We start from the raw sequence: 230,686 nt of genomic DNA on the forward strand, positions 1-230,686 counted from the left end.
GTTCCTAAACCTAATAATATTTTTTTACTACTATTAATTAACTTAGTTTTAGTATTTGGTCTTTGATTTAAATTTCAAATATCTAAACCTAATTTTTTACCAAATAATAAACTATTAATTGAACCTAATAGTGAATTGTTCATTACTTGACCATAATAAGCACTTGTACCAATCATTGCACAAATTGGACTTATTCCAGTTCTAATTAATTTAGTTAAAGTATAATTATTTGTTTCCATTTTTAGTCTCCTTGTTTTTAATTTTTTCCCATTTTTGGTCATTTTCATCTCATTTTTCAAATTTTTTATTTATTAAGTCTAATTTGAATATTGGCATTTTCTATTCTCCTTTAATTTGTTTTTATCAGTTCTCTTATAACATCTAATAAGGAATCTACTACATAAGAATTTAATTCAAATTCATAATTTCTAATTTTAATTTTTTCCTTCTGCATTTATTTATTCTCCTTTAATTTGTTTTAAATCATTTAATAGTTCTATAAATTTTTTCATCTCTTTTGAATGATAATCAATGCTTCAATAATCATCATTTCAATTAAAAATTATATGTGTATCTGAATGTAAAAATTCAACATTATCAATAAAAAATAATTTTTCATCTACATTTCATTTAATTAAAAATTCGCGTTTAGTCATATTTAATCTCCTTTAATTTTCTAATTTTTTAATTGTTACTTTAATTCAACCTTGATAAACATCATTATCACCAACTATTAATGCAACATTACTTTCGGGGTCAGAAACAATTATGTGTTTTGATTTAACATTTGGATATTGTCTTAAAATAATTGCTCTAATATCATTACTTGTATGAATTGCTTTTGGAAATGGTGATAATATTTCAATTTCATCTTTATTTTCAAACAAAGTAGGCAATATTATCATTAATCAAATTCTCCATTTTCAATTAATTCCTTTAAAATAAATAAAGTTACATCAGTTCTACGTTCTGGTTCTAATTTAATTAAATTATTAATATGATTAATTAGTTTTTCTTTATTCATAATTTAATCTCTCTTTCCTAACTCTTTTATTTTGTTTTTGTTTACATAAGTTATTACATTTATGAGCAAAAACTCTACCATAACCACATTTATTATTTTTTTTAATTTTTATTATCATTAGTTTTAAAACAATTTTTACAATTTGGTCAATTATAATTTTCTTTACAATCAATACACATTTTCATTATTTACTCTCCTTTGGATGTTGAAATTGAACAGCTTTACAATTATCACATCTAAATATTAATTCAATACTTACATTTTCATGTTCACATTTATTCATTAGTTATTCCTTTCATTTTTTAAATCATTTAACATTAATTGAACAAAATGCACGATTTTTTTTAATATTTAAAGTATTAAAGATTTCACCAGTTACTATAATTTCATCGTTTTTGTTTAATAAAATACAGCGTCTATAAAGTTTTGGTTTATTAAAAATTAAAGTAACATAGTTTAATCCATTTCATTGACCACGAACACTATAATATAATTCTTTATTACCTTTTTCGTAATATTTTGCTTCAATAGTGTTACTAAGTTTTACTGTTAATTTGACATAATTTGTTTTATCTTTCATTTTTATAATTTCCTTAAATAATTATCAAAAATTAATATTTTTTTATGATTTTTTAAATAATATTGAATATGTTTATAAGCATCTTGTTCATGTTTTGTTAATTTTATATTTCCTTTATAATTTTCTATTTTAGTTTTATTTTTTGGTTCACTTTCTAGATAATCTCAATTTATAACATCTTGTACTAATACCATTAATGCACCAATAATTTTAGGGGTTGCTAATGGATTAGTTAATAATTGTTTTGAACTTAAAAAGAAATTTTCTACAATAACTAATATTTTTTTATCAATAAATTTTTCTTTAATTAATTGAAATTTTTCTTTATAAATATTTTTAGTTCATAAAACAGTTAATGTATTGAATGTTTCATTAAAAACAATATTATTAGTTTCACTTGAATATATAACCATTCCATTATTACCAATTCCAGCAGGGTCAATTCCAATAATTAAGTCATATTGCATTATTAATCAAAGTCTCCATTTTTAATTCTTTTAATTAATTCATCAATACCTTTTATATTTGGGTCTCTATTTGAAGATAATAAAAATTGTTTTCCATTATAAGCATTTGCTCTATTATTAATTAAATATTTAATTAATTTTTCTTTATATTCATTAATTACTTCTTTTTTAAAAACTTCTCTTAATTTTTCTATATTATTTAAATGTTCTTCTGTTATTTCTTTACTACGTTTTTTATTATATTCATTAATAATTTCTTGGTCTTTAACAGCAAATGGTTTTTCTTTATTCATTATTTATACCCCCTACTTAACTTAACATTTAAGATACAGTCATAACAAATTGCTTTACCGTTTTTGTCTCTTAAAAAGTTTTTTCTTGTTTTTATATCATTAGTATTAAAGAATAAATAATCTAATTTATGTTGTTTACATGTTCAACAAAAATACTTTTTCATAATAGTTCTTTCTAATATATTCTTTATGCTACAAGCAACAGAATATATATTTTTATTTTTATATTATTAATACTATTAGTTTTATTCATTCCAGCAATTCTGGGCTCAAAAATAAATTATGAAATTTTAAAAAGAAATCGAGGCATTCGATTCAATATTTATTTAATTTGTGTTAAACAAATTAATATTTTAATTGAACCGGCACCGCTCAATTTTTTTTACAAGTTTGAAATTTATTTTCTCGCCCAAAAAAATTTTTCAAAAAAAATAAAAAATAAAACCAACACTTGCTCACTGGGGAGTGGCAAGGTTGGTTAAATAAAGAATAGAATTAATACAATAGGTCCCTACAACAGGTCTATATATACTAGTTTCCAATTCGCTCCCACCCCAAGAATTACCATTTCTGGTTAGTATATTTTATTAGGTATCACTCCACTTTTTATTTATCCATGCAAGTCCACATGCTAGCTACTATTTTTAACAACTGTGTTGTAGTTCACTTTTTTAGTTCCCTAACACGTGTTGATAATAGCGTTAAAGACGGTTATTAATTATTAACTTTCTCCTACTTGGTCACTGCGTGTAGTAGATATTAGACTTCTTGCGAGACTTATCTATTAAAATTTTCATTTTTAAAATATAATTAAAATTAAAAAAAGATAGGTAATTTATGATGTTTGATAAATTAAAAGCTATTAAAAATGCAGAACTATTAAGATTAACTGGTATAAATGAGATTGTTTTTAAAAAAATGATAGAAATTTTAAAAAAAGAAGAATTAAAAAAGTTTAAAAATGGTGGTACACCTAATAAATTAACTTTAGAAAATAGATTATTAATGACGTTAGAATATTGACGTGAATACCGAACATATTTTCATATTGCTAAAAGTTATGGAATTAGTGAAAGTAATTGTTATAGAAATATCAAGTGAATAGAAAATACTTTAATAAAACATCCTGATTTTCAGCAACTTAATGGAGCAAAATCATTGTTAAATAATAATTTTAAAGATAAAACAGCTATTATTGATGTTACTGAAAGCGCTATCCAACGCCCAAAAAAAGACAAAAGAAATATTATTCAGGAAAAAAGAAAAAACACACAATAAAAACACAAATTATAATTGAACAAGATAGTAAAAAAATTATAAGTTCTTATTTTTCTTGTGGTAAAAACCATGATTTTAAAATTTTAAAAGATTCAAAAGTTAAATTTTTATCACAAACAACTATTTTAGTGGATTTGGGATATCAAGGAATACAAAATATACATCCTAATGTTTTAATTCCAAAAAGAAAATCAAAGAAAATTCCTTTAACTAGAGAAGAAAAGAAAAATAATAAACAAATTTCAAAAATGAGAGTTGTTATAGAAAATATTTTTGCTATACTGAAAAAATTTAAAATTATTAGTGAAAAATATCGAAATAGAAGAAAAAGATTTGCTTTAAGATTTAATTTAATAGCTTCAATTTATAATTTACAACTTTTAAATTAAAAATCTTCAAAAATTTAATATTTTAAATTTTGTTATTTTAAATAATAATTTTTGTTCTATTTTAATGAAGAAAAAATAAGACATATTTTGAATAATAATTTTTAATAAATATTAAAAGTGTTATTAAAATAAAATTTTAAATTTAAAAACTATGATAATAATCACAGTTTTGCAAGAAGTCTATTTAAAGAATGTTAATAATAAAAATTTTAAAATTTTACAATTACAAAAAAAAGACAAGATTTTTATTCTCGTCTTTTGTCATTTATTTTTAATTCAAGGGTAAAAAAAGAAAGGAGCTATTTTTAAAACTTTTTAGTTATCGACATCTTCGACACGCTCCCAAAAAATTTCTAATTGAGAAGATAATAATGGTGCAGTTCATGCTCTAGTAAATATTAATGGTGTGCTTTATGTGGGAACATCAATTTTTGGTAAAGGAAATTTATATAAAAGTAATAGTGATGGCAAATTTGAATTAATGAATAATTGAAAACAAGACAATGGTGCAGTTTGGGCTTTAACAAATATTAATGGTGTACTTTATGTAGGAACATCAACTGCTAATAAAAAGGGAAATTTATATAAAATAAATACTAATGATATTAATGCTAAGATTGAGCCAGTTTCTACTTGAAATAATACTAATGGTGAAGTTTCAAGTTTAACAAATGTTGATAGTACACTTTATGTAGGAATAACAAATAATAATGGTGAAGGAAAAATATATAAAAGTAAAACTGATAAAAGTTTTGGATTGATGCTTGGTTGAGAGAGTACTAATGGTGCAGTTTGAAGTTTAACAAATATTAATGATACTATTTATATAGGAACAATAACTTCTGCTAATAAAGGAAATTTATATAGCTAACTAAAGTAATGTTTACTCATATCTTGAAAAACAAAATCAATCGCGTTTTTAATATTTGGTCAATAATTTGGTAATATTTTTCTTATATTATGTTTTATAGCAAATCAAAAATGTTCAATTGGATTTAAATTAGGAGAATATGGTGGAAGAAATAATAGTTTGCATCCAGCATTTTCAATTAATTGTTTTGTTGCTTTAGATTTATGAAACGTCGCATTATCTAAAACTATAATTTGTCCACACTTTAATACTGGAATTAGTATATTTTTAACATATGATTCAAAAATTTTACTATTGCAATGTCCTTCAAATGCTCATAGAGCTTTTAATTTACCTTTATTTAGTGCACCAATTATACTCATTCTCTTTATTTTATATGCAGGTTTATTATCAAATAATCTTTTACCTTTTTCAGACCAACCATATTTATAAAATTCATTATCATCAATTCCAGATTCATCAATATATACCAAATCTTCATTCATTATTTTCGCTATTTCTTTTAAAAAATCTTCTTGTTTATTTTTATCTCTTTGTTCATATAGAAAAGTTTTTTTTATATGTATAATTTAGTTTTTTGAAATAGTTATAAACTGTTTCTTTTGTCATATCACCAAATTTTTCAATTACTTTTTGAACTGTAACATCTTTATTTTCTGCTAAATAATTTTTTAATTCATCTAAATCCTTTATTTTGTGGCTATGTCCTTTTTGATAATTCAAAATTGGTTTTATATTTCCGGTTTTTTGCTTTCTTTTTCTTCATAAAAATAAAGTCTTTCTAGTGATATTGAACACTTTACAAATTTCTTTAATTTTCATGTTTTTACTTTCATAAACTTCTATTACTTTTCTTCGTAAGTCCTCACTGTATGGTTTTGGCATAATTTAATCTTCCTAATCTATTTTAATTATTGCTGAATTATACTTGTAAGTGCAAGAATTGTTTAAATTACATATTATTATTTTACATTATTTATGAGTAAACATTACTTTCGTTAGCTATATATAACTGAAAAAAAATAAAAACATAAAAATGATATCTATCAAAAATTATGAAATTTCAAATAATTAATACTTTTTTAATTATTAATGATTCTCTTTGTTAAAGAGAGTTTTAAATTTAAAAAATTATTTTGTTACAGATTGATATTCTTTACAGTATAATAGAGTATATGAAAACTAAACTTTATTAAGAAGGGTTAATTAAATGATTAAAATTTATGATAGTTTTTCACAAAGATTGCAACTGCTTGCCACTAATAAAAAGCAAGTTAATATGTATTTATGTGGTCCTACTGTTTATAACTATATTCATGTTGGCAATATTCGTGGTGTGCTTGTTTTTGATGTTTTACATCGTTTGTTAATTCATCAAAATTATAAAATAAATTATGTTCATAATATTACTGATATTGATGATAAAATTATTAAGAAAGCTGCGGATTTAAAAATAACAGAACAACAAGTTACTGAAAAATATACGTTAGCATATTATGAAGACTTAGAAAAATTAAATATTATTTTTCCTACAAAATTACCAAAAGTAAGTGAATATATTTCAAAGATTATTGAATTTATTAATAAATTAATTATTAAAGATTATGCATATGTTACGGCTGGTGATGTTTATTTTAAAGTTAATAAGTTAAAAGATTATGGAAGTTTGGCACATAAAAATATTGAAGATTTAATTCCAAATTTTAGAATTAAAAATTTAGTTACTAAAGAAAATAATCTAGATTTTGCTTTGTGAAAATCAACAACAATAGGTATTAGTTGAAATAGTCCGTGAGGAAAAGGAAGACCTGGTTGACATACTGAGTGTGCTTGTTTTGTTGAGGATTTATTTAATGGTCAAACTATTGATTTACATGGTGGTGGTGTTGATTTAAAATTTCCTCATCATGAAAATGAACGAGCTCAATTTGTTGCAGCTAATAATAAAAAAATGTCAAATATTTGATGACATAATGGTCATGTTAATATTGCTAATGAAAAAATGTCAAAATCTTTAAATAATTTTATTTTGGTTAAAGAATTTTGTCAGCAACATCATCCGAATGTATTGCGATATTTAATATTAAATCGTGATCATCAACAACCAATTGATTTCAATAAGGAAACAATTGAAAATGGATTAGTGTCAACAAAAAAATATGAAAATGTTTTAAAACAATGAACATATCAAATATTTATTAACAATATAATATGTAATAATAATCATCATTCAATTTATTATCAACAAATTATTAAAAATTTATCAAATAATATTGATACAACTAATACTATTACTTTAATTGAAAATATGATTAAAAAATTAAATGAAGCACTTATTAAAAAAAATTTTAATGAAGAATTTCAAGAAATTTTTTATACTTTTACCTTTGCTTTAAAAATATTAGGATTTGATTTTAAAGTTGGTAATTATTCTGAAAAGATTAAAAATAAAATTAAAATATGAGAACAACTAAAAAAGGAAAAACAATACCAAGAAGCTGATAAAATTCGTCAAGAATTAAAAGATTTGAATATTATTTAAAGGAGCAAAATTATGGCATTACAATATATTTATGGTTATCACCCTATTATTGCTGCATTATCAACATCATCATTAATAAAAATTAAAAAAGTTTTTTTAGTTCAAGATAAATACCAAGAATTAAAAAAAGATTTAAAAAGTGTAAATATTCCTTATGAAATTATTAGTTTACAAGCAATGAATAATCTATTAGGTACTACTAAACATCAAAATATTGCGGCTAATGTTAAAGACTATCAATATTTTTCTTTTGATGAATTAATTAATATTGGTTCAACATCTAAATTTTTAAGAATTTTAATTTTAGATCGTATTTCTGATCCACATAATTTTGGTTCAATGTTAAGAATTGCAGCGGGTAATGACTTTGATGGTGTAATTGTTTTAAATCGTAATCAATCTGAAATAAACGGTGCAGTTGCAAAGGCTGCAGCCGGTGCTCTAAGTATTATTCCAATTTGTCAAGTTAATAATTTAACTTCCGCAATTAATAATTTACAAGAAAAATATAAATTTTGAATTTTGGCTGCTGCTAAAACAGCAAAAGCAATTGATTATTTTACTATTGATTGTAGTAGCAACTTAGCATTAATTATTGGTAATGAAGGTGAAGGGATAAGTCCAAAGTTATTAAAACATACCGATTATATTGTTCAAATACCAATAAGTCCAAAAATAGAATCATTTAATGCTAGCGTTGCTTGTGGTATTATTGCAAACTATATTTACGTTGAAACGTTAAAATTATCGTAAATTTTAAGAACCTATATTTTTTGATAATATTTAAATTTATGAAAAAATAAAATATTTTTTTAAAAAGATACTTTTATATTTTAGGTGTAAATGTTTTTTCTTTATTTATTGGATTTGGTTCTGAAAATTTTCATTTTTTTTCTTTTAAATTTTTGCATATATTTATTTGATCAATTAAATGGTTTTCTAATTCTTTACAATTGTTTTTAATATTTGTATAGTCAGAATTTATCTTATTTATTTTATTATTAATACATTTGTTTTTATCTTTAATTCAAAAAGTAAAAAATTTAATAAAAAAATTTTTATATTTATTTATTTTACTTTTTTCTAATTGTTCTATTTTTATTGTTATTTTCTTTTCTAACATTTCTTCCAAAGTTCAAATTTTTGATCTTAGTTCTAAAATATTTGAAGAAAGTAATATTATTTTAGGAGTGTTATTATTTTCATTAGTTAATTTCTCTAATTCTTTATCTTTTTCTTCACTTATTTTTTTTAATTTTGATAACATTTTTTGTTCATTATAGAAGAAAAAAAAATCGCTATTTTCAATATCTGTACTGTTATTACTTGGATAATGATTTTTTCTACGTTTAAATAAGTTTTTTAAAATATTTAAATACATCTGTTTCACATTTTCCTTTCAAAATAAAAAAACTCATTTACTTTTTATGAAAGTAATGAGTTAAAAACCTATTATTAAGTTTTATAAATATTATATATTATTATAAAATTTATTTGTTAAAGTAACTATTAACATAAAGTTGAAAATAACATAAGTAGTTTATTGTTCTTTAAATTAATCAAATATGTAATGTCAAAAAATTACAAAAATAATTATTTTTATGATAGTTTTTTTAAAAATAAGTGATTTTTATTTTTGAAAGGAAAATGTGAATAGTATGCAACTAGTAAATGAACTGTTAATTGAAACAGTTGAAGTTGGTGATTTGGAAGCACTTAAAGTTTTATTGGAAAATGGTGCTGATGTTAATTATGAAAATAGATATGGTAATACGCCTTTAATGCAAGCTGTTGAATATGGTTTTTTGGAGGTAGTTAATTTTATTGGCAAGTGGTGCTGATGTTAATTATGAAGATCAATATGGTAATACGTCTTTAATGTTGGCTGCTGAAAGTAGTTTTTTGGAAATAGTTAAAGTTTTATTGGAAAATGGTGCACATATAGATAATGAAAATCAAGATGGTAATACTTCTTTAATGTTAGCTGCTGAAATTGGTGATTGGGATATAGTTAAGATTTTATTGGAAAATGGTGCTGATGTTAATTATGAAAATAGATATGGTAATACGCCTTTAATGCAAGCTGTTGAATATGGTTTTTTGGAGGTAGTTAATTTTATTGGCAAGTGGTGCTGATGTTAATTATGAAGATCAATATGGTAATACGTCTTTAATGTTGGCTGCTGAAAGTAGTTTTTTGGAAATAGTTAAAGTTTTATTGGAAAATGGTGCACATATAGATAATGAAAATCAAGATGGTAATACTTCTTTAATGTTAGCTGCTGAAATTGGTGATTGGGATATAGTTAAGATTTTATTGGAAAATGGTGCTGATGTTAATTATGAAGATCAATATGGTAATACGTCTTTAATGTTGGCTGCTGAAAGTGGTTTTTTGGAAATAGTTAAAGTTTTATTGGAAAATGGTGCACATATAGATAATGAAAATCAAGATGGTAATACCTCTTTAATGTTAGCTGCTGAAAATGGAAGAATTGAAATTTTTAATATTTTATTATTATACAAAGCTCATGTTTATCATAAAAATCAAGGTGGTTTTACTGCTTTAACTTGCTCTATTAAAAATAAAGATTTAATAATAAAAACATTTAAAGAATTTCTAAAATTTAAAAATGAAATAATGATTTCTAAAGGAAATTGTTATGGAAAAATAATCTATATTATAAAGGGAGATGATGATAATTGATTAGAAAAAGAAGAATCAGTAATAGATTCATTAGAATATTTGCAAAATGAAATTAAAAAATTAAATGAAAAAAATAATTCAAATATTGAAAATTTTTGACAAAAAGAAGTTATTAATAGTTTAGTATTTGATGAACTGAATTATTCATTACTACATATAGCGGTAATAAATGATTGACAAAAATTAGTAACTTATTTAATTAACAAATGACCAATTGATATTGATTATAAAGATAACTCAGGAAATTCAGCATGAAATCACGCTTGTTTACTATTACAAAAAAAATTGCTTTGACAATTAAAAATTATGATCAGTTAACTATTGAAAATAAAATGTTTTTAAAAGATTTTTTTAGTTTATCATCAAATTGAAATCGAAATCAAGAACAGGAAATTGACAAAGTGGCTAATGAAACTAGAAGAGAAATATTTAAGTATTACATACCACAAACAGAAGTAGAAATCGTTAAAGATAAGATAAATTTGTTAGATTCATCATCAATAGTGACTAAAACAACTATTAAACGTGATTATGGATTAAATATGTAATATTAAGAATTTCAAAATTAAATACTAATATATCATAGCTTTAAATAATTAGTTGATTAGTAATTCATAATTAGTTTGTTATTTGAAATATTTAGGAGGACTTAATTATGAATGATAATGAATTAATTTATTTGTATTGTATTGAAAACAATGAATTTGCTTTTAATTTTTTATATAAAAAATATGAATTAAAAAATGATTTTTTTTACGAAATATTATTAAAAAGTTTTTTGCTATTCCTTTGGAAACAAATGATTTAAAATCAACTTTTTATTTTATTTTTTTAAAGGCAATTTTTAAATTTCAAGAAAGAAAAAACAAGTCATTTCAAAATTTTTTATATTATGAAGTAAAATGAGGAGTATTTACTTATGTTAAAAGTTTTTTAAATAATAATCATAAAATTATTAATTGTGCCTTAAAATATAATGATTATTTATATCAAAAAAATGATTGTGAATATACTTCATTTTTGGAAGAAGTTATTAGTATTACAAATTTTACTACTAATGAAAATGAAGTTTTAAGATTAAAGCGAAGAGGATATAATGTTCATCAAATTATGAAAAAATTAAATTTAAGTTATAAGCAAGTTGATAATGCTTGAACACGAGTAAAGTTAAAATTAAAAAATAGTTACAAAAAATATATTTAATAAAAAATTACTATGATAGAATTAAGACAACAATAAAATTTATATTTTAATTTTATTTTTTTAATTTTAAAAATTAATTTATAAGTTTTATTGTTATATTATTATTTATATAATTTAGCTGTTGCTTTGTAGTGATTTTTTAATCATTATAAAGTTTTTTTATGTTTTATTATCGATTTTTGGTGGAGGAAATAATGTATAAAATTGGTATTAATCAAAATGAAAAATCAAATTATAAGCAAAAACCTAATGTTAAGCAAGAAAAAAAACATTGGTTTAAAATTTTTTCTTTGTTATTTGTTGTTGTTTTAATTATTACTACTATGATTTTAATAATTGCAAATAATCAATGAAATAGTGCCATAAATACTAATAATTCCAACAACTGAAATCCTAATCAAGATAAAAATTGAGAAGATTATTATAAGAATAATTGTCCAACAAATAAAAAATATAATTTGATAGATTACAAGGATAAATTAAATAATATTAGTTTAATATCTACTGATAAAAAACTAAAATTTTTTTATCTTAGTGATTTATTAAAAAAGATTGATAATGTGTTACAAACAAATAAAATAGATATTCCTAATAATTTTTTTGTACATTTACCAGTAAATCCAGCTATTAATATTAAAATTAATGATGAAAATGCACTTAAAAATAATTTTTCAATAAAAATACCATCTTATAAAGAAAAAATAAAACAATTTAAAATTGAAATGAGTGTTAATCAATTTGGTAGTAATTATGGTTTGCTTCCTTGTGACTTAAATTTCAATTTTAGTGTTGAAAATGATGTTATTCCAGAAAAATTTAATATTTTTGATTTAGACAATAGAATTACAATTCCATCACAAACAATAGTAATGTCAGATGCTACAAAAGGAACTAAAAATGAAATAGAATCTCAAGTCAATAAAATTATTGAAGAGAAATTTTTAGAAGAAATTAATAAAGAAAAATCATTATCAGATAAAGTAACAAAAAGTGATTTTGTTATTAATTATGATTCAATAAAAAATTTTGATAATTATATGATAAAAAAGAAAATAACAGTTGTTATTTGTGCTAAAAATATTAGTGAAATTATTAAAGGTCAATTAAATATTAATTTTAATGTTCAAGGTAGTTGAACATTAAAATCATTATCTGTTATTAAAACAGTATTGGAAAATGATGAAAGTGTAATTAATCAATTAATAACTACTGAAGATAATACTAATGTTAGCAAAGTGGATATTGATAATCATATTGCTTTCCTTGTTAGTAAAAAAATAAATGAGTTTGGTAAGCAAAAATGACATCAAGATTTTAATGATCAAGATTATATTATTACTAGTAATGCGATTACTGGAAATTATCAAAAACCAAAATCTATAATAGTAACAATTGTTGGTAAAAATCAATTGCAAGATACTATCCAATTGATAATTAATCTAACGGCCAATAATACTGTAAAATCTTTATTTGCTATTAAGTCATCATTGGAAAATGATGAAAGCATAAATACTGAACAAATAGATGTTATTGATGATACTAATGTTAGCAAAGTGGATATTGATAATCATATTGCTTTCCTTGTTAGTAAAAAAATAAATGAGTTTGGTAAGCAAAAATGACATCAAGATTTTAATAATCAAGATTATATTATTACTAGTAATGCGATTACTGGAAATTATCAAAAACCAAAATCTATAATAGTAACAATTGTTGGTAAAAATCAATTGCAAGATACTATCGAGTTTTCAATAAATATTCAATGTCAAAATAAAGAACCAAATGAAAAAACCTTTAAAAATAACAATTTTAATGTTAAAGGTTTAAATTCTATTGATTTATATCCGAATGTTCTTCCTAGTGGTGTAATATATCCAATTACTTTTAAAGATAATTCTATTTCACTTATTTCACTATTATTTCAAGAAGCTATTAATGATATGAATAATTTTTCTCCTACTAATGACATTAATTTAGAAATGAATATAGGAATTAATATTGATGGCGATAACTATCAAATTCATTTTCAAAAGACAATTAATTTTGATATCATAAAAAAGATAAATAATATTGAACTTGTTAGTGTTTCTGAACAAAATGATAAATATCAGCACTTAAAAAACATTGGTATCATTATTAAATATGATGATGATAAAAAATATAAAATGCTTCAATCCTTGGATGTTAATATTAAAAATAATAATTTAACCTTTATTAATTTTAGTTCTATTGTTAAAATAACTTCACGACGTTAAATTAAAAACAAAGGTGATGAGTATGGATAAGCCACTAGCAACAATATTAAGACCAACTACTGTTAATGATATAATTGGTCAAAGTCATTTGATAAATGATAAAAATGGAATTATTAATCGAATATTAAATCAGAAGTTTTTAACATCATTAATATTTTATGGTAATCCAGGAACAGGCAAAACCACTATTGCTCAAGCACTAGCTAATGATTTAAAATGTGAATTTGGAGTATTTAATGCTGCCATTGATAAAAAAGAAAATTTAGAAAAATTAATTAAAATAGCACAAAATACTAAACCTTATATAATTATAATTGAAGAAATACAACGCATGAATCGTGATCGTCAAGATTTATTATTACAATATTTAGAACATGGCAATTTTATTTTAATGGCTTGTACTACTGAAAATCCTTATTTTGTAATTAATCCAGCTTTACGAAGTAGATGTCTATTATTAGAATTAAAGCCAATTAGTAATGAAGAAATGTTATTAGGCTTAAAAAAAATAATTACTAATAATTCATTTTTTAATTTTAATATTAGTGATGAAATTTTAGAAAAAATCTGTAATTTAGCAACTGGTGATTTACGAATAGCAATTAATATTTTAGAAATATTAATAAAATTATATCCTAATGAAATCATAACTATTGATATTATTAATGCTATTATGCCTAAAGCAAGTAATTGAAATGCTAAAGAGGGAAATGAACATCATGATTTAAAGTCAGCATTACAAAAATCAATTAGAGGCAGTGATGTTAATGCTGCTTTGCATTATTTAGCAAGGTTATTAGCAACTGGTGATTATGAATCTTTATTAAGAAGAATGTTGATTATTGTTTACGAAGATATTGGACTTGCTAATCCTGCTTTAGCAATTAGGGTAAAAACTGCTATTGATACTTTTCGTCAAATTGGTATGCCCGAAGGTATAATTCCACTTGGTTTAGTAGTTATTGAAATGGCACTTAGTGAGAAATCAAATAGTGCTAATTTGGCAGTACAAAAAGCATATAGTGATGTTTTACAAGGAAAAATATATCCAATTCCTGATTATTTGAAGCATAATTGATCTAAAACATTAAAAAAATCAGTAGGTAAAGGTAAATTATATAAATTTCCACATGATTATGCTAATGATTATGTACAACAACAGTATTTACCAACAAAGTTAAAAGATACGAAATATTATCAACCAAAACTCCATAATATTTATGAAAAAAAATTAAATGAAATTTATAATAGATTTACTAAAAAATAAAATTCTGAGGTGCAAAATAGAATGTTAAAAAATAAACATTTATGGTTGGGACTTAGTTTAACATTAGCAACCACTAATATTGTTGCTAACACTAGTATTACTAATAATTTAACAAGTATTAATAAATTAAAACAAGAAAATAAAAATAAAACTGAAATTAATGAAGTCGTTACTAATACTACGTATGGTAATTTAAGTAATAGTACTATTTTAAATAGTCAAGATAAAGATGGAATATATCATCTTTTTGATATTAAAAGTATTATTGATAATCCAAATTTAGAACCTTATGTAAAAGAAATTTATATTGATAATTTTAAATTAACTTATAACCCTGAAAAGATAAATAAAGATGTTATTAATGAGTTTGATAAAGAAATTGCTGCTATTAATTATAAAGAAGAACAATTAACAAGTACTAATGATTTGCAAATTTTTCAAAAACAAAACTTGAGCAAAATATCAACAACAGCTTATATTTCAAATAAAAAGTCTAAAAGTAATTTTACTTTTATTCAATTTGGTGGTGCTAATACTCATATATCATTAACCGGAACAAAAGGTATTGTTGATGTAATTAAGAACTATGATAATTTAAGTGAAACATTGGGATTATATTATATTGCTCAGTCTCATTCAAAAAATAGTAGGGGAATTTGTCTTGACTTTGTTAAACAATTTATTACTAAAAGTAGTTTAAAAAATAATGAAAGCATTGCAGAAAAAATTTCTGAAAATATTTTCAATAATATGATTGATAGTCCAAATTTAGAATCTGTTATTAATAATTTTTCAATTGAAAATAATAGTAAAAAAATAAGTATTAGATATTTAGTTGACAGTACTGGTAACATTATTAGCGTTGGATATTTACAATATGATAGCAAAAATTTGGATACTAATAATAATTTAACATTAAGTCATAGTTTTCCAAAAGATGGAGGAAAACTAATAGATTATAATTCAGAAATAACTACGCTTTTAAAATGAAGTGATTATGCTGATTCATGAAATAATTTTATATTTTTATATCCAACAATTTTTGCTAATTCGACAGACAGCATAACTTATAGTGTTATGAATAATACAACAACAATTAAAAGTAATGAACTAAACTTTAATACAAAAAAAATTCAAGACAAAGATAATCAATTACCAGTTTGACGAGTAGTAAATCAGCCACCTGCAGGTCATAAATCACAAGGATTAGTTATTTATATATTTATGTGACATGATGAAAACACTATATATCAACAACTTAGAAGTAGTTCTATATCTCGTGCTTTTGATATTGGGCCATCTTTCTGAATAAATATTAGTAGATGAACAATTAGTAACATTATTAATGAATAATTATGTATCATTTTATCAATAAAATTAAAAATTTAATTTAAAACTACTTTAACTATGAAAGGAATAAATAAAATGAAAATAAATAAAGAAGAAACATGAACAGAAGTACAATGAGCGTTGAATAATCTTCATGGTCCAATTAGAGCAGGAGCATTAAGTGCACAAAATTGAAGTAATACGACAACAGGAGTTCTACTAACAATAGCAGGACTTAAGTCTGTTACTAGGGATAGTAATATTGAAAAACGTTACCAATTAATTAAAAGTGGAGTAGCTGATATGTTATATGCTGCATTTGGTGGTTGAGTCATTTGACAAGTATATAATTTAAATGAAACTGGGGGTAGTACAACTACCGAACCAAATTTACCTACTTTTCCTACTTTACCACCAAATGATGAAAGACTTTATTCTGAAATTGCTGAACAATTAACAGAAGATGCTGTAAGTAATGAATTAACTCCAGAAATGATTTCTATTGCATTAAATAAATTATTTACTGGTACAAATGGATTAGTTAAAGTGCTTAGTGGAATATCAGGTTTTGATTTATATAAAATTCAAAAAGTAACAAAAACTATTGAATACTTAAAATCACTTACTACTTTTTCAACTGCAGGCATTAACTTTACAAATGGTAATATTGTGGGAGGAAATTTAATGTCAATTTCAGCAATGATGGATGTTAGTCACACATATTTTTCTACAATGAGTAAATCTAATACTTCAAATAGTAAAGAGGAAATTATTATTAAAATTATTAATGAAAGAAAAGAACACATTACGAAAAGTTTTTCTTTATATAAAGGTATTTTAAGTAATAAAGATTTAAAGGAAATATATGAGTATTTAGAAAAAAATAATTGAGATAAGTTTGAAATGAGACATTCAGATAAAACAATTCCTAGTTTTGTTAAACCCGGAAAAATAAAAGATTGAAGACCAACATTGACAAAGTTTAAAGAATGAATAGATAATTATACTCCCGAAAATAAAAAGGTGGAATTAGTAACGGAGATTGAAGATAGTAGTCAACGAGAAAGAATAAAGTTAAAAATTCCTGATTATGAGTTTGAACCGGAATTTGTTACAAATGCAAATAATGATATGCCAGAAGTTATCATAGAACCCAATGAAAGACAACCACTTTTAGGAAGTATTAATAGTTAATAAGTTAATAAAAATTATTTTTTATATTATAATTTTTTTTTAAAAAAACATTATTTTTTATTTATTATTTTATTTTTTCTTGTACAATTATTTTAGAAATGATGAATTTTAAAGAAAGATTAAAAATTTAACTTTGTTTTTAAAATAAAAATATTTTAAAATTGACACTTATTTTAAATAATAATATAATTAAAAATGGTTAAATTTTCTAGGTGAATTTAATGAACGAAAAAATAATTTTAATTTGTACTGTATGTTTAAATCGTAATTATCATACATACAAAAATAAGATTAAATATAAAGAGCGTATGGAACTAAAAAAATATTGTGAACATTGTCAAAAACATACTTTACATAAGGAATCACGTTAGGAGAAATTTTCATGAGTGCAGAAGACAAATCAAAAGAAAAACCAAAAATTAATCCTGAAAAATTGGCTCTTTTAAAAAGTAAATTTAATATTTTACGTAAAATTAAACCTTTAAGAACAAAAAGAACTTCTGAAGGAAAACCAAGTTTTGATCCACGAACAGCCGATAAAAATAAAAAGGTTAATATTAGCGAAATTTGAGAAAAAGAACGTAAAAATCGTACGCCTGAAGAACGTTTTTATTATAAAAAAGAAGCGAGAACTTATCATAAATATTTTTTCTTATACTTATCAAGAGAAATTAGAAGAACTCGTTGAACACCAAGAAAACAATTAAATAATAAATTTATTACAACAGTATTATTTATTACTGTCTTAGCACTATTCTTTTATGGAATTGAGCAGTTATTACTATTTGTATTACCTTTATTAAAAATAATGTAAAAAATGGAGATGCCAAAAAATGAGCGAAAGAATAAAAAAAGAAACCCCTTTAGTGAAAACTACATCATTAGAAGAAACACATAAACATCGAATTGAGCAAGCACAATGATATATTGTTAATTGTAACAAAGGTCATGAAGATAAAGTTGCTGCTGATTTGAAAAATAAAATTGAAAAAAAATTAAATTTAAAAGATAATATTTTTCAAGTTAGGGTTGTTAAAGAAGCAATACCAGATAAAGATAAAAAAATAACTGAAAAAAATATTTTTCCGGGTTATATTTTTGTTCATATGATTTTAACCGAAGATACTTGATATGATATTCGTAATACAACAGGTATTAATGGATTTATTGGTTCTAGTGGTAAGGGTGTACCACCAACTCCACTTTCTACCAAAGAAGTTAATGAAATGTTATATCGTAATTCTAAAAATTCATCACAACCTAAAGTTAAAGAGATAAAAAAAATTATTCGTGATTTTGAGTTGAATGATTTTGTTCATATTACTTCTGGTGCTTTACAAGGTCGAGAAGGACAAGTTATTAAATTAGATGAAGATAAGGGTGTTGCAACAGTTTCTGTTGATATGTTTGGTCGTCAAACTGAAATTAAAGTAGAATATGATAGTTGTAAAAAAATTAAAGTTTAGTTTAAACTATTTAATTTTTATGTAAAATAAAATTAAAATATATTTGACTACTAATTATAATGATGTTATTATTTGTAAAGTACTATTTATATATATAAATAGACTTTAATTATGTTTAAACTTGTGGAAGATTTATTCGTTTGGACCACAGTGAGAATCCATTTAGGAGGAGTTGCTCATGGCAGATAAAAAAAATATTAATCGTGAAGGTATTATTCAATTACCAGCTGGTAGTGCCAAACCAGGTGCTAGTTTAGCATCATTCGGTATTGATATGCCACGTTTTTGTAGAGAATTTAACGATAAAACCAAAGATCAAAAAGATGATGTTAATCCGGTTCCAATTCCAGTTTTTATTACAGCATATAAAGATAAAACTTTCGACTTTAAAATAAAAACTGCACCAACAACATTTCTTTTAAAAAGAGCATTGAAACTTGCAAAAGGTTCATCAAATGCTAAATTAACAAAAGTAGGAACACTTACTATTGCTCAAATTACAGAAATTGCTCAAATTAAATTACCTGATTTAAATGCTTATTCTTTAGAAGATGCAATTAAAATTGTTGCAGGAACAGCCAAGAATATGGGCATTACTGTTGAAGATGGAAAGCAAGGTGTTTAATATGAATAGAAGTAAAAGATATCTTGCAGTTGCAAAATTAGTTGATAACACTAAAGTTTATCCAATTGATCGTGCTTTAGAATTAGCTAAACAAACTTCATCATTAAAATTTGATGCAACAGTTGAAGCAGTATTTCGTTTAAATGTTGATCCAAGACATGCTGATCAAATGTTACGTGGTTCTATTGTTTTACCAGCAGGAACTGGAAAAACACAACGTGTTTTAGTAATAACTACTACTAAACAAAAAGAGGCAATGGAAAGTCAAGCTGATTTTGTTGGTGGTAAGGAAATGATTGAAAAAATTCAAAAAGGTTGATTTGATTTTGATGTTATTATTGCAACACCCGAAATGATGGGTGAATTAGGAAAAATTGGTAGAGTATTAGGACCAAAAGGATTAATGCCTACAGCAAAACTAGGAACAGTAACAATGGATGTTCAAAAAGCAATAGCTGATATTCGTAAAGGTAAATTTGAATATCGTGTTGATAAACAAGGTAATATTCATGTTATTCTTGGTAAAGTATCATTTGCACAAGAAGGGTTAAAAGATAATTATTTAGCAATTCTTAACACTTTAAGAAAAGTTAAGCCTGCAGCAGTTAAGGGCGCTTATATTAAAAATATAAGTATTACTACAGCAATGGGCCCTGGTATTAAAGTATTAATTGAAGAATAATATAATAATATAGAAAAAATCATTAGTAAAAGTACTAATGATTTTTTTATATTTTTATTCATAATTTTTTTATTATTTAAAAAAATTTTACGCTATAATTTATTTATTGTGATAATACCAATTAATACGTTATTTTGGTAAAACAATAAAATAATTAGGTAGTAAAGGAGAAACCTTAATGAAAAATCTTATAAATCTTTTTAAGAAACAAAATTGAGGAATAAAAATTGGCTTTGCCTCACTGGTAATTAGTTTGCTTTGTTTAGCATTAGGACTAATTTTAATTGCAACAGCCAATTTTAAAGCCCCAAGTGGAGGAAGTTCACAATATGCTGGAAATGGCTTTCATGCTATTTCTATATGAGGACTTGATAGTTTTTTAAGCAAAGCTGGCTATGATCAAATGTGAACAGATGCTACTAGTGATAAACTTTTAACTTATCCTCTTGCGCAAGTAGTTGTCGGAATTGTATTTACAGTAATTTTAACTGCTATCTTTCTTGGTGTTAGTGTTTTATCTTTAATATTTGGTTATTTTAAACGTTGATTATATTCTTAGTGTTTAGTAAGTGTTAAATATGGATAAAAATGTAGAATATAAAAAAGTTACATCTTGGGATTGAAAGCAAAAACTAGGATTATTCTTATGCATTTTAACTTTGTTTTTTCTAATAATTAGTTTAATATTATTTGGAACAGCTATTTTTAATGATCATTTTAATAATTTTCTTGGTAACGGTTTTTGAAGTTTAAAACACTATGGTATTATTAATTTGTTTTATAATTGAGATCAACTAGATATAGAAGCGGCTAAAAATACTTATGTTTCTCATCCTTTTGAACAAGTTTATTTTGCAATTATTTTTTTAATTATTATTGTACCAATATGTTTTGTTCTTGGAGTTAGTTTATTAGTTAGAGGATGATGAAAGTCAAGAATTTAATATATAGTTACTTCATAAATTTATTTATAGTAAAATTTAATAATCATTATTTCATTAAAAAGGGTGTATTATGATGTTTAATTCTAAAAAAATAATTGTTTTTTTACTAATAAATATTGTGTGAGTAGTAGTTTGGATTATGATAACTATTAGTTACGATAGTTATCGTGATCCAATTTTAAATTATGTACCACATAGTAACGATTATTTAACAAATGAACCAACTAATCAATTGGTTCCTAAAGCAAAAAAACCTAAACATGTAGTTATGGTGGGTGTTGATGGTATGGCGAGTTATGCATTAAAAAGTGGTTATAGTCCAAATATGAATTATTTAATGCATCATGGTGCGTATACACTGGAAGCACGTGATGTTTTACCAACTTCTTCTGCTGCAAATTGAGCAAGTGTTATGTTTGCTACAGATCCTATTAAGCATGGTGTTGTTGATCAAGATTTGTGGAATGTTCATCATACTGTTCATGCTGAAGTAAAAGCTGATCAAGTAAGTATTTTTAGTTCTATTATTGATAAGTATGGTCCTTCAAAAAAATTATTTGGTTATGCTAGCGAAGGTGAAATGATTGCTAATTTTCAACCCAAAGGCCAAGAAAATATAAAAACTTTAATTAGTAGTAATGGTAATTATTGTGCAACAGAAAATGATAAACAAACTTTTGAAAATACCAAAAACGTATTAAGTAATAAACCTTTATTTTCGTTTTTTTATTATGTTAATCCTGATTTAGCAGGTCATTCACGTGAATGAAATAGTGAAGAATATTATCAAGCAATTAGTCAGACTGATAAATATATTGGAGGTATTATTGAAAATTTAAAAAATTTAGAAATGTGAGAAGATACCTTATTAATTATTAGTTCTGATCATGGAGGTGTTTCACAATATCATGGTCATTCTTCTGATGCTGAACAAAAAATTCCTTTGCTTTTTGCAGGAAATTGTATTCCAAAACACGGAATTATTCCAGATAAAATTAAAATTTATGATATTCCAGCTACTATTGCTTGATTATTAGATATTAATTCACCACCAATAATTTGAGATGGTCAGCCAATTTTAACACCTTTTTTTGATATGACAAATATGTATGATCATAGTGAGGAGTTTAAGTAATGGATATTATCAATTTTAAACAAATTAATTTTCGAAATAATGGCATTAGATTACTTATTGTGCTTGCTACTATTTTTATTGTTTGAAATAATGTACAAAATGTTACTTTAAATATTGGTGGTAGTTTACATGCTTTTAATGCTTATTTTTGTTCACCAATGTTATTTGTTATATTGATATCATTTGGTTTTTTAAGTGCCAATAATAATTTTAGTTGAAAAGAGTATAGTAAATTAATACTAGCTATTATGATTTTATCTTTAGTTACAAGTTTTATGTATTTAGATTTTTTTGCTTTTAAAGAAGGATATGTAACAACAGGTTATATGATAGGATTATGATTTAAATTATTATTTTTTGATTATGGTAAATGAATGATATGAATTATTATTGGTGGTAGCGCATTAGTAAAAGTTGTTACTAACCATTTTTCCTTAAGTAATAAAAGTTGAAATATTGTTAAAATAATAACTTTAGTTATTACTAGTATTTTATTAATAATAGTTTTAATATTTAGTATTAACTTGCAACTTACTAGTAAGTTATATTGATATGATAACTTTAATTGAGATTTATTTTATGTATCATTTCGTGAGGGTGGATTTTTACAACTGATACCTGGGTTATTAGCTTTTTTAGTTGGTCTTAATTTTCAGTGATGAGTAAATTGAGAAAAGATAAAAGATAATGTGGTTTATTCATTACTTAGTTTTTCTTTATTTATTGTTATTATTAGTTGTCGAATGATATTTTATTTTCCTTTAATTTATTGAGATATTATGGAAATTTTGCAAGCTTTATTTTTATTTATTCCTTTTATTATGTTAAATATTAATTATAATAAAACTTTAGCCTTTTTATTTCATGGTACTACTTTTATTTTATTTTTCCATATTGCTTTTAATAAAATAATTAGTGTTGAATTTATGACAGGTTTATTATTGCGCTTAATATTTGGATTAAATGTTGCCAGAAGAGCAGTAGAATTTGTAAATAATAATTTTTTTGTTACTATAATTTACTCATTTGTTAAGATGTCAATTTTAATTTTCTTTTGTGCTTTTTTATCAAGACAATATGTAAAACTATTTAAATTTGAAGTATTTGCTATAGAAAAAAAGAAAGCAATTATTCATTAAATTATTATAATTAATCTTTTGCTCTTATAATAAAAATAATTATTATCTTTTAATTATTAACCATTTCCCTCATTTTATAATCAACCATCTTTATTTGAAAAATGATAAAATTTTACTAAAATTAGTGTTAAAAAGAGGGAGGATTAATTTATGAAAGCATTATTAACAACATTAGTAAGTTTAACAACTGTTATTACACCAATTATCACAACAACTAATTTATCAGTTACTAGTTAATTAGATAATAATATTAATTATCATCATAAAAATTTACAAATAATATCAAAATCATTATTCAGAACAACTAAAGAAAGCAATATCAAACTTACGCTTACACTAGGAGCAACTTATGGTGAAATTAATAAAGATATTTATAATACAGCAGATGTATTTAAACAACATCAACTAGCTGCTGGTTATCAAGTTAATTATTATAAAAATGATGGTGATAAAGATACTATTAATAACGATGGACAAGAACCAGGGGATGTTTATGTTATAATTACTGCCGATCATCATGATCCTTATTGAAAAGGTCAAACTAAATATTTGAGAATAACAATTCAAAAGGCCAATTTAGATAAGATTACTAATCTTACTGATTTATCTAATATTAAAGTTGATACTACTAAAAAATATCAAGAAATTGATTCAACTGTTTTTAATAGTGCTAAGCAATTTGCGAATAATAAGTTAGCGGCTGGTTTTACTGTTAATTATTTTAGTGATGAAGAAGGAAAAGTGGCAGCAGATAATGAAGAACAGGTTGCTGGTGATATTTGAGTTAAAATTACAGCAGATGTTAATGATCCTTATTGAACAGGAACAACAGCCATTATTAAAATAACATTAATCAGTAATAAGACTAGTTTAGATACAATTACTCATTTAGAAGAAATGCCAGAAATCGATATTGATTTTAATAAACCAAATAAAGAAATTGATTCAACTGTTTTTAATAGTGCTAAGCAATTTGCGAATAATAAGTTAGCGGCTGGTTTTACTGTTAATTATTTTAGTGATGAAGAAGGAAAAGTGGCAGCAGATAATGAAGAACAGGTTGCTGGTGATATTTGAGTTAAAATTACAGCAGATGTTAATGATCCTTATTGAACAGGAACAACAGCCATTTTAAAAGTAACTTTAACAGATAAGCGTTCTGATTTAAATACAATTAAGGATTTATCAGGAATGGATCCAATTATTGTTAATCCTAATTTAACATATCAACAAATTAATAAGAATGTTATTAATACTTCTAATCAATTAAAGAGTGATCCTTTAACTGGTAATTTCACAATTCAATATTTTAGTGATAAATTTGCTAAACATGTAATTAATAACTATTATCAACAAGTTGGTATGGTTTATGTTATTATTACTCCTGATTTTCATACAGGAACTAAGTGAAAAACTAATAAAATACCAATTGTTTTTTCAATTGGAAGTAATGATAGTTTTTAAATAAAAATAAATTAAAGAGATTATTTTTAAATATTTATTTATTATTAGGTTATAATGTAATTATATTTTTTATAAAAATTTATATTTTAATTTTTTTCTTCTAACATTTTTTAAAATACTAAACATGTTTTTTATTTGTGACAGCAATAGATATTTTAGTTATGAGCTTTTATAAAATATAATATTAATTAGATTAATTTTGTTAGAAAGGATAATATTATGGAAAAAGAAAATCTTGCTAAAGTTACTTTCAATAAAAGAACAGAAAGAAATTCAATAAACAAGTTGAAAAGACAAGCTATTTTTAGCACGGCAAATCCATGAAAAGCAATCTTTATTATGGTCACACCACCTTTAATTGCTGTAATTATTTTTTCTACTTATCAAATTTTTGATAAATGAATTGCTACACAATGAGGTGGACAAAGTATTATTGATCGTTATAATAATTATCAAAATTCAGGAATAATGATAACTGCTGAACAAGCATTAAAAATTATTAATATTGCTACTACTTATGCTGCTGTTCCTTCTTCAATGATGGTTTCCTTTGCTTTAATGGTTGCAACTGGAACAGGTATTAAGTTTTCAATTGCATATGGTCAAAATAAACGAGAACAAATGTCAGAATATTTAGGAAATGGGTTTCTATTATCTTTTTTAGTTTCTATTGTTCTTATGATCATTATGTATTTTAGTTGTCAGAGTATTATTGAATTTCAAGCTGGAAGTGATGCTGGAAGTAATCCAGTAATTAGGGAAATAATAATTAAAGAAGCAGTTAGATTTTCACAAATTTTAATTCTTGCTACACCATTACTTTTTTTTGCTTATTTTTTAGTTTCATTGTTACGTAGTGAAGGAATGATGTTATGAACAATTTTAATTAATGTTGCAGCTTGTTTAGTAAATATATCTTTAGATTTTATTTTTGTTATTCCTGGTAAATTAGGAATGGAAGGCACTGCATATGCAACTATTATTGCTTGAGCAAGCATTAATTTATTTTCAATAGGTATTATTTGATATAGTGCCGATAATTTAAGATTTAAAGTAGCACACTTAAAACTTAAATGAGTAATAGTAACGGCCATTTTATTAATTGGTGCAACTTCTTTATTACAAAATATTGCCCAAAGTATTTTGGCAATAGTTATTACTAAAATTTTAAATACATTGCCACCTCCAGACTATCATGGTGGAGGAAGTACTGGTATTCCGGTTTTTGTTCAATTATATGGCGGTATTATGCCTTGGTTAATTTTAATTAATGCACCTATTATTGGAATTACGCAGGGAGCAAGAACATTAATTGGTTATGTTTATGGTTCAAAGGACTTTAGTCGTGTTTGACAATTGATGTGACGTTTAACTTTATTACTTTTATTGTTGCTAATTGGTTCAGTATTATTAGTAGTAATAGCAGGACAATATATGATGCATTTCTTTGGCGTAGATTTAGAAATGGCAAGATTCTTTAAAGTTTATATTATTATGCAGTTTGCTTTTTATCCATTAGCTACACTACATTATGTTGCTGTTATTTTCTATCAATCAATTAATCGTGGTAAATTGTCATTATTTGCTAGTTTACAACGAACAATTATAATACCAATTGTTTGTTTAAGTTTAGGATATTATGTTGCACATGTTTCTCATAATGGTTTTTATTTTTATTTATTTCTTGGCTTTATTGATTTATTTGCTGCTTTTATATTATTACCATTATTAATTTATACATTTTTAAAATCTAAACCATTTATTCATACAACTAAAGATAAAAAAATGCAAATATCTAATTTATCAGAAAAAAAAGTACTTAATAAAAATATAATAGATTAAGTAATTTATAAAAATATATCTTAATATTAATATATGAAGAAAATAAAAAATACTCATTTAAAACAGAGTATTTTTTTAATTATTTAAGATTAAAAAAGGTTGCTAATTTTACAAATTAAAAGGAATGAATATACAATCTATATTTGATTGAAGTCATTCCTAAAATAAAATATTTATTTACCTTCATTAACTCTCTTTTTTAATGCTTTACAAGAATTAAATTTAACTACTCTCTTTCTAGGAATAGCCATCGGTTCTGAATTTTGTGGATTTACTCCCGGTCGAGCTTTGCGGTATTTAATAGTAAAAGTTCCAAAGTTACGTAGTGTTACTTTTTCTCCTTTAATTAAAGCAGTAGCAATTTTATCTAAGATAAATTCTAACACTTCTTTGTATTCTTTTTCTGATAATTCTAATTTTTTTTGTACAGCTCGTGCTATCTGACTTTTTTGCATAAAATTTTCAACCCTTTCTTCACCAATTACCATAAGTATGCTATAAAAACATGCCTTAAATGATACTTATTATTATATAACATTTTTTAAAAAAACCTTATTTAATGAAAATCAAAGACTAGTAAAAAAATAAGATTTGAATATATAAATTTATATGTTAATTAACATGTGCAAAGCAAAAAATCTTTACATTAATTTTCTTGTATGTTAAAATTCAAAAAATAAGTAAATAACTATTTCGGAGGTACTAAGATATGCAAATGAAAAATTTATTAAGACTTATGGGTGCATTAACCCTAAGAACCTGTTTGGAATCTTTTATAAAATAACGTAAAATGACTATATATTTTAAGATAAGGGGTATATATGCATAAAAATTATCCAAGTCATGTTACTAAAGAACAATTTGAGAACATAAGATCAATTTTAGAAAATAACAAAAAGAAAACAAAACCAAGAAATTTAGATTTATATGAAGTATTTTGTGCAGTTTTATATGTATTAAAAAGTGGATGTCAATGAAGAATGTTACCAAAAAATTTTCCAAAATGACAAACTGTATATTATTATTTTCAAATTTGAAGTAAAAATAGTGATAAAGAACCTAGCACTTGACAAGTAATTTTAAAAAAAATTAGTTAGAAAAGTTCGTATCAATAATGGTAGAAAAGAACAAACTAGTTTTTGTATAATTGATTCACAAAGTGTTAAAAACACAGATACTGCTAAAAATAAAGGTTATGATGCTGGTAAAAAAATTTCAGGAATAAAGCGTCATATTGCTGTTGATTCTCAAGGCTTACCAGATGCAATTTACATAACCACAGCAGAAAAAACAGATCGTAACAGTGCTATAATAATGATTGAAAATGAAAAAGAAAATTTATCTAAAGTTCAAAAAATACTAGTAGATGCTGGTTATACTGGTGAAAAATTTGCTTTTAAAATCAAAACAATCATAAATGCAAATGTTGAAGTTATCAAACGTAATGAATTACATTCTTTTGTAGTATTGCCAAAAAGATGAGTTGTAGAACGAAGTTTTGCATGATTAGAAAAATGCAGAAGATTATGAAAAAATTGTGAAAGAAAATTAAATACTAGCTTACAAATGGTTGTTCTCTCATTTATTTCAATTTTATTAAAAAGATTCTAAACAGATTCTAAGATTTTATAAAACTTAAAAGTTAAAAATATTACTTTTAGTGAGTATTATTTTATAATAAAGTATAAACTTATTAAAGTTTATAAAAAATATTTTTAAAATTTTAAAAAAGAGGTTAATGAATAATGTTAAAAATTTTTATTTCATATCATCATTTAAGAGAACAAAAAGCAAAGGATGAATTATCAGAATTAATTTCGCAATGTTATGGAGAATATTTTGAAGTGAAAGACGTATCTGTAAAACTAGGTGATATTGATCCGCAATTGCCTCCTAAAAAGATATTTAAAACTATTAGAGAAGAGTATTTAAAAGATTCAGATATTACTGTAGTTATTTTAGGAAAACATACAAAATGTAGAAAACATATTGATTGAGAAATTGCATCTTCATTATCAATATATGGTAGCCTCCATCGAAGGGGAAAAAATGGTTTATTAATACTTTTAACTGATGATTTTATTAAGAAAGCAAAAAAAATTGTGATTTTAATGATAATGATTACAAAACTTTAATTAATGAACAAAATTCTACTCCAAGAATTTATGAAAATGTAATAAATAACTATGCAATCGTTGAAAGTTTTTCAAATGTAGTTTCAAATCCTTTAAAGTTAAAAAAATTACTTGATAAATGTCAAGATAAAGTTAAAACTGAAAAATTGAAAGAAAACTTTGATCTTTTCAAAGAAATAAATTTATTTGAAGAAAATATAGAAGATTGTCCAAAAAAATCTAAAAATAAACTAAATTGTTATTTTTCACAAAAACATAAATCAAAAAAATTATTTTTTGAAAAAGTTAAAACTGAAAAATTGAAAGAAAACGTTGAACTTTTCAAAGAAATAAATTTATTTGAAGAAAATGTAGAAAATTGTCCAAAAAAATCTAAAAATAAACTAAATTGTTATTTTTCACAAAAACATAAATCAAAAAAATGATTTTTTGAAAAAGTTAAAACTGAAGTTAATAATAACGAACATTATTTTGAAAAACTTTTTAGTTGTGAAAATCTTTTAAAAGATTTTCAATATTATTATTAAGGTTAAAAATTAAAAAATATACTTTTTTATCAATTATTTAAGAAAATTTTATGTAATCAGAATGTTGTTTTAAATAATATTTTTAATTAGAAAAAAATAAATAATTGAATACCAATAAGAATACAGATGTATATTAGTAGTTAATTATAAATATCAAAAATATATAAAATTAAAAAGGTTTTAATTTTTTTAGTAAATAAAACTAAAAAAACTTTATTTTAGTAGTATAATAAAAATACTTACTTAGTTAAGGGTAAGTAAATATTCATTGCGGTTGGCACCTAACAGTGAATAGGAGTTACCATTATTGGTAACTCTTTTATTTTAAATAATTATTATATACCTCAAAATTTAATAATATTTAAATTATTTATATAATATGAAAATAAAAAATATTGTAAAAATTTCTAAAATTTGGTAAAAGATAAGTGTAAAACTAAATATAGTTTTTAACCCATTGCTTTGTTTGTAAGTAAATGGGTTTTATTTTACTAAGAAGGTGTATAAAATGCGTGATAATGATAAAAGAAAATCAACAACATTTCAGCGAATAATGGAAAATAATCCAGAAAATATTTTTGCTCAAACCGATGGTTCTATAAAAAAAAGACATGGAGGTTTAGCAATAAAATCTTCTAGAAGTGAAAATAGTTTAAATGAAGCAAATAATGATAGTAATGTTTTAAATAAATATAAATATAATTGTCTTAGAACCTGTTTGGAATCTTTTATAAAATAACGTAAAATGACTATATATTTTAAGATAAGGGGTATATATGCATAAAAATTATCCAAGTCATGTTACTAAAGAACAATTTGAGAACATAAGATCAATTTTAGAAAATAACAAAAAGAAAACAAAACCAAGAAATTTAGATTTATATGAAGTATTTTGTGCAGTTTTATATGTATTAAAAAGTGGATGTCAATGAAGAATGTTACCAAAAAATTTTCCAAAATGACAAACTGTATATTATTATTTTCAAATTTGAAGTAAAAATAGTGATAAAGAACCTAGCACTTGACAAGTAATTTTAAAAAAAATTAGTTAGAAAAGTTCGTATCAATAATGGTAGAAAAGAACAAACTAGTTTTTGTATAATTGATTCACAAAGTGTTAAAAACACAGATACTGCTAAAAATAAAGGTTATGATGCTGGTAAAAAAATTTCAGGAATAAAGCGTCATATTGCTGTTGATTCTCAAGGCTTACCAGATGCAATTTACATAACCACAGCAGAAAAAAACAGATCGTAACAGTGCTATAATAATGATTGAAAATGAAAAAGAAAATTTATCTAAAGTTCAAAAAATACTAGTAGATGCTGGTTATACTGGTGAAAAATTTGCTTTTAAAATCAAAACAATCATAAATGCAAATGTTGAAGTTATCAAACGTAATGAATTACATTCTTTTGTAGTATTGCCAAAAAGATGAGTTGTAGAACGAAGTTTTGCATGATTAGAAAAATGCAGAAGATTATGAAAAAATTGTGAAAGAAAATTAAATACTAGCTTACAAATGGTTGTTCTCTCATTTATTTCAATTTTATTAAAAAGATCCTAAACAGATTCTAACAACAGTAGCTACTACTTCAGTTGTAGCTTGTGGTGATCAAACTGCAGTTAATTTAGATACAGTATTAAAAAAGAAAGAATTAGGTCCAATTCCAGTTGCTGATATTACTAAACCAACTGAGAAAGAACTTAAAGAAGCTATTAAAGCAGTTCCAGAAAATAAAAATATTGATTTAAATGGTATTACAGTTAAAGTTAATACTCCTGAAAAAGATGGAAATCCAATTACTAGTGCAGTAGTTAGTCCTGATGGTAAAATTTATAATGGTGATTCAATAACTATTACATTTACATTAGCACATAAAAAGACAGATGTTGAAGTTACAAATGATATTAAAGCAGCTTTAGAAAAAAGTGTTGATGGTAAATCATTAAATGATTCACAAAAACAAAATGATGCTAAAGATATTATTACAGCAGCAATTAAAAAAGTTACTGATGAAGATAAAGCTGGTGAAGCAACATTTACTTTTGATAAAGGAGATACAGATTTAACTGTAGGAGATAATACAGTTAATATTAAAGTTACGCTTGGGCAATCAAAAGATGTTGCAGTTGCTGTTAAATTAACTGGTGTAACAGCACATAAAAAGACAGATGTTGAAGTTACAAATGATATTAAAGCAGCTTTAGAAAAAAGTGTTGATGGTAAATCATTAAATGATTCACAAAAACAAAATGATGCTAAAGATATTATTACAGCAGCAATTAAAAAAGTTACTGATGAAGATAAAGCTGGTGAAGCAACATTTACTTTTGATAAAGGAGATACAGATTTAACTGTAGGAAATAATACAGTTAATATTAAAGTTACGCTTGGCCAATCAAAAGATGTTGCAGTTGCTGTTAAATTAACTGGTGTAACAGTACACGAATAAGAAATATAATATTTTATTATAATTAAAATGACATAATTTAAATTGTGTCATTTTTTTCTAATTATTTTTCAAAATTTATTTGACTATTACTATTAAAAACTGGTATTATACTTATTGGACTAAATTTTGATACACTAGGAATTGTGTATATAATTAATTCTTTAAAATCATAAAGGAGGCTAACGATTAATGCCAACAATGAACCAACTATTACGTAAAGGACGTACAGATAAAAAATACAAATCTAAATCACCAGCGTTAAATGTTTCATATAATTCATTAACAAAAACAACTTCTTCAATTAGCAGTCCGCAAAAAAAAGGTGTAGCGCTTGTAGTTACTACAAGAACACCAAAAAAACCTAACTCAGCTTTAAGAAAAATTGTTCGTGCTCGTTTAACTAACGGTATGGAAGTTACTGCTTATATTTCTGGAGAAGGTCATAATTTGCAAGAACATGCTATTGTTGGAATCCGTGGTGGGAGAGTTAAAGACTTACCTGGAGTTAGATACCATGTTATTCGTGGGTATTCTGATACTGCCGGAGTAGTAAATCGTAATCAAGGTCGTTCTAAATACGGAACTAAAAAACCAAAAGATAAGAAATAAGGAGGTAAAACTAAATGCGTAAAAATCAAGCTATTAAAAGAGAATTAGTTGCTGATCCAATTTATGATTCAAAAATTGTTACTCAATTAATTAACGCCATTATGATTGATGGTAAAAAAAGTGTAGCTCAAAAAATTGTTTATAATTCTTTTAAAATTGTTGGAGAAAAAACCCAACAAGTACCATTAGAAGTATTTGAAAAGGCAATTGCTAATATTACACCACAATTAGAAATTAAAACTCGAAGAATTGGTGGCGCAAACTATCAAGTTCCTATTGAAGTTAGTGCTACTCGTAAGATAACTTTAGCAATTCGTTGATTAGTTTCTTATTCACAAGCAAGATATGGTAATAGTATGCAAGATAAACTTGCAGCTGAGATTATGGATGCTGCTACTGGTAATGGTTCATCAATTAAAAAACGTGATGAAATTCATCGTATGGCTGAAGCTAATAAAGCCTTTGCTCACTATAAATGATAATAAAGGAGAGAGAAAATGGCAGAAAAATCAGGTCGAGAATATTCACTAGCAAATACTAGAAATATTGGAATTATGGCTCATATTGATGCTGGTAAAACTACAACAACAGAAAGAGTTTTATACCATACTGGTAAAATTCATAAAATTGGTGAGGTACATGAAGGTGCCGCAACTATGGACTGAATGGAACAAGAACAAGAACGTGGTATTACTATTACTTCAGCTGCAACAACTGCTGTTTGAAGAAATAATCGAATAAATATTATTGATACTCCGGGTCACGTTGATTTTACTGTTGAAGTTGAACGCTCATTAAGAGTTTTAGACGGAGCAGTTGCTGTATTAGACGCGCAAACTGGAGTTGAACCACAAACTGAAACTGTTTGAAATCAAGCAACTAGGTATAATGTACCAAGAATTGTTTTTGCAAATAAAATGGATAAAATTGGGGCTGACTTTGCTCATTCAATTCAAACATTAAAAGATCGTCTTGGTGCTAATGCTCATGCAATTCAATGACCAATTGGTGCAGAAGATGCTTTTGATGGAATTATTGATATAATTGAGATGAAAGCATACCATTTTGATGGTAAACCAAATGAGGATTATAAAGAAATTGCAGTTCCTGAAGAACTTAAAGATGTTATTGCAAGTAGACGTGAGGAATTATTAGAAGCACTTTCTCACTTTGATGATGATTTCTTTATGAAATATGCTGAAGGAGAAGTAACGGTTGCTGAAATTAAGACAGTAATTCGTAAAGCAACAATTGCTGCTGAGTTTTTCCCAGTATTATGTGGTAGTGCCTTTAAAAATAAAGGTGTTAAATTAATGTTAGATGCAGTTATTGATTACTTGCCTTCACCATTAGATGTACCTGCAATTAAAGGAATATTACCTGTTTCATCAAAAGAAGTAGAACGTCATTCTAGTGATGAAGAACCTTTCTCAGCGTTGGCATTTAAAATCATGACTGACCCTTTTGTTGGAAGATTAACTTTTTTTAGAGTATATTCGGGAACATTAGAATCTGGTAGTTATGTATTAAACTCAACTAAAGAAAAAAAAGAGCGTGTTGGTCGAATTTTACAAATGCATGCCAATAGTCGTGCCGAAATTAAAAAGGTTTATGCTGGTGACATTGCTGCTATTGTTGGCTTAAAAGATACAACTACTGGTGATACATTATGTGATGAAAAACATGAAGTTATTTTAGAAAAAATGGTGTTTCCAGAACCAGTTATTTCATTAGCGCTTGAACCTAAAACAAAAGCTGATCAAGAAAAAATGAGTTTAGGTTTACAAAAACTTGCAGAAGAAGATCCAACATTCCGTGTTTCATCAGACAAAGAAACAGGACAGACAATTATTTCAGGAATGGGAGAACTGCATTTAGACATCTTAACTGATCGTTTAAAACGTGAATTTAAAGTAGCAACTAACATTGGAAATCCACAAGTTGCTTATCGTGAAACAATTAAAGCAGTTTGTGAGCGCGCTGAGGGTAAATATATTCATCAATCAGGTGGTCGCGGCCAATATGGACATGTTATTATTAAATTTGAACCAAATCCAGATAAAGGATTTGAGTTTGTTGATAAAATTGTTGGTGGTAAAGTGCCACGTGAATACATTAAACCAGTACAAGAAGGATTAATTGAATCATTAGCTAATGGTTTAATTGCTGGATATCCAGTTATTGACGTTAAAGCAACATTATATGATGGTTCATTCCACCCTGTTGACTCTTCAGAACGTGCCTTTAATATTGCAGCTTCTAAGTCTTTACAAGATAATAAAGATTTATTAAAACCAGTATTATTAGAACCAATTATGAATGTTGAAGTTATTATTCCAGATGAATATTATGGTTCTATTGTTGGTAAAATTTCTGGTAAAAGAGGTACTATTGAAGCAGATGAAATGCGTGGTAACAGTAAAGTTGTTAAAGCTAAAGTGCCTTTATCTGAAATGTTTGGTTATGCTACTGAATTACGTTCAATGACCCAAGGACGTGGAACATATACAATGTCTTTTTCACACTATGAAGAAGCACCAAAATCAGTTGCTGAAGCAGTTGCTGGTAAATATCAAAAAGGAAGAGTTACTAAAAAATAAAATAATTTAATTGAAAGTATAATAAATTTACTTTAAAATTATCTTAGTGTTTAATTTAATTAAATAAAAATAAGTATTAATTATTTCCAAGGAGGAAACAAAAATGGCAGAAAAAGAAGTAAAAAAATCAAAGCCTGTATCAACAGGCCCAAAACAAAAATTTGAACGTACAAAACCGCACGTTAATGTTGGAACAATTGGTCACGTTGACCATGGAAAAACAACATTAACTGCTGCAATTACTAGTTATTGTTCAAAACATGAAGCAGATGGATATAAAGGTATGTTTAAGGACTATGCCTCTATCGATGCTGCTCCAGAAGAAAAAGCACGTGGTATTACTATTAATACAGCTCACGTTGAATATGAAACACCAACTCGTCACTATGCACACGTTGACTGTCCAGGTCACGCTGACTACATTAAAAATATGATTACAGGTGCAGCTCAAATGGATGGTTCAGTGTTAGTTGTTTCTGCAACTGATGGTCCAATGCCACAAACACGTGAACACATTCTATTGGCACGTCAAGTTGGAGTTAAAAAAATTGTTGTATTCTTAAATAAGTGTGATATGGAAAGTGTAGACGATGACGTATTAGAACTTGTTGAAATGGAAATTCGTGAATTACTAACTAAGTATGAATTTGAAGGTGATGATACACCAATTATTCGTGGTTCTGCAAGAGGAGCATTAGATGGTAAAAAAGAATGAGAAGAAAAAATTAAAGAATTATTAACAGCAATGGATGAATGAATTCCAACACCAAAAAGAGAAGTTGATAAACCAGTATTATTAGCTGTTGAAGATGTTTTCACTATTACTGGACGTGGAACAGTAGCTACTGGAAGAATTGAACGTGGAACTTTAAAAGTTAATGATGAAATTGATATTATTGGTATTAACAAAGGTCTTAAAAAAGTTGTTGTTACTGGTATTGAAATGTTCAGAAAATTATTAGATGAAGCACAAGCTGGTGATAACGTTGGAGTATTATTACGTGGAGTTAAACGTGAAGATATTCAACGTGGACAAGTTATTGCTAAACCAGGATCAGTTACTCCACATACTAAATTTAAAGGTGAAGTTTATATTCTAACTAAAGAAGAAGGTGGACGTCATACTTCATTTAATCCAGGATATCGACCACAATTTTATCTCCGTACAACTGATGTTACAGGAAGTATGGGAGACTTTATTAATAAAGGTGAAAAATCGGAATTAATTATGCCAGGTGATAACGTTACTATTACTGTTGAATTAATTCACCCAGTTGCCCTTGAGAAAGGTACTCAATTCTCAATCCGTGAAGGTGGAAGAACTGTTGGTGCTGGACAAGTTACTGAAGTTATTAAATAATCACATTAAATCAAAAATCTTTATTCTCTTTTGAGAATAAAGATTTTTAATTAAAAATATTTTAGTAGTAAAATTAATTTATAGAAAAGAGATGACAAATCAATGCCTTATGTTAAAGAGCTGGAAAGTCTAATTTTAAATCGTAAATCAATTCGTAATTATGATCCTAGTAAAATTATTAGTGATAGTAAAATTAACGATATTCTTAACTATGTGCGTCATACCCCATCTTCATATGGTTTAGAACCATGAAAAATTTTAGTTATTAGTAATTCTAAAATTAAAGCACAATTGCAACCAATCATAAATAATCAACAACAAGTTAGTACTTGTTCACATTTATTTATTTTATTAAGTTATAGTGGTGAAAATTTCAATACTAGTAATCAATGATTTGTTGATACTGTTATGAAAAGACGTAATTTAACAAAACCACAATACGAAATTTATAAATCAACATTTAATAATTTCTTTGATCATGACAAAAAAACACAAATAAATCATTGGGCACAATGTCAAACTTTTATTTTATTACAAAATCTTTTATTATTATTAACTGCTCATGAAATTGATAATGTTGTATTAGGTGGTTTTAATGAACAACAATTATTAACTTACTTAGAATCAAATAAGATTATTGAACCTAATAAGTATCATGTTACAATTTTAGTGTCTGCTGGTTATGGTTATCCATCAAAAACTAAAATTATTAAAAACGAAGTTAGTGAAATCAGTACGCTTATCAAATAAATGTATTAGAAAAGGTATTACAATGGAAAAATTAAAAATAAATAACTTAGATATTGAATTAAATATTAATGTTATTGGTAAATTTTTAGATAAGATTGAATATCCAATTCTTATTTTTGATTTTGAGACTTTTCGTAATTTATTACATAAAAAAAAGAACAATTCGTATGCTCATGATTTTGAAAAAATTTTTTCAATTGCATTATTAATTATTAATAAAAAAGAAGATTTAAGCGTTAGTAATTTACAAAATAAAAAGTTACATTTGTTCGTTAAAACTGTTATTCCACAACCAAATATTTTAAATGAAGATTTAAAGCTTGTTAAACATCAGCAACAGTTTTTTAAATTTTTAACTAATAAGTTATTAAAACATAACATTAAATCTTTGATTTTACTTGGTGCTAGAACTGAGATATTAATGCTAAAAAACTATTTGAGTTATCATAATGATGAAAGTAAATTCAAAAATAAAGTTAGTTATTTTTTTCAAAAACATAAAATTTTTGATTTATATGACATTTGAAATAATGATCAAGTTTTAAATTTACCTTTATATAAAAAAGGTTTACATCTTGATGTTGGTGCTACTAAAAAAACTTCAATACTAATTAAAAATAATAATGATTATTGTAAAATATTAAAAGAACAATTTTCATTAACAAATAATAATATTGGAAGAATTATTGATCAATATTTTTTTAATAATATTTGTTTATTACCTAGTTTTACTACGCAAGTAGCAAATCATAATCAAAATGATGTTCTAATTGGCGCTGCAATCTTATCATTACTTTATACTTTTTGTGATAAATATTAAGAAAATAAAAAATATTAATTATTTAAATTAATATTTTTTATTACATTTTATTTTTTTAGTTCAAATTTTTTGGTGTTTGTGAATTATATATTGTTGTATTTGTTGATAAAGGCATTAAATTATTAATTTCATTAACATTCAATCTTGTTTCACTATTTGAACTTACATCTTGAGTTTCTAAATTATCATCATTATTTGTTAATTTAAGTAAATTTTGAAATTGTTCTTCAAGTTCTGTTTTAGATTGACTAATTAAATAAGTATTTTCAAACACTGATTTTTTGCAAGGATATCAATATCCATCTTCATCTCAAATTAAAACATCTTCTTTAGTATATTGTACTTCTTTTTTAGTACCATTTGGACCCCAAGGTAGTGATAATTCTCCACTTTTATTATCTTTATTAAGATTAACTATTTTTATTTTAGAATCGGGAATTGCTCAAGCTTCCCCCTTACTTATATTATTAATAACTGGAATATAAGTAGTTTTAAATTTTTTTTGGTTAACAACTCAATGTTCACCAATAACTCCTGTAATAATATAATCACCGCGATGACAAGTTACTGTTACTTTTTCTAGTGTTTCAATTTCTAATGGATTATTATCTTGATGTAATTGAAATTCATATTTTACAGTAGGGTTTTTATACAAAATGTAACATTTGAATTTTCTGTATTTTCTTTAAATAACATATTTTCTCCTTCATCTTTTTGTTTTTTTGAATAAAGACTTTATTTTAAAAATAAACATATAGTAAATTTTAAATTTCAATATTTATCTTTATTTTTTTAAAATAATTTAATAAAATTAAAAAAACTAATATAGATAAAAATATCTATATTAGTAATGAACATTTAATAAATTATTATTAATAATATCATTTTTTTTATCTTTTTTAAAAATATTTTTGTAATTAAATTATTATATATAATTGTAAATTTATGAGTAAAAGTAGCAATATTATAAATTAAAATCATAATTTTATGATTTACTAACGCCCAAACTAATACCTAATATAAGGTGTACTTATGCTATAATTACTATAGTATATTGTTGACTCTTCGTTAAAATTAAGTTTGAAAAGGAGTATTAACTATGAAAATTGGAATTATTGGAGCATCAGGAAAATCGGGACTTGCTTTAACTAAAGAAGCTTTAAAACAGGGATATCAAGTTGTTGCCATTACTAGAAATCCTATTAAAATGCCAATTCTTAATAATGATAATCGATTGACCATTAAAAAAGCTGATCTTACTAATAAAAGTAGTATTAAAGCGGTTGTTAATGATGTTGATATTTTAATTAGTGCTTACGGCCCTACTATTGATAATCCCCAAAATATTCATCAGCAAGTTGCTAAAAACTTAATTACTATCATGCATGAATGTCAAAATATTAAAAGGTTATTAATTGTTGGTGGTGCTGGTAGTTTGTTAGATGATAAGAATGAAATATTAGTAGAAACAAGTGCATTTACTGAAGCATGAAAAGAACATGCACAACAACAAGTTCAAGCATTAGCTACTTATCGTAGCAGTGACATTAATTGAACATATTTTAGCCCTTCTTTATACTATGACCCAGAATTACCAACTTTAGGTAAATTTAAAATTGGTAACAATCATTTAATTGTTAATAAAGAAGGAAAAAGCGAGATTAGTTATGGTGATGCTGCAATTGCTATTATTAATGAGATTAAAGAACAAAAATTTATTAAAAAACGTTTTACAGCGGGTTATAATTAATATTTTGTTTGAAAGAATATTAGACAAATGGTAAAACTTACAAAAGAACAAATTTTACAAAAAACGATAACTCTAAATAATGGTGTCAAAATTCCTCAATTTGGATTAGGTACATATTTAATGGTTGATAGTAAATCTATTTATAATTCAGTAATTTGTGCTTTGCAAAATGGTTATCGTCATATTGATACTGCAGAATATTATAAAAACGAGGAGATAATTGGTAATGCAATTAAAGATTTTTTAGCAGAAAATCCAGAAGTTAAAAGGGAAGATTTATTTATTACTTCTAAAATTTGAAATGACAATCATGAATATGAACTTACTAAAGATGCTTTGCGTGGTATCCTGACTCGTTTAAAACTAGATTATTTAGATTTATGTTTAATTCATTGACCAACTAAACAAAGTTTTGAATGTTGAAGAGCCTTAGAAGAATTTTATGAATATGGTAAAGTTAGGGCAATTGGTGTTTCAAATTTTAATAGTTCACAATTAAAAGATTTTTTAAAAAAAATAAAAATAAAACCAGCAATTAATCAAATTGAAACACATCCTGGTTTTAATCAAAAAAACACAATAGATTTTTGTTACGAGAATAATATTGCTGTTACTTCATGAAGAACAATGCTAGGTGGTAGAGCAGATGAAATACCATTATTACAAGAATTAGCAAATAAATACAAGGTTACTACTAGTCACATTGCTTTAAGATGAGCTTGACAATTGGGTCAAGTAGTTATTCCTAAATCAACTAATCCAGAGGGAATTATTAGTAATCCCGATATTGGGGGTTTTGAACTAACAGAAGAAGAAATGTTAAAAATTCAAAAATTACCACAAACTGCTTTAGGCCCACAATCTAATGATAAAAAATTTTGAAAAGGAATTATGATGGATTAAATTTAAAAAGGGGGTTAAATAATTGTGATTTGAAATGATACAACTAAGGAATTAGCAAAAAAATTAAATACTAATTTTGTTACAGGTTTAACTGAAGAAGCTGCAGCTCAATTGCTAATAGAAACAGGACCTAATCAATTACCAGTTACGAAAAAAAAGCCAATTTGAAAAATAGTTTTAGCACATTTTATTGAACCATTTGTTTTAGTATTAATTGCATTAGCAATTATTGCTACTGTTATTGGTCAATGACAAGAAGCATTAGTTGTTTTTTTAATTGTAATTGTTGATGCTACTTTGGCTACTTATCAAGAAGTAAAAGCTGCAGCTTCTTTGGACTCTTTAAAGAAATTAGTTTCTTCACAAGCAGTAGTAATTCGTAATGGTAATAAATACGATATTGATGCTAAAGATTTAGTGGTAGGTGATTTGGTTTATTTAGATGCTGGAATGTTTGTACCTGCTGATCTGCGTATTATTCAGTCTTATAATTTACGTACTAATGAATCACTTTTAACTGGTGAATCAACCTTAATTAGTAAAACTACTGAAGCATTAACTGAAGAAAAATTATCAATTGGTGAAAGAACTAATCTTGCTTTTATGTCTACTTCTATTGCGACAGGTAGTGGTCTTGGTTTAGTTTATGCAACAGCAAAAACTTCTGAAATTGGAAAAATAACTAAGTTATTACAAGAAGAAAAAGAACCTAAATCACCATTAACGCGACAAATGTCTTTTTTAATTAGAATAATTTCAGTTTTTGCTTTATTATTAGGTTTAGCTATGTTTTTACTACAATTTTTCTTAATTAAAGTACCTGCTATTAATGCTTTAATTTTTGGAATTGCTTTAACAATAGCAGTAATACCTGAAGGTTTGCAAGTTATTGTCACCGTTTCATTATCACTGGGAAGTTCAAGAATGGCAAAAAAACATGCTATTGTTAAACATTTACCTGCTGTTGAAACATTAGGTCAAGTTGATATTATTTGTTCTGATAAAACCGGAACTTTAACACAAAATAAAATGACTGTTAAAAAATATTATTTAACAAAATCAGTTAATGATAGTAATGACTTTAAAAAGAAAACTAAACAAGAACAATTATTTTTAGATTGTTTAGTATTATGTAATAATAGTGAAGTTAGTAAAAATAAAACTATTGGTGATCCAACAGAAGCAGCACTTATTAATTGATCAGAAACATTAAAGTTTCCAACAAAGGCACTTAGTGATAAACATACTCGAGTTCATGAAATACCTTTTGATTCCAATCGTAAATTAATGTCAACAATTAATGAATACGATAAAGAAACTTATGTTTTTGTTAAAGGCGCGGTTGATAATATGATTAATATTTGTACTCATACGCTTATTAATAACGAAAGGGTAGCATTAACTGCACAAATTAAAAAAGAAATAATTGCAAGTATGGAAGAAATGTCAAATTCAGCATTACGTGTTTTAGGAGCAAGTTATAAAACTGTTAATAATACGAAAGATTATAGTAATATTAGTGAAATTGAAAGTAATTTAACTTTTTTAGGATTAGTTGGAATGATTGATCCGCCAAGAAACGAAGTTAAAGATTCTTTAGTTAAAACTAAAAAAGCAGGTATTGATACAATTATGATTACTGGTGATCATTTAAATACTGCTGTTGCTATTGGTCAAGAATTAGGTTTGATTGAAAATAAAACACAAGCACTTAGTGGTAATACAATTGATGATATTCCAGAAGAATCATTTAATGCTAATATTAATCAATATCGAGTTTTTGCTCGTGTTTCTCCTGAACATAAAGTTAAGATTGTTAAAGCATTACAGAGTCATAATAAGGTTGTTTCGATGACTGGTGATGGTGTTAATGATGCTCCTAGTTTAAAAGCGGCAGATATTGGAGTAGCGATGGGTATTACGGCAACCGATGTTGCTAAAGAATCTTCACAAATAGTATTAACTGATGATAATTTTGCTACTATTGTTGATGCTATTGAAGAAGGGCGTAATATTTACAGTAAAATTAAAAGAATTGTTATTTTTATTTTAATTACTAATATGGCCCAAGTATTTTCAATTGTTATTGGTGCTATTTTTGGATGAAATGAATTATTGCAACCAATTCAAATTTTATGAATTAATTTAATTGTTGAATCTGTTATTGCAATTCCAATGTCAATGGGACCTAATAACCCTGATTTAATGCTTAGAAAACCAACGAAACGGAATTATAGAATTCTTACTGGTAGTTGAGGATTTATTGGTATTGTTAGTATAATATTAAGTACCTTGTTACTATTAGCTTTTCATTTTTTACCTCAAATTTTACATGAAAATAATAGTGAAGGTTTTGTTTTTGTTATAATGACTAATGCTCCTGTTTTTTATGCATTTTCTTTTGTTTCAGGTGCTAATACAAGTATTTTTAATAAGATTACTTGAAAAAATAAATATATTTGAGTTGCAGCGATTAGTGCTTTTGCTATTAATACTTTTATTATTTTTACACCTGTTGTTAGCAATGCTTTTGGTATTGGTGCTGGTTTTCGTGCAGTTGATTGATTACTTTGTATTGCTTTATCAACAATACCAATGTGATTATTAGAAGTGTATAAAGGAATTAGACTTTTAGTTAATAAATTAATTAAAAAAGAACAAAATAAAGTAAAAGTTAAATAATATAGAATGGAAAATTAATAATGAGAATTATTCCGTATGAATTATTTAGTTATACACCAGATATGAGTTTAACTGCATTAAGTAAGGAATTACTAATGTATGATCATTGTTTAAATAAAAAAATTACAAATATGGCAATGCAACCATTTTTAGATTTGGAACGCAACTACTTTAATTTACTTTTATGTAAATGAGAATTAGAAATGCAAAAACGAAATCATTATGTTAATTCATTATTTAAATGTTATACTAAATACAATGATTTTGAATTTGTTGCAACTCCTGATTTTTTAATTATTGAATGTTGCATACAATGAGATTTAAAAGATTTTCAGCCATATAAATGTAATTTAAATTGATATGAAATTATGATGATGACAATTAAAAATAAGGATAAAATAAATAAAGATTTTTATGAACAACTTTCTTTGTGGTATAAAGAAATGTTTATGAAAATTAATAACAATGGTTCTTTTAAACCTAAGAAATTAAATATGAATATTGTTTTTGAAAAAATAAATAATTTTTTATTGGAAGTGTAATTTAAGTTATATTTTTACTATTAATTTAAAATTAAAAAAAACATCATAATTGATGTTTTTTTTAATTTCTTTGATTTTCTCGTTTATCTCCATATATTAAAGTTTTTAAGAAAAAATGAATAGGAATTCAAATAATTGTAATACATAAAAGTACAGAAATAGCAGTAATTATACGTTTAAAAACTTTCATAATACCTTTTTTTATATTTATAATAATAAATAAATTTTATCATTTTTTGTTTAGAATTAAATATTAAATTTTAATATAGTTTTTAAAACCTTATTATTTTATTTTTAAAAGATTTATATTTTTTTATTTTAATTAAGAAGGAAAATTTATTCATTATGGAACTATTTGAATTAATATTGCAAGGTTAATATATGGTTTATGTGTGGGAACAAAGAAAATATTTGATGAATTAACAGCAATACTGAAATCATGAACATAAGTTAGAGAAGAAGAGTGATAAGAATTAGAGTTATGAAAACAAAAATTTAAATCATTAAAATTAGGAACAAAAGAAGCAAAAGATATGTTAAAAGCATTTAGAAAATGAAATAAAGATAGCTACAGTATTTGATATTTCAAAAGAAACAGTGTTATTATGAAATAAAGTTACTGTAGCTAGAACCAAAGCAGAAGTTTGTATAAAAGTGGTAGAAGTTTCAAAAACATTAGTGTTATTAAAAATGGAAGAACCGATAGAAGTAGTAACAACACTATTCAAAACATTTAAATAAATATTTATAGATTTATAATGGTAATGTTTAGTAATCTGTGTAACTTACAAAAATAACTATGTTTAATTAGTTCTAGTAAATATAATTAATTTTCTAGAAAGAGTGAGTTACAGATGGCTAAAAAGCAAAATATTAATAACAATGATCCAATATCACAAGCAGTAGATTTATTATTAGAAAATACTGAAGATTTAACAACAGTTTTTAAAGAGGGAGGATTATATAAAGAATTAACAAAAAGATTAGTAGAAAAAATGTTGAATTCTGAGATGCAAAATTATTTAGGATATGATAAGAATCAACATAGTAATAGTGACAATGCTCGTAATGGTATAAGTTCAAAAAAATTAATAACCCAACAAGGTAAAATTGAAATTGATGTACCAAGAGATCGTAATAGTAATTTTAATCCTGTAATAGTTGCAAAAAGACAAAGAAGATTTGATGGTTTTGATCAACAAGTTCTTTCTTTATATGCAAAAGGTATGACATTATCAGATATTAGAATGCAATTACAAGAGTTATATCATGGTGCTGATATTAGTGAAAGTGTTATTAGTCACAAATTACTGATGATGTTATTGATGACGTCAAAGCATGGCAAAATCGACCATTAGATAGTGTTTATCCGATTGTTTATTTTGATTGTATAGTAGTTAAAGTACGACAAGATAAACGGATTATTAATAAATCAGTTTATATAGCTTTAGGAGTTGATTTAGAAGGTAAAAAAGATGTTTTAGGTTTATGAATTAGTGAAAATGAAGGTTCTAAATTTTGATTAGCCAATTTCACAGAAATGAAAAATCGTGGCTTAAATGATATTCTGATTGCTTGTAGTGATAATTTAACAGGCATGTCAGAAGCAATACAATCAGTTTATCCTAAAACCGAACATCAATTATGCATCGTTCATCAAATTAGAAATAGTTTGAAATAAGCATAGAAAATCTCTAGTTGCAGATTTAAAACCAATTTATACTGCATGTAGTGAAGAACAAGCAATGCAAGCTTTAGAATCATTTGAAAATAAATGAACTAAACAATATCCACAAATTGCTAAATCTTGATATAAAAATTGAGATAATTTAATGGTTTTTATTAGTTATCCTGCAGAAATAAAAAGGGTAATTTATACCACAAATGCTATTGAATCTGTTAATAGTCAATTACGAAAAGTCATCAGAAATAAAAAAGTTTTTCCTAACGATATGTCAGTTTTTAAAATATTTTATTTAGCAATTGACAATATAACAAAAAAATGAACAATGCCCATTCAAAATTGAAATACAGCAATTGCTCATTTTATGATAAAATTTGAAGACAGAATTAATCTGAATTAGTAACTTTGTAAAACAAAGAAACACAGATTATTAAAAAGCCTCATTAAAATTTATAATATGTTATAAAGATATTTTAATATTTTTTGAAATTTCATCTGTATGATTAGCAATTGTTGGTAAATCTTGTTCTTTATTGATTAATTTTATAGTATTATTATTTAATTGTCTTTTTTCATCAAATACTATCATTTGTTCTTCAGTAAACTCTTGTACTTGTTTTGTAGTAAATGTTTGTATTTGTGGAATTATATCTTCTAGATTTAAATTATAATTATCTCTTTTCATCGTAGATGTATAATGTGGTTTATATTTATTTATTGAATTTTCTGAATTTAAATTATTATCTAATGTTTGTGTTTTTAAAGATTGTTGATAATTCATGAAATTTGTTTGATTATTAATTATAAAATTTAATTGATCACTTATTGAATCTAAACTAGTATTTGTTCAATCTTTAATATCTTTATTATCAATTGATTTGGTAGTTTCTTCATTAAAAAATGGTGCACTTAATATTAGTAACTTAAATCAATAAGTTGGACTAAAATACTTCATTTTAAATACCTCTTGTTTAAACATAAAAACTCATTTATTTTTAAAATAAAGCAATGAGTTAAAAAACCTTTTTTAAGTTTTTACATTTTTATTAATCTAAATATCTATTGAGATTATAAAATTTTATAAAAATAAAGCAATAAAGAACTAGACTTATTCCATAATTGAAATTTTAAAAAGTCAAGTAGAAAATAAATGTGTGTAATGTTTTATATTATCAATATTTTAAGTAAATAGGTTTTTATTTTCTTATTTTGTAATATTAAGATATAATGAAAAAAGTAATATAAAAAAATAAAATTATTTTATAATTTAAAAAATAATTTTAACTATAATAATATAACATAATTATGAAATTATTAATTTACATTTCTAAATGGTTTTATTTTTTATAAATAAAATTTATATTTTAGATGTCTTTGTCATTCTTAATTGCTTTAATATCTTTTTTTAACTGTTCTTTTAAAAATTTAATATCATTCTCACTATTTTTTACTTTTTTTAATGCTTCAATTTTAACTTTAGTATCTTTTTTTAATGCTTGAATCTTATCATTTTTTTCAGATCTAATTAACAATTTGGCTCCAACTTTCTTTGTTAAAATGTGTAAACCCCTAAAAGGGTATTTTTTTAATAAAAGTTTTTCATCTTCAATTAATTCTTGATTGCGAGAAGCAATAACAGTAGCTTGTAAACCACCAGAAATATTAACTGCAGTTCTGCCCATATCAAATAAACCATCTAAGGCACCAATAATACCATAAACAGCAGCATAATAACTACCAAAACCAAGACCACCTAAAACACCAGCTGTTACAACAGCAGCAGTTCCTGGTACTCCCGCAATTCCTAATGAAGCAACTAGTGTTACAATTAAGCCATTAATAAATAAAATAGCGATTGTTCAGTTGGGAAAATTACCAGGAAGGATAACACTAAATCATAAGAAAGATAAAATAATTCCAGCTTGCACTCCAGCACAGCCACTTAAACCTATTGTTGTTGAAAGCAGCATTACTGTATCACTACCTTCTTCTTTCACTTTTAAATCTTCTTTTAAAGTATTCATAGCGATTGGTAAAGCGGCATTAGAAGACTGCGTTGTAAAACCAGCAATAATTGGTTTCTGTGCTTTTACTAATCAACGATAAGGATTAATACCAAATAAATATAATGATAATAAATGTCATAAGAAAGTAATAAGTAGTGCTAAATAAGCAACTCCAATAATAATGCCAATATTAGCAAGTGCACCAATTGGTTGATTAATAATTGCTGTTGCTAGCATACTCATAACAGCAAATGGCATAATTTTAATAAACATCATTAATATTGAAATAATAATTTTTCACATTGTTTCTAAAGTGTTTCTTGCTTTGTCCATTCGTTCTTCATTATGCTTAGTTAGTTTTTTAATTGCAAATCCAATTAAAGCACCAAGGACAATGATTGGAATAATTAATGTTTGAGTAAAAACACCAATTAAGCTGCTAGGAACGTAACTAATGATAATTTCGGGAATTGTTTTGGCAGTAGTTTTATCGTAACTACCACCATCAGTTAAATTAAAACCTTGGCCAATTTTAAAAGCAATTCCTAGTCCAAAGGCAATAGTAAAAGCAATAGCCACATTTATTAATAAAATAGTAATACCAACTCCTGAAACTTTAGTTATTGTTTTTGAGTTACTATTTTTTTTACTAGTAATTCTAGCGATAGCTAAAAATACTAATGGAATAGTTAACATAGTAATACCAATAATAAAAATAGTTTTTAATAATTCAATTCAGTGTACAATTTCTGCAACTCAGGGTATATAGTCAGGATTAGGTTTTATTGGTGTTCCAGGTAATTTAGGATAAGTAATGTTATGACTATTAAAACCAGTAATAGCTTGGATAGTAATACCAAAAATTAGTCCTAATCCCATTCCAGTAAAAATACGAATTGGAAATTTAGGTTTAGTTTTTTTAATAAAAATAGAAAGTGCTAGGATAATACTAAAAAAGACAATTATCCCGATTAGACTTTGTCAGTGTGAAATACCAACAAAGTCTCTTAATAAGTTAATATTGTCACTACTAAGAGTTGTCATAGTTGCTACCTCATTCTTTTTATTTTTTATAGGTTATGACGATGTTACTTTTCTGCTTGCTATATGAATAATATCACTAGTACGAGCAAAAGGAGGTGAATAAACTAAATCTAAATTTTGTAAATCACGGATGTCCATTTTATTTCAAATCGCAGTAGCAAGAGCATTAATTCTTAATGTGGCATGATTATAACCTGCCATTTGTGCTGCCAGTAATTGGAAATTTGTTTTATCATAAAATAGTTTTAAGTATAAAGGACGAGATTGTTTTAAGTATCTTGGTAGATCATAATCTTTAATATAAACACTACCAATTTTATTTTTATCAATCGTATCAAAACTACCAGTTTTTGTTATTTCTAAATTACCAACACGTAAAATACTTGACCCTAAAGTTCCTGGATATTTATGTTCTGGGTTTTTAATATTATCAGCAATAATACGTGCCATTTTATTAGCATTAGTTGCCAAGGGAACATATATTGATGATTTATCAAATTGACTATATATTTGTGCACAATCACCACCACTATACATATTTGAAAACTTTTTTGTAACATTTTCTTTAGAAGGAATTTGACAGAATTCGTTAATAATAATTGCTTTATTTTTGTTTAATTCAATATTGCTATTTTGTAAAAAATTCGTATTTGGTTCAAAACCAACTGCTAGTATTACTAAATCACAAGGTATTGTTTTTCCATTTTTTTTATCATTTACACTTCTTAAACGCAAATCATTAACATTATTATGAGTCATCATTAGTTCTTCAACTTGATAGTTTAGTAAAATAGTGACATTGTTTTTTGATTTAGTTTTATGATTAATATTTTTTTTGGTTAGTTCATCATAAATTAATTGACTAAATTCTTTATCAACAACGTCTGCCATTAATCGATCTTTCATTTCAACGATTGTGACATCTTTTTTTTGTTTTAAGCACGCTTCTGCCATTTCCATGCCAATAAATCCACCACCAATAATAACTATTTTTTTAGCATTTTTAATTGCTTTTTTTAGATTTATGGCATCTTCTTTAGTAAAAACATTATAAACATTATGTGGTAAAATACCATGACTAAAAGGTGGCGGAATTTTTGGTTTGGCTCCTGTTGCAATAACTAAGGCATGATAAGATACAACTTTTGCTTTAGTTTTATCGTCTATTGTTTTTTTGACATGAATTTCTTGTTTTGCTGTATCGACTTTAATAACATTTTGATTTAAATGAATTTTATTTTTATTTTTATTATTAGTTTTTTCTGAAAAATCTTTTTTTGTACGGTCATTTAAAAGTTTTTTATCTTTAAATTCATTAGCAATATAATAAGGAATACCACAAGCACCAAGTGAAATATAGTTTTTTTCTTGATAAACATGGATATCAAAGTTTTTATCACTATTTTTTTCACTACGTAATAATTTACTCGCAACTCCCATCCCAGTCGCACCAGCACCAATAATAATAACTTTAATTTTCATTTTTATCATCGCTCCACTCTCATTAATTATAATATATATTTAATAAAAAAATCAATTAATAGTGTTTATCTTAAGTATTGATTCATTTTTGAACAAATTCTAAAGTAGTGTCACTAATACCCTTATCAGTTACTAAATTATATTCATTAACAACTGTGTGGTCTAAATCACCAATTAAAAAACTTTGACCGTGGTTAGCATCAAGGATAGTGTATAATGAACTTTTTTTTGGTATTTCATAGCGAATTTTTTCTTGAAATAATTCGTTAGCATTAGTGTAGTTAATAAAGTGATCATTTTGACCGTGAAGAAATAACATTGGCATATCAGGTATTAGTTTTAAATATTTAATTGGTTGTATTTCTTGTAAACCATCAACACCAAATGTTTTTTGTGCTTTTTTACGACTTAATTTCAGCATTAAATTAGTAGGTAAGAAAGCATAGTTGTATAGTTTTTCACTATAGGTACGATCTAAGCGACTAAATGTACAATCAGAAATAATGAATTTTACTTTTTGATTAATTTTATGTTTTGCATATAAATTGCTTCACATTACTACTGTTGCGCCACCTAATGAAAAACCATATAATCCTAAAGCAGTAGTTTCTTGTTTATATGTTTTACAACAGTATTCAATAATGTCTTGTAAATCTTGTGATTCTTTTAAACCAAAAGTTGTTGGTGATGCATCACTTTCACCATGGTTACGAGCATCATATCAAATAACATTGTAGCCAGCACGTAAAAAAATGAAAGCTTGTTTAAATATTCAAAATCTTGTATTAGTTATTCCGTGTAATAGAATTATTGTTTTATTATTATTTTCATTTTTAAGGGGACTTTTTAAAAGATTACCGTATAATGTTAAATTATCAATTGATGTTTTAATTGAAAAAGGAATTATATTTTCATGTTTTTCTAGGTATTCTCAATATTCAAAATACATTGGCCATTTTGCTAATTCAATTTTAACTTTCGGTTGAAATTGTGAATTATATTGCAAGCATGCTTTAAACATTTCAATTGAATTTATATTAACTTTTTGTCTTAATTTTATTCTATTAATACTACTTTGTTTCATTTGTTTTCCTCACATTTTAGGTCATACATTTTAATAGTCGACATTATTTAGTATTGTTATATTTTGGTTTACAACGAATATATTTTTTATATTTTTTATAAGGTATAAATTTAATATATTTGTATTTGTTAACTACGTGTTGTCCATTATTTTTACTATTTCGTCGTAAACAGGGTTTTACTTTTTTGATTTTAAAAGTACCAAAATTAGGAATAGTAATTACTTTACCTAGTTGGTTAATATTTTTAATTTCTTCAATTACACAATTAAAAACTATTTCAATATCTTGAATGTTAAATTTAGTTTTATCTGATACTCTTGCAATTAATTCTTTTGCGTTCATAAAAATCAACCCTATCTGTTTGCCCATATTCTTCTAATATTATTTTATATTATTTTATTTATAAAATGTAATCTTTAAATTTTTCGTACTTTGCTTGTTAATAATTTTATATATAAAAGGCATTTTACATATTTAATTTGAATAATTTTAACATTAAAAATAATAAGAATCAAAGATAAAAATTTCTTTATTATATTCAATAGTATAAGTAAGTATATTCCTTAACTATAATTATAATTTCTATAAAATGTAATTACAAAAATAAAAGTGTTTGGCCATTGCTTTAGTTTTAAAGCAAGTGGTTTTTTATTTTTGAAAGAAAAGAAAGAGAGGTTTAAAATTATTCTAGAGATAGCGACAACAAATGTTTCAATAAGTGATATTGAAAATAAGATTAGAAAATTTAAAGAAAATTTAGAAATTTTTAAAAAAGAATTCACATTTTTCATAAATGAAAGTGTTGAGGAACAACGTAATTATAAACAAAGATATCAAGATATTTTATCAGAAGAAGAATTAGAAAATAGTAAATATGAAAAGGATTTAGCTTATAAAGAAGATGATTTAAAAAACTTAAAAAGTCATATTGAAGATTTAACAAAAAGTAGCACTAATAATCAACTTAGAAATCAAACATTGGATGAAAAAATAGCAAAAGATCAAAAAGAATTAAAAATAATAAGAAAAGAAATTAAAGCTTTGCAAAAAGATAAAGAAGAGTTTAAAGAAAAAATCACAAAGATAGATAAAGATACTTTTCAAGAAACTCAAAAAAATATTGAAGATTTCCAAGCTACTATGAGAACAAAAATAAAATATGTTGAAGTAGTATCAACCTTAATTGAAGTTAATTCAAGTGATGCAAACATACAAAAGCATTGAGATGCATTATGAATCGATTATAATAATATAGCTAACGAAAGTAATGTTTACTCATAAATAATGTAAAATAATAATATGTAATTTAAACAATTCTTGCACTTACAAGTATAATTCAGCAATAATTAAAATAGATTAGGAAGATTAAATTATGCCAAAACCATACAGTGAGGACTTACGAAGAAAAGTAATAGAAGTTTATGAAAGTAAAAACATGAAAATTAAAGAAATTTGTAAAGTGTTCAATATCACTAGAAAGACTTTATTTTTATGAAGAAAAAGAAAGCAAAAAACCGGAAATATAAAACCAATTTTGAATTATCAAAAAAGACATAGCCACAAAATAAAGGATTTAGATGAATTAAAAAATTATTTAGCAGAAAATAAAGATGTTACAGTTCAAAAAGTAATTGAAAAATTTGGTGATATGACAAAAGAAACAGTTTATAACTATTTCAAAAAACTAAATTATACATATAAAAAAAACTTTTCTATATGAACAAAGAGATAAAAATAAACAAGAAGATTTTTTAAAAGAAATAGCGAAAATAATGAATGAAGATTTGGTATATATTGATGAATCTGGAATTGATGATAATGAATTTTATAAATATGGTTGGTCTGAAAAAGGTAAAAGATTATTTGATAATAAACCTGCATATAAAATAAAGAGAATGAGTATAATTGGTGCACTAAATAAAGGTAAATTAAAAGCTCTATGAGCATTTGAAGGACATTGCAATAGTAAAATTTTTGAATCATATGTTAAAAATATACTAATTCCAGTATTAAAGTGTGGACAAATTATAGTTTTAGATAATGCGACGTTTCATAAATCTAAAGCAACAAAACAATTAATTGAAAATGCTGGATGCAAACTATTATTTCTTCCACCATATTCTCCTAATTTAAATCCAATTGAACATTTTTGATTTGCTATAAAACATAATATAAGAAAAATATTACCAAATTATTGACCAAATATTAAAAACGCGATTGATTTTGTTTTTCAAGATATGAGTAAACATTACTTTAGTTAGCTATAAAGTTAAAAATGCAAAAGAAAGAATTCAAATTTTAGGCCACTTAGCCCTTTTTACTAGACCATTAATTTAAAAAATCTGAATGTATTCTAAAAACAATTGTGTTATATAATGAACACTAATTTTGACCTGAAAGGATTTTTATTAATGGATAAAATTAAACAAATAGCATTAATAATTAACAAATTAAATATCAAAGAAAAAATTAAAATTATCGATGATTGCAAAAATCAATATTCAATTAGAAACTTATGTCAATATCTTCAATTAAACAGATCAACATATTACTTTTTAAAAAATAAACAAAAACTTATTAAAAAAGAAAAAAATCATATTATTAATTGCAATCATAAATATCAAGAATTATGCCAACTTTTAATCGAATTTCATTCTACAAGAAAAGGTAGAATTTATGGATATTTAAGAATTTTTTCAGCTTTTAAAGAGTGATTAAAACAAGAGAAAAATATCATTTTAAATATAGAATTATCAACAAAACAAATGCGAAAAATTATGAAAAAACACAATATTCAAGGATTAAAACAAACTAAAAATAACTATCCTAAAAACAAAAAAAATCCAAATAAGTGAATACCTACAATGGATAAAGTAAACAAAGATTACAAAAGTACAACCGCTTCAAATCAAATTTGATCAATGGATACTAAACAAATAAACACCAAAGAAGGTTGACTATATCTTTTTGTAATTATTGATTTTTATTCAAATAATGTTGTTAGTTATAATACATTTTCAAATAAATCATATCAAGATTTAATTCTTCCTGCACTTGAAAAAATAAACAACCAATTTTCTTGAAATCAAATAAAAAACGTTATTTTACATTCAGATAACGCCAACGAATTTTATTGTCAAGAAATTACAAAATGAGCAAAAAACAAACAAATAATTTTAAGCAAAAAACAACCATATGATATTGGCGGTAATGTCATATCTGAAAATTGATTTTCACATTTATCTCAAGAATGATTGCCTAAAGACTCAAATCAATATTTAACAATCAATGAAGCTATTAATGATGTAAATCAATATGTTATGTTTTATAATTATGAAAGAATACATTCTAAATTTTTAAAACCACCAATATTACAAATAAAAATTTAGAAATATCTATCAAAATATGGTCCAGTAATTAGGGCTAACCACCTAGAAACAAAAATTTCAAGTTATAAAAAACAAATTTTGGAAAACGAAAGTAGTATTAAAAACCAAAAAAAAGAAATAATATTACTAACGCAAGAACAATTAAAGTTAGAAATTGATATAAAAAAAATTAAAGATAAAATTGAAAAAAATATAAAAGAAATAAGGGATAAATTAAGTGAAATTAATAATAAAATAAATAGTTGTTTTAGTGAAAATAAATTGAATATAACCAAAAAGAGTAATGATATTATTAATTTATTTAATGAATTTAAAACTTTTCATGAAAAAATAAAAGAAGATTTTAAGTTTTTCATTACAATAAAAGAACAAATAGATAAATTTTTAGGTGAATATTTTTTTATTAAAAACTCTAAAATTGAAAATTCTATATCAATAGTTGCTGATTATGATGCTGCACTTAAAATTATTATCAAGAATTTCACTACTTTTTTTGGAGAAAATAAATATGGTGAATTTTTAAAAAGTATAAAACAGTTTAATAACTATAAAGAAAGTAATGCTCAACAAGAATTACAACCATCAACTTCTAGTGATATCACTATTGATATCAATAATGAAAATAATGGTAAATGCAAATTATTTGATTTTGAAGAATTAAAATTAGAATCAGGATCAATAGTAAAAATGACTCTTAATTATTATAATTTTTTACAAGAATATAAAGGTCCATATTCTTATTTAATTTTTATTAAAGATGATAGTTTAAATGAAGGGAAGAATCAAAAAATAGCAAAAAACCTTTATTTTAATCCATTACTATTATTTGAAGATTGTAATGAAGAAGAACAAAAGATTTTTAAAAAATTACAAAATAAAATAGCAAAAAATAATAAAAAGAACTTTCTTTTTAATGAAAACAAAAAATTTGCTTTATTATGTATTAGCGAAAATGATAGTTCTCAAAATCTTTTGTTTTTAATTGATTTTACAACATTAATTAAAATTCCTAAAAAGTTTATTCCATTAATGTATGATTATCAAAAAAAATATAATTTAAATCAAAAAATATGTAAAAAGATAGTTAATAATTTTGAACAAAAAAATAAGAAAGATTATAAATTTATGTTTATAAAAGTTAGAGTACAAAACAATAATATTAAAAATTTAGATTTATTATATGAAAAAATTTATCAACAAAAAGATCAATTACAACAATTACAACATTTATTTTTTGAATTTAATGAATTTCTTGATTTAAATAAAAAACAGCAAAGTATAAAAATAAGTGATTATGAAACTCAACAAACTAGCGAATTTCTTAAAGAAAATGATTTTGTATATAAAATGGTAAAAGAAATATCTAATATTTTAGATATAACATTAAATTCGATAAATTCAGATTGTTTGATAGGAAATTCTAATAATGTATTACAAATAGCAGATGTTGAATTAATAAACCAAGAAGTATCAGTTGGTCTAGTACTTTCTGAACAAAAGGTAGCATGGTGGTTAGCCCTAATTACTGGACCATATTTTGATAGATATTTCTAAATTTTTATTTGTAATATTGGTGGTTTTAAAAATTTAGAATGTATTCTTTCATAATTATAAAACATAACATATTGATTTACATCATTAATAGCTTCATTGATTGTTAAATATTGATTTGAGTCTTTAGGCAATCATTCTTGAGATAAATGTGAAAATCAATTTTCAGATATGACATTACCGCCAATATCATATGGTTGTTTTTTGCTTAAAATTATTTGTTTGTTTTTTGCTCATTTTGTAATTTCTTGACAATAAAATTCGTTGGCGTTATCTGAATGTAAAATAACGTTTTTTATTTGATTTCAAGAAAATTGGTTGTTTATTTTTTCAAGTGCAGGAAGAATTAAATCTTGATATGATTTATTTGAAAATGTATTATAACTAACAACATTATTTGAATAAAAATCAATAATTACAAAAAGATATAGTCAACCTTCTTTGGTGTTTATTTGTTTAGTATCCATTGATCAAATTTGATTTGAAGCGGTTGTACTTTTGTAATCTTTGTTTACTTTATCCATTGTAGGTATTCACTTATTTGGATTTTTTTTGTTTTTAGGATAGTTATTTTTAGTTTGTTTTAATCCTTGAATATTGTGTTTTTTCATAATTTTTCGCATTTGTTTTGTTGATAAGGTGGTTAGCCCTAATTACTGGACCATATTTTGATAGATATTTCTAAATTTTTATTTGTAATATTGGTGGTTTTAAAAATTTAGAATGTATTCTTTCATAATTATAAAACATAACATATTGATTTACATCATTAATAGCTTCATTGATTGTTAAATATTGATTTGAGTCTTTAGGCAATCATTCTTGAGATAAATGTGAAAATCAATTTTCAGATATGACATTACCGCCAATATCATATGGTTGTTTTTTGCTTAAAATTATTTGTTTGTTTTTTGCTCATTTTGTAATTTCTTGACAATAAAATTCGTTGGCGTTATCTGAATGTAAAATAACGTTTTTTATTTGATTTCAAGAAAATTGGTTGTTTATTTTTTCAAGTGCAGGAAGAATTAAATCTTGATATGATTTATTTGAAAATGTATTATAACTAACAACATTATTTGAATAAAAATCAATAATTACAAAAAGATATAGTCAACCTTCTTTGGTGTTTATTTGTTTAGTATCCATTGATCAAATTTGATTTGAAGCGGTTGTACTTTTGTAATCTTTGTTTACTTTATCCATTGTAGGTATTCACTTATTTGGATTTTTTTTGTTTTTAGGATAGTTATTTTTAGTTTGTTTTAATCCTTGAATATTGTGTTTTTTCATAATTTTTCGCATTTGTTTTGTTGATAATTCTATATTTAAAATGATATTTTTCTCTTGTTTTAATCACTCTTTAAAAGCTGAAAAAATTCTTAAATATCCATAAATTCTACCTTTTCTTGTAGAATGAAATTCGATTAAAAGTTGGCATAATTCTTGATATTTATGATTGCAATTAATAATATGATTTTTTTCTTTTTTAATAAGTTTTTGTTTATTTTTTAAAAAGTAATATGTTGATCTGTTTAATTGAAGATATTGACATAAGTTTCTAATTGAATATTGATTTTTGCAATCATCGATAATTTTAATTTTTTCTTTGATATTTAATTTGTTAATTATTAATGCTATTTGTTTAATTTTATCCATTAATAAAAATCCTTTCAGGTCAAAATTAGTGTTCATTATATAACACAATTGTTTTTAGAATACATTCAGATTTTTTAAATTAATGGTCTAGTAAAAAGGGCTAAGTGGCTAATTCTATATTTAAAATGATATTTTTCTCTTGTTTTAATCACTCTTTAAAAGCTGAAAAAATTCTTAAATATCCATAAATTCTACCTTTTCTTGTAGAATGAAATTCGATTAAAAGTTGGCATAATTCTTGATATTTATGATTGCAATTAATAATATGATTTTTTTCTTTTTTAATAAGTTTTTGTTTATTTTTTAAAAAGTAATATGTTGATCTGTTTAATTGAAGATATTGACATAAGTTTCTAATTGAATATTGATTTTTGCAATCATCGATAATTTTAATTTTTTCTTTGATATTTAATTTGTTAATTATTAATGCTATTTGTTTAATTTTATCCATTAATAAAAATCCTTTCAGGTCAAAATTAGTGTTCATTATATAACACAATTGTTTTTAGAATACATTCAGATTTTTTAAATTAATGGTCTAGTAAAAAGGGCTAAGTGGCCATTTACAAATAATATATAATCAAAAGTTTTAAGCTTATAAATAATGCATATTTTCCAGATAATTAAATTATCTGGAATTTAAAATATTATTTACTTATTTTGTAATTTTTTATTTTATGATTTGAATTTATAATTTACAAATTTTGTAAAATTAACGAAGAAAGAGATTTAATAATTAAGTTTTTTGTTAAAAATTATCATATAATTAACAATGAACATCTTAATTATGGAGAAAAATATGAATAAGGATATGTATTTAATTAGAGCAGTAGAAATGGCAACAATTGCTGCTTATAAATTTATTGGTCGTAAAAATAAGAATGCTATTGACTTTGCTGCTGTTGAAGCAATGACAATTATGTTAGATAATGCCCCTATTAAATGTCGTATTATCGTTGGTGAAGGTGAGTTAGATCAAGCACCAATGTTATTTGTTAATCAAGAGTTAGGAAAAGGAAAAACTTTAACTTATGATTTAGCAGTTGATCCAGTAGAAGGTACTTATCCTGCTGCTTATAATATTGCTGGTAGTATTGCTTGTTTAGCAGCAGCAGCACCTAATACTATTTTAAAGTTACCAGAAATGTATATGGAAAAATTATTTGTTGGACCCGATTTACAAGATGCTATTAACAATGAAGATGATTTTATTACTAATATTAAAACTATGCAAAAAATGAAAAAACATAATGATTTAATTGGTATTATTTTAGATAAACCAAGACATCAAAAAATAATTGAAAAGTTGCATGATTTAGGTATTATTGTTCGTTTAATTGGTGATGGTGATGTGCTTGCTGCTATTGATGTTATTAATAAGGAAGCAGATTTTGTTTATGGTATTGGTGGTGCTCCTGAAGGGGCATTAATGGCAGCATTAGCATTAAGTGCTGGCGGCAATATTAAAACTAAGTTAATTTCCTATCAAACAATATGACCCACTGATGAAGATACTAAAATTCGTATTAATATTGAAGATATTGCTATTAAAAAATATAAATTATCATATAATAAATATTATTTTGCTAAAGATTTAGTAAAAGATGAAAATGTCCGTTTTGTTGCAACAGGTTTAACAACTGGCGGCAGTTTAAAAGCAATTAAATATTATTATGGTACATATTATTTAAATACTTTTTTTGTTTCACATGGTGTTGTTAGAAATATGGAAGTTACTTATAGTGTTAGTCAGGTTAATAAACTATTGCCAAGTGTTGAAAAAATTATGAAAATATATAATAAATATGTTTAAAAATATTTAAAGGAGAAAATTATGAATGATATTGATCGTTTACCTGCTATCCCAGTTTTAGAAAGTCAACGTTTAAAACTACGACCCATTACTTTAAATGATGCACAAGCATTATTTAATTATGCGAATAATGAAAATATGACAAAATATGTACCGTGAAAAGCTCATAAAAGTATTAATGATAGTATTGGTTTTATTAATTCTTTATTACAAGAATATAAACAATTAAGTTCTTTAATGTGAGCAGTGCAATTAAAAGATGATGAAACCAATACGATGATCGGTACTTGTGGTTTTATTAGATATTTTGCTCATACTAAATGTTTGGAAATAGGTTATGCTTTTAATCCAAAAGAGTGGGGTAAAGGTTATGCCAAAGAGGCATTGTTGACTGCTATTAAGTATGGATTTGAAAATACTAATAGTATTAGAATTGAAGGTAGTTGTGTTAAAGAGAATATTGCTTCAGCGAAAACGATGGAAAGTGTTGGCATGAAGTTTGAAGGAATTTCTCGTAGTAATTTTATTAAAGATGGTAAAGTTAGTGATTGTAAAATATTTAGTATTATTCGTAGTGAGTATTTTAAAGATAATAAAAAATAGTAACTAGATAATAAAATTTTAATTATTATTTAATAATTTTAGTATTTTTTATATAATTAAAACGTGAATATTTTTGTTAAAATGTTTTTTTATTAAGAGGTATAAAATATTTGGGAGCGTGTCGAAGATGTCGGTAACTAAAAAGTTTTAAAAATAGCTCCTTTCTTTTTTTACCCTTGAATTAAAAATAAATGACAAAAGACGAGAATAAAAATCTTGTCTTTTTTTGTGTAATTGTAAGATTTTAAAATTTTTATTATTAACATCCTTTAAATATCTACTACACGCAGTGACCAAGTAGGAGAAAGTTAATAATTAATAACCCTCTTTAACGCTATTATCAACACGTGTTAGGGAACTAAAACAGTGAACTACAACAACAGTTGTTAAAAATAGTAGCTAGAACATGTGGACTTGCATGGATAAATAAAAAGTGGAGTGATACCTAATAAAATATACTAACCAGTAATGGTAATTCTTGGGGTGGGAGCGAATTGGAAACTAGTATATATAGACCTGTTGTAGGGACCTATTGTATTAATTCTATTCTTTATTTAACCAACCTTGCCACTCCCCGGTGAGCAGGTGTTGGTTTTATTTTTTATTTTTTTTGAAAAAATTTTTGGGCGAGAAAATAAATTTAAAACTTGTAAAAAAAATTGAGCGGTGCCGGTTCAATTAAAATATTAATTTGTTTAACACAAATTAAATAAATATTGAATCGAATGCCTCGATTTCTTTTTAAAATTTCATAATTTATTTTTGAGCCCAGAATTGCTGGAATGAATAAAACTAATAGTATTAATAATATAAAAATAAAAATATATATTCTGTTGCTTGTAGCATAAAGAATATATTAGAAAGAACTATTATGAAAAAGTATTTTTGTTGAACATGTAAACAACATAAATTAGATTATTTATTCTTTAATACTAATGATATAAAAACAAGAAAAAACTTTTTAAGAGACAAAAACGGTAAAGCAATTTGTTATGACTGTATCTTAAATGTTAAGTTAAGTAGGGGGTATAAATAATGAATAAAGAAAAACCATTTGCTGTTAAAGACCAAGAAATTATTAATGAATATAATAAAAAACGTAGTAAAGAAATAACAAAAGAACATTTAAATAATATAGAAAAATTAAGAGAAGATTTTAAAAAAGAAATAATTAATGAATATAAAGAAAAATTAATTAAATATTTAGAAAATAAAATTGAAAATGATGGATATAGAAGTGCAAGTAATGATTCAATATATTATTCATTAATTAAAAAAATCAATAATCGAGAATTTGATTAATAATGGAATATGACTTAATTATTGGAATTGACCCAGCAGGAATTGGTAATAATGGAATAGTTATATATTCAAATGAAACTAATAATATTGTTTTTAATGAAACATTTAATACATTAACTGTTTTATGAACTAAAAATATGTATAAAGAAAAATTACAATTAATTAAAGAAAAATTTATTGATAAAAAAATATTAGTTATTGTAGAAAATTTCTTTTTAAGTTCAAAACAATTATTAACTAATCCATTAGCAACTCCTAAAATTATTGGTGCTTTAATGGTATTAGCAGAAGATATTATGAATTGAGATTATCTAGAAAGTGAACCAAAAAATAAAACTAAAATAGAAAATTATAAAGGAAATATAAAATTAACAAAACATGAACAAGATGCTTATAAACATATTCAATATTATTTAAAAAATCATAAAAAAATATTAATTTTTGATAATTATTTAAGGAAATTATAAAAATGAAAGATAAAACAAATTATGTCAAATTAACAGTAAAACTTAGTAACACTATTGAAGCAAAATATTACGAAAAAGGTAATAAAGAATTATATTATAGTGTTCGTGGTCAATGAAATGGATTAAACTATGTTACTTTAATTTTTAATAAACCAAAACTTTATAGACGCTGTATTTTATTAAACAAAAACGATGAAATTATAGTAACTGGTGAAATCTTTAATACTTTAAATATTAAAAAAAATCGTGCATTTTGTTCAATTAATGTTAAATGATTTAAAAAATGAAAGGAATAACTAATGAATAAATGTGAACATGAAAATGTAAGTATTGAATTAATATTTAGATGTGATAATTGTAAAGCTGTTCAATTTCAACATCCAAAGGAGAGTAAATAATGAAAATGTGTATTGATTGTAAAGAAAATTATAATTGACCAAATTGTAAAAATTGTTTTAAAACTAATGATAATAAAAATTAAAAAAAATAATAAATGTGGTTATGGTAGAGTTTTTGCTCATAAATGTAATAACTTATGTAAACAAAAACAAAATAAAAGAGTTAGGAAAGAGAGATTAAATTATGAATAAAGAAAAACTAATTAATCATATTAATAATTTAATTAAATTAGAACCAGAACGTAGAACTGATGTAACTTTATTTATTTTAAAGGAATTAATTGAAAATGGAGAATTTGATTAATGATAATATTGCCTACTTTGTTTGAAAATAAAGATGAAATTGAAATATTATCACCATTTCCAAAAGCAATTCATACAAGTAATGATATTAGAGCAATTATTTTAAGACAATATCCAAATGTTAAATCAAAACACATAATTGTTTCTGACCCCGAAAGTAATGTTGCATTAATAGTTGGTGATAATGATGTTTATCAAGGTTGAATTAAAGTAACAATTAAAAAATTAGAAATAGAAAGAGAATAACCATGACTAAACGCGAATTTTTAATTAAATGAAATGTAGATGAAAAATTATTTTTTATTGATAATGTTGAATTTTGTACAAGTGACACATGTGTAATGTTTAATTGAAATGATAATTATTTAATGATTGATTGTTATTCAGAATACATGAATAAATTTATAGAACTATTAAATGATTTAAAACAAATTAAAGGAGAATAAACAAATGAAAAAGGAAAAAATTAAAATTAGAAATTATGAATTTGAATTAAATTCTTATGTAGTAGATTCCTTATTAGATGTTATAAGAGAACTGATAAAAACAAATAAAGGAGAATAAAATATGTTAGATGAAATTTTAAAAGTAATTTTTGATAGAGCAGATAAAAAAGAATTAATTAATATGATAGAAAGATTAATTCTTTGTACTAACAATAGAAAAGAAACAAAAAAATGAATTATTAGAGAATTTGATAAAAATGATTATGTTTTAGAAAAATTATTACAATTAGAAATACAAGGAGAAAAAAATGGATTATAAAGAAAAAATTAAAATTAGAATTCATGAATTTGAATTATATGATTATCAAGTAAATACTTTATTAGATATTGTAAGAGAAATGTTAAAAGCAAATAAAGGAGATTAAAATGCCAAACGAAAATACACAATCAAATTATACTTTAACTAAGTTAATAAGAACTGGTATAAGTCCAATTTGTGCAATGATTGGTACAAGTGCTTATTATGGTCAAGTAATAGATAATCCATTATTAGGTTCATTTAATAGTTTATTATTTGGTAAAAAATTAGGTTTAGATATATGAAATTTAAATCAAAGACCAAATACTAAAAGTAAATTAATTAATAGTAGTAAAAAAATCTTACTTGGTTTAGGAACAATTGGTTTAGCAAATTATAGTAAATGAACAGAGAACAATATTACTCCAATTATTCCAACAACACCAATTCCAATAACTACTACAACTACAACTGAGGGTCCTCCATGATTACTATTAAATAAACAAGAAAATCAGTCATTAATGGATTGAGATACATATATTAGTTTAAATGCTTATGGTATATCAAATCTTATTAGTGGATTAATTGAGTTAATACCTAATAAATTTGAAACAATAAGAAAGATTTGTAATATGGCAACTGGTGGTTGTTTGATTTCAAGTGGTGTTGCTATGGGTATTAATAATGATTTTAATAATGCTTATGCAATTCCAACAATAGTTGCTGGTGCAAGTGAAATTATCCATAATTTACTACCTATTGAAACTACACATCATAATCAAGAAATGCAAGAAACACCATTTAATAATGAAACTGCAAGATTAATAAATGATAATAGATTCACAATTAATAGTGAAACAACTAGTCAATATGGTAGTGATAATATGAGCGAAGTACCATTAAATCATGATAATGCTTCACTAAATTGAGATTATAATCACATGAGTTTATAAAGGAGGTGAATAATTTATGAATAAAGAAAAATTACTAGAATATTACAATGATAAATTAAAACAACATGAAAAAGATTTAGAAGACATACGATTGAATGAACGTTTAATTGCAAATCTTTTAATGGACACAAAATGTATGATTGAAAGAATTAATAAAGGTGAATTTGATGAATAATCAAAAATAAACAATAAATAGTTGAAAGGAAAATTTGAAATGAAAGAATTTTTACATGAATTAATAATTATCGGAACAAGTGTTGGAACATTAATTTGCAGAGAAATTATTGTTTTATTAAAAAGATTTATCACAACTCCAAAACATGTTAGAGCAAATAACAAAATTATAAAACATCAAAAAAAATTAGCAAAATTAAATGAAAAAATTAATAAAGAAAATAAATAAAAAGTGGTGATGTAAATGTTAGAAAATGAAGATAATGTTCAACAAACAACTGAACCTTTAACTGAAAATAATGCTCAACAAGAAATAGAAAATAAAGTTAATGAAGCAGAAAATAAGTTAAATAAACTTAATCAAGAAATTAAAGAAAAAGAAATGATTAATATATTTAAAAAATATCAAGTTAAAACTGAATTTTATGATTTTTTAAAATTTAAAACAAGTAATCTAGAAAATTCAAAAATTGAAGAAACTATTAAAAAAATGATTAAAGAACAACCAGTATTTAAACAAACAATTAATACAGGTGGCAATAAACAAATAATTATTAATAATAAAACAAATGATAAAGAAAATTTTTTAATTAATTATAAAAAGAAAAATTATTTATAAACGAAAGGAAGAAATAAAATGTCAGTACCATTTAATCAAAATTTAGACAATACAGAGAGATTAGTAGAAGCACCAGAATTTATAGAATTTTTTAAAATTTCAAATAGTCCATGGGCAAACTTTTTTCCTACTGAAATTGTTGACTCAGTAAATATTGAGTTTATTGTTAAAAAACCAAAAAAACCGGAAGTAAAAATTATTGCTTGGGATGATAAAAGTAAAAGATATGAATTACCATATGTTGATACAGATAAAATTAGTAAAAAAATAACTAAAAAATATCTTGCAGGAGAAATTATTGCAGATGTAGATTTAAAAGCAAATAATGGACAAAATTTATTAGATAGTATGCAATATGAAGTTGCAAATGATTTAGCAGATAAATTGGCAATTGATGATACACAAGCAATTGCAAAATTTGCTACTAAAATCGATATTGAAGATACAACACCAGTAGGCTATTTAAAATCAATGTTATCTGCTTGAAATACTTTGTTTCAATTTAGAAATATTGCAAATAGTAAATTTTTTATTACTAATGGTCTTTATGATAGTTTAGTTTATTTAGCAGATAATAAAGGTTTAATTACCGATAATCAGTTGGCACAACAATTACGTTTAAATGGAAATAATTTATATGTAAAAGGCGTATTATGTGAAATCGTTCTTGATGACTATATGATTTTTACTAATGATAAAAATGAACAACAATTAATGACCTTTATTTTAGCAACACCAAGAGCAATGAAAAGATACATGATAGAAAATACAGTTATTTATGTAGATTTTATTAAAGATGATAAAGCAGGAAGAGCATATAAAGTTGCTGGTGAAGTTGTTGGAGAAGCAATCCCATATATTTCTAATAATGAAACAACATCAAGATGAATGTTATGTGGAGTTATTAAAACAGAAAAAAATGATTTAAAAACTAAAATTACAGTTTTAACAACAAATATTACTGCAAATGTTAATAACAATAACAATGAATTAAATACAGAAATAAAAAGTACTAATGAACTTAAATCATTAAATCCAAATTTAACAAATCCAACTATTAAATATTTTAGTGATGCACAAGGAAAAACTAATGTAAGTAATCAAAAACAAAAAGCAGGTGACTTATATATAACTATTGCTGCAAATGTTAATGATTTAAATTATAAAGGTTCAACAAATCCAATTAAAATAACTCTTAAATAAAGGAAATTAATATCATGCCAATTGGTACAACTAGTACAGCAATACTTTTAAACATAAATAAACCAAAACATACTAGAACAAGTAAACAACAAGAAAATAAAAGTTTTTGATGAGAAATTTTAGAAATGATTGGTGTACAAGTTATAGCAGTAGCACTTGCTCCTTTTACTGGTGGATTAAGTGAAAGTGTAGCCCTTGGATTAGGTGCAAGTGATTTTATTGCAAGTACTATTAATTTTGGTATTTATGCTACAACTGATTTTACTATTAATCAAGTTTATGATTATTTAAAAGGAAATGTAACAAAATTAAATACTTTTTTAAATTTATTACCTGCATTTGCTGGACTTAATAAAATTAGTCGTGGTTATCGCACAACTAAATTTATTAAACTAGCACAAGAAACTAAAACATTAGAACAAGTTGGTATTAAAGAAGCAAAAAACTTACAAGAAATTATTAGTCAAGTAAGTGGAAAAGAAATTTTAACAGATAAAATTATTGGTAATAAACGTTATTTAATGAATTATAGTTTTACTCCTAATCGTGAAACAGTATTACGAGATTTAGGTTATGTTGCTGAAAGACAATATAAAAATAATTTTCAAAAATTAGAAGCACAGGAGTTAAAAAATTACTTATTATTACAAAATACATTAATAAAATTAAGTCCACAATTAACTCCTAAATTTAAAATTAAAGATATTGAAAAAGCAAATAATTTTTTAAAAAAATATAATACTGATTTAAAAAAAGTATTATCTATGAACCAACATGATTGATTAAATTTAGTTCATACAATACACACAGAAAATAGATATGGAAAAACTTTAATTTTGGATTTACAAAAAATTCGTGCTAATGCTATTAAATTTGATTTTAAAAAAAGTTCAATTCATAAGATTGTTTTAAATGCAAATAAATTGTTTAAATATTTGGATATTAGATTTTATTTAAAAAAAGGTTTAAATAAATTTTGAAAAAATACACCATATTTTGAAAAATTACGAGAAAGTATATATAAATTACAAGAAAAATTTGAAAAGTTGGAAAAACAAGCATTTGAAAAAATTAATAAATTAAAAGAAAAAACAACTGATTTATTTACTAGTGCAGAAAAAAGAGCAATTAAACATGCACAATTAATTCCATTAAATTCACCAGTATTTATGGGTTGTAAAATTCAACCTTTATCATTAGATAAATGTGCAATTACTATTTATCATCGCAATACTAAATATAAACCAATTACAGTTGTTGATAGTATTCTTAAAGCAGAAACTTTTGTTACTCAAATACATCCATTCCATTGATATCGTTGATATAGTGGTTGATACATTGGTTATGGTGTTAATCATAATAAATGATTAAAAGCAATAGCATTTGCTCCACCAGTGGTTCAACAAGTAATTAGAGATAGTTTTAAAGTATAGCTAACTAAAGTAATGTTTACTCATAAATAATGTAAAATAATAATATGTAATTTAAACAATTCTTGCACTTACAAGTATAATTCAGCAATAATTAAAATAGATTAGGAAGATTAAATTATGCCAAAACCATACAGTGAGGACTTACGAAGAAAAGTAATAGAAGTTTATGAAAGTAAAAACATGAAAATTAAAGAAATTTGTAAAGTGTTCAATATCACTAGAAAGACTTTATTTTTATGAAGAAAAAGAAAGCAAAAAACCGGAAATATAAAACCAATTTTGAATTATCAAAAAGGACATAGCCACAAAATAAAGGATTTAGATGAATTAAAAAATTATTTAGCAGAAAATAAAGATGTTACAGTTCAAAAAGTAATTGAAAAATTTGGTGATATGACAAAAGAAACAGTTTATAACTATTTCAAAAAACTAAATTATACATATAAAAAAAACTTTTCTATATGAACAAAGAGATAAAAATAAACAAGAAGATTTTTTAAAAGAAATAGCGAAAATAATGAATGAAGATTTGGTATATATTGATGAATCTGGAATTGATGATAATGAATTTTATAAATATGGTTGGTCTGAAAAAGGTAAAAGATTATTTGATAATAAACCTGCATATAAAATAAAGAGAATGAGTATAATTGGTGCACTAAATAAAGGTAAATTAAAAGCTCTATGAGCATTTGAAGGACATTGCAATAGTAAAATTTTTGAATCATATGTTAAAAATATACTAATTCCAGTATTAAAGTGTGGACAAATTATAGTTTTAGATAATGCGACGTTTCATAAATCTAAAGCAACAAAACAATTAATTGAAAATGCTGGATGCAAACTATTATTTCTTCCACCATATTCTCCTAATTTAAATCCAATTGAACATTTTTGATTTGCTATAAAACATAATATAAGAAAAATATTACCAAATTATTGACCAAATATTAAAAACGCGATTGATTTTGTTTTTCAAGATATGAGTAAACATTACTTTAGTTAGCTATATATAGAGAAATATTTAGAATAGTAAGAACTTATCATAAAGTAGTAAATGTTATTAATAATCCTATTGAAAATATTAATAAATCATTTAAAAGTGTTGGTTTAAAATTTTCAGTTAATACTTTATTTGGCACTGGACTATTACATCATTTAGAAAAATTTGCATATAGTCAAGTTGTAAAAAAAGGTAAGAAAAAGTTACAAAAAGAAATTATCCATATATCACATAGAAAAACTAAAACAAAAACTAAGCATTATAAAAAAGCATTTTTTAAGGAATGATAAATTATGATTAATAAACTTTGAACTGATGTCAGTCTTGAAAATTATAATAACTGATATCCATTAACTGGAAAAATTACAGAAACTCCACCACAATATATAAAAACATGACCAAATGTTAATGATTGATTTAAAACATTTGCTATTCGTGCTCAAAATGATATTAATGCTTATCTTGGTTTTATTTTATCTAAATTTCCTTTTGATAGTTTCAAAGATGAATTAATTAAAGAAACATTAAGAGATATGGTATATGTAACCGCTGAACATTGAGTATTTAATCGTACACCAATTGAATTTAATGTTGATGCTACTATTCAATTTAATAATGGTAGTCAATTTAGTGCAAGTAGTATTCCTACAATTAATGTATGAGATTTAGCACCAAGTAGAATGAAAATATGGGCAAGACTAACAGAATTAAAACAAATATTATCAAATTATAATGATGATGAAATAGATGTTGAAAAAATTGATTTAAAAGCATTTTATACTAGAAATCAAGTTGATGAATTAATTGAACAACAAAAAGAATTTACATTATCAAAACAAATTAAATTATATGATGATTTAGTTGATGATAATGAAAATGAAATATATAGAGGTCCTGTTAGTAAATTTGTTAATAAAGGTTATGTTGCAACTGATTATGATAAAGAAACTGAAACAATGATTTTAGATTGACCTGATGAAATTGGTACATTACCACCCGAAGCATTACAAAATAATCCACAAATTGGTGATTATACACATGCACCAACTTGTGATTTTTCTGCTAAACAACAAAAACGAATTACTACTAATGAAAATGAAATTACCAAATTAAATACTGAATTAATTAAAGCAAATGAAAATATTAATGATGTTAAAAATAATTGATTTAATATTGAAACTAGTCCTTTATGAAAAAAAGTTGAAAATGAAAATATTAAAACAGATACATGATGTATTATTGATTGAACATATTATTTTATCGATAGTAAACAACTTATTATAAGTAATAATAAATTAACTAAATCTAATATAAGAATTACTAATAGTCAAATAGAACAAAAGCAAATAATAATTGAAAATATTGATGTTAATATTGATAAAGTAACATTATTATATGATGTTGATTTAATAAAGTTTATTGCTACTAATAACACAAAAAAGTATAAACCAATAATTCATAATATATATCAATATCAAGGAATAGGTACACCAACTGAATTTATAGCAGAAGAAAATACTGAACGTGATTATTATACAAAACTAGAAACTAATAATTTATTAGATAAAAAACAAAATAAATTAATTGCTGGTGAAAATATTAAGATTGATGAAAAAACTAATACTATTAGTACTACTGGTGGTAAAGCTGATTTATCTGATTATTATAAAAAAGAAGAAGTAAATAAAAAATTAGAAGATACAAAAGCATTATTTCCAATTGCTTTTTCTATGAATGCTATTGGTCAAGAAATTCCTACTTTAGAAACTGAACATAAAACTATTGTTGATGCTATTAATCAAAATAAAAATAATATTGATAAAAAACAAGATAAAGAAAATTGAGTTGTAATAGGAAAGAAAGTTGATAATAGAACATGAGATAATTTTAATATTGACCTTAATAAAACATATCGTGTATTTATAACATGACACAGAAATGCACCTGAGCAAAATGGTTATCCATTAATGTTATTGTTTAAATCAGCAAAAGCAGTTGGAACTGGTACATGAACTCTTTTAATTGGTAAAATTGATAATAAAGATGCTTCTTTAATTCTTAAGGCTGATTATACTAAATCTACTAATAAATGAAGTTTATTTATTAAATGTGAAATTGATGGTGGTGCTATATTTAGTTTTGAAGAATTAAAAGAAAATACTTATCAAATTACTAGTAATACATTAGATATTACTTCACCAAGTGTAATTAATATAGATAAACCAATTAAAATTAGTTCAAAAAGTTTAGAAACTAATGAAATAGAAGAAAATATTTGAGATATTGAATTAAAAAATAATCCAACACCAATTCCAAGTGGTTCAAATTGAAAAGAAGTAGGAACAAGAGAAAAAAATAAATGAGATAATTGACAAATTACTTATGATTTTCAAGAGAATAAACATTATAGAGTTTATTATTCTTGAAGTATATATAATCCAGTTTATACTATTCAAGAATTTATTATAACTGATAAAAAAATTGCTGGTGTACAAATACAAACCTTTAATGATAGTGCTAATATAGTAATTTTATCAGTTCAACATGCAAAATTGATTACTATTTATACTGTAAAAGGTAATTTAAAAGGTAATGTATGAAAATTAGAAGAATTACAGGAATAATATTATGTTTTTTAAAATTATAAAAATTATTTTAGGTTTAATTGGAGTTTTATTATCTTCTGCAACAGCAGGTTTAATTATATTTATTATAGTAAAAATTGTATTAAAAATTAATCAAATATTTTAGAAAGGTGGTGAATATTATGTTAAATCCATTTAAGAGAAAAGAAAAAAGTAATATTAGTGATAATCAAAATGAAAAAGTAAAATTTTTAAATAATAAAAATAAAAGTACACATGCTTCCATTTTAAATTATTTTGGTTTTAATGATTTTAATCATGAAACTTATTTTACTGATTTTGTAGCAGAAAATAATGCTAATTTATATAATGCTCCATTAGATATTAATAATGAAACTATTAAACAATATTTAATTAAACAAGAGTTTTATAGAAAAAATTGAAATTCTATTTTTAAATTAAGTAAATTAGGAATTAGTGGTTATTTAATTTTTATTGCTAATGATGATTTATATTTTCAAGTAGTAGATATCCAACAAAGAGTTTATGATATTACTGGTAAATTAATTCAATGTACTATTTTTTATGATAGTTATCAACAAAATGCACAAATTGTAAGATTATTTGAAGTTTATACATTAAATAATGAACAAGTAACTATTAATCGTGCAATTTATAGTATTAGTGATAATAAAAAACAATTTCCATTAGATTTTAGAACATATAGTAATAACCCTAATTTAGCACAAGAACAAACACTAAATATTAACTATATACCAATAGCAATTATGCGAAATAAAGCAAATGAGTTAGCAGATTGTGATAAAGTAATGGATAAGATTAAAGCATTAGATGTTATTTATGAACAAATTGTTTTAGATACTATTTTAAACTCACCTAAATTTATTTTTAATCAAACTTATGGTAATGTTCAATCAACATTAGAAGAAGCAGTAAGAACATTAGTTACTAAAAACTACATATTTAAAAGTGGTGGAGATAATAATGAACAAAACGAAAATATCAATATGACAAATAGTAATTTTAAAGGTAAAAATTTAACTGATATATACGATTGAAATGTTAATGAAATATTTAAACGTTGTGGTATTCATATACCAAGTCAAAAGAAATCTGCACAACAATCAGTTCCCGAAAGTACAGCAGTAAATATTTCAACTATTAATTACATTGAACAAAAATTATGACAATTTAATATTGATATTCTTAAATTTTTTCAAATATTAGTGAGAATTGATAAAGATTTATTAAATAGTAAAACCTTTAATATTAATGATGAACAAGAAATTAATAATTTAACTGTTAAATTAAAATTATTTAATCCCGAAAATAACCAATTAATAGGAGAGAACAATGGAAAACAACAACAAACCACAAACGAAGTTTCCACAGAAACAAACTAAACTTAATCAAGCAGAAGTAGAAAATGATTATTTAATTGATAATATTCCTTATGACTTTACTAATCTTATGAGTAGCAAAGGTGACCCTGAGCTTAAAAGAGCATATGATGAATTTAAACTAAGAACTTTATATATTTATGAAATTGAACGTTTATTTAAAAATAATGAAAATAATACTTTAAAATTTTCAGCAAATACTATTAAAATAGGTTTTATTGATATTGATAAGGTATTAAAAACTACTGCTGCTGAAACATCAGACTTTACTATGCAATTAAATCAAAGAGCTAGCACAAATATTAATGATAATACAATTGAATATAGTATGACTGATATTAAAAATTTAATATTTCAAGAAATAAATTTATTAAATCAATTTAAATTATATGCAGTTTCAATTAATGAACCTTTAAGTGAAAATAATATTGATAATTTATATATCATTAATAATTATTCTCAACCTTATCAAAATCCAAAAACTAGAAGTACTAAAAGTATTACTATTATTAAAATTAAAGATTTTAAAACAAGAGATGGTTATCCAATCATTATTAAATTACAAAAACCATTAGATAAAGATACTAAGGTTATTGGCTTAAAAATTAAAGCCCCTAGAAGCATGATTTTTGGCAATATAAAGGTACTTGGTGAAATTGATAATATGGAAGTATACCCAAAGTTATTTGTTAAAGATAAGATAGCATTTCCACTATTATCAATGCCTATTGAAACTCAACCAAAAGTTAGAATATTACAACAATGATTTAGTGAACAAATATTACCTTGAAATCTTGCAAAACAATTTATTGAACAAGAAAAATCAGTTTTAGATTTAATTGCTATTGGTGGGGGTAAAGAAACAAGAAAAGAAATAATTAAAAACGCAAGAGTTACACATGCTTGATTAGGATATTTTTTAAGTTCTTATTCTTTTGGAGAATGACCATTAAAAGAAAAGAAAGAACTTAAAGATAAAGAAGTATGAAAAATTCAGAGTGGTCCAATTGGAAAAGAATATACAAGTATTGCTACTAATGATAAATTTGATGATATTGAAGTTGAAATAAGTGATAAACCACCAATTGATAGTTTACAAAAATTACTATTAGATATGCTAAGTTATACATATAATTACAATAGAAATTTTGATGGTGCTTTGTACGATGATAAAGGTAAACCAAAAAATGATATTGCAACACTACGTGAAAAATTTGAAGGACAAAAACCAGATGAAATAATTACTAATTTATTTAAACAATGAGAGTTTGAATATCCAAATTATATTAACTTAGAGCAAATAAAAATATTTAAACAAATATTTATTATGTTATCAAAAAATATTTATTCATCATTATCAATTAATAAAGGTTTAAATGATGATAATAAGATTTTATTACCTTATTATTTTGAATTAAAATCAAGTCCAATAAAACCAAATGATAAAGAAATATGAAAATTCAAAGACATAAAAGTTATATTAAAATCTGTATATTTTGATTTTACAGATGCCAATAATATTAAATTAAAAAATAATGATATCAGTCAAAATGAATTATTCAAACTAGATGATAACCAATTTAACTGATTATCTATTACAAACGAGTTAGAAAGCAATAATATACCGTCATTAATTCCTGCTGATTGAACATTAGGTAATGGTGAGTATGGAAAGTATTTTACAAGAGTAATTATTAGTAATAATAAAATTGAAAATGCTTTAAATTTATATGGTTCAAATAAATCTCAACTATTTTCTAAATTGGAATTTTATAAAGAAATTTCTCAAATTGATAATAATAGTGAATTTGAGTTAAAAATTGAAAACCCGATTAATAACTTAAATCGGATTGAAATTAGTGGAATATTTGGTGCTGGAAATTATGATTTAACTTTAATAACTGATAAACAAGAAATAAATTTAAAAAATATAAATTTATTTGATAAATATAACGAAAATATTTCTTATATAAACTTAGAAATTTAATTATCAAAATATCCGTCTGGATAAATTCCATCTCATTTTATATCAGAAGTAAGAAGCGGTTTAATACTAAAATATAAATCTATTTTATTTGCATTATCAGTTTTTGTTTCTCATATAGTTGTCCCAGTCCCCCCCCAGTACGCTGTATAATCATGACCTAAATAAAAACTTAATTTTTGTCTTCCATCTTTACATGCAAGACCTAAGGCAGTTGCTGAAATAATAAATAATACTGTCATAAATGAAAATAGACCAATAAATATATTTCTTTGTGTTTTTCTTTGTTTTGCTATATTTTTAGCATAATGTAATTCTGTATTTTGTTCACTCATCTTTAATTAATCCTTTATATTTTTAGTGTTTTATTCCGCCATGGCATGAACATGCACCTTTACCATGACTATTAGTTCAAGTACCATCATTGCATTGAATAGTATGTCCTGTTAATGAACACCGATAAGTGCTTATAGAAAATGATGGTATTGATGAAAGATATAAAATCGTTGTCATAATTTTTTTCATCTTAAATTACTCCTTTTTTCCTTGATTTTACTTTAAAATTGTACTATTTTTGATTATTTTTACAAGTATGCTTTTAAACGAAAAATAACGCCTAAATGCAAGGCGTTTATTTTGTGATACCTATACTATTAATGATATTAAACTTGTTTATTATATAGCAAATGTGAAGATACTTTTTTTCACAGTAGCATTATTTTTACCCCTAATTACATTTTTATATGGATATAGTGCATAAAATAATGCATCATAAGGGTCTTGATACATACTCTTGTCAGGAATGTTAGTTTTTGTTTCATCATAACGTAATTCTTCTAAACATTGAGTAGTTTTTGGTAAATCATCTTTATTCGCATAAAAATTTCCATAACTCATAATATTTCTCATTCAAACTACTCTATTAGTTAATCCTGCTTCTTGATTTAAATTTGAACCATGTTTAATAGCAGTTTGTGTTATTAAAATAGTATTGTGTTCATCAATTAATTTTTGATTTAATCAATCCATTGCTGTTCTTGCTTTATCATCATAAAAATAAATTGCTTGTTCAAAATTTTCAAAATTATCCATTAATCCTAAAATTTCATTAACATAAGCATTAATTTTTTCATTTTCATTTATAAAGTCATTTGGTGTAACTACTAATTCACAAATAATATAAGCATCATAATAACCAGTATTATTATATTCTTTAAAACCAACTACCATAAATACAGTATGGTCTTTTGGTCCCGTAGCTCAATCAATACCAACACTATAAAAATCAAATTTATACATATCTTTTTCTTGATTATAAAATTGTTTTAAATCATATGATTGTCAATATTTTACTGTTTTTTGAAATGGGAAAATTGTTGCATCACTATCTAAAAATTCAAAACCATAATAAACAGTATTATATTCATCTTCATTACTTTTTTTCATTTCTAATAATTTTCTTTTTTGGATATCCGGTAACTTATCTCAAAATGGTTTAATAGTAAATCTTAAAACAAATAAACCTAAACCACTAAACATGTCTTTATTTTCATAATAAACTTTGCCAATTTTTTTAAGATTTTCCATTACTTCATTATTTAATGATAAAAATGGCGTACAGTATTTTAAATAAAATGGATGATATTTATCATAAGGATTGCATGTAAAAGTCATAAAAAAGTTTTTATAAAAATAACGAGTAATCTTTTTTCCAAAAGTAGGGCTATATATATTTTTATCAATAAAAGTTCAATTTCATTCTTTAATTGGTTCATTTGACACTTTAATTCTGTTACTTCTAAACATAGATATTTCTAATCGCTCATAGCGATATGTTAATTCTTTATCAGTAAGTGTTTCTTTTTCTTCTGCCATGATTATTTCATCTGTTCTTGAACCTAAAAAACTTGAACCACCTGCTTCTTTTCCAAAAATCTTATTACCATTAGCATAACCAATAAAGTCAATTTGTTGATTATTAGGAAAAATAATACAACCACCATCCTTAGTTATTTTTCATTTAATACCATGTGGATTATTAGGTAATAAATTAATATGATATGTATCTAATAAAACTTGACAAACATTCATTAAAGCACCAATTGTCGTTTCACTATGAGTATTTTCATAGCGCCTTACTTCTTGAACACTACTATCACTAAAATTACAACATATAAATAAATCAAATGCTAAGCAGTTTCAAGTTTTTCTTGTTCCACGTGCTGTTGGTATAAAACGATAAAAACAATTAGTAGTAAAATATTCTGCTCATTCATCACCAACAAATGCTTTAAAAATATCTCAACTAAAACCATAATTATTATCACTAAAATTAAGATTATATTTTTTATTTAATTGTGCATAACTAGTGATAAAAGCCATATTTACTCCTTAATTAACATATATAAGTTAAAATTAAATTATTTAAAAAAGAAAGGAACATTAAAAATGTTTATATTACCATTCCCTAATCATTTTGATTGAGACAAACACTATTTTAATCAAGATGAATTAAATTTACAACAAACAGAAGAATTATTTGCAAAAATAGATGATTATTTATGAAGTATATGTGATAAATCTGAATATAAATCATATAGATTTAGAAAAAGAAAATTAAAAACAAAAAAAGGTTTATTAAATTATAAACGACGTATTTGTATACATTATAACCCAAAAACACAAAAAAAGGAATTTGTTTCATTGCTAGATAACTATCTTGGTGTTAAAAAGTATAGTAAATTAGCACCAGATGTTATTAAACAAATTTTAAAATATTTTGCTGATGATAAAAAATATCGTGATGTTTGTGATACTTTTATTGAAGATTTAATAAGTAATAGTACAGTTTGTAGAACATATCAAAAATTTGAATTACCAAAAGCAAATATCCCTAAAATACTATTGCAACCAAATCAAACTTTATATATAAATATTGATGATGGACATAGAAAATTTAAGTTTAATGAAAAACACAATACTAAAAATTGTAAAAAATGTTCTATGAGATTATTAGTATTTTGTACTGGTAAAAAGAAAAATGGAAAATTAATTAATAAAAGAGCAGTTTGTAAAATAAGAGTATCAAAAACAGAAATTGGCGCAGAAAAAACAGCTAAATTTATTCAAAAATATGGTCATTTATATTTTGAAAACTTTGACCAAGCAAATTTAATAGTTTGTGGCGATAGTGCAAAATGAATTAGAAAAACTGCTATAATTTTAAATGCTAAATTTATTTTAGATAAATTCCATGCTTTTCATGTTTTATTTCTTGGTATAATGGCTGGAAGAAGAAAAAATCAAATTGCTAAATTACACTATCAAAATGCAATAAATTTATTTGAAAAAGGTCAATATTATGAATTAATTGATTTTTTACAATCATTAACTTTACAATATAAAAAAATAAAAGTTGGTTATTTTATTAATGCAAAAGATGGTGTATTAAACCAAGCATTAGTTGAAAATATTGGTTGCTTTACTGAAACTAATATTAAACAAATTTTAAAGCATATGATTGGTGATAGAACCTATAACATTGATATGTATACAAAAATGGTTAATTTTAAATGCTATCAAATAAACACAGCCATCCAGTTATTATAAATTAAAATTAAAGATTTTAAAAAAAGCAAAAATAAATTAAAACTTATTAACGTAAACTTTAATAAGAATTTTTGATTTATAAAAGTAAGTATTATTGTTGACTAATATTTAGTAAGTGTTAAGATTAACATACAATTGCATATTGAAGTCAAAATTATTCTCGTCTAACTTTATAATTTTCAGACAAATTTGAATATTATTGACAACATCGGTACGCTCCCAAATATTTAAAGGAGAGATTAAAATTGAAATCTTATACAGAAATAAGATTACTTCCACATAATCCAAGGTATACTAGATCTATTGAAATTGATTTACTTAATATAAATTATGGTTTAAATTATGACATTTATGAAAATATTAAAAAATTATTACAGTATGAAGGTGAATGAGATGATTTATTAGAACCTGTTTAGAATCTTTTAGAAAATAATGTAAAATTACTATATATTTTAAAATAAGAGGTATATATGCATAAAAATTATCCAAGTCATGTTACTAAAGAACAATTTGAGAACATAAAATCAACTTTAGAAAACAGCAAAAAGAAAACAAAACCAAGAAATTTAGATTTATATGAAGTGTTTTGTGCAGTTTTATATGTATTAAAAAGTGGTTGTCAATGAAGAATGTTACCAAAAAATTTTCCAAAATGACAAACTGTATATTATTATTTCCAAATTTGAAGTAAAAACAATGATAAAGAACCTAGTGTATTGCAATTAATTTTAAAAAAAATTAGTTAAAAAGATTCGTATTAAGAATCATCGAAAAGAAAAAACTAGTTTTTGTATAATTGATTCGCAAAGTGTTAAAAATACAGATACTACTGAAAATAAAGGTTATGATGCTGGTAAAAAGATTTCAGGAATAAAACGTCATATTGCAGTTGATACGCAAGGTTTACCACATGCAATTTACATAACTACAGCAGAAAAAACAGATCGTAATAGTGCTATCATAATGATTAAAAGTGAAAAAGAAAATCTTTCTACAGTTCAAAAAATAATAGTAGATGCTGGCTATACTGGTGAAAAATTTGCTTCTGCAATCAAAACAATCATAAATGCAAATGTTGAAGTTGTAAAACGTAATGAATTACATTCTTTTGTAGTACTACCAAAAAGATGAGTTGTAGAACGAAGCTTTGCATGATTAGAAAAATGCAGAAGATTATGAAAAAATTGTGAAAGAAAACTAAATACTAGTTTACAAATGGTTGTTCTTTCCTTTATTTCAATTTTATTAAAAAGATTCTAAACAGGTTCTTAGATGATCATTTAGAAAAACTAAATAATAAATCTAATAGAGAACCATTGTCTGAATTAAATCCCAATATTAATCAGTTTAATAATAGTATAGTATTAGGTGCTAATAGTTTAGAAACAAATATAAATAATAGTGATAAAACAACATTAAGACCAAGTTTAGGTTAAAAGAAAGGTAGAAAAATTATGTTTGGATGATTAGATGATATTGCCAAAGGAATAGAAAATATTGGAAATGATATTGGTAAAGGTGTAGAAGGTGTTATATCAGATATTGGCTCGGGTGTAGATGATATTGGAAGAGGTATAGAAGATATTGGTTCAGGAGTAATAGAAGATATTGGAAGAGGTATAGAAGATATTGGTTCAGGAGTAATAGAAGATATTGGAAGAGGTATAGAAGATATTGGCTCGGGTGTAGATAATATTGGTTCAGATATTGGTAAAGGACTGGAAGATATTATATCAGACATTGGTTCAGGTATAGAAGATATTGGAAATGATATTGGTAAAGGATTAGAAGAAATTGGTAAAGGTATAGATGATATTGGTTCAGATATTAGTGGCATTTGAGAAGATATTTCAAAAGGATTTGAGGATTTTACAAAAGACGTAGGAAATTTTTTTGAAAAAGGTTGACAAGGGATAGAATCATTTTTTAGTGATTTATTTGAAGGATTAGACTTTTTACTTTATGCTGTACCAATAGTTATTGGAGGAGCAATTGCTGTTGCAATAAGTGTCAAGATTTATAAGGTAATAACTAAACTGCAAAAAGATAAACTAGTACGAATGAATCTTAAAGATGCGCAACGTCAAAGAAAACTTAATAAAAAAAATAGTCCATTATTAGGAACACTTAGTGATAAAATTGTAAAAAGTAAAGATAAAATTAAAAAAAGAGAAGATAAACTGCAAGAAGCAGAAAATAAGCTAAAAAATTTAAAAGCAAAAAATCAAAGATTAGAAGAAAAAGAACTTAATAAACAAGTTAAAATAGCTAAAAAGTTAAAAAAAATTAATAATTTTCAAAATGAAGTAAATGATAGTGAACCGTTAATTACTAGAAATAATTCTTCAACTTCATTTTCATTATAATATTTTTCTTATTTAAAAAAAGATTGCAATTGCAATCTTTTTTATTGTCAATAATATAATATTTTATTCATAATATTATTTTTATAAATTATATTAAGTTAGTTGTTAAAGAATGATAATTAATGACTGAATTTTGTAAAAAATGAAGTTTTATAAGTAAAAATATAGTTACTCTAACTTATCAATGTTATAATTTATCAATGGAATAACTAATATTAATTTATGAAAATTTAGATAGAAAGGTGCTATTGCCATTAATATGTTTTTTAAAAGTGTAAAATTCAAGAAGACAAATGATGATTTTGAAACAGATGATAACTCTGAATCAGAAGTTAATATAGAAGGAAAACAAGAAATAATTACACCTTTTAAACAGTATAAAAGTAAAGATAGTAAAAATCTTTTTGCTAAAAAAATGTTATTAAAAAGAAAGCAATCAAAATTAAATAGTAAGAAAAAATTTAGTGTTCATGATTGAGGCATTGATAATACTAATTATGTTTTTATTGATTTTGAAATTGCAAATTCGAATAAAACAAGTGCTTGTCAATTAATTATGATAAAAGTAACACAGGGTAAAATTGTCAAAACTTATAGTTCGTTAATTAAACCACATCCCGAAGAATTTACTTTTTCTCATGTTCATGGAATTACAAGTGAAAGCGTATCTTTAATGTCAAATTTTAAAGAATTATGAGTAGACATTGTTACTTTTTTTACTGAAAATACTGTTGTTATTGCTCATCACTCTAACTTTAACATTAATATCTTAAGATCATTAATTAATCATTATGATTTAGAGTGCCCTAATTTTTTTTACATTTGTTCAGTTAAGTTATTTAGAAGAACATATGATTATCCTAATAACCGTTTAAGTGCTCTTGTTCATAGTAATCAAATTAAATTTGATCATCATGATCCATTGGCAGATGTTACCACTTTACATAAATTAATTAATATACATTTCAGTGAACATTACCATTTAAAAACTTTATGTAATAATCTTAATATTAAAATGGGGAGATTATTTGGTGATTCTTTATCTTAATTAATATAAGATGTATTTTTATATATAAAAATACTTTTTAAGTTTAAAGGTATAGTAAATAAAAATTTGCAAATTTAAAAATTAACATTATAATTATACTTATGTAGGGATATTAAGATAAATTATTTAAGTCAAATTGTATACAAAAGAGGTTACAGTTATGGAAAAAGAAATAGATGTTGCATATGTTTTATCACCATTGGATACAGTCACTAATGTTAATGACAAAAGTGTCTTTTCAATAAAAACACATCTTGTGCTAATAAATAAAATATTTAAAAGTAAGTAATTACTGGCTTTAAATTAGTATTAATGATTACTAGTTAAAACAGTTGCTATTTTTAAGTGCAGCACTAATTCTTTAAATAATATTTATATCTTGTATAAAATATAATCAATTATAATCGAGAAGATTATTAACTAAAATTCAATTTTTATTTAATAAAAGTCTAAAAAGTACATGAATATTTTGCTTGTTTATGATAACATTACTAAAGAAATTAAAAATAAAATTTCTTATTTTTGATGTTATTAATTTTGATATGTAATATTTTATGAAATGGAGGTGAAATCAATGAAATATGACTATGAAATTATTGTAATTGGTGCGGGTCATGCTGGTGTTGAAGCGGCATTATCTTCTGCACGAGCAGGTCATAAAACTGCTATTATTACTCTTGATAAAACTAAAATTGCATTAATGCCATGTAATCCTTCTATTGGTGGACCAGCCAAAGGAGTTGTGGTTCGTGAAATTGATGCACTTGGTGGCGAAATGGCTAAAGCAGCAGATGCTACTGCTTTGCAAATGAAACTATTAAATCATTCACGTGGTCCAGCAGTTTGAGCTATTCGTGCTCAATCTGATAAAATTGCTTATTCACAATATATGCAAAATGCAATAAATAAACAAGAAAATTTAACAATTTTAGAAGTTATGGTACAATCATTAATAATTGAAGAAAACACTGCTAAGGGTGTTATTTTAGAGAATGGTGAAAAAATTACAAGTGAAATTGTGATTTTAACTACTGGTACTTATATGACAGCTTTAACTTTACAAGGTCATAATAAGAAATCAGAAGGACCAGATGGTCAAAGAACAAGTAATGGTATTTCTGAGCAATTAAAAATTGTAGGCTTTAATATGATACGTTTAAAAACAGGAACACCACCTCGTATTAAAAAAAATAGTATTGATTTTGACAAAACTAATATTGAACTAGGTAGTGATTTACCTTTAGCATTTTCACATGAAACTAAAAATTTTTTACCATTAGCAAAACAGTTACCTTGTTATTTACTTTATACAAATGATAAAACTCATACCATTATTAATAATAATTTAGATAAATCACCAATGTATAATGGTGAAGCACAAGGTACTGGACCACGTTATTGTCCAAGTATTGAGGATAAAGTAGTACGTTTTGCTGATAAGCCTCGTCATCAAATTTTCTTAGAGCCAGAATCACTTGCTTTGGATTCAATTTATGTCCAAGGTTTTTCAACATCATTGCCAATTGATGTGCAAGATAAAATGTTGAGAACGTTACCTGGCTTAGAAAATTGTGAAGTATTAAAATGAGCATATGCTATTGAATATGATGCTTTTGAACCAACACAATTATGACCAACATTGGAAACTAAATTAATTAAAAACTTATTTAGTGCTGGTCAAATTAATGGTACTAGTGGTTATGAAGAAGCAGCGTGTCAAGGTTTAATAGCTGGAATTAATGCCCATTTAAAAATAAAAAAAGAAAAACCATTAATTTTAAAGCGTGATGAAGCATATATCGGAGTTTTAATTGATGATTTAGTAACAAAAGGAACAGTTGAACCTTATCGTTTATTAACTTCTTTAGCTGAACATCGTTTATTATTACGAAATGATAATGCTCAAACAAGATTAATTAAGTATGGTTATCAAGTTGGCTTAGTTAGTGAACAACGTTGATCGCAATTTAATATTCAACAAACATTAATGTCCAATATTGTTGAAAAATTAAAAACTATTAAAGTTAGTCCCAATTCAGAAGTTGCTAAGTATATTATTAATAATAATTTAGGTCCAATTCCCGATAATCATATTATTGCTTATGAATTATTAAAACGCCCAGGTGTCAAATTATCAATGTTTACTTCACAGTTACCTTTAATAAATGATTTACAATATCATGAATTAATGGAATTAGAAATTACAATTAAATATTCAGGGTATATTAATCAGCAACTAAAAATGGCGCAACAAACTAATAGTTTAGAAAAAAAACAAATTCCTAGTGATATTGATTATGATTTAGTAGAAAGTATTACTGGTGAAGCTAGAGAAAAATTAAAGCGCGTTAGACCATTAACAATTGGTCATGCTACAAGAATTTCTGGTGTTAGTCCTGCTGATATTCAAGTTTTATTATTTTTTTTAAAACGCAAATATCCAAATTTAAATATTTAATAAATTAGCGATCTTAATTAAAAGATCGCTAATTTTATATATTAAATATTTTACTTGTATTTTAAAGTTCAAAGAAGATTTTGATTTATGATGATCAAAAGAAATTAAACAGTAATAAAAATTGTAAATATGACACAAATTTAAGAGGTGATAAATTTATGAATAACGAAAAACAAAAAGAGTATAAGAAAAAATGATATCAACGCAATAAAGAAAAAATAAAAGAATATCAACAAAGACCTGAAGTGAAAGCAAAAAAGAAAGAATATGCTCAAAGACCTGAAGTGAAGGCAAGAAGGAGAAAATATGATCAAGAGTGATATCAAAAAAATAAAGAAAAAATGAAAGAATATGCTCAAAGGCCAGAAGTGAAGGCAAGAAAGCAAAAATATGAGCAAAAATCCGAGGTAAAAGCAAAAAGGAAAATATATAATCAAAAATGATATCAAAAAACTAAAAAAACAAAACGAGAATTACAATTTAATAATAATTATCAAAAAGAAGTAATGGTAAATGCAATCAACAAATTAGCTGATCAATATCCTCCTGCTGCACATGTTTTAAGTGAAAATCAAAAAATTTGAAAATCTTATTTATAAAATAAAAATAAATTAAAAAAATGAATTGATAAAAAATAAATCTAATTCTTTTTCATGTAAATCATATATAACAATTTTCTTTTCACTTAAAATAAAATTAAGTTGTGATATATAATTTTTATCAATTAATTTAATTAAAATACTATCAGTATCTTTATTATATTTAAATTGAAAATTATATAAACTTAAAAGTGATGATGCTACAAGATTATTGCTTGTTTTTAAAACAAAAATTTTACCAACCCCAAATTTATCAATTGGTCCAGTATAAATTAATTTACCATATTCAATAATAGTACAATTATCAATAATATCTTTTGTTTCATCAATCATATGAGTTGTTAATAAAATAGTTTTTCCTTCTTTTTTTAAATCTTGTAAAACAGAAGTAAAAAATTTTCTTGATTCTGAATCTAAATTAGCTCCTGGTTCATCTAAAATAACTAGGTTTGGATCATGTGCTAGGGCAACAATTAACATAATTCTATTTTTCATTCCTGAAGAAAATGAATTTAAAGATTTATTACGTGATTCTCATAAACCAAAATTTTTTAATAATCTTTCTAAATTTATTAGTAATTTACTTTCTGAAATTATTGTTGTTTTACCTAAAAATTTCAAAAAATTATAAGCACTTAATCCTTGAGGAAAATTTTCTATATTCAAAGAATAACCTAAACTATTTTTTGAAAAAGTTGTTCCCGCTTTATAGCCATTAATGGTAATTAATCCTTCGTAATTACTTTTTGGAATAGCACCAATAATTGATTTCAACAGTACTGATTTACCACTTCCTGAACGGCCAACTAAAGCATGAATAGTTCCTTCAAATACAGTAAAGCTAATATTATTCATGTGAAATTTCTTAAATTTTTTACTATAGTTTTGAACATTAATTAAAATTTTATTTTTATCATTTGTTGACATAAATACTCTCCTAACTAACTTATCCAATATTCTTTTTTAAGAAAAAACAAAATGATAAGAAAAATAAAACAATACACAACACACCGTAAAATAAACTAACAATCAAATTATTTTGTATGCTTGTAGTATTATTAACATCAATTTTATATTCGCTATTTAAATGAAAAGTAAAATCAGGATAACTAAATAAAGTATTTTTTTGAACATTAAAATCAATACTTGATAAAGCTAATGGTTTAAATCAAAAATTACCATAACATCCCATATAATTTGTTCACATTTGGTTTCAGTGCTCAATAAAATTAAAATAGTTAATCAAAGTATATAAATTCATATTATTTTTAAATGCAATAAAATTTTCATCATTTAAAACTTTTTCTGATTTAACTTGATAATAAATTCATATTTGATTATAAATGTAATCTTCCACAGTTCTTAATAAAATATAAATTGGATTAAAAAAAAGATTATCATATTTGTTACGTAATGGACTGCTAAATTTAACATAATATCCACCATCTTTAAAAGCTCTTGTTCAATCATCACTAGTTAATGTTTTTTTATTACTACCTTCCTCAACATAAGATTTAGCAAGATCATATTCTAACAAATCGGGTATTTTTGATTTTTGTAAATAACAAAAATTATTAATTTCAAATTCATTATTATAATCTTCATATAATTGTAATAAATCTTTTTGAGTATCTTTATTAGATTCTTGAATCTTTTGTTTTAATTCTTTTAAATTAATAAAGTATTTATTAAAAACTAAAACTATTTTAACTGTTTTGCCATTAAAATCATTATGTCCATTTCAAACATCAATTTTACCTTCCATTTCACCACTATTAAATGAACTATTTAAAAGAAATCCTTCTTTTTTATAAAAATCTTGTCTTTTACTAATAACTTCTTTTTTATTAATATCTTGTAATTCATCAATTGTTAAACTATTATAAAAATCAGCAATATCTTTAGTTAAATTAGGATAACGAATTAATCCCATTTTATAATATTTATTAAATAACATTGCTTCTTTAATTTGTTTAACCAAATAAGGTCCAACACCTTCTTTAAAAGAAATTGGTAAATTTTCTGTTTTATTTAATATCAAAGAAGAAGGTAAACCACCCAAAAGGAATAAACTACAAAAAATAACAAATATTAAAAAAACCTTTTCTGATGAAAAAAACGCTAACATAGCTACAGATCCATTAGTTACTAAAATTGAGAAAAAAAGTAAAAAAAGAAATAATTTTAAAATAATTAAAATATAAAATTTAATATATATTATTTTTAGAATTACCCCTATGATGCCTCCAAAAACTAATAAAGTAATAATATTAGATACTATAAAAAATAATGAAGATAAAAATAACACGAAATATTGTGAAAGGATAATTACTTTTCTTGAATATGGCCTTGTTAGTATTAGAAGAAAAGAATTATCTTCAAATTGTGTACCAAATAACTTAATAGAATTCATTAAAGCAAAAATAAAAAGAAAAATGCTATACAAAATCATAATATAATATTGAAAAATAATGAAAAAAGTATTTGAACTTAATTTCAAAGTAAAAAAAACAATCGCTATTGTTAAAGATATAAATATTGATAAAATAAATAAAAAAACTGTAATAAAAGAATAATAAACCTTAATAAAAATAAACTCTAATAATTTACCTAAATTTGCTTTTTCAACCATACTTCTCTTAAATAACCTCTCAATGTATTAGTTTATAATATTTTTATTTAAAAAAACAATTTTATTAATTTAGAAACAACAATATATACTAGCAATTATATAATCAATATTAAGCATAATATGAAAAATTTCTTAGTAGAATTTTACTATGTTTTATATAATAAATCTTGTTTTAATAGTATTAAATACAGTAAATGTTAAATTTTAAAACTAGTTATTATTTTAAAAATAAAATAAGTAAAAACATAAAAAAAACTTATAAAAAATCACTAAATATTATATTATTGGTGTTTATTATAAAACTTTAAAACATAATATAAAAAACAATTTTAGAATAATATAAAATGAAGTAAATATATTCAACAATTTAAATATGTCTTTAATTTATTAAATTAAAAACATATTTTATCCAACTTTGATTTTAATAATATTATGTTTTAAAACAAAAAATAATCATTTTTTATTACTAATTTCAATAATAGTTGTATTGAATATATTTAAATATATAAAAAGATTTATTTAAGGGGGTATAAATTATGAAAAAATTATTAAGTATTTTGGGGGCAATAATTTTAAGTACTACTGCTACTACAAATATTATTGCTTGTGGTGGAAATAATGATGAACCAATACCAGAAGAGCATGGTAAAGAACAAAGTGATACTGATTTATTAAAAATAGCAGAAGAAAAAATTAATAGTTTATTTGGTGAACTAATAAAAGACAAAAAAAATATTTTAAGACCAGATAACTTTGGTAGTTCTGGACAAGAACTATTAACTGAAATTAATAAAATTCTTGATAACCAAGAAATTACTAATCAAGATTTAACTAAACATTTTTATGACATAATTAAAGAAAACATTAGTAATTTTGGTGCTGAACTACGTAAGGATTCTAACTTAAAGTCATTATTTTCTGGTATTAATATTAATGAAATTTTAAAGTTAAATACTGATAAATCAAAAATTACTAAAGCTGAATTTAATGAATGAAAAAATAATAATGCTTTTGGGATGGATGATTATAATAAAGAAAAGTATCACATTGAATCTTGAAATCTTTTAAAATCAAGTTTAAAATTTGATTTAAAATGAAAGGATTTTGATGGTAATACATTAGATCGTGAATTAAGTATAGATTTTTTTGATATAAACTTTATTAATCAAAATGCTAATACTGAAGGTGTAATTGAAAAAGTAGCAAGCAAAATTGAAGATAATTTAAAAGATTATACTGTCGAAACTACTTTAGATTTAAAATGAAATATTTCAAAATGATGAAATAGTAATGAGTTAAAAGAAAAAATTTTAGAAAAGATAAAAACAAAATTGGGAGCTAAATTTATTGCTCGTGATCAAACGAAATTTCATAATTATCAATTGCCAAATAATAATAATAATTGAAGTGTTACTAAAGAAAAACAAAATGATTTTCAAAGTATGGCACAAAAAGTATTTTTAAATCAATCAGGTTCTGATGTTAAATCAATTTTTACTAATAAAGCTAATTCATATGCACAAACCTTTGAAAACAAATTTGAAAATTGAAAATATAGAAGCAAAATTACTTCAGATCTAGATAAAGTAAGTTTGTTCGGAGAATTTGAAATTAATAGTTGAACATATCATAATTTAACATTAAACCCTATTAAAATTCCTGTTGTCATCCGCGATACTATGTCAACACAAAATCGAATTAATAGTACTGCTGATAAATTAGCCAAATTTTGTTCTAAAGATGGTATTTGAAACAATCGCCTTACTATCAGTAAGTTTGAAGGTAACTTTACAATGAAAATGAATAAAAATGATTTTAAAGCTTACGAAAATAATAATTTTAGTGATAGTTTAAGATATTTACAAGATAAAACTACTGATTTAGCAAAAAAGAATGGTTTTTTTCAAAATAATGATTCACTAGAATTAATTAATTGTCATGAATTAGGGCAAAAAGGTCTTAGATGACAAAACACGCAATTAAAATCTAAATTAAAAAATAATAAATATATTATAGATAATTTGTCTTTAGGTACCATTGATATTTGAATGTATTTTAATGGTTATGTTTTATCTTTAGCGTATTCTTTTGCTCCAACTTATGCGGTAATAGAAGGCGATGATAATAATGTTTGAAATTAATATATAATTTAAAAAAAATTATTAAACCTTAAAGATAGATAATACAAAAATTAGTAGTTTTTTAATTGAAAAATTACTAATTTTATATATTAAATATTTTTTTAAAATGAAATCTTTTTTGATTTTAATTTTTAAAATTTAGAATAGATTGCATTTATGATGAACAAAAATAAAAATCGTAAATATGTTCAAATTTAAGGGATGATAAATTATCAATAATGAGAATCAAAAAAATTGAAAATCTTATTTATAAAATAAAAATTATATAAAAAGTATTAACTATAATTAATATGTTGGTAACACAACACATTTATTAATTTTTTAAATTTAAAAACAATTAATTATCAAATAAAATTGACTAAGTAAAATAAAAGGAGTAGTAAGATTTATGAATAATTCAACAGAACAATCAAGAAATGAACCAACACATTTATTAGAACCTGTTTAGAATCTTTTAGAAAATAATGTAAAATTACTATATATTTTAAAATAAGAGGTATATATGCATAAAAATTATCCAAGTCATGTTACTAAAGAACAATTTGAGAACATAAAATCAACTTTAGAAAACAGCAAAAAGAAAACAAAACCAAGAAATTTAGATTTATATGAAGTGTTTTGTGCAGTTTTATATGTATTAAAAAGTGGTTGTCAATGAAGAATGTTACCAAAAAATTTTCCAAAATGACAAACTGTATATTATTATTTCCAAATTTGAAGTAAAAACAATGATAAAGAACCTAGTGTATTGCAATTAATTTTAAAAAAAATTAGTTAAAAAGATTCGTATTAAGAATCATCGAAAAGAAAAAACTAGTTTTTGTATAATTGATTCGCAAAGTGTTAAAAATACAGATACTACTGAAAATAAAGGTTATGATGCTGGTAAAAAGATTTCAGGAATAAAACGTCATATTGCAGTTGATACGCAAGGTTTACCACATGCAATTTACATAACTACAGCAGAAAAAACAGATCGTAATAGTGCTATCATAATGATTAAAAGTGAAAAAGAAAATCTTTCTACAGTTCAAAAAATAATAGTAGATGCTGGCTATACTGGTGAAAAATTTGCTTCTGCAATCAAAACAATCATAAATGCAAATGTTGAAGTTGTAAAACGTAATGAATTACATTCTTTTGTAGTATTGCCAAAAAGATGAGTTGTAGAACGAAGCTTTGCATGATTAGAAAAATGCAGAAGATTATGAAAAAATTGTGAAAGAAAACTAAATACTAGTTTACAAATGGTTGTTCTTTCCTTTATTTCAATTTTATTAAAAAGATTCTAAACAGGTTCTTAGAAGAAAATATGACAAGCACAAGTACAAGTTGTTGACAAAAAGAATTTGGTTGTTGTTGTATTACAATGTTATCATCATTATTACTTTCAACAATGGGCTTCGGTGTTGGTGCAATATATGGTTTATTAAAAAACAATGATGCTAGTAATGTCAATAGTGTCGGTATAGGACTTTTCTTATTAGGAGCTATAACAGGACTTAGATGTGGAGTTGCAATTAATGACTGGTTAATAAAAAGAAATAATAATGAGCATTGGAATGGGGTGGTTAGCCCTAATTACTGGACCATATTTTGATAGATATTTCTAAATTTTTATTTGTAATATTGGTGGTTTTAAAAATTTAGAATGTATTCTTTCATAATTATAAAACATAACATATTGATTTACATCATTAATAGCTTCATTGATTGTTAAATATTGATTTGAGTCTTTAGGCAATCATTCTTGAGATAAATGTGAAAATCAATTTTCAGATATGACATTACCGCCAATATCATATGGTTGTTTTTTGCTTAAAATTATTTGTTTGTTTTTTGCTCATTTTGTAATTTCTTGACAATAAAATTCGTTGGCGTTATCTGAATGTAAAATAACGTTTTTTATTTGATTTCAAGAAAATTGGTTGTTTATTTTTTCAAGTGCAGGAAGAATTAAATCTTGATATGATTTATTTGAAAATGTATTATAACTAACAACATTATTTGAATAAAAATCAATAATTACAAAAAGATATAGTCAACCTTCTTTGGTGTTTATTTGTTTAGTATCCATTGATCAAATTTGATTTGAAGCGGTTGTACTTTTGTAATCTTTGTTTACTTTATCCATTGTAGGTATTCACTTATTTGGATTTTTTTTGTTTTTAGGATAGTTATTTTTAGTTTGTTTTAATCCTTGAATATTGTGTTTTTTCATAATTTTTCGCATTTGTTTTGTTGATAATTCTATATTTAAAATGATATTTTTCTCTTGTTTTAATCACTCTTTAAAAGCTGAAAAAATTCTTAAATATCCATAAATTCTACCTTTTCTTGTAGAATGAAATTCGATTAAAAGTTGGCATAATTCTTGATATTTATGATTGCAATTAATAATATGATTTTTTTCTTTTTTAATAAGTTTTTGTTTATTTTTTAAAAAGTAATATGTTGATCTGTTTAATTGAAGATATTGACATAAGTTTCTAATTGAATATTGATTTTTGCAATCATCGATAATTTTAATTTTTTCTTTGATATTTAATTTGTTAATTATTAATGCTATTTGTTTAATTTTATCCATTAATAAAAATCCTTTCAGGTCAAAATTAGTGTTCATTATATAACACAATTGTTTTTAGAATACATTCAGATTTTTTAAATTAATGGTCTAGTAAAAAGGGCTAAGTGGCCCCCCTCCAAATTTATTATTAAAAATAAATATAAAGTATGTAAAATTTATATAAATAAGTCAAAGTTAATAGTAAATAATTTATTTTTTTTGTTTTTTAAAATCATTCAAAAATTAGAATTTCAAATAAATGATCTAGCAAAAGATATAAATAAGAACGTAAATGCGACTAAAAATAAAATTAAAATTCCTCATCATTACATTTTAGGAATAACAAAAGAAAATAACTTTGAAAATAATAACAAACCAAATATTACTATTAATAAAATTAATTGTCATAAATCCTTTTTATCTATATTCTTTATTATTTTTTTAATAAACTGTTTAATTAATTTGCAATAAATTGATTGTTTGATATTAAACTAAGATTTCTTGTATAATTATAAATAAGTATTATTAGTAGGTGGTTTTTATGTTTCGACGTTTTCTATTATTCACTATAATTTTGCCAACAATAACTACTATTAGTAGTAGTATTTATGCTTGTACTTGGAATTTACAGCCAACAGTTTTATTAATAACAAGTTATCAACAAGCACAAAATCAAAACATTTATGACCGACTTGTTTATCAAAAGTTACAAACTTTTTATGGTAAAGATCATGTAGTAACATTGTTTAGTTCTCAAGATGATAATTATTATGCATTAATGTTGAGAAACTTTTTATCTACATATAATATCAAAAAAGTTTATATTTTAAATCCTAGTTTTCAAAAGTATATTCCACATCATAGTGAAACTAGTAGTTATTCTACTAAAAACTTAATTAGAGTATTACAACAATTTCAGAATGTTAAATTTTATTTTTTTAATAATATTATTGCTGATACGGTTAAAGTCACTAATAATATTTATGATATTAGATATAATACTGATAACGTAACTAGTAGCCATTTAAATTATGGCAGTAAAATTGCTGAACATTTTCAACAAAATGTTCAGGATGGAATAATAAATAAAAAATATAACTTTGATGTTGATGACAACGGTAAATTGATAGTTAGAATTGGTATTATTAATAATATTGGTATTGATTATGATCAAACTATTTTGAATCAATTTGCTGAGATAATTAATGGTATTGATAATCCAAAAATTACATATAAAATTATTTATGCTAATCCTCATGATAGTTTTGTAACAAGTAATATTTATAGTGCTGATAGTGTTGCCGGTGTTGGTCAGATTGCCCAATCATTATATGAAACACATGGTGTTAATTTTATTATTAATACTAATTATTGATATAACAGTATTATTGCTTATACTGCTAGGTTAATATCTTCACGTCCAACTTATAGTAAAACTATTAGTTTTATTGGATCTAATGTCATTAATAATAATGATTATGTTTATGATGATATTAATTATTTAGCTTTTGGTTTTATGCCTGGTTTGGAAATTTTTGATGAGACATTTAACGAAGAAATTAATCCTAATTTTAAAATTATACCTAGTGCTTCAGAAAGTAAAATCCAAACTTATGGTGTTAATAACATTGATTTTACTAATCAGTATGGAGATATATAATTATGGAAAAAACAATATTGAAGTTACAAAAAATTAGTAAATATTATGATACTCGTGTTATATTTGAAAATGTTAATTTAGAAATAACACAAGAAATTCATGCCATTGTTGGTAATAATAGCGTTGGTAAATCAACGTTAATTAGAATGCTTGCTGGTTTTGAACAACCTTCTAAAGGAAAAATTGTTATTAATAGTTTAAGAAAAGGATGTTATTTTCCTCGTGATCCTAGTGAAATGCTTTATTTTAGAATGGCTTATGCTGGTCAAGATGATTTTTTCTTAGACAATCTTACTGTTAAACAAAATATTATACTTGGTAATGAACCAACTATTGCCAAAATTTTTCCTAATTGAAAAGAAGCTGAATTTAAAATTAATAATTTAATGGAAAAATATAAAATTAAACTTAATTTAAATAAGAGAGTATCAACACTTGCGATTGAAGAATTAAAAAAATTATCTTTGCTTCGTGCTTTATTCAAAGAACCTAAAATATTATTGTTAGATGAACCAACTGTTGGTTTATCTGATAGTCAAAAAGTAGAGTTTTGAATGATTTTTAAAACATTTCGTAATGAAGAAATAACGGTCCTTTTCACAACTAGAGATGAAGAATTTGCTAAAATGGTTGCTAATCGAGTATCTTGAATTGAAAACTTAAATATTGGTAAAACAAAAGTAATGAAATTAGAAGAAAATACTAAATTATTTACAACTAATTATTGAGGTAAGATTTTTAATTATAAAAAGCCAAAATCGATAAATTCAGTACCAATGCTTTATATTGATAATCTTTCTTTGAATAAACCTAATATTTCAAATTTTCATAAAATTGAATTTGCAATTCGCCCTGGTGAAATATATGGTATTTATGATTATGAAAACCTTTATAGCGAGGTTTTACTTGAAAGTATAGTACGTATGATTAAAACGCAAACAGGACGCATTTTTTTTCAAGAACAAGAAGTAACGTATTTTAAACCGCAAGAAATTAGTAATTTAGGAATTGATTGAATATCTGGACATTATAGTAATACTGCTATAATTCCTGACGCCACTTTATTTGAAAATTTTACCTTTTGAAATTATAATAAAGAAAAATATGTAACTAAATCCGGAGTTGTCAAAACAGCCGTTGTTAATAAAAAAGTACGAGAAATTATTAAAAAATATCAAATATTTAACGATAATAATATTTTTATTAAAATTAATAAATTATCAAAAGGAGAAATGCAGAAATTTGTATTAGCAAGAAGTATTGAAGAGCAACCACAATTATTAATTTTATCTAATCCATTTTCTGATTTAGATGAAAATTCTTCATTATTAATTATTAAAAAGATAATAGAGTTACGCGAAAGTGGCTCAAGCATTTTAATTATTGATACTGATCCGTACTTATTACAATTATTGTGTCAACGAGTAGCAGTTATTTATCACAAACAATTTGTTTGTAAATTGGAAAATAAAGATGTTAAAGTTGAAATAATGAACAATCCAGCACTATGACATGATTATCCTATTACAAATGAAATAATTGTTAAAACTGATAAAATGTATCAATTACCACAAACAAAGTGAAGTTTGAAAAAGAAAAAAATAATTAGAACAATTAATTATTTGAAAAGACCATTTGTCAAAATTACTAGTTGAATTAATAAAAAAATGGAAAATATTAGGTCAAGGTTGGGTTAAAATATGTTGGAAAATATTAAAAAATGAAATTTTTGATTAGTGGGTGCATTATTATTACTAATAACTCTATTTTTTGTTAGTTTATTAATGCTATGTTTACAAGTTAATCCATTATCATTTTGGAAAACTATTTTTATTAATCCTTTAACTAATTTAGTAAGTTTTAGTAATTTAATTGAAACATATAGTATATTAATATTAACAGGATTAGCAGTAGCTATTACTTTTAAGTATCGTATTTATAACTTTGGAGTTAGTGGTCAAATGTTATTTAGTGCTATGGTAACATATGTATTGGCAGTAGCTATTTATAAGAGTGGTGGTCATAGTCAATGAATTACTCCTTTTCTTTTATTAATTGCAGTTTTAATTGGTGGTTTAGCCGGTTTAATTATTGCAATTTTAAAAACTTATTTTAAAATTCATGAAATTATTAGCACTATTTTATTTAATTTTATTGCTTGAGAAGGATATAAAGGTTTAATAGCCAGTAATGTTTATCATAACTTAAACATTCCAACACAAATTACTAATATTAGATTTTCATTAATTAGTGGACCTTTTAGCATTAGTAATTTATTTTCTGCTGGTATTATTATTGCTATTATTGTCTTATTAATCGCAATTATTATTTTTAATAATCGCACTCTTGGTTTTAAATTAAACGCAATTGCTAAAAACCCCGTTGCTGCAAAATATGCCAGATTAAATCCTCAATATCAGGGTTTAATAATTTTACCAATTTCAGGAGCGATAGCAGGAATTGCTGGTTATCTTTATTTTTTAGGAGTTAATAATAATTTACCTTCGCTTTCTGCTCCAATTCAAGAAGGATTTTATGGGATAGTAGTAGCTGCTTTAGCGGGATATACACCAGGAGTTATTTTATTTTCATCATTTTTTATGAGTTTATTTATTAGTCCTATTGAAAATAATGCTTTTATGTATTTGAAAAATCCAGAAATTGCAATAATAGTATTATCAATAACCATTTACATTATTGGTATTTATCCTTTTATTTGGCATTACTTAACTCATTCTATTGCTATTAAAGAATATTTAATAAGACTAAAAAAGAAGCTAATATGAAAAAAAGAATTAATTAAGGATGAACAACAAAATGTTAAAATTGTTAATGTTGAATCAAAATCTTCAAAAATTTTTAAAAAAAATAAAATATTTAAAAGGAAAAGGAGAAAAAAATAATTATGTTACTCTCATTTTCAACAATTTTAGTTAATACATTATTATTTGCTTGTCCATTATTATTGTTATGTACAGGTGGAATTTTAAATACTAGAGCAGGGATTGTTAATTTTGGTTTTGATGGTATTATGTGTACTGGTGCTGCTACATATTGTATAATTGTTTCACAATTAAAAAATAATTTTGGTGGTGGAGTTGCAATTTTGGCATTTTTTATCACTATTATCATCGGAATTGTATTTGGTTTAATTCATAGTTTAGCAACCTTATTGTTTAGAACAAATCAATTTTTAGTATCAATGGTTATTAATTATTTTGGTTATGGATTAGCAGTAATTTTACCATTAACATTTACTGGAGAAATAAATTATTCATTAGCAAGTATTTATATTTATCAATTTTCTTGAATTGCAATTTTGGTAACCTTTTTAGCAATTTATATTTTTGCAGCTATTTTGTTTTTAACTAAGCTTGGATTATACATTAGAGGAATTGGTGAGAATCCAACTGCAGTGGCTTTAAATTATATTCATGTTCGTCGTTCTCGATTTTATATTTCGCTATTTTCTAGTTCTTTAGCTTGTTTTTCAGGTGCTTTATTTGTTTATGTACTTCCAAGTACTTTTATTTATAGTAATAATTTTGCTGGTATTGGATTTTTAGCAATTGCTTTATGAATGATGGCACATAGTAGATTTTTTTTAACTTCTATTATTTGTTTTATTTTTTCTTTTTTATATCAGTATATTAATGCTTCACAAACATTTATAGTTATTAGTAATAATATTCCAAGTTGATTATGAGGAATGTTTCCATATTTAATAGCATTAGTATCATTAATGATTTTTCGTCCTAATACAGAATTGCTAAAAAGTTGAGCGCAACCTTATGTTAAAGCAGGTAGAAAATGACTATGCTAGCAATATTTTAAAACCTTTATCAAGTTTAATAAATATAATGTTTTAAATGTTTTTTAATAAATTCAGTTTTTATTTTTATTCTGTATAATAAATTTATTAAGCAATGAAAAAGGGGAATTTTAAATTATGGTAAAAAACTTAAATGACAGTTTTGAGAAATTGATTGAAGAGAACAATGACTGGAATGGCAACACTTTTTAGGACTATTTTTTGGTAGACATTTGTTGTTGATATTTAACTGGAGTTAAGTAGTTTAAAGTGCTGTGAATTCTTATATTGTTATATCAATTGATGTAATCAAATAATTCTAATTTTAATTGGATTAATGATGTAAAATTTTTATCATTAATAAATTCGGTTTTAAAAGTTTTAAAAGTTGCTTCAGCAACAGCATTATCATAAGGACAACCTTTTTTACTTAAAGAACGGTTAATGTTGAATGCTAGTAAAAGTTTATCAATAATTTTATTGTTAAATTCATTACCGCGATCACTATGAAATATTTGAATATCTTTTAAACAGCGATTTGATTGCATAAATGCTTGATGTACTAATGATGCATCTTTTTTAACTCCAACACTATGTCCGATAATTTCGCGGTTAAATAGGTCTATTAATAGGCAAATATAGTTTCACCTACCATTAACTTGTACATAAGTTAAATCACTAACAATAACTTCATTTTTAATCCTATTCTTAAATTTTCTATTAACAAGATTAGTTATTTGACTATCGTTAACTTTGTTATTATGATTTTTGAATGATAATTTAGTATATTTTGATATTAAATTATGTTCATTCATAATTTTTTTAATTTTTCTGCGCGATAAATAAATTTCTTGGTTTTCTAGAATTTTTTTTAATCTTCTAGTACCATAAACTTCTTTATTTTCTTTAAAAGCACTAATAACAGCTTCATCATAAATATTATTTTTGATTTTATTTTCTTTTTTCTTTAAATTAAAATAATATGTTGATTTAGATATTTTTAAAAAACGACACATTGTGCGAATTTTATATTTAGCTTTATTTTTGACAATAATTTCTATTTTCTGCCTATTATTAGTGCTGCTTGCTTTAAAATATCATTTTCCATTCGTAATTGCTTTAATTCTTTTCTTAATTTAATTAATTCATTTTCTTCAAAAGAACGATTATCTTTAGTTTTAAAACTTCCTGAATTACTAAATTGCTTAATTCAATTGTAAGTGGCCCCATCCATTTATTAAATAAAACCTTTGATAATTCTTGTGATTTTAGAAAATTTTGATATATTTTTTCAAGTTTGTTTTTATGTTCTTGGATAGGATTTGTTCAATTATTAATTTGTATACTGATTAGGTTTAATGAATTATTATTAATAGATTTTGTTAGTTCGTTTGAAAAATTAAGTAAAATTTTCATTTTTTTTATTTTTCCTTTCAATGATATAAATTAAAACATAAAAACTCATTTACTTTAAATTAAGCAATGAGTTAAAAAACTTTTATAATTTTTTAATAATTATTATTATATGTGTTAATTATATTTGAGTTTAAAGAAAATACAACGAAAATGATATTTTAAAGGTTTTAAATTATTTTTAGTAATATTTAATTTTGAAGGATAGTAGTTATGTGATAAAATTTCAAACATATACTAAAAAAACATTATAATTAAATATAATTTAATTATTTAAAACATTATATTTATAGTCTACTTTAAATAAAGTATTTTATTAAATGATTGATTTAGGAGTAAGCAATGAATAAAAATTGAGCTATAGGTTTAACTAATTTAACTTTAACCCCAATAATGGAACAACAATTAAGTCAGTATTATAAAATTTTAATTGCTGAAAATAAAAAATATAACTTAACAACGATCATTGAAGAAATGGAAGTTTATTATAAACATTTCTATGATTCTCTTTTAATTAGTAATAATATCATTTTGGAGGATCAAAATATTTGTGATGTTGGTAGTGGTGCTGGTATACCAGGAATAATTTTAAAAATTTGTTTTCCCAAATTACAATTAACTATTATTGAATCGAATACAAAGAAATGTCAATTTCTAAAAACAGTAATTACTGAACTAAACTTAGAAAACGTTTATATAATTAATCAAAGAGTAGAAACATTTGCTCATCAATATCGTGAAACATTTGATATTGTAACAGCAAGAGCATTAGCACCGTTAAATATTTTAAGTGAATTATGTTTAGGATTAGTTAAAGTTGAAGGATTATTTATTGCTTATAAGGGTCTTAAAGTTGAAGAAGAACTTGCGTTGGCACAAAATAGTATTAACACAATGGGTGCAAAGTTAATTAATCAATTTACTGTTCAATTACCAAACAACTATGGTCAAAGAACAATCCTTCATTTTCAAAAATATAAATTATGTGCTTTAAAATATCCAAGACCTTATCAACAAATTAAAAGTAAACCTTTGTAAATAATATTAATTAAAATTAGTGTTAAACTTAATTAGTAGGATAAAATATTAGTCTATTAATTTAGAAAGGTAATTATTATGGGCAAAATTATTGCAATTGCTAATCAAAAAGGTGGAGTTGGAAAAACAACTACTGCTACTAATCTTGCTGCAGGTTTAGGTATAAAAAATAAAAAAGTGTTACTTATTGATTTGGATCCACAAGGTAGTGCTACTATTTCAATGGGTTTTGCTGCTGATAAAGTTGAACAAGATATATATGATGTTTTAGTACATGATGTTCCATTGGAAAAAGTAATTAAAACTAAAGTTTGTCAAGGAGTAGATTTATTACCATCAACCATTTCTTTGGCGGGAGCCGAAATATTTTTATTAGAGCAATCTCGTAATAAAAGAAATATTTTATTAGAAAAATTAGAACCCGTAAAGGAAGTATATGATTTTATTATTATTGACTGTCCACCTAGTTTAGGATTAGTTAATCGTAATGCTTTAGCTTCAGCTAATTCAGTTATTATTCCATTGCAAGCTGAGTTTTATGCATTAGGTGGTTTGGTACAATTATTATCTACTATTCGTTTAGTACAACAATTATTTAATCCCAATTTAGAAATTGAAGGGATTTTATTAACTATGGTTAATATTAGAACAACTTCTTCTGTTGAAGTTATCAAAGAAATTCAAAAAAATTTTAGAGAAAAAGTTTATAAAAATTATATTCCAAGAAATGTAACTCTAAGTGAAGCACCAAGTCATGGTAAAAATATTTTTAGTTATCGGCCACGTTGCAGTGGTGCTATTGCTTATCAAAGTTTAGTGAATGAGGTGTTAAATAATGTCTAATGATAAAAAAAATCGTATTTCTGCTAAAGGCTTAGCATCAATTTTTGGTGAAGGTTTAAATGATTTGATAACTAACATTGAAAGTTCACCAGAAATTGCTAAAACTTTTTCACAAACTATTTCTCTTGCTAAAATTATTCCTAATCCATATCAACCGCGTGTAGTATTTAATGAACAAGAAATTAAAGAACTAAGTGATTCAATTAAAATTCATGGTTTAATTCAACCAATTATTGTTAAAAAAACGATAACAGATGGTGTTTTTCAATTAGTTGCTGGTGAACGTAGAACTAAAGCTGCAAAATTAGCAGGTCTAACAGAGATCTCTGCAGTAACTATTGAAGTAACAGATCAACAATTAATGGAATTTGCTTTGATTGAAAATATTCAACGTGTTGATTTGAATGCTTTTGAAGAAGCACAGGCATATCAAACTTTAATTAGTAAAATGAAATGAACTCAAGAACAACTCTCACAAAAAGTTAATAAATCACGTAGTCACATTGCTAATACTTTACGAATTTTACAATTGCCAGTAGAGATTTTACAAATGCTTCAACGCAATGAATTAACAATGGGTCATGTTAAACCGTTATTAAGTTTAGGCACTAATCTTAATTTAATGGTAACTATTGCTAAAAGGGCATATAGTGAACAATGGAGTGTTCGTAAGGTTGAAGATGTTATTAAGATGCAACAATTAAGTTTAAATCAAAAACAAAATGTTAATAAAAAGTCAGATCTTCATTTAGTAGCATTAGAAAATACTTTATCAAGAACTTTAGATACTAAAGTAAAAATCAATAAAAAACAACTAATCATCAATTATAGTAATCACAAAGAATTAAATCGAATTTTAGAATTTTTAAAATTAATATAAATTTATTTTATGATATTTCTCTAAAAGGAAATATTAATCCTGAATTAGTATAGATAATTAAGTTTGTAATAAAAACAAATAAGATAGACAAACCAATTGCAATTTTACTTATACCTAGTATGATTAATAACTTTTTTGATATATCATGAGGATAAGTTAAAAGTGGATGGGGCCACTTACAATTGAATTAAGCAATTTAGTAATTCAGGAAGTTTTAAAACTAAAGATAATCGTTCTTTTGAAGAAAATGAATTAATTAAATTAAGAAAAGAATTAAAGCAATTACGAATGGAAAATGATATTTTAAAGCAATCAGCACTAATAATAGGCAGAAAATAGAAATTATTGTCAAAAATAAAGCTAAATATAAAATTCGCACAATGTGTCGTTTTTTAAAAATATCTAAATCAACATATTATTTTAATTTAAAGAAAAAAGAAAATAAAATCAAAAATAATATTTATGATGAAGCTGTTATTAGTGCTTTTAAAGAAAATAAAGAAGTTTATGGTACTAGAAGATTAAAAAAAATTCTAGAAAACCAAGAAATTTATTTATCGCGCAGAAAAATTAAAAAAATTATGAATGAACATAATTTAATATCAAAATATACTAAATTATCATTCAAAAATCATAATAACAAAGTTAACGATAGTCAAATAACTAATCTTGTTAATAGAAAATTTAAGAATAGGATTAAAAATGAAGTTATTGTTAGTGATTTAACTTATGTACAAGTTAATGGTAGGTGAAACTATATTTGCCTATTAATAGACCTATTTAACCGCGAAATTATCGGACATAGTGTTGGAGTTAAAAAAGATGCATCATTAGTACATCAAGCATTTATGCAATCAAATCGCTGTTTAAAAGATATTCAAATATTTCATAGTGATCGCGGTAATGAATTTAACAATAAAATTATTGATAAACTTTTACTAGCATTCAACATTAACCGTTCTTTAAGTAAAAAAGGTTGTCCTTATGATAATGCTGTTGCTGAAGCAACTTTTAAAACTTTTAAAACCGAATTTATTAATGATAAAAATTTTACATCATTAATCCAATTAAAATTAGAATTATTTGATTACATCAATTGATATAACAATATAAGAATTCACAGCACTTTAAACTACTTAACTCCAGTTAAATATCAACAACAAATGTCTACCAAAAAATAGTCCTAAAAAGTGTTGCCATTCCAAGATAAAAACTATCAAATTATTAAAAATAAGTTAAAAATATATAGTCGTTATAATAATTTTGATCATTATGAAACAGTATCTTTAAATAAAATTAATAATATTAAAGATATTGACATTGAAAATTGTAAAAAATCTTTAGTAGAATTATCAAAAACAAAATTTAAAAAACTTAGTTGATGACAGAAAATAATAAATAAAATATCTTGAACATGAAAAAAAACAAAAATAGCTATTAAGACAGTTAAAGAAAATAATACAAAAAAATTTTGGAACTTTAATTGCAAATTTAAATGATAATAAAACATCAATAGATGAAATAAGCGTACCTTATCAAAGACAAAGTATACCAGAACTATTACCAACATCTGAGCCTTGAGATGAATGAATAATTGAAAAAAAACCTAAATTATCACGTTCAAATAGTACTGATAGTGCGATAAGTTCACTTTCTTCTGAATTTGAAGAAAATGATTATTCTATTATTGATAACGATAAAATATTAAGAGAACTTAATAGTTATAGTTTTCCACAGTATAGTGATTTAGAAAGCAGTACTGAATCATCTCGTCAAGAATTTAATCATTGTCTTACTAGAACAGCATCTAGTGATAGTGGCATTTGTTCTGGTCAGATTACTCCTAAACCAGTTAGTACAAATCCTTTTGATGATGAAAGCGATGATGAAGAACTTGCTGGTAATACTATTAATGAATCTAATAATTTAGTAAATACTGTACCATTACCATCCAAATCAACTTCAAAATTAAATTTTTCTTAATTGATAATTAATTTTATATTTTTCTTTATAATTTATATGATACGATGTAATCATATAAGTAAAAGAAACAGGTGTATATTATATGTTAACTGCTGGTATCGTTGGTTTACCTAATGTAGGTAAATCAACATTATTTAAAGCCATTACCAATTCACAAGTATTAATTGAAAATTATCCTTTCGCTACTATAAAACCAAATATTGGTAGCGTTCCAGTCAATGATTCAAGAATTTTAAATTTAATAAAAATCTTTAATCCACAAAAAATTGTACCAACAATTTTAGAATTACATGATATTGCCGGACTTGTCAAAGGTGCTAGTAAAGGTGAAGGATTAGGTAATCAATTTCTTGCTAATATTAGAACAGTTGATGCAATATGCGAAGTTATTCGTTGTTTTGATGATATTAATGTTAGTCATGTTGAAAATAAAATTGATCCAATTAATGATTTTGAAATTATTGAATTGGAATTAATGTTAGCTGATCAAGAAGTAATAAGTAAACGAAAAGAAAAAGTTCGTAAAAAATCGCAAATAACTAGAGATAAACAAGGTATTGCTGAGGTAGCTTTATTAGAAAAAATTAATAATGAATTAAACAATGGTATTGCTATTCGTAATCAAAAGTTAAGTTCAGAAGAATTACTAATGATTAAACCTTATAATTTTTTAACTGCTAAACCAATAATTGTTATTGCTAATATTAATGAAAAAGATTTAATAACTAAAACCAATAAATATGTTGAACAATTACAACAATATATGAGCAAAAAAAATATTACTGTAATTGTTGTTTGTGCTAAGACAGAATGTGAACTTTCTGAATTAGAAGCAGAAGAAAAAAAAGAAATGTTTAAAGAGTTAAATATTTTTGAATCAGGAATTGATCAAATTGTATTAGCAACTTATAAACTATTAAATTTAGGTACTTATTTTACTGTTGGACCCAAAGAAGTTCATGCTTGAACTTTTATTAAAGGAATGAAAGCACCAGAGTGTGCTGGTATCATTCATACAGATTTCATGAAAGGTTTTATTAGACTTAAAGTTTATAATTATCAAGATATAGAATTATTGGGTAGTGAAAAAAATGTTCAGGAAAAGGGAAAAATGAGAGTTGAAGGTAAAAATTATATAGTTGAAGATGGTGATATTTGTCATTTCCTTTTTAATGTTTAGTTTTAAGATAATATTAATTATAAAAAGGTTATAGTTTTGTTATAATTAATTTGAAAATATACTAGCAAGAAAGGAAAAAATTATTATGTTAAAAAGTAATTTACAAAATCCTGATTCTGACATTCAAGAAAACAATTATGTTCCAAATAAAAAAACTAAAAAGTTTGATGTTCTTAATAAAATAAAAGTTTCAAGGGCTTTACTTTTTTGATCACCAATTGTGCAAATTATTGGTAGTATTGCTTTTTTAATACTATTAATAGTTAATGCATTTGTTGGGCAAAAAATGGGGTTTGAATTTAGTAAACTGCAATTAGCTTTATCATTATCATATGTTGGAATTGCAATTTTAGTCAGTATTATTTGTTTTATGATACCAGCAAAGAAACTTAAAAAGAAATCTTCATTTAGAATTACTGCTATTTCAACATTAATATTATCAACATTAATGTTAAGTGGTAGTCTAGTTTTTTGATCAATACCAGTATTACTATTTTTTTCATTAATATCATTAATTGTATGAATATGTGAAGTAATAGCAGCGATTATTTTAATTTTAGTAGTTGAAGAATTGCCTAATGAAAAATAAAGTAGGTGAAAATAATGAAAATTAAAGATTTAGATAATATTAAAAACAAAGAAACATATTTTATTCCATATGAACAAAAGACTAAAAATGCATATTTTGTTTATTTGGCAATATCAATAGTTCTTTTTTTATCAGTTTTTATTTTTTCTTTATTTGCTACTATTAATGTATCAAAATATAAATTATATAATGTAAAACTTACTGATTTTAATTATCCTATTTTGAATTTATTTTATGCTCCAATTGTTTGTTTAATTGCAATTATTGTAAGTATGATTTTATTAATATTTGCTCCTAGAGTAAGTATTGTCTCTTCAAAGTATAGCAGTAGAATGTTTTATACTGCTTTTTGATTATTAATTCTTAGTGTAATGTTAAGTTCAGAAGTACAATTAACTTATATTTCACAATCTGGAATATTGTATAATGAAAATTATCATTGAATTAATCCAATTATTGCAAGAATATTTATTATTTTTAGTCTTTTTTTAATTTTGATTACACAACTATTTTTTTGAATTATGCGTAGAAAGTTTACATTTATGAACTCAGATTATGAAATTTATACTACTAGAAGTATGGAAAAAAAACAAAGACGAATTAGAAAACAAGAATTAAAAAAAATTAAAAAACAAGAAAAGGAATTTAGTAAAAAAACTTTGAATATTAAATAAAGGGGGGCAGATTTATGAGAATTCGTAATTGGTGGTTTATTAGTTTTTATTTATTATTAAGCACATTTATTATTTATGAATTATTTTTTTTAATTGCTTTGTCAAAAAATACAGCTTTAAAAGATTTATATTATTATGGTTTTCAAATTGCAGAACCTTCACCAAGTTTTAATCCTTCAAGTTATACTGCAATTTATTATTTACAAGTAATAGGTTTATTTGTAAGCAGTTTCGGTTTGATTAGTTGTATTTTTACGGCAAGAGTTTTTCTTGAAAAATCTCCTCGTTTTAAATTTGTATTTTTAGTTGTAAACTTTATAATTTTTGTTGTTGGATTTTTGATAAGTTTTTCTGGTCAATTGCTTTATTGTGAATGAAGTAATGATAGTGCACAAATAATACCTAATAGAGGAGGAACGATTGAAGTACCAAGCTTTTATTATAGAAATTGAGTTTCTTCAACTATTGTTTGATCAATTTTTGGTTTTTATTTTGCATTACTTGTTGCAGCAGTTATTTTATTACTTAAATTAAATTTAATTAATGTTCAAACATATCACTTTTATCGTCAACGTATTGAAGCAGCAATTGATTTTGAACCAGAATTAAAACAACCATTACCAAGTTCTAATGAATTTGATCCAAATGATACACAGACTATTACAATTTTTCTTGATGAAGAAGTAAATGAAAAATTACAATCAAAAACTAATCGTAAAAAAGCATTGAAATCCTCTAAAAATAATAAAAAAAAATTAAATTCTAAAAATAAGACTAATAAAGTAGAAAAAAAAGTTAATAAGATTAAAAAATCTTAAATTAAATAAAGATGGTGAAAATATGAAAATTCGTGTACGATATGCACCTAGTCCTACTGGGTATTTACATATTGGTGGTGCTAGAACAGCATTATTTAATTATTTATTTGCAAAAAATAACAAAGGAGATTTTATAGTTAGAATTGAAGATACTGATTTAGAACGTAATATTGAAGATGGAATTAGTTCACAATTAGATAATTTACGTTGAATGGGAATAATTCCTGATGAAACTATTGATTTACCAGGTAAATATGGTCCTTATAAACAAACTGAACGTTTAAATATATATATTCAACATGCATTAATACTAATAAAAGAAAAAAAAGCATATTATTGTTTTTGTACACCTCAATATCTAGAAGAAATGCGTAAGAAACAAGCAGATAAAAATATTTTAGCTTTCCAGTATGATGGAACATGTTCAAAATTAGAGCAGTCTGTAATTGAAGAAAATTTACAAAATAAAATTTCATATGCTATTAGAGTTAAAATACCCACTAATAAAAGTTATAAAATTAAAGATTTAGTTCGTGGTAATGTTGAATTTAATTCACTAGACTTAGGAGATTATATTATTATTAAATCAAATGGAGTGGCTACTTATAATTTTGCTGTTGTTATTGATGATCATTTAATGGAAATAAGTCATGTTTTTCGTGGTGAAGAACATTTGTCAAATACACCAAAACAATTAGTTATTTATGAATATTTTAATTGGAAAATTCCAATTTTTGCCCACTTAACATTAATTGTTAATAATAAACGTAAAAAATTATCAAAACGTGATGGTAGCATTATCCAATTTATTCATCAATATCGTAAAGAAGGATATTTGCCAGAAGCAATTTTTAATTTTATTGCTTTATTAGGATGAAGTTCGCATGAAGAAAAAGAAATTTACACTAAAGAACAATTAATTAAATTATTTACCCCAAAATATTTAAGTAAAGCACCAAGTATGTTTGATCCAGAAAAATTAGTGTGAATGAATAATTATTATATTAAAAGATTAAATGTTGAACAATACTTAGATTTAGTTACACCTTTTATTAAAGAAAAATATAATTGAAATAGCAAAACTATTGAATGATGAAAAGAAGTATTATTAATTTATCAATCACAGTTAGAATATGGTAGTCAAATTAATGAATTGGTAAGTTTATTTTTTAAAAATAATTTTAAGGTAGATATAGAAGCAAAGACTTTTTTGAATGATAATGAATGTAACTTAGTTTGTACAGCATTTATTAAAAAGATTATTGATTGTAAAAATTGAACTAGTGATAATATTAAAAACATTATTAATGAAGTTAAAAAAGAAACTAATGTTAACGGTAAATTATTATTTATGCCAATTAGAATTATTACAACAGGACAAATGCATGGACCTGATTTAGTTAGCACCATTAAACTATTAGGTTATGATACCATTATTAATAATGTGAAATTAAATTTTAAATATTAAAGAAAAATAAATATTATTACTTATACTAGAAAATATAATATTTGCTTTTGTTATAAATAAAAATTATAAAATTGTTCTTTTTACTCAAAATAATTACTAAAATAGAAGAAAAATTTTATATTATGTTACTATTAAAATAAAAAATTAATAATACCTAAAATTTATAAGATATTAATGAGAGGTTAAAATTTATGTCAAGCAATAATTATAAAGTAACTTTTATTCGTGACGCTATACACAAAAATATTAATATCAGCGAACCTGTTATTCAGGCATTAATATCTTGTAAAGAATTTCAAAGATTAAGATGAATTAATCAACTTGGTGGTGTGCAAATTGCTTTTCCTAATGCAACTCATACTAGATATGTTCATAGTATCGGTGTTTACCATATATTAAATCGTGTTCTTAGTGAAGTTGAAGGCTCTTCTTTATTAACTAAAGAGGAAAAAACAAACATTAAAATTGCTGGTTTATTACATGATTTAGGACACGGTCCTTTTTCACACACTTTTGAAAAAATCATAAACCTTAATGTTAATAAAAAAGAAAATTTTACTCATGAAGATTATACTTGTGCTATTATTAATGATAATAGTACTGAAATTAACATGATTTTAAAACAATTTAATATTAATATTAATGCTATTATTGGTATCCTTAAGAAGGATTATAAAAATTATCCTAAATATCAAATTCAATTGGTATCATCGCAATTAGATTGTGATCGTATTGATTATTTAATGCGTGATGGATATTTTACAGGAGTTGGTTATGGAAGTATTGATATTGATTGAATTATTACGAATATGATAATTGATATTAAAGAGGGTTTAGTTTTTTCATACAAGGCAATTTCTGCTATTGAAAATTATTTAATCACAAGGTTCCATATGTATTCTCAAGTTTATTATCATAAAAGTGGAATTCTTTTTGATCTTAATTTACAAAAATTATTTTCAAGAATAACTGAATTATATTTTGATAAAACTTATTCATTTAAAGTCAATATTCATGATTTTATTGCTATTTTTGAGGGAAAAAGCGTTGAAATACAAACATATTTAAATTGAACAGATGCTACTTTAATTAAGTTAATGCAAGATATTATTAATTTTGAAAAAGATAATGAGTTAGTAAAAATATCAAAAGTAATTTTATTTTGTTTTAACTGAGAAAATGAATTGTTGTTATTAACAAGTCAAAATAACACTAATGTTATTGGCGTTAAACAAGATTTAAAAAATGTACTTTATTATTTTAAAAAAGATCCAATTATTATTAAAACAAAAAACGAAGAATATATTACTTTAGAAAAAATCTCACAAATTTTGCAAGATCCAATTAAAGCACCAAATACAATTTATTTTTTAAAAAAGAAATAGAAATTTAAAAGTATTATAAAATGAGGTAATTATGAAAATTTTAAAATCAATTAATAAAGTTTTTGAGTATCCAAATATTTTAGATTTAACGCCAGGAGATTTTTACTTAAATTCACATGAGTATCATTTAGCAACGCAAGAAGTAATAGTGATATTGGGTGTATTAATTAATAAAGAAAAAATTGAAAATGCTATTAAAACTTTAAATTTTACTTGAATAAATTTTAAAGAAAAAGTAATTGTTTATTTTTCTATTTTTGCCTACCTTATAATAGGTAATGAATATAATGATTTAAAATCAGTTAAAATAAATCAAATTAAATTTAAAGATAATACGTTAAAAATTAAATTTAAAGAAACATTACTTACAATGATTAATAAATTTCCAAGAACTTTGCATTTAACTAATGTTTTGGGTAATGATAATGATCGCGCTAATATGTATGCAGTTAACGCTATTTTAAATATTAAAAAAGGGATTGGATATGATAATTTTCATATTACTCTTTTTTCAGTATATCAATCGTTAGAATTAAAATTAAAGCATTGTTTAAGAAAATATATTCAAGTTGAACCTTCAGCTAGTAAGAAAAAATTTAATTTTCATAATTTAATACGATTGATTAAATTAATTAGTACTACAAGAGTTGAAAGTGAGGAAATGAGTAAAATATTATTAAACTTAAGAGAACGTTTGCGTTATTTTGAACAAATTAATCCTGGCGGTCAAGCAGCAAGATATGAAGCTGAGATAAATCATAATTATTTTCATAATTTAAATTCGTATATAATTAATGAACAAGAATTACTAAGTAATTTTGTCAAGGCTTTAAGTTTATTACAAGAATTATATTTAAAATTAATAGAATTATATAAAGATGATAATACTAAAGTTAAAATGCAAAAAAAAATTGATTTAGAATTAGTTAAAGTTTCAGGAATTAAAATCGAAGATGATCCAAAAAAAATTAATGATAAATTAAGAAATGTGCTTGATAATCAAATTTTTGGTAACTATCAAGAATTAATTGATTTAAATTACAATGATGTTGCTATTTTGGAATTTTTAATCAGAATTGGATTTATACAGTATGTTAATGATACAATTGAACAACTTTTATAAAAAAGTATTTATTTTTACTTTTTTATATGATATAAATTAAATTTATGAGTATAATATTTTAGATATTGAAAGGGGTCTGAACTGTGGACAGTTATGTTATTAATGAACTCACTACTATTATTCTTGATGCAGTAGCATTTGCAAATTATGAAATAGAATTGAATCAGGTTGTTATTGAAATTAATAAAAATAATGACTTAGGTGATTATTCTACATCAATAGCAATGATATTAGCAAAAAAATATAAACAAAAACCATTAGACATTGCTGAAATTATAGTTAAAAATATTCATCAGAAACACCCATTAATTAAAAAAATTGATTATATTACTCCTGGTTTTATTAATATTAATATTAATGTTGAAGTATTTAGTTTGTTATTAATGAAAATTATTAATGAGAAATCATTATATGGTCAATCTAATAAAAAAAATATTACTTATAATATTGAATTTATTAGTGCTAATCCAACCGGACTTTTACATTTAGGACATGCACGAAATGCGGCTATTGGTGATAGTTTAGCTAATATATTAGAACATAGAGGATATAATATAGTTAGAGAATACTATATTAATGATGCTGGTAATCAAATTAATGTTTTGGCCAATTCAATTTTCATAAATTATCAAAATCTTTGTGGCAATGCTGTTGAATTACCAAAAGAAAGTTATCGTGGTTCTGAAATTTTAGCTGCTGCACAATCATTTTTGAAATTAAATGGTAATAAATTTGCAAATAAACCTTTTGATGAAACTTCTTCTTTAATTTTTAAAGAATTTGGTATTAATTATATGCTTTCAGAAATTAAAAAAGATTTAAAAAAATTTAAAGTTAAAATTAATATTTGATTTTCTGAATCATTTTTATATAAAGAAAATATTATTTCTAATTTAATCAAACAATTTGAAATGCAAGGCAATACTTATCAACTTGATGGTGCTATTTTTTTAAAAACTACTTTATTTGAAGATGATAAAGATCGTGTAATTGTTAAGAAAGACAAAACTTATACATATATGCTTCCTGACTTAGCTTATCATCATATTAAATTTCAACGTAGTGATGTGTTAATTAATATTTGAGGAGCAGATCATTATGGCTATATTCCAAGAATTAAAGCGGGATTATATATGCTTAATAATGATGCCACTAAACTTGATATTTTATGTATGCAAATGGTAAAGGTTATTGATAATGGTAAAGAACAAAAAATGTCAAAAAGAGCAGGAACATCAATAACTTTAAGACATATGATAGATTTAATTGGAAAGGATGCTTTACGTTATTTTTTAGTATCAAGATCAGTTGAATCACATCTTGATATTGATTTAGCACTTGCTAAACAACAATCTAACGAAAATCCTGTTTATTATGCTCAATATGTTCATGCGCGTATAAATCAAATTATAGAGAATTATCCAAAATTTGAAATTGCAAATAGTATTAATTTATTAACAGAACAAAAGGAAAAAGAATTATTGATTACATTAGATGAATATATAATTATTTTGCAAAAAATTGAAAAACAGCATCAACCACATTTGCTTACAAATTATATTCAAAAATTAGCTAAGTTATTTCATTCTTATTATAATAAACATAAAGTTATTAGTGAAGATCAACAATTAACAATTCAACGATTAACATTAGTTTTAGCAATAAAACAAATAATGGCAAATGCTTTAAATTTAATTGGTGTGGATGCGCCTAAAAAGATGTAAAAAATATATTTTTTATTATTTATAATATACAATTTAGAAGGTGATTAAGAAATGCAAAACAAACAAACATTAGTAGAAGTAGCATATAGTTTTTTATGCAAAAAGAAAAAAAGCAGTTTTAATGAAATTTGAACACATGTTAAAAAACAATGTAATATTTCTAAAGAAGATGAAGAAAAAATTGCTGGTGAACTTTATACTGGAATTATTTTAAATACCAATTTTTTCTTAAAAAATGATAAACTTTGATATCCACGTAATGAAGTCTCATTAGAGGAAATTAAAGAACATATGACAAGAGTAGAAATTCCAAGTAATACAAAAGAAGAAATTGATAGTACTGAAACAGTTACAGATAATGATGAAACTATAGATTTAAGTGAAGACGTAGAAGATGAAGATGATGATTTAAATACCATTAGTATTCAACCATTAGAAGATAGTTATCATGATGAATAATAATGATATTATTAATTAATATTTAGGAGAAAACTAATGAATTCAAAGTATATATTTATTACTGGTGGTGTTGTATCATCTTTAGGTAAAGGAATTACAGCAGCATCGCTTGGGCGTATATTAAAGCAAAAAAATATTAAGATTTTTATGCAAAAATTTGACCCTTATATTAATGTTGATCCAGGTACTATGAGTCCTTATCAACATGGTGAAGTATATGTAACTAGTGATGGTGCTGAAACTGATTTAGATTTAGGTCATTATGAACGTTTTATTGATGAAAATCTGACTAGAGACTCCAATATTACTGCCGGAAAAGTATACCAAACTGTTTTAAAAAAGGAACGCGATGGTTTTTATGAAGGGAAAACTGTACAAGTTGTACCACATGTTACTGATGAAATTAAAAAACATATTTTTAATTCCGCAATTAATAGTAAGGCTGATGTTATTATTACCGAAATTGGTGGAACAGTTGGTGATATTGAATCATTAGCTTTTATTGAAGCCATTAGACAAGTTAAAAACGAAAAAGGTCATGAAAATGTTATTGTTATTCATACTACATTAATTCCTTATTTACATTCGGTTGGTGAATTTAAAACGAAACCCAGTCAACATTCAGTAAAAGAAATATTATCATTAGGTATTCAACCTGATATTTTGGTTTGTCGTAGTGAAACTATGCCACCTGATCATATTTTTGATAAATTATCTTTATTTTGTAATATTAAACGCAGGCATGTTTTAGCAATTCCTGATTGTGATAATATTTATAAAGTGCCATTATCTTTAGAACAACAAAAAATTGATGAAGTAGTTTCAGAATTATTAAAATTAAATAAAACTAAACCAGATATGTCAGAATGACATACAATTGTTAAAAAGTTAGATAATATTAATCAAGAAGTTACTGTTGGTATTGTGGCAAAATATTCGAATTTAAGTGATGCTTACTTATCAGTAATTGAATCATTGAAAATTGCAGGTTATAGTCTTAATACTAAAGTTAATTATAAAATTATTAACGCTGAAAGTTTAGATAGTAAAAACATTAATTCTATGCTTTCTCCTTTCCAAGCAATAATTGTTCCTGGTGGCTTTGGTAATCGTGGTGTTGAAGGTAAAATCAATGCAATTAATTATACTCGAGTTAATAAAGTTCCTTTCTTAGGATTATGTTTAGGTATGCAGTTAGCTTGTATTGAATATGCTCGTAATGTATGTAATTTACAAGATGCTAATTCTACTGAATTTAATGAAAAAACTAAAAATCCTATTTTTGATTTATTACGTGGTAAAAATAAAAATGATCAAATCGGGGGAACTTTAAGATTGGGTAATTATCCAACCACTTTAATTAATGATTCATTAGCAAAATCTCTTTATAAACAAACGATTATTATTGAACGTCATCGTCATCGTTATGAATTTAATAATAGTTATAAAACATTACTTGCAAAAAATGGATTAATTTTTAGTGGTATATATAATAAAGAAGATTTGGTAGAAATGATTGAGTTGCCAAAAGAAGTACATCCATTCTTTATTGCAAGTCAGTTTCATCCTGAGTTCACATCAAGAATTAATAAACCAAATCCTTTATTTTTAGGATTAATTAAAAGTATTATTAAAAAATAATGATAAAGTAAGAAAATTTAATTTTAAAATTGTTATAATTTTTATGAATTGTATATTCTCAAAATATATATGCAAATAGATTTTTTATGAAAATATATAATATAAGGTTATAATATTTTAAGAAAGAAGGAAAAGAAATGAATAAATTTGTTAGTGCAAAAAATATGATTGATAAAGCAAAAGCAGGTAAATATGCCGTTGCTCACTTTAATATTAATAATTTAGAATGAACAAGATCTATTCTTGAAGTTGCACAAGAAACTAAATCATCTGTTATTTTAGGTGTTTCAGAAGGTGCTATTAAATACATGGGTGGATTTAACACAGTTGCTAGTATGACTTTAGCGTTATTGAATGATTTAAATATTACTATTCCAGTGGCATTACATTTAGATCATGGTCAATCAGTAGATTCTTGTAAGAAAGCATTAGATGCTGGTTTTAGTTCTGTTATGTTTGATGGTTCTCATTTAGATTTTAATGAAAATATAAAAGGTACCAAAGAAGTAGTTGCTTATGCTAAGAAAAGAAATGCATCTGTTGAAGCAGAAGCAGGGACTATTGGTGGTGAAGAAGATGGAGTTATTGGTAGTGGTGAGATTGCTAGTGAGGAAGATTGTAAATCATTAGCAGCTTTAGGAATTGACTTTTTAGCAGCCGGAATAAATAATATTCATGGAAAGTATCCTAAAAATTGAGATGGTTTAAATTTTGATGTGTTAAAAAATTTATCAGTAGCTTCAAATAAGCCAATGGTATTACATGGTGGTTCTGGAATTCCAAAAGATCAGGTTAAAAAAGCTATTAATTTAGGAATTAGTAAAATTAATGTTAATACTGAATTACAAGAAGTGTTCGCCGCAGCTATTGAAAAATATGTTACGGAAGGAAAACTTAATGAAGATAAAGGGTTTGATCCTAGAAAAATTTTTAAGCCAGGAATGGAAGCAATTAAACTTAAAGCTAAAGAATTATTAACAGAATTTGGTTCATTAGGAAAATCTTAAATATGAAAATTACTTTTATTATCAATAACTTGTGATATTTTTTCATTACTTAAAATATCAATTATTACTTCAGCCTTAATAGCAACTTTCGCGTCTAACATATGACCACCAATTACGTTAAAATTATCATCACCAAAAGTAGTATGGCAATGAATAATTGGTTTATTTCTATCTTTTTCATCTCAAATGATTGTTCCAATTGTTGATAACAATTCATATTGTTCAAGAAAAGTTTTTTTTACATAATCAGTACTTTTTTTAGGAATATAGCCTAAAGTGACATTAGTAATAGCACCAATCATTTGGAATTGTGCCATTCCTATGTTTTCTTTAATAGCAAATTGCTCTAAAGTTTTAATAATCATTTCATCTTTTTCAATAATTAATGCATACTTATTTCCGATCATTTTTTTAATTTTCATAATAAGAATCTCACCTTTCTTTTAGCAGTATTTTAACATATTTATTAATAGCAATAATGATTAAATTTGATTATTATAGGAAAAAATATTTTTCTTTTTGTAATAAAAATTATTTTAAAAAGAAAATATATTAATTTTAAAATTAATAGGTATAATAAAACTAATATTTAAACTAAGGAAGTGATAAAGTTGAAAACTAATGGTTTAGTAATTGCTATTGGTAATGATCATACCGCTTATGAATTTAAACAACCAATTATTAAATTTTTACATACAGAAGGCTATCAAATTTTAGATTTAGGAACAAATAGCAGTGAGCCTGTTGATTATCCTAATTTTGGTTTTAATGTTGCTAATGCTATTGTTAGTAAAAAAGCAGATTTTGGTATTGTAATTTGTGGTACTGGTATTGGTATTAGCATTGCTACCAATCGTATTAATGGTGTTCGTTGTGCCCTTTGCTATGAAGAAGAAACAGTAAGATTGGCAAGGCTTCATAATGACGCTAATGTTTTAGCACTAGGTGCTAGAATTATTTCTGATTATAAAGCAGTAGAACTTGTGAAATTATTTTTAAATACTAAAACAAGTGATGAAAAAAGACATCAATTAAGAGTTGCAAAACTAAAATAATTTTACTATTAAATTATTAAAGAGAGGATGTTTAAAAATGGATAAATCTTTTAATAAGGGTCTTGACCCAGAATTAAAAAAAATTGTGAAAGATGAATGACAACGTCAACAAAATCATATTGAATTAATAGCTTCAGAAAACTATGTATCACCAGCTGTACTTACACTTGCTGGAACAATATTAACTAATAAGTATGCAGAAGGTTATCCTGGCAGAAGATATTATAATGGTTGCGAAAATGTTGATAAAATTGAAAATTTGGCAATAGAGCGTTTTAAACAATTATTTAATTGTAATCATAAACCAGGTCAATGTAAAAAAGGTAATTTTCATGCTAATGTACAACCTCATTCTGGTAGTCAAGCTAATGCTGAAGCATATGCTGCTATATTACGTCCAGGTGATACTATTCTTGGTATGGAACTTGATGCCGGTGGTCATTTAACTCATGGTTATAAAATTAATTTTTCTGGTAAAATTTATCACGGTGTTAATTATGGTGTAAGTAAAAAGGATGAATATTTAGATTATGATGAAATTTTAAAAATTGCTAAAGAATGTAAACCAAAAATTATTGTAGCAGGAGCTAGTGCTTATTCAAGACTTATTGATTGATCAAAGTTTCGTAAAATTGCCGATACTGTTGGAGCATATTTAATGGTTGATATGGCGCATATTGCTGGATTAATTGCTGCTGGATTACATCAAAATCCTATTTGTTATGCTGATATTACAACAACAACAACTCATAAAACATTAAGAGGACCACGCGGTGGTGCTATTCTTTGCACCGAAGAATTAAAAAAGAAAATTGATAGTGCGGTATTTCCCGGTAATCAAGGTGGGCCATTGGAACATATTATTGCAGCAAAAGCACAAGCTTTTTATGAAGCATTAACGCCAGAATTTAAAACTTATCAAATGCAAGTAATTAAAAATGCTCAAGCATTAGCGAAAACTTTTCTTGATGCAAAATTTCATGTAGTGGCGGGTGGCACTGATAATCATTTATTAACTGTTAATGTTACTAATATTAACGGTTTAAATGGTAAAGAAGCTGTTGATATTTTAGAAAAGATTAATATTGTTGCTAATAAGAATGGTGTTCCCTTTGATCCTTTACCAGCTGTTATTACTAGTGGTGTTCGTTTTGGTAGTCCAGCAATGACAACGAGAGGTTTTAAAGAAGAGCAGTTTATTGAATTAGGAAAGATTATTATTAGTGCTTGAAAATTACCTAAGGGTATTAATGATGATGGTTTAAATGAATTAAGAAAAAAAGTTGATATGCTTTTAAATAAATTTCCCATTTATGAAGATATAAAATTACCTCAATAATAAAATAATTATTTTATGTTTGGAATATGAAAATAAGTTTTCTGTTAATTAACAGAAAACTTATTTTATTTTTTTGAATCTTTAATTTCTTTCATTTTTTCAATAAAATTATTATCATATTTAACCGAAGATTGTTCTTTAATAAACTTTATTAATTCTGAAACATCTTCATCACTAATTCATGGTGCTTGTAAACGATTGATATTATTTTGTCCTGGAGCTAAAAATAACATATCGCCTTTACCTAATAATTTTTCTGCTCCAGCAGTATCAAGGATTGTTTTTGAATCAATTCAAGATGCAACTTTAAAAGCAATTCTTGCTGGAATATTATTTTTAATTACGCCAGTAATTACATCTACTGATGGTCTTTGTGTTGCTATTACTAAATGAATTCCTGCTGCTCGACCCATTTGTGTAATTCGCATGATCCCTTCTTCAATTTGTTTGCTTGCTTGTACCATTAAATCTGCTAATTCATCAATAACAATAATATAATAAGGTAATTTATCAATTTCTTGACTTATTTTTTTATTATAACTTTCAATATCACGATTTCCATTTTTTGCAAATAGTTGGTATCGACGCATCATTTCTAAAATTACTACTTGTAATGCTGCTGGTGTTTTGTTTGCTTCATTAATTACTGGAATAATTAAATGTGGGATATCATTATAAATTGCTAATTCTACTCATTTAGGATCGATTAATATTAGTTTTATTTCATGAGGTTTGTATTGTAAGAGCAAAGAAATTAGTAAATCATTAATAAAAACTGATTTTCCTGAACCAGTACTACCAGCAATTAATAAGTGCGGCATTTCTTTTAATGAATGAAAGATGTAATCACCAGTAGTATTTCTACCAATACTAATTAATAATTTTTTATTTTTATATTTTTGAGGCTTTTTAATAATCTGTGTTTCTTTGTTTTACAAAGTTACTAATTCAGATTAATTCTGTCTTCAAATTTTATCATAAAATGAGCAATTGCTGTATTTCAATTTTGAATGGGCATTGTTCATTTTTTTGTTATATTGTCAATTGCTAAATAAAATATTTTAAAAACTGACATATCGTTAGGAAAAACTTTTTTATTTCTGATGACTTTTCGTAATTGACTATTAACAGATTCAATAGCATTTGTGGTATAAATTACCCTTTTTATTTCTGCAGGATAACTAATAAAAACCATTAAATTATCTCAATTTTTATATCAAGATTTAGCAATTTGTGGATATTGTTTAGTTCATTTATTTTCAAATGATTCTAAAGCTTGCATTGCTTGTTCTTCACTACATGCAGTATAAATTGGTTTTAAATCTGCAACTAGAGATTTTCTATGCTTATATGAGACATATTTCAAACTATTTCTAATTTGATGAACGATGCATAATTGATGTTCGGTTTTAGGATAAACTGATTGTATTGCTTCTGACATGCCTGTTAAATTATCACTACAAGCAATCAGAATATCATTTAAGCCACGATTTTTCATTTCTGTGAAATTGGCTAATCAAAATTTAGAACCTTCATTTTCACTAATTCATAAACCTAAAACATCTTTTTTACCTTCTAAATCAACTCCTAAAGCTATATAAACTGATTTATTAATAATCCGTTTATCTTGTCGTACTTTAACTACTATACAATCAAAATAAACAATCGGATAAACACTATCTAATGGTCGATTTTGCCATGCTTTGACGTCATCAATAACATCATCAGTAATTTGACTAATAACACTTTCACTAATATCAGCACCATGATATAACTCTTGTAATTGCATTCTAATATCTGATAATGTCATACCTTTTGCATATAAAGAAAGAACTTGTTGATCAAAACCATCAAATCTTCTTTGTCTTTTTGCAACTATTACAGGATTAAAATTACTATTACGATCTCTTGGTACATCAATTTCAATTTTACCTTGTTGGCTTATTAATTTTTTTGAACTTATACCATTACGAGCATTGTCACTATTACTATGTTGATTCTTATCATATCCTAAATAATTTTGCATCTCAGAATTCAACATTTTTTCTACTAATCTTTTTGTTAATTCTTTATATAATCCTCCCTCTTTAAAAACTGTTGTTAAATCTTCAGTATTTTCTAATAATAAATCTACTGCTTGTGATATTGGATCATTGTTATTAATATTTTGCTTTTTAGCCATCTGTAACTCACTCTTTCTAGAAAATTAATTATATTTACTAGAACTAATTAAACATAGTTATTTTTGTAAGTTACACAGATTACTAAACATTACCATATTTTTCGCTTATATTTTCAAATTGTTCTTGCATATTAGTTGGAACAATATTTTTATTACTAACTTCAATTCCAATCATTGATTTACCAGCTATTGGTGCTTCGATTCTAATATTATTATTTGCTAAAACTAGTTTTAGTTCTTCTTCTAAGTTAGTAATTTTGTTAATTTTCATTCCTGAAGTGATTGAAACCTCGTATTTTGTTACTGTTGTACCAATAGTAAAATCATTTACTTTTCCTTGAACAGAAAATTCTTTAAATAACTGATTAATTTTTTCTTTATTTTCTAAAGCATATTTTTCATTTTCTTCTTGCTTTTTTATTAGATTATCTGATTTTTTAGTTAATTTTAATGTTGGTAAAATATATTTTTGATTAATTATAGTTTGTTCAGGAAGAAAAGCTTTTGTTTTTCTTGATTGTTATTTTGTTTTTCAATTTGATTAATAATTTTGTTTTGTTCTTTAACTTTTGTTTCATTATTTTCTAATTTTTGATTATTAATTTTGTTAATATTGTTATTTTCTTGTAATAATTCCTTATTGGTTTCTATATCAAAGTTTATTTTTTCATTTTTTACTTTATTGTTTGCTAGATTTTCTTTTGTAAATTGTTTAGTTTCTAATTTAGATTGCTTATTATTGTTTTTTGCTTGTTGTTTGTTTATTTTTAGTTCTTTTTTTAGATTATTGATTTTGATAGTATTATTTTGTGCCAAAGTAAGTTTTTTTTGTTTTTCTTTTGCTTTTTCTAATTTATTAATTTTTTGATCTTTTCGCTTAACTTTAAAATCTAAAATTGTTTCTTTGATATGATTTGAAATAGTGATAAATAAAATTAAGGGACGGTTAAAAAATAATCAACTAAAACAAATAATAATCATTAATATATTTAATATAAAATTAACAAAAAAAGTTGTGTAACCTAAAAATTCTAATATAGTATTACCAATTAATCCGCCAACAAGATAAGAGGGAAAGAAACTATCAATAGTTCAATTATTAAAGGAAATAGGTGATTTGAAAAATCCGTGATAATTATTAAAAATAGTTGAATTTCATCAAGATTGATAATAATCATTAATTAAATTAATATGAAATTTATTATTAAATCAAATATTATCATAATGACTAATAATAGTAATAGTTTCAATTGTTCAAGCGCAGCATATAATAGTAGTAATTATTGCTCAAACAAAGGAAACTTTAAATTTAAAATAATAATTAAAACAAAGTGGAATTAAAGATATATATAATAATATATAAATTAAATATTTGCTTCATCCAAATAAAAAAGAAAATATAAAGTCGTCTAAAAATTTACCAATTGGTAGTAGTCTTAATAAACTAAAAGTTATTAATAACAATAAAATTAGAGTACCTAATAAGATACCAATTTTATTATTATTACTATTTTTAATTTGTTTAATTTTAATATTTTTAAAATCTTTCATAATTTTAAACTCCTAACTTTTCTATTTTAAATTTATTGGTTGAGTGATTGTATAAAAATAATATCATATATAGGGGTGTTTGTTACTACTTACTAACCATTTTAATAAATATTATTATGATGTGAACTATTAGTAATTTTTATTTATTTTTTTAAAAAATATATAATATATATAAATTAAAATATTATTAGTACTTTAATTAGTTATATGGTTATATATATAGCTAACGAAAGTAATGTTTACTCATAAATAATGTAAAATAATAATATGTAATTTAAACAATTCTTGCACTTACAAGTATAATTCAGCAATAATTAAAATAGATTAGGAAGATTAAATTATGCCAAAACCATACAGTGAGGACTTACGAAGAAAAGTAATAGAAGTTTATGAAAGTAAAAACATGAAAATTAAAGAAATTTGTAAAGTGTTCAATATCACTAGAAAGACTTTATTTTTATGAAGAAAAAGAAAGCAAAAAACCGGAAATATAAAACCAATTTTGAATTATCAAAAAGGACATAGCCACAAAATAAAGGATTTAGATGAATTAAAAAATTATTTAGCAGAAAATAAAGATGTTACAGTTCAAAAAGTAATTGAAAAATTTGGTGATATGACAAAAGAAACAGTTTATAACTATTTCAAAAAACTAAATTATACATATAAAAAAAACTTTTCTATATGAACAAAGAGATAAAAATAAACAAGAAGATTTTTTAAAAGAAATAGCGAAAATAATGAATGAAGATTTGGTATATATTGATGAATCTGGAATTGATGATAATGAATTTTATAAATATGGTTGGTCTGAAAAAGGTAAAAGATTATTTGATAATAAACCTGCATATAAAATAAAGAGAATGAGTATAATTGGTGCACTAAATAAAGGTAAATTAAAAGCTCTATGAGCATTTGAAGGACATTGCAATAGTAAAATTTTTGAATCATATGTTAAAAATATACTAATTCCAGTATTAAAGTGTGGACAAATTATAGTTTTAGATAATGCGACGTTTCATAAATCTAAAGCAACAAAACAATTAATTGAAAATGCTGGATGCAAACTATTATTTCTTCCACCATATTCTCCTAATTTAAATCCAATTGAACATTTTTGATTTGCTATAAAACATAATATAAGAAAAATATTACCAAATTATTGACCAAATATTAAAAACGCGGAGGCTTTTTAATAATCTGTGTTTCTTTGTTTTACAAAGTTACTAATTCAGATTAATTCTGTCTTCAAATTTTATCATAAAATGAGCAATTGCTGTATTTCAATTTTGAATGGGCATTGTTCATTTTTTTGTTATATTGTCAATTGCTAAATAAAATATTTTAAAAACTGACATATCGTTAGGAAAAACTTTTTTATTTCTGATGACTTTTCGTAATTGACTATTAACAGATTCAATAGCATTTGTGGTATAAATTACCCTTTTTATTTCTGCAGGATAACTAATAAAAACCATTAAATTATCTCAATTTTTATATCAAGATTTAGCAATTTGTGGATATTGTTTAGTTCATTTATTTTCAAATGATTCTAAAGCTTGCATTGCTTGTTCTTCACTACATGCAGTATAAATTGGTTTTAAATCTGCAACTAGAGATTTTCTATGCTTATATGAGACATATTTCAAACTATTTCTAATTTGATGAACGATGCATAATTGATGTTCGGTTTTAGGATAAACTGATTGTATTGCTTCTGACATGCCTGTTAAATTATCACTACAAGCAATCAGAATATCATTTAAGCCACGATTTTTCATTTCTGTGAAATTGGCTAATCAAAATTTAGAACCTTCATTTTCACTAATTCATAAACCTAAAACATCTTTTTTACCTTCTAAATCAACTCCTAAAGCTATATAAACTGATTTATTAATAATCCGTTTATCTTGTCGTACTTTAACTACTATACAATCAAAATAAACAATCGGATAAACACTATCTAATGGTCGATTTTGCCATGCTTTGACGTCATCAATAACATCATCAGTAATTTGACTAATAACACTTTCACTAATATCAGCACCATGATATAACTCTTGTAATTGCATTCTAATATCTGATAATGTCATACCTTTTGCATATAAAGAAAGAACTTGTTGATCAAAACCATCAAATCTTCTTTGTCTTTTTGCAACTATTACAGGATTAAAATTACTATTACGATCTCTTGGTACATCAATTTCAATTTTACCTTGTTGGCTTATTAATTTTTTTGAACTTATACCATTACGAGCATTGTCACTATTACTATGTTGATTCTTATCATATCCTAAATAATTTTGCATCTCAGAATTCAACATTTTTTCTACTAATCTTTTTGTTAATTCTTTATATAATCCTCCCTCTTTAAAAACTGTTGTTAAATCTTCAGTATTTTCTAATAATAAATCTACTGCTTGTGATATTGGATCATTGTTATTAATATTTTGCTTTTTAGCCATCTGTAACTCACTCTTTCTAGAAAATTAATTATATTTACTAGAACTAATTAAACATAGTTATTTTTGTAAGTTACACAGATTACTAAACATTACCAAAACGCGATTGATTTTGTTTTTCAAGATATGAGTAAACATTACTTTAGTTAGCTATACATTAGTTTTTCCTTGTGCATCACTAAAATATTTAATAGTTGGATTTGTTAAATTTGGATTTAATGATTTAAGTTCATTAGTACTTTTTATTTCTGTATTTAATTCATTGTTATTGTTATTAACATTTGCAGTAATATTTGTTGTTAAAACTGTAATTTTAGTTTTTAAATCATTTTTTTCTGTTTTAATAACTCCACATAACATTCATCTTGATGTTGTTTCATTATTAGAAATATATGGGATTGCTTCTCCAACAACTTCACCAGCAACTTTATATGCTCTTCCTGCTTTATCATCTTTAATAAAATCTACATAAATAACTGTATTTTCTATCATGTATCTTTTCATTGCTCTTGGTGTTGCTAAAATAAAGGTCATTAATTGTTGTTCATTTTTATCATTAGTAAAAATCATATAGTCATCAAGAACGATTTCACATAATACGCCTTTTACATATAAATTATTTCCATTTAAACGTAATTGTTGTGCCAACTGATTATCGGTAATTAAACCTTTATTATCTGCTAAATAAACTAAACTATCATAAAGACCATTAGTAATAAAAAATTTACTATTTGCAATATTTCTAAATTGAAACAAAGTATTTCAAGCAGATAACATTGATTTTAAATAGCCTACTGGTGTTGTATCTTCAATATCGATTTTAGTAGCAAATTTTGCAATTGCTTGTGTATCATCAATTGCCAATTTATCTGCTAAATCATTTGCAACTTCATATTGCATACTATCTAATAAATTTTGTCCATTATTTGCTTTTAAATCTACATCTGCAATAATTTCTCCTGCAAGATATTTTTTAGTTATTTTTTTACTAATTTTATCTGTATCAACATATGGTAATTCATATCTTTTACTTTTATCATCCCAAGCAATAATTTTTACTTCCGGTTTTTTTGGTTTTTTAACAATAAACTCAATATTTACTGAGTCAACAATTTCAGTAGGAAAAAAGTTTGCCCATGGACTATTTGAAATTTTAAAAAACTCTATAAATTCTGGTGCTTCTACTAATCTCTCTGTATTGTCTAAATTTTGATTAAATGGTACTGACATTTTATTTCTTCCTTTCGTTTATAAATAATTTTTCTTTTTATAATTAATTAAAAAATTTTCTTTATCATTTGTTTTATTATTAATAATTATTTGTTTATTACCACCTGTATTAATTGTTTGTTTAAATACTGGTTGTTCTTTAATCATTTTTTTAATAGTTTCTTCAATTTTTGAATTTTCTAGATTACTTGTTTTAAATTTTAAAAAATCATAAAATTCAGTTTTAACTTGATATTTTTTAAATATATTAATCATTTCTTTTTCTTTAATTTCTTGATTAAGTTTATTTAACTTATTTTCTGCTTCATTAACTTTATTTTCTATTTCTTGTTGAGCATTATTTTCAGTTAAAGGTTCAGTTGTTTGTTGAACATTATCTTCATTTTCTAACATTTAATATTCTCCTAATCTTATCCCAATAATCAATCTTTAACTAATTGTGGCATTTCACTTATTAGTTTTTTATAATCTTTAACTGCATTTTCTAATATAGCTAACTAAAGTAATGTTTACTCATAAATAATGTAAAATAATAATATGTAATTTAAACAATTCTTGCACTTACAAGTATAATTCAGCAATAATTAAAATAGATTAGGAAGATTAAATTATGCCAAAACCATACAGTGAGGACTTACGAAGAAAAGTAATAGAAGTTTATGAAAGTAAAAACATGAAAATTAAAGAAATTTGTAAAGTGTTCAATATCACTAGAAAGACTTTATTTTTATGAAGAAAAAGAAAGCAAAAAACCGGAAATATAAAACCAATTTTGAATTATCAAAAAGGACATAGCCACAAAATAAAGGATTTAGATGAATTAAAAAATTATTTAGCAGAAAATAAAGATGTTACAGTTCAAAAAGTAATTGAAAAATTTGGTGATATGACAAAAGAAACAGTTTATAACTATTTCAAAAAACTAAATTATACATATAAAAAAAACTTTTCTATATGAACAAAGAGATAAAAATAAACAAGAAGATTTTTTAAAAGAAATAGCGAAAATAATGAATGAAGATTTGGTATATATTGATGAATCTGGAATTGATGATAATGAATTTTATAAATATGGTTGGTCTGAAAAAGGTAAAAGATTATTTGATAATAAACCTGCATATAAAATAAAGAGAATGAGTATAATTGGTGCACTAAATAAAGGTAAATTAAAAGCTCTATGAGCATTTGAAGGACATTGCAATAGTAAAATTTTTGAATCATATGTTAAAAATATACTAATTCCAGTATTAAAGTGTGGACAAATTATAGTTTTAGATAATGCGACGTTTCATAAATCTAAAGCAACAAAACAATTAATTGAAAATGCTGGATGCAAACTATTATTTCTTCCACCATATTCTCCTAATTTAAATCCAATTGAACATTTTTGATTTGCTATAAAACATAATATAAGAAAAATATTACCAAATTATTGACCAAATATTAAAAACGCGATTGATTTTGTTTTTCAAGATATGAGTAAACATTACTTTAGTTAGCTATATATCAATATCAGAAAATTTAAAACAATTTCCTATATCTAAATCAAAATCTCTATCAATTTTGATATTATTTTTTATATATTTTTCATTAAATTCAATTTTTGTCATATTATTTTTCTCCTTTATTAATCTTTTCATTTAATTTTTCTAATTTTTTTTGATGTTTGATAATTTTATTATTTGCTCTAACATGTTTTGGAGTTGTGATAAATCTTTTTAATAAAACAATAATTTCTCTGCAAATTAATGTTCCAACACTTGTTCCAATAATTATTAATTCATGTAAAAATTCTTTCATTTCAATATTTTCCTTTCAACTATTTATTTTTTTATTTCTAATTATTAATCAAATTGACCACCATTAATTCTTTCAATCATTGATTGTAAATTACTTATAATTTCTACTAATACAGATATGTCTTTATTGAATTCTTCTATTTTTTCTTTATATATTTTTATTTCCTGATTATAATATTCAAGTAATTTTTCTTTATTCATCAATTATTCACCTCCTTTATAAACTCATGTGATTATAATCTCAATTTAATGAAGTATTATCATGATTTAATGGTACTTCACTCATATTATCACTACCATATTGACTAGTTGTTTCACTATTAATTGTGAATCTATTATCATTTATTAATCTTGCAGTTTCATTATTAAATGGTGTTTCTTGCATTTCTTCAATATGATTTGTAGTTTCCATAGGTAGTAAATTATGAATAATTTCACTTGCACCAGCAATTATGGTAGGTATTGCATAAGCATTATTAAAATCATTATTTATACCCATTGCTACACCACTACTAATCAAACATCCACCAGTAGCCATATTACAAACCTTTCTTATTTTTTCAAATTTATTAGGTATTAACTCAGTTAATCCACTAATAAGATTTGATATACCATAAGCATTTAATGAAATATAAGTATCTCAATCCATTAATGACTGATGTTCTTGTTTATTTAATAATAATCATGGAGGACCTTCTGTTGTAGTTGTAGTAGTTACTGGAATTGGTGTTGTTGGAATAATAGGATTAATATTATTTTCTGTTCATTTACTATAATTTGCTAATCCAATTGTTCCTAAACCTAATAAGATTTTTTTACTACTATTAATTAATTTAGTTTTTGTATTTGGTCTTTGATTTAAATTTCAAATATCTAAACCTAATTTTTTACCAAATAATAAACTATTAATTGAACCTAATAATGGATTATCTATTACTTGACCATAATAAGCACTTGTACCAATCATTGCACAAATTGGACTTATACCAGTTCTTATTAACTTAGTTAAAGTATAATTTGATTGTGTATTTTCGTTTGGCATTTTAATCTCCTTTATTTGCTTTTAACATTTCTCTTAGAACCTGTTTAGAATCTTTTAGAAAATAATGTAAAATTACTATATATTTTAAAATAAGAGGTATATATGCATAAAAATTATCCAAGTCATGTTACTAAAGAACAATTTGAGAACATAAAATCAACTTTAGAAAACAGCAAAAAGAAAACAAAACCAAGAAATTTAGATTTATATGAAGTGTTTTGTGCAGTTTTATATGTATTAAAAAGTGGTTGTCAATGAAGAATGTTACCAAAAAATTTTCCAAAATGACAAACTGTATATTATTATTTCCAAATTTGAAGTAAAAACAATGATAAAGAACCTAGTGTATTGCAATTAATTTTAAAAAAAATTAGTTAAAAAGATTCGTATTAAGAATCATCGAAAAGAAAAAACTAGTTTTTGTATAATTGATTCGCAAAGTGTTAAAAATACAGATACTACTGAAAATAAAGGTTATGATGCTGGTAAAAAGATTTCAGGAATAAAACGTCATATTGCAGTTGATACGCAAGGTTTACCACATGCAATTTACATAACTACAGCAGAAAAAACAGATCGTAATAGTGCTATCATAATGATTAAAAGTGAAAAAGAAAATCTTTCTACAGTTCAAAAAATAATAGTAGATGCTGGCTATACTGGTGAAAAATTTGCTTCTGCAATCAAAACAATCATAAATGCAAATGTTGAAGTTGTAAAACGTAATGAATTACATTCTTTTGTAGTACTACCAAAAAGATGAGTTGTAGAACGAAGCTTTGCATGATTAGAAAAATGCAGAAGATTATGAAAAAATTGTGAAAGAAAACTAAATACTAGTTTACAAATGGTTGTTCTTTCCTTTATTTCAATTTTATTAAAAAGATTCTAAACAGGTTCTTACAATATCTAATAAAGTATTTACTTGATAATCATATAATTCAAATTCATGAATTCTAATTTTAATTTTTTCTTTATAATCCATTTTTTTCTCCTTGTATTTCTAATTGTAATAATTTTTCTAAAACATAATCATTTTTATCAAATTCTCTAATAATTCATTTTTTTGTTTCTTTTCTATTGTTAGTACAAAGAATTAATCTTTCTATCATATTAATTAATTCTTTTTTATCTGCTCTATCAAAAATTACTTTTAAAATTTCATCTAACATATTTTATTCTCCTTTATTTGTTTTTATCAGTTCTCTTATAACATCTAATAAGGAATCTACTACATAAGAATTTAATTCAAATTCATAATTTCTAATTTTAATTTTTTCCTTTTTCATTTGTTTATTCTCCTTTAATTTGTTTTAAATCATTTAATAGTTCTATAAATTTATTCATGTATTCTGAATAACAATCAATCATTAAATAATTATCATTTCAATTAAACATTACACATGTGTCACTTGTACAAAATTCAACATTATCAATAAAAAATAATTTTTCATCTACATTTCATTTAATTAAAAATTCGCGTTTAGTCATGGTTATTCTCTTTCTATTTCTAATTTTTTAATTGTTACTTTAATTCAACCTTGATAAACATCATTATCACCAACTATTAATGCAACATTACTTTCGGGGTCAGAAACAATTATGTGTTTTGATTTAACATTTGGATATTGTCTTAAAATAATTGCTCTAATATCATTACTTGTATGAATTGCTTTTGGAAATGGTGATAATATTTCAATTTCATCTTTATTTTCAAACAAAGTAGGTAATATTATCATTATTCAAATTCTCCTTGTTCAATTTTAATTAATAGATTTTTTAAACATATTTTTTCTCATATATAAAATTCTATTTGTTTAAAATATTTAACATTAGATATTTCATTTGTAAGTCATGTTATTCGTTCTTCTAAATCTTCAATTAATTTTTCTTTATTCATTATCAAATTCACCATTTTTTTTCATATAATGATTTAGACAATACAATGATTCTAGACTTCCATTTTCGTATTTTTCTAATATATATTGTTCATTATTACAATCTAATTTACACTTCATTAATCAAATTCTCCTTATTTTTAGTTAAATTATTAACCATTATTTCTAAGCATTTCATACATCAATTTTTACTTAATCATATTCTTTTCTTACATTGTTTACATTTATTCATTTTTATTCCTTTCATTTTTTAAATCATTTAACATTTATTGAACAAAATGCACGATTTTAGGAATGTTTAAAGTGTTAAATATTTGACCAGTTACAATAATTTCATCATTTTTGTTTAATAAAATACAGCGTCTATAAAGTTTTGGGTTATTAAAAATTAAAGTAACGTAGTTTAATCCATTTCATTGACCACGAACACTATAATATAATTCTTTATTACCTTTTTCGTAATATTTTGCTTCAATAGTGTTACTCAGTTTTACTGTTAATTTGACATAATTTGCTTTATCTTTCATTTTTATAATTCCTTAAATAATATTGAATATGCTTATAAGCATCTTGTTCATGTTTTGTTAATTTTATATTTCCTTTATAATTTTCTATTTTAGTTTTATTTTTTGGTTCACTTTCTAAATAATCTCAGTTCATAACATCTTCTACTAATACCATTAATGCACCAATAATTTTGGGTGTTGCTAATGGATTAGTTAATAATTGTTTTGAGCTTAAAAAGAAATTTTCTACAATAACTAATATTTTTTGATTAATAAATTGTTTTTTAATTAATTTAAAATATTCTTTATATATATATTTACTTTCTAAAACTGTTTTAGTTTTGAATGTTTCATTAAAAACAATATTATTAGTTTCATTTGAATATATAACAATTCCATTATTACCAATACCAGCAGGGTCAATTCCAATAATTAATTCATATTGCATTATTAATCAAACTCACCATTATTGATTTTTTTAATTAATGAATAATATATGGCATCATTATTTGCACTTCTATATCCATCATTTTCAATTTTATTTTCTAAATATGTAATTAATTTTTCTTTATATTCATTAATTATTTCTTTTTTAAAATTTTCTCTTAATTTTTTTATATTATTTAAATGTTCTTTTGTTATTTCTTGATTACGTTTTTTATTATATTTATTAATAATTTCTTGGTCTTTATAAGAAAATGGTTTTTGTTTATTCATATTTATACCTCCTACTTAACCTAACATTTAAAATACAGTCATAACAAATTGCTTTACTATTTTTATCTCTTAAAAAATATTTTCTTGTTTTTATATCATTAGTATTAAAGAATAAATAATCTAATTTATTTTGTTTACATGTTCAACAAAAATACTTTTTCATTATGAATTGAAATTTCTTTATAAGAAGTAACTATATAATTAATTGATAAATCATCATGTTTATATGGATTATTTATTTTAAAACCTTTTCTGTTTTCTTCTCACGTAATGTTATATTTAAAACAAGGATTAGTAATTTTAGTTTTGTTATCTGTTATTTCACCCATAAATCAACTATTATGCTGTTCATAAAATATTAATGATTCAAGTTTTATATCATTAAGATAATATTCTTTTGGAGCAGTTGGTTTATTAACAGTTATTTTTTGGTCTTTAATATATGGTTCTAATAATTTTATTAATTCATTACCACTTAATTCTCTTTTAATATTTTCTAAATTAAAAACTCAATATGTATATTTATCATCAGCAATAAAACTATTATTTTTAACCATTCGTTTTGGACATTGTAATTTATATTCACCATAATCAATAAGAATAGATTGTGGTCTATCTTTAACAATTTGTTCTTTTTTAAATTCTATTTGCATAATAATCCTTTCCTAATATGTTCTGTTGCTTCTAGCATAAAGAACATATATTTTGATTTTTAGATTATTAATAATACTACTATTCGTTTTATTCATTCCAGCAATTCTGGGCTCAAAAATAAATTATGAAATTTTAAAAATAAATCGAGGCATTCGATTCAATATTTATTTAATTTGTGTTAAACAAATTAATATTTTAATTGAACCGGCACCGCTCAATTTTTTTTACAAGTTTGAAATTTATTTTCTCGCCCAAAAAAATTTTCAAAAAAAAATAAAAAATAAAACCAACACTTGCTCACTGGGGAGTGGCAAGGTTGGTTAAATAAAGAATAGAATTAATACAATAGGTCCCTACAACAGGTCTATATATACTAGTTTCCAATTCGCTGCCACCCCAAGAATTACCATTACTGGTTAGTATATTTTATTAGGTATCACTCCACTTTTTATTTATCCATGCAAGTCCACATGCTAGCTACTATTTTTAACAACTGTGTTGTAGTTCACTTTTTTAGTTCCCTAACACGTGTTGATAATAGCGTTAAAGAGGTTTATTAAAAATTTTAAAATTTTACAATTACAAAAAAAAGACAAGATTTTTATTCTCGTCTTTTGTCATTTATTTTTAATTCAAGGGTAAAAAAAGAAAGGAGCTATTTTTAAAACTTTTTAGTTACCGACATCTTCGACACGCTCCCAATAATTTTAATTAAACTAGAAACTAATAATAGTTTCTTTTTTTTATACTTTAAAAATAAAATTATTTACAGACATATTTACCATTAATTAAGTTAAAATATTGTATGTATACAACCCAATAAATATAGAATATAATTTTAATAGTATATGAAATAAAAAACTTTAAGGTAGGGAATGGTTTTATGGAAAAATCATCTGATTTTAATAAATTGGTAATAAGTAAAGGTATTAGATATAATACTGAGCAAACTAGTAACTTTAATTTTAGTATTATTAATTTATCCGTTGAAAAAGCCGTAAAAGATTGAAGTTTTGAAGGAAAATATCCTAGTTGCTTGGCAATTTTTAGTAATGATGAAGATAATATTGAAAAATTAATTAATGCTCTAGCAGGTTCTTCTGCTATTATGGAGGGTAAAATTTTAATTGATGATATTGATGTTACTTATAATAGTATTGGTTTTGAACGAAAAATGGCTTATGTTAGTATGCATTTACAGAGTTGAAATAAATTATTTAGTATTCAACGTAACTTAGCAAGAACAGCAATTACTAATAAACCCTTTTTACAAGAAATAAGCAATATTAATCAAAAAATTAAGACTGATATTGAAAACTTAAAAAATACAGGTTTAAATTTAGACAGTGGTTATTTTAAAGAAAAATTAATTAATATTATTAAAAATTTTATTAATGAAACACAAAGCACTCGTAATAATTTTATTAAAGAATATCAATATCAAATTAATCATTTTCATAAAAACTTTGCTCAAGAGAAATTTAATTTTGCTGGAAGTGAAAAATTAACAGATATTCTAATTAAAAAATTTACTGCCGAAGAAAAAAATATTATTGCAAATAATAACTTATTATTTTTACAATCTTTGCAAGATCGTATTTCTAGTTTAGAAAGTTTAGTGGGACCATGTTTTTGTGGATGTAATCCACCAAAAGAAAGAAAATGAGAGTTTCAACTACGAGAAATTAGTTTTGTTATTAAAGAAATAAATAATTATTTAAATAGAGAGATTAGTACTACTAGAAGTGAAATTAGAACTACGTTAAAAACTTGTAACAATCATAATCAAAATTTTAATAGCGAACTTAATCATTTAGTTTCATATCAACAAATTAAATGTACTCGTAGTCAAATTGATCAAATTTTAGACCAGTGAATTGACTTAGCAGAAGTACAAAGAATTAAATTTAATATGAAACAAGATTTTGTGGCAATGCAACTTTTACCAGATGAAATGCATTTACTTTTAAAAAATATTAAAGATGAAATTAAAATTTATCATGATAAAATTTTAAAAAATCCACAGTTACAAGATAAAGAAACATATCAACAACAATTACAAACTTTATATTCACAGTTAATTGATGTCCGTGATTTAATTAGTGAAAATATTGTTATGATATTTAAACATTTAGAACTAAGTCATTTATTGTCACTACGTTTAACACAATTAACAATAGTAGAACGACAAATAATAAAAATCATTCAACAATTAATTGTACCTACTAAAATTTTAATTTTACATAACCCATTTGAACTTTTAAATGTTGATAATAAAGAACAATTAGCAAATTGAATTAAAAAATTACAAAAATTTTTGAAAATAATTATTATTTTTACAACTAATAATCAAGTTGATATTAATTTATTAGCGACTAATGTTACTGTTATTGAAAATGAAATAATTATTCAACAAGGGAATGTTAGTGAAATCACTGATAAACCATTATCTTTAAATTTATTGAAAGAAATAAATGAACAGCATATTAATATTGCAAAGGGAGAATGAAATGCTCATAATTTATATTTTTATAATGTAAATTTAGGTAAGTTTGATGTTAAAACTGCTTCTACTATTGCTTTTAAATCAAATGCCATTTTGTTTAGTGCAAAGAAACCACGATTTACTTTTTTAAAAAATTCAATTATTATTAATGGTGTTATTAAAAATATTACTAAAGTTGATGATAAAAAAGCATATTTATTGATTGAAACTACTAAATCAGAACAATTTGAAGTTTTAACAAATAATAATGATAATTTAGAAGTGGGAACTGTTGGTTGAATTAGTATTACTAAAAATTCAATTTTTGTTTTTGATGATGAAACAAAACAATTAATTGGTACATGATAGAAAGGATATATAATATGAATAAGTTTAAAAAAGAAGCACAAGCAATTTATGAATTAATAAAAATCAGTAATCCAATTATTATTCATCGTCATATTAATCCTGATGGAGATGCTTTGGGTTCACAATGAGGATTAAAAAAAATTATTGAAGATAATTTTCAAAATAAAAAAGTACTTGTTCCAGGCGAAACAAATGAACATATGGCATCATTATTTCCACAACCAACTTTTGTTAAAAAAGAAGATTATGAAAATGCACTAGTAATAGTCACTGATACAGCTAATCGCGAACGAATTAGTGGTCAATTTTGAGAAGAAGGAAAAAAGATAATTAAAATTGATCATCATCCAATTGTTGATAAATATGGTGATATTGATTTAATTGAAGAAAAGGCTTCTGCTGCTTGCCAAGTAGTGGCGAAATGAGCACAAGTATTGAATTTAAAAGTTTCAGCTTTAGCAGCTAGAAATTTATTTCTTGGTTTAGTTACTGATTCTGGTAGATTTTTGTATCGCTCTGTTAATGAAGAAACTTTTCAGGTTGCTAGTTTTTTAGTTAAACAAAATTTTAATTTATTAGACTTATATCAAAGTTTATATATTCAAAATTTAAAAATCACAAGATTGAAAGGATATATATTATCAAATTTTAAAATTACTGATAATGGTGTTGCTTATATAATATTTAACGATAAAATAATTACTGACTTACAAACAAAAATTATTAGTCAAAATAAAATATTAAATATTAAAGGCGAAGTTGTTTTAAGTAGAGAAGATTTAACTAGTCAAGTTAATGTAATGTCAAATATTGATGGTATTAAAATTTGATTAATTGCTGCTTATGATCAAATGAATAGTAAAATTAAAGTTAGTGTTCGTAGTGCAAGATGAATAATTAATGATGCTATTGCAAAGTTTGGTGGTGGTGGTCATCAGACAGCTGCTGGTGCATATTTACAAAATATTAATGAAGTTGAAAAATTGCTTGATAGTTTAGATAAAATTGCTAGTAAATCACCAGAATTAACAAACAATTAAAATTAGAGATGGAGTTGGATATAAATGTATAGTCGTTATAATGAGGGATGAATTGAAGTAATTACTGGTTGTATGTTTGCTGGAAAAACCGAAGAGTTTATGCGACGTATAAATCGTTTACAGTATGCTAAACGCAAAGTGCTAGTTTTTAAACCCAAGGTTGATATTCGTTATGATGCTAAAAAAGTAGTAAGTCATAAAGGAGTATCTATCACAGCGATAGTAATTGATGATCCAATGCAAATATTAAAACATATAGATAAAGAAATAGAAGCAGTTGCAATTGATGAAGTACAATTTTTTAAACCATCAATTATTGAAGTGATTAAAACATTAGCAAATCAAAATAAGCAAGTTATTGTTGCTGGTTTAGATCAAGATTTTCGTGGTGAACCATTTCCTGTTACTAAAGAATTATTAGCTTTAGCAGAATTTGTAACTAAATTAGATGCTGTTTGTGTAAAATGTGGTAAAGCAGCAACAAGAACACAACGTATTATTAATGGCCGGGAAGCTAGATATGATGATGAAATTATTTTAATTGGTGCGCAAGAACAATATGAAGCTCGATGTCGTAGTCATCATCGTGTCTTAACAAATAATCAGAATAGATAAATCAGGTGTGATATTATGAATGAAAAAACATTAGAACAGTTAATGCAACTTACTAAAAAATATAGTGAAATTGAAAAGCAATTAGAAAATCCCGAATTAATTCCTCGTGATAAATACACTGAATTAACAAAAGAACATAGTAGATTAGAACCAATTATTGAACAATATTGAAAATATGAAAAAATTAACAAAGAAATTATTGAAGCAAAAAAGGCATTAGCAACCGAACAGGATCAAGAACTTTGTGAAATGCTTAAAACAGATATTAAAGCAAATGAAATTGAATTAGAAAAAGCAGAAAATGAATTAAAACTAACACTAATTCCTAAAGATATAAATGATGATAAAAATGTTATTATTGAAATTAGAGGAGCTGTTGGTGGCGATGAAGCAAATATTTTTGCTGGTGATTTATATCGTATGTATAGTAAGTATTGTGAAATTCAACGATGAAAAATTGAAACTATTGAAGCAAAAGAAGCAATAAATGGTGGATTTAGTTATATTGCTTTTATGATTAAAGGTAAACATGTATTTGCTAAATTAAAGTTTGAAGCTGGTGGACATCGTGTTCAGAGAGTTCCAAAAACCGAATCACAAGGACGAGTTCATACTTCAATTGCGACGGTTGCTGTATTGCCAGAAGTTAATGAAGTTGAAATTAAAATAAATAATTCTGATTTAAGAATTGATACTTATCGTTCTAGTGGTGCTGGTGGTCAACATGTTAATACTACCGATTCAGCAATTAGAATTACTCATATTCCAACAGGTGTTGTTGTAACTTCACAGGACGGACGAAGTCAACATGATAATAAAGATAAAGCAATGCGGGTATTAAGAGCTAAACTTTATGAAAAAAAAGTTGAAGAAGAACAGGGAAGAATTGGTAATTTAAGAAAAACAGCTGTTGGTAGTGGTGATCGTTCAGAAAAAATTAGAACATACAATTATCCACAAAATAGAGTAACCGATCATCGAATTGGATTATCTTTATTAAAGTTAGATCGTATTATGGAAGGTAATATTGATGAAATTATTATTGCTTTAATTAGTAGTGAACAAAAAGAAAAATTAGAAAATATTGATGAAAATATTACAGTATTAAAATAAAAAAAGGAAGAAATTATTATGGATTTTAAGATTTTAGACTCTAGAACAAAAATTTTGTTTTTAATATCAGTTATTTTTTTATATGCGACATTAGGAACATTTATTACATTAACTTTTAGTAGTGGTATTATTCACATTTTATTTTTAGTTTTAACATTATGATTTGCTAGTGCATCTAGTTTAATTTTTCATTATTTATTATGAAAAAATTTAGAATTTTTACGAAATATTAATGGTAATAATATTAATAATTTTGGTTTTATTATTAGTATTTGTAGTTACATTATTCTTTTTCCAATTATTTGTTTATTAACAATTAGTTTTTTATTTATTTTTAGTATTATTGTTTTAATTCTCGTTGTTAATAATTTAATAAAAAAAACTTCAAGAAATAATAATTCATCTGTTAATTTTCAATAAAATATTTATTTTTGGAGTATAAATTAATGACTTATAGAGATTATCTTTTATTAGCAAAAAAAATTAATAAAAAAAATGAACAAATTAATAAGATAATTTTATTAAAGTTTATTAATAAAGATTTATCTTGATTATATGCAAATCTTAGTCAAACAATAGCAATAGATTTTTTAGAATCATATTTACAACTAGTTAAAAAATTTGTTGCTGGCTATCCTTTACAATATATTATTGGTTATCAATGATTTCTTGATCATAAGTTTGTTGTTGATAATAGAGTATTAATTCCTCGTAATGAAACTGAAGAACTAGTTAAAAATGTTTTTGTCTATGCGCAAAACATTTTTAATAATGATAATTTAAAAGTATTAGATTTAGGGACAGGCAGTGGTGCTATTGCTATTAGTTTAGCGTTAAAGAAACCTAATTGAAATATAGTAGCAAGTGATATTAGCAAAGATGCATTAACTATTGCTAAGATTAATAACGATAATTTTAACCTAAAAAATATTAATTTTGTTGAAAGCGATATATTTACAAATCTTAAAAATCATAAATTTAATATTATTGTTTCAAATCCACCATATATTGATGAGACAGCAAATACTTTTTCAAAACATAATTTACAATATGAACCAAAATTAGCTTTATTTGCTGATCATAAAGGATTATATTTTTACGAAGTAATTTTTCAACAATGTCATGCAGTTTTAGAAAAATCTTTTTTATTAGCATTTGAATTTGGTTTTGATCAAAAAGAAGCACTAACTATTCTTATTAAAAAGTATTTACCACAATATAATTACAAATTTATTAAAGATATTAATAATAAATGAAGAATGCTATTTATTTGGTAAGCATTATAACATATAAAAATAATTTAAGAACAATAATTTTGTCACTCAAAAGGTGACTATTTTATTTTTTGAAAAGGAAAATCTCATTTAATCTTTCAATTAGGATAACGGGGGCAGTTTTAATGTGGCGTATCATTGAAATATTAAAATATTTTCAGTATTCTTGTTCGGTTAATATAGCATTTCTAATGGAAAAATTTAATGTTACATTTCGAACTTTACAAAGAAATATTACTTTTATTAATACAATGTTAATAAAAATTAGTAATTGTAATATTTCCAGAAAGCAAGATTACTTTGTAATTAATGGTGACAATGAAATAATAGCAATAAATACTTTGCTTACACAGTTTATCCACATATCCAATGAATATCCTTTTGTTAGAATGAGTAATTTGTTCTTAATATGTGTATGACAAAAAAAATATTTAAGTAGTGAGTGACTTATCAATATAAGTAACACAAATAAGTATAATTTAAAAAAAGACATTATTTACTTGAATAACTTTTTCTTTGAACAAAATTTAAGATTAAAATTAAAATTTGAACATAATAAAGGGTTTCAATTAGATGGTTATGAATGACATTTAAGATTTATAACCGCTATTATTATTATAAAACTTATTAGTAAAGATAAAAAAATTCTCTTAACTAACGATAAAGTCCTAACCTATATATACAAAAAAATAGAAATTATAATGATCAATATCGGTTATAAAAAATATTATGATGATCAACTAATATGATTTTTAACAATTCATGTACGAAAAATTAAACTTAATTTTTTTCTTGAAAAAGATGAACAAATTGAATTTAATTTAAACTTAAGTATAAAAAAAGAAGTCGAACATTTTAGATTAATAATTGCTAAAGAGTTTGATAAGTTTGAAACCAATTATTTTAATTTCATTTGTTTACTTAATATTAAAGTTGACAGTCAATTATTTCCAAATATAACTTCAGAAATTAGTAACATTACTCAAAAAATATTTTCTTTTATTAATTATGAATATCAGGTGTCTTTATATTCAAATACTTTTAAAAGTAATTTGAATAGTTTTCTTAGTGATAATTGATTTAAATTACAATTTAATTATTATAGTGATATTAGTTTTGCCTTGAATGATACTTTTAAAATAGAAAGTGACTACCAATGAGGGCAACAACTCCTTTTTATTATAAATTCGCAATTAAAAAATAATTATTTTCCCAATCTTAATCTTTTACAAAATAAATTTTTAATGATTACTTTTCATAAAAGTTTTATAGCAAATGAGAACTGAAACATTGCCTTATATATATTCTTAATTGATGACTCCTATGCTAATAAAATTCAAATAACTTCATTTATAAAAGTAAATTTCCCTAATATTTTAATTATTTCCCTAAAAAATAACTTAAGTAATAATTTTAAGCTTCATTTACTAAATCAAAAACCTTGTATATTAATTGAAAACGTAAATATCTATAGTAATTATAATTTAGATAAATATAAGAATATTTCTGTCATTAATATTAATGAAAATTCATGAAATTATGAATTAGAAAAAAATATTAATGAAAAAATAAAATGAGTAATGTTAAAAAGAATTCAATATTCAATTGTGGTATTTAATTTTTATATCCAAGAAAAATTTTATAGTATTAAATCTATTTTGTGAGCATTTCAAAAAACATTTATCAAAAAATATAATTTAAATTTAGAATTTTTAGATATTGATGAATGTTCTATAATTAAAAGTCATATTTATGAAAAAATATTATTAATAAATCAATTAGTACCTATCCCTAATTACGAGTTCCCTATTATCCTTTTATATATAAAAAACCCTTTGATATTTCAAAACAAATTTAAAATTCATTTTATTTTCATTTTATTTACTAATAAAAACAATACTCAAAATTATAATTGAATCAATTTGTGACTTTCTTTATTTAAGAAAATGATTAATACTAATATTAAAAGTATTAGTCATATATAGCTAACGAAAGTAATGTTTACTCATAAATAATGTAAAATAATAATATGTAATTTAAACAATTCTTGCACTTACAAGTATAATTCAGCAATAATTAAAATAGATTAGGAAGATTAAATTATGCCAAAACCATACAGTGAGGACTTACGAAGAAAAGTAATAGAAGTTTATGAAAGTAAAAACATGAAAATTAAAGAAATTTGTAAAGTGTTCAATATCACTAGAAAGACTTTATTTTTATGAAGAAAAAGAAAGCAAAAAACCGGAAATATAAAACCAATTTTGAATTATCAAAAAGGACATAGCCACAAAATAAAGGATTTAGATGAATTAAAAAATTATTTAGCAGAAAATAAAGATGTTACAGTTCAAAAAGTAATTGAAAAATTTGGTGATATGACAAAAGAAACAGTTTATAACTATTTCAAAAAACTAAATTATACATATAAAAAAAACTTTTCTATATGAACAAAGAGATAAAAATAAACAAGAAGATTTTTTAAAAGAAATAGCGAAAATAATGAATGAAGATTTGGTATATATTGATGAATCTGGAATTGATGATAATGAATTTTATAAATATGGTTGGTCTGAAAAAGGTAAAAGATTATTTGATAATAAACCTGCATATAAAATAAAGAGAATGAGTATAATTGGTGCACTAAATAAAGGTAAATTAAAAGCTCTATGAGCATTTGAAGGACATTGCAATAGTAAAATTTTTGAATCATATGTTAAAAATATACTAATTCCAGTATTAAAGTGTGGACAAATTATAGTTTTAGATAATGCGACGTTTCATAAATCTAAAGCAACAAAACAATTAATTGAAAATGCTGGATGCAAACTATTATTTCTTCCACCATATTCTCCTAATTTAAATCCAATTGAACATTTTTGATTTGCTATAAAACATAATATAAGAAAAATATTACCAAATTATTGACCAAATATTAAAAACGCGATTGATTTTGTTTTTCAAGATATGAGTAAACATTACTTTAGTTAGCTATATATAAAATAATACAATCAATCATGACAATTTAATGTTAATTTCCCTTACATTTTTATATAAAAAACATCTTTGACAATAAGTTTAAAGATGTTTTTTATATAAAATTAATAGTATAAAAAAAACAAATATAAAATCATTTATTTTTAATAAATTTAATAATGATTATTTAACATCACCGGAAAGATAAATCTTAACTTTCATTATATTTTTGGTAAATGAGAATTAAATTTAATATAATCTATTTCTGCATCTTTAAATTGAGTTTCTAATTTTATAATTTCTTTTTTTATAGTGCTATCTAATTCTTTATTGGGAAAAATCATTTTTGTAAAATCATTATTATTAAATTTTTTATCAATTGTTTTTTCAATGATATTTTGAATACAAATTGTTTCTATTATAAATGGTTTATTATCATTATCTTCAATTTCTTTTCTTATTTTTTCAATTTCTTCATTAGTATGTTGTATTCCTATTTTTCTTTTGGGCATATTTTTTGATTCTCCTTCTATATTTAATTTAATAAAAATCTAATATAAATATTAATCTATATTAAATTAAGATGTTTATTAAACCATTAATGAATGATTTTCCAATCTTTAATTAGTAATTTTAAGGTTTATTTTAAATTACAAATATCATTTATAAGTTTTTTATTCATTATTTTGAAACAACTATTATATTTAAAATAATAGGTGTATAATTTAGTTAAAATTTATAGTGGTGTTTTCATGATAACTTTACAGCAAAATCAAATTAAAGAAATTAGTCAAATCATTGCTAATGGCGAAGTGGTTGCTTTACCAACAGATACAATTTATGGTCTTGTTTGTAAATTTAATGATGACAAAGCTATTAATAAAATTTATCAAATAAAAAAACGTGATTATACTAAAGAACTGCCAATTTTAGTTGCTAGTTGAGAACAAGCTAAAAGCATTGGTATAATTAGCGATCAATTACAGTCATTTTTAATAAATAATTTTAGTGCTGGTAAAGTTACTGTTATAGTTTTAAAACAACCTAGTTTAAACACATCATATTGAATAAATAAAAAGACAATAGCAATTAGAGTTAGTGCTTCACATTTTATTCAAAAATTAATTAAATTAACAGGGCCTTTAGTAGCTACAAGTTGTAATTTAAGTAATGAACAACCAATTAACGATTATCATAATATAAACTTGCCTAACTTAAGGTATAGAGTAGCAGGTGAGATTTTAACAAATAAACCATCAACTATTTTTAATAGTTTTAATGATAAAATTATTAGATAATAATTAGATAACAGTATTAAAAAAGGAGATAATACTATGAATTGATGAATAATTTTAATTATTATTGCATGCACAACAATATTGATTTTATTAATTGCACTAATTTTATTAATTAAAAAAAATAAACAAAAGAAAATATTAAAAATTACTAAAGATATAAATACTTTATATAAATATTTAAAATTAAAAAAAATAAATACTAAAGAATTACCAGTTTCAATAGAAAAAATTAAAGAAGATATTTATTATAGTGACAAAGTCATTTTGGGAAAGTATGAAGATCTTAATAAGATTTCTGGCCAAAATATTCTTTTAAAAACTGAATATAGTGATGCCAAAAAATTATTTTTACGTTATAAAATTAAAGACATTAATCTTATCAAATCATCAGATTTTATACCTTTAAATCAAATAGACTTGTTAATTTCACGAAATAATCTTTATTTTATTGATTCTTTTGAACTACAAATAATACCATTAGTTAATGTTAAAAGTATTACATTTTTTTGAGAAAAAAATAATTATATAAAAAATAAACAAAAATATATTGGTATTGAAATTAATTTTCAAAATAAACGTTTATTTTTTCTTTTTAATAAATATGAAGAAGCAATTAGTTTTGCTGTTCATGTTATTAGTTTATAACAATTATTATTTAATAATTAAAAATTTTGCTTTTTTTGTGAAAATGATATAATTATACAAAATATATTATTAGGAGCAAAATTATGGCAAAAAAACACTTTAAATTTAATACTTGAAAGTTTATTCAATTTACTGGCTTTTTTTTAATTACTTTAGGAATTATATTTTCTTTTTCTTCTTTTAAAGTTAGCCTATTGTTATATTTTGGTTTAGTATCAGTATTAATAGGTTCTATTAATATTTTAATTTACTATATTTTTATTGGAACAAATAGTTATAAAAAATATTCAAGAAAACAAAATAATAATAAGTTAATAATCAAAAATAATTAAGAAATATAAAGTTAAAACTAAGAAGATTAGTTTTTTCGAGAGAATAATAGGTGAAAAACTATGAGAAAAATATTAAAAGTATTTAAAGCGATGTTTTTAACGAGCATTATTTCTTTACCACTTATTGCATGTGATAAGGTAAATGATGCAAATCAAAAATATGTTGATATTAGTAATATTAATATGGAAGTTACTAATGCTCCTGTTGAATTAAATAAAGATATTTATAATACAGCTTTAATTAAATTTAAAACTAAAGTACAAACTGAAATTAATAAATTAGTTCCAGAAGGAAAAAAACCAGAAAATGGAACCGATTATAAAATAACAATTGTTAATTATAATGATATGTATGCTAAAATTGATAAATTTGAATCACTTGCTGTTAATGTATCTGCTTCAAATAATAGTAATTTTTTAAAAGGTAGTTTTAATGCTTGTGTAAAATTAGTATCAAAAGCTAAAGACATTAGTAATGTTAATATTGATAAGCAAGAAGAAAAAATTAAAATTAATACCACTACTTTTGGTGAAGCAATTGCTTTACGTTGTTTATCATTAATTGAAAGTAAAATTAATGCTATTGTTCCAACAGCAAAACAAGATAGTGACTATATTGTTAATGTAGAAGGTCATACTTTATCAGAATCTATTAAAACATTTGATGATGTTCATATTAATGTTAATGCTATTGAAGATGATTATCATTTTTTATTACATGGTAGTTTTAGTTTTGTCTTAGCTTTTGTTAAAGATTAATTTATATTATTTTGGGTAATAAAAAAGAAAACTTGATTTTCATTATTATCATAAAAATAAAGTAGTATAGTATGGGGTAAGCATGTCAGAAGTAGAAAAATTATTAACAATGAATTATGAAAATGTTTGTAATTTTTTAAAAAATAAATATGGATGTATTTCAAAAAATTATTTTTCAGATGCAACAATGTCTAAGAAATCACAAGGAATAACAAGGGGAAAAGAAGGTTTATATATTCATCATATTGATGAAGATAAAGCAATTTTGTTATCTACTCCCAAATGAGCTCAAAAGTCACCATTTGCCTATCAATATGCTGATCGATTAGTTTATTGTAATTTATTAGAACATTTGGTTTTGCATATTAAAATTTTTGAATATCCTCATCCAAATAAACATAATTTTATGGAAGTTGGTGTTGGTGGAATTTATGCTTTTATTGTTCCTGAATTAAATGATATTTATAGTGGTATTCAATATAAACAACCATGAAAACAGAAAGTTACTGAAGTTGTTTTACCATTAAAAGAAGATTATTTTAAATGTATTAAAAAATTAGTAGAACTTGGGTTTTCTTATCCTTTGCTTACTTCTTTTAATCATCAATTTGGTACATGAAATAATAGAAATAATAATAGGTTATATGAAGAAATGAAAAAAATGGGTGTTAAACAGTAACTTTTTTTTATTGTTATTTAATCATAAATAAAAAATGTTAGTAAATTACCAACATTTATTTTTATTAAGTTTATGAAAAAGTTAATTGACAATGATTTTGATTAATTATTGGTAATTGTTCACCATTAATACTTGTTATATCGTTATTTCTTAATAATGGAGTTCTTTCAGATATTTGTTGTTCGTTATTACTTTCAACATTAATATCAGAAATATTTGTTGGAAAACATTTATCATAAATATTTGAAATGGAAGTGCTAATTCCATACCCTAGTTTAGAACCTAAAAATGCTCCAATAAAAGTTGAACCTGTTATACTAACCATTATTCCAAAGAGTGCCATTCCTGCTTCTGGATCATGTAAAGCTTCCTTATTTTTTGAAATTAAATCATAATAAAAATAACTTATGCCACTTAGTGCTGCACTACCACCTAATATTCCACCTGTATATGTAAAGTATTTTTGAATTTTTTTCATTTTTTCTCCTTTCAAAATAAAAAAACTATTTATTTTAAAATTAAAATAATAGTTTAAAAACTTGTATGAAGTTTTATCTTTTAATTTTAACATAAGATTTTTTTTGATAAAAATAAGACAAAAATTACTATTAATAGTTTATTGTAAATATATAATTTTCTATATCAATAAAAGAAATTTATTAAATTTATATTTTAGATTATAATTTTTTAAAATAAAAACAAAGTTATTAAAATAAAATTTATAAATTATATTTTTATTTAGTTAATTTTGAACTATAAGAATGTTATTAACAATTAAAAAAATAATTTTTGAATAAATCTTTTATCTTTTTTCGTTATTTTTATTGTTATTTTATTGATTTATAAATTAAAAGGCGTAAAATTTCATATTAGTATATATTTTAAATTATTGAAAATATACGCATTAAAGATAAAGGAGTGTTTTTAGTGGAAAGTAGTAAAAATCTGTTTATTGTTAATCATCCTTTAATACAAGATAAATTAACAAGAATTAGAAATCACTTAACCCAAAAAAAAGATTTCAAAGAGAATTTAAGCGAAATTGCAACGTTAATGGCTTATGAAGTATTTAAAGATATTCCTCTTGATGAAATTGAAGTTGAAACACCCATTACTAAAGTTATTGGTAAAACATTAACCAAGACAATCATTCTTTCTCCGATTTTAAGAGCAGGATTAGGGATGACAAATGGATTTGAGTATGTAGTACCTAATGCAATTATTAGTCATGTTGGTCTTTATCGTGATGAAGAAACTTTAAAACCACAAAAATATTTTTTTAAATATCCCAAAAATATTAAAAATATAAGTGATGCATTAGTATTTATCTTAGATCCAATGCTTGCTACTGGTGGTACTGCTGACGCTGCTATTAAAGAATTAAAAAAAGTAGGTTTTAAAAATATTACTTTAGTTTCCATTGTAGGAGCACCAGTAGCTATTAAGAAAATTAATCATAATCATCCTGATGTTAAGATTTTTTTAGCAGCGTTGGATAAAGAATTAAATGATGATGGTTATATTGTACCTGGATTGGGTGATGCTGGTGATCGAATTTTTGGAACTAAATAAATATTTTAATGGAAAAAATTAGAAATAACCTTTTTCTTTCAATACTTTTTACAATGTTATGCTACTGATTATTAATTAATGTAGGATTAATTATAACTGTTATAATTAATACAAACCATTGGTTATTAATTGCTGGATTTAATATTGGTTTTATAGGAAGTATGATTGGGTTATGCTTTTTATATTTATCGTCAAAATGATTAACCAGCGGAATACATTTAAAACAAACCTTAGCATATTTTGGATTCTTATTAAGAATGTTAATTTATGGTTCAATTATAGTTTTGAATATTTTCTTTAACTTTGCTAATATTTTTACTATAATTGCCGGAATGTCAATATTAATGGTTGCTACTATTACTGCAACATTATGTGTATATCAAAAAAATAACTTAAAAGAAGGAATTTAAATGGAAACTTTAGCTGGATTGGAAAGTTGGAATTATTTACAAATTATGCCACAATTGGTAACAATTTTGATAACAACAGTCTTTATCAGTGTTATTAGTTATATTTATTATTATAAAGTAAAACGAATGAAGCCTGATGAAGATCCAAGAGGTATTGTTTTAGTTGTTGAATTAATAATTAAATCAGTTGAAAAAATTGTTGTTGATGTTCTTGGCGTAAAGTATAAAAACCTGACAGTTTATTTGTTATATGTAATGGGTTATATTTTAATTGGTAATTGATTATCGATTATTGGTCTTGAACCACAGTCATCAATGTATACTGTTACTTTATCAATGGCATTAGTTACTTTTATTGGAATATATTATATTGCTATTAAATTTCAGAAACTTTTATTTTTTAAAAAATTTATTATTAACCCTCTAGAATTAATTACTCAATTTGCACCTTTGATTTCTTTATCTTTTCGTTTATTTGGTAATATTTTAGGTGGAAGTATTATTTTGGCAATGCTTTATGGAGTAACTGCTAATATTTGAAGTAATATCCCAATTATTGGTCAGATGAATTTATTAATTGGTGTAATTGGACCATTCTTACATATTTATTTTGATTTATTTGCTGGAAGTATTCAAGCCTTAATTTTTGGCACCTTAACTCTTGTTTATTGGAAGTTACAAATGGAAGAAGGAAGTTCTCATAAGGGAGAACTTACTATTAAATTACCAAGAAAACTTCGTAAACAACAAGCAATAAATCATGAAGAAGAAATTTATACCGAACGTTCAATTATGGAAAAAAAATAAAACACAAAAAGGAGAATTTATTTATTATGGAACTATTAACAACAGTAATGACACATGTCTTTCATTTTTTTAATCATTTAGCAACCGATCCTAATTCTTTAGTGAGTTTAAAGTTTGTTGGAGCTGGAATTTCAACTATTTCTTGTGCAGGAAGTGGAATTGGTCAAGGTTTTGCTGCCGGTAAAGCTGTTGAAGCGGTTGCTCGTAATCCTGAAGTAGAATCTAAAATTAGAACACAATTTGTTATTGGTGCAGCTATTGCCGAATCAGGTGCTATTTATGGATTAGTTGTTTCTCTAATTTTAATATTTGTAGCATAAGGTATTAAAAAATATTAAAAAGTAGGTGATTTTATGAATTTTAATTTCAATGATTTAGTATCAGGTGATGATATTGTTAATCAATTATTTCCCAATCTTCCTGTTTTTATTGCTCATATTTTTGCAACATTAATTTTATTAATGGTACTTTGAAGATGAGTTTATGCTCCGTTTCGTAAGGCTTTACATTCGCGACATTTAGTAATTAAAGAAAAACTTGATGATGCTGCTTGCAAGCAATCATTAGCTAATCAAGATCGTGGTGAAGCTAGTCAAATATTAAAAGCTGCTAAAATTGAAGCTCAGGAAATTATTGCTAATGCACAAAATGATGGTTACAATAAGCGTAAACAAATTATTGATAAAGCGCAAGAAGAGAGTATGCGTATTACTAATCAATCAAATCGTGATTTAGTTCGTGCTCGTAAAGAGGCAGAAGCAAAGATTAACGAAGAAATCAAAGTAGTAGCATTAGAAGCAGCTAAAAAAATTATTGGTGCTGAAATGAATGCTAAAAAACATGAACAATTAATTACTGATTTTATTAAGAATTTGGAATAGTGGTGAAGTTAAATGATAGATGAAGGATTAGCTAATCAATGAAGTAATGGTCTTTTTCAATTAGCAAGAGAAATAAAAAAAATTACTCAATTTGCTGAAGAAAGTAATAAATTAATTGATATTTTTACTACTTATCCAGAATTTATTGATATTACTAGTAGTAGTAATATAACTATTGAAACACGTAAACAAATTATTAGTGAAACTTTTAAAAATCATATTGAACCATATATGTTAAATTTTTTCTTTTTGTTGATTGATGAACATCATTTCCAGTGTGTTCGTTTCATTTTAAAAGAATTTCGCAAATTATGTAATGAATATCAAGATGTAAACTATGGCATTATTTATTCAGTAATAGAACTTTCAAACCAACAAATAAATCAAATAAAATTGAAAATTGAGAAAGTCATTAAACATAAGATTAAAGTCGTTAACAAGATTGATAAATCATTAATTGGCGGTATTAAAGTTAAAGTACGGAATCAAGTTTTTGATGGTTCCGTTAAAGGTCAAATTGATCAATTAAAACAAGAATTATTAAGTCATGAATAGAGGTAAAACAAATGTCCTTAAACGTTAATCAAATTTCAGAAATTATAAAAAGCCAAATTAAAAATTATGGTAAAAAAATTAGTGCTAATGAGGAAGGCATTGTTGTTACTGTCGGTGATGGAATTGCGCTAATTCATGGTTTAGATAAGGCTGTTAATGGTGAATTAGTATTTTTTCCTAAAAGTAATATTTATGGTATGGTTTTGAGTTTAGAAGAAACTGCTGTTGGTGTTACTTTAATGGGGGATGACACAGGTATCAAAGAAGGAGATATTGTTAGTAGAACAGGTAATGTTGTTGAAACACCAGTTGGTAATATGCTTTTAGGAAGAGTTGTTAATGCACTAGGGCAAAAGATTGATGGTAAAGGTCCAATTAAAACTACGAAAACTAGACCGATTGAAAGAATAGCGCTGGGTGTGATGACTAGAAAATCTGTATCAGAACCTTTAGCAACAGGATTATTATGAATTGATGCAATGATTCCGATTGGCAAAGGTCAACGAGAGTTAATAATTGGTGATCGTCAAACTGGAAAAACAACGATTGCTATTGATACTATTATTAATCAAAAGGGTAAAAATGTCTTTTGTGTTTATGTTGCTATTGGTCAAAAAGCTTCAACTGTTGCTCAAATTGTTGATAAATTAACACAACTAGGGGCAATGGAGTATACAACTATTGTTGCTGCTACTGCTAGTGAAGTTGCTCCTTTGCAATATATTGCTCCTTATACAGGAGTAACTATTGCCGAAGAATGAATGGAAGAAGGTAAAGATGTCTTAATTGTTTATGATGATTTGAGTAAACATGCAGTGGCCTATCGTGCTATTTCCTTATTATTAAGACGACCACCAGGAAGAGAAGCTTATCCAGGAGATGTTTTTTATCTTCATTCACGTTTATTAGAGCGTGCAGCTAAATTAAATGAAAAACATGGTGGTGGGAGTATTACTGCCTTACCTATTATTGAAACACAAGCCGGTGATATTTCTGCATATATTCCTACTAATGTTATTTCAATTACTGATGGTCAAATTTTTTTAATGTCAGAATTATTTAATGCCGGAATTCGTCCAGCAGTTGATGTAGGTTTATCGGTTTCACGGGTAGGTTCATCAGCACAAATTAAAGCAATAAAACAAGCAGGTGGAACATTAAAATTAGAATTAGCACAATTTCGTGAATTACAAGCTTTTTCACAATTTGGTTCTGATTTAGATGAAAACACTAGAGCTGTTATTGAACATGGTAAACGTGCCATTGAAATTTTAAAACAAAAACAAAATGAGCCATTAAATCAAATTGATCAAGCAATTATTTTATTAGCAATTAAAAATAAGGCAATTAAATGATTACCAGTAGAAATGATGGATTCTTTTAAAAAGGAAGTAATAACTTATTTTCAAAAACAACAACGAAAAAGTTATTTAAAATTACAGCAAGATCAAGCGTTTAGTGAAGAGTTACAAGTGAGCATTAGTCAAGGCATTATGCAGGTTGTTTATAATTTGACCAATAAGCTAAATGACTATAATCCTAAAATATATGGTAGTCTTGAAGAATGGGAAACATTAATTAAAACATTCAAATAATGTATTTAGGAAGGTAAGGTGAAATATCATGGCTCAAAGCATGGAACAAATTAGACAAAAAATTAAATCTGTTAATACTAGTTATAAAATTACTAAAGCAATGCAACTAGTATCAACAGCTAAATTAAAAAAAGTAGGTAAAAGAATTGAGATGATTAAACCTTATTATTCTGAAGTTTATAATACATTCAATCAATTAATACCTAAATTAAGTAATTCAATTTATTTAAAAACAAAAGATCAAGTTATTAATAAAACAATATGAGTCGTTTTTAATTCTAATTTAGGATTATGTGGTGGTTTTAATAATAATTTAAATAAATTAGTACTAGAACAATATCAACCACAAGATGAAATAGTTGTTATTGGTAGTAAAGGAGTTTCATACTTTACTAATCATCATTGTAAAATTATGCAATCTTATACTGAAATTAACATTCAATCATCATATAATGATTCGCAAGAGATATCTTTGTTGTTACTTTCTAAGTTTAATAATAAAGAAACTGATGCTATTAAAATTGCATATACAAAATATGTAAATACGGTAACAACAATTCCAACAATTATTGATTTATTACCAATTGTTTCTATTAAAACTAATCAAGAAAGTAATTTAATTCAAACTGATTTTGAACCAGACGCTAATACTGTTATTAATAGTGCTATTCCTTTATATGTTGGTGCCATTGTTTATGGTGCATTAGTAGAATCACAAGTGTCAGAGCAAGCATTACGAAGATTAGCAATGGAAAATGCTTCAAATAATGCCAAAGAAATGAAAGATAAATTATTAGTAAGTTATAATCGTGCCCGTCAAGGTGCTATTACCCAAGAAATTTCAGAAATTATTGGTGGCGCTGATGCCCAATCATCATAATAAAGGAGTAAACTAAAATGAAAAATGCAACTAGTAAAAAATCTATAACAATTAAAGAAAAAAATGTTAGTGATAAAAACTCTTTAAAAAAAGATAACACTAAAGTTATTGCTAAAGTAAAAGCAAAAGTGACTAAAAAAGTAGTTAATAGCAAAGAAAGTGTTAAAACTAGTAAACAATTACCAACTAAACGAAATATTGGAAAAATTGTTCAAATTTCAGGTCCAGTTATTGATATTCGTTTTAATGATAATAGTTTACCTAATTTAAATAATGCTATTAGTATTGATAATAATGGTCAAAAATTAATTGTTGAAGTTGCAAAACATATTGGTGATGATAGTGTTCGTTGTATTTCAATGGGTCCAACTGAAGGATTACTACGTGGTCTTGAAGCAGTTGATTTAGGAATACCAATTAGTGTTCCTGTTGGTGAAGAAGTTTTGGGTAGACTTTTTAATGTATTGGGTGAAGTCATTGATGATGGTAAAGAACTTAAAACTAAATTAAAATATCCTATTCATCGTACACCTCCTAGTTTTGATGAATTACAATCAAAATCTGAAATTTTAGAAACAGGAATTAAAGTCATTGATTTATTAGCACCTTATGCTAAAGGTGGAAAAATTGGTTTATTCGGTGGAGCTGGAGTTGGTAAAACAGTTTTAATTCAAGAATTAATTAATAACATAGCTAAAGAACATGGTGGTATTTCTGTCTTTTCAGGAGTTGGCGAAAGAACACGTGAGGGTAATGATTTATATTATGAAATGCAAGAGTCAGGTGTTATTAGTAAAACTGCTTTAGTGTTTGGTCAAATGTCAGAACCACCAGGTGCTAGAATGCGTGTTGCATTAACTGGTTTAACAATTGCTGAATACTTCCGTGATGAAAAACAACAAGATGTATTATTATTTATTGATAATATATTTCGTTTTACACAAGCTGGTAGTGAAGTATCAGCTTTATTAGGAAGAATGCCTTCAGCAGTAGGGTACCAACCAACATTATCGACAGAAATGGGTGCTTTACAAGAACGTATTGTATCAACAACACGTGGTTCTATTACATCTGTACAAGCAGTATATGTACCAGCTGATGATTTAACTGATCCAGCTCCTGCGACAACATTTACTCACTTGGATGCCAAAATTGTTTTAGATCGTAATATTGCTGCTTTAGGGCTTTATCCTGCTGTTCATCCTTTACAATCTTCATCAAGAATGTTAGATCCTGCTATTGTTGGTCAGGAGCATTATGATGTTGCGCAAAGAGTTATTGAAACAATTCAACGTTTTTCTGAATTAGAACCAATCATTGGTATTTTAGGAATGGATGAGTTGAGTGAAGAAGATAAAAAAATAGTAGCTAGAGCAAGAAGAATTCGTAATTTTTGTTCACAACCATTTCATGTTGCTGAAAAATTTTCGGGTTTAAATGGTATTTATATTCCGATTAGTCAAACTGTTAATAGTTTTAAACAAATTTTAGATGGTGAATGTGATGATTTACCAGAGCAAGCGTTTTTATATGTAGGAACTATTGAACAAGCAATTGAAAAGGCAAAGAAATTGAGATAATTGAAGGTGATAGTATGGCATTAAATCTTAAAATTATTACTCCTGATGGTATTTTTTTCGATGGAGAAGTACAGTGAGTTAATGTTAAAACAACTGAAGGATATGTTGGTATTCTTGAATGGCATACACCTTTGATTGCTAATATTCAAATATCGAAAATGTCATTTAAAATTAAAGAAAAAATTCGTAATTTAACGATTTCTGGTGGACTTTTGGTAACTGATTTACATATGGTTCGTATTATTAGTGATAAAGTTGAATATACATCAATTTTAAAAGAGCAAGAAACAAAGGTATTTGATGAGCGTATTAAAAGGGTTAGTGGAGGTTAATAAATATGCATGATTCACATTTAATAAAATGAATAATTGAAATAAATATTTATCTTTTTAGTTTTATTGCTAGCGGATTTGCTGTAAAAGCAATTCCTTTTAATAAATTTCTTGATCATAAAAGAATAAAAGAATCATGAATTTTATATATGTTAACAACTTTAGTTTTTACTTATTGTATTGGTACGTTAATTATTAAATTTATTGGTTTAGATATTTGGTTTAATTTAAATTAATACTTAAAATTAAAAAAATAAAAATAGTAAGTGTTTTAAAATACTTACTATTTTTTTAATTACAATATATTATTAAAATTTATAGTAGTTATTGATAATACCTATATATATTATAAAATTTCTCCGAAATTACTATTATAGTTGTAAAAAAATAGTTTTTATTTATTTTATTGTTGTTTTTACTATTATATATATATATAATATTTTTATCTGTATAGAATAAAATTCTCATCTGTATAGAACAATATAGAATGGAAGTGAGAAAATGAGTAAATTTTTTCATAGTAAACAAACAACTCCTGAGGATAAGAAAAATCCTAGTTTTACTTTTAAAGGAACTTTCAATAAATTAGGTGGCAAAATGTTTGGCAAAATGCAAAACTTATCAAGAGCCATTGTTTTACCAATAGCTACATTACCAATAGCTGGCTTATTGTTAGGAATTGGTGGTGGTGTTGCTAGTGCTTTAAAGCAATTACCTAATCATGATAGTCTTGTTGGTATTATTAATATTTTTTCAATTATGCAATCAGCCGGAAACGTTGTTTTTGCTAATTTAGGATTGATTTTTGCTATTTCTATTGCTTTTGGTTTTGCAAAAGCTAGTAAAGGTGTAGCTGCTCTTTCTGGATTTATTACTTTTATTGTTATGACTTCAGTTATTAGTGGCATGTTTTTTTGAAATCCTAAAACAGGAATGTTGGGATTTGATCCATGAGGTTTAGGTGAAGGTGCAAAGATTACTCCAGAAAGTGGTAAATCTTCTGGTTTATTTTCTTCTGTCTTAGGATTATTTCCTACGTTTGATACTTCAGTTTTAGGTGGCATTCTTGTTGGTTGATTAGTATCAGTTGTTCATAATCATTCATACAATATTCGTATGCCAAGAGTATTAGCTTTTTTTGGTGGTGAACGTTTTGTGCCAATTTTAGCTGTTTTTGTTGGAATAGGAATGGGATTAGCTTTTTTCTTTATTTGACCAATGTTATTAATTGCTTTTAGAGAAATTGGTAATGGCTTAGCAGCTGGTATGAATACAGGTCAACTTACCGATGGACAGTTAACTGGTGATAATTTTCATCCAACAGTTGGTGGAGCGTTTATTGCAATGTTTTTTGGAATTACTGAACGTTTATTAATACCAACAGGATTGCATCACGTTCAATATGCACCTTTCTGATATACTGGAATTGGTGGTACGTGAACTAATGGATCTGACACATTTGTAGGAGCGTACAATATTTTCTTTGGACAATTTGCTTCTAATGCAGTAGGACACATGAATCAAACACCAGGAACAATGTTTATGAGTGGGCGATTTGCATATATGCAATATGGTTATCCATTTGCAGCGCTTGCTATGTGAATGTTAGCACGACCAGAAAATAAAAAAATGGTTGGTGGTATTTTAGGATCTGCTGCTCTAACTTCTTTCTTAACAGGAGTTACAGAACCATTGTTGTTTTCGTTCTTATTTGTAGCACCATTATGTTTTGTTTTCCATGCATTTATGGCAGGAATTAGTTTTATGATGGCGTATTTATTAAATATAGTTGTTGGTCAAGGTTTTGCTGCTGGATTTATTGACTTTTCTTTCTTTGGAATATTACCAAGTATTCTTGGTAAAGAAACAGGCTTCTATTGAGTATTTGCTACTGGATTAATTATGGCACCTGCTTATTTCTTTGGGTTCTATTACATTATTAAGTGAAGAAATTACAAAACTTTAGGTCGTGAAGAAGGAGAATTAGCAACCAACTTAGCTTTACAAAGTGTTGAAAGTTCTTTAGATAAGTCTTCAAAAAAAGGTAGAACAAAAGTAGAAAATTTATTACTTGGACTTGGTGGAGCATTAAATATTATTGATGTTAACGCTAAAGATAAAGTATTAGTTGCAACTTTAAAAGATGCAAATATTTATTCAAAAGCTTTATTAAGATTAAGTGGAACTAAAAATATTAAAGTAATTGCCAATAAAGTTGAAATTACTTATCTTGATGGTGCAGAGTCTATTCATAAAACTTTACAAGCAGAAATGACAAAGAAACAAACATTAACACCTGATACTAATAAAGATAAAAATAATGATATGTTAGAAAATATTTTTAAAGGTCTTGGTGGACGAAGTAATGTTAAATTATTAGACAATTGTGCTACAAGATTGCGTGTTACAGTTTTTGATGAAACTAAAGTTGATGATAATATTTTAAAATCAATTGGTGCAGTTGGTATCTTTAAAAAAGGTACAGCTATTCAGATAATTTATGGGCCACAAGTAGGTAATATTAAAAATGATTTATTAAAAACTTGAACTCCAAAATAAACTATTACTAAAATATAAAAATGAGCAACTTTTTGAGTTGTTCATTTTTTTAGTTTTAGTTACGGATAATGTTAAAATTATAATATAGGATAGAGGGAAAACTATGTTTTTTGATGATGAAGAAGAAAAGTTAGAAGAAGCTAGGTATGAAGAAATACAAACAAATATACAAAATTTAACATTAACAATTGATGTTAATATTGTTGTTAAAGATTTATTTAAATATATTAAATTAAAATGTACACAAAAAATTAGAATTATGGATATATTAGCATTGTTTTTATCAATATTTTCAATAATTCTTTCAATATTATTAACTGTTATTGATAAAACTGATCAAAAAATTAGTTTTGAACTTCGAAAATTATTGTATGCGGTAAATATATTTAAAGATTTAACGGTGGTAATGGTATTAGTAATTGCATTATTTATGATTATTTATGAGATTAAATATTGAATTAAACAAAATAAACAATTCAAATCTTTTTATGCAGCAAATGCTGATTTTACACCTGAAGAAATTATTTCGGAACTAATGGATCTTAATAATATTTTTAGTTTTAAGCATTGAAATGAAATTTCATTCCATATTAAATACTATAAAAAATGTAAATCATTTAAACGACATGCAATTTTAATCGCTATTTTGGATTATTATCAATTACCAATTAATAAATGAAATTTAATGTATTTAAATCAAACAATTAATTATTTAAATAAAAAACATTTTCGTCATATTCTTAGATTATGCATATTTAGTTGTTTAGCAATAATAATGATTATTTTAATGAGTACTTTCCCTTCAATATTTTTAAGATAAAATATTTTATATAGATAGAAAGGTATATATGGAAAAATTTAATGAAGAAATAAAAATATTAACGACAATTTTTATTAATAATGCTAATATCAATACTAAAATTAAACAAGAAAAATTTTTAATCAATAATTTTGAATTTTATGGAATTTTAACTAGTAAACGAAAACCATTAGTAAAATTTTGGGAGGTTCCCAAAAAAGTAGGAATATAAATTACTAGATAAATAAATTCTTTTGAACATTACCATTTAAAAATGATGATAGACAAATTAAATTCTCTTTTACCCTTAAATTTATATTCGACGTATTTTAAAAAATATAGATTTTATAAGATAAAATAAAAATTATTCTCAAAGGAAAAAGACAAGAAATAATCTTGTCTTTTTTTGTAATTGTAAAATTTTAAAATTTTTAAGAACCGTCTTTAACGCTATTATCAACACGTGTTAGGGAACTAAAAAAGTGAACTACAACACAGTTGTTAAAATAGTAGCTAGCATGTGGACTTGCATGGATAAATAAAAAGTGGAGTGATACCTAATAAAATATACTAACCATTAATGGTAATTCTTGGGGTGGGAGCGAATTGGAAACTAGTATATATAGACCTGTTGTAGGGACCTATTGTATTAATTCTATTCTTTATTTAACCAAACTTGCCACCCCCCAGTGAGCAAGTGTTGGTTTTATTTTTTATTTTTTTTGAAAATTTTTTTGGGCGAGAAAATAAATTTCAAACTTATAAAAAAAAATTGAGCGGGACCGGTTCAATTAAAATATTAATTTGTTTAACAAAAATTAAATAAATATTGAATCGAATGCCTCAATGTTTTTTAAAATTTCATAATTTATTTTTGAGCCCAGAATTGATGGAATGAATAAAACGAATAGTAGTATTATTAATAATCTAAAAATCAAAATATATGTTCTTTATGCTAGAAGCAACAGGACATATTAGGAAAAGATTATTATGCAAATAGAATTTAAAAAAGAACAAATTGTTAAAGATAAACCACAATCTATTCTTATTGATTATGGTGAATATAAATTACAATGTCCAAAATGAATGGTTAAAAATAATAGTTTTATTGCTGATGATAAATATACATATTGAGTTTTTAATTTAGAAAATATTAAAAGAGAATTAAGCGGTAATGAATTAATAAAATTATTAGAACCATATATTAAAGACCAAAAAATAACTGTTAATAAACCAACTATTCCAAAAGAATATTATATTAATGATATAAAACTTGAACCATTAACATTTTATGAACAGCATAATAGTTGATTTATGGGTGAAATAACAGATAACAAAACTAAAATTACTAATCCTTGTTTTAAATATAACATTACGTGAGAAGAAAACAGAAAAGGTTTTAAAATAAATAATCCATATAATAAAGATGATTTACCAATTAATTACATAGTTACTTCATATAAGGAAATTTCAACTCATAATGAAAAAGTATTTTTGTTGAACATGTAAACAACATAAATTTGATTATTTATTCTTTAATACTAATGATATAAAAACAAGAAAAAACTTTTTAAGAGACAAAAACGGTAAAGCAATTTGTTATGACTGTATCTTAAATGTTAAGTTAAGTAGGGGGTATAAATAATGAATAAAGAAAAACCATTTTCTTATAAAGACCAAGAAATTATTAATGAATATAATAAAAATCGTAGCAAAGAAATAACAGAAGAACATTTAAATAATATAGAAAAATTAAGAAAAGATTTTAAAAAAGAAGTAATTAATCAATATAAGGAAAATTTAATTAATTATCTTGAAAATGAATTTATGGAATTACTTAAAGATGATATGAGTGATGTAATTAAAATTAATATTAGTAATTGAAAACTTAAATTAATAATGAAATTACAAGAAAAAATTCAAAATTGTGACCTTGAATAATGCAATATGACTTAATTATTGGTATTGACCCCGCTGGTATTGGTAATAATGGAATTGTTATATATTCAAATGAAACTAATAATATTGTTTTTAATGAAACATTCAATACATTAACTGTTTTATGAACTAAAAATATTTATAAAGAAAAATTTCAATTAATTAAAGAAAAATTTATTGATAAAAAAATATTAGTTATTGTAGAAAATTTCTTTTTAAGTTCAAAACAATTATTAACTAATCCATTAGCAACCCCTAAAATTATTGGTGCATTAATGGTATTAGTACAAGATGTTATAAATTGAGATTATCTAGAAAGTGAACCAAAAAATAAAACTAAAATAGAAAATTATAAAGGAAATATAAAATTAACAAAACATGAACAAGATGCTTATAAACATATTCAATATTATTTAAAAAATCATAAAAAAATATTAATTTTTGATAATTATTTAAGGAAATTATAAAAATGAAAGATAAAACAAATTATGTCAAATTAACAGTAAAACTTAGTAACACTATTGAAGCAAAATATTACGAAAAAGGTAATAAAGAATTATATTATAGTGTTCGTGGTCAATGAAATGGATTAAACTATGTTACTTTAATTTTTAATAAACCAAAACTTTATAGACGCTGTATTTTATTAAACAAAAACGATGAAATTATAGTAACTGGTGAAATCTTTAATACTTTAAATATTAAAAAAAATCGTGCATTTTGTTCAATTAATGTTAAATGATTTAAAAAATGAAAAGAGTAAAAAATGATATTATGAAAAATTTTATTAATAGTACCAATATTAATAACAAGTATAACACTAATAATAATTTTAATATTTATTATTAAAGAATTAAAAAATGAATATAAAGTATTAAAAATATTAAGTGAAATTGCTAATCAAATTGAAATTAAGGAGAATAAATAATATGATTAATGATTATGATTGAATATGATATTGTGATAGTTATCCTTGTAAAAATAATAATAGTAATCAAGAAATATATGTTTGTTCAATTAAAAAAATGCAAAATTAGGATTATGTAAAACTCATTTAAATAATTATAGAAATATAAAAATTGATTATGTTACTGAAATTAAGGAGAATAAATAATGGGATATTGAACAAAGTATAAATGTGTTTTTTGTGGAGAAATAATGATTGGTGATGAAGAAAATATTGAACATGTAAGAGAACATAGAAAGGGTATTAGATAATGAAAAAAGAAAATAGAGTTAATAAAAGTGTATTACGTAAATATATAACAGATTTAATGTTTAAGTATAAAGATAAAGCAGATTCAATATTAGTTTTACATGAAATATTTTTATGATTAAATGAAAGTTGAGTTGATAATAATTAATAAAGAACAAATACCATGTTGTTTTAGTGAAGTTAATACTCTAGGTAAACATATAACAAATTGCACTAATTTACCAACAAAATTGGATGAAGATAATGTACAAGTAAGATATTTTTGTGAAGAACATATGATTAAAGTTGAAAATATAAGAAGAAAAATGGCTCAAAAATATATTAATGAATATAAAGAAAAATTACTTGAACATATTAAAAATATAAATTTTAAAGGAATTTTCGGTTTATTAATTGAAAAAATAGAAAATGGAGAAATTGATTAATGATAATATTACCTACTTTATTTGAAAATAAAGATGAAATTGAAATATTATCACCATTTCCCAAAGCAATTCATACAAGTAATGATATTAGAGCAATTATTTTAAGACAATACCCAAATGTTAAATCAAAACACATAATTGTTTCTGACCCGGAAGGTAATGTTGCATTAATAGTTGGTGATAATGATGTTTATCAAGGTTGAATTAAAGTAACCATTAAAAAATTAGAAAATTAAAGGAGAATAAAATGGATTATAAAGAAAAAATTAAAATTAGAATTCATGAATTTGAATTATATGCTTATCAAGTAAATACTTTATTAGAATCTGTTTAGGATCTTTTTAATAAAATTGAAATAAATGAGAGAACAACCATTTGTAAGCTAGTATTTAATTTTCTTTCACAATTTTTTCATAATCTTCTGCATTTTTCTAATCATGCAAAACTTCGTTCTACAACTCATCTTTTTGGCAATACTACAAAAGAATGTAATTCATTACGTTTGATAACTTCAACATTTGCATTTATGATTGTTTTGATTTTAAAAGCAAATTTTTCACCAGTATAACCAGCATCTACTAGTATTTTTTGAACTTTAGATAAATTTTCTTTTTCATTTTCAATCATTATTATAGCACTGTTACGATCTGTTTTTTCTGCTGTGGTTATGTAAATTGCATCTGGTAAGCCTTGAGAATCAACAGCAATATGACGCTTTATTCCTGAAATTTTTTTACCAGCATCATAACCTTTATTTTTAGCAGTATCTGTGTTTTTAACACTTTGTGAATCAATTATACAAAAACTAGTTTGTTCTTTTCTACCATTATTGATACGAACTTTTCTAACTAATTTTTTTTAAAATTACTTGTCAAGTGCTAGGTTCTTTATCACTATTTTTACTTCAAATTTGAAAATAATAATATACAGTTTGTCATTTTGGAAAATTTTTTGGTAACATTCTTCATTGACATCCACTTTTTAATACATATAAAACTGCACAAAATACTTCATATAAATCTAAATTTCTTGGTTTTGTTTTCTTTTTGTTATTTTCTAAAATTGATCTTATGTTCTCAAATTGTTCTTTAGTAACATGACTTGGATAATTTTTATGCATATATACCCCTTATCTTAAAATATATAGTCATTTTACGTTATTTTATAAAAGATTCCAAACAGGTTCTTAGATATTGTAAGAGAAATGTTAAAAGCAAATAAAGGAGAATAAATTATGTTAGATGAAATTTTAAAAGTAATTTTTGATAGAGCAGATAAAAAAGAATTAATTTATATGATAGAAAGATTAATTCTTTGTACTAATAATCGGTCAGAAACAAAAAAATGATTGATTAGAGAATTTGATAAAAATCATTATGTTTTAGAAAAATTATTAGAAATAAAAGGAGAAAAAAATGGAAACAAATAATTATACTTTAACCAAATTAATTAGAACTGGTATAAGTCCAATTTGTGCAATGATTGGTACAAGTGCTTATTATGGTCAAGTAATAGATAATCCATTATTAGGTTCAATTAATAGTTTATTATTTGGTAAAAAATTAGGTTTAGATATATGAAATTTAAATCAAAGACCAAATACTAAAACTAAATTAATTAATAGTAGTAAAAAAATATTATTAGGTTTAGGAACAATTGGTTTAGCAAATTATAGTAAATGAACAGAAAATAATATTAATCCTATTATTCCAACAACACCAACTCCAATAACTACTACAACTACAACTGAGGGTCCTCCATGATTATTATTAAGTAAACAAGATAATCAGTCATTAATGGATTGAGATACATATATTAGTTTAAATGCTTATGGTATTTCAAATCTTATTAGTGGATTAACTGAGTTAATACCTAATAAATTTGAAACAATAAGAAAGATTTGTAATATGGCTACTGGTGGATGTTTAATATCAAGTGGTGTAGCAATGGGTATTAATAATGATTTTAATAATGCTTATGCAGTACCTACCATAATGCTGGTGCAAGTGAAATAATCCATAATTTACTACCTATGGAAACTACACATCATAATGAAGAAATGCAAGAAACATCATTTAATGATGAAACTGCAAGATTAATTAATGATAATAGATTCACAATTAATAGTGAAACAACTAGTCAATACGGTAGTGATAATATGAGCGAAGTAGCATTAAATCACGATAATGCTTCATTAAATTGAGATTATAATCACATGAGTTTATAAAGGAGGTGAATAATTTATGAATAAAGAAAAATTAATTCAATATTATGATGATAAATTAAAACAACATGAAAAAGATTTAGAAGACATACGACTGAATGAACGTTTAATTGCAAATCTTTTAATGGATGCAAAATGTATGATTGAAAGAATTATTAAAGGTGACTTTGATGAATAATTAAAAATTAAAAATAAATAGTTGAAAGGAAAATATTGAAATGAAAGAATTTTTACATGAATTAATAATTATTGGAACAAGTGTTGGAACATTAATTTGCAGAGAAATTATTGTTTTATTAAAAAGATTTATCACAACTCCAAAACATGTTAGAGCAAATAACAAAATTATCAAACATCAAAAAAAATTAGCAAAATTAAACGAAAAAATTAATAAAGGAGAAAAATAATATGACAAAAATTGAATTTAATGAAAAATATAGAAAACAAGATATCAGTATTGATAGAGATTTTGATTTACATATTGATAATTGTTTTAAATTTTCTGATATTGAAATATTGGAAAATGCTGTTAATGATTATAAAAAATTAATAAGTGAAATGCCACAATTAGTTAAAGATTGATTATTGGGATAAGATTAGGAGAATGTTAAATGTTAGAAAATGAAAATAATGTTCAACAAACAACTGAACCTTTAACTGAAAACAATGCTTCTTCACAAGAAATAGAAAATAAAGTTAATGAAGCAGAAAACAAGTTAAATAAACTTAATCAAGAAATAAAAGAAAAAGAAATGATTAATATATTTAAAAAATATCAAATAAAAACTGAATTTTATGATTATTTAAAATTTAAAACTAATAATTTAGAAAATTCAAAAATTGAAGAAACTATTAAAAAAATGATTAAAGAACAACCAGTATTTAAAGAAACAATTAATACAGGTGGCAAACCACAAACAATAATAACAAATCAATCAAATTCAATAAAAAGCACTTTATTAGATTATAAAAAGAAAAATAATTTATAACAGAAAGGAAAATAAAAAATGGCAGTACCATTCAATAAAAATTTAGATAATACCGAAAAATTAGTAGAAGCACCAGAATTTATAGAATTTTATAAACAATCAAATTCACCATGAGCAAGTTTTTTTCCCATTGAAATGGTTAATTCTACAAAAATTGAATTTATAGTTAAAAAACCAAAAAATCCAGAAATGAAAATACTAAAATGAAATGATAAAAGCAAAGGATTAGATGTTAGTTATGCTGAAACTATTAAAATTTTAAAAGAAATTAAAGAAGAAGCAGTTGCAGGTGAAATAATTGCTAATGTTGATTTAAATGCTGAAAATGGACAAAATTTATTAAATACAATGCAATATGAAGTTGCTAATGATTTAGCAGATTATTTAGCAAATAATGATACAAATGTAATTGCAAAATATGCAACTAAAGTAGATATTACTGATAAGTCACCAGTAGGATATTTAAAATCAATGTTAGATGCTTGAAATACTTTATTTCAATTAAGAAATAGTAATAATTGTCGTTTTTTTATTACTAATAATCTTTATGATAATATTGTTTATTTAGCTAATAATAAAGGTTTAATTACTGATAATCAGATTGCACAACAATTAAGATTAAATGGAAATGACTTATATATTAAAGGTGTGCTGTGTCAAATTGTAATGGATGATTATATGACTTTTACTGATAATAATGAAACTAAAATTATGTCTTTTGTTTTAGCTACACCAAGAGCAATGAAAAGATATATGTTACAAAATACAGTTGTATATGTTCAAGATATTGCTGATGGTAAAGTTGGAAGAAGATATTTAGTTGGTGGAGAAGTAACTGGTGAATCAATACCATATATAACAGATGAAGAAACAACTTCACGCTGAATGTTATGTGCAATTATTAATAATGATAAAACTGATTTAAAAACTAAAATTACAAGTTTAATAACTGATATTACTGCAAATGTTAATAACAATAATAGTGAATTAAATACACAAATAAAAAGTACTAATGAACTTAAATCATTAAATCCTAATTTAACAAATCCAACTATTAAATATTTTAGTGATGCACAAGGAAAAACTAATGTAAGTAATCAAAAACAAAAAGCAGGTGACTTATATATAACTATTACTGCAAATGTTAATGACTTAAATTATAAAGGAACAACAAATCCAATTAAAATAACTCTTAAATAAAGGAAAATAAATGCCATGCCAATCGGTACAACTAGTACAGCAATACTTTTGAACATAAATAAATCCAAACATACTAGAATAAGTAAACAGCAAGAAAATAAAAGTTTTTGATGAGAAATTTTAGAAATGATTGGTGTACAAGTAATAGCAGTAGCACTTGCTCCTTTTACTGGTGGTTTAAGTGAAAGCGTAGCACTTGGATTAGGTGCAAGTAATTTTATTGCAAGTAGTATTAATTTTGGTATTTATGCTATAACTGATTTTACTATTAATGAAGTTTATGATTATTTAAAAGGGAATGTAACAAAATGAAATACTTTCTTTAATATATTACCTGCATTTGCTGGACTTAATAAAATTAGTCGTGGTTATCGTATTACTAAATTTATTAAATTAGCAGAAAAAACTAAAACATTAGAACAAGTTGGAATTAAAGAAGCAAAAAACTTACAAGAAATTATTAGTCAAGTAAGTGGAAAAGAAATTTTAACAGATAAAATTATTGGTAATAAACGTTATTTAATGAATTATAGTTTTACTCCTAATAATGAAACAGTATTACGAGATTTAGGTTACGTTGCTGAAAGACAATATAAAAATAATTTTCAAAAATTAGAAGCACAAGAGTTAAAAGATTACTTATTATTACAGAATACATTAATAAAATTAAGTCCTCAATTAACTCCAAAGTTTAAAATTAAAGATATTGAAAAAGCAAATAACTTTTTAAAAAAATATAATACTGATTTAAAAGAAGTATTAAAAATGAACCAACATGAATGATTAAATTTAGTTCATACAATACATACAGAAAATAGATATGGAAAAACTTTAATTTTAGATTTGCAAAAAATTAGCGCTAATGCTATTAAATTTAATTTTAAAAATAATATTATTCATCAACTTGTTTTAAAAGCAAATCAAAGTTTTAAATATGGATGGGGCCACTTAGCCCTTTTTACTAGACCATTAATTTAAAAAATCTGAATGTATTCTAAAAACAATTGTGTTATATAATGAACACTAATTTTGACCTGAAAGGATTTTTATTAATGGATAAAATTAAACAAATAGCATTAATAATTAACAAATTAAATATCAAAGAAAAAATTAAAATTATCGATGATTGCAAAAATCAATATTCAATTAGAAACTTATGTCAATATCTTCAATTAAACAGATCAACATATTACTTTTTAAAAAATAAACAAAAACTTATTAAAAAAGAAAAAAATCATATTATTAATTGCAATCATAAATATCAAGAATTATGCCAACTTTTAATCGAATTTCATTCTACAAGAAAAGGTAGAATTTATGGATATTTAAGAATTTTTTCAGCTTTTAAAGAGTGATTAAAACAAGAGAAAAATATCATTTTAAATATAGAATTATCAACAAAACAAATGCGAAAAATTATGAAAAAACACAATATTCAAGGATTAAAACAAACTAAAAATAACTATCCTAAAAACAAAAAAAATCCAAATAAGTGAATACCTACAATGGATAAAGTAAACAAAGATTACAAAAGTACAACCGCTTCAAATCAAATTTGATCAATGGATACTAAACAAATAAACACCAAAGAAGGTTGACTATATCTTTTTGTAATTATTGATTTTTATTCAAATAATGTTGTTAGTTATAATACATTTTCAAATAAATCATATCAAGATTTAATTCTTCCTGCACTTGAAAAAATAAACAACCAATTTTCTTGAAATCAAATAAAAAACATTATTTTACATTCAGATAACGCCAACGAATTTTATTGTCAAGAAATTACAAAATGAGCAAAAAACAAACAAATAATTTTAAGCAAAAAACAACCATATGATATTGGCGGTAATGTCATATCTGAAAATTGATTTTCACATTTATCTCAAGAATGATTGCCTAAAGACTCAAATCAATATTTAACAATCAATGAAGCTATTAATGATGTAAATCAATATGTTATGTTTTATAATTATGAAAGAATACATTCTAAATTTTTAAAACCACCAATATTACAAATAAAAATTTAGAAATATCTATCAAAATATGGTCCAGTAATTAGGGCTAACCACCGTAATTCAGGAAGTTTTAAAACTAAAGATAATCGTTCTTTTGAAGAAAATGAATTAATTAAATTAAGAAAAGAATTAAAGCAATTACGAATGGAAAATGATATTTTAAAGCAAGCAGCACTAATAATAGGCAGAAAATAGAAATTATTGTCAAAAATAAAGCTAAATATAAAATTCGCACAATGTGTCGTTTTTTAAAAATATCTAAATCAACATATTATTTTAATTTAAAGAAAAAAGAAAATAAAATCAAAAATAATATTTATGATGAAGCTGTTATTAGTGCTTTTAAAGAAAATAAAGAAGTTTATGGTACTAGAAGATTAAAAAAAATTCTAGAAAACCAAGAAATTTATTTATCGCGCAGAAAAATTAAAAAAATTATGAATGAACATAATTTAATATCAAAATATACTAAATTATCATTCAAAAATCATAATAACAAAGTTAACGATAGTCAAATAACTAATCTTGTTAATAGAAAATTTAAGAATAGGATTAAAAATGAAGTTATTGTTAGTGATTTAACTTATGTACAAGTTAATGGTAGGTGAAACTATATTTGCCTATTAATAGACCTATTTAACCGCGAAATTATCGGACATAGTGTTGGAGTTAAAAAAGATGCATCATTAGTACATCAAGCATTTATGCAATCAAATCGCTGTTTAAAAGATATTCAAATATTTCATAGTGATCGCGGTAATGAATTTAACAATAAAATTATTGATAAACTTTTACTAGCATTCAACATTAACCGTTCTTTAAGTAAAAAAGGTTGTCCTTATGATAATGCTGTTGCTGAAGCAACTTTTAAAACGGTGGTTAGCCCTAATTACTGGACCATATTTTGATAGATATTTCTAAATTTTTATTTGTAATATTGGTGGTTTTAAAAATTTAGAATGTATTCTTTCATAATTATAAAACATAACATATTGATTTACATCATTAATAGCTTCATTGATTGTTAAATATTGATTTGAGTCTTTAGGCAATCATTCTTGAGATAAATGTGAAAATCAATTTTCAGATATGACATTACCGCCAATATCATATGGTTGTTTTTTGCTTAAAATTATTTGTTTGTTTTTTGCTCATTTTGTAATTTCTTGACAATAAAATTCGTTGGCGTTATCTGAATGTAAAATAACGTTTTTTATTTGATTTCAAGAAAATTGGTTGTTTATTTTTTCAAGTGCAGGAAGAATTAAATCTTGATATGATTTATTTGAAAATGTATTATAACTAACAACATTATTTGAATAAAAATCAATAATTACAAAAAGATATAGTCAACCTTCTTTGGTGTTTATTTGTTTAGTATCCATTGATCAAATTTGATTTGAAGCGGTTGTACTTTTGTAATCTTTGTTTACTTTATCCATTGTAGGTATTCACTTATTTGGATTTTTTTTGTTTTTAGGATAGTTATTTTTAGTTTGTTTTAATCCTTGAATATTGTGTTTTTTCATAATTTTTCGCATTTGTTTTGTTGATAATTCTATATTTAAAATGATATTTTTCTCTTGTTTTAATCACTCTTTAAAAGCTGAAAAAATTCTTAAATATCCATAAATTCTACCTTTTCTTGTAGAATGAAATTCGATTAAAAGTTGGCATAATTCTTGATATTTATGATTGCAATTAATAATATGATTTTTTTCTTTTTTAATAAGTTTTTGTTTATTTTTTAAAAAGTAATATGTTGATCTGTTTAATTGAAGATATTGACATAAGTTTCTAATTGAATATTGATTTTTGCAATCATCGATAATTTTAATTTTTTCTTTGATATTTAATTTGTTAATTATTAATGCTATTTGTTTAATTTTATCCATTAATAAAAATCCTTTCAGGTCAAAATTAGTGTTCATTATATAACACAATTGTTTTTAGAATACATTCAGATTTTTTAAATTAATGGTCTAGTAAAAAGGGCTAAGTGGCCCATTCCAAAGGAATCTTTTAATAAAAGTAATATTAAATCATATAATAATCAAGTTTTTTATAGTAATTAAAATAATTATAGTAAATTATTTTTTCTAAGAACCTGTTTAGAATCTTTTTAATAAAATTGAAATAAAGGAAAGAACAACCATTTGTAAACTAGTATTTAGTTTTCTTTCACAATTTTTTCATAATCTTCTGCATTTTTCTAATCATGCAAAGCTTCGTTCTACAACTCATCTTTTTGGTAGTACTACAAAAGAATGTAATTCATTACGTTTTACAACTTCAACATTTGCATTTATGATTGTTTTGATTGCAGAAGCAAATTTTTCACCAGTATAGCCAGCATCTACTATTATTTTTTGAACTGTAGAAAGATTTTCTTTTTCACTTTTAATCATTATGATAGCACTATTACGATCTGTTTTTTCTGCTGTAGTTATGTAAATTGCATGTGGTAAACCTTGCGTATCAACTGCAATATGACGTTTTATTCCTGAAATCTTTTTACCAGCATCATAACCTTTATTTTCAGTAGTATCTGTATTTTTAACACTTTGCGAATCAATTATACAAAAACTAGTTTTTTCTTTTCGATGATTCTTAATACGAATCTTTTTAACTAATTTTTTTTAAAATTAATTGCAATACACTAGGTTCTTTATCATTGTTTTTACTTCAAATTTGGAAATAATAATATACAGTTTGTCATTTTGGAAAATTTTTTGGTAACATTCTTCATTGACAACCACTTTTTAATACATATAAAACTGCACAAAACACTTCATATAAATCTAAATTTCTTGGTTTTGTTTTCTTTTTGCTGTTTTCTAAAGTTGATTTTATGTTCTCAAATTGTTCTTTAGTAACATGACTTGGATAATTTTTATGCATATATACCTCTTATTTTAAAATATATAGTAATTTTACATTATTTTCTAAAAGATTCTAAACAGGTTCTAACTTCGAAGAGAAAGAAAAAAATATAATATAAATACAATTTTTTTTTTGGGTACTAAGTTTTCTAAGTTTTTTTATGTTAAAATAATAAAGATTTTATTACTTTACAAGTAATAATAAGTATAAGTAATAATAAAGAAAAAAATGGTGATTTACCTTATGTGAGATCGTAAAATTTTACGAAAAATTAATAAACAAGTTAAGGCAATAATTAGCCTTGATGAAACAATGAGAAAAATTAAAGATGAAGAATTAGCAAATAAAACAGTTGAATTCAGAACCAGATTGGCAGAAGGTGAGACTTTAGATGATATTTTAGTTGAAGCTTTTGCGACAATTAGAGAAGCAGCAAGAAGAATTAGTGGATTACATCCATATCCTGTTCAATTAATTGGTGGTATTGTTCTTCATAATGGTGATGTTGCTGAAATGCGAACTGGTGAAGGAAAAACTTTAACTGCCGTGATGCCAATTTATCTAAATGCTTTAAGTAGTAAAGGTGTTCATGTTATTACTGTTAATGAATATTTAGCGGCAAGAGATGCTGAATTAAATCGACCAATTTTAGAATTTTTGGGAATTACTATTGGTGTTAGTCTTCGTGATCATTCTACTAATCAAAAACGTGAAGCGTATTTAAAAGATGTTACATATACAACTAATTCGGAATTAGGCTTTGATTATTTGCGTGATAATATGGTTAAGGTTTATCCAGAAAAAGTTCAACGTCAGCTTAATTATGCTATCATTGATGAGGCGGACTCTGTTTTAATTGATGAATCAAGAACACCTTTAATTATTTCTGGTGGTTCAAAAAATCGTACGCCTTTATATCAAGCATCAGATGTTTTTGCAAAAACTTTAATACCTGAAGATTATAAAATTGATTGAGAATCACGCCAAATTGCATTAACAGTAACGGGTGTTAATAAAGCTCAAAAACAGTTTAATTTAAAAAATTTATTTGATATTGATAACTCGGAATTATTTCATCATATTCAAAATGCACTTCGTGCTAATCATGTTTTCAAATTAGATGTAGAATATGTTGTTAAAGATGGTGAAATTGTGCTAGTTGATCAGTTTACTGGTAGATTAATGCCTGGTAGAGTATATAGTGATGGACTTCATCAAGCTTTACAGGCTAAAGAAAATGTTACAATTCAACAAGAAACAACAACAGTAGCTACTATTACTTATCAAAACTTTTTCCGTTTATATAATAAATTAAGTGGTATGACAGGAACTGCTAAAACCGAAGAAGAAGAATTTGTAAAAATTTATAATATGAGAGTAATTAAGATTCCTACTAATAAACCAATTATTCGAGAAGATAAACCCGATCATGTTTTTGCTTCATTAAATGCTAAATTTAAATCTTTAATTGCAGAAGTTAAAGAACGACATACTAAAGGACAACCAATTTTGATTGGTACTGCTAATGTTGATGTATCAGAACGAATTGCTAATATGTTAACTTTGGAAGGAATTAAGCACGAGATTTTAAATGCTAAAAATCATGCTCGTGAAGCTGATATTATTGCTAGAGCTGGTGAAAAAGGATCAATTACTTTAGCAACTAATATGGCAGGACGTGGAACTGATATTAAACTTGGTAAGGGTGTTATTGAACTTGGTGGCCTTGCTGTATTAGGTACTGAAAGAAACGAAGCACGAAGAATTGATAATCAATTACGTGGAAGAGCCGGAAGACAAGGTGATCCTGGATTTTCACGATTTTATGTTTCGATTGAAGATGATTTGATGTTACGTTTTGGTGGTGAAAAATTAAAAAAAGCTTTTGCAAGTTTAGGTGAAGACTATATTAGATCAAAAATGTTAACTAGATCAATTACTAGAGCACAACAAAAAATTGAAGGTATGAATTTTGATGCACGAAAAAACTTATTAGATTATGATAATGTTATTGCTCAGCATCGTGAAGCTACATATCATCAACGTGATAATATTTTACTTGCTGATGATTTATTAGATTTAATCAAAAATATGCACAGAACAGTAGCACGTGATTTACTAAATATTTTTAATAAAGTTGTTGGTAGAGAACAGTTTATTGATTATGATGAATTAGTTAAAGGTATTGAAAATAAATTAATTAAGCCTAATGATTTAATAGCAGAAAAGTTAAATCGATTAAGTACTGAAGAAAATATTGATTTAATTGTTGAAAAATCTTATAATTTTTATCTTGAAAAAAGAGAAAAATTAAATGATGTTATTATAAAACAAATTGAAAATAGTGTTGTTTTACAAACTTTTGATCAATATTGAACTAATCACATTGATGCTTTAAGTAAACTGCGTGCAGGAATTCATTTGCGTGGTTATGCGCAGTTAAATCCCTTACAAGCTTATATTGAGGAAGCTTCAAAATTATTTAATCGTATGAAAATCAATGTTGCTCATCAAGTTATTATTATGTTACATAGCATTAATCCAGAACAACATCAGGTCCGTGGTGGTCAAGATGTATTGGATACAGTATTAGCAAGTAATGTTGAAACTAAAACTAAAATTGGATAATTAATCTTTATTTAAAAAACTAAGTATTTTAATACTTAGTTTTTTAAATATGTTTTTTTTATTCTATTTGATTTTTTTCTTTATGTTTTCATGACTTCTTTTTAAATATGTTTTTATTTTTTTTACTGTCATAAGTGACTGAAGTTGTTCAATGGGGGAAATTATTACCTTTAGTAACAGCATTATTATTATTCATGGGTACTAAATTTTTAATATAATTAGTTCCATCTGCTGTGCTGGGGCGTTCATAAACAATAGTTCAATTTAAACTTTCAATTGGATCATTAAGCTTCGGTTGTGCAATAAAATTATGTCAAAACATTAAGGCACCCGCATAATCTCGACGGTATAATTGTGGATTAAAATTATTGATAATTTCTCCTTTATTTCATACTTCTTCAATTTGTTGTGGCGTTCATATTGTTTCTTCTTCATTATTTGTTGAAGAAGTTATATTTTGATTAATTTCATTTTGTGAATATAGTGCTTTTGCTTCTAGTGACATATATTTCTTTTTTCTATTCTTCTTAATAAAGCATATACAAGAAATTATTAAAACTATAAAATAAAAAAATTCTAATCCTCATGGAATAATGAAAAATAGTTTTTTCCGAATAGTTATCGTAGAAGCAAATTTATAAAAAGCAACATATCCACCAAAGGAAAAAAATAAAATTGATCCAATAATAAAAAATAATGATATTCATAACATAATTCTAGTTAATATTAAGGAAATAAAATCATTATTTTTTAAAAAAATAAAAGGAAAGGCAACAACACCTAAAATTATGAAACCAAAACCCAATACTGCAATTGTCAGAGTTGGAAAAGTTAAATTGAATTTAAAAAATTTCTTAGTGATTAAATTATCAATAAGGATTAATAAATCAGTAGTTTCTCCTTTAAAGAAAATAATTCATAAAACTCAACTAATTAGTAAAGTTACACTTGTTAATCATGAAAAAATTATAATCATTCAATTATTATAATAGTTAATACTTTTCTTTGTTGAATAATTATCATCAACAGTTTCTTTAAATATCTTTTTTTTCATTTTTAAAAACCTTATAATATTTTATTGTTAATCAATTCTATTAATTTTTCTTTTTTCATAATATCTCTCCAAAACTAACTTATTATTTTTGTGTATATTTTGTTACTGTATTATTGAATGCTTGTTGATAACATTTACCGCTGCAATATATAAATTTATCACGATATAAAGAGTCAAATGTATATTTTTTCTCACATGATGAAATATAGCATTTAGTTGTAATAATTGGCATAATCTAATTAACCCTTTTTAAATTTATACTATACATTTTACATGATTTCTGTTTTATCATTTTATTAATTATTTTTTTATATTTTAAGTGTTTTATATATTAAAATTTATATTATTTTAAATAGTGCAATAGATTTAGTTAATAAGTTATTAGTATACAATTTTATGAAAAAAGTGTTAAAAAATAATTAAAAGTATGTAAAATATATTTATCTTCTTAAACTTAAGAAGTTATTGGTAAAAATTGAGGAGGATTAATTTATGAAAAAATATTTATCATTATTAATTGCAATATCATTAGTGCCGGTATTTTATTTTATTTATTAATTGGGAGCGTGTCGAAGATGTCGGTAACTAAAAAGTTTTAAAAATAGCTCCTTTCTTTTTTTTACCCTTGAATTAAAAATAAATGACAAAAGACGAGAATAAAAATCTTGTCTTTTTTTTGTAATTGTAAAATTTTAAAATTTTTAATAAACCTCTTTAACGCTATTATCAACACGTGTTAGAACCTGTTTAGAATCTTTTAGAAAATAATGTAAAATTACTATATATAGCTAACTAAAGTAATGTTTACTCATATCTTGAAAAACAAAATCAATCGCGTTTTTAATATTTGGTCAATAATTTGGTAATATTTTTCTTATATTATGTTTTATAGCAAATCAAAAATGTTCAATTGGATTTAAATTAGGAGAATATGGTGGAAGAAATAATAGTTTGCATCCAGCATTTTCAATTAATTGTTTTGTTGCTTTAGATTTATGAAACGTCGCATTATCTAAAACTATAATTTGTCCACACTTTAATACTGGAATTAGTATATTTTTAACATATGATTCAAAAATTTTACTATTGCAATGTCCTTCAAATGCTCATAGAGCTTTTAATTTACCTTTATTTAGTGCACCAATTATACTCATTCTCTTTATTTTATATGCAGGTTTATTATCAAATAATCTTTTACCTTTTTCAGACCAACCATATTTATAAAATTCATTATCATCAATTCCAGATTCATCAATATATACCAAATCTTCATTCATTATTTTCGCTATTTCTTTTAAAAAATCTTCTTGTTTATTTTTATCTCTTTGTTCATATAGAAAAGTTTTTTTTATATGTATAATTTAGTTTTTTGAAATAGTTATAAACTGTTTCTTTTGTCATATCACCAAATTTTTCAATTACTTTTTGAACTGTAACATCTTTATTTTCTGCTAAATAATTTTTTAATTCATCTAAATCCTTTATTTTGTGGCTATGTCCTTTTTGATAATTCAAAATTGGTTTTATATTTCCGGTTTTTTGCTTTCTTTTTCTTCATAAAAATAAAGTCTTTCTAGTGATATTGAACACTTTACAAATTTCTTTAATTTTCATGTTTTTACTTTCATAAACTTCTATTACTTTTCTTCGTAAGTCCTCACTGTATGGTTTTGGCATAATTTAATCTTCCTAATCTATTTTAATTATTGCTGAATTATACTTGTAAGTGCAAGAATTGTTTAAATTACATATTATTATTTTACATTATTTATGAGTAAACATTACTTTCGTTAGCTATATTTTAAAATAAGAGGTATATATGCATAAAAATTATCCAAGTCATGTTACTAAAGAACAATTTGAGAACATAAAATCAACTTTAGAAAACAGCAAAAAGAAAACAAAACCAAGAAATTTAGATTTATATGAAGTGTTTTGTGCAGTTTTATATGTATTAAAAAGTGGTTGTCAATGAAGAATGTTACCAAAAAATTTTCCAAAATGACAAACTGTATATTATTATTTCCAAATTTGAAGTAAAAACAATGATAAAGAACCTAGTGTATTGCAATTAATTTTAAAAAAAATTAGTTAAAAAGATTCGTATTAAGAATCATCGAAAAGAAAAAACTAGTTTTTGTATAATTGATTCGCAAAGTGTTAAAAATACAGATACTACTGAAAATAAAGGTTATGATGCTGGTAAAAAGATTTCAGGAATAAAACGTCATATTGCAGTTGATACGCAAGGTTTACCACATGCAATTTACATAACTACAGCAGAAAAAACAGATCGTAATAGTGCTATCATAATGATTAAAAGTGAAAAAGAAAATCTTTCTACAGTTCAAAAAATAATAGTAGATGCTGGCTATACTGGTGAAAAATTTGCTTCTGCAATCAAAACAATCATAAATGCAAATGTTGAAGTTGTAAAACGTAATGAATTACATTCTTTTGTAGTACTACCAAAAAGATGAGTTGTAGAACGAAGCTTTGCATGATTAGAAAAATGCAGAAGATTATGAAAAAATTGTGAAAGAAAACTAAATACTAGTTTACAAATGGTTGTTCTTTCCTTTATTTCAATTTTATTAAAAAGATTCTAAACAGGTTCTTAGGGAACTAAAAAAGTGAACTACAACACAGTTGTTAAAAATAGTAGCTAGCATGTGGACTTGCATGGATAAATAAAAAGTGGAGTGATACCTAATAAAATATACTAACCAGTAATGGTAATTCTTGGGGTGGGAGCGAATTGGAAACTAGTATATATAGACCTGTTGTAGGGACCTATTGTATTAATTCTATTCTTTATTTAACCAACCTTGCCACTCCCCAGTGAGCAAGTGTTGGTTTTATTTTTTATTTTTTTTTGAAATTTATTTTTGAGCCCAGTTTTCATGGAATGAATAAAACTAATAGTAGTATTATTAATAATCTAAAAATCAAATTATATGTCCTTTATGCTAGGAAGCAACAGGACATATTAGGAAAGGATTATTAGAGGCTTTTTAATAATCTGTGTTTCTTTGTTTTACAAAGTTACTAATTCAGATTAATTCTGTCTTCAAATTTTATCATAAAATGAGCAATTGCTGTATTTCAATTTTGAATGGGCATTGTTCATTTTTTTGTTATATTGTCAATTGCCACTTAGCCCTTTTTACTAGACCATTAATTTAAAAAATCTGAATGTATTCTAAAAACAATTGTGTTATATAATGAACACTAATTTTGACCTGAAAGGATTTTTATTAATGGATAAAATTAAACAAATAGCATTAATAATTAACAAATTAAATATCAAAGAAAAAATTAAAATTATCGATGATTGCAAAAATCAATATTCAATTAGAAACTTATGTCAATATCTTCAATTAAACAGATCAACATATTACTTTTTAAAAAATAAACAAAAACTTATTAAAAAAGAAAAAAATCATATTATTAATTGCAATCATAAATATCAAGAATTATGCCAACTTTTAATCGAATTTCATTCTACAAGAAAAGGTAGAATTTATGGATATTTAAGAATTTTTTCAGCTTTTAAAGAGTGATTAAAACAAGAGAAAAATATCATTTTAAATATAGAATTATCAACAAAACAAATGCGAAAAATTATGAAAAAACACAATATTCAAGGATTAAAACAAACTAAAAATAACTATCCTAAAAACAAAAAAAATCCAAATAAGTGAATACCTACAATGGATAAAGTAAACAAAGATTACAAAAGTACAACCGCTTCAAATCAAATTTGATCAATGGATACTAAACAAATAAACACCAAAGAAGGTTGACTATATCTTTTTGTAATTATTGATTTTTATTCAAATAATGTTGTTAGTTATAATACATTTTCAAATAAATCATATCAAGATTTAATTCTTCCTGCACTTGAAAAAATAAACAACCAATTTTCTTGAAATCAAATAAAAAACGTTATTTTACATTCAGATAACGCCAACGAATTTTATTGTCAAGAAATTACAAAATGAGCAAAAAACAAACAAATAATTTTAAGCAAAAAACAACCATATGATATTGGCGGTAATGTCATATCTGAAAATTGATTTTCACATTTATCTCAAGAATGATTGCCTAAAGACTCAAATCAATATTTAACAATCAATGAAGCTATTAATGATGTAAATCAATATGTTATGTTTTATAATTATGAAAGAATACATTCTAAATTTTTAAAACCACCAATATTACAAATAAAAATTTAGAAATATCTATCAAAATATGGTCCAGTAATTAGGGCTAACCACCATTGCTAAATAAAATATTTTAAAAACTGACATATCGTTAGGAAAAACTTTTTTATTTCTGATGACTTTTCGTAATTGACTATTAACAGATTCAATAGCATTTGTGGTATAAATTACCCTTTTTATTTCTGCAGGATAACTAATAAAAACCATTAAATTATCTCAATTTTTATATCAAGATTTAGCAATTTGTGGATATTGTTTAGTTCATTTATTTTCAAATGATTCTAAAGCTTGCATTGCTTGTTCTTCACTACATGCAGTATAAATTGGTTTTAAATCTGCAACTAGAGATTTTCTATGCTTATATGAGACATATTTCAAACTATTTCTAATTTGATGAACGATGCATAATTGATGTTCGGTTTTAGGATAAACTGATTGTATTGCTTCTGACATGCCTGTTAAATTATCACTACAAGCAATCAGAATATCATTTAAGCCACGATTTTTCATTTCTGTGAAATTGGCTAATCAAAATTTAGAACCTTCATTTTCACTAATTCATAAACCTAAAACATCTTTTTTACCTTCTAAATCAACTCCTAAAGCTATATAAACTGATTTATTAATAATCCGTTTATCTTGTCGTACTTTAACTACTATACAATCAAAATAAACAATCGGATAAACACTATCTAATGGTCGATTTTGCCATGCTTTGACGTCATCAATAACATCATCAGTAATTTGACTAATAACACTTTCACTAATATCAGCACCATGATATAACTCTTGTAATTGCATTCTAATATCTGATAATGTCATACCTTTTGCATATAAAGAAAGAACTTGTTGATCAAAACCATCAAATCTTCTTTGTCTTTTTGCAACTATTACAGGATTAAAATTACTATTACGATCTCTTGGTACATCAATTTCAATTTTACCTTGTTGGGTTATTAATTTTTTTGAACTTATACCATTACGAGCATTGTCACTATTACTATGTTGATTCTTATCATATCCTAAATAATTTTACATCTCAGAATTCAACATTTTTTCTACTAATCTTTTTGTTAATTCTTTATATAATCCTCCCTCTTTAAAAACTGTTGTTAAATCTTCAGTATTTTCTAATAATAAATCTACTGCTTGTGATATTGGATCATTGTTATTAATATTTTGCTTTTTAGCCATCTGTAACTCACTCTTTCTAGAAAATTAATTATATTTACTAGAACTAATTAAACATAGTTATTTTTGTAAGTTACACAGATTACTAAACATTACCGTTTTAATAACTGATAAAAATATTGATATCATTTTAAAAAATATTACTTTATTTGAAAAATATAATGAAAATATTTCCTATATTAATTTAGAAATTTAGATTATTTATTAAAATATCCATCAGGATATGTACCATCTCATTTAATGGCATCATCTGTAAATTTATTAATGGCAAAATATAAATCCATTATGTCTTTACTATGATTTTTTCTTTCTCATATTGTTGAAGTACCAAAAACCATTTGTTTATTATGGTCTAAATAATGTTTAACATTAGTACCTATATTATGAGTAAGCACCCCCCCATGATTAATCCTATTGTTCCAGTTGTTGCACCAGTTAGTGCTAATGCTAATGTTATTTTACTTAAATTTGTTTTTATTCATGTTTTCATATTAAATTACTCCTTTTTTCCTTGATTTTACTTCTAAATTGTACTATTTTTGATTATTTTTACAAGTATGTTTTTAAATGTGTCATTATTTAGTGATAATTTCCTATTAGTTATCGAGTGAAAATTTCCCAAAAAGTGAGGTTAAATATACTTGGTGATAAATATGGAAAGAAGCATAACTATGAAAGAAAAATATAAATATAAAATTATAAATGACATTATTATTAATAAATTATCTAAACATCAGGCCAAGAATAAACTTAACCTAACTATTAGAAGAATTAACCAATTAATTAAAATTTTCAATAGAGAAGGTAAAGTTGGTTTTATTCATAAATCTAGAAATAAAATTTCTAATAAAGTAACAAAAATTGAAATCAAAAATAAAATTATAAACTTATATAAAACAAAATATTATAATTTTAATTTTCAACATTTTCATGAAAAAATAATTAGTGAAGAAAAAATTAAAATTTCATATAGCACACTTTATACTATATTAATCAAAGAAAAAATTATTTCACCAAAAAGACATAAAAATAAAAAAAATAACTTACATCCAACTAGAAATCGTAGAACAAATTTTGGTGAATTAATTCAAATGGATGCAAGTAATCATCATTGATTTGGTAATGATAAACCAAAAGCATTTTTACATGCTGCAATTGATGATGCTACAGGAAATATTGTTGGACTATGATTTGATCATCAAGAAACATTAGATGGTTATTATAATGTTTTTTATCAAATTTTAACTAAATATGGCATACCAAAAACATTTTATACTGATAGCAGAACAGTTTTTGGATATAAGAAAAAAATTGATGCAGGAAATATAAATACAGAAAATGATACTTATACTCAATTTCAAAAGTGCTGTAATGATTTAGGTGTTGAAATAATTAGAACTTCAATTCCACAAGCTAAAGGTAGAATCGAACGCTTATTTGGAACGCTTCAAAGTCGATTAATTAGTGAACTTAGACTTAATAAAATTAAAAATTTAAAAGAAGCTAATCAATTTCTTAAAATATACATAAGTATTTTTAATAAACAATTCGGTTTTCCTATTGATGATAATAAATCTGCTATGATTAAAGCTCCTATACAAGAAGAAATAAATATTTATCTTTCAAGATTTTCTAAAAGAAAAACAGATAGTGGTTCAACTATAACATACTATGGTAAAAAGTATTTTTCTTATAAAAATAATAAAGTTCAATATATACAACCCAGAACTGACGTAATTGTACTTAAATCGTTTATTAATGAGTTATATCTTAGTTATAATAATCAAATATATCAACTAAAAGAAATACCACTAAAGCCAATTATCAAAGAAGATTTGATAAAAACTAAAAAAGTTTATATACCAAATAAAGACCATCCTTGAAGATATGGTTATTAATAATACATAATTAAAATTAGGCAAAAAATAGAATTCTATAAGAGATTTTATTTTTTGAATACTAAATCATATAAATTTTTAAATCATTTGTATATGAGCAAATTTGGTGTCTTAAAATTAATTTTAAATATATAAAGATATTACAATTGTAATATCTCGTTTTTAAATTTGTGGCAAGCTTGGTTTATATCCGCTTGTTGAAGATTGAACTTGTAAATCTGTTGAATTTATTTCTGAAATATTTAAATTTGATTCCATTTTGTTATTTAGATTTAATTTTCCATAAATTGCTAAACTTAAGACATCATTACACATATCTAAAATAGTTTTATTAATAAATTTAGCAAAACTTTTTTCTTCTGCAATAGAACCATCACCACTTCCCTTATAAGTTGCATTCAAATCTAAATTCGTATTTGTCAAATCAATTCCATATAAATATCATTCTTTGGTGCTGATTTTGTTTGCATAATGTTTTCCTAAATAGTAAATTTTGTCTTTTTTGTTAGTAACATTAATGCCAGTTTCTTCTCACATTTCATCAATAACTGTTTGATAATGAGTCTTATTTTCAACTCCACCAGTTATAGTGCTATATTCACCTATTTGCTTATTTTTAAATAATGGATTGTATTCTTTATTTAATAAATAATGATATTCATTATCTTTTAAAACATAGGGCAAAATGGCAACTCCTTTATTATTATTTCAAGGTTCTTCAACACCACAGTAAAAGTCTTCTTTAATTAATTTTACAAAAGTAGTTCCTCCATTTGTACATGTACCATTAAAAAATTCTAAATTTTCTAAACCACCATTAACATGTCTTTTTTTATTATACTTTTTATGACGATGTTTATGATTAAAAATTTCAGGTTGTTTTAAATTAATTGGTAGTTGTTGTAAATTAGTTAATGATTCTTGTAAAGTTATTGAGTTAGTTAATGATTTTATTGGCATAGATTGTACTTTTTGTTTTTCATTATGAAATAAAGGAATACTTAATATTCATAATTTAAATAAATAACTTGGATTAAAATATTTCATTTTAATACCTCTTTCAAAATAAGAATTAATAAAAATATATCTAAAATTATATATTGATTTTAACATTTTTTTTAATTTTGTAGAAAAATAGTGATATTGATAAAATTTAATTTTAATTAATGATTTTGGGAAATTTTTACTCGATATTGACAGTATGTTTTTAAATGCAAAATAACGCCTAAATTAGAGGCGTTATTTTGTGATACCTACACTATTAATGATATGTCACTTGTTTATTATATAGCAAATGTGAAGATGCTTTTTTTCACAGTAGCATTATTTTTACCCCTAATTACATTTTTATATGGATATAGTGCATAAAATAATGCATCATATGGGTCTTAATACATATTTCTGTCAGGAATATTAGTTTTTGTTTCATCATAACGTAATTCTTCTAAACATTGAGTAGTTTTTGGTAAATCATCTTTATTAGCATAAAAGTTTCCATAACTCATAATATTTCTCATTCAAACTACTCTATTAGTTAATCCTGCTTCTTGATTTAAATTTGAAGCATGTTTAATAGCGGTTTGTGTTATTAAAATAGTATTATGTTCATCTATTAATTTTTGATTTAATCAATCCATGGCAGTTCGTGCTTTATCATCATAAAAATAAATTGCTTGGTCAAAATTTTCAAAATTATCCATTAATCCTAAAATTTCATTTACATAAGCATTAATTTTTTCATTTTCATTAATAAAGTCATTAGGTGTAACTACTAATTCACAAATAATATAAGCATCATAATATCCAGTATTATTATATTCTTTAAAACCAACTACCATAAATACAGTATGGTCTTTTGGTCCCGTAGCTCAATCAATACCAACACTATAAAAATCAAATTTATACATATCTTTTTCTTTATTATAAAATTGTTTTAAGTCATATGATTGTCAATATTTTACTGTTTTTTGAAATGGAAAAATTGTTGCATCACTATCTAAAAATTCAAAACCATAAAAAACAGTATTAAATTCATCAGGATTACTTTTTTTCATTTCTAATAATGTTCTTTGTTGAATTTCAGGTAATTTATTTCAAAATGGTTGAATAGTAAATCTTAAAACAAATAAACCTAACCCACTAAATATATCTTTATTTTCATAATAAACTTTGCCAATTTTTTTAAGATTTTTCGTTATTTCATCATTTAATGGTAAAAATGGAGTACAGTATTTTAAATAAAATGGATGATACTTATCATAAGGATTACATGTAAAAGTAATAAAGAAACTTTTATAAAAATAACGAATAATTAATTTTCCAAAAGTAGGACTATATATAGCTAACGAAAGTAATGTTTACTCATAAATAATGTAAAATAATAATATGTAATTTAAACAATTCTTGCACTTACAAGTATAATTCAGCAATAATTAAAATAGATTAGGAAGATTAAATTATGCCAAAACCATACAGTGAGGACTTACGAAGAAAAGTAATAGAAGTTTATGAAAGTAAAAACATGAAAATTAAAGAAATTTGTAAAGTGTTCAATATCACTAGAAAGACTTTATTTTTATGAAGAAAAAGAAAGCAAAAAACCGGAAATATAAAACCAATTTTGAATTATCAAAAAGGACATAGCCACAAAATAAAGGATTTAGATGAATTAAAAAATTATTTAGCAGAAAATAAAGATGTTACAGTTCAAAAAGTAATTGAAAAATTTGGTGATATGACAAAAGAAACAGTTTATAACTATTTCAAAAAACTAAATTATACATATAAAAAAAACTTTTCTATATGAACAAAGAGATAAAAATAAACAAGAAGATTTTTTAAAAGAAATAGCGAAAATAATGAATGAAGATTTGGTATATATTGATGAATCTGGAATTGATGATAATGAATTTTATAAATATGGTTGGTCTGAAAAAGGTAAAAGATTATTTGATAATAAACCTGCATATAAAATAAAGAGAATGAGTATAATTGGTGCACTAAATAAAGGTAAATTAAAAGCTCTATGAGCATTTGAAGGACATTGCAATAGTAAAATTTTTGAATCATATGTTAAAAATATACTAATTCCAGTATTAAAGTGTGGACAAATTATAGTTTTAGATAATGCGACGTTTCATAAATCTAAAGCAACAAAACAATTAATTGAAAATGCTGGATGCAAACTATTATTTCTTCCACCATATTCTCCTAATTTAAATCCAATTGAACATTTTTGATTTGCTATAAAACATAATATAAGAAAAATATTACCAAATTATTGACCAAATATTAAAAACGCGATTGATTTTGTTTTTCAAGATATGAGTAAACATTACTTTAGTTAGCTATATATATTTATCAATAAAAGTTCAACTTCATTCTTTAATTGGTTCTTTTGAAACTTTAATACGATTACTTCTAAACATAGAATTTTGTAATCTTTCATATCTATATGTTAATTGCTTTTCAGTTAATGTTTCTTTTTCTTCTGCCATAATAATTTCATCAGTTCTTGAACCTAAAAAACTTGAACCACCCGCTTCTTTTCCAAAAATCTTATTACCATTAGCATAACCAATAAAATCAATTTGTTGATTACTAGGAAAAATAATACATCCACCATCCTTAGTAATTTTTCATTTAATTCCATGTGGATTATTAGGTAATAAATTAATATTATCAACTTGTTTAGGAAATATTATTGGAGGTAGTTTGTTTACTCTTTCTGATCTATAGCTAACTAAAGTAATGTTTACTCATATCTTGAAAAACAAAATCAATCGCGTTTTTAATATTTGGTCAATAATTTGGTAATATTTTTCTTATATTATGTTTTATAGCAAATCAAAAATGTTCAATTGGATTTAAATTAGGAGAATATGGTGGAAGAAATAATAGTTTGCATCCAGCATTTTCAATTAATTGTTTTGTTGCTTTAGATTTATGAAACGTCGCATTATCTAAAACTATAATTTGTCCACACTTTAATACTGGAATTAGTATATTTTTAACATATGATTCAAAAATTTTACTATTGCAATGTCCTTCAAATGCTCATAGAGCTTTTAATTTACCTTTATTTAGTGCACCAATTATACTCATTCTCTTTATTTTATATGCAGGTTTATTATCAAATAATCTTTTACCTTTTTCAGACCAACCATATTTATAAAATTCATTATCATCAATTCCAGATTCATCAATATATACCAAATCTTCATTCATTATTTTCGCTATTTCTTTTAAAAAATCTTCTTGTTTATTTTTATCTCTTTGTTCATATAGAAAAGTTTTTTTTATATGTATAATTTAGTTTTTTGAAATAGTTATAAACTGTTTCTTTTGTCATATCACCAAATTTTTCAATTACTTTTTGAACTGTAACATCTTTATTTTCTGCTAAATAATTTTTTAATTCATCTAAATCCTTTATTTTGTGGCTATGTCCTTTTTGATAATTCAAAATTGGTTTTATATTTCCGGTTTTTTGCTTTCTTTTTCTTCATAAAAATAAAGTCTTTCTAGTGATATTGAACACTTTACAAATTTCTTTAATTTTCATGTTTTTACTTTCATAAACTTCTATTACTTTTCTTCGTAAGTCCTCACTGTATGGTTTTGGCATAATTTAATCTTCCTAATCTATTTTAATTATTGCTGAATTATACTTGTAAGTGCAAGAATTGTTTAAATTACATATTATTATTTTACATTATTTATGAGTAAACATTACTTTCGTTAGCTATATATCAAAAAAGAGAACAAAATATTCTTGAATTTGATATTACTTCAGCTATAACAGTGCTTTCAGGATGTTTTACTGGTGCTCTTTTTGGTTTTATTTCAGGTCTTTTTTGTTGTTTAAATGATGAAGAAGATAATGGTGATTATAGAGAATTTTTTGAAAGTCAACAAATCATTGATAACACTCATTCTTTTCAATCTTCAAACGAATTTGCGCCTTTATTGCAAGAATATATTCTTGAAATTAATGATGAACAATTCATTCCTAATAATAATGCAGATCTTGTTTTTAATCCTCGTTTAGTTTATTAAATATAATAAAATTATTCAAAAAATTTAATACCTTGATCATTAATTATTTTATTAATATCAATTTTATTATTAAGGATGTCTCTAATTTTTAAATCGATAGTATTAGCACAATATAAATTAATAATTTCTCTAGTTTTATTATCGTTTAATTGAGTTGGAAAAAAGCGACTTTCAGCTTGCTCATTTTCGGTTGGGTTTAATTCACGATCTAGAAAAATCATAACATCACCTTCATCTAATGTGATACCAACATTAGTAGATTTAATATTACATAAAATAATTTTAACTTTTTTACTTTGAAAATCACTAATAGCTTTAAGCCTTTGTTCATGATTTACTTTACCAGTAATTAATTGATGATTTAATTTATGTTTATCTAAAATGTTACTTAAAATGTTAATTCCTTTATCACTAAAACTACTATAAATAATAATTGAATCATTTTCATTATCATGTAAGTAGTCTAGTAGTCAATTAAATTTTGCTCCTAATTCTTTCATTCCCTCATTAATAGGTGTTGAACAAATAGTTCTTAATTTCGTAAATATTTGTAAAAAAGTTATTTTAGATTTTTTATTATAAAATAATTCTTGTTTCATAGTTTCAAGAGTATCATAATAAATTGCGGTTTGTGCTTTGGGCATAGTTAAAATTAAATCATTTTTAATAATTTTTGGCATTTCATTACGTACATCAATTTGTTTGCGCATAATTGATATTTTTTTAACTAAATAATCAAACTCTGCTGCTAGTTGTGGTTTAACATTTGGTTTTGGTATATTAATAGTTACAAAATTGGTAATATGTTTTCTAATTATTCCAAAATAACGAGCAACAAAATCTCAATAATCAATATTTTTATATAGTTTATTATCAATAATTTTTAATATACCAAAAATATCACTAGGATGATTATTGGCGGGGGTACCAGTTAAACAATAAACTGATGATACTTTATTTGCAACTTCCAAAATTGTTGAACTTTGTGCAGTTTTATAGTTTCTTAAAAAATGTGCTTCATCAATAACTAATGTAAAATCAAATTTAGTTAATAATTTATTTTTTATATCATTTTTAAAAGTGTTTTTAGAAACTACTAAAATACAATTATTACTATTTTTAAATTGATTATATTTTTCTGTTCGCACTTTAGTAATATCATCTTTAATAGTAATACAATTATAGGTAGTTCATTTTTTAATTTCAGGAACCCATGTTAATAAAATAGTTGACTTAGGAACAACAAATAATATTTTATTAGTTTTCATTTCTGATAATGCCGTTAAAATAGTTGGTGTTTTCCCAGTACGCATTTCATTAAACAAGCCAAATCTTTTATTTGCTTTTAAAATTGCAACATCAACACGTTGATAATGTCTTAGTTTAGGATTACCTGGATAATCATTTAAGTTTTTTTCTTGTTGGATTTTTTTTCATGATATTAGTGAGTGTTCATATATTTGTTTTAATTTATCATTATTATTTGTATATTTAAGTAGTATTTCAAGAGCAAACGGAGTATTAAATATTTTAAATTCATTAGTATTATTGATATCAATAATACCTAGTGCATTTAAAATTTCTTTTTTATTTTTTTTCACTTTAATTGTAATATGTTCATTATTAAAACTTATGATTTCTAACATTATTAACCTACTTTAGTGTTTGTATATGATATTAAATATTATAATAAAATTAATATAAATTAAAAAATAATTTATTTTTAAAAGAATTATAAGTTATTGAATTGTATATAGAAAATAGTATTAATGTATATATCATGTAAATTTATTATATTTATATACAATGTAAAAGAAAAACTAAATATAGTTTTCAATCTATTATTTTTTTAAGAAAGTAATGATTTTTTTTATATTAAATAAAAAAGAAAGGAAGAAGTTAGTGATAGAAACAATTAGAAAGGAATCAAAAATTTTTAAAGAAGAAATCAAAAAAATAGATAGTGTAATAAAAACAAAACAAAACAAAATAATAGTTTTAAAGATTGAAAAACAAAAATTAGAAAAAGAAAGAAAAAAACATTTTGAACAAATTAAAAAAATAGACAAGATTATAAATATTAATGAACTTTATGAAATACAAAAACAAATAGAAAAAAATAGAGAAGAAATATTAAAATTAAAAAATCAATTACCAAATAAACAATTACAAACAACATATAGCTAACTAAAGTAATGTTTACTCATATCTTGAAAAACAAAATCAATCGCGTTTTTAATATTTGGTCAATAATTTGGTAATATTTTTCTTATATTATGTTTTATAGCAAATCAAAAATGTTCAATTGGATTTAAATTAGGAGAATATGGTGGAAGAAATAATAGTTTGCATCCAGCATTTTCAATTAATTGTTTTGTTGCTTTAGATTTATGAAACGTCGCATTATCTAAAACTATAATTTGTCCACACTTTAATACTGGAATTAGTATATTTTTAACATATGATTCAAAAATTTTACTATTGCAATGTCCTTCAAATGCTCATAGAGCTTTTAATTTACCTTTATTTAGTGCACCAATTATACTCATTCTCTTTATTTTATATGCAGGTTTATTATCAAATAATCTTTTACCTTTTTCAGACCAACCATATTTATAAAATTCATTATCATCAATTCCAGATTCATCAATATATACCAAATCTTCATTCATTATTTTCGCTATTTCTTTTAAAAAATCTTCTTGTTTATTTTTATCTCTTTGTTCATATAGAAAAGTTTTTTTTATATGTATAATTTAGTTTTTTGAAATAGTTATAAACTGTTTCTTTTGTCATATCACCAAATTTTTCAATTACTTTTTGAACTGTAACATCTTTATTTTCTGCTAAATAATTTTTTAATTCATCTAAATCCTTTATTTTGTGGCTATGTCCTTTTTGATAATTCAAAATTGGTTTTATATTTCCGGTTTTTTGCTTTCTTTTTCTTCATAAAAATAAAGTCTTTCTAGTGATATTGAACACTTTACAAATTTCTTTAATTTTCATGTTTTTACTTTCATAAACTTCTATTACTTTTCTTCGTAAGTCCTCACTGTATGGTTTTGGCATAATTTAATCTTCCTAATCTATTTTAATTATTGCTGAATTATACTTGTAAGTGCAAGAATTGTTTAAATTACATATTATTATTTTACATTATTTATGAGTAAACATTACTTTCGTTAGCTATATATGATAAAAAAATGAAAAGAAAACATAGTGGCATTAGATGAAGAGATGTCCAAAGAAATGATACGAGAAGAGAAATTAGATAATGAAATAAGAGTATTGGAAGTTGAAGGAACAAATATAGAACAGCAAATTGAAAATTTTAATGCTCATGATTTAAATAAAAAATTAATTTTATCAAAGTTAAAATTAAAAACAGCAAGATTAACTGTTAAGTTAGAAAGAAGAACATACAAAACAAAAAGAATATTTTGTAAAATTGCTAGAAATGAACTTGAAATAGCAAATAAATTTTTTTCAATAAAACAAGAAAATTGATGATTATGTCCAAATCTAAAATCAGAAAAAGAGGTTTTAGATGCAAGATTAAAAATAAGATTAAAATTGAAGATGGAAAATATTTGTGATTTAAATCGTAGTATGAGTAGAAGAAATTTAGATATTGCAAAAATAGATAAAAAAATTGCAAAATTAAATTTTAGTATAAATAAAAAAAATATTGAAATTAATGGTTGTCTTGCAGCAGTAAGACAAATTTATAATTCACAAAGTATAAAAACACAAATAAAAATATTATTAAAATCTCCTTTTATTTGATTGAATAAACAATTTCAAAAATATAAATATGAAGTAACGTTAAATCAATATCAAGCTCAATTAGAAAAATTAGAAAAAGAAATCCAAAAATTAGAAACAAATAAAGGAGGGCGAAATTTTTCTAATAAATTTTGAGTTATTATTAGTTGTGGTCGTTTTAATAATAGTAGAAGCAATGAAATTAAACAACAAAAAAAGGCAAAATTATATGAAATTAAACAAAAGATTTCTGGATTAAGAAATCAAGCAACTATGCAATCTCAATCTTCAACATCTAGACATGCTGTATCTTGAAATGAAATGGATCCTAATCGCTGTTTCAATGAAATTGGATATAACGATGATAGGGGATTTACTTCTTCGTTTTAATATATTAAATAATTGTAATAATAAAAAAGTGAATTAATAATTCACTTTTTTATTATTATATAATGTATTTTTTTCAGTTAATATTTTTAACTAAAATGTGTTTTTTTTATATTTCATCAAAAGAGGAGTTAATGACTTTACTTTTACATAACTTGGATAGATGGTTGATTTGAATCTGGATGATCTATCGGTTCGCTTTCATTTATTAAGTTTGAATTAAATGGTTGAAAATTAAATTGTTTTATTAATTTTTTAAAACTATAATTTTGTGCTTGTTGATTAGCAAATCTTTCTATTCCTTTTATACTATTGGTTGCTATTTCTTTTGCAATTGAAATTTTTGTTCAAAATCAATCAAAATAAGAAAAAGAAAAAGAAGTAAGAGTATTTTCAAGAATTACTGTCAATAGTGTTAGTGGAAGTGCTTTTTTAATATTTTCTAAATTTATTTCTTTTTCTTCGCCATAAAGACCAGTTAATATATTTTTAAAAATTGATACAAAAAGAAGCATACTAACAGTACTACCATATTTAATAATTTTTGAAAAGTTTTGATTTTTTAAATTTTGTCATAATTTTTCAATGCAAGGTTGAGCAATTTTATCAAAAATTAATTCTTCAATTAAAATACTAGTAAAAAAGATACTTATTCTTTCTATAAAAGAGATGAAGTTGAAATTTTCTTCACTAACATGTAAATATAAAAATTGATCTCAAATACTAATACCACCAATTACTAAAGAAAAAGATAAGTATTTTCATTTATTTTTTAAAGAAATAAGTTTGTAATTTAAATAAGATAAATTCATTACTATAACACCACTAATACCACTCATTAATACATCTCAAAAATTATGATAAAGATTTTCAGGTAACTTTTCTTTATGAAAATAATTTTTAGCTTCAAATAATAATACTGATCCGAAAGCAAAATTTAAAAAAATTGTATTAGGTAAAAACATATATTTTGAACTTAAAAATTTTTTTAAAAAATTAGGTTTTTCTTTATTTATTGGTAAAAAAGTAGTTAAATCCAAGTCATTTAAATTATTATTGTATTCTCTTTCTTCTTCATTATTGTATATTTTATATTTTGTTTCAATTTTTTTATTTTCATTTAAATTTGATAATTCTAAAATAACTGCACCATCATTTAATATAATTTCTTTCATTAAATATAATTGATTATTAATATTTGTTATTTTTTCATTTAAAACATCACCTGTTATAAATTTCGTATTATATTCTCAATTACCATTAATATCTAATCTTTTTTGTGTTTTTCCACCATAACGATCATCAGTATCCCTTCAATCATTGCTAAAATTAACAATAGTATGTACTGAATCACCATCAAATAATAAATTGTTTAAATTATTATTTTCTCTTGCATTTGTTATTTGAACATCATTTAAAGTTATAATACTTTCAGTACTAGATGAATCATTATGATTTATTGATATATGTGAATTATTAATTCCATTATAATTAATATGTGCACTTGTTTCTAATAAAGGTAATTTTTCTGTATTAATCATTTTTTCATCCCTTTCAAAATAAAAAATCCATTTACTTTAAAATGAAAGTAAATGGATTAAAAAACTTATATTAATTTTTATATTTATTATAAAGAAATAAAACGTATTTCACAATATATTTTTATCTAGTATTTTAAATAAAGTTTATTTAATTTATTTTTTATTAAAAATATAATTGAATATAAACTAAAAAGCAAAAAATATGGAAAAAAATAAAAAAGTAAAACTATTAAAGATGATATCATAAAGAAATATAATCAAAATAAATATAAAATAATGATAAAAAATCAGAAAAAAAGTTTTAGACAAAGTAGTTTAAATATTAAAAATAATTTAATTATTAGATTCTTTAATATCATTAAACAATTATCACAGTGAATTCAATTATCATCATAGGCAGTTTGATTTGCTTGTATTTTAATAAAAAACAATTCTGGGTACCCAGAATTGTTTTTAAAGAAAAATTAAAAATTATTAACGATCATCACCATTATTAATAGTACCTTTAACAATAACATAATCACATTTTGTTAATGCAGATAAATCTTTACCACCAGCATAAGAAATAGCAGATTGTAAATCTTCTTCCATTTCTTTATAAGTATCAGCAATTGAACCTTTATATGGAACAAGTATTTTTTTACCTTCAATATTTTTCGCTTCCGCTTTGTTAAAAATACTTGCTGATCCAAAATATTCTTTGTAAGATTGACCATTTATTGTAACAATTTTGCCAGGTGATTCATCATAACCCGCTAAAATACTTCCTGCCATAATCATAGTGGCACCAAAAGCTATTGCTTTAGCAATATCACCATTACATCTAATACCACCATCTGCAATTAATGGTTTAGTGGTGCTATTGGCAACATCTTGTAAAGCATTTAATTGTCAACCACCTGTACCAAATCCAGTTTTTAGTTTAGTAATACAAGCTTTTCCTGGGCCAACACCAAATTTAATTGCATCAGCGCCTCATTTTTCTAAATCTTTAACAGCGGTTTTTGTCATAACGTTACCAGCAATAATAAAAGGTTTAGTATTTGTTTTAGCAAAAGTAGTTTTTATAAATTTAATCATTTCTTCCATAGCATTACTATGACCATGTGCAATATCAATAGTAATAAATTCTGGAATTAGATTCAGTTTGATTAATTGTTCAAGTAACTCTTTATCCTCTTTTTTAACACCAATGCTAATTGAAGCATATAACTTTTGTTCATGCATACTTTTAATAAATTTAATTTGATCGATATTAAAACGGTGCATTACATAAAAGTAATTATTTTTAGCCAATCAAATACATAATTCTTGGTTAATGACAGCACTCATATTTGCCGGAATAATTGGAATTTTAAAAGTAAAACCATTTAGTTTAACACTGGTATCACATTCTTTTCGTGATTTAATTATTCCTTTATTTGCAATTAGATTTATATCTTCAAAATCAAATTTCACATTCATTTTTTATTTATTCTCCTTAGTCTTTACTAATTGTAATAGTCAAAATATGTACATATTATTTTATAACGTTTTAAATAAAATGCTAAAGGACTAAAACACCATTAGTATTATATATTATTTTTTTGCAATTTAATTATCTTTATTATTAATTAAGTCTGATAATTGGTTAATCATTTTCTTTAAATTAGTAATTAATGGGTTATAAACATCAATTTGTGTTAAATCAACACCCGCATCTTTTAAAATATCTAATGGATATTTGCTGCCACCGGCTTTTAAAAAGTTAAGTAAATTTTCTTTTTTGCCATTTTTAACATCTTCATAAAGTTTATAAGAAACGGTAATTGAAGTAGCATATTTATAAACATAATAAGGTGAGTGGAAAAAATGAAGAATTCGTGGTCATGAGTATCCTTTTGCTTTTTCTTCGTATTTATCTAATGCTTTTTGTCCATATTTATTAGCTGTATTTTCAAATAAATCAGCCAAAATATCGGCGTTTAATGGCACTTCTTTTTCTACTAATTTATGTGCTTCTCATTCAAATTCAGCAAATTGAATTTGACGAAAAAAAGTACCAATTACAGTTTCAATATGAGTTTGTAGTAAGTAAATGCGTTCTTGATTATTTGACGCTTTATTATATAAATAATCAAAGGCTAGATGTTCATTAACTGTTGAAGCAACTTCAGCTAAAATAATTGGATAGTCAGCATTTGGATATTTTTGATATTTTTCTGAAAATAGGGTGTGAACAGAATGACCTAATTCATGAGCTAGTGTATTAAGTGAATTAATAGTATCATCTCAATTCATTAAAATAATGGGTTCTACGCCATTACCACCTGTTGAATAAGCACCAGTTCGTTTATTTGTGTCTTCATAATAGTCAATTCTACCTGGTAATAATGCTAAGTTTAACTGCTCTAAATATTCATCACCTAAGATACTTAAAATTTCTTTGACTGAATTAATACCTTCTTCAACACTGAATTTTTTAGTTGGTATTGTTGTCATTTTTAAACTAGTATCGGTACTATAAAATTTTTTAAATTTAAAAAATTTACGTTTTAAATTATAAAATTCTTCTACTAAAATAGCGTGTTTCTGTCCTGTTTTTATTAAATTTTCATATAGTATTAATGGTACATCATCACTTAATAAACTATATTCTAAAGTAGTTAAATGTTTTTTATTATCTTTTTCTTTATCGTTGTTACGAATTTTTATTTCTTCAACAGCTACTTCTAAAATGCTTTCATAAACTTGTGCTAATGAATGTTTTTTATTTTTAATATCTTCATAAAATTTTTTTGAAATATCAATTCTTAATTGTTGATTTTTTACTGGATTACTATTTTCTAAAATGTCTAAATATAAAGTTTGTGTTAATTCTTGTTCTTTATTTTGATAATTAAACATTGTTTTTTGTTTATCAGCATAAACCAAACTATCATATAAACCACCAGCAGCACTTCTTGATTTGCTAACTTTGCTTAGTAAAGTTTCATCGTGCTCACTTAAAATAAATTTTTCAAATTTAAAAAAAACTTCCATATCATGTTTATATATCATTAATGAGGGGTCATTATTAATTCAGTTTTTAATAGTTTGTAAACCAATAGTTTTGATTTCTGGTTCAATTCATGCTAACTTTTCCGATAACTTACTTTGTTGAGTCGCAAATAAACTAGATAATTGTTGCAATTCTAAGTTAGTTTGATCTAAATCTCCATAATGTAAATATTGCACAACTTTAGAGCCTAACATTGATATTTCTTTGCTAATTGCTAAATATTTTTTAAAGTTATCAATATTATTTAATTTTCCTTTAAAAGTTAAAAGTTGATTGACAAATTTATCAAACTCAGGTAAAGCTTTTTTTCAAGATTCATTATTAATAAATAAATGCTTAAAATCTCAGCAGTACTTTTTTTTATCTTTTTCATTTAATTCAGAACGCTTCATAGTTTTTGCTCCATTCTATGGTAATATTACAATACAATAATAATACAATAATATTGTTTAACTTATCTATTTTTGTTGTAATTTTCGAAAATATTAATTCAGATATATTGTAATTATTTTAATATTACCATTTAGGAGTGAAAATATGGATAAAAATATTCTACTTAATGTTAGTAGTAAACTTGAATTAAAATTAAAATTAACAGCGGTATTTGCTGATAAAGTTCCTCATGAATTGATTGCTAAAGAAAAAAATAAATTAACATTAATTTCTGAAGATAAAACTTATTACCTATATTTAGGTGATAGTAAAGGCTTAACTCGTAATGATGTTTATAATTTTTTTGTAAATTTTAGTAGTAATAATAGTCAAGATTTGGATATTGATGTCAAATCTTTTGTTACGAGTAATTTAGATGAAAGTATACTTTTACAAACTATATATGAAGCATTATGATTCGGTACTTTTAAAGAATATACTTTAAAAAGTAAAAACAATGAAGAAAAAAAAGTTAAATATAATGTTGTTTCAACAGCAAAATTCCCTAACTATACTTCACAACAACAAATCGAAATTCAAGGAGAAAGTATTAATTTAGCACGTAATTTGCAAGATATGCCACCTAATTTGTTATATCCCGAAGTTTTTGCAAAAAAAATTCAAGATGCAGCAAAAGGTATTAAAAATTTATCAATAAAGGTTTTAGGGCAAAAAGAAATAACAGAACTAAATATGAATTTATTATTAGCAGTTAATGCTGGAAGTAATTTTGATGCTCGTGTTGTTGTTTTAGAATATAAAGGTGATCCACAGCATGCCGATGATATTTTAGGATTAGTTGGTAAAGGAATTACTTTTGATAGTGGTGGTTATTCACTAAAACCTTCTTCAGCAATGAAAGGTATGAAATTTGATATGTCGGGTGCAGCTAGTGTATGTAATGCTGCCATTGCTGCTGCTAAATTACAATTAAAAATAAACTTTGTAGCTGTTGCTTGTTTAACAGAAAATAAGATTGGTAGTCATGCTACTTTAGTAGAAACAGTCTTTACTTCAATGAATGGTAAAACTGTAGAAATTAATAATACCGATGCCGAAGGAAGGTTGGTATTAGCAGATGGTATGACATATGCTTTACGTAAAGGAAAAGCAAATCGTATTATTGAATTATCAACTTTAACTGGTGCAATGCTAGTTGCATTAGGTAGTTATATGACTGGTGCTTTTGCTACTGATGATAAATTATTTAATGATTTTGATTTATCATCACAACAAACTAATGAAGAAATTTGAAGAATGCCAATTCATCAACAAAATATTTTAAATATGCGTTCATCTAAAATAGCTGATTTAAGTAATCTTTCTAAAGATCCATATGGTGGTTCATCAAATGCTGCTGCATTTTTAAAAGAATTTAGCGAAGATAAACCATTTTTACATTTAGATATTGCGGGAACTGCTTATAAAAATGATCGTGGTATGGGTGTATTAGTTAAAACATTAGTTCAATATATGAAAAATTATAGTACAAGTAAATAAAGTTATAAAAAGGAATAATCATAACAATTATTCCTTTTTTATTTTATAAAAAAGTTATTTAACAATATTTTTAGTTAATTGGTATTGAAATAATATTTGATTCTATTTTTTGTAGTGTTTTTAATAATGGTGGTAGTTGAGAATTATTAATTTTATTAATATTTAATCGATTACTTGTATCAATAGTATCATTTAATTTAATATTTATTTTTTCTAAGATTTTAATATTTTTATCAAATTTTTCATAATAATTTTTGACTAATTTTTCTAAATTTTCTTCAGTAATATTTGAATTTAATTGGAAAATTGAATTGTTTGAGTAAACAGACTGATAATATTTTTTAGGAAAATTACATATATAGCTAACTAAAGTAATGTTTACTCATATCTTGAAAAACAAAATCAATCGCGTTTTTAATATTTGGTCAATAATTTGGTAATATTTTTCTTATATTATGTTTTATAGCAAATCAAAAATGTTCAATTGGATTTAAATTAGGAGAATATGGTGGAAGAAATAATAGTTTGCATCCAGCATTTTCAATTAATTGTTTTGTTGCTTTAGATTTATGAAACGTCGCATTATCTAAAACTATAATTTGTCCACACTTTAATACTGGAATTAGTATATTTTTAACATATGATTCAAAAATTTTACTATTGCAATGTCCTTCAAATGCTCATAGAGCTTTTAATTTACCTTTATTTAGTGCACCAATTATACTCATTCTCTTTATTTTATATGCAGGTTTATTATCAAATAATCTTTTACCTTTTTCAGACCAACCATATTTATAAAATTCATTATCATCAATTCCAGATTCATCAATATATACCAAATCTTCATTCATTATTTTCGCTATTTCTTTTAAAAAATCTTCTTGTTTATTTTTATCTCTTTGTTCATATAGAAAAGTTTTTTTTATATGTATAATTTAGTTTTTTGAAATAGTTATAAACTGTTTCTTTTGTCATATCACCAAATTTTTCAATTACTTTTTGAACTGTAACATCTTTATTTTCTGCTAAATAATTTTTTAATTCATCTAAATCCTTTATTTTGTGGCTATGTCCTTTTTGATAATTCAAAATTGGTTTTATATTTCCGGTTTTTTGCTTTCTTTTTCTTCATAAAAATAAAGTCTTTCTAGTGATATTGAACACTTTACAAATTTCTTTAATTTTCATGTTTTTACTTTCATAAACTTCTATTACTTTTCTTCGTAAGTCCTCACTGTATGGTTTTGGCATAATTTAATCTTCCTAATCTATTTTAATTATTGCTGAATTATACTTGTAAGTGCAAGAATTGTTTAAATTACATATTATTATTTTACATTATTTATGAGTAAACATTACTTTCGTTAGCTATATAACTTAATGCTTGACAAGTATATGTATTTTTAAATTTTTCTCAACAAAAATCAGTAATATTAAGTTTAAATGAAAAACCAATTTGGGCTATTATTGCAACTATTATATTTTCTTTAGTTATTAGTAGTTTTAAATCTTTTATAAAATCTATTTTTTTGTTAGCACTTATTTGAGCAGTAATAATATCAAAATAACTATCAAGTGTCATTGAAGATACTATTGATATTAATCAAGTAAATAAATATTTAATATTTTTACAAATATTGCTATTGTAGTTATTATTAGGATTTAAAGTTTGTATTTCTAAAATATTTTGTATTTCATTTAAATTAAATTCTAGTTTAATAAAATTTAAATCATATCATCTTTTTAAAGCAGTTATTTTTTCATATTCTAATTCAATATCAGTTTCACTAATAGTAGGTTTATTAATAATTTTTTTAATGCATTGTCATAATAATGAGCGTTTAATATTTTTTAATCCATTTTCAAATAGATTAAATTTTAATTTAAAAATTATTAATGCTAAAAAGGACACAATAATAGTTTCAAGAGCAGTAAAAGTTTTAACAAAGGATGTTGGATTTAAAGGTAAATCATTGGCTATATCGTTTTTTATAATACTTATAGAACTAGCAAAAGCTACTCCGCTAGTAAAAACTGCGAAAGTAGCAATAATTTTTATTAATTCATTAGTAATTATTGAATATGCTTTAAGATTGTTATTAATGTTTTCTTCAATGGTTAATATAATATCGTTTTCAGTATTATTATTTAAAAGAGTTTTAAACTTTGTAACTAATTGTTGACATAAGTTTGAAAACTCTTTTATTTGTGTTACTAATGTATTTTTATTTGCTTCAAGAACATTAATTTTAGTTTTTATTTCCTCAAAATTAAGGTTAGGTGTTTCAATAGTATTAGTAAATACTTTATCTTTTATTCTATTTCATATTTTATAAAATAAAGTTTTTTCTAATTCACTATTACCGAAATTTGTTAAACATTTCTTTAGAAATGAAACAAAGAGTGAAACAGTAGTATTGCCAAGTACTTCTCATTTAATTAAAGTAGTAAATGCCTTTTTAAAATCTATATCCTCATTACTATTTACTTGAGTGCTAATAATGTTTAAACTAGCAATTATAATAATAGCTGATGATATTCATAGTGACCCCGAAACTAAATGTTTAATTTCTTGGTAAAATCCATTAGTTCAATTTTTAATAGTTTGTCTTCATGTGCTAGTGGATGGGGCCACTTAGCCCTTTTTACTAGACCATTAATTTAAAAAATCTGAATGTATTCTAAAAACAATTGTGTTATATAATGAACACTAATTTTGACCTGAAAGGATTTTTATTAATGGATAAAATTAAACAAATAGCATTAATAATTAACAAATTAAATATCAAAGAAAAAATTAAAATTATCGATGATTGCAAAAATCAATATTCAATTAGAAACTTATGTCAATATCTTCAATTAAACAGATCAACATATTACTTTTTAAAAAATAAACAAAAACTTATTAAAAAAGAAAAAAATCATATTATTAATTGCAATCATAAATATCAAGAATTATGCCAACTTTTAATCGAATTTCATTCTACAAGAAAAGGTAGAATTTATGGATATTTAAGAATTTTTTCAGCTTTTAAAGAGTGATTAAAACAAGAGAAAAATATCATTTTAAATATAGAATTATCAACAAAACAAATGCGAAAAATTATGAAAAAACACAATATTCAAGGATTAAAACAAACTAAAAATAACTATCCTAAAAACAAAAAAAATCCAAATAAGTGAATACCTACAATGGATAAAGTAAACAAAGATTACAAAAGTACAACCGCTTCAAATCAAATTTGATCAATGGATACTAAACAAATAAACACCAAAGAAGGTTGACTATATCTTTTTGTAATTATTGATTTTTATTCAAATAATGTTGTTAGTTATAATACATTTTCAAATAAATCATATCAAGATTTAATTCTTCCTGCACTTGAAAAAATAAACAACCAATTTTCTTGAAATCAAATAAAAAACGTTATTTTACATTCAGATAACGCCAACGAATTTTATTGTCAAGAAATTACAAAATGAGCAAAAAACAAACAAATAATTTTAAGCAAAAAACAACCATATGATATTGGCGGTAATGTCATATCTGAAAATTGATTTTCACATTTATCTCAAGAATGATTGCCTAAAGACTCAAATCAATATTTAACAATCAATGAAGCTATTAATGATGTAAATCAATATGTTATGTTTTATAATTATGAAAGAATACATTCTAAATTTTTAAAACCACCAATATTACAAATAAAAATTTAGAAATATCTATCAAAATATGGTCCAGTAATTAGGGCTAACCACCTATAATGTTACAAGAGCAGCTACTTACAATTGAATTAAGCAATTTAGTAATTCAGGAAGTTTTAAAACTAAAGATAATCGTTCTTTTGAAGAAAATGAATTAATTAAATTAAGAAAAGAATTAAAGCAATTACGAATGGAAAATGATATTTTAAAGCAAGCAGCACTAATAATAGGCAGAAAATAGAAATTATTGTCAAAAATAAAGCTAAATATAAAATTCGCACAATGTGTCGTTTTTTAAAAATATCTAAATCAACATATTATTTTAATTTAAAGAAAAAAGAAAATAAAATCAAAAATAATATTTATGATGAAGCTGTTATTAGTGCTTTTAAAGAAAATAAAGAAGTTTATGGTACTAGAAGATTAAAAAAAATTCTAGAAAACCAAGAAATTTATTTATCGCGCAGAAAAATTAAAAAAATTATGAATGAACATAATTTAATATCAAAATATACTAAATTATCATTCAAAAATCATAATAACAAAGTTAACGATAGTCAAATAACTAATCTTGTTAATAGAAAATTTAAGAATAGGATTAAAAATGAAGTTATTGTTAGTGATTTAACTTATGTACAAGTTAATGGTAGGTGAAACTATATTTGCCTATTAATAGACCTATTTAACCGCGAAATTATCGGACATAGTGTTGGAGTTAAAAAAGATGCATCATTAGTACATCAAGCATTTATGCAATCAAATCGCTGTTTAAAAGATATTCAAATATTTCATAGTAATCGCGGTAATGAATTTAACAATAAAATTATTGATAAACTTTTACTAGCATTCAACATTAACCGTTCTTTAAGTAAAAAAGGTTGTCCTTATGATAATGCTGTTGCTGAAGCAACTTTTAAAACTTTTAAAACCGAATTTATTAATGATAAAAATTTTACATCATTAATCCAATTAAAATTAGAATTATTTGATTACATCAATTGATATAACAATATAAGAATTCACAGCACTTTAAACTACTTAACTCCAGTTAAATATCAACAACAAATGTCTACCAAAAAATAGTCCTAAAAAGTGTTGCCATTCCAGATTTGATTCAAAAAGAATATGATAAATATTTTACTGGCAAAGAAGGTACTTTAAAACCAATAAAGACTGTTGCTAAAGATGAAAATATAGTAGATTCTTTTCAAGACATTTATACTAATAGTTCTAATACCGAACAAATTTATCAAACTCAATCACAATCTAAAACTATTACTAATACTAATACTTTTTCTTGAAAAACATTAGAAAAAATTGGAGTTAAAGTTAAAGCTGAATTTAAAATTCCTTGAGTTGGTAAAAGTGATGTTGAAACTAGTGCTGAATTTGGTTCAGAGCAACAAGGAACTAAAACTACTACTGATAGTGAAACATTAACTAATCCAAGTCAATCATTTAAATTAAAATCACATTCAATAGGAACAGTTTTATATACTATTAAGCAAGGAACATATCATAATGAAGGAAAAATTAGTTATCCAGTAAATTTAACTGATACTATTAGTTCTTCATATTATTGATCACAAACCGGTCAATGAAGTAAAAGTGAATATACTATTAAAGATTTGATTAAACTTTTAGTTGATAATGGCTATAAAGAACAACTTAAAATTGGTTATAACACTTATTCAATTATTTCAACAGATAATCCTGATAACCCAAAAACTGTTTTTTTAAATTTACCTATTTCTTGAGATTCACAGGGTGGAAAATTAAATGTAACATTTGATGAAAAATCTTTATAGTTTAATATGAATATAATCTTAGTTAATCATTAACTTTTTTTAATAAAATTGAAGTTTAAACTTCAATTTTATTTTTTTTGTATTAATAAATAATTAATATTTTTATTTTGTTTAATGAATTTTTCTTCATATTCAGTTTTAATAAATGCTTCATCATTTTTTATTATATTATTATCTTGATGTAGATTAATTGTATATTCTAATAAATTTCATTTATTTTTTTGAAATTCCAAAAGTGAATAATTAAATAAGTTATTATTATCTGTTTTAAAGTAAAGTTGTCCATTTTTTATTAAAATTTTTTTGTATATTTCTAAAAATTTTTGGTATGTTAATCTTCTTTTAAAATGTCTTTTTTTAGGTCATGGATCAGAAAAATTTAAATAAATTTTATTAATTTCATTATTGGCAAAAAGTTTTTTTAAATTTATGGCATCTTCTATAATTATTTTTAAATTACATAATTTATTTTCAATTCATTTTTTTAATAGTATAGTTACAATAGAAATGTTTTTTTCAATAGCAATATAATTTTGATTTGAATTTTGTTTAGCAAGATTTATAATGAAATTTCCTTTGCCACTTCCAATTTCAATATTGATTGGATTTTTATTTTGAAATATTTTTTTCTTTCATTTCCCTTTGTAATTATAGGGATCATTAATACATAAATTATTATGTGTTAAAATAAATTCTTTTGCTCATGGTTTATTTCTTACTCTCATTGTAATTCCTTTTCTAATTTAATCAACATAGTTGTTATAAAAGTGTAACTTACTAATTTTAGAATTATATCAAAATTGAAGTTTAAATATCTTTTGCTAAAAGAATTTCATTATTATATTTATATCATGTAATATTTTTATTTAAATAAATTTTGTGAAATATTATAATTATATAATTATATATTACCTTTTACTTTTTTAAAGTAAGAAAATAATAAAAAAATAACGCTATTTTATTATTTTTTTAATAAAAATCTTTATTTTTTACAACTAAATTAATAGTTAAAAGATTATGAACAAAAAACCCATTATTTTTTTTGTTTTTTTTGTATTTTGCTATTCCCTTTTACCATTACACTATGTTATACTTACAAGGCGTGATTGTTATGTATAAATGCTGATACACTGATATCAGTTGTCATTATATCACATGTTTTGTTCTTTATTTTATTAAAAATCGTTCTAAGGAGGATATAGCCAATGGCAATCATAGGAGACAAAGTAAAAATTCGTTTAGAAAGTTATGATCACTCAGCTATTGACCAAATAGCACAGAAAATTAAAGATGTGTTAAAAAAAGAAGGTGCTGAAGTGGTAGGTCCAATTCCATTACCAACTCATAAAGAAATTTTCACTATTCTTCGTTCACCGCATAAACATAAAGATTCACGTGAACAATTTGAAAAGAGAACTCACAAAAGAATTATTGGTGCTCAATTATCACCAAAATCTTTAAATGCTCTAAGTGGACTTACTATCCCTAATAGTGTTAGTATCTCTTTGATAATCGAATCTAAAGATGAAAAAAAATCAACTTTAAATCAAGTATCAAAAAAGATTAATAAAAAAAATTATTAAAATCGATAAATATTAATTATTTACAACATATTCCAAGGAGGAAATTATGAAAGGAATCTTAGGTAAGAAACTAGGAATGTCACAAGTTTTCTTAAACAACGGACAACTAGTTCCAGTAACAATTATCGAAGTACAACCAAATGTAGTAAGTCAAGTTAAAACAAATGTAAAAGACAAATATAGTAGTTTACAACTTGCAACGTTCGATCTTCGCGTTACTTTATCAAACAAACCAACAATCGGACACTTTAAAAAAGCCGACAGTCAACCTAAGCGCTTCGTGAAAGAAATTCGTAACATGAACGGATTTAATCATAAAGATCTTATTAATGTTGCTGACGTATTCACAGCAGGTGAATTCGTTGATGTCCAAGGAACTTCTAAAGGTAAAGGATTTACAGGACGTATTAAACGTCATAATCAATCACGTGGTCCAATGGGTCATGGATCAGGTTTACATCGTCAAATGGGTTCAACAGGTTCTATTAATGCTAACCGTGTGTTTAAATCACAACCAATGCCAGGGCAAATGGGAAATGTTAAACGTAGTGTTGCTAACTTAGAAGTTATTAAAGTAGATAAAGAAAATAATTATCTTTTAGTAAAAGGTTCAGTTCCAGGACCAAAACAAGGCTTTCTTGTTATTAAACAAGCAGTTAAAAAACCAATTCTCAAAACCCCAGTATCATTAGTTGTTAGAAATCAAAATACTACAACCGAAGTTACTGATGGTCAATAAAGTTAATTATGGAGGATAGCAAAATGAAAATTAATGTTGTTAACAACGCTGGAACAAAAGTTAGCGAATTAACTTTAAACGAAAAAATTTGAGGAATTGAACCGCACAAGCAAGCGCAGTTTGATAGTTTATTAAGTTATAATGCTACAAAACGTCAAGGAACACACGCTGTTAAAAGTCGTGCTGAAGTTGCTGGCGGTGGTAGAAAACCATGAAAACAAAAAGGAACAGGGAATGCGCGTCAAGGCTCAATTCGTTCACCACAATGAAAAGGTGGGGGGATTGTTTTTGGACCAAATACTGATCGTAATTATTTAATTGGATTACCAAAAAAAGTAAGAAGATTGGCAATAAAATCAGCATTGGCTGCCAAATTCCAAAATAAAAACATAGTTGTAATTGATGAATTAAACTTTGAAAAACCTTCAACTAAAATTATGTTAGAAACTTTAAAAGTTTTAGAATTAGCAAACAATAAAACACTAATTGTTTCAGGAATAAGCAATAAAGAAACAGTTATTAAATCAGGTCGTAATTTACCTAGAACAACAACAATCGCTGCTAATAGTATTAATATTTACGATTTATTAAATGCTAAAAAAGTATTGTTTACTACTGAGGCAATTAAAATCGTTGAGGAGGCTTTAATTTAATATGCATTTAAGTGAAGTTATAGTAAAACCAGTATTAACTGAGAAAACTTATAAACAAATGGCTGAAGGTATCTATACATTTACTGTTAACCGTAAAGCTAATAAAAGTCACGTTAAAAAAGCCTTTGAACAGATTTTTGAAGTTAAAGTAGCAGACGTTAATATTATTAATAGTAAACCAAAAACTAAAACTGTTGGTAGATTTGTTGGAAAAACATCGGCAGTAAAAAAAGCTCTTATTAAATTAGCTCCTGGTGAACAATTAAGTTTGTTTAGTTCTGAAGAACAAAGCTAATGAGATTGGAAGGAGAAAAAAACAATGGCAATTAGAAAAATTAATCCCACTACTGCAGGAAGACGTAATATGAGCGTTCTGGATTACAAACAGAACTTAACTATTGGTAATAGCCCTGAAAAATCTTTATTAGTAAATTTAGTTAAACAAGCTGGTAGAAATAATCAAGGTAAAATTACAGTAAGACATCAAGGTAATGGTCATAAGGTTAAATACCGTATTATTGATTTTAAACGTAACAAAGACAATGTAGTTGGAACAGTTAAAACAATTGAATACGATCCAAATCGTAATGCTAACATTTGTCTTATTTCTTATCTTGATGGTGAAAAGCGTTATATTTTAGCACCAAAAGGAATCAAAGTAGGAGATAAGTTATTAAGTGGTGAAAACAGTGATACTGTTAAAATTGATATTACTGTTGGTAACTGTTTACCATTATCACAGATTCCACAAGGAACAGTTGTTCATAATGTTGAATTAAAACCAGGTAAAGGTGGACAAATGGCACGAAGTGCTGGTGGTAGTGTTCAAATTCTTGGTCGTGATGAAACAGCTAAGTATACATTATTAAAATTAACATCAGGTGAAGTTAGAAAAGTATTAAGTAATTGTCGAGCTACAATTGGTACAGTTGGAAATGATGATCATAACTTAGTAAACATTGGTAAAGCGGGAAGAAATCGTTGAAAAGGAATTAGACCTACTGTTCGTGGTAGTGTTATGAATCCAAATGATCACCCACATGGTGGAGGAGAAGGTAAAGCTCCAATCGGAAGAAAAGCTCCAGTAACACCATGAGGTAAAAAAGCATTAGGTTTAAAAACTCGTGATAGTAAAAAAGCATCAAATAAATTAATTGTACGAAGAAGAAATGCAACAAAGTAGGAGGAAAGTAATATATGTCAAGATCTTTAAAAAAAGGACCCTTTGCTGATAGTCATTTATTAAACAAAGTGGAAACTCAAAATAAAAATAAATCAAAAAAAATTATTCAAACTTGATCTCGTCGTTCAACAATTTTCCCACAATTTGTTGGACATACATTCGGTGTACATAATGGCAAAACACATTTACCTGTATATGTAACAGAAGATATGGTTGGTCATAAATTAGGAGAATTCGCACCCACACGTAAATTTGGTGGTCACGGTTCTGACAAGAAAAAGCGTTAGGAGATAGAAATTATGGAAGCAAAAGCTCATTTAGATAAATTACGCATTAGTCCAAGAAAAGTGCGTTTAGTAGCGGATTTAGTTCGTGATAATGCTGTTGCCAAAGCTCTAGTAATTCTAGCTCATGAAAAAAAACGCGCAGCACAGCCAATTATAAAATTAATTAATTCAGCAGTTGCTAATGCTGCTAATAACTATGGAATGGAAGCCAACAAATTACGTATTAAGGAAATATTTGTAAATGAAGGTCCAACTATGAAAAGATTTATGCCCCGTGCTCATGGTAGAGCATATCAAATCTTAAAAAGAACAAGCAAAATCACTATCGTGGTTAGCGATAATTAGGAGGTAAATAAGTAATATGGGTCACAAAGTTAGTCCAAATGGATTAAGATATGGTATCAATAAAGATTGACAATCACGTTGATATGCAACTAGTAACGAAGATTTAGCAAAATGAATTTTAGAAGACCACAAAATTAGAAAAGCACTATTTGCACATTTAAAAACTTCTGGTGTTTCTAAAATTGAAATTGAAAGAACTAAATCACAAATTACCTTATTTATCCACTGTGTTCGTGTTGGTTCAGTTTTAGGGCAAGGCGGTTCAAACATTGAAGTATTAACAACACTAGTTCGTAAAACAATTAAAAATCGTAAAATAGGTATTAGAATTAATGTTGTTGAAATTAAAAATCCTGATATTGATGCGCAAACAATTGCTAATACATTAGCACAACAAATAAGCAATCGTATGTCACATCGTACAACACAAAAATTAGCAATTCGTAAAGCACTTCGTGCTGGAGCAAAGGGAATTAAAACTCGTGTTTCAGGAAGACTTGGTGAAGCGGATATGGCACGTGTTGAAGGTTATTCAGAAAGTAGTGTTCCTTTAGCAACATTACGTAGTAATATTGATTATGCTACTGCTGAAGCAAAAACAACTTTTGGTCAAATTGGTATTAAAGTTTGAGTATATAAAGGTGAAATTTTATCAGGAACTGACTCAACTCAACCTGAAATTATTTCAAAATATAATCAAAGAAATAATAACAATCGCCGAAATAATTACTCACAACAACCACGTAAGGAGGTAAAGTAAGATGGCTATACCTAAGAGATATAAACACTCTTGCGTCCACCGTTTAAGTTATGAAGGAACTGCAAAAGGTTGTAAAACAGTTGCTTTTGGAACTTACGGACTTCGTGCTGAAGAAGGTTCTTACATTACTGAAAGACAAATTGAAGCAGCCAGAGTAGCAATGACACGTTACATGAAACGTGGTGGAAAAGTTTGAATTAGAATCTTTCCACATTTACCAATTACTAGAAAACCAGCGGAAGTACGTATGGGTTCAGGAAAAGGTTCAATTGATCATTGAGTTTCAGTAGTAAAAGCAAAAACAGTTATGTTTGAAGTATCATATCCTAATGAAGCAACAGCACGTGAAGCATTGCGTCTTGCAATGCACAAGTTGCCAATCAAATGTAAAATTGTTACTAGAGAAATAAAACCAACAGAAGAAGTAAAGGTTGCTAAAAATTTAACAACAGAATTGGGTGAAGCAAATGGAAATGCAAGTAATTAAAAATAAATCAACTTTAGAATTACAACAACATGAAGAAACTCTTCGTGCGCAATTGTTTGCTTTACGAATTCAAAGTTCGTTAGGTAAACTAGAAACTCCGCATATGATAAATAATCTTCGTAAGGATATTGCTCGTATTAAAACTGAATTAACTATCAGAATTAATAATGGTGAAAAAATCAAACCATTACATATTAATAAAATGGTATTACCAGAAGAAAATAAAGAAAGCAAAAAAACTAAAAAAGTTGCTAAAGTTGATGATAAAAAAGATATTAAAGTTAAAACAATAACTAAATCAGAAGTTATTAAAGAATCAGATAAAATTGCTAAAAAAGAAGTTACTGAAAAAACAACTAAAGCAAAATCATCAAACAAAGAAGTTAAAAAAGTTACTACTACTAAAGTAGAAAAACCATCTAAAAAACCTACAGTTAAGAAAACTGTGACACCAGCTAAGGAGGACAAAGAATAATGACAAATATTATTCCAAACAAACAACGTAAAACTTTTGTTGGAATTGTAAGTTCTGACAAAAATGATAAAACAATTACTGTTGTTGTTGAAACTTCAAAACGACATCCAATGTACCATAAAAGTTTTAAGTCAACTAAAAAGTATCATGCCCATGATGAAACTAACCAAGCTAAAATTGGTGACAAGGTTGAAATCATTTCAACTCGTCCACTTTCAGCTCTAAAACGCTTCCGTTTGTTAAAGATTATTGAATCTAAAACAAATAAAAAAGCTTAATTAACCAGGAGGATAAGAAAGATGTTACAAAATCTATCGTGAGCCAATGTGGCTGACAACACTGGTATTAAAGAAGTTATGGTTATTAGAGTTTTGGGTGGTAGTACTAAAAAATTTGCTAAAATTGGTGATATTGTTGTTTGTTCAGCAAAATCAGTAACACCTAATAGTGCAATGAAAAAAGGACAAGTTGTTAAAGCAGTTGTCGTACGTAGTAAATTTGGTGTAAAACGTAATGATGGTTCTTGTGTAAAATTTGATGATAATGCAGTAGTAATTATTAAAGAAGATAAAACGCCACGTGGTACTAGAGTATTTGGTGTCTTGGCTCGTGAAGTTAAAGAGCGTGGTTATAATAAAATTGCTTCTTTAGCAGAAGAAATTGTTTAGGAGGATGAAATAAATGGCAAGCAAAAAGAAACCAGTTATTAGTCTTGATACTAAATTAAAAAGAGGCGACCAAATTAAAATCATTGCAGGAAAGCATAAAGGTCATACCGGACCAATTATCCAAGTACTTCGTGAAAAAAATCGTGTTATTATTGAAGGTATTACTGCTAAGAAAAATAAAAAACCTACCCAAAATGATCAAGAAGGTGGAATTGTGGAAGTAAAAACTAGTGTTCACATTTCTAATGTAATGATCCTTGATGGTAAAAAAGATAAAAAAGTAACAAAAATTGGGTACAAAATTGATAAAGATGGCAAAAAAATTCGTATTGCACGAAGATCTGAAACAGAATTACGATAATAAAGGAGTAACAGCATAAAAATGAATCGTTTACAAGAAAAATATAATAAAACTATTATTCCCCAATTGCAAAAAGAATTAAATTTTACATCAATAATGCAAGTACCCAAAATTGAAAAAGTTGTTATTAATATTGGCGTTGGAGATGCAAGTAGTAATCCAAAAGCCATTGATAAATCAGTATCTGAATTATCAAAAATTACTGGTCAAAAACCAATTATCACTAAAGCAAAAAAATCAATTGCCGGCTTTAAATTAAGAGCAGGAATGCCAATTGGTTGTAAAGTTACATTACGTGGCGAAAAAATGTATGATTTCCTTGATAAATTTATCTCAATTTCTTTACCAAGAATTCGTGATTTTCAAGGCTTATCAGCTAAAGCATTTGATCAAAATGGTAATTACACTGTTGGTATTAAAGAACAAATTATTTTCCCTGAAATTAATTATGAAGAAGTAGATAAAGTTCGTGGTATGGAAATCTCAATTATTACCACAACATCAAATAATGCAACAGCATTATTGTTATTAAAAAAAATAGGATTACCGTTTAAAAAACAAGGAAAGCAGGTGGCATAAGATGGCAAAAACTTCATTAAAAGTAAGACAAGCCCGTAAATCAAAGTTTAGTACGCAAGCATATACACGCTGTCAAAAGTGTGGCCGTCCTCATGCGGTTATTCGTAAATTTATGTTATGCCGTATTTGTTTTCGCGGTTTAGTATACCAAGGACAAATTCCTGGTATTAGAAAAGCATCATGATAGGAGGTATATAATTATGATGACAGATCCAATAAGTAATATTTTAACAGTTATTCGTAATGCTATTAGCGCTGCGGATAGCAGTAAACATCGAGTAGTTAGTGTACCTTCTTCAAAACAACTAGTTAAGATAGCTGATATCTTGCAAAAAAATGGTTATATTGAAAAATATCGTGTTACTAAAGAAAATCCTAGCAAACCTAAATTAGAACTTTTATTAGTTCATACTGGTAAAAGTCCAATTCTTGGTTTAAAAAGAATATCTAAACCAGGATTAAGAATGTATGCAAAATGTGAAGACTTACCAAGTGTGTTAAATGGTTATGGAATTGCAATCATTTCTACATCAAAAGGTATTATGACAAATAAACAAGCAAAAAAACTTGGTCTTGGTGGCGAAGTTCTTGCTTATGTATGATAAGGAGGAAACTATATGTCACGTATTGGTAACCGTATCCTTACCATTCCAGTAAATACTTCAATAACGCTAGATGCAAGTAACTTGTTAACTGTTACAGGAGCAAAAGGTTCTTTAAAAAAACTATTACCAAATGTTATTAAAATTAACGTTGATGAAGAGAAAAAAACAATTACTACAACAAGACCTGATGATAACAAAAAAAATAAACAACTTCACGGAACAACTAATTCATTAATTAATGGAATGTTAGTTGGTGTATCAACAGGTTTCATGAAAGAATTAGAAATAAATGGTGTTGGATATCGTGCTGCTGTTCAAGCTAATATCTTAAATTTAACATTAGGATATTCTCATCCTATTAAGTTTGAAATTCCGCAAGGAATTACCATTGTTGCTCCCAAACCAACAGTATTACAAATTAGTGGTATTGATAAACAATTAATTGGAGAAGTTGCAGCCAAAATTCGTAAATTCCGTAAACCAGAACCATATAAAGGTAAAGGAATTAAATATAAAAATGAACACATTCGTCGTAAGGAAGGAAAAGCTGCTGGTAAAGGTAAATAATCTTATACTGGCACTTAAGGAGAATAGAAAATGATTAATAAACAACAAGCTCGTAAAGTTCGTCATTATCGTATTCGTAGTAAAATTATGGGTACTAGTGAAAGACCACGCTTAAATATCTTTAAATCTAATAATAGTTTTTATGCTCAAATTATTGACGATACTGCTTCAAATACAATTATTGGTGTATCAACATTAACATTTAAAGATTTAGCATCAAAAAGCAATATAGATGCTGCTACTAAACTTGGAGAAACAATTGCTAATTTAGCTATTAAGAAAAAAATTAACAAAGTGGTTTTTGATCGTGGTGGATATTTATATCATGGTAAAGTGAAAGCATTCGCAGAAGCGGCGCGTAGTGCTGGATTAGAATTCTAAAAAAGGAGAATTAAAAGTATGAGTTTAGAAAATAAAAAAACAATTATTGATGATAAAGAAAATACTGAAGTTCAAAAATCAGTAGCAAAACCTTCTGTTAAAGCAGAAGTAAAAAATCCTGCTGGTAATGAAAATAAAATTAGACATACTAATTCATCACAACCAAGAAATAGCCACGATAAAAAAGAAAATAAAGTTCGTGAACCACGTAAAAATTTTGAACGTAAACCAAAAACTCCAAGTGAATTTATTGAAAAAGTGATTTGAATCAGAAAAATTAACAAAGTAACAACTGGGGGAAGAAGATTGCGTTTCTCTGCTGCTGTTGCTATTGGTAATGGTAAAGGAGTAGTTGGTTTTGGTATATCTAAAGCCAATGAAGTTCCTGATGCAATTAAAAAGGCAATTGAAGCTGCTCACAAAAATTTAACAACAATTACGATAACTAAAAACAATAATTCTATTGTTCATGAAGTTAAAGGTAAATATTGTGGAAGTGAAATTTTATTAAAACCAGCTAAAGAAGGAATCGGAATTAAAGCTGGTGGATCTGCTCGTGATATTTTAGAATTAGCTGGTATTCATAATATTTATTCAAAAGCATTTAGATCTAGAAATAAAATTAATTTAGCTAGAGCAACAATTGCAGGTCTTGGCAATGTTAAACCAGCAGAATATTTTATAAAAAATAAAAATCTTACTACTAAGCGTAGTAATGGTTAGAGGTGGATTATGGAAACAACATTACATAACTTAAAACCAACACCAGGTTCTCGTAAAGACATTAAACGTTTAGGTAGAGGAACTTCATCTGGAAAAGGTAAAACGGCTGGTAAAGGGACAAAAGGACAAAATGCCCGTACCGGTGGTGGAACAAGACCCGGATTTGAAGGAGGACAAACACCACTGTACCGTCGTATTTCAAAACGAGGGTTTACTAACTTTACTACAACCAATTATAGTATTATTAACTTAGAACAAATTGATTTAATTAAAGAGCATGAAATAACACCTGAACTTTTATTTCAATTAAAATTGATTAGAAGTAAAAAAGATAGTATTAAAGTTCTTGGTAAAGGTAAATTAACAACACCAAAAACAATTAAAGCTCATAAATTTTCAAAATCAGCAATTACTGCTATTGAACAAGCCGGAGGAAAAGCGCAGGTGATCTAAGTGTTCACAACAACCCGTGAATTAATAAAAAAGTATAAAGAAGTTATAATTAGAATTTTATTTACCATTTTTATTTTATTTATCTTTCGTGTTGGAGCATTTATTACAGTTCCAGGAGTAACTTTGAATGAAGATTTAAGTAGCAGTAATAGTAGTGGTATTGAATTCTTTAATTTAATTTCAATGTTAGGTGGTGGTGCTATTAGCAGATTTTCTGTTTTTGCACTTGGAGTCTCACCTTACATTACTGCATCAATTATTGTGCAGTTATTATCAACTGATGTTGTTCCTACTTTAACAAGATGGGCTAAATCAGGCGAAAAAGGTAAGAAAAAATTAGAGTTAATGAATCGAGTATTAACTGTCCCGTTTGCTATTATGCAAGGTTTTGCCACAATCTTTGGTTTACAATCTCAACATATTATTAGTGTGGATTGAAGTTCGGGATCGGGAGCAGCTGGACCAGAAGTTTTCTATTATGTATTGATTCCAGCTATTTTGCTAGCAGGGACAATGTTATCATTATGAATGGCTGATCAGATTACTAATCGTGGTATTGGTAATGGAATTTCACTAATTATTTTTGTTGGAATTGCTGCTAATTTACCATTTAACTTAGCTTCAACTTTTAAGTATTGAGTAGGACCAGATACTAATAACGGTGTTATTTTTCAAGGGGCTTTAAAATTTGCTCTTTATTTTGCAGCCTTCCTACTGATTATTCTTGTTGTTGTATTCTTTAGTGAATCAGAGCGACACTTACCAATTCAACAAACTGGTAGTGGTTTAACTTTAAAGGGTGATAAAAGTTCTTATTTACCTTTAAAAGTTAACTCAGCCGGAGTAATTCCTGTTATTTTTTCTTCGGCACTAATTACTGCTCCAATGACAGTGGCACAAATTGTTGATCAAAATAGTGGTTTTGCTAATTTTGCTAGAAATTATTTATCTTTACAGTCGTGGTCGGGAATTAGTATTTTTGCTATAATGACAATTATGTTTACTTTCTTATATGCACAAGTGCAAATTAATCCCGAACAAATGGCTAAGAATTTTCAAAAATCAGGAACTTATATTCCTGGCGTTCAGACAGGAAAGGAAACAGAAATTTATATTAAAAGAATGTTAAATCGTTTAAGTACGATTGGTTCCTTTTTCTTAACTGCTGTTGCAGTAACTCCATTTTTGATTTCTAAATTTACTAATCTACCTTCTTCATTAGCAGTTGGTGGAACTGGATTAATAATTATGGTTGGAGTAGCATTAGATACAACAAAACAAATTAAGGGACGAATTACTCAACATTCATTCTTAAATTATAAGGACAACAAAGATGTTAAAGAACACTTATGGTCTTAGGGGGTAACGATGAATTTAATTATTTTAGGTCCACCAGGATCAGGAAAAGGGACACAGTCACAGTTTCTGAAAGAACAATATAATTTAATGCATTTATCAACTGGTGATTTGTTTCGTGATGAAATCACAAAACAATCACCAGTAGGTAAAAAAGCTCAAACTTATGTTAATAAGGGTCAATATGTTCCTGATGAGATTACAAATGAGATTATTAGTAATACTTTAAAAAATATTAAACATAATTTTATTCTTGATGGTTATCCAAGAACAATCTCACAAGTAGCATCATTAGATAAAGTATTAACAAGTTTGAATGAAACGCTTTCAATGGTATTGTATCTAGATATTAATGAAGAAACAGTTATTAAACGTTTGTCTTCAAGAGTTACTTGTCCTCAATGTAAAGCAATTTATAATCTTAATTTCCTACCACCAAAGATTACTGGTATTTGTGATAATGATGGGGTAAAATTAATTAAGCGAATTGATGATAGTGATGAAAAGACAATTATCAATCGTTTAAAAACTTACAAAGTAGCAACGGCACCATTGGTAGATTCTTATCAAGAACGTGGACTGTTAAGAACAGTGGATGCCAACCAAGATAATAGTGATATTAAAGAACAAATTAAATCATATTTATCATCATTAAAAGGAAATAAAAATAATGGTTAGCATTAAAAGTCAAAGTGAAATTCAAAATATCAAAGCCGCTAGTCAAGTTGTAGCACTTATTCATAAAGAGTTAGCAAAAATAATAAAAGTTGGAATAACTGGTAAAATGCTTGATAAAGTGGCAGCACAAATTATTAAAGAAAATAATGCTGTACCTTCTTTTTTAAATTATCATGGGTTTCCTGCCACAATTTGTGTTTCAGTTAATGAACAATTAATTCATGGCATTCCTAATGATAAACCTTTTAAAATGAATGATATTGTGAAAATTGATGCTGGTGCTGCTGTTAATGGTTATCATGCAGATGCTGCCTTTACAATGTGTGTTGGTTTCCCACCAACACCAGAACAAGCAAAACTTATTAATGTGACTAAAGAATCATTAAATAAAGCAATAGCAATTATTGCACCAGGAGTTAGAATTGGTGATATTAGTAACGCCATTCAAACTTATGTAGAAAGCGAAGGCTTTTATTTACCAACATCGTATACTGGGCATGGTATTGGTAAAAAACTCCACGAAGACCCAGCTATTCCTAATGTTGGTAAGCCCAACACTGGAATAAAATTGCAGTCAGGAATGACAATTTGTATTGAACCAATGGTTCAAACAACAACTGATAAAATTCTGGTTTTAAGTGATAAGTGAACAGTAGTTGCTGCTGATAAACAGCAAACTGCTCACTTTGAACACACTATCCTAGTAACTAATGATGGATGTGAAGTACTAACAATACTTAATGAAAATCAAAAAAATAATGAGGAATGTAATTAATGGCTAAACCAAAACAAGTAGTTAAACCCAAAGTTCAAAAAGTAAAAAAAACTAATGATAGTACTATTGAATGTGAAGGTATAGTAATAGAAGTCTTACCTAATGCGAGATTTAAAGTAAAGTTGAATGAATATGACTTTACTCCTATTGTAAGACCATCGGGTCGTATGCAAACACATAAAATTAAAATTATCAAAGGTGATCATGTAAAAGTTGAATTATCAACTTATAATTTAACTGAAGGACGAATTACTTTTCGTAACAGAATGGCTACTACACATTTACCGATAAATAAAGATGATGAAAACAAAGAAAACTAATAGTTTAACAGGAGGAAAATGATGAAAGTACAAGCATCAGTTAAAAAAATTTGTGACAAATGTCAACCAATCAAACGTAAAAAACGTAATGTAATCATTTGTGAAAATCCTAAACATAAGCAACGTCAAGGATAGAAATATTAAGGAGGAAAAATAAATATGACATCAAATACTAACAATGCAAGTCGAAGAATTGCGCAAGTAAATATTCCTGGAAATCAACATACAGTAATTGGTTTAACAAGAATTTATGGCATTGGTCGCAGCAAATCTTCAGAAATATTAAAAGAACTAAAAATTGAAGAAACTAAAAAAATTAATGAATTAACAGAAAAAGAATTAAGTTCAATTAGTCAATTAATTGAAAAGAAATATAAAACTGAAGGTGAATTAAGACGTGAAGTGTCTTTAAACATTAAGAGATTAATGGAAATTGGATGTTATCGTGGTATTCGTCATCGTAAAGGATTACCAGCCAGAGGACAATCAACAAAAACTAATGCAAGAACTTGCAAGGGACCACGTAAAACGGTTGCTAACAAGAAAAAAGCAAGTTAATTAGGAGGAAAAAAATAATGAATATAAAAACAACAGTAAAGAAAAAAATTAAAGTTAATCCTAATTTTATTAAAGCAAAAGCATTTATTAAAGCAAGTTTTAATAATACTATTGTTACTATTACTGATCTTAATGGTAATGTTATTGCTTGATCAAGTGCTGGAGCAGTAGGTTTCAAAGGAACTCGTAAATCAACTCCTCACTCAGCACAGTTAGCAGCTGAAGCTGCAGGTAAAACTGCTATGGAACACGGAGTTAAAATTTTAAGTGTTTTTGTTAATGGAACAGGACCAGGAAGAGAACCATCAATTCGTAGTTTACAAGCAGTAGGTTTTGAAATCAAAGATTTAAATGATGTGACACCAATCCCTCATAATGGTTGTCGTCCACCAAAAAAACCAAGAAAATAAAGTAGGTGAAAATAAAACATGGAACAACAATTTTTAAAACCAAAATTTAGTTTAAACAGTGAAAATAGTGCTATTAATTACAGTGAATTTATTGTGAGTCAATTAGAACGTGGTTATGGAACAACTTTAGCTAATGCCTTAAGAAGAACATTGTTATCTTCAGTACCAGGTATTTCTGTATATGCAATTAGAATAAGTGGTGTATCTCATGAATTTACTGCAGTTAAAGGTGTAATTGAAAATGTTTCTGAAATAATTTTAAATGTTAAGGACTTAGTTTTAGCTTTTGATGGTGATATTCAAAAGGACGAAAAAATTGCTAATTTAAAAATTAGTATTACTGGTAAACAAGATATTACTGCCGGAGATATTATTTGTCCAACTGATGTTAGAGTAGTTAATCCAGAATTAATTATTGCTCGAACAACTTCAAGAAATGTTCTTTTTGAAATGGAATTAATGGTAAAGAAATCTCGTGGTTATTCTTCATTTGAGGAAAATAAAAAAGAAATTGCTAATAGTTCAGGCATTATTGCTATTGATTCAAACTTTTCACCTGTTGAAAAAGTTGATTATAAAATTGAACCTGTAACTAAAACATTAAAGGGTATTGAATATGAAAAATTAATTCTTGGTGTACAAACTAATGGTTCAGTTAAAGCAGCATCAGCTATTGCAATGGCAGCTAAAATTTTAATGAGTCATATTGAGTTTTTTGTTAATTTAGATGATAATGTTAAAAACTTTGAAGTTATTTCAATTACTAATGAGCAAGAAAATAATGATTTAAACAAAGCCTTAGAAGAGTTGAATTTAACTGTTCGTTCATACAATTGTTTAAAACGTGATGGTTATAAAACTTTGGGTGATATTGTAACTAAAAGTTTAGATGAAATTAAACAAATTAAACATTTAGGTTCAAAATCAATTAAAGAAATTGAAGATTGTGTATCAAAACATAATTTAGAGTTTTCTATTAAAAACTAAGAAGGAGGATAAGAAAAAATGTCATATATTAACGATATCGGAAGAAATAGTGCTAAAGTAGATGCTGAAATCCGTAATTTAGCAAGTGAATTAATTGTTCATGGAAAATTAGTTTTGTTAGAAAAAAGAGCAAAAAGATTACAAACATTTATTGAACCTTTAGTAACGTTAGCTAAACGTGGTGATTTGCATTCAAGAAGAATGGCAATTGCTAAATTGCGTAAAATTACAACTAAAGAGCATCCAAAGGATGGTGTTATTCCAACATTATTTGGCAATATTGCTGAAAGATATAAAGACCGTAAAGGTGGATATACAAAGTTAATTAAAGTAGATAATAGAACTGGTGATAATGCACCAATGGTACTAATTACTTTTGTTTAATTAAAAATATTAAAGCAAGAAAATTTTTGGAAAGAGTAAAGCATTTTTATGTTTTCTCTTTTTTATATGTTGACAATTTTAAATAAAATTGTATTTTTTAATACAATTATTGATAAATATTTTTTATGGTATTTTTATTATAGTTACAGTAAATATTAGTGCGCTTTGAGTTGAAAGAGAATTTGGATTTCAAAATAACTTAATTAAATCACATGCTTATAAAGATATTAAAGAATTTATTTTAAATTCAAATGCTGATAAAAATTTTGATAAACAATCACTTTTTGTTAAATTAGGTATGTTTTGAAAATTAGATCAGGCCTTTGTTAATCAAAAATAGTATTCTTTAAAAGAATAAAAATAGAAATTGCTATTAATAGTAAATTCTATTTTTATGACATAGTAATTTTGATTTTTTTGGTTTTATTTTTTATATAGTAAAATTTAGTTTTTTATATATTTTTTAAAATTATATAAAGTTAGAAAACCTTTATGATATTATTAATTCATAATTTAATAAATGTTTAGTACTAATATGGATATTTTATCTATATTAGTTTCTTTTATGTTTATTAAATTTTACTTTTGATTTGAATAAAAAGGAGAAAATGAAAGATGATATCTATAGAAAATATTAATAATTTAGATATAGAGATATTTATTAAAAATGTAAAAAGATTATTTCAAGAAAAAATTAATACTTATCAACTTATTGATAAATCTTTTAAAGAACTAGAAAATTTTAAAATTATAGAAGAGATAAAATTAAAATTACAAGATAATCTTGAAATAATAAAAGAAAGATTAATTAACTATGAATATGAAAAAGATGGAGATAGTTTAAAAGATTCTGCAGAATTAAAAAAGATAGAATTGTTTTTAGAAGAATTAGAAAATATAATAGTAAATAAATATGATATTAATATTAGTTATAAATGTGCTAATTTTCTTATTATGAATGATGAAAAGGAACAATTAGTAAATTTATTTAAAGTTAATAATTCAATTTTATTTAAAAGTAAATTAAGTTTTGCATTAGCAAAAAAATTAATTGAAGAAGGAAATATCAAAGGTATAAAATTATTAACTAATATTATTAGTTTAGAAGAAATAATTGATAATGAGAGTAATCTTTTTCATATTGCTGCAAATAATGGTCAAATTGATATTTTAAAATATTTATTATCAATTAATAAAGAATTAATTAATAATAAAAATAAAAAAGGAAAAACACCTATTGAATGTGCTTTCGAATATGCTGCCAAACGTTTTATCAAATATGGTGAATTTGATAATGAAGTTATTGAATTTTTAATTAATAATTCTAATGTTAATTTATTGTTTACTAATAATGAAATATGAAAATCATTAGATCCTAACTCAAATATTAATTCAGTTAAAGGATGAAATATATTCCATATAGCAATACTTTTCGGAAATGTAGATATTGTAAAATTATTAATACAAAAATTAAATGATCAATCATTAATAAATTATGTAGCAGAAAAAATTGGTACTCCTTTACAATGTGCGATTGTAGGTGCTAGTGTTGATACAACAGGTCTACCTAAAGAGGGAATGCCTTGAGTTAATCCATTATGTTATTTTAGATTTATATCAAATAATGATATGGGTATAAAGGACAGTAGAACTAAAATTTTAGTTGAAAATTATAAAGAAATTGCAAAAACATTGCTTTCTATTTTATCTTATGATCAAATTAATTCTAAGGATACTGAAGGAGATAGTCCAATTCATGATTGTGTACTAAGATCTAATGTTTAATTATTAAAATTAGTATTAAACGCAGGTGGTGAAGTAAATATGCAAAATAATTTAGGATATACTCCCTTGCATCAAGCAGTTCTTTATTCTAGGTTTGAAGTAATAGAAGAACTGTTACAAATACCTAATATTGACTTAACAATAAAAGATAAAAGCGGATTAACTGCATACGATTTAATTGTGAAAAAAAGTAATAGAAAAGATAAAATTAAAATAATAAATTTAATAGAAAATTGTCTGTTAAGTAAAAATATTAAATTTGAACGTTTTGTTGAAGTTATTATTGATAATAATATATCTGATACTAATGGTTATTATGATGAGGTTGATACTGTTTCCTTATTAAGTAATGATGATGATACAAGTGATGTAGACAGTATAATTTGAGAGTCTAATAATAATTTTTCAGATAGTTTAGTTACTGATACTGTTTCTTATACAACAAGATTTTAGTGTTTAAAAATAAACTTTTTTAATAAATCTTAAATATTTTATAAAAATTTAAAAGTGTTATCTAGCAAGTATAATATATATTTAATAAAGTTTATATATAATATATATGAAAAACTAAATATAGTTTTCAATCCATTATTTTTTTTAAAAAAATAATCGATTTTTTTATTTTGAAAGGAAGATTTTGATGCCAGTTACTGAACAAGAAAAACGTAAAAAAGAAAGTTCAGAAATAAAAAAAGTAATTAAAGCCTTTGAAAAAGAAATCGAAGAAAATGATAAGCAAATTAAAAATGAAAAAAAAGAAATAAAAAAATGAGAAAAACTAAAGTTAAATATTAATGATGAAAAAAAAGATTTAAGTAAAGAAATTAAAAAACTTAAGATAGCCTTAAATGAAATTAAAAATAAATTAAAGGAAAAAAAAGAAAAAAATATTAAATATGAAGAAAAAGAGGTAAAGTTTAAAGAAAAAGATTTAATAAAATTAGAAAATTTAAGAAAAGAAATTGAAAATAAAATTGAAGTAGAAGAAAAGCAACAACAACAAATACAAGAAAATATAACAAAATTAAAAGAAAATGAACAAGAAATAATAAATCAATTAGAAAAATTCAAAAAAAATGAGAAAGAAATGGAAGAAGAAATAGGTAAATTAAAAGAAACGATAGTTGATGATGATAGTAATGTGAATATTTTGATTAAAGAAAAAGAAAAAGAAATATTAGAAGTAAGATTAAAAATTGCTAATTTATCTGATAGTTTAAAAAGAAAAGAGAAAGAAATAACATTATTAGAATTTGAAGAATTTAAACATAAACAAATTATTTTAGAAAATAAAGAACAATTAATAAAAGCAAATCATAAATTATATTCAAATAAAAAAACAGAAAATGAAGTTAAAATAGCAGAATTGGAGATCAAAAAAAACAAGAAAATTTGTGAAATATATGAATTACAGCATAAACTAAATATAGTGGTTATAGATGATGCAAATATTAATTCAAAAATTTTAAGTTTACTTTTGACAATATGTAGGCTTGAAAAATCTTCTATAGAAATTACCAAAGAAATTACAACAAAAAAAGATGTCTTAAAACAAATAAAAAATAATTCATTAGAAGAATCAATAGTAATTTCACCAGAAGAAAACGCTACTTCTGTTCAGCAAAATGCAAAACCATGGTTTAAACGTATATATAAACCATTTACTAAACTTTATAGAGGTAGTAAACAAAAAATTACATTAGGATATTATCAAAGAAAAGAAAAATCTTTAGAAGCGGAAATTAGGAAATTAGAAGCCGAAAAATTAAAAGATTTTTGAAATAAATTTTGATTACTTATGAGCTGTGGTTGTTATAATAATCATGGCAAAACAACAAGAAAAATAGAAGAAAAAAAACGAGAATTAAAAGATATTAAAAAAGAACTAGAAAAATTATCAAAAAATAATGTTTCAAATAATGATCCGCAACCTTCAACTTCATCAGCAGTACCCAGTTCATCTAAAAGTTGAAGTGACAAATTATTGAAATCAACAGAAGAAGTAACAAAAAATGATTCTTTATTAAAAGAAAATTCTAAAAATCTGGATGTTTCTTTACATTAATTTCATAGAATAGAAATTTATATAACTTTAATTTATAAACTAAATTTTATTAGAAAATGAACAATAATTTTACTTCAATTTTGAACAGATATTGTTCATTTTTTTCTTTTTTTATAATTTTTATAAATTATAAATTGATATATATAAAATTACTGTTATAATTTTACTAGCATAATATTTAAAATAGAGTTAGAAGTAATATGAGTAAATCTAAAATTTCATTAAGTTTAAAAAATGTTGAATTTCGTTATAAACCAGAATACAATAACGCTGTTGATAATGTTAGTTTTGATATTAATCATGGTGAATATATTACTATAATTGGTCATAATGGTAGTGGTAAGTCAACACTTTCAAAAATTATTATTGGTGTTTTACACAAACAAAAAGGTACAATTCAATTATTTGGTGAAACAATTACTAATAAAAACATTAAACAATTACGTCGTCACTTAGGTATTGTTTTTCAAAATCCTGATAACCAATTTATAGGTTCAACTGTTCGTGATGATATTGCTTTTGGCTTCGAAAATCATTTAGTTGAACCCAGTGATATGCCAGCAATTATTGACAGAGTTTCTAGGGCAGTGGGTATGGAAAAATATTTAGATCATGAACCACTATGATTATCTGGTGGTCAAAAACAACGTGTAGCTATTGCTTCAGTTTTAGCTTTAGAACCTGATATTATTATTTTTGATGAGGCAACTAGTATGCTTGATCCAAAAGGTAAACGAGAAGTTAAAGAAATTATGTTAAAATTACAAGAACAACGCAATAAAACTATTATTTCTATTACTCATGATATGGATGAAATTATTAATGCCGATAAAATTATTGTTATGAATAAAGGTAAATTAGTTCGTTATGGAACTCCATCTGAAATATTAAAAGAATGAGAGTTTTTACAAAGTATTCATTTAGATATTCCTTTTGTTTTAAAAGTATCGTTAGGTTTAAAAAATAAGGGAATTAATATTAATGAAACATTAAGTGAAGAGGAGCTGATTTCTAGCTTATGTCAATTAAATTCAAAGAAGTAAGTTATACTTATTCTCCAAAAACCCCTTATCAATATCAAGCATTAAAAGATATTACTATTGAAATTGTTGAACAAAAAATAGTTGCTATTATTGGTGAAACTGGTAGTGGTAAATCAACTATGATTCAACATATTAATGGTTTATTAGTTCCAATGGCAGGTTCAGTTTTTATTAATGATTTTATTATTAAGGCTAATCAAAAAAAAATTCGTGATATTAAAAAAATACGTAAACAAATTGGCTTAGTTTTTCAATTTCCCGAATATCAGTTATTTGAAGAAACTATTGAACGAGATATTATGTTTGGACCAGTTAATTTTGGTGAGAAAAAAGATAAAGCACGAGAGTTAGCAAAAAAATATATTAATTTGGTTGGATTAGACGAAACATACTTATCAAGAAGTCCATTTGATTTGTCTGGTGGTCAAAAACGAAGAGTTGCTATTGCTGGTATTTTGGCATTACAAGGTCATACTTTAATTTTAGATGAACCAACAGCAGGACTTGATCCCGATGGTGAAAAAGAATTAATTAATTTATTTTATGATTTAAATCATAAAGAAAATAAAACTATTATTTTAGTAACTCATAATATGAATCATGTACTAATGGTTGCTGATGAAGTTATTGTATTACATAATACACAGATTTATAAAAAAGCAGATCCAATTACTATTTTTAGAGATAAAAAATTAATTACCGAAACCGGAATTGAGCCACCAAAAATTTATAGTTTTTTATATAAATTAGAAGCAGCAGGATTTGATACATCAAAAATTACTGCTAGAAGTGATTCAGAATTAATTGACCAGTTGTCAAAAATATTATCCAAAAAAAATAGCAATAAAAAGTAAGGAGTAATAAATAATGAAAGTTAGTTTTGGTCGTTATTTACCTTTAAATTCAATCATTCATCGTGTAGATCCAAGAATTAAATTACTAGTTTTAATTTGTTTAATTGCTTCACTTTTTTTTCATACTCGTTTTGAAAGTTACGCTCTTATTGGTTTTACTGTCATAACAATTTTCTTTTGTGCAAAATTACCTTTTATGATGTTATTAAAATTAATGCGCCCGATTTTATTTATGGCATTTATTTTATTTATAATTAACTGTTTTTTAACTGATGCCCCTAATTTAGGAATGATTTGACGTTGGCATGGTATTAAAGTATCGTATAAAGCTATATTTGTTAGTATTTATATTGCTCTTAGAATTTATTTAATGATTTTAATTACAACAATTTTAACAACCACAACTCAACCATTAGATTTAACATTAGCATTAGAAGATTTAATGTTACCACTAAAATTAATTAAATTTCCAGTACATATTATTTCAATGATTATTTCTATTGCTCTTCGTTCAATTCCTACATTATTAGATGAAGCGGGCAGAATTTTAAAAGCACAAGCATCACGTGGTGTAGATTTAAAAAATGGTCATTTTAAAGAAAAAGTTAAATCGTTAGTATCATTAATTATTCCCTTATTAGTTTCTTCATTTCAAAAAGCAGAAGATTTAGCATACGCTATGGATTCAAGGGGTTATGATCCACAAGGTAAAAGAACACGTTTTCGTCAATACCATATTGATTTTAAAGATATATTTTTCTTTATTATTGGTGTAGGATTGTTAGCATTTCTTATATCTTATACTTATCATCCAGAAATATTTTGAAGAATTCCATTTATTGATGATTATTATTCACAATAATAAACGTATATGAATTAGGTTTACTAATTTTAAATATTTATTAATATTTAGTTAAAATAAAAATTTTGCAACAAGTGTCATAATATTTATCATTTTTTTCTTATACTCCCTATTATTTTTTTTAATTAAAAATTCTTAATTTAAATTTAAAACATATTAATAATTAAAATTAATTAAGGAGTAAGTCCGGTTGCTAAATTATAATCATAAATATCACTATCTAAGTTACTTGTAACTACAATACTGTTATTTCATTCAACATTTTGTTTTGCTATTTTTTCACTAACTAACAATTGTTCAATAGCTTTATCTAATAAATTTAATTGATCTAATTCTAAATTATTTAATGCATTTTTTATAACTTGTTCATCATACATATCATTACTATTAAAATTACTTAAATCAAAAATTTGTTTTGAACTAGAAACATGATCATATTGCAATTCTCTTTCTTTTTCTTTAATAAGTTGATGTCTTTTTTGGTTATATTTTTTCTTTCTTACTTTTATTTCGGATCTTTGATAATATTTTTTCTTTTTTGCTTTTACTTCGGGTTTTTGATCATATTTTTTCTTTCTTTGTTTATTTTTTTGGTATCACATTTGATCATATTTTTTCTTTTTTACTTTTACTTCGGGTTTTTGATCATATTTTTTCTTTCTTTGTTTATTTTTTTGGTATCACATTTGATCATATTTTTTCTTTTTTGCTTTTACTTCAGGTCTTTGTCTATATTCTTTCTTTTTTTCTTTTACTTCAGGTCTTTGTTCATATTCTTGTCATTTTCTTTTTTTAGATTGTTTATTAAATATTTCTTCATTGGTTTGAAATGAAGAAGTAGTATTAGTAACTATACTTAAACTATTATTCATATCTTTTTCCCCTAAATATAATTAAAGTTAATTTTATTTAAACTTTTATTATATATTTTTTGCTATTTATTAAAAATAATATTTTTTGATACATAAAAATGTATATTATAACTTTTTCAAAGTTTTAAAAATAAGATTAATAAGATATATAAATTAAAATTGTATAAATTATACCAATTTTAAATGTTTTTTCAATCTTTAAAACTATTATTTTGTTTTGTTTTTGGTGCTCTTAATTAAAATTAATTGAGAAAGGAATGAGTATATTGCTAAATTTTTAATCATAAGTATTAGTATCTAAATTACTTGTAAGTTAGTATTGTTAATAAAATTTGATTAATAAATTGATTTAATAAGATATTATCTATTACATTTTTATGCTTTTTATTAAGGGCATAATAAAACTTTATTTTAAGAGTATTTAAATTAATAATTAACCATAATTATTAATTTAAAATTGTGTTCTAATTGTTAATAGTAACATTGTTTTTTATTATTGTTATTGTTATATACGAAAATTAGATGATTATTTTTGTAGTTTTATGAAAAAAAATATTAAAAAATCATAAATTTATTGTATAATATTTAACGGTTTTACTTATAGAAACTAATATGGCGACTGTGGCGTAGCGGTCTAGCGCATCAGTTTGTGGAACTGACATTCGCGGGTTCGAATCCCGTCAGTCGCCCCATTTAATAAAATTATGTTTTTTTACTACTCCTTTTTGGAGTTTTTTCTTTTTTAAATAAATATTATTATAAATTTATTTTTCGCTTTTTATTTACTAAATAAATAATGGTATAATTATTATGTTTTATGATTTGCAGAAAGTTGAGGTTTAAATGTATATGTACCTTAAAGAAGGGCAAATACTTTCAATTCATGCATATAAGCATAATGGCGATTTATATCGTAGTTGAAATAATTCAATTGTTTTAGAAGATACTGAAAAATATTTAGTTTTAGTAAATGAGAATGTAACAATTACTGAAATTAATGGTCGTAAATGAATAACCGTTGATCCAGCAATTTGGTTATTTTTTAAAAATAATTGATACAATATTATTTGTATGATTCGTAATGATGGTGTTCATTATTATTGTAATATTGCCAGTCCTTTTATTTTAGATTCGCAAACAGTTAAATACATTGATTATGATTTAGATGTTAAACTATTTCCTAATCGTTCTTATAAACTGTTAGACTTGAAAGAATTTAAAACTAATCGTCGAATATGAAAGTATCCAATACCTTTACAAAATATATTAGGGAGGTTCCCAAAGGGCGCATCACTTTAACCCTTAGATTAATAAATGGATAACAAAGAACGATATAACTATCGTTCTTTTTTTGTTAAAAGATTAAAACTTCATAAAACTGTCGTAGAAGTCTAATAGTGAGTACGAAATGTAAATACTTCTATATCAGAATAAAAGAGCATTTAATGTTAAGCAAGTTAAAATGTTACACTGTATCGCTTAATGTAATTATAGATTAATTTGAATAGCCTTATTATGGCTCAGTAAATACCCCATTAATCTATATTAATAATTACATTTTTATTATTTGAAAAAATAGGGGGTTTTATATATAAATACATACCGCATTAACAATATCATAACACAATAAAAATTAAAAGGAGAAAAATAAATATGTCATACATTTATTTAGTAAAATACAAAGTTAATTATACATTTGAAACAAAATATAAAGTTTTTTGTACTTTTATAGATGCTAATAATTTTCATAGAAATTATAAACATCATTTATTAGAAAATGCTTTTATTACACATTATGAAATATTAGTATTGGAAGTTTATATTTCAAAAGAAGAATCAGACATGATAAATAAAAAACTTAATTAATGAAAGGAAAAAATATAATGAAAATATTTAAAGTTAATCAAGAATCAATTAATAAAGGAATAATAAATAAATATTTTGGATTTGATATTGTAACTACAGAATTAGTAGCAGAAGTTATTAAAAGAACTAATCTTATTAAAATTGATAATATTATTTTTAAACTTGATAATCGTATCAAAGGATTTTGTTTAAATGAATATGAGTAAATTAATTTTTAAAAAAGAAACACATCAATATTTTTTAGAAGATAAAGAATTAATATCAGTTTCTAGAATTATTGATAATTATTTAGGTTTTGGATATAGTCATATAGCACCAGAAGTATTAAAAAATGCTTCAGTTCGTGGTAAATGAGTTCATAAACTTAATGAATTATATTTACAAAATATTAATCAAGAAAATATTATTAATAATTTATTAAAAAAATTAAAACCAATAACAAATTCAATAAATTATTCTTATTGTAAAAAATCACTTATGTTTTTAAAAGAAAAATTTAAAGATAAAAATAATTATGAATTTATTATAGAAAAACCTATTAATGATAGTTTAATTGCTGGAACACCAGATTTAGTTTATTTAGATAAAAAAGAAAATAAATATTATTTAGTAGATTATAAAACTTATGCTTGTATTGATGAAGATAAATTAAAAAGAATTAAATTACAATTAACTGCTTATTATTTACTGATTAGAAAGTTAAAGTTGGGCATTGACATATCTAATAAAACTTATGTTTATTTAACTAATAAAAATAATCAACAAGAAATTCAAATTGAAATAACAAATGAATTAATAAATGAATGATTAGAAGCAAAAATAAATTATTTTAAAGGAGAAAATAAAAATGAAAATGAATAAAGAAAACATAGAGCAAATTAAAGAAAATATTAAATATTTAAATGAATTATTAGAATATGCACATGATGAAGTAATTGAATTTGAAATTAGAAAACAAATTAAATATGAATTAAGTTTACTAAAAACAAGGATAAATAAGTATGAATAAATGTAAAAGATGTAATAAAAGAATTTGATTAAGTAAATATTGATGTATGAAATGTTTAGAAAGAATAGTTGATGAAATAACTAATAAGGAGAGTAAATAATGACAATTGATGAATTTATTAAAAAATATAAAAATAAATTTAAGTTTGAAATTGGACATTTTCAAATTATGGGTGATTACACTTTAACAATTAAAAAAACATTAATTGATATGTTTAATTTAGAATTTTTTAAAGAATTAATTAGTGATTTTGAAAATAATAAAAAAAATTGAGAACAAGAAGATATATGTAAAGGATGCAAATAATGATTAATGAAAAATCAATTAAAGAAAAAACTATTTATTCTTGTAATTCAATTGAATTTGATAATTTACCTAAAAAATTAGATAGTAATTTAAATAATTGAATTGAGATTAATAGTCATTTAATAGTTAATCCTAGTAAAAATATTGAAGTACATTTAGATAATAGATTTAAAAAAATTAAAAAATGATAGGAGATAAATTATGGATAAATCAATTTTAATTTTATTAAAACATATAGGCAAAATTAATAAAAAATTAGATGAAATTTTAGAATTATTAAATAAAAAAGGAGAAGAAAATAATGAGTAATGATTTAACTAATAATAAAAATTCATTAACTATTGAACAATGATTTAATGAAAAAAATCAAGGTAATATTGATAATAAAGAAATACAAAGATTTAAAAGTAATGTTTTAGCAATTAAAAATCAATTAGGATTACCAGCAAATAAAACAACTTTAGAAGCATGTTATCAAGCAACATTATTACAATTACCTTTAGAAAAAAACTTTGGTTATTGTTGAGTTGTACCTTTTAATCGTAAATATAAAGATGAACAAAGAAATTGAAAACAAATTAAAGAAGCACAATTTCAAATGGGATATAAAGGTTATATTCAATTAGCATTACGTTCACAACAATATAAAGAAATTAATGTAAGTGATGTTAAATTTGGTGAAATTAAAAAAATTGATAGATTAAAAGGTATGAAATTTAATTGAATTCAAAATGAATT

The 230,686-nt window shown here is 24.3% G+C and carries 280 protein-coding genes, 1 tRNA gene and 4 pseudogenes (2 of these 285 only partly in view); 210 read left to right on the plus strand and 75 right to left on the minus strand.

Annotation, left to right across the window (positions count from 1 at the left end; all coding sequences use genetic code 4):
* From AACL11_RS02190 to AACL11_RS02215, 6 genes are all read right to left on the minus strand, one after another.
* Window positions 1-239: the beginning of a hypothetical protein gene (locus AACL11_RS02190; RefSeq protein ID WP_338986726.1), read on the minus strand. 574 nt of this gene lie to the left of the window's left edge; only the first 239 of its 813 coding nucleotides appear in the window; the start codon lies at window positions 237-239; its stop codon lies beyond the left edge, outside the window.
* A gap of 219 nt (window positions 240-458) precedes the next feature.
* Window positions 459-656: a hypothetical protein gene (locus AACL11_RS02195; RefSeq protein WP_338979823.1), complete on the minus strand. Its 198-nt coding sequence runs from the start codon at window positions 654-656 to the stop codon at window positions 459-461.
* Between the two features lie 12 nt (window positions 657-668).
* Window positions 669-905 carry a hypothetical protein gene (locus AACL11_RS02200; RefSeq protein ID WP_174480108.1) on the minus strand — a complete coding sequence of 79 codons (237 nt, stop codon included), beginning with the start codon at window positions 903-905 and terminating at the stop codon, window positions 669-671.
* A gap of 405 nt (window positions 906-1,310) precedes the next feature.
* Entirely contained in the window at window positions 1,311-1,604 is a 294-nt protein-coding gene (locus AACL11_RS02205; protein ID WP_338986729.1) for a hypothetical protein, read from the minus strand.
* Between the two features lie 2 nt (window positions 1,605-1,606).
* Window positions 1,607-2,071 carry a hypothetical protein gene (locus tag AACL11_RS02210; protein ID WP_338987427.1) on the minus strand — a complete coding sequence of 155 codons (465 nt, stop codon included), beginning with the start codon at window positions 2,069-2,071 and terminating at the stop codon, window positions 1,607-1,609.
* Window positions 2,072-2,073: 2 nt separating this feature from the next.
* Entirely contained in the window at window positions 2,074-2,364 is a 291-nt protein-coding gene (locus AACL11_RS02215; RefSeq protein WP_338987971.1) for a hypothetical protein, read from the minus strand.
* An 837-nt stretch (window positions 2,365-3,201) separates the two neighbouring features.
* Between AACL11_RS02215 and AACL11_RS02220 the strand changes: the two genes are divergently transcribed.
* Window positions 3,202-4,031 (plus strand): IS5 family transposase gene (locus tag AACL11_RS02220; RefSeq protein ID WP_338986605.1). Its coding sequence is split into 2 segments (ribosomal slippage): window positions 3,202-3,598 and window positions 3,598-4,031, totalling 831 coding nucleotides; the frame shifts between segments, so codons are not numbered across the junction.
* A gap of 415 nt (window positions 4,032-4,446) precedes the next feature.
* Window positions 4,447-4,902 (plus strand): hypothetical protein, encoded by a 456-nt coding sequence (locus AACL11_RS02225; protein WP_338987972.1) that lies wholly within the window; start codon window positions 4,447-4,449, stop codon window positions 4,900-4,902.
* On the opposite strand, the gene AACL11_RS02230 is transcribed toward AACL11_RS02225, so the two are convergent.
* Window positions 4,899-5,471 (minus strand): IS630 family transposase, encoded by a 573-nt coding sequence (locus tag AACL11_RS02230; RefSeq protein WP_338988471.1) that lies wholly within the window; start codon window positions 5,469-5,471, stop codon window positions 4,899-4,901. The two genes, AACL11_RS02225 and AACL11_RS02230, sit on opposite strands and share 4 nt — an antisense overlap.
* A complete protein-coding gene (locus AACL11_RS02235) occupies window positions 5,428-5,787 on the minus strand; it encodes a helix-turn-helix domain-containing protein (RefSeq protein ID WP_338973555.1) in 360 nt (119 codons plus the stop codon). Before AACL11_RS02235 ends, AACL11_RS02230 begins: the two co-directional genes overlap by 44 nt.
* A gap of 325 nt (window positions 5,788-6,112) precedes the next feature.
* Here AACL11_RS02235 and cysS point away from each other — a divergent pair, with 325 nt between their 5' ends.
* On the plus strand, window positions 6,113-7,444 hold the full coding sequence (gene cysS, locus AACL11_RS02240; RefSeq protein WP_252320449.1) for a cysteine--tRNA ligase: 1,332 nt from the start codon (window positions 6,113-6,115) through the stop codon (window positions 7,442-7,444).
* Between the two features lie 12 nt (window positions 7,445-7,456).
* Window positions 7,457-8,197, plus strand: a complete 741-nt coding sequence (gene rlmB / locus AACL11_RS02245) for a 23S rRNA (guanosine(2251)-2'-O)-methyltransferase RlmB (RefSeq protein WP_338987973.1) — start codon at window positions 7,457-7,459, stop codon at window positions 8,195-8,197.
* A 73-nt stretch (window positions 8,198-8,270) separates the two neighbouring features.
* Here rlmB and AACL11_RS02250 read toward each other — a convergent pair whose 3' ends face one another.
* Window positions 8,271-8,825 carry a hypothetical protein gene (locus AACL11_RS02250; protein ID WP_338987974.1) on the minus strand — a complete coding sequence of 185 codons (555 nt, stop codon included), beginning with the start codon at window positions 8,823-8,825 and terminating at the stop codon, window positions 8,271-8,273.
* 277 nt (window positions 8,826-9,102) lie between these two features.
* Between AACL11_RS02250 and AACL11_RS02255 the strand changes: the two genes are divergently transcribed.
* The 21 genes from AACL11_RS02255 to AACL11_RS02355 all read left to right on the plus strand — a co-directional run bounded on the left by AACL11_RS02255 (window position 9,103) and on the right by AACL11_RS02355 (window position 26,696).
* Window positions 9,103-9,291: an ankyrin repeat domain-containing protein gene (locus AACL11_RS02255; protein WP_338987976.1), complete on the plus strand. Its 189-nt coding sequence runs from the start codon at window positions 9,103-9,105 to the stop codon at window positions 9,289-9,291.
* On the plus strand, window positions 9,269-9,586 hold the full coding sequence (locus AACL11_RS02260; RefSeq protein WP_338987978.1) for an ankyrin repeat domain-containing protein: 318 nt from the start codon (window positions 9,269-9,271) through the stop codon (window positions 9,584-9,586). The genes AACL11_RS02255 and AACL11_RS02260 overlap by 23 nt, the downstream gene beginning before the upstream one ends.
* The gene (locus AACL11_RS02265) at window positions 9,564-10,469 is read left to right on the plus strand and encodes an ankyrin repeat domain-containing protein (RefSeq protein ID WP_338987980.1); all 906 of its coding nucleotides are present in this window, start codon (window positions 9,564-9,566) and stop codon (window positions 10,467-10,469) included. Before AACL11_RS02260 ends, AACL11_RS02265 begins: the two co-directional genes overlap by 23 nt.
* Window positions 10,403-10,699 carry a hypothetical protein gene (locus tag AACL11_RS02270; protein ID WP_338987982.1) on the plus strand — a complete coding sequence of 99 codons (297 nt, stop codon included), beginning with the start codon at window positions 10,403-10,405 and terminating at the stop codon, window positions 10,697-10,699. Before AACL11_RS02265 ends, AACL11_RS02270 begins: the two co-directional genes overlap by 67 nt.
* A 107-nt stretch (window positions 10,700-10,806) precedes the next feature.
* The gene (locus tag AACL11_RS02275; protein ID WP_174481447.1) at window positions 10,807-10,959 is read left to right on the plus strand and encodes a hypothetical protein; all 153 of its coding nucleotides are present in this window, start codon (window positions 10,807-10,809) and stop codon (window positions 10,957-10,959) included.
* Entirely contained in the window at window positions 10,941-11,354 is a 414-nt protein-coding gene (locus AACL11_RS02280; RefSeq protein ID WP_338987984.1) for a hypothetical protein, read from the plus strand. Before AACL11_RS02275 ends, AACL11_RS02280 begins: the two co-directional genes overlap by 19 nt.
* 194 nt (window positions 11,355-11,548) lie before the next feature.
* Window positions 11,549-13,609 (plus strand): hypothetical protein, encoded by a 2,061-nt coding sequence (locus AACL11_RS02285; RefSeq protein ID WP_338987986.1) that lies wholly within the window; start codon window positions 11,549-11,551, stop codon window positions 13,607-13,609.
* Window positions 13,610-13,631: 22 nt separating this feature from the next.
* Window positions 13,632-14,876 carry a replication-associated recombination protein A gene (locus AACL11_RS02290; protein WP_338987988.1) on the plus strand — a complete coding sequence of 415 codons (1,245 nt, stop codon included), beginning with the start codon at window positions 13,632-13,634 and terminating at the stop codon, window positions 14,874-14,876.
* 21 nt (window positions 14,877-14,897) lie between these two features.
* The gene (locus AACL11_RS02295) at window positions 14,898-16,229 is read left to right on the plus strand and encodes a hypothetical protein (RefSeq protein WP_338987990.1); all 1,332 of its coding nucleotides are present in this window, start codon (window positions 14,898-14,900) and stop codon (window positions 16,227-16,229) included.
* Between the two features lie 72 nt (window positions 16,230-16,301).
* On the plus strand, window positions 16,302-17,399 hold the full coding sequence (locus AACL11_RS02300) for a hypothetical protein (RefSeq protein ID WP_338987992.1): 1,098 nt from the start codon (window positions 16,302-16,304) through the stop codon (window positions 17,397-17,399).
* Window positions 17,400-17,620: 221 nt separating this feature from the next.
* On the plus strand, window positions 17,621-17,770 hold the full coding sequence (rpmG, locus tag AACL11_RS02305) for a 50S ribosomal protein L33 (protein ID WP_174481441.1): 150 nt from the start codon (window positions 17,621-17,623) through the stop codon (window positions 17,768-17,770).
* 11 nt (window positions 17,771-17,781) lie between these two features.
* Complete coding sequence (locus AACL11_RS02310) at window positions 17,782-18,213, plus strand: preprotein translocase subunit SecE (protein WP_338987993.1); 432 nt, start codon at window positions 17,782-17,784, stop codon at window positions 18,211-18,213.
* A 19-nt stretch (window positions 18,214-18,232) separates the two neighbouring features.
* The gene (nusG, locus tag AACL11_RS02315; protein ID WP_252320182.1) at window positions 18,233-18,865 is read left to right on the plus strand and encodes a transcription termination/antitermination protein NusG; all 633 of its coding nucleotides are present in this window, start codon (window positions 18,233-18,235) and stop codon (window positions 18,863-18,865) included.
* Between the two features lie 178 nt (window positions 18,866-19,043).
* Window positions 19,044-19,490: a 50S ribosomal protein L11 gene (gene rplK / locus AACL11_RS02320; RefSeq protein WP_174481438.1), complete on the plus strand. Its 447-nt coding sequence runs from the start codon at window positions 19,044-19,046 to the stop codon at window positions 19,488-19,490.
* Between the two features lies 1 nt (window position 19,491).
* The gene (gene rplA / locus AACL11_RS02325) at window positions 19,492-20,172 is read left to right on the plus strand and encodes a 50S ribosomal protein L1 (RefSeq protein WP_338987994.1); all 681 of its coding nucleotides are present in this window, start codon (window positions 19,492-19,494) and stop codon (window positions 20,170-20,172) included.
* Window positions 20,173-20,350: 178 nt separating this feature from the next.
* Window positions 20,351-20,731 (plus strand): hypothetical protein, encoded by a 381-nt coding sequence (locus tag AACL11_RS02330; protein WP_174481436.1) that lies wholly within the window; start codon window positions 20,351-20,353, stop codon window positions 20,729-20,731.
* 19 nt (window positions 20,732-20,750) lie between these two features.
* Complete coding sequence (locus AACL11_RS02335; RefSeq protein WP_252320186.1) at window positions 20,751-21,116, plus strand: hypothetical protein; 366 nt, start codon at window positions 20,751-20,753, stop codon at window positions 21,114-21,116.
* Between the two features lie 139 nt (window positions 21,117-21,255).
* Complete coding sequence (locus AACL11_RS02340) at window positions 21,256-22,251, plus strand: alkaline phosphatase (protein ID WP_338987997.1); 996 nt, start codon at window positions 21,256-21,258, stop codon at window positions 22,249-22,251.
* A complete protein-coding gene (locus AACL11_RS02345; protein ID WP_338987998.1) occupies window positions 22,251-23,390 on the plus strand; it encodes a hypothetical protein in 1,140 nt (379 codons plus the stop codon). Before AACL11_RS02340 ends, AACL11_RS02345 begins: the two co-directional genes overlap by 1 nt.
* A gap of 549 nt (window positions 23,391-23,939) precedes the next feature.
* Entirely contained in the window at window positions 23,940-24,854 is a 915-nt protein-coding gene (locus AACL11_RS02350) for a hypothetical protein (RefSeq protein WP_338988000.1), read from the plus strand.
* Between the two features lie 219 nt (window positions 24,855-25,073).
* Complete coding sequence (locus AACL11_RS02355) at window positions 25,074-26,696, plus strand: MATE family efflux transporter (protein WP_338988002.1); 1,623 nt, start codon at window positions 25,074-25,076, stop codon at window positions 26,694-26,696.
* A 173-nt stretch (window positions 26,697-26,869) separates the two neighbouring features.
* Here AACL11_RS02355 and AACL11_RS02360 read toward each other — a convergent pair whose 3' ends face one another.
* The gene (locus tag AACL11_RS02360; RefSeq protein ID WP_174481356.1) at window positions 26,870-27,151 is read right to left on the minus strand and encodes an HU family DNA-binding protein; all 282 of its coding nucleotides are present in this window, start codon (window positions 27,149-27,151) and stop codon (window positions 26,870-26,872) included.
* A 366-nt stretch (window positions 27,152-27,517) separates the two neighbouring features.
* On the opposite strand from AACL11_RS02360, the gene AACL11_RS02365 reads away from it, so the two are divergent.
* The 11 genes and pseudogenes from AACL11_RS02365 to AACL11_RS02415 all read left to right on the plus strand — a co-directional run bounded on the left by AACL11_RS02365 (window position 27,518) and on the right by AACL11_RS02415 (window position 37,953).
* A protein-coding gene (locus AACL11_RS02365; RefSeq protein ID WP_338988003.1) for an IS5 family transposase occupies window positions 27,518-28,307 on the plus strand; the annotation gives its coding sequence in 2 pieces (ribosomal slippage) (window positions 27,518-27,778 and window positions 27,780-28,307; 789 coding nt in all).
* Between the two features lie 134 nt (window positions 28,308-28,441).
* Window positions 28,442-28,831 carry a TIR domain-containing protein gene (locus AACL11_RS02370; RefSeq protein ID WP_338988006.1) on the plus strand — a complete coding sequence of 130 codons (390 nt, stop codon included), beginning with the start codon at window positions 28,442-28,444 and terminating at the stop codon, window positions 28,829-28,831.
* Between the two features lie 146 nt (window positions 28,832-28,977).
* Entirely contained in the window at window positions 28,978-29,358 is a 381-nt protein-coding gene (locus tag AACL11_RS02375; RefSeq protein WP_338988008.1) for a hypothetical protein, read from the plus strand.
* A gap of 508 nt (window positions 29,359-29,866) precedes the next feature.
* Complete coding sequence (locus AACL11_RS02380) at window positions 29,867-30,097, plus strand: hypothetical protein (protein WP_338987099.1); 231 nt, start codon at window positions 29,867-29,869, stop codon at window positions 30,095-30,097.
* Between the two features lie 37 nt (window positions 30,098-30,134).
* Window positions 30,135-30,925 (plus strand): annotated as a pseudogene (locus AACL11_RS02385) (IS5 family transposase).
* A 1,078-nt stretch (window positions 30,926-32,003) separates the two neighbouring features.
* Window positions 32,004-32,423, plus strand: a complete 420-nt coding sequence (gene rpsL / locus AACL11_RS02390) for a 30S ribosomal protein S12 (RefSeq protein ID WP_252320120.1) — start codon at window positions 32,004-32,006, stop codon at window positions 32,421-32,423.
* A gap of 14 nt (window positions 32,424-32,437) precedes the next feature.
* Complete coding sequence (rpsG, locus tag AACL11_RS02395) at window positions 32,438-32,905, plus strand: 30S ribosomal protein S7 (RefSeq protein WP_174481359.1); 468 nt, start codon at window positions 32,438-32,440, stop codon at window positions 32,903-32,905.
* Between the two features lie 15 nt (window positions 32,906-32,920).
* Entirely contained in the window at window positions 32,921-35,023 is a 2,103-nt protein-coding gene (fusA, locus tag AACL11_RS02400; RefSeq protein WP_338988010.1) for an elongation factor G, read from the plus strand.
* Window positions 35,024-35,126: 103 nt separating this feature from the next.
* Window positions 35,127-36,383 (plus strand): elongation factor Tu, encoded by a 1,257-nt coding sequence (tuf, locus tag AACL11_RS02405; RefSeq protein ID WP_338988011.1) that lies wholly within the window; start codon window positions 35,127-35,129, stop codon window positions 36,381-36,383.
* 102 nt (window positions 36,384-36,485) lie between these two features.
* The gene (locus tag AACL11_RS02410; RefSeq protein WP_252320126.1) at window positions 36,486-37,133 is read left to right on the plus strand and encodes a nitroreductase family protein; all 648 of its coding nucleotides are present in this window, start codon (window positions 36,486-36,488) and stop codon (window positions 37,131-37,133) included.
* The gene (locus tag AACL11_RS02415) at window positions 37,108-37,953 is read left to right on the plus strand and encodes a hypothetical protein (protein WP_338988013.1); all 846 of its coding nucleotides are present in this window, start codon (window positions 37,108-37,110) and stop codon (window positions 37,951-37,953) included. The genes AACL11_RS02410 and AACL11_RS02415 overlap by 26 nt, the downstream gene beginning before the upstream one ends.
* Before the next feature lie 55 nt (window positions 37,954-38,008).
* Here the strand turns inward: AACL11_RS02415 and AACL11_RS02420 are convergent, their stop codons facing one another.
* Entirely contained in the window at window positions 38,009-38,608 is a 600-nt protein-coding gene (locus AACL11_RS02420) for a PGDYG domain-containing protein (protein ID WP_338988014.1), read from the minus strand.
* 444 nt (window positions 38,609-39,052) lie between these two features.
* Between AACL11_RS02420 and AACL11_RS02425 the strand changes: the two genes are divergently transcribed.
* The 5 genes and pseudogenes from AACL11_RS02425 to AACL11_RS02445 all read left to right on the plus strand — a co-directional run bounded on the left by AACL11_RS02425 (window position 39,053) and on the right by AACL11_RS02445 (window position 45,914).
* On the plus strand, window positions 39,053-39,703 hold the full coding sequence (locus AACL11_RS02425) for an NAD(P)-dependent oxidoreductase (protein WP_338988015.1): 651 nt from the start codon (window positions 39,053-39,055) through the stop codon (window positions 39,701-39,703).
* A 27-nt stretch (window positions 39,704-39,730) separates the two neighbouring features.
* Window positions 39,731-40,606 (plus strand): aldo/keto reductase, encoded by an 876-nt coding sequence (locus AACL11_RS02430; RefSeq protein WP_338988016.1) that lies wholly within the window; start codon window positions 39,731-39,733, stop codon window positions 40,604-40,606.
* 24 nt (window positions 40,607-40,630) lie between these two features.
* Window positions 40,631-43,288, plus strand: coding sequence for a cation-translocating P-type ATPase (locus AACL11_RS02435; protein WP_338988018.1), 2,658 nt, complete (start codon window positions 40,631-40,633; stop codon window positions 43,286-43,288).
* A 20-nt stretch (window positions 43,289-43,308) separates the two neighbouring features.
* Complete coding sequence (locus AACL11_RS02440) at window positions 43,309-43,830, plus strand: hypothetical protein (RefSeq protein ID WP_338988020.1); 522 nt, start codon at window positions 43,309-43,311, stop codon at window positions 43,828-43,830.
* Window positions 43,831-44,684: 854 nt separating this feature from the next.
* Window positions 44,685-45,914: pseudogene (locus AACL11_RS02445) on the plus strand (IS256 family transposase).
* A gap of 60 nt (window positions 45,915-45,974) precedes the next feature.
* Here AACL11_RS02445 and AACL11_RS02450 read toward each other — a convergent pair.
* The 5 genes from AACL11_RS02450 to AACL11_RS02470 all read right to left on the minus strand — a co-directional run bounded on the left by AACL11_RS02450 (window position 45,975) and on the right by AACL11_RS02470 (window position 51,473).
* A complete protein-coding gene (locus AACL11_RS02450; RefSeq protein WP_338988021.1) occupies window positions 45,975-46,469 on the minus strand; it encodes a hypothetical protein in 495 nt (164 codons plus the stop codon).
* Between the two features lie 409 nt (window positions 46,470-46,878).
* Window positions 46,879-48,564, minus strand: a complete 1,686-nt coding sequence (locus AACL11_RS02455; protein ID WP_338988022.1) for a dicarboxylate/amino acid:cation symporter — start codon at window positions 48,562-48,564, stop codon at window positions 46,879-46,881.
* Between the two features lie 33 nt (window positions 48,565-48,597).
* A complete protein-coding gene (locus AACL11_RS02460) occupies window positions 48,598-50,046 on the minus strand; it encodes an FAD-dependent oxidoreductase (RefSeq protein WP_338988024.1) in 1,449 nt (482 codons plus the stop codon).
* A 70-nt stretch (window positions 50,047-50,116) separates the two neighbouring features.
* Entirely contained in the window at window positions 50,117-51,130 is a 1,014-nt protein-coding gene (locus AACL11_RS02465; protein WP_338988026.1) for an alpha/beta hydrolase, read from the minus strand.
* A 43-nt stretch (window positions 51,131-51,173) separates the two neighbouring features.
* Entirely contained in the window at window positions 51,174-51,473 is a 300-nt protein-coding gene (locus AACL11_RS02470) for an HU family DNA-binding protein (protein WP_338988028.1), read from the minus strand.
* Between the two features lie 312 nt (window positions 51,474-51,785).
* On the opposite strand from AACL11_RS02470, the gene AACL11_RS02475 reads away from it, so the two are divergent.
* From AACL11_RS02475 to AACL11_RS02495, 5 genes are all read left to right on the plus strand, one after another.
* On the plus strand, window positions 51,786-52,412 hold the full coding sequence (locus AACL11_RS02475; protein WP_338988030.1) for a hypothetical protein: 627 nt from the start codon (window positions 51,786-51,788) through the stop codon (window positions 52,410-52,412).
* A 91-nt stretch (window positions 52,413-52,503) separates the two neighbouring features.
* Window positions 52,504-52,863: an IS630 transposase-related protein gene (locus tag AACL11_RS02480; RefSeq protein WP_338987824.1), complete on the plus strand. Its 360-nt coding sequence runs from the start codon at window positions 52,504-52,506 to the stop codon at window positions 52,861-52,863.
* Window positions 52,864-52,891: 28 nt separating this feature from the next.
* Window positions 52,892-53,392: an IS630 family transposase gene (locus tag AACL11_RS02485; protein ID WP_338988468.1), complete on the plus strand. Its 501-nt coding sequence runs from the start codon at window positions 52,892-52,894 to the stop codon at window positions 53,390-53,392.
* Window positions 53,393-53,506: 114 nt separating this feature from the next.
* Entirely contained in the window at window positions 53,507-54,520 is a 1,014-nt protein-coding gene (locus tag AACL11_RS02490; RefSeq protein WP_338986622.1) for an IS3 family transposase, read from the plus strand.
* A 78-nt stretch (window positions 54,521-54,598) separates the two neighbouring features.
* Window positions 54,599-56,074: a hypothetical protein gene (locus tag AACL11_RS02495; RefSeq protein WP_338988033.1), complete on the plus strand. Its 1,476-nt coding sequence runs from the start codon at window positions 54,599-54,601 to the stop codon at window positions 56,072-56,074.
* Here the strand turns inward: AACL11_RS02495 and AACL11_RS02500 are convergent.
* The 3 genes from AACL11_RS02500 to AACL11_RS02510 form a co-directional block, all read right to left on the minus strand.
* Window positions 56,071-56,694 carry a DDE-type integrase/transposase/recombinase gene (locus AACL11_RS02500; protein ID WP_338988034.1) on the minus strand — a complete coding sequence of 208 codons (624 nt, stop codon included), beginning with the start codon at window positions 56,692-56,694 and terminating at the stop codon, window positions 56,071-56,073. The two genes, AACL11_RS02495 and AACL11_RS02500, sit on opposite strands and share 4 nt — an antisense overlap.
* Before the next feature lie 58 nt (window positions 56,695-56,752).
* A complete protein-coding gene (locus AACL11_RS02505; RefSeq protein ID WP_338986622.1) occupies window positions 56,753-57,766 on the minus strand; it encodes an IS3 family transposase in 1,014 nt (337 codons plus the stop codon).
* Window positions 57,767-57,830: 64 nt separating this feature from the next.
* Complete coding sequence (locus tag AACL11_RS02510) at window positions 57,831-58,217, minus strand: hypothetical protein (protein WP_338988036.1); 387 nt, start codon at window positions 58,215-58,217, stop codon at window positions 57,831-57,833.
* Between the two features lie 312 nt (window positions 58,218-58,529).
* Between AACL11_RS02510 and AACL11_RS02515 the strand changes: the two genes are divergently transcribed.
* The 20 genes from AACL11_RS02515 to AACL11_RS02610 all read left to right on the plus strand — a co-directional run bounded on the left by AACL11_RS02515 (window position 58,530) and on the right by AACL11_RS02610 (window position 74,738).
* Window positions 58,530-59,543 (plus strand): fructose-bisphosphatase class II, encoded by a 1,014-nt coding sequence (locus tag AACL11_RS02515; RefSeq protein WP_338988038.1) that lies wholly within the window; start codon window positions 58,530-58,532, stop codon window positions 59,541-59,543.
* Window positions 59,544-59,564: 21 nt separating this feature from the next.
* Window positions 59,565-60,146, plus strand: a complete 582-nt coding sequence (locus AACL11_RS02520; protein ID WP_338988040.1) for a GNAT family protein — start codon at window positions 59,565-59,567, stop codon at window positions 60,144-60,146.
* A gap of 1,035 nt (window positions 60,147-61,181) precedes the next feature.
* The gene (locus tag AACL11_RS02525) at window positions 61,182-61,448 is read left to right on the plus strand and encodes a hypothetical protein (protein ID WP_338988042.1); all 267 of its coding nucleotides are present in this window, start codon (window positions 61,182-61,184) and stop codon (window positions 61,446-61,448) included.
* Between the two features lie 2 nt (window positions 61,449-61,450).
* Window positions 61,451-61,915 carry a hypothetical protein gene (locus AACL11_RS02530; RefSeq protein ID WP_338988043.1) on the plus strand — a complete coding sequence of 155 codons (465 nt, stop codon included), beginning with the start codon at window positions 61,451-61,453 and terminating at the stop codon, window positions 61,913-61,915.
* Between the two features lie 2 nt (window positions 61,916-61,917).
* Window positions 61,918-62,211 carry a hypothetical protein gene (locus AACL11_RS02535; protein WP_338986729.1) on the plus strand — a complete coding sequence of 98 codons (294 nt, stop codon included), beginning with the start codon at window positions 61,918-61,920 and terminating at the stop codon, window positions 62,209-62,211.
* A 405-nt stretch (window positions 62,212-62,616) separates the two neighbouring features.
* Complete coding sequence (locus AACL11_RS02540) at window positions 62,617-62,862, plus strand: hypothetical protein (RefSeq protein ID WP_338987609.1); 246 nt, start codon at window positions 62,617-62,619, stop codon at window positions 62,860-62,862.
* A 2-nt stretch (window positions 62,863-62,864) separates the two neighbouring features.
* A complete protein-coding gene (locus AACL11_RS02545) occupies window positions 62,865-63,062 on the plus strand; it encodes a hypothetical protein (protein WP_338986578.1) in 198 nt (65 codons plus the stop codon).
* Between the two features lie 121 nt (window positions 63,063-63,183).
* Entirely contained in the window at window positions 63,184-63,381 is a 198-nt protein-coding gene (locus tag AACL11_RS02550; RefSeq protein ID WP_338986580.1) for a hypothetical protein, read from the plus strand.
* Window positions 63,382-63,488: 107 nt separating this feature from the next.
* Window positions 63,489-64,313: a hypothetical protein gene (locus AACL11_RS02555; protein WP_338988044.1), complete on the plus strand. Its 825-nt coding sequence runs from the start codon at window positions 63,489-63,491 to the stop codon at window positions 64,311-64,313.
* A 16-nt stretch (window positions 64,314-64,329) separates the two neighbouring features.
* A complete protein-coding gene (locus AACL11_RS02560; protein WP_338959470.1) occupies window positions 64,330-64,488 on the plus strand; it encodes a hypothetical protein in 159 nt (52 codons plus the stop codon).
* A gap of 39 nt (window positions 64,489-64,527) precedes the next feature.
* Window positions 64,528-64,716, plus strand: a complete 189-nt coding sequence (locus tag AACL11_RS02565; protein WP_174480113.1) for a hypothetical protein — start codon at window positions 64,528-64,530, stop codon at window positions 64,714-64,716.
* 15 nt (window positions 64,717-64,731) lie between these two features.
* The gene (locus tag AACL11_RS02570) at window positions 64,732-65,106 is read left to right on the plus strand and encodes a hypothetical protein (RefSeq protein ID WP_338987615.1); all 375 of its coding nucleotides are present in this window, start codon (window positions 64,732-64,734) and stop codon (window positions 65,104-65,106) included.
* 18 nt (window positions 65,107-65,124) lie between these two features.
* Entirely contained in the window at window positions 65,125-66,309 is a 1,185-nt protein-coding gene (locus AACL11_RS02575; protein WP_338987616.1) for a hypothetical protein, read from the plus strand.
* 14 nt (window positions 66,310-66,323) lie between these two features.
* Window positions 66,324-67,742, plus strand: coding sequence for a hypothetical protein (locus tag AACL11_RS02580; RefSeq protein WP_338988045.1), 1,419 nt, complete (start codon window positions 66,324-66,326; stop codon window positions 67,740-67,742).
* Window positions 67,743-67,859: 117 nt separating this feature from the next.
* The gene (locus tag AACL11_RS02585) at window positions 67,860-68,219 is read left to right on the plus strand and encodes a helix-turn-helix domain-containing protein (protein ID WP_338973555.1); all 360 of its coding nucleotides are present in this window, start codon (window positions 67,860-67,862) and stop codon (window positions 68,217-68,219) included.
* Window positions 68,220-68,247: 28 nt separating this feature from the next.
* Window positions 68,248-68,748 carry an IS630 family transposase gene (locus AACL11_RS02590; RefSeq protein WP_338988468.1) on the plus strand — a complete coding sequence of 167 codons (501 nt, stop codon included), beginning with the start codon at window positions 68,248-68,250 and terminating at the stop codon, window positions 68,746-68,748.
* Between the two features lie 290 nt (window positions 68,749-69,038).
* Window positions 69,039-71,369 (plus strand): hypothetical protein, encoded by a 2,331-nt coding sequence (locus AACL11_RS02595; RefSeq protein WP_338988047.1) that lies wholly within the window; start codon window positions 69,039-69,041, stop codon window positions 71,367-71,369.
* Window positions 71,370-71,373: 4 nt separating this feature from the next.
* A complete protein-coding gene (locus AACL11_RS02600) occupies window positions 71,374-71,496 on the plus strand; it encodes a hypothetical protein (RefSeq protein ID WP_338973392.1) in 123 nt (40 codons plus the stop codon).
* Between the two features lie 16 nt (window positions 71,497-71,512).
* Window positions 71,513-72,754 (plus strand): hypothetical protein, encoded by a 1,242-nt coding sequence (locus AACL11_RS02605; protein WP_338988048.1) that lies wholly within the window; start codon window positions 71,513-71,515, stop codon window positions 72,752-72,754.
* Entirely contained in the window at window positions 72,705-74,738 is a 2,034-nt protein-coding gene (locus AACL11_RS02610) for a hypothetical protein (RefSeq protein ID WP_338988050.1), read from the plus strand. The genes AACL11_RS02605 and AACL11_RS02610 overlap by 50 nt, the downstream gene beginning before the upstream one ends.
* Here AACL11_RS02610 and AACL11_RS02615 read toward each other — a convergent pair.
* Window positions 74,735-75,070 carry a hypothetical protein gene (locus AACL11_RS02615; RefSeq protein WP_338988051.1) on the minus strand — a complete coding sequence of 112 codons (336 nt, stop codon included), beginning with the start codon at window positions 75,068-75,070 and terminating at the stop codon, window positions 74,735-74,737. The two genes, AACL11_RS02610 and AACL11_RS02615, sit on opposite strands and share 4 nt — an antisense overlap.
* 340 nt (window positions 75,071-75,410) lie before the next feature.
* Window positions 75,411-77,117 (minus strand): hypothetical protein, encoded by a 1,707-nt coding sequence (locus AACL11_RS02620; RefSeq protein WP_338988052.1) that lies wholly within the window; start codon window positions 77,115-77,117, stop codon window positions 75,411-75,413.
* 66 nt (window positions 77,118-77,183) lie between these two features.
* Here AACL11_RS02620 and AACL11_RS02625 point away from each other — a divergent pair, with 66 nt between their 5' ends.
* The 8 genes from AACL11_RS02625 to AACL11_RS02660 all read left to right on the plus strand — a co-directional run bounded on the left by AACL11_RS02625 (window position 77,184) and on the right by AACL11_RS02660 (window position 84,815).
* Window positions 77,184-78,344, plus strand: a complete 1,161-nt coding sequence (locus AACL11_RS02625) for an Mbov_0401 family ICE element transposase-like protein (protein WP_338988053.1) — start codon at window positions 77,184-77,186, stop codon at window positions 78,342-78,344.
* 245 nt (window positions 78,345-78,589) lie between these two features.
* Window positions 78,590-78,760: a hypothetical protein gene (locus AACL11_RS02630; RefSeq protein ID WP_338988055.1), complete on the plus strand. Its 171-nt coding sequence runs from the start codon at window positions 78,590-78,592 to the stop codon at window positions 78,758-78,760.
* A 54-nt stretch (window positions 78,761-78,814) separates the two neighbouring features.
* Window positions 78,815-79,604 (plus strand): IS5 family transposase gene (locus AACL11_RS02635; RefSeq protein ID WP_281747819.1). Its coding sequence is split into 2 segments (ribosomal slippage): window positions 78,815-79,075 and window positions 79,077-79,604, totalling 789 coding nucleotides; the frame shifts between segments, so codons are not numbered across the junction.
* 194 nt (window positions 79,605-79,798) lie between these two features.
* A complete protein-coding gene (locus AACL11_RS02640; RefSeq protein WP_338988056.1) occupies window positions 79,799-80,710 on the plus strand; it encodes a hypothetical protein in 912 nt (303 codons plus the stop codon).
* Window positions 80,711-80,969: 259 nt separating this feature from the next.
* Window positions 80,970-81,758, plus strand: a complete 789-nt coding sequence (locus AACL11_RS02645) for an exonuclease domain-containing protein (protein WP_338988058.1) — start codon at window positions 80,970-80,972, stop codon at window positions 81,756-81,758.
* 160 nt (window positions 81,759-81,918) lie between these two features.
* Window positions 81,919-82,047 (plus strand): hypothetical protein, encoded by a 129-nt coding sequence (locus AACL11_RS02650; RefSeq protein WP_338988059.1) that lies wholly within the window; start codon window positions 81,919-81,921, stop codon window positions 82,045-82,047.
* Window positions 82,048-82,332: 285 nt separating this feature from the next.
* The gene (gene mnmG, locus AACL11_RS02655) at window positions 82,333-84,216 is read left to right on the plus strand and encodes a tRNA uridine-5-carboxymethylaminomethyl(34) synthesis enzyme MnmG (RefSeq protein ID WP_174480229.1); all 1,884 of its coding nucleotides are present in this window, start codon (window positions 82,333-82,335) and stop codon (window positions 84,214-84,216) included.
* Between the two features lie 158 nt (window positions 84,217-84,374).
* On the plus strand, window positions 84,375-84,815 hold the full coding sequence (locus tag AACL11_RS02660; protein WP_338988061.1) for a hypothetical protein: 441 nt from the start codon (window positions 84,375-84,377) through the stop codon (window positions 84,813-84,815).
* A gap of 12 nt (window positions 84,816-84,827) precedes the next feature.
* Here AACL11_RS02660 and AACL11_RS02665 read toward each other — a convergent pair whose 3' ends face one another.
* Together AACL11_RS02665 and AACL11_RS02670 are read right to left on the minus strand one after the other, a co-directional pair.
* The gene (locus AACL11_RS02665) at window positions 84,828-85,742 is read right to left on the minus strand and encodes an ABC transporter ATP-binding protein (protein WP_252319855.1); all 915 of its coding nucleotides are present in this window, start codon (window positions 85,740-85,742) and stop codon (window positions 84,828-84,830) included.
* A gap of 19 nt (window positions 85,743-85,761) precedes the next feature.
* Window positions 85,762-86,856 (minus strand): hypothetical protein, encoded by a 1,095-nt coding sequence (locus AACL11_RS02670; protein ID WP_252319853.1) that lies wholly within the window; start codon window positions 86,854-86,856, stop codon window positions 85,762-85,764.
* Window positions 86,857-87,983: 1,127 nt separating this feature from the next.
* Between AACL11_RS02670 and AACL11_RS02675 the strand changes: the two genes are divergently transcribed.
* The 3 genes from AACL11_RS02675 to AACL11_RS02685 all read left to right on the plus strand — a co-directional run bounded on the left by AACL11_RS02675 (window position 87,984) and on the right by AACL11_RS02685 (window position 91,191).
* Window positions 87,984-89,588: a lipoprotein gene (locus AACL11_RS02675; RefSeq protein ID WP_338988063.1), complete on the plus strand. Its 1,605-nt coding sequence runs from the start codon at window positions 87,984-87,986 to the stop codon at window positions 89,586-89,588.
* Between the two features lie 502 nt (window positions 89,589-90,090).
* A protein-coding gene (locus AACL11_RS02680) for an IS5 family transposase (protein ID WP_281747819.1) occupies window positions 90,091-90,880 on the plus strand; the annotation gives its coding sequence in 2 pieces (ribosomal slippage) (window positions 90,091-90,351 and window positions 90,353-90,880; 789 coding nt in all).
* 20 nt (window positions 90,881-90,900) lie between these two features.
* Window positions 90,901-91,191, plus strand: a complete 291-nt coding sequence (locus AACL11_RS02685) for a hypothetical protein (protein ID WP_338988064.1) — start codon at window positions 90,901-90,903, stop codon at window positions 91,189-91,191.
* 6 nt (window positions 91,192-91,197) lie between these two features.
* Here the strand turns inward: AACL11_RS02685 and AACL11_RS02690 are convergent, their stop codons facing one another.
* Window positions 91,198-92,211, minus strand: coding sequence for an IS3 family transposase (locus AACL11_RS02690; protein ID WP_338986622.1), 1,014 nt, complete (start codon window positions 92,209-92,211; stop codon window positions 91,198-91,200).
* 484 nt (window positions 92,212-92,695) lie between these two features.
* On the opposite strand from AACL11_RS02690, the gene AACL11_RS02695 reads away from it, so the two are divergent.
* The 4 genes from AACL11_RS02695 to AACL11_RS02710 are packed head-to-tail and all read left to right on the plus strand — an operon-like array spanning window position 92,696 to window position 97,637.
* A complete protein-coding gene (locus AACL11_RS02695) occupies window positions 92,696-93,814 on the plus strand; it encodes a hypothetical protein (RefSeq protein ID WP_338958863.1) in 1,119 nt (372 codons plus the stop codon).
* A gap of 2 nt (window positions 93,815-93,816) precedes the next feature.
* Window positions 93,817-95,511, plus strand: a complete 1,695-nt coding sequence (locus tag AACL11_RS02700) for an ATP-binding cassette domain-containing protein (protein WP_338988066.1) — start codon at window positions 93,817-93,819, stop codon at window positions 95,509-95,511.
* A gap of 3 nt (window positions 95,512-95,514) precedes the next feature.
* Window positions 95,515-96,717 carry an ABC transporter permease gene (locus AACL11_RS02705; protein WP_338988068.1) on the plus strand — a complete coding sequence of 401 codons (1,203 nt, stop codon included), beginning with the start codon at window positions 95,515-95,517 and terminating at the stop codon, window positions 96,715-96,717.
* A 2-nt stretch (window positions 96,718-96,719) separates the two neighbouring features.
* Window positions 96,720-97,637, plus strand: a complete 918-nt coding sequence (locus tag AACL11_RS02710; protein ID WP_338988069.1) for an ABC transporter permease subunit — start codon at window positions 96,720-96,722, stop codon at window positions 97,635-97,637.
* A 203-nt stretch (window positions 97,638-97,840) separates the two neighbouring features.
* On the opposite strand, the gene AACL11_RS02715 is transcribed toward AACL11_RS02710, so the two are convergent.
* Together AACL11_RS02715 and AACL11_RS02720 are read right to left on the minus strand one after the other, a co-directional pair.
* A complete protein-coding gene (locus tag AACL11_RS02715) occupies window positions 97,841-98,761 on the minus strand; it encodes an IS3 family transposase (RefSeq protein ID WP_338988472.1) in 921 nt (306 codons plus the stop codon).
* On the minus strand, window positions 98,683-98,859 hold the full coding sequence (locus AACL11_RS02720; RefSeq protein ID WP_338988072.1) for a hypothetical protein: 177 nt from the start codon (window positions 98,857-98,859) through the stop codon (window positions 98,683-98,685). Before AACL11_RS02720 ends, AACL11_RS02715 begins: the two co-directional genes overlap by 79 nt.
* Window positions 98,860-99,380: 521 nt before the next feature.
* Between AACL11_RS02720 and rsmG the strand changes: the two genes are divergently transcribed.
* The 6 genes from rsmG (at window position 99,381) to AACL11_RS02750 (ending at window position 103,301) form a co-directional block, all read left to right on the plus strand.
* Complete coding sequence (gene rsmG / locus AACL11_RS02725; RefSeq protein WP_338988073.1) at window positions 99,381-100,076, plus strand: 16S rRNA (guanine(527)-N(7))-methyltransferase RsmG; 696 nt, start codon at window positions 99,381-99,383, stop codon at window positions 100,074-100,076.
* Between the two features lie 78 nt (window positions 100,077-100,154).
* Window positions 100,155-100,919: an AAA family ATPase gene (locus tag AACL11_RS02730; RefSeq protein ID WP_338988075.1), complete on the plus strand. Its 765-nt coding sequence runs from the start codon at window positions 100,155-100,157 to the stop codon at window positions 100,917-100,919.
* Window positions 100,912-101,799, plus strand: a complete 888-nt coding sequence (locus AACL11_RS02735) for a ParB/RepB/Spo0J family partition protein (protein ID WP_174480208.1) — start codon at window positions 100,912-100,914, stop codon at window positions 101,797-101,799. Before AACL11_RS02730 ends, AACL11_RS02735 begins: the two co-directional genes overlap by 8 nt.
* A 162-nt stretch (window positions 101,800-101,961) precedes the next feature.
* A complete protein-coding gene (locus AACL11_RS02740) occupies window positions 101,962-102,138 on the plus strand; it encodes a hypothetical protein (protein WP_338988077.1) in 177 nt (58 codons plus the stop codon).
* Window positions 102,139-102,170: 32 nt separating this feature from the next.
* A complete protein-coding gene (locus AACL11_RS02745; RefSeq protein ID WP_338988473.1) occupies window positions 102,171-102,980 on the plus strand; it encodes an IS3 family transposase in 810 nt (269 codons plus the stop codon).
* Between the two features lie 9 nt (window positions 102,981-102,989).
* The gene (locus AACL11_RS02750) at window positions 102,990-103,301 is read left to right on the plus strand and encodes a hypothetical protein (protein WP_338988079.1); all 312 of its coding nucleotides are present in this window, start codon (window positions 102,990-102,992) and stop codon (window positions 103,299-103,301) included.
* 219 nt (window positions 103,302-103,520) lie between these two features.
* Here the strand turns inward: AACL11_RS02750 and AACL11_RS02755 are convergent, their stop codons facing one another.
* Window positions 103,521-103,754, minus strand: a complete 234-nt coding sequence (locus tag AACL11_RS02755) for a hypothetical protein (RefSeq protein ID WP_338988080.1) — start codon at window positions 103,752-103,754, stop codon at window positions 103,521-103,523.
* Window positions 103,755-103,864: 110 nt separating this feature from the next.
* On the opposite strand from AACL11_RS02755, the gene ychF reads away from it, so the two are divergent.
* The 11 genes from ychF (at window position 103,865) to fba (ending at window position 115,850) form a co-directional block, all read left to right on the plus strand.
* Window positions 103,865-104,962: a redox-regulated ATPase YchF gene (ychF, locus tag AACL11_RS02760; protein ID WP_252319775.1), complete on the plus strand. Its 1,098-nt coding sequence runs from the start codon at window positions 103,865-103,867 to the stop codon at window positions 104,960-104,962.
* 85 nt (window positions 104,963-105,047) lie between these two features.
* On the plus strand, window positions 105,048-105,551 hold the full coding sequence (locus AACL11_RS02765; RefSeq protein WP_252319777.1) for a hypothetical protein: 504 nt from the start codon (window positions 105,048-105,050) through the stop codon (window positions 105,549-105,551).
* 14 nt (window positions 105,552-105,565) lie between these two features.
* The gene (locus AACL11_RS02770) at window positions 105,566-106,225 is read left to right on the plus strand and encodes a hypothetical protein (protein WP_338988083.1); all 660 of its coding nucleotides are present in this window, start codon (window positions 105,566-105,568) and stop codon (window positions 106,223-106,225) included.
* Between the two features lie 14 nt (window positions 106,226-106,239).
* Window positions 106,240-107,043 (plus strand): hypothetical protein, encoded by an 804-nt coding sequence (locus AACL11_RS02775; RefSeq protein WP_338988084.1) that lies wholly within the window; start codon window positions 106,240-106,242, stop codon window positions 107,041-107,043.
* Between the two features lie 22 nt (window positions 107,044-107,065).
* Window positions 107,066-108,511: a glutamate--tRNA ligase gene (gene gltX / locus AACL11_RS02780; RefSeq protein WP_338988085.1), complete on the plus strand. Its 1,446-nt coding sequence runs from the start codon at window positions 107,066-107,068 to the stop codon at window positions 108,509-108,511.
* A gap of 191 nt (window positions 108,512-108,702) precedes the next feature.
* On the plus strand, window positions 108,703-109,896 hold the full coding sequence (locus AACL11_RS02785) for an HD domain-containing protein (RefSeq protein ID WP_338988086.1): 1,194 nt from the start codon (window positions 108,703-108,705) through the stop codon (window positions 109,894-109,896).
* A gap of 31 nt (window positions 109,897-109,927) precedes the next feature.
* Window positions 109,928-111,019: a hypothetical protein gene (locus tag AACL11_RS02790; RefSeq protein WP_252319787.1), complete on the plus strand. Its 1,092-nt coding sequence runs from the start codon at window positions 109,928-109,930 to the stop codon at window positions 111,017-111,019.
* A gap of 83 nt (window positions 111,020-111,102) precedes the next feature.
* A complete protein-coding gene (gene argS, locus AACL11_RS02795; RefSeq protein ID WP_338988087.1) occupies window positions 111,103-112,743 on the plus strand; it encodes an arginine--tRNA ligase in 1,641 nt (546 codons plus the stop codon).
* A 51-nt stretch (window positions 112,744-112,794) separates the two neighbouring features.
* The gene (gene rpoE, locus AACL11_RS02800) at window positions 112,795-113,202 is read left to right on the plus strand and encodes a DNA-directed RNA polymerase subunit delta (protein WP_338988088.1); all 408 of its coding nucleotides are present in this window, start codon (window positions 112,795-112,797) and stop codon (window positions 113,200-113,202) included.
* Between the two features lie 36 nt (window positions 113,203-113,238).
* A complete protein-coding gene (locus AACL11_RS02805; protein ID WP_252319791.1) occupies window positions 113,239-114,843 on the plus strand; it encodes a CTP synthase in 1,605 nt (534 codons plus the stop codon).
* A gap of 137 nt (window positions 114,844-114,980) precedes the next feature.
* Window positions 114,981-115,850: a class II fructose-1,6-bisphosphate aldolase gene (gene fba / locus AACL11_RS02810; RefSeq protein ID WP_252319793.1), complete on the plus strand. Its 870-nt coding sequence runs from the start codon at window positions 114,981-114,983 to the stop codon at window positions 115,848-115,850.
* Here fba and AACL11_RS02815 read toward each other — a convergent pair.
* Window positions 115,847-116,272 carry a PPC domain-containing DNA-binding protein gene (locus tag AACL11_RS02815; protein ID WP_338988089.1) on the minus strand — a complete coding sequence of 142 codons (426 nt, stop codon included), beginning with the start codon at window positions 116,270-116,272 and terminating at the stop codon, window positions 115,847-115,849. The genes fba and AACL11_RS02815 overlap by 4 nt on opposite strands.
* Window positions 116,273-116,476: 204 nt before the next feature.
* Here AACL11_RS02815 and rpiB point away from each other — a divergent pair, with 204 nt between their 5' ends.
* Entirely contained in the window at window positions 116,477-116,905 is a 429-nt protein-coding gene (gene rpiB, locus AACL11_RS02820) for a ribose 5-phosphate isomerase B (protein WP_174480264.1), read from the plus strand.
* Between the two features lie 37 nt (window positions 116,906-116,942).
* A complete protein-coding gene (glyA, locus tag AACL11_RS02825) occupies window positions 116,943-118,244 on the plus strand; it encodes a serine hydroxymethyltransferase (protein WP_252319797.1) in 1,302 nt (433 codons plus the stop codon).
* A gap of 65 nt (window positions 118,245-118,309) precedes the next feature.
* Here glyA and AACL11_RS02830 read toward each other — a convergent pair whose 3' ends face one another.
* From AACL11_RS02830 to AACL11_RS02845, 4 genes are all read right to left on the minus strand, one after another.
* A complete protein-coding gene (locus AACL11_RS02830; protein ID WP_338988474.1) occupies window positions 118,310-119,161 on the minus strand; it encodes an FtsK/SpoIIIE domain-containing protein in 852 nt (283 codons plus the stop codon).
* Between the two features lie 26 nt (window positions 119,162-119,187).
* A complete protein-coding gene (locus AACL11_RS02835; protein WP_338986819.1) occupies window positions 119,188-120,426 on the minus strand; it encodes an IS256 family transposase in 1,239 nt (412 codons plus the stop codon).
* A gap of 82 nt (window positions 120,427-120,508) precedes the next feature.
* Entirely contained in the window at window positions 120,509-120,907 is a 399-nt protein-coding gene (locus AACL11_RS02840; protein WP_338988476.1) for a DNA translocase FtsK, read from the minus strand.
* The gene (locus AACL11_RS02845) at window positions 120,904-121,977 is read right to left on the minus strand and encodes a TMF family protein (protein ID WP_338988090.1); all 1,074 of its coding nucleotides are present in this window, start codon (window positions 121,975-121,977) and stop codon (window positions 120,904-120,906) included. Before AACL11_RS02845 ends, AACL11_RS02840 begins: the two co-directional genes overlap by 4 nt.
* 340 nt (window positions 121,978-122,317) lie before the next feature.
* On the opposite strand from AACL11_RS02845, the gene AACL11_RS02850 reads away from it, so the two are divergent.
* The gene (locus tag AACL11_RS02850) at window positions 122,318-122,677 is read left to right on the plus strand and encodes a helix-turn-helix domain-containing protein (RefSeq protein WP_338973555.1); all 360 of its coding nucleotides are present in this window, start codon (window positions 122,318-122,320) and stop codon (window positions 122,675-122,677) included.
* A gap of 28 nt (window positions 122,678-122,705) precedes the next feature.
* Window positions 122,706-123,173, plus strand: a complete 468-nt coding sequence (locus AACL11_RS02855) for an IS630 family transposase (protein WP_338988478.1) — start codon at window positions 122,706-122,708, stop codon at window positions 123,171-123,173.
* 30 nt (window positions 123,174-123,203) lie between these two features.
* Here the strand turns inward: AACL11_RS02855 and AACL11_RS02860 are convergent, their stop codons facing one another.
* From AACL11_RS02860 to AACL11_RS02870, 3 genes are all read right to left on the minus strand, one after another.
* Complete coding sequence (locus AACL11_RS02860) at window positions 123,204-124,442, minus strand: IS256 family transposase (protein WP_338986819.1); 1,239 nt, start codon at window positions 124,440-124,442, stop codon at window positions 123,204-123,206.
* 147 nt (window positions 124,443-124,589) lie between these two features.
* Window positions 124,590-125,669 (minus strand): hypothetical protein, encoded by a 1,080-nt coding sequence (locus AACL11_RS02865; RefSeq protein ID WP_338988092.1) that lies wholly within the window; start codon window positions 125,667-125,669, stop codon window positions 124,590-124,592.
* A gap of 18 nt (window positions 125,670-125,687) precedes the next feature.
* On the minus strand, window positions 125,688-126,062 hold the full coding sequence (locus AACL11_RS02870; protein ID WP_338987615.1) for a hypothetical protein: 375 nt from the start codon (window positions 126,060-126,062) through the stop codon (window positions 125,688-125,690).
* A 217-nt stretch (window positions 126,063-126,279) separates the two neighbouring features.
* Between AACL11_RS02870 and AACL11_RS02875 the strand changes: the two genes are divergently transcribed.
* A complete protein-coding gene (locus AACL11_RS02875) occupies window positions 126,280-126,639 on the plus strand; it encodes a helix-turn-helix domain-containing protein (protein WP_338973555.1) in 360 nt (119 codons plus the stop codon).
* A 28-nt stretch (window positions 126,640-126,667) separates the two neighbouring features.
* Window positions 126,668-127,168: an IS630 family transposase gene (locus tag AACL11_RS02880; RefSeq protein ID WP_338988468.1), complete on the plus strand. Its 501-nt coding sequence runs from the start codon at window positions 126,668-126,670 to the stop codon at window positions 127,166-127,168.
* 112 nt (window positions 127,169-127,280) lie between these two features.
* On the opposite strand, the gene AACL11_RS02885 is transcribed toward AACL11_RS02880, so the two are convergent.
* Genes AACL11_RS02885 through AACL11_RS02895 form a run of 3 tightly spaced genes read right to left on the minus strand, consistent with a single transcriptional unit; the run spans window position 127,281 to window position 128,510 of the window.
* On the minus strand, window positions 127,281-127,469 hold the full coding sequence (locus tag AACL11_RS02885) for a hypothetical protein (RefSeq protein WP_338987613.1): 189 nt from the start codon (window positions 127,467-127,469) through the stop codon (window positions 127,281-127,283).
* 44 nt (window positions 127,470-127,513) lie between these two features.
* Window positions 127,514-127,669: a hypothetical protein gene (locus AACL11_RS02890; RefSeq protein ID WP_338988093.1), complete on the minus strand. Its 156-nt coding sequence runs from the start codon at window positions 127,667-127,669 to the stop codon at window positions 127,514-127,516.
* 16 nt (window positions 127,670-127,685) lie between these two features.
* Window positions 127,686-128,510 (minus strand): hypothetical protein, encoded by an 825-nt coding sequence (locus tag AACL11_RS02895; RefSeq protein WP_338987611.1) that lies wholly within the window; start codon window positions 128,508-128,510, stop codon window positions 127,686-127,688.
* A gap of 102 nt (window positions 128,511-128,612) precedes the next feature.
* Here AACL11_RS02895 and AACL11_RS02900 point away from each other — a divergent pair.
* A protein-coding gene (locus tag AACL11_RS02900; RefSeq protein ID WP_281747819.1) for an IS5 family transposase occupies window positions 128,613-129,402 on the plus strand; the annotation gives its coding sequence in 2 pieces (ribosomal slippage) (window positions 128,613-128,873 and window positions 128,875-129,402; 789 coding nt in all).
* Between the two features lie 82 nt (window positions 129,403-129,484).
* Here AACL11_RS02900 and AACL11_RS02905 read toward each other — a convergent pair.
* From AACL11_RS02905 to AACL11_RS02945, 9 genes are all read right to left on the minus strand, one after another.
* Complete coding sequence (locus AACL11_RS02905; protein ID WP_338986580.1) at window positions 129,485-129,682, minus strand: hypothetical protein; 198 nt, start codon at window positions 129,680-129,682, stop codon at window positions 129,485-129,487.
* Between the two features lie 121 nt (window positions 129,683-129,803).
* A complete protein-coding gene (locus tag AACL11_RS02910; RefSeq protein ID WP_338986578.1) occupies window positions 129,804-130,001 on the minus strand; it encodes a hypothetical protein in 198 nt (65 codons plus the stop codon).
* 2 nt (window positions 130,002-130,003) lie between these two features.
* Window positions 130,004-130,249, minus strand: a complete 246-nt coding sequence (locus AACL11_RS02915; RefSeq protein ID WP_338987609.1) for a hypothetical protein — start codon at window positions 130,247-130,249, stop codon at window positions 130,004-130,006.
* The gene (locus tag AACL11_RS02920) at window positions 130,249-130,410 is read right to left on the minus strand and encodes a hypothetical protein (protein WP_338986574.1); all 162 of its coding nucleotides are present in this window, start codon (window positions 130,408-130,410) and stop codon (window positions 130,249-130,251) included. The genes AACL11_RS02915 and AACL11_RS02920 overlap by 1 nt, the downstream gene beginning before the upstream one ends.
* Window positions 130,403-130,528, minus strand: a complete 126-nt coding sequence (locus AACL11_RS02925; RefSeq protein WP_338986573.1) for a hypothetical protein — start codon at window positions 130,526-130,528, stop codon at window positions 130,403-130,405. Before AACL11_RS02925 ends, AACL11_RS02920 begins: the two co-directional genes overlap by 8 nt.
* Before the next feature lie 146 nt (window positions 130,529-130,674).
* Window positions 130,675-130,935 carry a hypothetical protein gene (locus AACL11_RS02930; protein WP_338988094.1) on the minus strand — a complete coding sequence of 87 codons (261 nt, stop codon included), beginning with the start codon at window positions 130,933-130,935 and terminating at the stop codon, window positions 130,675-130,677.
* Entirely contained in the window at window positions 130,925-131,362 is a 438-nt protein-coding gene (locus AACL11_RS02935) for a hypothetical protein (protein ID WP_338988095.1), read from the minus strand. The genes AACL11_RS02930 and AACL11_RS02935 overlap by 11 nt, the downstream gene beginning before the upstream one ends.
* A 2-nt stretch (window positions 131,363-131,364) precedes the next feature.
* The gene (locus AACL11_RS02940) at window positions 131,365-131,631 is read right to left on the minus strand and encodes a hypothetical protein (RefSeq protein ID WP_338988096.1); all 267 of its coding nucleotides are present in this window, start codon (window positions 131,629-131,631) and stop codon (window positions 131,365-131,367) included.
* 134 nt (window positions 131,632-131,765) lie between these two features.
* Window positions 131,766-132,284, minus strand: coding sequence for a hypothetical protein (locus AACL11_RS02945; protein ID WP_338988097.1), 519 nt, complete (start codon window positions 132,282-132,284; stop codon window positions 131,766-131,768).
* A gap of 884 nt (window positions 132,285-133,168) precedes the next feature.
* Here AACL11_RS02945 and AACL11_RS02950 point away from each other — a divergent pair.
* From AACL11_RS02950 to AACL11_RS02990, 9 genes are all read left to right on the plus strand, one after another.
* Window positions 133,169-135,139: a hypothetical protein gene (locus AACL11_RS02950; protein ID WP_338988098.1), complete on the plus strand. Its 1,971-nt coding sequence runs from the start codon at window positions 133,169-133,171 to the stop codon at window positions 135,137-135,139.
* A gap of 14 nt (window positions 135,140-135,153) precedes the next feature.
* A complete protein-coding gene (locus tag AACL11_RS02955) occupies window positions 135,154-136,179 on the plus strand; it encodes a bifunctional oligoribonuclease/PAP phosphatase NrnA (protein ID WP_338988099.1) in 1,026 nt (341 codons plus the stop codon).
* A gap of 24 nt (window positions 136,180-136,203) precedes the next feature.
* Window positions 136,204-136,794: a thymidine kinase gene (locus AACL11_RS02960; protein ID WP_338988100.1), complete on the plus strand. Its 591-nt coding sequence runs from the start codon at window positions 136,204-136,206 to the stop codon at window positions 136,792-136,794.
* A 15-nt stretch (window positions 136,795-136,809) separates the two neighbouring features.
* Entirely contained in the window at window positions 136,810-137,907 is a 1,098-nt protein-coding gene (prfA, locus tag AACL11_RS02965) for a peptide chain release factor 1 (protein ID WP_338958338.1), read from the plus strand.
* Between the two features lie 18 nt (window positions 137,908-137,925).
* A complete protein-coding gene (locus AACL11_RS02970) occupies window positions 137,926-138,327 on the plus strand; it encodes a hypothetical protein (protein WP_252320576.1) in 402 nt (133 codons plus the stop codon).
* Between the two features lie 26 nt (window positions 138,328-138,353).
* Entirely contained in the window at window positions 138,354-139,184 is an 831-nt protein-coding gene (gene prmC, locus AACL11_RS02975) for a peptide chain release factor N(5)-glutamine methyltransferase (protein ID WP_252320578.1), read from the plus strand.
* 122 nt (window positions 139,185-139,306) lie between these two features.
* On the plus strand, window positions 139,307-141,166 hold the full coding sequence (locus tag AACL11_RS02980) for a hypothetical protein (protein ID WP_338988101.1): 1,860 nt from the start codon (window positions 139,307-139,309) through the stop codon (window positions 141,164-141,166).
* A gap of 117 nt (window positions 141,167-141,283) precedes the next feature.
* Window positions 141,284-141,643 (plus strand): helix-turn-helix domain-containing protein, encoded by a 360-nt coding sequence (locus AACL11_RS02985; protein WP_338973555.1) that lies wholly within the window; start codon window positions 141,284-141,286, stop codon window positions 141,641-141,643.
* 28 nt (window positions 141,644-141,671) lie between these two features.
* The gene (locus AACL11_RS02990) at window positions 141,672-142,172 is read left to right on the plus strand and encodes an IS630 family transposase (RefSeq protein WP_338988468.1); all 501 of its coding nucleotides are present in this window, start codon (window positions 141,672-141,674) and stop codon (window positions 142,170-142,172) included.
* Window positions 142,173-142,378: 206 nt separating this feature from the next.
* On the opposite strand, the gene AACL11_RS02995 is transcribed toward AACL11_RS02990, so the two are convergent.
* Window positions 142,379-142,669 carry a hypothetical protein gene (locus AACL11_RS02995; RefSeq protein WP_252319341.1) on the minus strand — a complete coding sequence of 97 codons (291 nt, stop codon included), beginning with the start codon at window positions 142,667-142,669 and terminating at the stop codon, window positions 142,379-142,381.
* 240 nt (window positions 142,670-142,909) lie between these two features.
* Between AACL11_RS02995 and AACL11_RS03000 the strand changes: the two genes are divergently transcribed.
* The 5 genes from AACL11_RS03000 (at window position 142,910) to AACL11_RS03020 (ending at window position 145,870) form a co-directional block, all read left to right on the plus strand.
* On the plus strand, window positions 142,910-143,455 hold the full coding sequence (locus AACL11_RS03000) for an L-threonylcarbamoyladenylate synthase (protein ID WP_252319343.1): 546 nt from the start codon (window positions 142,910-142,912) through the stop codon (window positions 143,453-143,455).
* Window positions 143,456-143,491: 36 nt separating this feature from the next.
* On the plus strand, window positions 143,492-144,100 hold the full coding sequence (locus AACL11_RS03005; protein WP_338958323.1) for a hypothetical protein: 609 nt from the start codon (window positions 143,492-143,494) through the stop codon (window positions 144,098-144,100).
* Window positions 144,101-144,183: 83 nt separating this feature from the next.
* Window positions 144,184-144,432: a hypothetical protein gene (locus AACL11_RS03010; protein WP_252319347.1), complete on the plus strand. Its 249-nt coding sequence runs from the start codon at window positions 144,184-144,186 to the stop codon at window positions 144,430-144,432.
* 60 nt (window positions 144,433-144,492) lie between these two features.
* Window positions 144,493-145,191 carry a hypothetical protein gene (locus tag AACL11_RS03015; RefSeq protein ID WP_338988102.1) on the plus strand — a complete coding sequence of 233 codons (699 nt, stop codon included), beginning with the start codon at window positions 144,493-144,495 and terminating at the stop codon, window positions 145,189-145,191.
* An 82-nt stretch (window positions 145,192-145,273) separates the two neighbouring features.
* On the plus strand, window positions 145,274-145,870 hold the full coding sequence (locus AACL11_RS03020) for a hypothetical protein (RefSeq protein WP_338988104.1): 597 nt from the start codon (window positions 145,274-145,276) through the stop codon (window positions 145,868-145,870).
* Between the two features lie 70 nt (window positions 145,871-145,940).
* On the opposite strand, the gene AACL11_RS03025 is transcribed toward AACL11_RS03020, so the two are convergent.
* A complete protein-coding gene (locus AACL11_RS03025) occupies window positions 145,941-146,348 on the minus strand; it encodes a hypothetical protein (RefSeq protein WP_338988105.1) in 408 nt (135 codons plus the stop codon).
* 449 nt (window positions 146,349-146,797) lie between these two features.
* Between AACL11_RS03025 and upp the strand changes: the two genes are divergently transcribed.
* The 22 genes from upp (at window position 146,798) to AACL11_RS03135 (ending at window position 161,655) form a co-directional block, all read left to right on the plus strand.
* The gene (upp, locus tag AACL11_RS03030; RefSeq protein WP_308699596.1) at window positions 146,798-147,442 is read left to right on the plus strand and encodes a uracil phosphoribosyltransferase; all 645 of its coding nucleotides are present in this window, start codon (window positions 146,798-146,800) and stop codon (window positions 147,440-147,442) included.
* A 161-nt stretch (window positions 147,443-147,603) separates the two neighbouring features.
* A complete protein-coding gene (locus tag AACL11_RS03035; RefSeq protein WP_338978516.1) occupies window positions 147,604-147,852 on the plus strand; it encodes a hypothetical protein in 249 nt (82 codons plus the stop codon).
* On the plus strand, window positions 147,853-148,659 hold the full coding sequence (locus tag AACL11_RS03040; RefSeq protein ID WP_252319355.1) for a F0F1 ATP synthase subunit A: 807 nt from the start codon (window positions 147,853-147,855) through the stop codon (window positions 148,657-148,659). It abuts the gene before it with no gap.
* 26 nt (window positions 148,660-148,685) lie between these two features.
* Window positions 148,686-148,979: an ATP synthase F0 subunit C gene (gene atpE, locus AACL11_RS03045; RefSeq protein ID WP_252319357.1), complete on the plus strand. Its 294-nt coding sequence runs from the start codon at window positions 148,686-148,688 to the stop codon at window positions 148,977-148,979.
* A 33-nt stretch (window positions 148,980-149,012) separates the two neighbouring features.
* Window positions 149,013-149,540 carry a F0F1 ATP synthase subunit B gene (atpF, locus tag AACL11_RS03050; RefSeq protein ID WP_281749184.1) on the plus strand — a complete coding sequence of 176 codons (528 nt, stop codon included), beginning with the start codon at window positions 149,013-149,015 and terminating at the stop codon, window positions 149,538-149,540.
* A 12-nt stretch (window positions 149,541-149,552) separates the two neighbouring features.
* Window positions 149,553-150,095: a F0F1 ATP synthase subunit delta gene (locus tag AACL11_RS03055; protein ID WP_252319360.1), complete on the plus strand. Its 543-nt coding sequence runs from the start codon at window positions 149,553-149,555 to the stop codon at window positions 150,093-150,095.
* 11 nt (window positions 150,096-150,106) lie between these two features.
* Window positions 150,107-151,690: a F0F1 ATP synthase subunit alpha gene (atpA, locus tag AACL11_RS03060; protein ID WP_252319362.1), complete on the plus strand. Its 1,584-nt coding sequence runs from the start codon at window positions 150,107-150,109 to the stop codon at window positions 151,688-151,690.
* Between the two features lie 28 nt (window positions 151,691-151,718).
* Complete coding sequence (gene atpG, locus AACL11_RS03065) at window positions 151,719-152,570, plus strand: ATP synthase F1 subunit gamma (RefSeq protein ID WP_338988108.1); 852 nt, start codon at window positions 151,719-151,721, stop codon at window positions 152,568-152,570.
* Window positions 152,571-152,587: 17 nt separating this feature from the next.
* Window positions 152,588-154,150, plus strand: coding sequence for a F0F1 ATP synthase subunit beta (atpD, locus tag AACL11_RS03070; RefSeq protein ID WP_252319366.1), 1,563 nt, complete (start codon window positions 152,588-152,590; stop codon window positions 154,148-154,150).
* A 14-nt stretch (window positions 154,151-154,164) separates the two neighbouring features.
* Window positions 154,165-154,482 (plus strand): F0F1 ATP synthase subunit epsilon, encoded by a 318-nt coding sequence (locus AACL11_RS03075; protein WP_174480958.1) that lies wholly within the window; start codon window positions 154,165-154,167, stop codon window positions 154,480-154,482.
* A gap of 5 nt (window positions 154,483-154,487) precedes the next feature.
* Window positions 154,488-154,718: a hypothetical protein gene (locus tag AACL11_RS03080; RefSeq protein WP_338988110.1), complete on the plus strand. Its 231-nt coding sequence runs from the start codon at window positions 154,488-154,490 to the stop codon at window positions 154,716-154,718.
* Window positions 154,719-154,983: 265 nt separating this feature from the next.
* The gene (locus AACL11_RS03085; RefSeq protein WP_338988111.1) at window positions 154,984-157,041 is read left to right on the plus strand and encodes a PTS transporter subunit EIIC; all 2,058 of its coding nucleotides are present in this window, start codon (window positions 154,984-154,986) and stop codon (window positions 157,039-157,041) included.
* A 103-nt stretch (window positions 157,042-157,144) separates the two neighbouring features.
* On the plus strand, window positions 157,145-157,861 hold the full coding sequence (locus AACL11_RS03090; protein WP_338988112.1) for a hypothetical protein: 717 nt from the start codon (window positions 157,145-157,147) through the stop codon (window positions 157,859-157,861).
* Window positions 157,862-157,889: 28 nt separating this feature from the next.
* On the plus strand, window positions 157,890-158,072 hold the full coding sequence (locus AACL11_RS03095; protein ID WP_338988114.1) for a hypothetical protein: 183 nt from the start codon (window positions 157,890-157,892) through the stop codon (window positions 158,070-158,072).
* 758 nt (window positions 158,073-158,830) lie between these two features.
* Entirely contained in the window at window positions 158,831-159,349 is a 519-nt protein-coding gene (locus AACL11_RS03100) for a hypothetical protein (RefSeq protein WP_338987696.1), read from the plus strand.
* A 135-nt stretch (window positions 159,350-159,484) separates the two neighbouring features.
* A complete protein-coding gene (locus AACL11_RS03105; RefSeq protein ID WP_338987872.1) occupies window positions 159,485-159,781 on the plus strand; it encodes a hypothetical protein in 297 nt (98 codons plus the stop codon).
* A complete protein-coding gene (locus tag AACL11_RS03110) occupies window positions 159,781-160,245 on the plus strand; it encodes a hypothetical protein (RefSeq protein ID WP_338987873.1) in 465 nt (154 codons plus the stop codon). The genes AACL11_RS03105 and AACL11_RS03110 overlap by 1 nt, the downstream gene beginning before the upstream one ends.
* Window positions 160,246-160,247: 2 nt before the next feature.
* Window positions 160,248-160,541 (plus strand): hypothetical protein, encoded by a 294-nt coding sequence (locus AACL11_RS03115; protein ID WP_338986729.1) that lies wholly within the window; start codon window positions 160,248-160,250, stop codon window positions 160,539-160,541.
* A gap of 3 nt (window positions 160,542-160,544) precedes the next feature.
* Window positions 160,545-160,706 carry a hypothetical protein gene (locus tag AACL11_RS03120; RefSeq protein ID WP_338988115.1) on the plus strand — a complete coding sequence of 54 codons (162 nt, stop codon included), beginning with the start codon at window positions 160,545-160,547 and terminating at the stop codon, window positions 160,704-160,706.
* Window positions 160,707-160,995: 289 nt separating this feature from the next.
* Window positions 160,996-161,142: a hypothetical protein gene (locus AACL11_RS03125; RefSeq protein WP_338988117.1), complete on the plus strand. Its 147-nt coding sequence runs from the start codon at window positions 160,996-160,998 to the stop codon at window positions 161,140-161,142.
* Window positions 161,117-161,419 carry a hypothetical protein gene (locus tag AACL11_RS03130; protein WP_338988119.1) on the plus strand — a complete coding sequence of 101 codons (303 nt, stop codon included), beginning with the start codon at window positions 161,117-161,119 and terminating at the stop codon, window positions 161,417-161,419. Before AACL11_RS03125 ends, AACL11_RS03130 begins: the two co-directional genes overlap by 26 nt.
* Window positions 161,419-161,655: a hypothetical protein gene (locus AACL11_RS03135; RefSeq protein WP_338987129.1), complete on the plus strand. Its 237-nt coding sequence runs from the start codon at window positions 161,419-161,421 to the stop codon at window positions 161,653-161,655. Before AACL11_RS03130 ends, AACL11_RS03135 begins: the two co-directional genes overlap by 1 nt.
* A 94-nt stretch (window positions 161,656-161,749) precedes the next feature.
* Here AACL11_RS03135 and AACL11_RS03140 read toward each other — a convergent pair.
* Window positions 161,750-162,539, minus strand: a protein-coding gene (locus tag AACL11_RS03140; RefSeq protein WP_422397926.1) for an IS5 family transposase whose coding sequence is annotated in 2 segments (ribosomal slippage) — window positions 161,750-162,272 and window positions 162,271-162,539 — 792 coding nt in all. Because the reading frame shifts where the segments join, the coding sequence is not laid out codon by codon here.
* A gap of 114 nt (window positions 162,540-162,653) precedes the next feature.
* On the opposite strand from AACL11_RS03140, the gene AACL11_RS03145 reads away from it, so the two are divergent.
* The 11 genes from AACL11_RS03145 to AACL11_RS03195 all read left to right on the plus strand — a co-directional run bounded on the left by AACL11_RS03145 (window position 162,654) and on the right by AACL11_RS03195 (window position 168,761).
* A complete protein-coding gene (locus AACL11_RS03145; RefSeq protein ID WP_338988120.1) occupies window positions 162,654-162,848 on the plus strand; it encodes a hypothetical protein in 195 nt (64 codons plus the stop codon).
* Complete coding sequence (locus AACL11_RS03150; protein ID WP_338988123.1) at window positions 162,835-163,434, plus strand: hypothetical protein; 600 nt, start codon at window positions 162,835-162,837, stop codon at window positions 163,432-163,434. Before AACL11_RS03145 ends, AACL11_RS03150 begins: the two co-directional genes overlap by 14 nt.
* Before the next feature lie 17 nt (window positions 163,435-163,451).
* On the plus strand, window positions 163,452-163,646 hold the full coding sequence (locus AACL11_RS03155; protein ID WP_338988125.1) for a hypothetical protein: 195 nt from the start codon (window positions 163,452-163,454) through the stop codon (window positions 163,644-163,646).
* Window positions 163,647-163,662: 16 nt separating this feature from the next.
* Window positions 163,663-163,821: a hypothetical protein gene (locus AACL11_RS03160; protein WP_338988126.1), complete on the plus strand. Its 159-nt coding sequence runs from the start codon at window positions 163,663-163,665 to the stop codon at window positions 163,819-163,821.
* A 40-nt stretch (window positions 163,822-163,861) separates the two neighbouring features.
* Complete coding sequence (locus AACL11_RS03165; protein WP_174481134.1) at window positions 163,862-164,050, plus strand: hypothetical protein; 189 nt, start codon at window positions 163,862-163,864, stop codon at window positions 164,048-164,050.
* 1 nt (window position 164,051) lies between these two features.
* A complete protein-coding gene (locus AACL11_RS03170; RefSeq protein ID WP_338986930.1) occupies window positions 164,052-164,237 on the plus strand; it encodes a hypothetical protein in 186 nt (61 codons plus the stop codon).
* A 17-nt stretch (window positions 164,238-164,254) separates the two neighbouring features.
* Complete coding sequence (locus tag AACL11_RS03175) at window positions 164,255-164,632, plus strand: hypothetical protein (RefSeq protein ID WP_338988128.1); 378 nt, start codon at window positions 164,255-164,257, stop codon at window positions 164,630-164,632.
* An 18-nt stretch (window positions 164,633-164,650) separates the two neighbouring features.
* Window positions 164,651-165,832 carry a hypothetical protein gene (locus AACL11_RS03180; RefSeq protein ID WP_338988129.1) on the plus strand — a complete coding sequence of 394 codons (1,182 nt, stop codon included), beginning with the start codon at window positions 164,651-164,653 and terminating at the stop codon, window positions 165,830-165,832.
* Window positions 165,833-165,847: 15 nt separating this feature from the next.
* Window positions 165,848-166,810 (plus strand): hypothetical protein, encoded by a 963-nt coding sequence (locus tag AACL11_RS03185; protein WP_338988130.1) that lies wholly within the window; start codon window positions 165,848-165,850, stop codon window positions 166,808-166,810.
* Between the two features lie 38 nt (window positions 166,811-166,848).
* Window positions 166,849-167,862 carry an IS3 family transposase gene (locus AACL11_RS03190; RefSeq protein WP_338988132.1) on the plus strand — a complete coding sequence of 338 codons (1,014 nt, stop codon included), beginning with the start codon at window positions 166,849-166,851 and terminating at the stop codon, window positions 167,860-167,862.
* Window positions 167,863-167,987: 125 nt separating this feature from the next.
* Complete coding sequence (locus AACL11_RS03195) at window positions 167,988-168,761, plus strand: IS3 family transposase (protein WP_338988480.1); 774 nt, start codon at window positions 167,988-167,990, stop codon at window positions 168,759-168,761.
* A gap of 6 nt (window positions 168,762-168,767) precedes the next feature.
* On the opposite strand, the gene AACL11_RS03200 is transcribed toward AACL11_RS03195, so the two are convergent.
* Window positions 168,768-169,781, minus strand: coding sequence for an IS3 family transposase (locus tag AACL11_RS03200; RefSeq protein ID WP_338986622.1), 1,014 nt, complete (start codon window positions 169,779-169,781; stop codon window positions 168,768-168,770).
* A 180-nt stretch (window positions 169,782-169,961) separates the two neighbouring features.
* A protein-coding gene (locus AACL11_RS03205; RefSeq protein WP_281747819.1) for an IS5 family transposase occupies window positions 169,962-170,751 on the minus strand; the annotation gives its coding sequence in 2 pieces (ribosomal slippage) (window positions 169,962-170,489 and window positions 170,491-170,751; 789 coding nt in all).
* 225 nt (window positions 170,752-170,976) lie between these two features.
* On the opposite strand from AACL11_RS03205, the gene secA reads away from it, so the two are divergent.
* Window positions 170,977-173,361: a preprotein translocase subunit SecA gene (secA, locus tag AACL11_RS03210; RefSeq protein ID WP_338988134.1), complete on the plus strand. Its 2,385-nt coding sequence runs from the start codon at window positions 170,977-170,979 to the stop codon at window positions 173,359-173,361.
* Between the two features lie 58 nt (window positions 173,362-173,419).
* On the opposite strand, the gene AACL11_RS03215 is transcribed toward secA, so the two are convergent.
* The 4 genes from AACL11_RS03215 to AACL11_RS03230 form a co-directional block, all read right to left on the minus strand.
* Window positions 173,420-174,415, minus strand: coding sequence for a hypothetical protein (locus AACL11_RS03215; protein WP_338988135.1), 996 nt, complete (start codon window positions 174,413-174,415; stop codon window positions 173,420-173,422).
* 82 nt (window positions 174,416-174,497) lie between these two features.
* The gene (locus AACL11_RS03220; protein WP_338988136.1) at window positions 174,498-174,647 is read right to left on the minus strand and encodes a hypothetical protein; all 150 of its coding nucleotides are present in this window, start codon (window positions 174,645-174,647) and stop codon (window positions 174,498-174,500) included.
* A 556-nt stretch (window positions 174,648-175,203) separates the two neighbouring features.
* Window positions 175,204-175,776: an IS630 family transposase gene (locus AACL11_RS03225; protein ID WP_338988471.1), complete on the minus strand. Its 573-nt coding sequence runs from the start codon at window positions 175,774-175,776 to the stop codon at window positions 175,204-175,206.
* A complete protein-coding gene (locus AACL11_RS03230) occupies window positions 175,733-176,092 on the minus strand; it encodes a helix-turn-helix domain-containing protein (protein ID WP_338973555.1) in 360 nt (119 codons plus the stop codon). Before AACL11_RS03230 ends, AACL11_RS03225 begins: the two co-directional genes overlap by 44 nt.
* A 142-nt stretch (window positions 176,093-176,234) precedes the next feature.
* Here AACL11_RS03230 and AACL11_RS03235 point away from each other — a divergent pair.
* Both AACL11_RS03235 and AACL11_RS03240 read left to right on the plus strand, forming a co-directional pair.
* Window positions 176,235-177,024, plus strand: a protein-coding gene (locus tag AACL11_RS03235; RefSeq protein ID WP_281747819.1) for an IS5 family transposase whose coding sequence is annotated in 2 segments (ribosomal slippage) — window positions 176,235-176,495 and window positions 176,497-177,024 — 789 coding nt in all. Because the reading frame shifts where the segments join, the coding sequence is not laid out codon by codon here.
* A gap of 615 nt (window positions 177,025-177,639) precedes the next feature.
* On the plus strand, window positions 177,640-178,653 hold the full coding sequence (locus AACL11_RS03240; RefSeq protein WP_338986622.1) for an IS3 family transposase: 1,014 nt from the start codon (window positions 177,640-177,642) through the stop codon (window positions 178,651-178,653).
* Window positions 178,654-178,659: 6 nt separating this feature from the next.
* Here the strand turns inward: AACL11_RS03240 and AACL11_RS03245 are convergent.
* A pseudogene (locus tag AACL11_RS03245) lies at window positions 178,660-179,835 on the minus strand (IS256 family transposase).
* 194 nt (window positions 179,836-180,029) lie between these two features.
* On the minus strand, window positions 180,030-180,227 hold the full coding sequence (locus tag AACL11_RS03255) for a hypothetical protein (RefSeq protein WP_338988138.1): 198 nt from the start codon (window positions 180,225-180,227) through the stop codon (window positions 180,030-180,032).
* A gap of 258 nt (window positions 180,228-180,485) precedes the next feature.
* On the opposite strand from AACL11_RS03255, the gene AACL11_RS03260 reads away from it, so the two are divergent.
* The gene (locus AACL11_RS03260; RefSeq protein WP_338988139.1) at window positions 180,486-181,730 is read left to right on the plus strand and encodes an ISNCY family transposase; all 1,245 of its coding nucleotides are present in this window, start codon (window positions 180,486-180,488) and stop codon (window positions 181,728-181,730) included.
* A 162-nt stretch (window positions 181,731-181,892) separates the two neighbouring features.
* Here the strand turns inward: AACL11_RS03260 and AACL11_RS03265 are convergent, their stop codons facing one another.
* Both AACL11_RS03265 and AACL11_RS03270 read right to left on the minus strand, forming a co-directional pair.
* Window positions 181,893-182,777: a hypothetical protein gene (locus tag AACL11_RS03265; protein WP_338986545.1), complete on the minus strand. Its 885-nt coding sequence runs from the start codon at window positions 182,775-182,777 to the stop codon at window positions 181,893-181,895.
* Window positions 182,778-183,118: 341 nt separating this feature from the next.
* Complete coding sequence (locus AACL11_RS03270; RefSeq protein ID WP_338988140.1) at window positions 183,119-183,784, minus strand: hypothetical protein; 666 nt, start codon at window positions 183,782-183,784, stop codon at window positions 183,119-183,121.
* Between the two features lie 404 nt (window positions 183,785-184,188).
* On the opposite strand from AACL11_RS03270, the gene AACL11_RS03275 reads away from it, so the two are divergent.
* Window positions 184,189-184,548, plus strand: coding sequence for a helix-turn-helix domain-containing protein (locus AACL11_RS03275; protein ID WP_338973555.1), 360 nt, complete (start codon window positions 184,189-184,191; stop codon window positions 184,546-184,548).
* Window positions 184,549-184,576: 28 nt separating this feature from the next.
* A complete protein-coding gene (locus tag AACL11_RS03280) occupies window positions 184,577-185,077 on the plus strand; it encodes an IS630 family transposase (protein ID WP_338988468.1) in 501 nt (166 codons plus the stop codon).
* Here the strand turns inward: AACL11_RS03280 and AACL11_RS03285 are convergent, their stop codons facing one another.
* Genes AACL11_RS03285 through AACL11_RS03295 form a run of 3 tightly spaced genes read right to left on the minus strand, consistent with a single transcriptional unit; the run spans window position 185,078 to window position 186,357 of the window.
* On the minus strand, window positions 185,078-185,506 hold the full coding sequence (locus AACL11_RS03285) for a hypothetical protein (protein ID WP_338988141.1): 429 nt from the start codon (window positions 185,504-185,506) through the stop codon (window positions 185,078-185,080).
* Window positions 185,469-186,041, minus strand: a complete 573-nt coding sequence (locus tag AACL11_RS03290) for an IS630 family transposase (RefSeq protein ID WP_338988471.1) — start codon at window positions 186,039-186,041, stop codon at window positions 185,469-185,471. The genes AACL11_RS03285 and AACL11_RS03290 overlap by 38 nt, the downstream gene beginning before the upstream one ends.
* Complete coding sequence (locus AACL11_RS03295; RefSeq protein WP_338973555.1) at window positions 185,998-186,357, minus strand: helix-turn-helix domain-containing protein; 360 nt, start codon at window positions 186,355-186,357, stop codon at window positions 185,998-186,000. The genes AACL11_RS03290 and AACL11_RS03295 overlap by 44 nt, the downstream gene beginning before the upstream one ends.
* A 176-nt stretch (window positions 186,358-186,533) precedes the next feature.
* Between AACL11_RS03295 and AACL11_RS03300 the strand changes: the two genes are divergently transcribed.
* Entirely contained in the window at window positions 186,534-186,788 is a 255-nt protein-coding gene (locus AACL11_RS03300; protein ID WP_338988142.1) for a hypothetical protein, read from the plus strand.
* An 11-nt stretch (window positions 186,789-186,799) separates the two neighbouring features.
* On the opposite strand, the gene AACL11_RS03305 is transcribed toward AACL11_RS03300, so the two are convergent.
* Window positions 186,800-188,434 carry a DEAD/DEAH box helicase gene (locus AACL11_RS03305; RefSeq protein ID WP_338988143.1) on the minus strand — a complete coding sequence of 545 codons (1,635 nt, stop codon included), beginning with the start codon at window positions 188,432-188,434 and terminating at the stop codon, window positions 186,800-186,802.
* A gap of 256 nt (window positions 188,435-188,690) precedes the next feature.
* Here AACL11_RS03305 and AACL11_RS03310 point away from each other — a divergent pair, with 256 nt between their 5' ends.
* A complete protein-coding gene (locus AACL11_RS03310) occupies window positions 188,691-188,975 on the plus strand; it encodes a hypothetical protein (RefSeq protein ID WP_338988144.1) in 285 nt (94 codons plus the stop codon).
* Here the strand turns inward: AACL11_RS03310 and AACL11_RS03315 are convergent.
* Window positions 188,972-189,544 carry an IS630 family transposase gene (locus AACL11_RS03315; protein ID WP_338988471.1) on the minus strand — a complete coding sequence of 191 codons (573 nt, stop codon included), beginning with the start codon at window positions 189,542-189,544 and terminating at the stop codon, window positions 188,972-188,974. The genes AACL11_RS03310 and AACL11_RS03315 overlap by 4 nt on opposite strands.
* Window positions 189,501-189,860 (minus strand): helix-turn-helix domain-containing protein, encoded by a 360-nt coding sequence (locus tag AACL11_RS03320; protein WP_338973555.1) that lies wholly within the window; start codon window positions 189,858-189,860, stop codon window positions 189,501-189,503. Before AACL11_RS03320 ends, AACL11_RS03315 begins: the two co-directional genes overlap by 44 nt.
* A 150-nt stretch (window positions 189,861-190,010) precedes the next feature.
* Here AACL11_RS03320 and AACL11_RS03325 point away from each other — a divergent pair, with 150 nt between their 5' ends.
* Window positions 190,011-190,946, plus strand: coding sequence for a hypothetical protein (locus AACL11_RS03325; protein ID WP_338988145.1), 936 nt, complete (start codon window positions 190,011-190,013; stop codon window positions 190,944-190,946).
* Between the two features lie 143 nt (window positions 190,947-191,089).
* Here the strand turns inward: AACL11_RS03325 and AACL11_RS03330 are convergent, their stop codons facing one another.
* The 3 genes from AACL11_RS03330 to pepF form a co-directional block, all read right to left on the minus strand.
* The gene (locus AACL11_RS03330; protein ID WP_338988146.1) at window positions 191,090-192,484 is read right to left on the minus strand and encodes a hypothetical protein; all 1,395 of its coding nucleotides are present in this window, start codon (window positions 192,482-192,484) and stop codon (window positions 191,090-191,092) included.
* A gap of 474 nt (window positions 192,485-192,958) precedes the next feature.
* Window positions 192,959-193,948, minus strand: coding sequence for a GMP reductase (locus tag AACL11_RS03335; RefSeq protein WP_338988147.1), 990 nt, complete (start codon window positions 193,946-193,948; stop codon window positions 192,959-192,961).
* A gap of 129 nt (window positions 193,949-194,077) precedes the next feature.
* Window positions 194,078-195,916 carry an oligoendopeptidase F gene (pepF, locus tag AACL11_RS03340; protein ID WP_338988148.1) on the minus strand — a complete coding sequence of 613 codons (1,839 nt, stop codon included), beginning with the start codon at window positions 195,914-195,916 and terminating at the stop codon, window positions 194,078-194,080.
* A gap of 145 nt (window positions 195,917-196,061) precedes the next feature.
* Here pepF and AACL11_RS03345 point away from each other — a divergent pair, with 145 nt between their 5' ends.
* On the plus strand, window positions 196,062-197,456 hold the full coding sequence (locus AACL11_RS03345; RefSeq protein ID WP_252320239.1) for a M17 family metallopeptidase: 1,395 nt from the start codon (window positions 196,062-196,064) through the stop codon (window positions 197,454-197,456).
* Window positions 197,457-197,526: 70 nt separating this feature from the next.
* Here AACL11_RS03345 and AACL11_RS03350 read toward each other — a convergent pair whose 3' ends face one another.
* The 4 genes from AACL11_RS03350 to AACL11_RS03365 all read right to left on the minus strand — a co-directional run bounded on the left by AACL11_RS03350 (window position 197,527) and on the right by AACL11_RS03365 (window position 200,091).
* The gene (locus AACL11_RS03350; RefSeq protein ID WP_338988149.1) at window positions 197,527-197,856 is read right to left on the minus strand and encodes a hypothetical protein; all 330 of its coding nucleotides are present in this window, start codon (window positions 197,854-197,856) and stop codon (window positions 197,527-197,529) included.
* Window positions 197,819-198,391, minus strand: coding sequence for an IS630 family transposase (locus AACL11_RS03355; protein ID WP_338988471.1), 573 nt, complete (start codon window positions 198,389-198,391; stop codon window positions 197,819-197,821). Before AACL11_RS03355 ends, AACL11_RS03350 begins: the two co-directional genes overlap by 38 nt.
* A complete protein-coding gene (locus AACL11_RS03360) occupies window positions 198,348-198,707 on the minus strand; it encodes a helix-turn-helix domain-containing protein (RefSeq protein ID WP_338973555.1) in 360 nt (119 codons plus the stop codon). The genes AACL11_RS03355 and AACL11_RS03360 overlap by 44 nt, the downstream gene beginning before the upstream one ends.
* A gap of 91 nt (window positions 198,708-198,798) precedes the next feature.
* Complete coding sequence (locus AACL11_RS03365) at window positions 198,799-200,091, minus strand: hypothetical protein (RefSeq protein WP_338988150.1); 1,293 nt, start codon at window positions 200,089-200,091, stop codon at window positions 198,799-198,801.
* A gap of 68 nt (window positions 200,092-200,159) precedes the next feature.
* On the opposite strand from AACL11_RS03365, the gene AACL11_RS03370 reads away from it, so the two are divergent.
* The 3 genes from AACL11_RS03370 (at window position 200,160) to AACL11_RS03380 (ending at window position 202,969) form a co-directional block, all read left to right on the plus strand.
* Complete coding sequence (locus tag AACL11_RS03370; protein ID WP_338986622.1) at window positions 200,160-201,173, plus strand: IS3 family transposase; 1,014 nt, start codon at window positions 200,160-200,162, stop codon at window positions 201,171-201,173.
* Between the two features lie 171 nt (window positions 201,174-201,344).
* Window positions 201,345-202,244: an IS3 family transposase gene (locus tag AACL11_RS03375; RefSeq protein WP_338988482.1), complete on the plus strand. Its 900-nt coding sequence runs from the start codon at window positions 201,345-201,347 to the stop codon at window positions 202,242-202,244.
* Between the two features lie 26 nt (window positions 202,245-202,270).
* Entirely contained in the window at window positions 202,271-202,969 is a 699-nt protein-coding gene (locus AACL11_RS03380; protein ID WP_338988151.1) for an ETX/MTX2 family pore-forming toxin, read from the plus strand.
* A 68-nt stretch (window positions 202,970-203,037) separates the two neighbouring features.
* On the opposite strand, the gene trmB is transcribed toward AACL11_RS03380, so the two are convergent.
* Window positions 203,038-203,694 carry a tRNA (guanosine(46)-N7)-methyltransferase TrmB gene (gene trmB, locus AACL11_RS03385; protein WP_338988152.1) on the minus strand — a complete coding sequence of 219 codons (657 nt, stop codon included), beginning with the start codon at window positions 203,692-203,694 and terminating at the stop codon, window positions 203,038-203,040.
* Between the two features lie 486 nt (window positions 203,695-204,180).
* On the opposite strand from trmB, the pseudogene rpsJ reads away from it, so the two are divergent.
* The 36 genes and pseudogenes from rpsJ to AACL11_RS03565 all read left to right on the plus strand — a co-directional run.
* A pseudogene (gene rpsJ / locus AACL11_RS03390) lies at window positions 204,181-204,483 on the plus strand (30S ribosomal protein S10); the annotation flags it as partial.
* A gap of 115 nt (window positions 204,484-204,598) precedes the next feature.
* Complete coding sequence (gene rplC / locus AACL11_RS03395; protein WP_174480934.1) at window positions 204,599-205,291, plus strand: 50S ribosomal protein L3; 693 nt, start codon at window positions 204,599-204,601, stop codon at window positions 205,289-205,291.
* Between the two features lie 23 nt (window positions 205,292-205,314).
* Window positions 205,315-205,944 carry a 50S ribosomal protein L4 gene (gene rplD, locus AACL11_RS03400; RefSeq protein WP_281748516.1) on the plus strand — a complete coding sequence of 210 codons (630 nt, stop codon included), beginning with the start codon at window positions 205,315-205,317 and terminating at the stop codon, window positions 205,942-205,944.
* 1 nt (window position 205,945) lies between these two features.
* On the plus strand, window positions 205,946-206,239 hold the full coding sequence (rplW, locus tag AACL11_RS03405; protein ID WP_252319250.1) for a 50S ribosomal protein L23: 294 nt from the start codon (window positions 205,946-205,948) through the stop codon (window positions 206,237-206,239).
* 24 nt (window positions 206,240-206,263) lie between these two features.
* Window positions 206,264-207,127: a 50S ribosomal protein L2 gene (gene rplB / locus AACL11_RS03410; RefSeq protein ID WP_338988154.1), complete on the plus strand. Its 864-nt coding sequence runs from the start codon at window positions 206,264-206,266 to the stop codon at window positions 207,125-207,127.
* Between the two features lie 14 nt (window positions 207,128-207,141).
* A complete protein-coding gene (gene rpsS / locus AACL11_RS03415; protein WP_174480930.1) occupies window positions 207,142-207,414 on the plus strand; it encodes a 30S ribosomal protein S19 in 273 nt (90 codons plus the stop codon).
* A 12-nt stretch (window positions 207,415-207,426) separates the two neighbouring features.
* Window positions 207,427-207,759 carry a 50S ribosomal protein L22 gene (gene rplV / locus AACL11_RS03420; protein ID WP_174480929.1) on the plus strand — a complete coding sequence of 111 codons (333 nt, stop codon included), beginning with the start codon at window positions 207,427-207,429 and terminating at the stop codon, window positions 207,757-207,759.
* A gap of 16 nt (window positions 207,760-207,775) precedes the next feature.
* Window positions 207,776-208,519 carry a 30S ribosomal protein S3 gene (rpsC, locus tag AACL11_RS03425; protein WP_252319246.1) on the plus strand — a complete coding sequence of 248 codons (744 nt, stop codon included), beginning with the start codon at window positions 207,776-207,778 and terminating at the stop codon, window positions 208,517-208,519.
* Window position 208,520: 1 nt separating this feature from the next.
* Entirely contained in the window at window positions 208,521-209,006 is a 486-nt protein-coding gene (rplP, locus tag AACL11_RS03430; RefSeq protein WP_281748520.1) for a 50S ribosomal protein L16, read from the plus strand.
* Entirely contained in the window at window positions 208,987-209,481 is a 495-nt protein-coding gene (gene rpmC / locus AACL11_RS03435; protein WP_338958179.1) for a 50S ribosomal protein L29, read from the plus strand. Before rplP ends, rpmC begins: the two co-directional genes overlap by 20 nt.
* A complete protein-coding gene (gene rpsQ, locus AACL11_RS03440; RefSeq protein ID WP_252319243.1) occupies window positions 209,481-209,759 on the plus strand; it encodes a 30S ribosomal protein S17 in 279 nt (92 codons plus the stop codon). Before rpmC ends, rpsQ begins: the two co-directional genes overlap by 1 nt.
* Window positions 209,760-209,780: 21 nt before the next feature.
* Window positions 209,781-210,149 carry a 50S ribosomal protein L14 gene (gene rplN / locus AACL11_RS03445; RefSeq protein ID WP_174480924.1) on the plus strand — a complete coding sequence of 123 codons (369 nt, stop codon included), beginning with the start codon at window positions 209,781-209,783 and terminating at the stop codon, window positions 210,147-210,149.
* Between the two features lie 13 nt (window positions 210,150-210,162).
* Complete coding sequence (gene rplX, locus AACL11_RS03450; protein ID WP_252319242.1) at window positions 210,163-210,510, plus strand: 50S ribosomal protein L24; 348 nt, start codon at window positions 210,163-210,165, stop codon at window positions 210,508-210,510.
* A 21-nt stretch (window positions 210,511-210,531) separates the two neighbouring features.
* Window positions 210,532-211,089, plus strand: coding sequence for a 50S ribosomal protein L5 (gene rplE, locus AACL11_RS03455; RefSeq protein ID WP_338958174.1), 558 nt, complete (start codon window positions 210,532-210,534; stop codon window positions 211,087-211,089).
* Between the two features lies 1 nt (window position 211,090).
* Window positions 211,091-211,276, plus strand: a complete 186-nt coding sequence (locus AACL11_RS03460) for a type Z 30S ribosomal protein S14 (RefSeq protein ID WP_174480921.1) — start codon at window positions 211,091-211,093, stop codon at window positions 211,274-211,276.
* A 13-nt stretch (window positions 211,277-211,289) separates the two neighbouring features.
* On the plus strand, window positions 211,290-211,694 hold the full coding sequence (gene rpsH, locus AACL11_RS03465; RefSeq protein WP_174480920.1) for a 30S ribosomal protein S8: 405 nt from the start codon (window positions 211,290-211,292) through the stop codon (window positions 211,692-211,694).
* A gap of 12 nt (window positions 211,695-211,706) precedes the next feature.
* Window positions 211,707-212,261, plus strand: a complete 555-nt coding sequence (gene rplF / locus AACL11_RS03470; protein WP_252319239.1) for a 50S ribosomal protein L6 — start codon at window positions 211,707-211,709, stop codon at window positions 212,259-212,261.
* A gap of 30 nt (window positions 212,262-212,291) precedes the next feature.
* Window positions 212,292-212,642 carry a 50S ribosomal protein L18 gene (gene rplR, locus AACL11_RS03475; protein WP_338988155.1) on the plus strand — a complete coding sequence of 117 codons (351 nt, stop codon included), beginning with the start codon at window positions 212,292-212,294 and terminating at the stop codon, window positions 212,640-212,642.
* 18 nt (window positions 212,643-212,660) lie between these two features.
* The gene (gene rpsE / locus AACL11_RS03480) at window positions 212,661-213,365 is read left to right on the plus strand and encodes a 30S ribosomal protein S5 (RefSeq protein ID WP_338988156.1); all 705 of its coding nucleotides are present in this window, start codon (window positions 212,661-212,663) and stop codon (window positions 213,363-213,365) included.
* A gap of 9 nt (window positions 213,366-213,374) precedes the next feature.
* Window positions 213,375-213,818 (plus strand): 50S ribosomal protein L15, encoded by a 444-nt coding sequence (gene rplO / locus AACL11_RS03485; protein ID WP_338988157.1) that lies wholly within the window; start codon window positions 213,375-213,377, stop codon window positions 213,816-213,818.
* Window positions 213,819-215,177 (plus strand): preprotein translocase subunit SecY, encoded by a 1,359-nt coding sequence (gene secY / locus AACL11_RS03490; RefSeq protein ID WP_338988158.1) that lies wholly within the window; start codon window positions 213,819-213,821, stop codon window positions 215,175-215,177.
* Between the two features lie 9 nt (window positions 215,178-215,186).
* Window positions 215,187-215,852, plus strand: a complete 666-nt coding sequence (locus AACL11_RS03495; RefSeq protein ID WP_252319233.1) for an adenylate kinase — start codon at window positions 215,187-215,189, stop codon at window positions 215,850-215,852.
* The gene (gene map / locus AACL11_RS03500; RefSeq protein WP_338988159.1) at window positions 215,845-216,627 is read left to right on the plus strand and encodes a type I methionyl aminopeptidase; all 783 of its coding nucleotides are present in this window, start codon (window positions 215,845-215,847) and stop codon (window positions 216,625-216,627) included. The genes AACL11_RS03495 and map overlap by 8 nt, the downstream gene beginning before the upstream one ends.
* Entirely contained in the window at window positions 216,627-216,947 is a 321-nt protein-coding gene (gene infA / locus AACL11_RS10525) for a translation initiation factor IF-1 (RefSeq protein ID WP_348774424.1), read from the plus strand. The genes map and infA overlap by 1 nt, the downstream gene beginning before the upstream one ends.
* A 21-nt stretch (window positions 216,948-216,968) precedes the next feature.
* Window positions 216,969-217,082 carry a 50S ribosomal protein L36 gene (gene rpmJ / locus AACL11_RS03510; protein ID WP_174480911.1) on the plus strand — a complete coding sequence of 38 codons (114 nt, stop codon included), beginning with the start codon at window positions 216,969-216,971 and terminating at the stop codon, window positions 217,080-217,082.
* Between the two features lie 24 nt (window positions 217,083-217,106).
* Complete coding sequence (gene rpsM, locus AACL11_RS03515; protein ID WP_174480910.1) at window positions 217,107-217,505, plus strand: 30S ribosomal protein S13; 399 nt, start codon at window positions 217,107-217,109, stop codon at window positions 217,503-217,505.
* Between the two features lie 17 nt (window positions 217,506-217,522).
* A complete protein-coding gene (gene rpsK / locus AACL11_RS03520) occupies window positions 217,523-217,915 on the plus strand; it encodes a 30S ribosomal protein S11 (RefSeq protein ID WP_252319229.1) in 393 nt (130 codons plus the stop codon).
* Window positions 217,916-217,933: 18 nt separating this feature from the next.
* Window positions 217,934-218,902 (plus strand): DNA-directed RNA polymerase subunit alpha, encoded by a 969-nt coding sequence (locus tag AACL11_RS03525; RefSeq protein ID WP_338988160.1) that lies wholly within the window; start codon window positions 217,934-217,936, stop codon window positions 218,900-218,902.
* Between the two features lie 18 nt (window positions 218,903-218,920).
* Window positions 218,921-219,286: a 50S ribosomal protein L17 gene (gene rplQ, locus AACL11_RS03530; protein WP_252319218.1), complete on the plus strand. Its 366-nt coding sequence runs from the start codon at window positions 218,921-218,923 to the stop codon at window positions 219,284-219,286.
* Window positions 219,287-219,395: 109 nt separating this feature from the next.
* Window positions 219,396-219,626 carry a hypothetical protein gene (locus tag AACL11_RS03535; protein ID WP_338988161.1) on the plus strand — a complete coding sequence of 77 codons (231 nt, stop codon included), beginning with the start codon at window positions 219,396-219,398 and terminating at the stop codon, window positions 219,624-219,626.
* A gap of 275 nt (window positions 219,627-219,901) precedes the next feature.
* Window positions 219,902-221,071 (plus strand): ankyrin repeat domain-containing protein, encoded by a 1,170-nt coding sequence (locus AACL11_RS03540; protein WP_338988162.1) that lies wholly within the window; start codon window positions 219,902-219,904, stop codon window positions 221,069-221,071.
* A 15-nt stretch (window positions 221,072-221,086) separates the two neighbouring features.
* Window positions 221,087-221,524 (plus strand): ankyrin repeat domain-containing protein, encoded by a 438-nt coding sequence (locus AACL11_RS03545; protein ID WP_338988483.1) that lies wholly within the window; start codon window positions 221,087-221,089, stop codon window positions 221,522-221,524.
* 187 nt (window positions 221,525-221,711) lie between these two features.
* A complete protein-coding gene (locus AACL11_RS03550) occupies window positions 221,712-223,136 on the plus strand; it encodes a hypothetical protein (RefSeq protein ID WP_338988164.1) in 1,425 nt (474 codons plus the stop codon).
* Window positions 223,137-223,336: 200 nt separating this feature from the next.
* On the plus strand, window positions 223,337-224,179 hold the full coding sequence (locus tag AACL11_RS03555; protein WP_338988165.1) for an energy-coupling factor transporter ATPase: 843 nt from the start codon (window positions 223,337-223,339) through the stop codon (window positions 224,177-224,179).
* Window positions 224,155-225,033: an energy-coupling factor transporter ATPase gene (locus AACL11_RS03560; RefSeq protein ID WP_338988166.1), complete on the plus strand. Its 879-nt coding sequence runs from the start codon at window positions 224,155-224,157 to the stop codon at window positions 225,031-225,033. The genes AACL11_RS03555 and AACL11_RS03560 overlap by 25 nt, the downstream gene beginning before the upstream one ends.
* A 13-nt stretch (window positions 225,034-225,046) precedes the next feature.
* Window positions 225,047-225,895, plus strand: coding sequence for an energy-coupling factor transporter transmembrane component T (locus tag AACL11_RS03565; RefSeq protein WP_338988167.1), 849 nt, complete (start codon window positions 225,047-225,049; stop codon window positions 225,893-225,895).
* A 173-nt stretch (window positions 225,896-226,068) separates the two neighbouring features.
* On the opposite strand, the gene AACL11_RS03570 is transcribed toward AACL11_RS03565, so the two are convergent.
* On the minus strand, window positions 226,069-226,767 hold the full coding sequence (locus tag AACL11_RS03570; RefSeq protein WP_338988168.1) for a hypothetical protein: 699 nt from the start codon (window positions 226,765-226,767) through the stop codon (window positions 226,069-226,071).
* 615 nt (window positions 226,768-227,382) lie between these two features.
* On the opposite strand from AACL11_RS03570, the gene AACL11_RS03575 reads away from it, so the two are divergent.
* The 9 genes from AACL11_RS03575 to AACL11_RS03615 form a co-directional block, all read left to right on the plus strand.
* Window positions 227,383-227,459, plus strand: a tRNA-His gene (locus AACL11_RS03575).
* A 157-nt stretch (window positions 227,460-227,616) separates the two neighbouring features.
* Complete coding sequence (locus AACL11_RS03580) at window positions 227,617-228,066, plus strand: DUF402 domain-containing protein (RefSeq protein WP_338988170.1); 450 nt, start codon at window positions 227,617-227,619, stop codon at window positions 228,064-228,066.
* Between the two features lie 354 nt (window positions 228,067-228,420).
* Complete coding sequence (locus AACL11_RS03585; protein WP_338988171.1) at window positions 228,421-228,633, plus strand: hypothetical protein; 213 nt, start codon at window positions 228,421-228,423, stop codon at window positions 228,631-228,633.
* A 17-nt stretch (window positions 228,634-228,650) separates the two neighbouring features.
* Entirely contained in the window at window positions 228,651-228,839 is a 189-nt protein-coding gene (locus tag AACL11_RS03590) for a hypothetical protein (protein ID WP_338988173.1), read from the plus strand.
* On the plus strand, window positions 228,826-229,494 hold the full coding sequence (locus AACL11_RS03595; RefSeq protein WP_338988174.1) for a PD-(D/E)XK nuclease family protein: 669 nt from the start codon (window positions 228,826-228,828) through the stop codon (window positions 229,492-229,494). The genes AACL11_RS03590 and AACL11_RS03595 overlap by 14 nt, the downstream gene beginning before the upstream one ends.
* Window positions 229,487-229,642 carry a hypothetical protein gene (locus tag AACL11_RS03600; protein ID WP_338988176.1) on the plus strand — a complete coding sequence of 52 codons (156 nt, stop codon included), beginning with the start codon at window positions 229,487-229,489 and terminating at the stop codon, window positions 229,640-229,642. The genes AACL11_RS03595 and AACL11_RS03600 overlap by 8 nt, the downstream gene beginning before the upstream one ends.
* A 99-nt stretch (window positions 229,643-229,741) precedes the next feature.
* Entirely contained in the window at window positions 229,742-229,948 is a 207-nt protein-coding gene (locus tag AACL11_RS03605) for a hypothetical protein (protein WP_338988178.1), read from the plus strand.
* Window positions 229,948-230,139 (plus strand): hypothetical protein, encoded by a 192-nt coding sequence (locus AACL11_RS03610; RefSeq protein WP_338988179.1) that lies wholly within the window; start codon window positions 229,948-229,950, stop codon window positions 230,137-230,139. Before AACL11_RS03605 ends, AACL11_RS03610 begins: the two co-directional genes overlap by 1 nt.
* Window positions 230,140-230,249: 110 nt before the next feature.
* Window positions 230,250-230,686 carry the 5' portion of a recombinase RecT gene (locus AACL11_RS03615; RefSeq protein WP_338988181.1) on the plus strand. The gene runs 430 nt beyond the window's last position, so the window shows 437 of its 867 coding nt (coding positions 1-437); its start codon is at window positions 230,250-230,252; the stop codon falls past the right edge of the window.

It is taken from the genome of Spiroplasma endosymbiont of Dasysyrphus albostriatus, assembly GCF_964019495.1.
In the GTDB taxonomy this organism is placed as follows: Bacteria; Bacillota_I; Bacilli_A; order Mycoplasmatales; family VBWQ01; genus Spiroplasma_E.